Genomic DNA, 230,686 nt, shown 5'->3' on the forward strand with positions numbered 1-230,686 from the left:
GTGCTTTAAATTGGAAATTTCTCTTTGTAATACCTCTGCTCTCTCTTATCACGTTACCCTTTTATAGAAAATATTTGGATGATCAGCCAGTGACAAACGAAAAAATTGATTATATTGGCGGTATTCTGTTGGCAGGAACAGTTTCCACTTTCTTACTGGCACTTTCACAATCCAATATCTGGTTGTTAGTAAGTGGATTAGTCATCTTAGGTTTGTTTATCCTGCGAATTCGCTATGCTTCCGTTCCCTTCGTGAATCCCGTGATCTTTAGAAATAAACAATATTCGATGGGGATGGTTATTGCATTTGTACTCATCGCAGTTGGCTTCGGCATTCCATTCCTGACACCACTCATGTTATCGAATGTGAATGGTCTGTCTCCTGCATTAATTGGATTCATAATGTTGCCTTCAGCCCTTGTTACAGCGTTTCTTGGTCGTAAGGGCGGAAAATTAGCTGATGAGAAAGGGAATCCTTTTCTACTGTATACTGCCTCAACACTGCTTGTTGGTGGTTTCATTATTCTCTCTTCAGTCGTAGGGATGTCACCTACGTATATTCAAATTTTCCTCACACTAGGTGTACTAGGTCAATCTTATATGCAAATTGCTATGTCAAACACCATTTCACGTACCTTGCCTAAGAATGAAATTGGGATCGGTATGGGGTTGTTATCGATGTTTAACTTTATTGCAGCAGCAGGATCTACAGCTGTCATTGGCAAGGTACTTGACGGTGGAACAAGTACTGTTCAATTAAATCCGTTTGTACATGATAATGTTGCTTTTGTGTACAGTAACATTTTGCTGGCTCTAGCCGTGGTAGTTGTTGTAATGACAGTTCTTTATTATTATCAGTTTGGACGTAAATCCAACAATAAATAAAATATCATTATATTTAAAAGGAGGTGAAATCAACGAAAAAATATGACCTGTAATTTTGTCCTTGAACACATTTCCTTATTTAAAGGATTTCTGTTCTTATGTGCTTTCTCGCAACATGCGCGATGACTGTAGGTTTGCCAACGGGCTCATTTCGTTTTCGAAACGCCTGCACCACACCTGTACCTTTAGCGATATCTACGCCAACAACAGGTTTTATGTTCTCAGTCCTTATCTTTCGTTTCGACAGTCCTTTCCACGATGTTTCCAAACCCATAGCTTCGCTTGTTATACGGGGTCAACTGCCTCTACCAGCATAAACATGGTCTTTTGGGAAGTCGTGGGAGAACTGTTTTTGTTACGAGGTCCTAGCCTCTAAAGCCGCCACGTTCTCCCAGCTCCCCCCATCGTAAAACGACCACAAAAAAAGGCCAACCAGCAATTACTGGCTAACCTGATAATACGAAAAACCACAAAAATAGTGACTTCAATGGGACTATGCTCTTGTCCCTCGACATAACGGACAAATTGCAGGATTTCTTTTTGATCTTAATCCAGCCTTTAGCGTTTTAATCGCTCAAAAGAAATCCACAACTTTGACTTAGGTATTCATCTAATCGGTAATGGGAACATGATCTTGTCACACCCCACCAGTTACCTCTGCTTGCCCGGCTGTTATATGCGTTCATTAATTCTGATCAGTAATTTCTTTAAGATTTGCTTCTCCTCGTCATTAAGGGCTTGAACGATTTCATCCTCCACTTTTTGAAATGAGTTATTGAAGTCTTCAATCAAGTCAACCGCTTTTGGTAATACGTAAATATTTTTTTGCCGTTCATTATTGGCCGGGATTTTACGTTCGATGAAACCTTTTTGCTCTAGACCTTGAAGCATGCTTGTAACGCTTGCCCCACGCAGATGAAACCGATCTGCAAGATCCTTTTGAATAATATGATTATCTTGATTCTCATAAATATAATCGATTACTTTTCCTTGTTGAGAACTTAATCCTAGCTCTTTTATACTCTCATCCGCTCTTTTCTTTAACTTAAGACCGATAATTTGAAACAACTCCATATAAGGCGTATCTTCTCGGGAAGGCATGACCGTCCATCGTCCCCTCTGTAATTGTTAGGAATCTAATTGTAAGTAGCTAAAATATACAGTGATCCCAGTAGGCTTGTCAAACAAAAGTTAGACTATTGACTGTTAGATATCTAACAGTTATACTCCGAAGTGTTGAAACACAAACACATTAGGAGGAGTTATGATGGAGAAATTAAATCAGAATGCTGGGTTAGAAGAAATTACGGCGATTACAAATGTACGAATCTTTGATGGATATCAAATTATTGCTCCCAGACATATTGTCATTAAAGGGGTTTCCATTATTTCAGTGGGCGGAGACATCCCAAGCGATGCAACAATTATCGATGGAGAAAATGCGACATTAATACCTGGTCTCATTGATGCACATGTTCATACCTCAATTGGCGGATTACGAGATGCCTTAAAATTCGGTGTTACAACAGAACTCGAAATGAACGGCGATTTTACGAAAAGAGGGCGCGAAATTCAGCTAAAAAATGTGGATGACATCGCAGACGTTCGATCTGCTGGGACAGCGATTACCGCTCCTGGTGGGCACCCAGATGAATTACTGCCTGATGGAGATGAAATACCTGAATTCGTATTAAAGGAACTAGAGAAGTTGTCGGAGGAAGACCGGGAAGCAATGTTGGCCGCCTACGCTCACGATCTCGACGAAATACCTCAAGTGACGACGGTTGATGAAGCGATCAAACATGTGCATACCCAAGTGGAGAATGGATCCGACTATATTAAGATCATGATTGAAGAGGGAACGGTTATGGGTGCACCCGGCCTGCCTGTTCTAAGTGATGAGATTCTAAAAACAGCCGTTACTGAAGCCCACAAGTTCGATAAGTTGGTCATTGCCCACGTTTTGACGGCTCTTTCATCGAAAGCAGCCATCGATTTTGGAGTCGACGGTTTGGGGCACTTGTTTATCGACAGACCCGAGTACACGTCCGAATTGGTCAAATCCATAGCTAAATCTGGAGCTTTTGTTACACCGTGCTTGGTGTTAAATTCATCGATTATAGGTAATCCGGCATCAGAATTGGCTAATGATCCACGAGTTCATTCCAAATTAAGTCCGGATTGGATCGATATCTTGAACTCAAGCTTCAATACATTCCCACAAGGTAACATGGAGAACAGCTTTAAAAATGTGATGGATCTTCACCGTGCCGGAGTTGATATTCTTGTAGGGACGGATGTCGCACCGGTTCCCGTTCCGAACCTTGGTGGCCTTGCTCATGGGGCCAGTGTTCACCACGAAATGCAGCTGCTGGTGAAGGCTGGGTTCACTCCGATCGAAGCTCTTCAGTCGGCTACTTCCAAACCGGCCCGTTGCTTTGGTCTACAAGATCGTGGCCGGATTACCGAAGGTGCACGTGCTGATCTTATTCTCATAAACGGTGATCCGATCACTAATATTTCAGATACTTTGTCAATCAAATCTGTGTGGTTCAATGGTTCGCAAAAACTAGGCTAAAACTAGTAGTTTATATTTCCTAATTGTAAAATCACTAAGAAGAGGGATTGCAAAATGCAGTCCCTCTTCGACTTTAATCTATTTTTCCAAATCTTAATTTTTTGGAACGATGCCCAGATCAATGAGAGGTAATTATGCTTTTGGAATTGCCCCTATTTGTTGAAGCAAGCCAAGCATATCGGGTTGACCATACTCTTCAATAATTTGGCCATTAGAGATCCGATAAAAATTCATTGCATTTACTTCGATTTTTTTGCTCGTTGGTGGAAACCCGAGAAACTCTCCGTCTTGTGTGCCCTTCATGACAAAATGAGCTGCTACTAGATCCTCTTCTGCTACCAGCTCCTTAACAGTCCATTGTATATCGGAAAAACCAGATCTCATCATATGAATTATGGAGAGATAACCACTTGGACCATTCATTGGTTCTTTTTGCATAGGTACATAAAAAACAGCATCTGGAGCAATCAATTCTTCAGCAAGTTCCTTGCTTGCCGTATTAATGAAGTTCGTGAAACGATACATCAATTGTTTGTTTTCTGTAATCGTCATATTTAAACCCCTTTCTATTTTCGTGAGCATATGCCTTCATTAAAATTTTATCTCTACTTTAGATAATTGGTAAGTAGGCACCTTAATGTTGCATAGGAACCTTTTTGTAACTAGTATTTTATCTTTAGGTTGCAGAGCCAATAAACTGATCTCTAAATGCTGTCTCCAAGAATTCAAGAACGTTAACATATGATTCAAAAAATAGTCACTCAGTTGCATAAACTCTCTTGCAAACTCCCTCCTCCTTTCATTTGATTTTTCATCGACAGAATTATAATATAAGCAATGTATTGATTTTGAAAGTAGGCACCTTTTTGTTATATAGGAAACTAATAGTAACTATTGGAGGCGATAATACAGTGATTTCAAAAAAAGAGTTGCCGTTGTGTCCCGTCGCAACGACAGTTGGATTGATAGGTAACAAGTGGAAGTTATTGGTTATGAGGGATCTTTTGAAGGGAACTCATCGATTCGGAGAACTTCGTAAAAGTATCCCGGAGATCAGTCAAAAGGTTCTCACTGAAAATTTACGTTCAATGGAAGAGGATGGAATTGTCATTCGTACTGTTTTTGCAGAAGTCCCTCCGAGAGTCGAATACAGCTTAAGTGATTTAGGAAATTCACTGAAGCCAATTATATTCTCTATGGAAACATGGGGGCTCGGGTACCAGAAACTCAATGATGAACTTCCAAACGATATTCATCAGAGTGAATGATGTCAAATTGTTACTCCACGGTCATTTCAAAATAGAATGAATCCCTCTACATCTTCAAGTTAAATCAATGGAGGACTCATACGTCCTCCATTGACTCGTATGAGAGAGTTGATCTTCGAACACCAGTTTCTGCAATATTTCTATTGCATGAAGAAAAAACGGGCAAGATCCTCATTAAATGAATGGCTATTTAAAATCAAAATGGATATGCACTGTTTTTGGATACATGAATAATTTCAGATGGAAACCTTGCCTTAAAATATTTTTCGACTTTCAGATGAATTCTTTTCTCGTACCATTTCTCCCAGCCGTTCGCCTCAAATAATTGTGGCATCCCTAACCGCTTAGATCTCATCCCCATTTGACCATCACCAATCAATAGCGTATCAATCCAAATTCGATCAGTTATGCCTTGTAACATGTTAGCGAAATTAGGTGAAAAAGGTAGCACAGGGGAAATAGATACTTGTGTATGTATCCCTGCATCATTTATCTTTTTCAAGGCTTTAACTCGTAAATCTATTCCAGGAGCATAGGGCGAAAAAATTCGTTTCACGTCTTCGCGATCTGTCTCGATTGTCATTGAAACCATAATTCTACATTTTTCCTTTAATTTCAGCAGTATATCAAGGTCTCTGGCAACCAGCGGGCTTCTAGTTTGAATTTGAAGTGAATCTGGTGGGTTTTTATCCATTTCTTCCAACAGGCTTCTTGTAATGTTTGCCTTCTGCTCTACAGGTTGATAAGGATCTGTGGCTGATGACATGAATATACTTATGGGTTTATTTTTACGTCTTAGAAGAGAGACTTCCTTTAGATAGTTTTCTGCTGCATTTTTCTTGACATCCACCCACGATCCCCAAGGAATATCCTTAAACTTTTGAATAGGCATTTCTCTGACGTAACAGTATTCGCAAGCAAATGCACAACCCGTATAGGGATTTAGTGAATGAGTAAAACCAATATCTAGATAACCTTTTACTTCACTTAATATTTTCTTAGACACAATGTCTGTGATTTCAATTGGCATGACGCTACCATCCCCTCAATTACTTTTACGCCCACTTCTCCTCTTGAGTTTTATCTTAAAATTTCTCATGCTACTTGAAATGACGACTTGAAAATTACGTCCCGCAAGCGAACCGGGAAATTGGGCATCCTACTGATTTCTCGACTGTCTTAAACCTTCTGCTATTCCTCCTCCTTCGTGGCTTTTCTTTTGAATGTCCTTACTGAATACAGGGGCAGATTTATAATAATGAAGTTTTTTATCTTTGACATCCAAACATAGTTTACTCTGCCTCTTTATTTATCTTTTTTGTGATTCCCGGTTTGCCGAAAGATCTGCTCGTATTTGTTGCCGCACCCATAAGTTAGACTCTTATTTTCTATGTTCATGTGGGCAATTCAGTAATATCAACGTTCATATGTTCAGTAAGCATTAAGGTTACATCTACTTTCACTTTGCTCCATAATAATGTCATTTTATGAATGTAACCTCTCACCGAATAATCTACCGTTAAACTCAGCTCAGATCTTACTTCATCTATGATTTTAATATGATGTTCCTTTAGCCTTTGTTTTGATTTGTACATCTCTAAAGCAATTTTCTTTTGGGTACCGTCCAGGTAGTCAACATACACAGATTTCATTTTGAAATTTGAAGCGTATATTTTATGTTTATCTACCTCCAGAGCACCTAAAAGATAAGGGAGCTCTACCACCCTCTTCACGAGTGAAAGTTCCTCGAAAGTCTGTCGCACTTTACACGCCTCCTTCTTCAAGTTTCACAGCGACCAATTGATCAAAATCGACCCATTCAAATCCATTCTCCATTTCAATTTTGATTTTCTTTCCAAAGGCACTGACTGAAGTGACGATCCCGTGTATATACCGATTGCCTGACTCAGTAAATATTTCAAAGGTGGCTTGCAATGTATAATTGAGCGACATATCTATATTTTGTGTAATAATCTCCCACTCATCTTCATGGATCAGCGGCTTCGCTTGATAATGAATTTGAGTACGATGCTGTATAATTCGTTCTTTATGTTGAGGAAGCATCATGCGGCTCGATTCCCATAATCCATTGGCCTCCAGTTTTTTGCTCATTTATAATGCCCCCCAATTTTAGATGCTCGATCGATCGCTTGACCCGCAGCCGTAATGGAGCTCGCTCGTAGAATGGCAATGTCGCCAAATCGATCCTTGATGTCGTCCATCACCTGATCAATGGCCCGTTTCTGCGCTTGATCATCAAAAAAAGAAAGTTGATATGTATCCGCGTTGGATAATTGAGACAGGGATACGCCTACACGGCGCACAGGTTGCCCATCCCAGTGTTGATGAAATATGCGTTTGGCTATCTTGCATACATCAACGGTTATGTTTGTAGGATCAGACAGTTTAACCTGCCTGTGAAAACCAGTGGGGTGGTCAAAATCCGCTCCAGATACACTTACGGATACGACACTGCTCATCAGTCCCTTTTTGCGGGCTCTTCTGCATACTTCTGTGCAGATATCGAGAATAACCACTTCGATCTCCCAAGCCTCTGTGAAATCTCTAGGTAGGGTCATTCCGTTTCCAATATCTTTTTGTGTACTGTGCGTGTTGACGGTTACCGGCGAATTGTCGAGTCCATTTGCGACTCGCCAAATGACTTCTCCATTAACACCCCACTTACTTCTTAATTTGGAAAGAGGCGTATTCGCCAGGTCTCTAATGGTTCGGATGCCCATCTTCCACAGATGTTTTTCCATTCTTGAGCCGATCCCCCACATATCGCGGATGGGCTTATCTCCAATGTGGAGGTGTAATTCCTCTTTCTTTAAGTGGAAAATACCCCCCTCTGCTTTTTTAGCGATCATATCACAGCACAATTTACTGATGATTTTGTTTTCACCAATGCCAGCTCTTGCGTAAACGCCTGTTTCATTATAGATTTTGTCTTGAATTTGCTTGGCCAAATCGACGGGATCATTACCGAATAGATGCATAGACCCTGTAAAATCAGCGAATAATTCGTCTATACTGTACGGTTCGACCAGATCGGTAAACTCCTCAATAATGGACATGATTTGAGTGGATACTTCGATGTATTCTTGCATGTGTGGTCTCACAATGATCAGTTCAGGGCACTTCTGAAGAGACTGCCAGAGTGGTTCCGCGGTAGACACACCCTTCGCTTTGGCTAGTGGACAAGCGGCAAGGATAATTCCAGAGCGTCTTGCGGGGTCTCCCGCAACAGCTAATGGTCTATTTTTGTATTGAGGCATTTTTGCCTTTTCGACTGAAGCATAAAAGCTCTGCATATCAATGAGCATAATGGTTCGTTGCTTAGTCAACACTGTAATCACTCCTGTACTTTTGAGAACGTATGTTTGTATATATTATAGACCGAACACACGTTCTTTATGCAAGAGGTAAATATTTATATTTAGCTTTTGAAAACCCTTGGAGACCATAATGAACTGTAGACTGGATATTGTCAGCCACTTTAACCATCCAAATAATTAATTTTTAGTTTTATTATTGATGCACAAAAAACCAAGTACTTGTCTCACAAAGTGACAAGTACTTGGTCTATTTGATAGAATTTAAAGATTGAATCATCTTTCGTTCGATTGCAAATTATATTTCCAAATCCAATCTTTCCCCGTTGGATTCAATCACCTTTTTATACCAGTGGAAACTGTCCTTTTTACTTCTTTTCAGGGTACCTCTGCCCTTGTTATCCTTATCTACATAAATGAATCCGTAGCGTTTCTCCATTTCGCCAGTTGAGGCACTAACGATGTCGATGCAACCCCAAGCCGTGTAGCCGATAAGATTAACGCCATCGAGGATAGCTTCTCTCATTTGTTCGATATGATCTCGCAGGAAATTGATCCTGTACGTATCATGGATAGATCCATCCTCTTCGATGACATCAACCGCTCCCAGACCATTTTCAACGATCATTATAGGGATTCCATACCGATCGTAGACATGATTGAGTACGTAACGAAGTCCAACTGGATCGATTTGCCATCCCCAATCATTTGCCTTCAAATAAGGATTTTTGAATCCACCAAAGACATTCCCCTGGGTCTCATCACCTTCTGGGCGGGTACCCACTACATGAGACTTGTAGTAGCTGAAGCTATAGAAATCAACACAGCCTTGTTTTAGCACTTCTACGTCCTCTTCTGCCATCTCAATCTGAATATTGTTCTCATTAAAATATCTCTTGGCAAAGTCAGGGTATTCCCCTCTAACTTGCACGTCGCTGCTCAGCATATTGTTAATCTGATCCATTCTCAGAGCCTTCAACATATCTTCCGGTTTACATGTACTTCCGTAACCATGACTATAATTAATCATACAACCGATTTGGAACGCCGGATTAATCTCATGAGCAAGTTTGACCGCTTTTGCACTTGCTATAAATTGATGATGTAAAGCCTGGAATCTTAATTGCGTACTATCCACAACCGTATTGTTAAATACACCACTATCATCAACTAATAATGCCCCTGCTATATATGCACCTGCTGGAACAATTAAACTATTGATCTCATTAAATGTAATCCAGTACTTCACGACATCCTTGTAACGGGTGAAAATGGTCTCACAATACCGTACGTAGCAGTCGATCATCTCTCTGGAAGCCCAGGCATTGAATTTCTCTGTTAGCGCAAACGGAGCTTCGTAATGTGAGATCGTAACGATAGGTTCAATATTATACTTTTTCAGTTCACTGAACACCTTGTCGTAAAATTGAAGTCCTGCTTCATTTGGCGTTACATCGTCCCCGTTGGGGAATATTCTGGACCAAGCAATGGACATTCTGAAGCATCGAAAGCCCATCTCTGCAAACAGACGGATATCTTCTTTGTAATGATGGTAAAAGTCTACTGCCTCATGGGAAGGATAGTTTACACCCTCCTCAATGTGTTTAGTGATCCGTCTTGGAATAGTATGCGTTCCACCCGTCATCATATCTGCTGTACTTGCTTTTTTACCATCAATGTTCCAGGCACCCTCGTATTGATTCGCCGCTGTTGCGCCGCCCCACATAAAAGAGTCTGGGAATACGGTTGTGTTCTTCATTGGAAATTCCTCCTTATATGATCTTAATTAGTTTTTCCCCGATCGTAATCGATGGTTTATCTATACCAATTACATCTGTAAAGTCATCTGAATTCGTAACAATAATAGGTGTAGTCAGATCATAACCTTTGGCGGCTATTGCATCTGTATCGAATTCGATAAGTAAATCCCCAGCTTTTACTTCATCACCTTCTTGTACATGCACCTTGAAATGTTCACCTTTCAGCTTCACCGTGTTCATGCCGATATGAACGAGGAGTTCAGCGCCATTATTCGAGCTAATACCCATTGCGTGGAAGGTAGGGAATACCGCGGATATGACACCATCGGCTGGTGAAACGAGTTTTCCAATTGTAGGTTCAATGGCGATCCCTTTTCCCATAGCTCCAGTTGCAAAGGCTTCGTCCTTTATTGTTGATAACTCTAGAACTCGACCAGTCATTGGTGCTGTGAGTACATGTTCAGAAACACTAACAACAGGCACACGGTTTGTTGAAGATGAATTGGCTGGTGTTCGTTGATCCTCTCCATCCTCAGGCACATCTTCAAATCCTAAAATAAGCGTCATCAAGAAGGTAACAACAAAGCCAATGACCAGACCAATTGCTGCATGGATTAGGTTCCATGGATTATCAGTGATAAATGCTGGTAACGTAGCCAAGCCGGCAATGCCTAGAGCAGATCGAGCTACACCGAACAAGCCAACGTATATTCCGCCTACAATACCACCAATGACAACAGCGATCAGTGGTTTTTTTAACCGTAGATTTACACCAAACAATGCAGGTTCGCTAATTCCTAACAGCGCAGTTACGCTAGTAGAGTAAGCAACTTGTTTAAATGCTTTATTTTTGGTTCTTAATGCGACCGCGAGCGCAGCTGCACCTTGAGCAATATTGTGTACGAGCATACCTGGGCCAACAATGCCATCGGTTTTTGTCTGTGCATAAGCAGTGAGGACAACGGGTCCCAAACTATAGTGCATCCCCGTCAGAATCAGGAATGGGAATGCCCCGCCGATAATACCAGACACTAACCATCCTGCGTGTGTATTGACATAGGATACAGCAGAAGCAAGGTAGTTACCGGCAATCGCACCCAATGGTCCTAGAATAATTAATGTTAGAGGCGCCATAACAAGGATTACAACTAAAGGTTTCAAAATGGATTTGATCACGGAAGGAGAATACTTTTCAGCAAATCGTTCCACATATGACAGGATCCATACAGCTAGAATAATTGGAATAACGGAAGAAGAATACGTCGCTTGTGTGACAGGCAGACCAAAGAACGTAACAGGCTCACCCGCAGACATCAATGCCGAAAAGCTAGGATGTAACAAGATACCCGCAATGGTTAACGCAAAACCCACATTAGCTTTAAGTTTAACAGCAGCACTCCAAGCGAGCAGCATTGGCAAGAAATAATAAGCCGCATCCCCAACGAAAGTCATAATCGTATTAAATTGACCGTCAAGGTCAACGAGATCAAAGGTTTTCAAAATAAGAAGAACTGCCTTAATCATGGCGCAACCAATCATCGCCGGTAGGATGGGTGTAAAGATTCCGGAAATCGTGTCCAGAACAGTGGAGACTTTTCCTTTTTTCACAGTTGGAGCATCATTCTTGCTTGTAAAGTTCCCTAGTTGCGCAAGGGCTTTATAGACGTTGTTGACCTCATTACCAATAATGACCTGATACTGACCTCCACTACTGGCAACGCCCACAACTCCTTGTACGTTTTTCAGTGCTTCGTTGTTTGCAATCGACTCGTCTTTTAAGTTAAAGCGCAGCCTGGTAGCACAGTGTGTAACACTTTCAATGTTTTTTTCACCACCAACAAGTTTTAGAATGTCGGTAGCCGTTTGTTCATGTTTCATTTTTGTTCCCCCTTCAATGTATTATTCTACAAAAAAAGACCTAGAGTTCTATCGAATATAGATATGCTCTATACACGATGGAACTCTAGGTCTTGCCTGCATCACCAGTAACAATCCTAGTATAGTCATTATGGAGCGATGATGGGTCAATCCCTTTCTTCATCAGTCACCCTTTTGATATGAACAGTTAAATACACCAATTCGTCTTCGGTTAATTCTTTCCCATAGTCTACCCGAATCAACTGCGCAATTCTTAGACTACATTGGTACTCTAGCTTATATTTTTCTTTAATAATATTGAGGAAATCGTTATCATTACTTTTCATCACCGTATTGTTAAACAGACGATAGGCAAAAAACTTTAGATGCGTGACCAGTCTGGAGTAGTGAAGGGAGCTTTCGTTAAAGTGAATTTTGAACTGATAACGAATAATATTTAAGACCTTTTGAATCAATTGTGTCATCTTCATGGTATCTTCCATTTCAGATCCTAGTTCTGCATTGACGATATGAAGCGCAATAAAGCCGGCCTCATCTTCAGGCAACGTAATGTTGAATTCTTGATTAATCATATCCAAAGCCTTCAAAGCCACTCGATACTTATTGGCGTAGAATGCTTTAATTTCAGACAATAACGCATTGTTGAAGTTCATTCCCTGTTTATAGCGTGATACGGCGAAGTTAATATGGTCTGTTAGCGTCAAATATATATTTTCATTCAGCTCTTTATCCAAGGACTGCTTGGCATATTGAATAATACTATCAGACACACGGATGTACTCCATCGGAATCTGCGCGAGCAGGGCATATAATTTTCCAGTTACATTTTTGGACTTCAGGAAAAATTCTTTCTCAATCTTCTCTGTGTCCACATCGTCTCCTTTTTTCTTCTGAAAACCAATGCCACTTCCTAGAAGCATCATCTCCTGGCGTCTTTCATTTACAGCGCAGACGACATTATTATTAATAATTCGCGTGATTTTCATACGAATCTCCTTTTAAAATGAAACGTTAACAGAATTTAGCAAATAAAAAAGACCATTAATAGTGCACACATGGTAATTATACTCTACATGTTTGCATATTAATCGGTCTTGCCTGCTGATCAGTAACAATCCTGATTATATTCATTATTTACTTGTACGATTATCTTAGTGGAAGGCGTTAAATTTGTCAATATGGTCATTTAAGTACTGATGGGGCATTTGCCTGAATACAACAAGAGGATATCTCCCCTATCCTAGCTTACTTAATTAACTTATTTACAGTGATCATCAGTTCATCCAAAACTTTGTGATCGCCTTCTGAAATGCGTTCAATGACACAGCTTTTCATATGATGTTCCAAAAGCTGCTTTCCTACGCCATTCAACGCGGATTGAATGGAGGCAATTTGGTGCAACACGTCATCACAATACGTATCCTTCTCAATCATTCCTTTTACTCCACGCACTTGCCCTTCAATCCGATTCAACCGGCTAATTAATTTTCGCTTCGTACTCTCCGAATGATGGCTTTTCCGCTCGTTTGAAGATGTATGGTCACATGAGGCGTCCTCAAGTATCGTATCATCCATGTAGATCAACTCCTTTATTACACATTACCATCCCCCCCTACCCTATGTAAAGGGAGCAAGAAGTATCATGGTACGTGCTAAGAGAACGGCTTGTCATCAACTAAGATTGAATCGGTTGGGCAACCATCTACTGCATCTTGTAAGCATATTATACCCTCCACTCCTACAACGATATATCAGTCAAAGGTATATTTTTATTAAGAATAACCCCAGTCGGAAGTTGACCGGGGTCCTAACAGTTATTTAACTAACTCGCTGATTTCAGTGAGATTTTCGGCAAAGCCTACAAAGACCTTATCTCCAATGACAATGGTTGGAACAACCTGTTTGCCAGTCAACTTCCAGACTTCCTCAGCGTACTTGGCATCTTCTTCACAATTGTAATCCGTATAGGGAAGCTCATGCTCTTTAAAGTAACGTTTAGCATAATTGCAATCGCTGCAGGTTGGGATTGAATAAATCTGAATGGATTCCGTCATGCCCAATTACTCTCCCTTGTATTTCAATATATATTACGCTCCGACGTTATATCCTTTTTTACGGATCGCTTCTTCAATTTCAGCGATTTGAACTTTAGAATCGTCAAATCGAACTTCTACTGTTCCTTGTTCAAAATTAACGTGGCCTTCAGCGCCAAGAGCGCTAATTGCACCTTCAATTTTAGATACACAAGAACGGCAAGACATACCTTGAATTTTTACAGTTGCTTCTTTCACTGTTTTCACCCCCTTTCAAGCGTCATAGACTTCAAGTTTTCCAGTGTCATTCGATTAACGAATTTGCTGAACTTTTCTTTGCCTTTTGCATGCATCTTATAATAATCAATAATTGCGGTAACGAAAGGAATAAGCTGATCCTCCATTAATCCGGAGTGTAGAAGCTTGGCGAAGGAGGGTTTAAGCCCCTTCGACTCGCCACCAACATAAACATCGAACTTATCGCGCATCTTTACGATCCCAATATCCTTAATCAACGGTTCACTTGTGCCTAAGGCGCATCCAGCATATCCAATCTTGAGTGGTGTAGGCGTATCGATACCGGAAATGGCCTGATTTAAATTTTTGGCTGTTTCCATGCCTGCTTCTTCTGCACCTCTACAAAAGTTGCAAGCGATCAGACTTTTGGTTACAAATCCTGCAGGGTTTATTTCAAGACCGTGATCCTCAAGTTCATTTGTGATCTGATCTCGTTGTTCAATCGATACTTCTGCGTAGAGTTGCTTAAAGGGTGTCATCTCCACTTTTGAATCAGGACCAATAATCTCGCCAATTTTAACTAGTTGCTCCGGAGTGAATAAGCTTCCACCAAGTTGGATTGCTGGACTAATCGCTATTTTAATTTGATCTCCCATGCTCATACCTCTCTACTCACTTTACATCTACTACAAAAGGTACTGTAAAAACTTCCCCATCATGTTGGAATTGGCCCCAGATTTTATAGATTCCCCTATGCGGGAAGGAGGTCATAAACTCCGCTTTTGGACCTGTTGCCTTTTCCTCTGTTGGATGAACATGCAGATATTGCTCTGCATCCTCAGAAAGGATAACAACATGACCTACAGCACCGAGGTATTGTTCAAGATTATTAATCCCTTCGTTCGTTGACGCATCCATGATATTAAAGGTCAGATTTACGTCGTTGTTGGCCTTTTTGGTACTCAATGAAAGTTCGATTTTTTTACCAACCACTTCTTTTATAAGGTCGGAATCCGCTTGAACAGGCTCTTGGGCTTTTTCTGGACCTCCAACGTTCACCCATTCACTGAGTGTAGTACTCGCTCCACCTTTTGGAACAAAGTCGGCAAGGATTTTGTATTCGCCACCGGCTGGAAATGAAGTTTCAATCGCAAACTTTCCATCGCCTTTATAATCAGGATGAATGTGATTAAAGTAAGAAAGATCTTTACTCACCACGATAAGGTGCATTCGTTTTTCGTGGCCCATTTCAAATTCATTAACCGGATTTCCATCGGCGTCCGTGATTTGGATTGTCAGATGCGAATTTTCATTGGCCTTCACATCTGATGCAAAGGAGAACGAGGCTTTAGGGCTACTTGCTGTTGAATCAGCGTGAGGCCCTGCATGATCATGACTCGCACCTTCAGTTTCAGAATTCATCTCAGTATGATTCATACCACCATGTCCATCTGTATGTGCACTTTCTTTAGGGGTTCCGCAAGCAGACAACACACCGAAAGCTAAAACACCGGTTAACATTAGCATGATTTTTTTACTCCTCATCATCATTATGTTCGCTCCTGTTCTAGTACATTGACTAGTGACGTACTTTTACGCGTTGCAATCGCAGGGCGTTTAGAACGACGGATACCGAACTCAAGGCCATCGCTGCGCCTGCAACCCATGGTGCTAACAGACCGATAGCTGCAATAGGGATACCTAAAGTGTTGTAACCAAGTGCCCAGAACAAGTTTTGCTTAATGTTGCGCATGGTCTTACGACTCATGTAGATAGCATCAGGAATACTGGATAGATCGCCGCGCATGAGTGTTACATCAGCTGCTTCCATCGCTACATCTGTCCCCGTACCAATCGCCATACCAATATCTGCAGTTGCCAAAGCCGGTGCATCGTTGATACCATCGCCAACCATGGCCACTTTTTTACCTTGAGATTGCAGTTTTTTCACTTCTTCCGCTTTTCCTTCCGGCAAGACCTCTGCACGAACGTGGTCAATACCTACTTGAGCAGCGATGGCTTTTGCCGTCCGTTCATTGTCACCTGTAATCATAATGACCTGAATGCCCATTTCTTTCAGACGGCTCACTGCAGCTTTCGAAGTTTCTTTAATCGTGTCTGCTACAGCGACCATACCTGCATATTGACCATCAATGGCAACCAGCATCGCAGTTTTCCCCGCTTCTTCCAAACGTGACATCGAATGATAAGCTGCTTTTGCATCGATATTATACTTTTCCATCAGTCGACGTGTACCCACGAGTAGTTGTTTACCTTGAACCATTGCCTGGATTCCGAAACCCGGAAATGCTTCAAAGGATTGTGTTCCTGGTAGTTCGATATTTCGTTCCTGGATGCCTACAACGATGGCTTCTGCAAGTGGATGCTCAGAATTTTTCTCTGCAGCTCCAACAAGTTTCAGGAATTCATTTTCATTGCCAAGAGCGACGACGTCAGTCAATTCAGGTTTACCTTTTGTAACAGTACCGGTTTTATCCAGAAGGATCGCATCAATTTTATGCGTCTGCTCCAGATGCTCTCCGCCTTTGAACAACACCCCTAGTTCAGCCGAACGACCAGACCCCGCCATAATGGATGTTGGGGTTGCAAGTCCAAGTGCACATGGACATGCGATAACAAGAATCGCAATTGCTTTTTCTAACGAACCTGCAAAATCGCCTGGTGTAACCCAGAAGTACCAAACCACGAAAGCAACTATTGCAATTCCTACAACGATCGGGACGAATATGCCCGAGATCACATCGGCTACCCGCTGAATTGGTGCTTTTGATCCCTGAGCTTCTTCAACAACCTTAATAATTTGTGCAAGAGCGGTTTCTTTACCTACTTTGGTTGCTTTGATCCGAAGAATACCGTTTTTATTAATCGTAGCTCCAATCACAGCATCTCCGACTTTTTTCTCTACTGGAAGGCTTTCACCTGTAAGCATGGATTCATCTACAGATGAGATCCCTTCCAGCACCTCTCCATCTACAGGAACTTTATCTCCTGGGCGAATAAGGACAACATCTCCTACAATGACTTCATCCACTGGAATGGTAAGTTCTTTGCCATCCCGAACCACTAATGCCGTCTTCGCCTGCAGACTCATCAGTGATTTAATTGCCTCTGATGTTCGGCCTTTCGCAAGTGATTCAAACAATTTACCCATAAGAACCAATGTAATAAGGACCGCACTCGTTTCATAATACAGGGATGGACCATGATGCATCCCGTCAGCCATACTTGACCATTGAATGGTCAAATATAAACTGTAGAAGTACGCTGCAGAGGTGCCAAGTGATACCAACACATCCATATTCGCACTCCCATTCCGGAGAGCCTTATACGCACCCACATAGAACTGTCTACCAATATAAAATTGTACTGGTGTAGCCAGAATTAGTTGGAACCACGGATTCATAAACAATTCCGGTACATAGATCCATGAAGTGAACGAGAAGTGACCTACCATAGTCCACAACAACGGCAAGGAAAGAATTGCCGAAATCAGTAATTTCCGTTTTTGTTTGCTCAGTTCTTTAGCACGATGCTCACTTGCACCACCACTGGAACCGTCTGCTTTGCTGATCGCTGTATAACCGAGTTTTCTTACCTTGTCTTTCATGTCTTCGATGGAAACTTCACCAGGAGAAAATTCAACTCGAGCCGTTTCCATGGCGAAGTTTACTGAAGCGTTAGTCACGCCGGGCAATTTGTTCAGGCCCTTTTCAATTTTGTTCGCACATGCTGCACAGGTCATGCCTTCAAGATTGAATTGCGCAACCTCTGATACGGAACCATATCCAAGTTTTTTGATTTTTTCCTCAAGTTCTTTCATTTCCACTTTCGTGGGATCATACGTTACACTCGCCTTTTCCAAAGCAAAGTTAACATTTGCTGATGTGACCCCGTCCATCTTACCGAGGCCTTTTTCAATTTTGTTTGCACAAGCTGCACAGGTCATACCTGTAATTTGTATACTCGACTGTTTTGTCTGAGCCGCTGCTGTTGCCACAATAACTCACTCCCCTCATCGTCCATTACTTACGCTACTTCGTAGCCTTGCTCTTCAATAACTTCTTTAATTTGCTCCAAGGAGACTTGATTTTCATCATACGTCGCTTCAACCGAATCATCACTGAGGTTCACCTTGCCACTCACTCCAATTTCTTTCAGAGCACCTTCGATGGAGTTTACACAATGTTGGCAGCTCATACCTTGTACATTCAAAACAATGTTTTTCATCTTATTTCGTCCCTTCTTGTGGGTGATTTTTTGGTTTAGTTTGACCTAAACGATGGGCTAAACTCTCGAGGCCAGTTTTTCAGGTCTCATCAAGCTCTTGTACAATACAATACCCCCCTACCCTATATTAGTCAACATATTTTTATACCCCTATACCCTATATTGACTATCTTTCTCGTTAGATCAATGAATTATGGAGAGAAGAACCGATTATTTATACGCTGATTGGTAATCGGACCATGTTCTTGTCCTTGATTTGGGAATAAAACTTGTACCGATAAAACAAAAAAGCCGCTAAAATAGCGACTTCAATGGGACCATGATCTTGTCCCACGATATAAAATTCCTTTATTTATGGTTGAATGTTACTCCATCCGCTTACATCACATTGTCCATAATCATTATCACCCACAGCAACCATCGTACCATCCGATTTCAGTCCAATCGTATGGGCACACCCCGCCGAAACAGCTCGAATTCCGTGCCAGCCACGTACATCACATTGGTTATGTTTATTCGAACCCACAGCAACCATTGTAGCGTCGGACTTAAGACCAACAGTATGATAACTCCCCGCTGCAACTGCTACAATATCGCGCCATCCGCTTACGTCGCATTCACCTTCATTATTTCTTCCCACAGCCACTACCGTACCATCCGATTTGAGCCCAACCGTATGAAGATACCCCGCCGAAACAGCCAATATGTCGCCCCAGTCGTTTACGTTACATTGGTTATATTTATTGTTACCAACTGCTGTTACCGTTCCGTCTGATTTTAGACCAACTGTATGCCAGTCACCCGTCGTGACCGATACAATATCGCGCCAGCTGCTCACGTTGCATTCCCCTTCATTATTTCGCCCCACCGCAACCACGGTGCCATCTGATTTAACCCCAACCGTACGGCACCAACCTGCCGAAACGGTTACAATATCGCGCCAATCGCTTACATCGCATTGGTCATGCTTATTCCAACCTATAGCAGTTACCGTACCATCAGATTTAAGACCAACGGTATGTGCATTACCGGTGTTCGTAGCCATATGAACATTACCCGCTGCAACTGCGACAATATGGCACCAATCGCTTACCTTACATTGACCATATTTATTATCACCCACAGCTGTTACTGTTCCGTCAGATTTAAGAGCAACGGTATGACGACGACCCGCCGCTATGGCACAGTTACGGAACCGTTTCGTCTCAAAAACCGCTTCATTCCGTGAATTGTAGTCCATATCTTCCTCCTCTCCACCAATTGAAAATCCGCCGTTAGTTCAACTGTTAAGTCATAAAGTTTGTTGTTAAATCGCATGTTACAAAAGAAAGGCTCGCACAGGCAGGGTATTATTACTTCCCTGCCCAATACGAGCGTCTATGTCTTATTATACTAAAACGGTTGATCCGAATGTGTACTTTTAGCAATCGTTTCATTTCATGTAGCGATAGTCTAATAGATCCTTCAAATTTGAGATTTTCTGCAACAGCTGTTCTCCGACATTGGTTTCCCTCACCAGCTTCCGCGCCAGTTCTTTGTCCACCAATCTTTTTAGAGATAACACGTCCGTTCCGTTACATAAGACATCTTCTTTTGAGTTAAATTTCTTATGGGCGACGAGCTGCATGCCAAAGGAATTGTACAACAAGGTATATCCGGCAATGCCCGTTGTGGATTGATAGGCTTTGGAAAAACCGCCGTCAATCACGATCATTTTTCCGTTTGCTTTAACAGGGCTCTCTCCACTAATTTCTTTGACTGGCGTGTGCCCGTTAATGACATGTCCATGATCTGGATTCAAATCAAACTCCTGCAAGATTATTCGACAGATATCTTCATTTTCACGTAAATGGTAGTACGGATTCTTTCTCTCTTTATGTGCTTCTTTATCTTGGATAAAATATCGTTCAAAAGTGGTCATTTCTCTCTTTCCAAAGAGCGAGGAACATTCTCCTGTCCAGATGTACCATACCATATCCGTCGCCAGATCTTCTGTCTCTTCCGGATGCGCATAGGCGTAACGTAAATAATCTTCAAAAACATCAAGCAATTGACGGCCCGCATATGTCTTGTCTTCAATCTGCATTTCTTCCATATTTCCTTCTTCATCCAAAGGAATACAGCCGTGGATTAACAAATTCCCGTTGTATTTTAAATAAAGGCTACCTTTTTTCATGAGAAAATTCATATGTCTGGCCATCTTTTCGGAATGCTGAACGGAGAACAGCAGCTTTTCCATCACCTGGCGTTCTTCCTCCAGCAATTGTTCAGGTTTCTGCGGATTTACGGTTGCAAAACAGGTGTTTTCCAGCAGGTACGTTTTACCGCAGATGTTGATTTCATTGTTGTCGTAATCAATCTGCTCCAGCAAAAGTCTTTCAGACATATTAAAGTATGGGCGTCTCTTGATAATCGGGCTTTCAAGTTTAAACTGAATCATGGCAATGGCTTGGTGAATTTTGGTGATCTGCAGAATTTCCTGCTCCGATACATTATGTCCAGCCTGTAACTTAGGTCTGAAGGACGGATTGTCTTCGTAATATTTCTCCGCCAGGTTTAGCAGTGGGCGGAGATTGATTCCGTATACATCTTCAATGATGTCCAGATTATCGTATCTGGCGCAGATTCGAATAATATTCGCAAGGCAGACCAGAGAACCTGCGTAGGCTCCGATCCAGAGGACATCATGGTTCCCCCACTGTATGTCTACAGAATGGTAGTTGATCAGCGTATCCATAATTTTATCGGGGTACGGCCCCCGGTCATAGATATCTCCAACCACATGCAGATGGTCAACCACCAGGCGCTGTGTCGTATAAGCAAGGCCGATAATGAGATTGTCCGCCTGGCCCAAAGAAATAATTTGCCGATATATTTCCTCGTAATAAGGATCCTTATTGTTGGTCGAATCCGTCTTGTATAGAAGCTCTTCTACAATATATACATATTGCTCCGGCAGAGCTTTACGCAATTTTGAGCGTGTATACTTGGAAGAGGCATAAGAAATAAGCTTAAGCATGTGTTCAATTGTTAGTCTATACCACTGGTTCAAAGCCTGTTTATTGCTCAGTTCCCCTATAACCAGCTGAATTTTTTCTTCCGGGTAATAAACCAACGCCGCAAAATCATTGATTTCTTGATCCGTCCAAACCTCCCGGAATAATTCTTTGATTTTCTCTTTGACGGTACCCGAACCGTTTCGTAGTACATGCTGAAAAGCCTGAAACTCCCCATGCAAATCACTGACAAAATGCTCGGTTCCCTTCGGGAGATTGGAGATCGCTTCAAGGTTGATGATCTCTGTTATGATTTTTTCTTCCGTATCATATTTCTCGGCCAATAAATCTAGAAACTGCTCATCCAAAACAGATGTCCCCCTTCAAGGAAGTATGGTGTTGTATAGCCGGGTCCAAAAGCTTTAGACCGATATCAAATTACACTCTATACTTGGCATTGATTATATGGTAATTATCAGCATCGCCTTCCCCCATCATACTCCAGTTCATCATATATGAACAAATTTCATTGAATGGATTTGAATGAAACAATGTTTGGAGTTATTTAGAAATAAGAAGTGTGTTCGATCTGTTCTGGTCCATCGACATTTTTTTACTAACTGCTATTTTACACAATGAAAAATAAACGATCTATTCTGAGAATTTGCTTGTTTGAATTCCCAATCACCATATGTTTTAATTTTTGAAAAACCGATTTGTTTCAGCGACTCATTGAGTTCTTCTTGATTTCGAAACCTCAGCTGCATTTTTTCATGAACTAACACTTTGTCTGTTTTAGTATTTTTTACAATTTCATAGAAAGTGTAAGTATCTCCCTCAAACCCTTCATATTCTGTATAAATTTCTAAAGGATCTCCGCTTAGTCTATCTTTAGCTAAGTCAGGAGTTTTGTCCTTCTCCCATTCTTCCCATACTTTTACCAAAGGGTTTCTTGTATCAAAAATAAAGTGACCCCCGATTTTTAGGGATCGGAATACGTCTGAGATTACTCGCTTCCAACTGTCATCTGTAAGAAATACCTGTGCAACATTCGCTGTCATAATTACCGCATCATAGGTATTGGTTTGTAAATCCGCACTATCACCTATAATCCAATTCACATTTCCAGAATTATCTTTACTTCGCGCCATTTCAATCGCTTCTTCATTGGGATCTATAGCGGTAATTTTATAACCGCACGGAACAAGATGAGTAGTCCATCTTCCTGTTCCACAGCCCAGGTCAGCTATAGATTCTACTTGTAATCTCTTTAACAATGCAAGGAAAAATTCATCGTCTTTTCCCCAATGGTTAATCTGGTCATATACTACTGGAATCATAAATAATGTCTCCCCACTTTCAACAGCGTTTTACTGTGCTTAACAGTTTGATGTCTCATACATAAGCTATACGGTCTTATTTTCATTCTGTGAACCAAAAACTACCCTAGTTGCTTCTATAAAAGATAACATGATTGGTGAAAGCCACTTGTCTTTATGCCACAACATCTGTGTATATACCTGCAAGTCCGGAATTTGCCAGGGGAGGACAACAAGTTCTCCGCGTTCAACTTCAGATTCCGCGACGATCTCAGGAAGAAAGGCAATACCGATTCCTGAAATTGCACATTGTTTAATGGCTTCAGCACTTTGAAACTCTAAATATGTAATGCTATCAATGCCCTCTTTCTCAAATGACCGATCAAACATCGTCCGATAGGGACAACCCTTCTCATTTGTCAGGAACACTTCATCATGAAAATCTTCCAATTGCAGCACAGTTCGTTTGGCGAGTGGGTGATCTGGAGCAGCTAACAATCGGAAATGTTCTTCCAGCAAAGGTTCCACGGAAAGTCCACTCGAGCGAATAGGTTCATCCAACATATAAACAATATCCGTGGTCCCCTCAAAGAGCGTTTGCTTGAGCTCTTGATTCGGAACTGAGCGGAAAATTAAGCGAACTCCCGGATGCTGCGAACGAAACCGTTGGAAGACAGGTGGAAGCCGATAGGAGCAAATAACCTCATTCGCACTTATCGTTAAGGTTCCACTTAGTTTTTCATTATCATGGACAGCACTACGAGCCTCGTCCATTTTTTCGAGAACGCCTTGGGCGTGTGTTAAAAAGCGTTTACCCGCAGTTGTGAGCGCGAGTTGCTTGCCCAACCGATCAAAGAGGCGAACACCTAGCTCATCTTCCAATGCTTTAATTTGCATCGTGACGTTGGAAGGAACGTAGCTCAGCACTTCTGCTGCCCGCGTGAAATTCAATGTTTTTGCAACCGTACAAAACGTATTCAGTTGACGCAATTCCATCCAATGATCCCTCCTTCATCTTTCAATTTTATTGAATACTATCTTGAATTCTATTCACTTTTATTGAGAGTATCACAGCTCTATACTGAGTACAAGAGATCACAGTGAACCTGTGGTGTTTCATTTTGAAGGGAGCAATTATACGATGGATTATGAAATTTTTAATTTGGGTGATGTACTCTTACAATCAGGAGTGACGTTACCAAATGCTTTTCTTGCTTACAAAACATACGGAAAATTAAATGAACAGAAAGATAATGTTATTGTCTATCCAACGGCTTTTGGAGATCAGCATATTCAGAATGAATGGCTCATTGGCAGCGGGATGGCACTGGATCCAGAGAAATATTTTATTATCGTTCCCAATTTGCTGGGCAATGGGCTCTCTTCCTCTCCCAGTAACACGCCTCCTCCATTCGATCGGGCTAACTTTCCACAGGTAACCATCTATGACAACGTTCGATTCCAGCAACAACTGCTGACCGAAAAATTCGGTATTGAAAAGATTGCTCTCGTCGTCGGGTGGTCGATGGGCGGCATTCAGGCATTTCAATGGGGGGCAAGTTACCCGGAGATGGTTGAACGAATTGCACCTTTCGGAGGCATCGCCAAACCTTGGCCTCACACATTTGTGGTCCTGGAAGGCGTGAAAGCTTCACTGCTATCCGCAGTCGGCTTCGACTCAAGTAAATTAAACCAACTAAGTTCTACAGACATGCGTGCCGTTGGTCGGGTGTATGCGGGATGGGGACTATCACATGCATTTTATAGAGAAGAGCTATACCGTGAGATGGGATTTGACACATTGGAGGATTTTGTAGCTGGTGTTTGGGAAAATAGCTTTATGAACATGGATCCGCATAATGTTCTGGCCATGTTATGGACAGGCCAACATGCAGATATCAGTGAAAACCCCTCCTATAACGGAGACTTTGATAAAGCACTTCAGAGCATAAAAGCTTATGCCTGTATCATGCCGGGAAGCACGGATCTCTTCTGCACAGCGGCCGATAATGAATACGAAGCTAAGCGTATACCTAATGCTGTCTTGAAACCAATCCAATCGATCTGGGGCCATTTTGCCGGTCGTGGAATCAACAGTGCCGATAATCAATTTATTGATGACAATCTAAAACAGTTGTTGTCACTTAGCACTAATGAATAGATCGCCACTTGCATTGGGAACTCAGTGAAGAGAAGTGTTGATCTTTCGGAGGGAGAGCTCCCCCCAAGCAGTGGTGTTGTTGAGTGATGATGTAGAAATTAAGGAACCAGCAATAATGAAGTTGAGGACCTTATTCCGATGTTTCTTTTGCATCCTCTGCCAGTCTCATCTCTATGGCGTTCATCTTTAGTTCCACAGGATAACTCACTCTGGTTGCCATTACAAACACACCTCCAAGATGATCTTGAAGGTGTGTTTGATTAATACATATTCCTAAGGATTATAACTACAATTAAGTAAGTACAGTCATCGCCTCTCTTGTGAATGGAACCAGATCATCAGTACGTCCTTCTTGAATTTTCTTAACCCATTCAGGGTCGACTAGAAGAGCACGGCCTACAGCAACCAGATCAAACTCATTATTCTGAAGTCGTTGTACCAATCCTTCGATACTGGCGTTACTTGCGCCTTTACCTTCTGTGAACAGACTTGTAAAGTCACCATCAAGACCAATCGATCCAACAGTGATTGTCGGTTTACCAGTCAGTTTTTTGGTCCATCCAGCAAAATTCAGATCAGACCCTTCGAATTCCGGTTCCCAGAAACGGCGTGTGGAACAGTGGAAGATATCGACTCCAGCTTGAACTAACGGTGCGAGAAGCTGCTCCAGTAATTCCGGTGTTTCAGCCAATTTAGCCTGATAATCATCTGTCTTCCACTGAGATAAACGCAGTACAATAGGGAATTCCGATCCCACTACTTTACGGCAAGCCTCAATCACTTCAACTGCAAAACGTGTGCGAGCCATCATATCTCCACCGTAACGATCCGTACGAGAGTTGGTTTTCTCATACAGGAATTGGTCGATCAGATAGCCGTGTGCTCCATGGATTTCAACACCATCGAACCCAACGCGTTTCGCTTCTGAGGCTGCTTGTGCGAATTCCTGAACGATTGTAGCGATCTCAGCTTCCGAATAATCATTAACATGACCTTTGGCTCCCATATGCCAGATCTGTGGAATAATTCGACCGCCAGCTTCATGTACTTCAGATACAACATGTGCCCAACCATTCATTGCAGCTTCGCCATAAAAGTGCGGCACATTGGCTTGATTGGATGCATCCGGATGATTAATTATTGTCCCTTCTGTCACAATAAGCCCCACTGCGTTCTCTGCTCTGCGGCGGTAATAGCCCGCAACATTCGAACCCGGGATACCTTCCGGAGAAAATTGACGCGTCATCGGCGCCATCACGATCCGATTGGATAACTTCAAGTTACCTAACTCTATAGGTTGGAACAATGCTTCTACGGATTGAGAATAATTCATAATAACCTCCACATATTTCGTTTTTTTTATATAAATTGACCTAGGAGATGTTAAACAGCAATCAGCCTGGTTAACAGCTAGACGTTATTTCCAAATGAATCAATACACGATTTTTCTCGAAAAGCCCCACCTCCTTCAAGCTTTCGTGGTGTATTGATCCGCCTTCAATTATTTTTGACTCCATAGTCAAGAATTTCACAAAAAAAAGATCAAGACATGATCATGCCAAATGAAGTACGCAGAACCGTCTCGATCTGTTCACGGGATGAACCTGATTTCTCCATAACTCTCACACCAAGAATGGTGTTATTTAGATAAGATGCAAGCTCTATACTCGTATACCGGTTGGAAATTAACTGTTGTTTCTGGCCACTACTTATGATCTTCTCTAATACCAGTTGAATCTCTTCTGCCATGAGCTCAGCTTCGCGTGTGACCTGCTCGTCATCTGTTCCGAATTCGAGTGATGCATTCACAATCAGACACCCTTGGCAGCTAGTTTCATCGTCTAAAAGGGAATATTGTAAGGTATCCAGTTTATCAACGGGAGACGAATCCAGGGCTTCAATCTCTTTCAGTTTCGCTATAACCTGTTCACGGTAAAGTGCCAGCGCCTTCAGGAACAACGATCGCTTGTCTTTAAAAACACAGTACAAACTTTGCTTTTTGACTCCTGTAGTACGCGTAAGGTCCTCATAAGAAGTTGCTTTGAAGCCTTGATTCCAGAACACTTCCATAGACTGGTGTAATACACGATCGACATCAAATTCTCTTGGTCTGCTCATGGGATTAATGTATCAGTTATTGACCATGCAGTCAAGAACTGATCATTTTACATCCTAATCTCTACGGTAATTTCCTGCAGGTCCATTGAATGCGGTCTAACTCTTCCGGTAAGCAACCTTGTGAAAAGCATTGATATAACGAAACAGTGCTTCACCATCATCAGGCACATGCGTACTTGTATCCAGTGGTAGCATCATTGCCTGATACGGCTCTGGCACCATTCTATATTGATGGACATAGGAGGTTAGGATGAACCCGTTGCGTTGCCAGAACTGTATGCGTTCCTGATGAGCCTCTGTTGTCCCGAACTCCGCCTCGATAATCATACCTTTGATCCGGTGCTCTCTTAACGCCCAGGCTCTGAGCTGCTCTAGCATCCAGGCCCCTATGCCCCACCCACGCAACTTCTGTTCAACCGCGAGGTAATCGATGATCAGGATGCGGTCCGCAACCTTCCCCTCCAGTCCAGTAACAGCCATCGCAACCACTTCTCCATGATGCACGCCCGTGTGTAAATAACCAATCTTCCGGTCCAGCATACTGCGCAGAATCGCTTTTGTCTTAGCGCCGCTTTGAAAAGCCTCATGATAGATGCGCTCCATCCGCGCCCACAATGCTTCATCCCACTCCTCTATAGTCGTAAACTCTAATTCCAGCATCTCATTCGCCTCCAGCTTTAATTCAGATTTATCATGATTCAAGACATGTAAGAGATATTCCTTCCGGTTTAATGGATTATGATCGTATCTTGTGCATGAAGGCACTTCACCATCGAAGGGCTGATAGCCATAAAATTCGGACGGGTTCGACCTCTTTATTCTTCGATCGTACTTCCTTTGACGAATTCTGCGAATTCTGAAGACTGTAGCATTACTTTAATCTTAAAAGTTTATGTTTTATAATTTCTACGTTAGCGCAATAAAGCATTAACTTTTAATATCTTCTTTAGCCTTTTGTCTATATCGAATTATGGAAAGAGGTAAATTAACTACTCCAAGAATAAAAGAAGAGCCAATAGATATCCATTGAGATATTGAAGGATAATTCGGTTTTCCGTCTCCTACAGGTCCTATTTTGGGTTGGTGGCTATCCCACAAAACATATAAGAGACCAACAGCAGGTAACAATATGCAAACTACACTTGCAACTATATGTAACACATACTTGTTCAATCCTACCCCTCCATTTATTGTATTCATGTCTTGAACTCTGTTTATATTATAACGTTATCTAAAACGGGAAATTACACTAACCTACTCCTTAGTTTAACAAAAAAATTTCTCCTTTAAGATATTTCCTAAAATAGTTTTGAATAACTGATGGAAAATTTGCCGCTAAGGATTGTTGTTCATTTGGATTTAGAGAATGGAATGCGAAATTCCTAATGATTGACCAAATAAAAAATGCTTCTAATAACTAGACATAATTCTCTTCCAGTTGATTTACTTTGCTATACGATGAAATAAAATAAATAAAAGCCATAGCCACAATTCGAAAAATCTATAGATTGAGGAGTATCGTCATAAAATACATAGTTACTCTCATGAAGGTCAGAATGAATAACTCCCCAGTTACTTGGCAAACGTTTATGATTTTGTATCACATTTGCTATTTTATGTGCTGACTCTTCCACATGAACAAACACTTCACTTGAGATAAGCTCTAAATTTACTAACCGTTTTAATTGATTAAGTGAGCCGCCATTAAGAGAGCTAAATTTTCAGTTTCATTACTTGTTGGCTCTCTTTGAAGTACGCTTCCATGAATCCAATGATGAATAGTCACCATGATTGTATTTTCGCTAAGATCAGTTGAGATTTCTGTTACCAGATCATCTTGAAGATTTCTAACAGGTGCAGGTACGACGAGATTTGTATCTTTAACCAAAGCTTCAAGCCAAATAAGCACTGATGCGATATTCCCTTTTGATTGAATGGAAATCGTTGAGATGTGGATTTTGATAAGAAACTTTTGATGATCATCGTTGGTCTGAACTTGAAATGTAACATTATCACTCTTTCCGAGATACACAAGTTTTTCCCAATAGATTGGGTATTGATGTAAAGCTTCTTTCGCCACCTTCGCATAATCTTCTTCAGAAAGCATAGTATCCACTCCAGTTAATGTGATTTTTACTTCACAATTTTACCAAGTGAACTTTATTTTATGGTGATAAAGTTGATTATAACTAAACTTTACTGCCCTGTACCTACACAGAATTTCAAACAGATGTGCTTACCATAATTTAGTTGTCAGATGAGTATCGCTGCGTAGCAAAAAGGTCTGGACAAATGTTAATTCCACCCATATATCCACTAAAATCGATTATAATTAACTTATATTCAAGTCGATTACCTACCCTAAGTTAAAAGGATATCATACGCAAAAAGACATAGTGATGCATCGCATATGCTCTAAAGGTTATAGAGTTTTCCAATACACACTTATGTATAAGAGGAGGCGAAAGATATGACGATAATGCCTGTTATAGTAATGATCTTTGTATTTGTACCTTCCATTATACTCATGATAAGCATGCCTTATTTAACAAGAGAGACGATTAGTTTTGGGGTCACCGTCAGCGCTGTACAATTTCATAGCGAACCTCTACGCCAGATGCGGAAGTCATATGCTAGGATTAGTGCTACCTTGCATACCATCCTATTCATTGTTTGTATCATCTGCCTAATATACGGTGATGAACATTCCAAGCAACAAAGTTGGATCATTGTCACTTATTCACTCGCCATGGTTGTAATCTCCCTAGTCATAAACATTAGCTATCATTTCAAAATGAAAAGTTTACTACCTATGCTGCCTATTGCTCTGGAACCATCGATCATAGCAGTGGACACTGGTTTTCGGAAAAGAAACATTAGCTTTTCTAGTAATTGGTTCCTCATCCATGTTTTCATTATTGTTGTTGGTATTGTAACTGTGCTACTCAACTACGACCTAATTCCTGATCAGATTCCGATCCATTACAACAGCAGTTGGAACGTAGACGGCTATGCAGCTAAATCTTATAGTTCTGTGTTTGTGCCTACGATAATGCAAGTGTTCTTAATGCTTGTGTTCATATTTGAGAATTGGAGTATTCGCAGAGTGAAGCAGCAGGTTCAACCCACTGATCCGAACCGTTCCATCAGACAAGACGTAATTTTCCGCCGTACTTGGTCAGGTTTTATGATTACAGCAAGCTTCTTAATAGTTATCCTGTTGTCCGTCGTGCAACTAAACATGATATCTCTGCTTAACATCAATTTCGCTATTCCCATTGTCCTAATCATAATAGCCTTTATCATCCTATACGCCTTAGCATTATCGTTTTGGGCTGGTCAGGGTGGAAGCCGCTTGGAGCAATCGGCAGATCGCTCCAATTTCAGACCTGTCCATGATGATGATAAATGGCTATTAGGTATGATTTATTTCAATCGGAAGGATCCAAACCTAATCGTTGAGAAAAGATTCGGAGTCGGCTGGGGATTAAATTTCGGTCACCCAGTATGCTGGCTGATTTTTCTCGGAATTATCGTACTGTTAGTTGTGGTGTAACCAGGCTTGGAGGTTAGTAGTCGCTGGAGCATTCTAGCTAGGGCAGACCTGTGGCGTGATTTGACTTTGATGTCATGCCGGGTGATGGGACTATGTTATTATCCATTCCGTCAATCGGTACAAGTTCTTGTCCCACGACAACTTTTATTCTGGTAAGGACATTTATATTCAATACGTTCTAATGCTCTTTGGAATGTTAAGTCAGCTCCGAGCATAATGTATGCGGAAACCGTCTGTAAGCTTGACGAGATCGTGTCTACGGCTTCATTCGCTGCGAACTTACTCCCATCACATCAAACTTTGGTGCAGTTGGACCTACTTTCATCGGGTCAGGAAGCTTCCTTCCAACGATGATCGGAATAACGAAGGAAAAGGAACATTGAATAGAACAAGAAAGAAAAGTTTAACTGGTATAAAAAAGTAATCGAAACCAATGGGGACGAATTAACCTAAACAAAAATTCATGTGTGATCACTCAACCTCCACTACAGTGGAGGTTTTAGTATAAATAAGGACTAAACTTAATAAAGCTGGTCTTTCGAAATGATAGATACCACAATTTCCCCCGTTTCAACAGCTACAACTGGTCCCATTGCATGCTAAGAAGTACCTTAGTCTCGTACTCGCCATGTTAAAAATATATTGTTCCTATTTCCTCTCACGTTTCATACCCAATACTGCGTGTAAAAAATCCGCTATAATAGCGACTACAATGGGACTATGTTTTTGTCTAACGACACTTTACATATACGGGGATTCTTTTTATATGGATTTCAATGTATACAAACTTCATAAATTCCTTCGTTTTTATACGACTCCTTCTTCATTTGCGTCCTGTAGTATGTCTTACATCGGGATAACGAAGGAGCACAACGAATGAAGAAAATGATGATGTTAACCTTACTCATAGTCATTACGGCAGGAATGATCTGGTGCAACTGGGGGCTTGTTAGGACAGGTCAGAATCAGCCGGACTCTACAGCTGGCACCAGCGGCTGGCAGGAAAATAGGCTTATTGCACATGCATTTGGTGGAGTTAACGGTGCTAGCTACACCAATTCTTATGAGGCATTTATAACCAATTACAATAGAGGGTACCGTTTGTTCGAGGTTGATCTTGTGCAGACGACGGACGGGAAGCTTGTAGCCAGACATGATTGGTCGCAGAGGATACAACCGGATTTGGCCGCTCATCGCGGACGAAACGTAACAACGCTTCAGTTTGAAAACTCGCTTATCATGGGAAGATTCCACCCTCTTACCCTGCCGGACATACTGCAGCTGATGCAGCAATATCCTGATTTTGACTTAATTGTGGATACGAAAGCAGGCAGCAAAGAGCAAATTCAGCAGCAGTTTGCGCATCTAGTCAATGAGGTTCGACGTACGGATCCTGCACTGCTCAACCGGATTATACCTGAAATTTTCAGCCCGGAAATGTATGACACGGTTATGGGAATCCACCCCTTTCCAAACAAAATATATTCACTTTACAAAACTGGCGCCTCCGCCGAAAGTATTGTAGAATTCGTAAGGGACAAACAACTGACAGCGGTTGCCATGCCTGTATACCGTGTGTATCTAAACCCCAATTTAGTTCCAACACTACATAAGTTTGGGGTGAAAAGCTATGTTCACACCGTCAACAGCAGACCGGTTATGCAGATTCTGTCCAGGTTCGGGGTGCATGGATTTTACACGGATCAGGAAGAATCACCAGCGGAGCTGATGCTTGCAGACGCTCCCCCCGGCCATGTTGAATTTTCGGGATACATGAGTTCCGGATTAGTAAATATAAGAAATATCGTGATGAAGGTGAGAATTAATGGCTATAAATAACATTCTTGTTGTAGACGATGAACCGGAAATTCGAGAAGCGCTCGTTATTTATTTGAAAAGCGAAGATGTGGATGTATTAACTGCCTCTAACGGATTGGAGGCGCTGGAAATTCTTGAACAAGAAACCATTCATCTTATTATCATGGACAACATGATGCCACAGCTCGATGGAATTAAAACGACATTTAAAATTCGTGAAAACAAAAATATACCGATCATTATGCTTTCCGCCAAGTCAGAAGATAGCGACAAGATTTTGGGACTCAACGTTGGGGCTGATGACTATATTACGAAGCCGTTCAATCCTCTAGAGCTGATCGCTAGAGTCCGATCTCAGCTGCGCCGGTTTACGAATTTAGGTTCCTTCCAGTCAAACGGGGATGAGCTCATTCAAGTAAGAGGACTCGTGTTGAACAAAAGCTCGAAGACTGTTGAGATAGATGGAGAGGACGTCAGATTGACCCCGAAAGAATACAAAATTTTGGAGCTGCTGATGGAGAACAAGGGCAGAGTTTTCTCAATCGAAGAGATTTATGAGCGCGTGTGGAATGAACTGATCTTCACTTCAGAGAATACGGTTGCCGTACATGTGAGAAACATTCGTGAAAAAATTGAAATCAATCCCAAAGACCCAAAATATTTAAAGGTGGTATGGGGAATTGGATACAAAATCGAGAAAAAATAAAGCCGATCGGAAGGTTCCAATTGACCTTATTGTCATCATTGTCGCCGCGATTTTATGGAGCCTCGTACTCATAAACAGGTATTCATACACGGGGTTGAGTCTGAGCTATTCAACTTCAAGTTACATCCAGGCACTGCTTGCCATTATTATTCTTTGCCTGCTGGCGAGCAGACTGTTTCTTTATTTTAAGGCACCCCATAGTAGTCGTTCCTTCTGGCATGGCAGTCTGCTGATGGATTACTTTCATATTTGGAGAACCGGTCTTAGAGCCAGTTTACAAAACTGGAGACTAACGTTTGGCCTCATCATGATGCTTTTGCTAACCGCGATGGCCGGCATTTGTATTTGGCAGGCAGTCACATATTACGGACAGGGGTGGCTTCTACTTTATTTGTTGCTCTACGTGTTGTTCTTGGTTCCATATATACTTTCCAAGCTTAGAAGATTCATCGCCATTATCAACGGGAGCAAAGAGATTGCCGAAGGGAACATTCAGAACACAATTCAGGATACCGGCAAGGATGATCTATCCAAGCTTGCTGGTTATATTAACAATATGAAAGCCGGGTATCAAAGCGCGCTGGAGAATCAAATGAAGAGCGAACGGTTAAAAACAGAGCTGATTACCAACGTATCGCATGATTTGAAGACCCCACTTACTTCTATTATCAACTATGTTGATTTATTAAAAAAAGAAAATCTGTCTACAGAGACCACCCGAGCCTATATTGAAACCCTGGACCGGAAGGCGCTACGGATGAAGTTGTTGATTGAAGACCTGTTCGAAATCTCAAAGATGGCCAGCGGTACAGTAGAGCTGGATATTGAGTACATCGATGTCGCGACATTGTTGACACAGGCGATTGCCGAGTCCAACACCAGTATAGGACAAGCGTCGCCTGTGATTCGGGAGAGGATTGCGAAATTCCCGATCCATGCACATTTGGACGGCAATAAAATTTGGCGTGTATTCGAAAATTTAATTGGCAACGCGCAGAAATATTCGCTTCCGGGAACCAGAATCTATATTTATTTGGACGAGTCTGATGATCTGGTGCTATTCAAAATTCAAAATACTGCTGCTTATGAGATTGATTTTGCTGCGGAAGAGTTGTTCGAACGTTTCAAAAGAGCAGATGAATCCCGCCAGACAGAAGGCTCCGGCCTAGGGCTGTCCATTGTGAAAAGTATCGTTGAGTTGCACGGCGGGGAGATCAAAATTGAAATTCATGGTGATCAATTCAACGTTATTCTGCATTTGCCCAAGCAGCGCTTAATTTAAAAGTCCTAAAACTAAGTTAACCCTCAATGCTCCTTTTCAGGAGCATTGAGGGTTAACTTTTCATTTTTATCAGGTACTAAAGGTGAATCGTATGAATGGCTTACCAACATCGATTCCTAAATATTAATCCAAAAGGCTGTAGATCTGAATGCTCTCCACCTTGGCATCCTTGATATGGAACGACATCACATCCACATAATTGGATGGCTCGTAACGGAAGTCATCCTCCTCATTAGGGGCTCCATCACCAAGTAGTTTCCCCTCAGGGTAGGCGTTCTTGAGTGTATCCAGGCTATCTCCTGCTTTAATGTTTCGCACTGTCGCGTACTTGGGATCTGTGATTTCGATATGAAAGATGGAGTCTTTTTTCCCCTCCGGTATACTAATTGTTTTAATCTCCAGACCAGGATACGTATAGACCTTTTCTGTAAAACCGATTAACGTATCCATGTTTGTTCCATCGTCGGCACTGTACGTATGAGATTTCAGGTTATCCGGTTTGCCCAGCATCCGTTCCATCTGATCTTCATTCGCTGTATCCGAAATCGCAATGGTGTGCTCATTATAGACAAAAGCAAGCTCCTTCAGCACCACATTGCCTTCCTTCTCCATCGAACCTTCTTTAATAGCTTCAGTACCCTTTTCTTCAGAACTTTCGGAAGCAGGCGCATTAGCATTTGTTGCTCCTTCGCCTTTGCTCTGTTCATTCGCTGTGTTCTGTCCGGTTGCTGGGGGCGTAGCATCATTGGACTGACAGCCCGCTAATGCCACCGTTAGTAGAGCACCTAGTACGATAACACCTGTTGCTTTGTTTATCAATTTCATCATGATCCCTCCATAAATGTGTGATTTGTTCTTATGAAGTGATTATAAATAAAACATTTGTTAGTCTCATAACAGAAATGTACCAATCTTGTAACGTTAATTATTTACGATTGTGTTTCCGCACGGGGCAACACAATCGTAACGGTTGTTCCTTCCCCGATTTGACTTTCCATGTCAATATAACCATTAAACCGCTCGACAATCTCTTTGCAAATAGAAAGTCCAAGACCTGAACCGTTCGCTGTGCTTGCATTTTTCGCCCGGTAAAAACGTTCCTGCACTCTCTCCAGCTCATCGCCCGCGATACCAATACCTTGATCACGTATCCGTATAACTATCTCGCTTGGCGTATGTTCCAACTTCAATTGGATTAGCGATGGACCGCCTGAATATTTGATGGCATTGTCCACAAGGTTCGCAATCGCATGAGACATCAGCATTGGATTTACGTTGGCGTAAACTCTTGTCTTACCCTTATCATCCGGTTCTTCCTCCGCCTGACTAACTCTGATCTCTATCCCTTTATCCTTGGCCTTGGCACCCATATTCGTTGCGACTTGCAGAATCAGTTCGTTCATTTCTGTCTTCTCGACTTCCAAATCGTTAGAACCAGCCTTGTCGAATCGGGATAACAACAACAGTTCATTAATCAAACGTGTCAGCCGATCCGATTCCTGCAGCAGATGAGCATAGATTTTTTGCAACTCCTTGTCCTCGTTCTCCCCTTCAACCAAGTATTGAGAGAAACCACGAATGGCTGCCAAGGGTGTTTTTAACTCGTGAGATACGTTGGAGACGAATTGCCTCTGGTACTGAATGTAATCATGAAGTTGCCGCCCCATAGAATCCAGTCCATCTGCCAGCATGCCCAGTTCATCCTTCCGGTTTAGATGAACTCTCCGAAACTCCTGTCTAGAGAAACTTTGCGTAGCGCTAAGCAACAGTTTAATCGGCTTGGTAGTGTTGCGGGCAATCCACAGACTGGATAACGTAATCAGTACAATAAATCCGCCTGCACCCGCAAACAGGATATAACGGATTTGATCCATAATCGCATAAAAGTAGGAAATGTCCTCCACGAACTCATACACATAAGCGTTCTCGTAGAATTGATCCTGAATGGGAGTCGCAAAATAAAGCAGATGATCTTCCGTTACAGTGTAGGCATAACTGCCGCTCAGGGCTTTCTCAATATTTTTTTCAAAAATAAGAGGTTTGCCATCATTAATGATGATGCCATCCACAGCTAAGCCTATCAACTGCTTGGAGCTGTCATAGATACGTACTTCCTTGCCCGAAGCTTTCAGCTTCTCTAGAGCAAGTCTGACAATTTCCTTGGTCTGGGGCTCTCCTGAAGATGACCTATGCTGTGATAACACCTCACGGAAGGACAACTCGGACAGATCCGCCTTCTCCATCATCTGTTTCTCAATGGTAATGAAGCTGTAGTAATCGATGGCTTTATTTACAGCAAAAATGATGATGCCAAAGGACAGCACGGAGAAAAATAAATAATTCAGCAGTAACCGGGTTGCATACTTCAGGCCTCGCCACCTCCAAGTTGATAGCCAAATCCATAGATCGTTCGGACATACTTCGGTTCGTCCGCGTTATCCTCCAGCTTCTTCCGTAATCGCATGATGGTCATATCCACACTGCGACTGTCTCCCATAAAGTCATATCCCCATCCGATCTGCAGTAGCTCATCCCGAGTAAAGATTTTGTCTGGCCTTTTGAGTAACGTTTCCAGAATTTTAAACTCTTTGGCCGTTAAAGACACGGGTACACCGTTTTTCAGCACCCTGCGGCTTTCCAGATCAAATGTCAGCTCTTCATGAATGATGCGTGTAGATTTCACTTCTGTTCCTTCACTTGATTCCTCCTTGCTCTCGTTTCTTCTCAGAATGACCTTGATCCGAGCGAGCAATTCACGATTGTCAAAGGGTTTGGTCATGTAATCTTCCGCCCCTAGCTCTAGTCCCAACACCTTGTCGATCACCTCATTTTTGGCAGAGAGCATGATCACAGGAATGGCACGCTTTCCGGTAATTTCCTTACACAAGTCATATCCGGAGCAGTCTGGCAGCATCAGATCAAGTACGACTAAATCGGGTTGAAAAGAGTCGAGCAGCTGCAAGCCCTTTCTGCCGTCCTCTGCAGTCTGCACATCGTAGTTCTCTCGCCTTAGCACCAGCTCAATTAAATCTCGAATTGCAATTTCATCATCAATGACTAGGATTTTCTTCAACTGTACACCCCTATCTAGCCTTGTTTTCACCAGCTTTAATCAATTATTAACCCATCTTAGCACAGGCGCTTTAGATTCCTCCACCATCAGGAAGATAAGGTATATTCCAACGAACCCAACATAACTTGTAATAAACCCGAAGAAAGGAGAACAATCCATGGATCTGCTCTGGGTACTCATTGTCGGTGGACTTATTGGCTGGTTAAGCGGCAACTTAATTGGGCGGGACGTACCGGGCGGTGTACTTGGGAACATTATCGCGGGTTTTATCGGTTCCTGGTTAGGAACGGAATTGCTGGGACCAAGGGGGCCGGTGATTGGCGGATTTCATATTATTCCCGCCATTGTTGGCTCGATTATTGCCCTGCTCATCTTTTTCGCTCTGGCACGCGGCGGAGCCTTCCGAAGACGTTAACATAGAGAGGCGAAAACCGATCCCGTCATTCATTAGTGCAGGATAAACATAGAAGGACCGAAAGCATTCATCGATGGAAGATGAACACTTACGGTCCTTTTTTTATTTTTGTACTGATTTCATCCATTGAGCCAAAAGACAGATCCACCATCCTCTTCATTTCTTCTCTAAAGTGCTTTGACGAGTTTGTTTTATCTAACTCAGCCCGCCGTTTATCTTGCTTCTTATGCTTCGTCAAGTTGTTCAGAAGCTACTAAGCGATGCGCCGAGACAAGCTGTCCGGCAGCATCCTTACCCCAAACTGAAATTTGAACTTGTTGCTCTGCTAAACCACTCGTTGTAAAGACAAATTCAAAAGAATTAAAGTCTGCGTAATAATTTTTGGTTAGGACTTGATTAGGATTTATAGAAATTAACTCAAGTACATATAGTGTTCTTGTTCCATTCAAATAATAACCCTGAATCAAGATATTTGAGCCATCGACTAAGTTGCGATTATCTATTTTGATCGTCAACTGTTGTGTCGGCCTTACACTATTAACAGGATTATTTTCTATCGGTCCGGTGGATAAAATCATTCTCTCTTACCCCTTTCCAACATTTAATGTATTTCATTATGACCTGAGGTTTTACCAGCTCTCAGCAACACTAAATACCACATCAACTATATTTGAGCCTGCCCCACCAATATTTGATACAGCTAATGTTACGACCTGATTTTCAGGAAGCGTGAAATCGAATAGTTCTGAAGAAGCTAATATCCTGTTTCCTCCTGTTCCGCCTCCTGTAATTCCTTGAAAAACGACTTCCCCCCCAGTAATCGTCGTAGAAGAGTTGTTTACCAACAGAGCTGTTTCGCTATCGGGAATGATCGTTGTAGCTGTTGGATAATTAATAAATGCTCCGTCGAGAGTTCCACCCACAAGTACTTGATAACTAAGATCTACGGATGAGATAATGTTTATTTCTTCTAGATCCACTTGAACAGAGTTCGTTCTAGCTGATCCCGAAGGGAAGATTGCTTTTCTTGTAAATGATAGGACGGGTGTTAGTGTTGATGTGAGATTGGTAACCCTCCTCCTTTCCGAAGTGACTCTAAAGGTAGGATCATATTTTCCGATAATACTATATTGTCTTCCTCCTACAAAAAGGGTATAAGCTTCTGCAGTTCCGTTATTATCGATTTGTGCTCTTAATGGAAGATTGGGGTCAATAAAACTCGTTTGACCTGTTGGAGAGAATCGATGGACGGTAATTACCTCTTGCGCTAAAGTCGACGGATTAGGGATGACCACTCTAAATTCGATTACTCCATATCCATACCAAGTAAATACGATTTGAAATATATTCCCTTTAGATAAACTAAGCGTCGCTCCACTCGGACCTGTTCCATCTAATCGGTCTACATTCCATAAACTTTGAGGAAATGTTGTATCGGAGCCTCCTCGCCGTATGACCACGAATAAATTTGTGCTATTTACTCCAAAAAAAGCCCCGTTCTGATCGTCAAAGAATCCCCATCTTCCAATCTGATTGCCTATCGGCAGTATAGGTATTCGAACGCCGATTCCGGCCTCTCCTGCGAATCCTGGCTCGTATCTACCTCGTAATACACTTTCTAGAATGGCCGAATCTGTTCCGTTAGTGGTATTGCTTAGATTAAATTCCGTTGCATCATTGGTAACCGTACCATCCCCAGTGGTTGTAACGGAATCTCTTAGAATGGATAGACCATATGCAGATGTTAACTCCACGATTGGGGTTTTTTCCGATACAATCAGCTCATCGAATTGCGAACTTATATTCGGACCAATATTCGAGATAATAATATCTGACAAGATAGTTCCTCCTTCGCAGAAAGGGAAAAGTGAATCCCTCCTTTTCTATTACTTTTTACCATTCTTCAGTAAGACTGAAGGTGGCCGTAACAGGATTAGTACCCCCGCTTAAATTTCCTACGGCTAAAGTCACAATTTCAGAGTCAGGTAATTGGAAATCCAATAATGAAGAAGAAGCTGATATTCTGACACTTCCCGCAACTCCGGCTACTAAGCCTTGTAATAGGACTTGACCATCCGCTATTGTCGTTAGTGTGTTGTTGATTAGAAGAGCTGTTTCCGAAGTTGGAATATTAGTCGTTGCTGTTGGAAAGTTTACGAAGCCTCCATTAATCGTTCCGCCTAATATGATCTGATAGTAAATATCATCTGTAGTTATAAGATCAATACTTTCTAATTTGATACTCACTGAATTTGCCCTACCTGAACCTGGCGGGAAGGATGTCTTTCTCTGGAAAGACAAAATTGGTGTGAGTGACCCTGTTGCAGTTACAGTTCTCCTTTCGGAAGTAACCCTGAAAACGGGATTATATTTACCCAATATACTGTATTGTCTTCCTCCAACGAATAAATTGAGTTCTGATTCTGTGCCATTATTAAAGATCTCCGCACGTAGAGGAAGATTAGGATCGGCCAGACTGGTTTGCCCATTGGGGGAAAAGCGATGAACGATAATTACTTCTTGTGCTAAAGTTGTAGGATCAGGGATGACAACTCTAAATTCGATTACTCCATACCCATACCATGTAAATACGATTTGAAATATATTCCCTTTAGATAAACTAAGCGTCGCGCCACTCGGACCTGTTCCATCTAATTTATCCACATTCCAAGATGTTTGAGGAATAATAGTATCAACACTTGCTCTTCTGATCGCTACAAATATTCCATTCGCTACGCTCTGTCCAAAGAATAAGCCGTTCTGATCGTCAAAAGCGCCCCATCTGACCACTTGGGTCCCTGTCGGTGGAGCTGGTAAACGAGTACCAATTCCTATTTCTCCCGCTAAGCCTGATTCATACCTTCCTCTCTCCGAGCTTTGAAGGATAGCAATGTCAGATCCGGATATAGTTGTAGTTAATTGAAATTCCGTATTATTACTTCCGACTGTAGCATCGCCCAATGTTAAAACAATGTCTCTTAGGTTGGATAAGCCATATACAGAAGTCAACTCAATAATTGGCGTTTTTTCGTTGGTTCTTAATTCGTTAAATTGAGAGCTAACATTGGGTCCTACTCCCACGATGGTCGCATTAGGCTCAATCGTACCTTGGGCTCCTGTTGCTCCTGTAACTCCTGTAGCCCCAGTGGGTCCTATGGCTCCTATGGCTCCTGTAGATCCCGTAGCTCCCGTTGTTCCTGGTGGTCCTGTTACTTCATTTGCACCTAGCAATTCTGAAGATACAATGCGATGGGGAATTACAAGTTGCCCTTCTACATTTTTTCCCCAAACCGAGATTCCCGTCTGATCTTCTGCTAAACCGCTCGTTGTAAAGACAAATTCAAAAGCATTAAAGTTCCCATCATAATTCTTCGTTATTACTTCATTTGGATTCACATTAATGAGTTCGTTTACGTATAAGTTTCGAGCTCCGTCTAGATAGTATCCTTGAATCAAAACATCGGCACTATTGATTAAATCTCGATTATCCATTTTAATTGTCAGTTGCTGCGTTGGCCTTACACCACTGACCGGATTATTCTCAATCGGTCCGGTTGATAAAATAGCCATAAAATTTTATTCTCCTTTTTTCCAAATGATTAGAGGCAGAAATATTCATCCACCTCCACTCCTTTGGTTTTAAACTAACAAAATTTATGCTCTCATTTTCCACCCAGTTACTGAACCTGAATAATTGAAACAGAACCATCTGTAGATGTAGCTGTTGCTGACCCATTATAAAGAAAATCGATTGTAAGCGCAGTTGAAGTAGCATCAGCTAAAAACGTACCCGATACACTTACATTCGCATCTAAAGTTCCTGTAACTGCTCTCCCTGAAAACCGACTTTGAAATACGAGATTAATTCTTGGTGTAACCGTAACGTTCCCAATTACAGAACTCGTTCCTCTAAACGTATACGAAACCAAATAAATGTGCCCTGATGCCAGTACAAAGGTAGTACTTGTTGGGTGTAATATGTTAGTGCCATTAATAAATACAGTCGTATACGAAATAGCTGTCGCATTTGCAACAGAAGGTACGCTAACATTAAATAATCCATTTTGTATTGTGGCATTTGCCCCGGTTGCACCTGTGCTCCCTGTGGCCCCAGTTGAGCCCGTTGCACCTGTTGCCCCACTTGTGCCTGTTTGCCCAGTCGCACCTGAGATCCCCGTGGCCCCAGATACGCCCGTTGCGCCTGAGATGCCTGTGGCTCCGGTTACACCCGTTGCACCTGTCCCTCCGGTTGCGCCTGAGATGCCCGTGGCTCCGGTTACACCCGTTGCACCAGTCTCGCCGGTTACGCCAGTGATGCCCGTGGCTCCGGTTGCACCCGTTGCACCCGTTTCCCCAGTTACGCCAGTTACGCCAGTGATGCCCGTGGTTCCCGTTACGCCCGTTGCACCCGTGATGCCTGTGGCTCCGGTTACGCCCGTTGCACCAGTCTCGCCGGTTACGCCAGTGATGCCCGTGGCTCCGGTTGCACCCGTTACCCCCGTTGCACCAGTCTCGCCGGTTGCACCCGTGATGCCCGTGGCTCCAGTTATACCTGTTGCACCAGTCTCGCCGGTTGCACCCGTGATGCCCGTGGCTCCAGTTATACCTGTTGCACCAGTCTCCCCGGTTGCACCTGTGATGCCCGTGGCTCCGGTTGCACCCGTTGCACCCGTTTCCCCAGTTACGCCAGTGATGCCCGTGGCTCCCGTTACCCCCGTTGTACCAGTCTCGCCGGTTACGCCAGTGATGCCCGTGGCTCCCGTTACACCCGTTGCACCCGTTTCCCCGGTTACGCCAGTGATGCCCGTGGCTCCCGTTACCCCCGTTGCACCAGTCTCGCCGGTTGCACCCGTGATGCCCGTGGCTCCCGTTACCCCCGTTGTACCAGTCTCGCCGGTTACGCCCGTGATGCCCGTGGCTCCCGTTACACCCGTTGCACCAGTTTCCCCGGTTACGCCCGTGATGCCTGTGGCTCCAGTTATACCTGTTGCACCAGTCTCCCCGGTTGTACCCGTGATGCCTGTGGCTCCCGTTACGCCGGTTGTACCAGTCTCGCCGGTTACGCCAGTGATGCCCGTGGCTCCCGTTACGCCGATTGCACCAGTCTCGCCGGTTGCACCCGTGATGCCCGTGGCCCCGGTTGCCCCCGTGGCCCCTGTCTCCCCGGTTGCCCCCGTGATGCCTGTGGCTCCGGTTACACCCGTGGCCCCTGTCTCGCCGGTTTCACCAGTGATGCCCGTAGCTCCGGTTGCCCCCGTGGCCCCTGTCTCGCCGGTTACGCCAGTGATGCCCGTGCCTCCCGTTACGCCGGTAGCCCCTGTTTCACCCGTTGCCCCTCCAGCGGGGCCTGCAATCCCTGTAGCTCCAGTTACCCCGGTTGCACCTGTCGCACCGGCTGCACCTGAGATCCCCGTAGCCCCGCTTACGCCGGTTGCACCTGTCTCCCCGGTTACGCCTGTGGTGCCTGTGGCTCCATTGGCTTCCAACAATTCTGAAGATACGATACGGTGAGGCGTTACGAGCTGTCCCATGGAATTTTTTCCCCAAACTGAAATTTCCACTTGTTGTTCTGCTAAACCGCTCGTTGTAAAGACAAATTCAAATACGTCTAGGTTTGCAAAATAATCTTTTTTGATGGCTTGATTTGGATTTACACTAATTAATTCGAGTATATATTCCGTTCTGGTTCCGTTTAGGTAATAACCCTGAATCAAAACAATTGCATTCGTAACCAAATTTCTATTATCAATATTAATGGTCAGCTGTTGTGTTGGTCTTACACCACTGACCGGATTATTCTCAATCGGTCCAGTTGATAAAATGGCCATTTATTTCACCCCGATTTCTTTACGTTTTAGGAACAGGAGAGAAATTTGCATTCCTTATATCCTAATCCTTTTCTAACTCCTATAGACCGACAATTTCAACGGTTTGGTCATCCGCTTCTCTGTGCCGCATATTTGTATCCATTAATGTTGTGCTTTTATTTTTTCATTAAAGGGAACTAATTGACTCTGGAAAGCACTTGTACCTTTTCTTCACAACAAAAAAAGCCGCTAAAATAGCGACTTTAAAGGGTATTCGTTCTTTTACATCGACCTGAACCGTTCGCTGTGCTTGCATTTTTCGCCCGGTAAAAACGTTCCTGCACTCGCTCCAGCTCATCGCCCGCGATACCGATACCTTGATCACGTATCCGTATAACTATCTCGCTTGTCGTATGTTCCAACTTCAATTCGATTAGCGATGGACTGCCTGAATATTTGATGGCATTGTCCACAAGGTTGGCGATCGCATGGGACATCAGCATTGGATTCACGTTGGCGTTACTTTCGTCAGAAGCTTATCCTCCGTTTTCTCGACTTCCAGTTCGTTAGAACCAGCCTTGTCGAATCGGGATGTTTGAACGGTTCAAGTCTGATCATGACCATCAATGCCCTCCTCAATGGTACTGACCCGTGACATGTTCTTGCGTATCTTGGCAAGCACAACGATCTGTCCTGCGTGATATCCGTAGTGTGCCGATACCTGGATAAGCAGACGACCGATTACTCTTGTATCGTAGGTTTCTTCAGTACACCTATTCGTTCGATGCATTCGGTTCCAATCCTCACGGTCATAGCGAATGATAACCTCTCGGGACAAATCGTCGTTCGATAACGCAGCTACAACATTTTCCGATTCCTTTCTGGTTTCCCGAAGAAGAAGAATCAGCTTTTCTCTCGATATTCCCCCGTCCTTCGTGAATTCACGGGTTCACGTCCGGATGAACGGTCTGTTGCCGATCGCGCTAACGAAATTCTGATATTCGTTACCTGCCAAATGCAAACAAAGATTACCGACGCTATTCATGGAGCCCTTTATTCTTATCCAAATGAGTTCATCATTCAGCAAGTTCAAACTCTTCTCGATACGGTCAAGCTGCTTGTTCATGTCTTCCATAACGTGTCTGATCAGTTCAATCATGAACATCCCCCCAATTCTCGGTCAGGCGCAAATAATCTTCAAGGGTTACATGCGCGAATTCTCCAACTTGAATGGAGAAACCTGTCAGTATAAAATGAACGGCTCGCAAATTTATCATCGTCGTGACCCACCTCCATCTGCTCTATTGATCCATGATAATGAATTGCCCTTCGAGTGTAAAATGAAAAATACCAGCCAATCGGGCGTTAGCCATACGATTGCCTTCGATGATACTACCGGCTGTACCAGCTAATATCATGCTAAAACCGTTAACCCCTTCCATTAACCGTGTCATAGGATTGGCAGTCCCCTCCCTGGGAGCGAGTTCTCCTGCTATCGCCGCTTTTATTAAAGAGACGCAAAGTTTGCTTACATAAATCTCTTAAATCGCAATCGGTACAAGTTCTTGTCCTTGGCTCGGGACACGAACTTGTACTGATAATATAAAAAAGCCGCTAAGATAGCGACTTAATGGGAATATGTTTTTGTCCCTCGACAGTTGCCTATTTTAACGTTTAGCGGTTTTTCCCAGTCTCTTTTTTAAAATGTAATGACAATCTTACCTACAGCGTGGTGAGTTTCACTCAAAGCATGTGCATCATAAATCCCCTGTCTACTAAACGGGAATGTTGCCCCTACAATTGACTTTATCTTGTTCTCTTCCATCAGATCTGCCATTCTCTGCAATTGATCACCATCTGGCTGTAGCCATATCCCCTTTGCTAATACATTGTGAGACTTAGCAGTATCATGATTGGGTTCACCAACAATGGTAATCAGCCTTCCGGTATATGGCTTTAGCACCTTATAGCTATTCTCAGCTACTTCTCCACCCATCGTGTCAAACACTAAATCTATATCTTTTAGAATCTCTTCAAAATTTTCCGTTTTGTAATCAATCACCTGATCAGCACCTAACGAATAAAGAAGTTCATGATTTTTTTCACTTGCTGTTGTAATAACATGAGCGCCGGCATGCTTTGCTAATTGAATGGCATACATACCTACACCACCAGCTCCAGCGTGAATAAGTACAGTTTCACCTTCTTTTAGATCGCCATGAGTAAACAGTACCTGCCATGCTGTTAAACCAGCCAAAGGTACAGCCCCAGCCTCCTCATATGAGATTGAATCAGGTAGTTTTGCCAGAAGGTGCTCATCAACTGCTGTATATTCAGCATACGAACCGAAACGTGTTGTATCAGGACGACTGAATACTCGATCCCCAACTTTCCATTTGGTAACGTTTGAACCAATTTCAGTTATGACCCCAGCTACATCCCAGCCTAAGATAATAGGAAATTCCCAATCATACATTTCTTTTAAGTAACCCTCTCTTAATTTCCAATCGATTGGATTAATGGATGTAGCCTCTAATTTTACAACCACTTGATTGGCTTCTGCCCTCGGTTTATTCACTTCCTGCTCAACTAACTCTTCTTTACTTCCATATTGATTAATCACAACTGCTTTCATTTTTGTATCACTCCTCTAAGCTAATATCCTTTTACATGTTATTCCCGATTATTTATTTGTATCTAGTCACTGGGGTTCATGCATATTACCCTTACTCATTTTTAAACAACCAGGATAAAATTATGCAAAAGTTAAGTTAGAATCGTTGGAAATGTTGCTTTTATTGTTATGATTTTACATAAAAAAAACTATTGAGATGGACTTAGTTTTCGTTTATATTTGACTTATCAACAATTGACTAGTCAAACATTGATAGCTCAACAAAATATAAAGGGAGAGTAACTATTATGAAACCATACCAACAAACAAACGATTTTAACGAAATTATTTATGGACGCCGCTCCATTAAGACATACGATTCATCCGTAAAAATCAGCAGGGAAGAAATGACTCAAATCATCAATGAAGCTAGCACTGCCCCTTCCTCCATCAACATGCAGCCTTGGCGCTTCCTTGTGGTGGATACTCCAGAGGGAAAAGAAAAACTCGTCCCACTGTCCCGCTTTAACAAAGAAAAAGTCGCTCAAGCTTCTGCTGTCATTGCCGTGTTTGCAGACAAAAACAATTTCGATTATGCAGAAAACATCTATGGAAAAGCTGTTGAGCATGGCTTAATGCCACAAGATGTTAAGGACTTTCAGTTGAAGGCATTCAAACCCATCTATAACAACATGTCCGATGCTGAAATGAACGATGTCATTATGCTTGACGCCGGTCTGGTTTCCATGCAATTGATGCTGGTTGCCCGTGCACATGGGTATGACACCAATCCAGTCGGCGGTTATGAAAAAGATCAAATTGCCGAAGTGTTTGGCTTGGATAAAGAACGCTATGTACCAGTCATGCTACTGACAATTGGAAAAGCTGCAAGCGAGGGATACACCTCCTACCGTATGCCAGCCGAAGAGACCACATTTTGGGCATGATTCAAAGCGATAGTGCGAGCAGTCTCCACATTGTGATATAGTTGCCTTTAGTTGCTGAATGTCTTGGAAGGAATCTGCCCTTGTTACATGAAGCTTTTCAAGACATTCTGCACCATTCAAGGAGGGGCAAACATGAATTGTTCGCTGGAACAAGAAACCTTATTAATATTACTTAAAAATATAAGCAATCAGTTGAAACCTAAATTTGAACGTTGTACGGGGATCAGTTCCTCACGATACGTTCTGTTGTATCATCTCTATCTTCATGAAGAAGTTACACAAAGCCATTTGCAGAAGGCCATTCATATTGACAGTGCTGCTGTTACACGCCATTTGAAGCAACTGGAAGCAGACGGTTTGGTGTCACGAAGAAAAAACCCCGACGATCATCGGGAAACCTTCGTCCGGTTAACAGAACAAGGGCTAACGCATATCGCCAATTTCAAGCAGGATCGAAACCAGTTTCTTCATCAGATGATACTGGATTTCAGTGAAGAAGAAGTTGCAATGATGACTGACATGCTTACACGCATGCAATTTAATCTTAAGGATCTGTAAATTTACGATGACAGTCAGCCTTCTTCAGAATTCTTTTCATAAATGAATAAAACCTAGTTAGATGAGATGATACAATATTTCAGATTAACAAGAGATTATAGGCCATATATTATTCAGGCAAGATCAAAACAAACCGCTGAGTGTTTCATTACATGGCGGTTTGTTTTAATTTATCAACAGCTAGCTTTTCGAAATATTACAAGTTGGACTAGCACATACTAAGGAACAGTTGGCTGAAGCTTACATAATGGAGGTCTCATCATGGTATTTACAATCACAATTATCATCGTTGCACTGTTTGCAATATGGGGAGCCGTCGCTCCTGATCAGCTAGCGGATGTGGCTAATGTTGCCTACAACTTCTCTATTCAGAATTTTGGCTGGTTTTATTTGCTAGCGACACTGTTCTTCCTGATCTTTGCTTTTTATCTGGCGTTCAGCCGATTTGGCGGTATTAGGCTTGGGGATGACGATGATGAGCCGGAGTATTCTACGGTTTCCTGGCTGTCCATGCTGTTTAGTGCAGGTATGGGCATTGGGCTGGTTTTCTGGGGAGTTGCTGAACCGCTGTCCCACTATTTATCTGCACCTGAGGGGGCGGTACCCGAAACAACGCAAGCAGCCATACTTTCAATGCGTTATTCCTTTTTCCACTGGGGGCTGCATCCTTGGGCTATCTATACCGTCATCGGTTTAGCGCTTGCTTACTTCCAGTTCCGGAAAGGATACAAAGGGCTGATCAGTTCCACCTTTATTCCTCTGATCGGTGAGCGTCTTGCTGCTGGCTGGCTTGGTAAGGTTATTGATATTCTGGCGGTCATATCCACCATCTTTGGTGTTGCGACCTCGCTTGGATTGGGTGCTCTTCAGATCGGCGGGGGTCTGAATCACTTATTCGGTATTCCTAACTCGACTCTGTCTCAGGTTGTCATTATCATCGTTGTAACCGTACTGTTTTTAATCTCGGCAACCTCCGGTCTGGATAAAGGTATTAAGATTCTGAGCAACGTCAACCTCGTTATAGCTTTGTTATTGATGTTGTTTGTATTGGTGACTGGACCGACTTCTTTTATATTTGACACATTCACAACAACCCTGGGCAGTTACATGCAGAATATTATTAACATGAGTTTGAGACTGACGCCGTTCTCAAGAGAAACCTGGATTGGAGCATGGACGTTATTTTACTGGGCATGGTGGATCTCGTGGGCTCCTTTTGTCGGCACTTTTATCGCAAGGGTATCCAGAGGAAGAACCATAAAGGAATTTGTAATTTACGTCATGGTTATTCCAAGTCTTTTCGGATTTATCTGGTTCTCCGTCTTTGGCGGAACAGGACTTCACATGGAATTGTTCAATGCCGCTCATCTGGCGGAGGCTGTCAAGGAAGATACGACAACCGCTTTATTCCTTATGCTGGAGCAGCTGCCTTTGGGCACGATCGTGGCATTCATCGCCACAATGCTGATCATGATCTTCTTTATTACGTCGGCTGATTCAGCTACCTTTGTACTGGGCATGCTCACTTCAGATGGCAAACTGGACCCAAGTACAAGAGTGAAATTAACCTGGGGAATCATGCAGTCCTCCATCGCGGTAGTACTGCTAATTAGCGGGGGGTTAACTGGCCTCCAGACGGCATCCATTGTAACCGCATTGCCGTTCGCTATTGTCCTTATCGGTATGTGTTTCTCCCTGCTCAAGGCTCTAAAGGCTGAGGACAAAGAGCGCCGTCAGAAGGAAAAACGGCAGCGCCAAAAGCTGAAACGACTGCTGGAGGAACAAGAAATCTCGTTGAATGAAATTTCCGGCAGGTAATGTATACTTGATGTTAAAACTAACAAAAGCCCGCGTCATTGCGGGCTTTTTATTATTTCATGGTATTGATTTTTTGATTACTTGCTGCTCCTATACCAACTACAAAGAGTAACACCGAAGCCCCAAGAAGAATGAAAAGTGGCAGGTTCCAACTATTTGTTGCATCGTGCAGATATCCTATAAGGGCGGGACCAATTGCGGCAAGAAGATATCCGATCGATTGGGCCATGCCAGATAGTTCCGCAGCTTGATGCGCATTTTCAGTGCGCAACCCAAAAAACATCATGGCCAAACTAAAGGCGAAACCTCCACCAATTCCGAGTATGACGATCCACAACAGAATGACATTAGAACTTCCGTAAAGAAGTCCGAGCGTCCCCGTCAAAAGCAAAATGGTTGTGATGACCACTAACAAACGTTGGTTAGACATACGCCCAGCAATAACAGGGACAATAAAGGTAAATGGAAGCATCGCTAACTGCATGATCGAGAGATACCATCCGGATTGGTTGGAGTCAATTCCTTGTTGCTTTAAAATTTCAGGCAACCATGCGATCAATACATAGAAAACCATAGACTGTATACCCATGAACAAGGTTACTTGCCAAGCAAGCGGGGATCGCCAAACATTCACTTCGTTGCTTGCCATTTGTTGACTCGTCGTGGCGGTTTGTTTTGTTTGATTTCTTAATTGGGGTAACCAGCAGAGGATCGATACAAAACTTAGAATCCCCCATATTCCCAATGCTCCCTGCCATTTTAGCGCTGCGTTCATGGCTAGCGGTACACTGATTCCCGATGCGATTGCTCCACATAAATTCATCGAAATGGAGTAAACTCCTGTCATGGAGCCAATTTTATTTGGGAAATCCCTTTTGATTATACTTGGTAATAATACATTACATATGGCAATGGCGAATCCAAGAACTGCTGTTCCAATAAACAGATTAACTGCTCCAGATAAAGATCGTATTACAATACCAACAGTCAGAAAGATGAGGGCAATCAAAATGATACGCTCAACCCCATACCTCCGTCCTAATTTTGGTACAAGAGGCGATAATAAAGCAAAGGCAAGCAAAGGTACCGTTGTGATCAGGCCTGCTAATGTATTTGAAATATGAACGTCATCCCTTATAAAACCCACTAAAGGACCAACTGAGGTTAAGGGAGTACGTAAATTAGCTGCAATAACAATAATGCCGAGAATGAGCAGCGCTACAGAGGATGGCACGAATTTATTATTTTGTTTATTCGGCATTCTTCATTTCTCCTTCCTGAATTCTTACGTATTATATTTGCTTCCTGCTGCTTAAAAACTTTACTATACTATTCGCGCGAACAACAAAAGTATATTATAATATACTTTATTAAACAATAAGTATTTTAAAACATATCAAATTTATCTAAAAACAAAAATACAACTCTAAATTCCCGTCATGGAATTCGGAGTTGCATTTAATAAGTGGATTTTCGAATATTAGAAACCATATTTTAAGGATATATGGAGCACTGTTTCATTATTCGTATGATTGGTATAAGCGTGAGGATAATCTGCACGAAAACTGATCGTATCATATTGATTCAATGTGTAAATTTCTCCATTGACTTGTAACTCAATGGAACCCGTCATTACTGTCGCAATTTCAGTTGTATTCACATGATGACCTTCAGGATAATACGAGCTATTTGGCTGTAAGTATGCTCGACACATTTCAATATCGTTGCTTTTAAAGACGGGTTCAATGATCCAATTTTTCTCATCATTAGAAAACCGCAGTCCCTCCCCTGCTCGATACAAACTAACAGGTTTCTCTGATGTGAACAAAGCCAATAGCGGTAAAGATATTCCTTTTGAAATTTTCCATATGATGGCCAAAGTTGGATTTGTCTCGCCGCGTTCGATATTCCCTAGAGTAAGTTTGCTTACGCCCGTTAATTCTGATAAGTCGTCTAAGGTCATGTTTTTTTCTTTTCTATACTTTTTTAATGCACCGCCGATTTGTAATACAATTTGTTTTGACTCATCAATTTCATCCATTTGATATTCACCTCAATAAAAAACTATATAGCTAGTATATTGTTTATCCAGATTCTTTTCCATTCCCGTTCAATAGAACGTGATGAGATTTTATTGATAAAATTGTATTAAAAGGATAAAATGACGAGCATCAAAGGTTTTATTCGAAGAATGGTATAGCTTATGAAAGGTGGTTTAGCAATGAAGATTCTCATAGTGGGCTATTTTAGCAAGACCTCAAAATCAAATATTGCAAGGAGTTTTCCGCAAGACTGGAACGTTGTAATTGTTCCGCCCGGAAAAGAAATGCTGGATCATATTGAAGATTGCCAGGTACTCATCCCTGAACATATTAAAGTGGATCACAGTCTGCTTTCTAACGCAAAAAAATTAAAATTGGTACAGACAGGTGCAGGATTTGATAATGTGGATGTCCCTGCCTGTACACAGCGCGGCATTTGGGTGGCCAATGCTGGAGGAGTGAATGCACAGGCAGTGGCCGAGCACGTCATGGCACTGATATTGTCTTATTATAAAAACATACCGTTTCTTGATACTTTCATGAAAAACAAGATGGATGAAAATCAATTGGACTATACAGGGAGTGAATTAAAGGGCAAAACGATTGGGATTATCGGTTTGGGTGCTATTGGAAAAAAAGTAGCTGCGTTTTCCAGGGTTTTTGACATGAATGTGCTGGCTTATGCGAGAAATGCCACTGTACAATCTGATGGTTTTGTGAAAATGACGGATTTCGATACTCTTGTAAGTACATCGGACATAGTCAGTGTACATGTACCCTTGAATGAGCAAACCAAACAGCTGATCAACAAAGCGGCATTCAAAAAAATGAAAAATACCACTCTTTTTATCAATACAGCCCGCGGAGGCATTGTCAACGAAAGAGACTTGATTGATGCATTAAAAAACGGGGATATTTCAGGCGCATGCCTGGATGTGTTTGAATCTGAACCGCTTCCTATTGATAGTGAACTCCGGAATCTGGGTAATGTGATACTTACTCCCCATACAGCAGGAATGCCTGATGGTCGGAAATTTCATAAAACAAGATATGATTTCTTTATAAAGAATATAAGACGTGTAGAAAATGGTGAAGAGCCTGAAAGCAAGCTTAATCAGTTATGATGTTTTGGTGCAGGGATACCTTTCCCCTGCCCGTTTTGCACAGCAATTTACCGGAAAATCCAGACTACTGAAAAATTGTTCAACAAAAAAATCACCATATATTTTCTTCATCTGCGCTGTGTTAAATATATATTGTTCCATATGCTCAAGCTTGCGCAGACTGCGTACCAGTACTTTCCGATCATCTTCAGATAGGGTAGGGTCATCGTCTATCTTCGTCAGAGCATTTTTCACACGTGCGGATACCTGTTCAACATACAAATGGTTTTTGGATTTTGGCGGAATACATTGCGTCAGGTCACAGCTTACAAAACGAACACCGTCAAGGATGCAGTTTTCAAAATTGGCGATTAGCTTTTGTTGGCCATTTCCCTCAAACGTAATATCCACTAGCTTCCCAGTAAAGGAACAATTGAGGATATTAGCCGCTCGTAAAATCCGGTCAAGTTGGTATTCAAGTTCATGAAGTATGATCTATTGTTGCCAACGGTTAAATCGGTACCAAGTGTTAATATCTTCTCTATGGATTTCCCGCTCGGGTCAATGACTTCCATAATGAGTTTATGGTCAGTAGAACCTGTCTCATAAACTCCATTCCTTAAGAGATCATAATAAATAACGATATTAAGCATATCTTTCCCTGCGTTAAGCGTTCCCTCACCTCTCGTAATGTTGAGCTGTTAATACTCGTTATCTGGTGTTTTGTAGTAAGCAACTAATTGTGACTGCTTGGATTGCCGTTTTTCCTGGTTGGTCATTTCCAGTTCCGTGTACATTAGATTGGACTTTGCGTCAAGGTAAATGGTGGTCAAGCGTTCACGGACTTAGGTCTGCATTTTTTCAATGCCTAATGATACAGAAAAAAACCTCAGCCGGGTTAACCGAGATGAGGTTCTTTTAACTTTCTAGCAGGTCTCTCACGTATGCTTTATTTAATAACTTCAACCTTTTTATCCCCTGCTGACTTCGCTACTTCTAACGTTGTTGTACCCTGAATAGCGACTATCACGCCAGTAGCCAGCATAGAAACGATTAAAGCTGCACTGAGTGCTGTGGACATTTTCTTCTTGACCATAATCATACCTCCTATATTTATTAAGTAATAAGTGGCTCAAGACGATGACGAGCCGTGGGTGACTAATCAATTACAATATTTCACTTTTTTATTGAGTAATTCACCTAATGATTGTAGTATAACGTACTGACAATGATTGTAAAACAATTTTTTCCATTTGGAGTCTCATCCCATCGTTCCCACCTTACAGCAGTTCAAAATGAAGTTGAGTCTCAGGTAACTTCGTATTTCCTTTCCACTGATTTGCACCGTATCCCAATTCCAGAACCGCAGCAATGCGCTCGTTACTTAGTACACCAAACATTTCAGTACGGCTCGGGTCGTACATCCAGTCATGCAAGGTACAGCGCACACCCAGACTTTGCTCATGAGCCAGCAAGCGGAAATTCTGAATTAGGCAGCAGACAGCTGCAAAGTCCTCTTCCCGCTTATATTGATCCGCCTCTTCCTTCACCAAGACCAGAAGATACGCAGGAGCCTGATTCTGTAATCCCTGCATGATGTCCCCATACGGGTTATCAGCAAAGATGAATCGCCACGGCTCTCGGAGGCCATCATTTGGCGCCCATACGGCATGATTGAGCAACTCAAGGATTAGATCCTGCGATACCGGTTGATCCAAAAACTCACTCGGACCGTCCATGTCTCCTTCCAAATCTGACAATTTCATTTTTACATCCTCCTCTTCTATGTAGACTGTCCTCGCAATACGGTCCACTTCTGCTCGGCTGGTGTTCTTTTCCGACTTCTTGGTGCTTTGTCGTAATATCCTATATGAAGAATACCAACAAATCTTTCATCCTCACATAAGCCAATTCCATTGAAGAACCCTTCATGCTGAATCATGGACTCTGTATCCCACAACATTCCTAACCCTCGTTCCCAGCCCAACAGTTGGAAGCTCTGCATCACCCCGCAGGCAGCCGCATAATTACGGTCATTGGTCAGACGATTCGGTCCTACAGTCGACATAACAATGACGTGCGCAGGAATATCGGTAAATCTCTTTTTAAAAACATCCAGAAGTTTCCCTGGAATCAGCTTGCCGAGCTTGCTTTGTGACATCTGTTCCAGCATGCAGTCCACCAACCGTTTGCGTGCTTCTGGAGTTCCGGCATAAACTACACGCCATGAGACAGACTCAACAAATGGTTGAAGCCTTGTAGCCTTACGCAGTAATTCTACAATTAACTCCTGGTCCACCGGCGTAGAGTTACATTTACGAATACTCCTGCGCTCCCTGATCAATTCCGCCAGACTCATATGCTTCACTCTCCTTTGTTCTATCTGGATTCAATATTTATACTGCTGTCTTGAAGAAATTGATGGATTACTTTTAGCTCCGTTTCCGAATATTTGTCGAGAGTACGATAGAAGCGCTCAGCCTCATGTATATGAAGACGTTCATGCAGTTCAAAGATTTTTTTGCCTTGCGATGATAACCGAAAATAGCTCTCCTTTTTGTTGTCGTTCATTTTCGTACGTTTGACGAATCCTTCCTCTAACAGTTTGTTTCCAATTTTGGTGATACTTGCTTTGGACAAATTCATCGCCTCAGCAATACCCGTGTTGTTAATGGGCTCATTTTTGCCTATGCAATCTATCATATGAACCGCGGTCAAATGCTGAGGGATTTTCTCGATGCTTTCTCGCTGGGCGATACTTAGGAAATGCTCGATTTCTGTATCCTTGTGGTTCTCATACACATGTAAAAAACGGATAAATTGGTCATAAAGCAACTGTTTTGTTCTATCTTTTGAGATCATTCTTTGATCGCTCCTTATTTACTTGTAAACAAAAATATTCTTTAAAAAATAGAGTTATTCTAAATAAATTCTTATATTTAGTTTACTGGTTAACAATATATCATGAATGATAATGCTTATCAACTATATTCTCTGACATTACAACATTACTCTATAATCCAGGACAGAGACCTGCCTTGAACGGATTATCTTTTAATCTGCTCGTTAGTTAAACAAAAGCAGCCGATCACGCTGATCGGCTGCTTTCTTGCTTTCTTAAACTTGGGTTATTGGACTCAGTATCGTTCTCTCTACTTAAATTATATCGTTATTTATTATTTTTTTATAGACTGTTTTTTTTGAAATTCCTACACTATACTGCTAAATACAAAACTAAAAAAAGAGGTGGATCCGTATGGATGACAAAAAAGTGATCATAGACCAAGGTCCTTTTTTTCATGGTACAAAAGCAGGACTGCAAATTGGTGATTTATTAGAACCACAATTTTTATCAAATTACCAAGAAAAAAATTCTAACCATATATACTTTACTGCAACATTAAATGCTGCCAAATGGGGTGCTGAATTGGCACGATCTAATGCAAAAGAAAGAATCTACATTGTAGAACCATTAGGAGATTTTGAAAGTGATCCTAACGTAACTGATAAAAAGTTTCCTGGAAATCCAACACGTTCATATCGATCTAAATCGCCACTTAAAATAATAGCTGAATTAGCTTCATGGGAAAGACACTCTGAAGAAGAGATTAATCACATGATTACATCTTTGAGAAAACTAAGTGAAGAAGGAAAAAATATAATATATGATTGATCCCTCTCGTTTCGTTAAAAAAAAAGCCGCTATAATAGCGACTTGAATTGAACAATGTTCCCGTCCCACGACACTTCTTTATTGGAATATCTATGAGATACGCCATCATGGAATAAACTTTGATTATTTTGCTAATATCCACTTTTGTCGATCAAGTGATGGATTCAGTTCACTTAAGAAGAGTTCGGTCCCATCTTCCGATACCTCTAATGCTTTTTGATGATGAGCTGAAGTAATATAAACGGATCCGTCTTTGTTCTCGTGAAGGACCCAACGCTGGTTGTTGTACCCTAAGTAATGATACAGCTGAAGTTTGTTTTGCCCTATATCCAGATCAAGCGTCTGACCGGCCGTAGTACGAATCGAATACGAACCTGCTTCGTCACCTGTCGGAACAAATACCCACTTCTGGACGGAAGCTACACTTGTATCTTGCAAGGTAACCGGCTCCCCGTTGACAAGGTTCACGGTATAAATGGATTTCTGTGTTGCGGCATTTATAAGACTGGACTTGGTGATGTTTGCAGGTTCACCGTTGCTCACATTGACGTTCTGATAAGATGCGGAGCTGCCAAATACATGGAGTCCGAAGTGGCCTTCTGCAAAAGTACCATCCATGATATCTATCACTTTTTGACTGTCCACGTGAACGACAATATGCGGACCATTCGCTTCTATTTTCACCTTATACGTATGACCTGGCTGAATGAACGTTGGTACTTTTGCAAGAACCTGCCGTTCTTCAAATCCTCCATTGATTTTATAGAACAGACGAATGGCCTTCATGTTAGGGTCTAGATTCAGATAATAACCACTGCGACCATCTTCGCTAGCCCTGAACAAAATAGAACCTGCCCCTCCTGTTTCACCGAGCTTCATGTCTGCTTCATACGTAAAGTTCCCAGCCTTCTCTTTGGCAATATAATTCGCATCGCTAAAATATTTACCACGAATCCCATGTTCACTAACTGACCATGAAGCAGCAGACAGATCTTTAGTCCATCCACTCAGGTTTGTCTGGAACTCGCCACCTGAGACTTTAATGAGCACACTACTGGAAGTTTTACCATTCGGAGTAGATACGGTGACTGTGGACTCCCCTTCTTTTTTCGCCTTAATAACTGCGTGTGAATTGTCTACCAAGTCTATGGCTATTACGTCGTTATTACTGGAATTCCACTTCAGCGGTTGAACGCCTAGACCTGGGCCATACTCGACCATCGCCTGCAGTGTATCCGACTCGCCTACCCCCAGTTCCCGAACCCTCGTATCCATCTTTATTTGAGCTTTTGAAGGAGTGTCCTCATTCCAGACAGATTGAAGTTGATGCACTTTCAATGAAACAACGTTCACATTCCCACCTTTCACGTAAAAACCCATCGCTCTACTAGCAGGGTCCGGAAATATTACATCTGAAAAGACGACTTTGCCGTTGTTACCAAAGGCTTCAAGAGAAGACTCATCCACAAGAATACGCATCTTGATCCGATTATTCTCCATCTGCGTAGGTGCTTCATGTTTCTTACTGAAAAGGTTAGAAAAATCCGTTTCACCGGATGCAGTTCGGTCCACAAACATATGACTATCACTTGCCTTATAACCCACGACCGTCTTCTGATTTGCACCCTCACGAATGTTAAAGCCAAACTCGGTCACTGTGCTGGTTTCAGGGATTTCAATTTCAGCTTCAATTTCGTAAGCACCTGAAATAATACCTTTTAGCAGATTCCCGGAAGAAGGACTCACCGACTTGTTAGAAGCAGAGTACAAAGGTTTACGCAGTGATTCCAATTCTTTGATTGGACTTTGCGTCATCCGAATTCCATCTTTGGTTGTTACCAATGATACTTCTCTCGGAATGGTTAGTTCACCTTTCCAATTGGACGTTGGGAAAGCGAACGGATAGTCCCAATTCGTCATCCACGCCATCATCACTGTGCGATGATCAGGCATGTTAGCGAAAGACATCGAAGCGTAAAACTCTTTACCAAAATCTGTTCTTAGTACCTTACCCGCCGGATTATCGTTCACGAATTTACCATCAGCTGTTAAATGACCGATAAAATACTCGGCATCTGATCCGCCTGTTTTGGGATTCGCTCCTGTACTGATCATCATAACCCACTTCTTCTGTGACGTTCCGTCTACCGGAAGCTGGAACAAATCAGGGCATTCCCATACGCCTCCGCGGACGTAATCCCCATATCCCCAATTATCTGTCAATGTCCAGTCAAGTAAGTTCGTTGACGTGTAGAAACGAATATGATCTCCTCCGGACACAACCATAACCCAGCGGTTATTCTCATCATCACGGATCACTTTCGGATCGCGGAAATCCCAATTCCCAGCTTCATTTCCGCTCTTACCCGGGTTCTCGATCACAATCGGGCGTTCCTTCGAATACTCCCAAGTACGACCTTGGTCTTTACTGTATGCCAGACCTATACGCTGGTTCCCATTCGGGCTATCTGGGTTAAAGGAAGTATAATATGCAATAAGGCCCTTGCCTCCTGAATCTCCGAATAAACCAGATGCATTTGTCATATCCGCAATAGCCGACCCAGACCAGACATGTCCGTGATCATTCCAGGGAAGTGCAATCGGAAGCCGTTTCCAGTTCAGCATATCTTTACTTACCGCATGCGCCCATGTTCCTCCATCCTGATGGAAGAGATGATATTCTCCTTCGAAGTAGACAAGTCCATTCGGATCACTCGCTGAACCACGTATTGGCGTGTAATGATATTGTGGACGATATATCTCATTGTAATATTGGCTCAGTTCCGTTACATAAGTATCCTGAAAGTAAGCCGTCCCCTTTTTTACGACGATTCCGGTACTTCCACTCCTGTAGGTTGAATCTTTCACGTCAATCGCGGCCGTAGTGTATCCGTCCAGGAAGACCTGAATTCGATCTCCCTTTGCCTTGATTTCCACATGATGTTTGGCTCCCATCTGACTCGGATAAGTACGTTGCGAACTGGCAATTACTGTTCCTTTTGTATTCGTCAAACTTACACGGACCTGATCTCCTTCCTTCGTAAGAGTAGCTTCATATCCTTCAGCTCCATCGGTTGAAGATCGAAATGCGAGAGCTGCAATAGAATCAGGACGAAGGGTAATATTCCCTTCATAGACCATATCAGTCGCCTCTTTGTTATAGATTTGCTGTGCTATGCTCCCCTGTTCTACCGTCCCTCTTTTGCCGTTGATATCAGGCTGCCATTTTCCCTTGTTAGAAATCACCGTCCCCAAATTACCTTTCAGATCGCTCACCACGATGTTCGAAAACAAGGCGGATCCATCCCATACATGGAGTCCAAGCTTTCCGCTTTGATACGAAATGTCCTGAACATCAATTAATGGTTTATATTGATTGCCCCAATATACTTTTAGCGAGGAACCCACTGCCTTCACTTTGAGATGATAGATTTGCCCCATTTCAACAGAAACTTTACGCTCCTCCTTTAATTTCCCATCTCCATTTCTTGCATCTCTTAACCGAATCAGACCTGCGTCCGGAACGATTTGCAGCATGTACGAGCTAAAGCCATCCTCATTAGATCGAAACAACAATGTTGCATCCGCCTTCGTATCCCTGATCATGACATCAGCTTCATAGATAAAATCATCGGACACTGTCTCTGAGATGGCCATTACATTTTCTTTAGGCTGTGAAGTTAGCAAGATTCCTTCTGAAGTATCCTCTAATCCTCCTTTTCCTTTCACTTGCCAGCCTATCAGATTGGTATTTGATTTGGATGCGCTTTCAAAAATATCAAGCTCCTCCTTTGCCTGTTTATTTGTTTCCTGATCAGAAAGTACAGCACTAGCCGCAATTGATTTAGATGTAAAAATCCCGTTTGAAGTCAGAGTTAATCCCGTTGCCATCAGAAGACATATTGCGAATTTAGATTTATCTTTCATTCCATACCCTCTTTTCTAATAGGATTGTAAAGTCGGTTCAAATTTAATTGGTTTTGGACACCCAGTTCAGTTCGGTTGATTTTCCCAAATGCTTACGAGATCATTGATTTGAAGCGACACGACCTTTAGTTCTCCGCCAATGGCATAGAGTTCCAGCCCTCTACTTCCCAAGTCGGGGAAAATCGTGTCTGAAATGATAGTTGTCCCATTGTTGCCAAAGATCTCTACACTTGACCAATCAACATAGATGCTCAACTGTAACCGTTTATGCTCTGGCTTCATAGGGGCCTTGTGTTTTGTAGCAAAATCGGGATGGAAATCAACAGCGTTTGACTTCGTTCGATCGACAAACAACTCCTCATTCAAGACATTATATCCGATGACTGTCTCCTGGTTGGAAGAGGAAGACTTTCGCACCTTGAACCCAAATTCTATTGCATTACCGATTTCGAATTCCGCAATAATTTCCATCTTTGTAGCAGAAACATCAGACAAAACGTTCATATCTGGTTTAATCGTAATGTCTTGTAGAGACAGAATTGATCTTCTGAGTTGATTTAATTCAGTTATGGGTGCCTGAATTAAGCGAAGTCCTTCCGAATACGTCCTAAGCTGAATCTCTCGTGGGATTGACATATGGCCACGCCATTCTTTAGAAGGAAGAGTGGAAGCATAACGCCAATTATTCATCCAGCCGACCCAAATCTTTCGCCCATCCTCATTCGGGATACCATCCCAGGTCACGGCCGCGTAAAAGTCAGATCCGTAATCTATCCATTGGATTGTATCGAATGATTCCAATGGTTCATCTAGTGTAAAAACCTTACCATCAAAGTGACCTATAAAATACATCATGCCAGAACCGCCTGCGGGTGGTTCTGAATCGTTTGGATTTACGCCATTTCTATCTCCGACACTTAGTGTCAGAATCCATTTAGTGGTATTAGGGTCCTCATCCACTTGGAGTTTAAAAACATCAGGACATTCAAATATTCCACGATGGATGCCCGGAATATCAGAACCGAAACCGCTTGCAAAAGACCAATCCTTAAGATTCGAAGATGTGTAAAATTCTACACGGTCGCTTACAGCAAGAACCATTACCCAGTTTGAAGATTCTTCATGCCAGAATACCTTTGGGTCTCGAAAGTCTAGCGTCTCCGTGGGGAATAAAACAGGGTTACCTTCATATTTTGTCCAGGTTCTACCTTTGTCCTTACTGTAAGCGATGCTTTGAACCTGCGGTTTACCGGGTTGAGCGCTGTTATCGTTATTAGTATAAATTGCAACCAATCCTGATCCTGCTTCGTTGAAGAATCCGCTTGTATTGTTCTTATCGACTACCGCACTTCCCGAAAAGATCGCTCCATCTTCCCCAGGTGAGATGGCTGGTGGGAGTTCATCCCAATGTACTAAATCATTACTTACTGCATGCCCCCAATGCATTCTGCCGAAGTCAGGCTGCGTATCATGGGGAGTATATTGGTAGAAAAGGTGATATTCTCCTTCGTAATAAACCATTCCGTTAGGATCGTTAATCCAATTTCCCTTAGGGGAATAATGTATTTGCGGTCGGTATTCATTTTTATAAATAAAGTTTTCTGGACCTTTGCTGATACTATTTTCACCTGATAGATGTACTTTTTTAATTTTATTCACGCTCCCTTAAGGCTATTTATAATCTAAAAGAAGTAATATGCATTCCTTATTAACAAAATAAGCCACCTGTTTTCATTTGTCAAAGTATTTTTGTATAAATGAACACTATTTTTTATATATAAATCTTTTTTAGTTTACATTTGCACAATTTATGACTGATTATAGAAAATAACAATTTTTTAGTTAAGTTGATCTAATCATTTCTTTATTATTTCAAACCCATTGGTTTACAAATGTAAAAAAAGGTTGTATCTAAACTTCTCTTTACTTGTTCAGCAAAATATCGTTAGTATTAAACCTAATATTACCGATAAAACAAAAAAAGCCGCTAAAATAGCGACTTCAATAGGAATATGCTCTTGTCTCTTAACATGTTCTAAATAAATTAACGGCTCGCTTATGCTTTAACAACTTCAACCTTTTTATCCCCTGCTGACTTCGCTACCTCTAACGTTGTGTTACCTTGGATAGTGACTATTAGGCCAGTAGCCAGCATAGAAACGATTAAAGCTGCGCTGAGGGCTGTGGAAATTTTCTTCTTGACCATAACCATACCTCCGATATCTATTATGTTGTGTTATGCGGCTCAAAGAACTATGATGAGCCGGGTGTGACTAGATATTACAATATTTCACTTTTTTTGTTGGGTGATTTACCTGGTGATTGTATTATAACGTACTGCCAATCATTGTAAAAGGATTTTTTCCTTGTGTACAATTCCGCGGACTTATTACTACCTGGAACGTAAGGTCAATGATTCATATAATGGGCATATAGTTCCTCGAAGGTTGTAAAACGTTCGACTTTTCTGCCGACCTTATCATACTCTTCTCGATAATCATCCATCACTTCAAGGAGCTTCTCTTTCATAACTGGTAAATTACTGGCATCAAAGTACTGCATAAGATCAAATCTCTTGGTTCCTTTCTCTACAGCCATTTCAACAAGATACCCATGTGCTCCAAAGGCTGAAAGAAAGACGTAGGAAGAATCGTTCGCTGTAACACTGTTCAAAATTTTATTGCGGTAGTTGCACCACAATTCTTCATATGTTCCCCTCAGATTATCAAAGGTTGGAGCCGGTTTAACAATGAAGTTATCACACATCGTGCTATGTAATCTCGTAACGCTATTCAACATATTAAAAGATGTTATTCGAATATCTTCAATGGTATGAGCTTCGATGATTGACATGTATAAGGATTCGAAATCATCTGGAACATAGCGAAATGAGCGTATCTCTTCCAAATATCGCTTGATCCCTCGTTTGATACACGTGTTATTCATACTCACCAACGCATTGACGAGATTGTACAGAACGCCAGCAGATGCATATCGCACTGAACCGATATCTTCACCAAGCATCGTATCGCTGTATGCTTGCTTAGCCAGATCGATCCATTTATTTGCTCGATTAAGACATACTTCTCCTATCGGGTTCGCAAGTGCATCAAGAGCTTTTTGCTGGAAGTCGTTCAATTTCTCCAAATCCTCAGGCTTTGCATAGTAGAGTATTTTCAGGTCGGTTAGGCTCGATACGTTGGGACTCTCCAAGGTGGATTGCTCTTGTATTCTTGAATCCCATGGCGTGCAATAGATGTCATACCCAACGTCGTCCAAGATGAAGCAGTCAGATATTTCCCATCCCTTTTCTGTATTATTAATGATAATTAAATCAAGATCGCTCTTCTCGTGAAAGTCACCGGTGCTAAATGAACCAGTAAGCCCAATAATGGCGATATCGTCTAGAAAATCTCTTTTTACGCGTTCAATCACCATGTTAATGAGCAGTTCATTTTTGTCCAGCAGCTTCTTCTTTATGATTTCGTTCATTCGTTACACCTCTTTGTATGATCCGGCCGTCCTTCATCACAACAACCTTAACTTGAGTCTATCGACTTAGAGGTACGGTTACTATGTATAAGATGACTTAAGTCATCTTTGCACAAAATCCGCTAAACCGTCGATACGACGAGTTAGCGGATTTCATTAGTTCCTTGATTAGTTTTTTGTATAGACTATTTTCTTTATGCTTTCGCAGGACAAGAAATACCGATCCGCCAACTCCTCTATCCTGACTCCATTGCGGAATAAGGATTTAATCTCAGCGTTTCGAGCAGAGACCCTGCTCTTGCTCTCTGTTTTCTCGCCCCATTTCAGGTGCGCCTCTTTGGGTTTTGGGATATAAATCAATTCCCCTTGAACGTATTCCTGAATGATACGTAACAATTCTTCTGGAAAAATAGACTCGGCTTTTGAATATTTCATGGGCCTCACTCCTTATTTAATAGATCAATAAGGTGCAAAGCCAGTTAGTGGAATATTACGATTCGTCGTTGGCAATGTGATTATTCCCGGGCTCTATGCAAAGCATTGCCATATCCTTCACTGGCTTTGCATAGAGCCGTGCATGTAAGAATCCTACCCCGATTGTTTTCAATAGCCTCACCTCCATAGAAAATAGATAGTTTGCTATTCGCTTATTATATCAGGGCTTCTTGTTGAAATGTTTAATTATGTCTTTTGGGGCTGACACGATTGTACGCGTAAAGTGGGATGTATATCAAAAGGTAGGAGCAGGTAATTCATCAATTTTCAAACGTAGTAAAATGTACGGTTTTTGTCGCAGGTCTCTTCCATAATGAAATCTCGCCTGCCTATGTAATTGGTTCACAATCACATATAAGTATTGATCCGGACCAATCGAAAAAGTATCCGGCCATAAAATTCGGGGATCATGGGCGATGGTTTCCATGATTCCATTCGGCAATATCTTTCGAATACTATCGTTTTCGTAATCTCCAGCATAAACGTTTCCTTTAGCGTCTGTGATCATCCCATCAGATGCACCCTTCTCTCCCCAATACTGCACAAGATCACTTAACTTAAAATCCGGTATCGTTCTGTCTCTTAACGATTCTGTTGAGATCGAGTATAGCTGGCGACTGGTTAATGGACAATAGAATAACATTTTTCCATCAGGGGAAATGGCTATACCATCAGAGGCCAATCGAAAGGGAGATGTCGAACCATCCGCGTTTCGATTCATCAAAATTTCACCTTCCACTTTTGGCACAAAATATGGATCGGGTGAGGTCGAGCTTGCTCCATGCAACCGTCTATACGCATTTCCGTTTTCTAAATTTACGACGATAATAGCGCCTGGACCATTGGAAGAAGAATCCGTTATATATGCGAAACCTGCTTTTCCTACACGAAAGTCAAATCGGACATCATTCAGATACGTTGTTGGCAAGACTACATCATCTGCAAATGTATATACTTTTCTTATTGTATTTGTTTCTAAATCTACCGCGACTAATTTTGCCCCTCCTTTAATAGGCTCTGAAAAGTTTGGTGCAGCCGTGTCCAGTACCCACAGGGTTCCCCTTCCATCTGCAACAACACTCTGGACACTAATGAAGGACATAACGATATTCAATGGGTTGATCAAATTCGTTTCTTCATTAGGATAAGGTTGCATCTGACCATCAACAATTTCCGCTACCGTAAATCTAACGTCATCTCCCCATTTTGGAAAGCAAATAAAGGTACGCCCGGTTTCGGATACACTAACGCCTGTAGGCATAGCCCCGTAAAAGGAATGAACGAGTTCTAACTTACCAAAATATTCTTCCATAGGTAACATAGGCTGTATGATGTCCTCCTCAACATAGTTGAATAGATATTACCTATAATTATGTTCAAGACTTTTTCTAATGCCTGGCCCTTAATCATTCTTTTTTAACCTCGATTTTGAAATTGTCCGATACATTTAAAAATACAAAAAAACTTCGGCGTAAGCCGAAGCATGTTGACGTTAACTATATGTGCTCTAGGAAAAATGCTTCTTCCGATCGTCAACGCAAAACTTTGCCAAGCTTATCAGTACCAAAACCGTTTTATTGTTGGTCCGGTAAACCTAATGCATTGGCTGAAGTTATCGCTTGATCTAAAAATTCCTCTGCTCGGGTCAATTGCTGCCTGGCAATCTCCAACGCTTGTGAATTTGTTGCCGCATTAGATTCACTTAACGAGCTTATTGCCTGATTTAAAGCCGTCTGCACCTTAGAAACCGCGTTAGATGCATGCTGCTCCAGCGTATTACTACCACTCGAGTTAAGTGCATCTTCTGCTGGTTTTCTTGCGTTTTCGGTTGCTAGATCAATTTTGTTTTTATTGGGCACCGTGACTCCTCCTTCCATGAGTAAGATCATTCATTTAAACAGAAATAAGTATGGGATTGAGATTTTGTTTATATCCCTGCGACTGTATGGGAATATTCGGATCTTACCTCTCCGGTGATCATATTAGTATAAGATCCGATGCATTGGAAAATCTAATCTTGATGAAAAAGGAGGGGATCATTTCTGAATGGCTAATCCAACGCTAGCGCCGCACGAATCGATGGAACTGCATGAAGCGTTAAACTTCAAAACGCTCTGCATCGCTAAGTCGAAACTTATGCAAGGCCTGGTCTTTGACCAAGAGCTAAAAGCATTAATGCAGAAAGACGTAATTCAATCCATACAACAGATTGCTGAGCTGCAAGCAATCTACGCAAGAGCTCCTTTTCAAGCACCCGTTCCGAATAATCCGACACCTATAACACATTAAGGGGAACTCAGATGAATACCGATTATTTAGATCCGATTAATTCATTGAATATGCCGGAAATGGCAGATATGACTTTTGCCATGGACTTCCTTCTTCGTGCCAAGGAGGGTGTACGTAATTTGTCCATCGCCCTGACGGAAACGGCTTCACCGGATGTAAGAGCCCTGTTGCATACTCATCTGAAGCAGGGAATTGCAATGCACCAAGAAATTTCGGAGCTCATGATTCGCAAAAAATGGTTTCATCCTTATGAGCTGAACGAACAGTACCAACTCGATCAGCTTTCGGCGAAAAATACGGTGATGATCGGGCAGATGAATCTGTTCCCGGGTGATACGTCACGTAAAGGGATGTTTGATCGGACCCCAGATGAACATATTGGAGGACATAAAGCATGAAGGCGGTAACGTATCAAGGGGTTAAAAATGTCGTGGTCAAAGAGGTGCCGGATGCGAAGATTGTGAAACCGGACGATATGATCGTAAAGATCACCAGTACCGCGATTTGCGGTTCTGACCTTCATCTTATTCACGGGATGATCCCTAACCTTCAGGAAAACTATGTCATCGGACATGAGCCGATGGGGATCGTAGAAGAAGTGGGCCCTGGCGTGACCAAGGTAAAAAAAGGCGACCGCGTAATCATCCCGTTTAACATCGCATGCGGAGAATGCTTTTTTTGCAAAAATCAGCTGGAAAGCCAATGTGACAATTCCAACGAGCACGGGGATATGGGCGCATATTTCGGCTACTCTGGAACGACCGGTGGATATCCCGGCGGGCAAGCGGAGTATTTACGGGTCCCATTTGCTAATTTTACCCACTTTAAGATCCCTGAAAACTGCGAACAACCGGACGAAAAGCTAAGCTTGATCGCCGATGCCATGACGACGGCATTCTGGAGCGTAGATAACGCCGGCGTTAAAAATGGAGATACGGTCATTGTGCTCGGCTGCGGCCCGGTCGGACTCCTGGCCCAGAAGTTCTGCTGGCTGAAAGGAGCTAAGCGGGTCATAGCCGTCGACTATGTCGATTACCGCTTAAAGCATGCGAAGCGAACAAACCATGTGGAAATAGTAAACTTCGAACAGGATAAGAATATTGGGAACACTCTCAAGGAAATGACCAAAGGCGGCGCCGATGTTGTCATTGATGCGGTAGGAATGGACGGCAAGATGAGCGATCTTGAATTTCTAGCCAGCGGTATGAAACTGCAAGGCGGCACCATGAGCGCATTTATCATTGCATCTCAGGCTGTTCGCAAAGGTGGCACCATTCAAGTCACTGGGGTATACGGCGGACGTTATAACGGATTCCCGCTCGGTGATATCATGCAGCGAAACGTGAATATCCGTTCCGGACAAGCTCCGGTCATTCACTACATGCCATACATGTACGAGTTGGTTACGTCTGGCAAAGTGGACCCTGGCGACATTGTTACGCACGTCATTCCGCTCAGCGAGGCCAAACGGGGCTATGAAGTGTTCGATACAAAAACGGACGATTGCATTAAAGTCATCTTAAAGCCTTAAATATGAATAGATACATGGGAGGACAATCTGAATGGATTCCACTTACGCTTTGCATGAGATGCTCGAGGTGCATGAAATAGCTGCGTTCAAGACGGTTTGTATGACTAAATCCAAGACCATGCAAGCTCTGGTAACCGACCCGGAGCTCAAGCAAATTTTGCAACAAGATGCGATATTATCACAACAGCAACTTCAGGAGCTCGGTGAAGTGCTGTCTAAAGCGACTGTATAGGAGATAAAAAATGAACCCAATATTAGAACATATGACTGGTCTTAATACGTTGACCGATGACGTAATCGCAATGGATTTTTTGATGAACGCCAAGAGCAGTGTCAGAAACTACGCCATGGCTGTGACCGAATGTGCCACCCCCGAAATCAAACAAATTTTGATGAAACAGCTCGATGAAGCGATAGACTCTCATGAAAAGATATCAAATTACATGGTGCAGCATGGCTTATACCACCCTTACCATATTGCAGAGCAAATTCAGCTCGATCTGAAAAACATTCAGACTGCTATGAACATTCCGTCCTGACACCCTTTTTGATTTTAGCCAGAGACTTCAGAGAACAAAATGTTCCTATGTCAAGAATTTCAACAATAATAAAAGGCGGATACACTCCGCCCTTTTTTCGGTATCATCACGAAACACGCTTATACAAGCGTTCCTTTACTTAATTTCCATCCTGAGACTGTTTTATGGACGCTGCTCTCAACTTTAATTGACTACAGTGAACTTAAGGCTCCAGCCTCCATGACATCTCCCAAAAATCAAGTTCAAAGCGACTGCACATCACGAAAATATCTTCCATCCGTTGGTACGTTCCCTCGCTACAGCCTTCTAATAGCTTATCAGTTAACGTCACTAGGGATTGATTGTTGCTGTTGTATTCAGAGGAAGCATATCCTGTGATCCACTCTCCGTAAAAAGGATGCTCAGCTGCACCTGGCTTTTGGGCAAGGACTTGACCAATCTCTGCATAGCTCCATGAGCAGGCCAGAATGGATACAAGTACTTCTGCTATGCCACCCGCATGGGAAACAGAGAGCATATAGTTAGTATAGGCTGCATTTTTCAGGGCAGGTTTTACCTGGAAAACATGATCCTCTGTAATTCCTAATCGCTCCATATAAGAACGATGAATTTTCATTTCACCATTCAGGATGTTATCTACGTTTTCACTAAAAAACTGCATCAATTTGGGGTCGTGCGACTTGACAATACCTAGTGCAAATACGCGGGCATAATCGAACAGGTACAAGTAGTCTTGTAGCAAATAATAACGAAATTGTTCAACCGGTAAGGTACCATCTCCGATTCCTTTAACAAAGGGATGCTCGAGACATTCCTTCCACACGGGCTGTGCGGCCTGATATAGTCTCTCTGAAATAGTCAACATATGTTCCTCCAATTCATAATGTACGTATTTAAAAACAAAAAAACGAAACATCCATAGGATGTTTCGCAGACAAATACACTAAAACAAGGGGGTTCGCATGAGCTACCCAAGTACAGCGTTTCATCGTTGCATCCCTACGTTGGCATTATCCAAATCAGGTAAGGTCGGTTTAACACCCTCTCAGCCGGTTAAGGCTCCCTCGCAAACGGTTGTATGTAGTTGATTACTTTCTTATCCGCATAAAAGAAAAAATAACATCTATTTAGTATATCAAGGGCTGTTAAATATAGTCAAGGCAGATTGTATCGCCCTCATCAGCTTGAGTGACGTATGTAAACGATGAAAACCATCACAACAATGGTTGAGTTTTAGCCACTGTTATGATGGTTTCTATTCTTGCAACTACTGCCGATGGTTTAATGCCCGAGTTTGTTCTTTCCCACAAAAGTGAGTATTCCGTACTGGGAAGTGTTTCTCCAGCTCTCATTGGTCGTATCATTCCATTTAGCTACGCTCTGCTTACCTCCGCCCTGGTTGTCGTTAATTTGAAGCTCGAAGCCGAGAACATTTCCTGTTTTGGGCGTCAATGATTGTAAATGAATTCTGGCTTCTACGAGGTATCCTTTATTCGTTTTCTTCACAGCACTTACAAGGCGTCCGGGTGAGGCACCGCCTGCAAAGGTTCCTACATTGTCTGCACTGATTCTGAACTGGGCATCATCATATTGAAAATACGGTGTGCGCTGGTGATTCTCGTCCAGGAAAATCTCAACCGAATCCTGATCCCATGGGTTGATGCTATCTGTGATGATGTTTGGATCAGTGACGTCGATCAGCAGGTATAGATATTCACCTGACCACATTGCGCGAGCCACTGCCTCTGCACCTTCGCTTTGGTTCAACCGGTTTACTTCAAACGGTGCAACCTTATTCCATGATGTGTCTTTCTTCCCATCAATCTGAACAATCCCTTGTACAGCTTGTGCAGATTTGGGCATAGGGGCAAGCTGAATCACGCCGTATTTGCTTGTATCCTGTTCCTGAGATTGTGTTCGATCATTCCAGTACAGTGGATTATAAGGTTGTGTCCCACTTATACCGCCATCAGTCACACGGATATCCAATCCGGCTTCATATTCTGATCCGACTTGGATACCACCCCACGGAATGGACAATTCAACCTGATATCCGGTTTTGGTCTCGCGTACACGATATGAACGCTGCTCCACGCCCTCAGCTTTGCCCGACCGCTTAATGATTACATGTCGGTCATCTACTTCATATGAAGTGGTCTTGCCATTATTGAGATCAACAAAGATATCTACTTTGTCATTCACATCTGCCTTCGCATCCTGAACATCCACGAGGATATACAGGTTACTATGATCCCATAAGGTGCGGAAACTGGCTGATCCCGAAGAGTCACCCTTCAGTGGAGTAGACACCGCTTTGTTCCAGAGCGGATCTTGTGACTGTTTTTTGATATCCGGTTTACCCGAAAGTGAGACGGCTCTCTGTGTCAACACAGGCAAGCTGGATTCATCCACAAGTCCCCAGTATGCTTTTTTGGCCTTCAGGGCTGAATCAAACAGCATAGCCTGGTTGTTGTAAGACTTCTCATCTTGGAGTCCCCATAAGGTAACTGAAGAAATGTGGTCTTTGTGTTTTTGGTACAGATCCAACAGTTCCTTATATCGATACGCCTGCTTTACCGCAACTTCATCTGACATCTCTTCACCAAATGGAATTCCGCTATCCACATCCAGTTCCGTGATCTGAATATCCAATCCAAGTTCGGCGAACATGTTGATCGTTTTTTCAATTTCCTTGATGGGCGGGGATTCCAGGTTATAGTGGGATTGCAAACCCACACCATCGATGAGCCCCTTCTCTTTCAGTCGTTTGACCAATCGATACATATGCTCTCTTTTCTCAGGGATTTCCGTGAAGTATTCGTTGTAATATAATTTGGCATCCGGATCGGCTGCACGAGCGAATTCATAGGTTTTCTCAATGTAATCTGGACCGATTATTTCATAAAAGGGACTTTTACGTAAACCGTTGGCATCACCATTGCTATCCGCAATCGCCTCGTTTACCACATCCCAGGCATAGATCTTACCTTTGTATCGGGTCATGACGGTTTCAACATAATCCTGAATCCGGGCAAGCAGTAATTCTCGACTCGCAGGGTTACCCTGAGGATCCTTGAACATCCACTCTGCAGCATCAATATGCCACAACAACGCATGTGCGCGTACGCCCATACCATGCTCCTCAGCGAACTGAACATATTGATCGGCTGCCTCGAACTCATAGACACCTTCGGAAGGAGACATGTACTTCGGTTTCATCTCATAGGTTGCGGTCAAGCTGTTAAAGTGCTTTGTGAGCAGTTGTCCATATGCGCCTTCCAACTGCCAGCGATACACCGCTGCACCAATGGGGAAATCATCTTGATACAGGTCCTCCAGAGACAGAATCCCTTCTTCAATCTCCAGTTGCTCGGCCAGAGTAAATGATACATCATCCACATAGAACGATAACGTATCTACGCTATCTTCAGAGATGTAGGGTGTTTCGATGAACAAATTCAATTCAGTGGGATCATCGCTATACTGAAATTTTCCGGTGATCTTGTGCCATGTATTCCATTCTGCTTTGGCAATTTTCACGCTACCGATCGGGTTCCAGCTTTCGGCAGTTGTTTTTTTATATGTGGTGAGCTGTAGTGTTTGATCCGTGGTGGGCTCCTGGGTAAGTCTTACATATGCCGCAATTTCGTACTCTTGGTTACGCTTAAGCAGATCCTTCATGGATAACATCGGTCCATGATAGGAACGCTCACGGTTGGCGACCAGCATACTGGACTGACCTTCGTGTGCCTCCTGCTGTGTCACTGTCAGCCTTTCGTTACCTATACGTGGAGTCCATCCCTGAAGCGTACCGTCTTCAAAGTTTGTGCTCAAATGACCTCCCTCCACTTCCGTAACTGCCTTGGCAGCATGTGAGACATTCGTAAATGGAAGCATGGCGAGTACCAGCACAAGAACCAAGGCCGTTATATTCCATTGACCTAACCGTTTCATACAATTCCTCCTCTTGATTTGGTCTAAGTATTTCTGAACGGATTAACATCCAGATAAATAGATTATAGCTCTTTAGATAGCGCTTACATATAACAAATTTCCAATAATTATAATAAAATGTTATCGCTTGGTAATCTCATGTGGGTTTAGGAAGCTGGAGTTCGTTCGCGTGGAATATCAAAAAGCCGCTACATATGTGCAAAAATAAAAGACCGTTTCCCGATAAAATACGAGAAAACGGTCATCGTTAGAAAGTATCTTTTTTCCTGTCTGCTAACAGGAATATAAACTTTGTTTTATAATCGTCCCTCGTGACCCTGATCCTCCTGCACAATTCGAGCTATGTGAATCATCAAATATAATAATTCCTCGTTTGATATGGAGATATCCAGCATATTCTGCACGTAGGTTTTAATCATCTCCGCGCATTTGTATTCAAGCGGATGCTCCTTCACCATGTGCTGAAATATAAAATCTTTCGCCGAATTGCCCAGACGCCCTTCTTGTAAACGCTGGATGAAGAATTGCAAATGTGTGACAAGTCTCACATAATGGATGGAATTTTTGTTCAATTGCATATCAAAGGTGTATTGAATCAGGTTAAAAATATCTTTTAACATCTTAACGGATTGCATCGTGCGCTCCATATTCTGCTCATGTGTTTGGGCATTCACGAAATGAAAAGCGATATTCCCTGCTTCTTCTTCCGGCAGTTCAACCTCCAATTCTAGATTCAGCATCTGAACGGCTTCAAGGCCCAGTGCGAATTCGACAGGATGAAACCTCTGGATCTCCCATAACATGCGATTCTGTAATGCTACACCTTTTTTCCATCGTTCAATGGCAAATGACAAGTGATCCATAAGCGTGAAGAAGATTTGATCGTCAAGAGACAGCTTTTCTTTTGCATTGGTAATCAGTTTGTTTATGACATTCACATGTTTTTCTGGCATGTTTTCGATGGTTCGTACGTAAGCCTGGGCAGACGGATTATTTTGCAAAATGAATCGTTTCTGGATGTGTTCTTCATCCAGCCGCTCGCCGACTTTGCCTTTGAATGCCAACCCTTTTCCCATGACAATCATCTCTTGCCCCTGTTCATCTTTGATCAGAAGCAAGCTGTTATTTAATATTTTGATTACTCTCATGCATTCATCACGATCCTTTATTCTTTCGTGACCGCCTGATCCGAATTTCCGATACATCTGCCATTCTGTTTAATGACCTCTTGATACCACGAGAAGCTTTTCTTCTTCAAACGCTTCAAGTCTTTCAGATCCTGTTCACCGCGGTTTACATAGATCATTCCATAACGTTTCCCATACCCCTGATGTGTGCTTACCACGTCAATAACGGACCAAGGGCAATAACCAATCACATCTACTCCATCTGTTAGAGCCAGTCTGATCTGTTCCAGATGTTTCTCGATAAAATCAATCCGGTACGTATCGTTAATGGTGTTATCTGCCTCAAGTACATCCGGGGCTCCAATACCATTTTCCGTAATTAGAATAGGGAGACCATATCGTTCACATACCTTACGCAATGTCAGCCTTAGGCCAACCGGGTCGATGACCCAGCCATATTTTGTTTTTTCGGTATAAGGATTCTCCGTTGCCCGGTAAACTCCCTGCTCACCAAGCATAATTTGCTGATCCCCTGCACGAGCTGTAACATCCGACGCATCGCCCATACTGGCGGCAATGGTTGCCGTCGAGTAGTAGTTGATTGCTACCAGATCGGGGCGGCCAGACCGGATATCTTCCATGTCACCCTGCTCAATAACCGGCTCGATGCCGCGTTCCTGTAAATAACTCCAGAATAATGGATTATACTGTCCCCACACCGATAAGTCGAGAAAACCCCATCCGCGAATCGTCTCCCAGTTATGAGCAGCGATTGCATCGGCTGGTCTGGAGGTTGCCTGGTACATGGAAGTCATGTTTAATGCAGGACCAATCTTGCCTTGCGGGAGCATATCATGAAATAGTCGCATCGTTCTGCCTTGAGCTACAAACATGTGATGATTTTGCTGATACAGTTCCTTACTGGAAGGCAGACGTCCGCCTTTTGGTGTACCAATAGCACCTGGATGGAGAATCATCGTATTTTGCTCATTAATGGTCAACCAATATTTCACTTTATGCCCGTAATGTTCAAACAAGATACGCCCATACTCGACGAAGGCATCGATCGTCCCCCGGTTGTTCCACCCTCCGGTTTTCTCAAGCTCGTAGGGTAAGTCGAAATGGTACATGGTCACAATGGGTTCAATACCATGGAGCAGCAATTCGTCAATTAATTGGTGATAAAAATCGAGTCCCTTCTCATTAACAGCCCCTGTGCCTGAAGGCAAGATTCGAGTCCATGCAATTGAAAAACGATATGCTTTGAGGCCCAGCTCTGCAAAAAGCTTCACGTCTTCTCTGAATCGGTGATAGTGATCGCTCGCAACCGTGAAATCGGCGGTTCCAGCCGGATGATCACACATATCGATGACGGACAGGCCTTTGCCATCTTTGTTCCAGGCTCCCTCCACTTGATAGGCCGAGGTAGACCCTCCCCACAGAAATTCATTGGGGAATGGTTTGATGTGTTGATATAACATCTCAAGCACTCCTTCATTTTAAATATTGATCATGATATATGACGGGACCATATTACGGTTGTTACGAAAGGTGGATAATGGTCGCTCCAACCTCCACAGAACTCTGTTTCTCCAGCTTAATGTCCGGGAAACGATCCGAATTGGCGATAATGATCGGGGTTATGACTTCATACCCTTCTGCCTTGATGGCATCGATATCAAAGCGGATCAACAAGTCCCCCCGTTGTACGCGATCCCCTACTTTAATGGAAGAGTCAAAATGTCTCCCCTTTAGGTTGACGGTATCCACTCCAATATGAATGAGCACCTCTTCTCCATCATAACCGTTTAATTTGACCGCATGTTTGGAGTCCATGAAAGCCGTAACTTCACCTGCGATCGGTGCATACAGTTCTCCTTTGGCAGGAATAATGGCAGCGCCCTTACCCAGTAATCCCAAAGAGAAGACATCGTCTGGTACACGGTCTAGATGGACTAATTCCCCTTGCATCGGGCTGGCGATTGTAAGTGGGCGTAATTCATTTTGGCGTGGTACATTTGCATTTGTTTTTGCAGCATACTTAGTGTCTGGGGTGTTGTCTTGAACAGGCTGCCCAGAAAGCGTCTTGTCATCGTTAACGTTGGAATTGTCTTCTTCTTCATCGTCCACTGGATCTTCAAAACCAATGATCCATGTCAGAGCAAAGGTAACGATAAAAGCGATCAGACAAGTCACAATGGCATGAACGATGTTCATCGGATTGCTTCCAATGAAGGCAGGTAACGCTGCAAGACCAGGAGAAACGAAGGCATAACGTACTAATCCGGTCAGACCAGCATATATCCCTGCTACACCACCACCAATCATTGCGGCAATTAAGGGTTTCTTCAGTTTCAGCGTTACACCATACAAGGATGGTTCCGTGATGCCCAGTACGGCGGTGAAACCGGATGAAGCAGCGAGCTGTTTCAGTTTTTTGTTTTTTGTTTTTAATGCTACAGCAAGGGTGGCCCCACCTTGAGCAATATTGGACGCGAGCATTCCCGGACCGTTGATCATTTCATATCCATTTTTGGTTAGTTGGCTAGTTGCAATCGGTGTCATCGCCCATGCGGTACCTGTTACGATCAGGAATGGTTGCAAAGTTCCCATTAACAACGGAATCAGCCAACTGGTTCTGGCATTGATCGCTTCTGCACCCATCGCAACCAGATCATTCAGGTACGTTCCGAAAGGCCCAATCGCCACCAATGCAAGTGGTGCTGTAATCAATAGTACAATCATTGGTTTCGTGAAAAATTTGATCATTGAGGGCGATACCCGATCCGCGAAACGTTCAATATAGGACATGAGCCAAACGACGATAATAATCGGCAGTACGGAGCCCGCGTAATCGGTTAGTCGAACTGGCACACCGATGAAAAACACGTCTTTTCCTTCCGCCATCAGGGCGCTCCATCCCGGATGTAATAACACGCCGGCAACTGTCATCGCCAGAATGGGGCTAGTTTCAAATTTAATGGAAGCTCCATAAGCCAGCAGAATTGGCATGAAATAAAAAGCCGCGTCCGCAATGGTATTAAGGATATAGTAGTTTTGGCTTTCCGTCGTTACGAGGCCTGTCAGCACAAGTACGGCTAATATCGCTTTGATCATACCCGCGCCAATGATTGCCGGAATTACCGGAGTAAATGTTGTTGAGATCACGCTGATGAATCTGGAGATCCAGCTCTGTTTTTGCTTTGGTCCGTTATTTTTGCCAGAATCCGATTTGGATTCCGCAATTCGGGTAGCCGAACCCATCTGCTGAGTGATAACTCGATAGACCTGCTGCACCTCATTGCCCACAACGACCTGGTATTGTCCACCATTGTTCACAACGGTAATGACACCTGGAAGTGCTTTGAGTTTTTCTGTCTCCGCTTTGGAGATGTCGTGCAGTTCGAACCGAAGTCGGGTTGCGCAGTGCGTAAGCCGAGCGATGTTATCCTTCTTTCCAACCAATTCCGTAATCTCTTGTCCCAACTTGCGATAATCCATACCTTTGCCTCATTTCTGAATTTGGATATAAAAAAGACCAAAACGATATGCCTTCCCCTACTCACATAAGGAAAATGCAAAATCATTTTGGTCATGCCTGCTTTACCAGTAACAGCCAAACACTGCTAATATTCAATTCGTTATCGATGTAAACGTTTACTGGATCATAATATCACACAATAAATTAGTTAGCAATCACTTTATTCGACATTTTTCTGCAACATATTTACACCCATGTTATATCAGCACATATTGAAAAAAATCCTACATTAGCTACTATAAAAAAAGCGAATTGAATTTACACCACATTAAATCTAAATGACAGGATGGTGCTAAAAGGTGTCGGTCGTTATATCAACAGATGATTTAGAACTTTCTTGTCCTCATTGTAATGGCGAAAAGCAAGTTAATGAGGAGGACCAAATGGTGCCTTGTCCAAAATGTGAAGGTAAGGGCGTAATTCTAACTACATTAGGACAAACATTACTTCACTTCATAAAAAAACATACTTAAAATAAGTAGAAAGAGACCGTAACTATTATAGTGCGGTCTCTTTCTGTCTTTATCCAATTTATAAACGGTGAAAATGTATCCAATGTACAATCAGGACGTGGTACGCTTGCTTTTCCTTGTTGGATTTAATAAAACATAATATCTTTTGGGCAAATTCTGTTGTCTTTTTTACTATCTAGCTGACAAGGCTATGACCAAATTAGCGGCCTTCTATAGGCTTCCACCCATTCCCCTTCTCATTTGCCTACATACAATACATTAGACTAATGAACAGGAGTGATGTGATATGACATTTTTACCTCCTTTTGGACCTGGTGGAGGGTTCGGTGGCCCTGGGGGTCCCGGAGGACCAGGGGGTCCCGGAGGACCAGGAGGACCCGGCGGACCAGGCGGATTTCCTGGTCCGCCATCGTTCCCCGGGGGTGGAGGCGGCGGACCACAAGGCGTGCAGGCACCTACAGGGCCGCCACCATCATTCATTCCACAGCAACCCGCTTCGTTATATGCGGTAGATCCAAGAGCCATATCCGGCTGCCTGTTTCGTTACACATATATTTGGCCGGATCGTGGTCCCGGCTTCTGGATGTACCCGGTATTTGTAGGTAGAAATTCGGTGGCTGGCTTCCGTTGGAATGGCTTCTTCTGGCTATACACCGGCATTGATCTGCAGCGAATCAGCTCGTTTAGCTGTTTCTAGAAGTAAATCCCCCTGTATGCGGATTAATCCACATACAGGGGGATTTAGATTTATGGAATATTTACCTTGTCTAAAGCAACTTAATCAGCTTTTCTAGCTCATCAACCAAACTCTTTGCAAGTTCAAAATTAGTATCTTTTAAAGCCAATTCAATTTTCATTTCAACAGACTTTTTCTTTTGTTCATTTTCTAGATAGTTTTCATTAAAATGACTCGCATAAATCATCTGTCTAAATTCTTCTATACTCATTTTACTAATCGTTTTGTCCTCGATAATTAAAACATAATCCATACCATTTACAACCGAATAGAAATCATGAGAAATCATGATAATCGCACCTTTGTAGTCTTCAATGGCTTTCTCCAATGCGATTTGTGTATAGATGTCCAGATGGCTTGTCGGTTCATCCAGGAGCAATACGTTGGCTTGACTGGCAGAAACTTTAGCCAGTTGAAGCATATTTTTTTCTCCACCAGATAAAGATTCAATCTTTTGATCAAGGATTTCTCCTTCAAAGCCATAGTTTGGAAGATATGATCTAATTTCATCATACGTTTGAAAGCCGGAATCAATGAATTCATTTAGGATGGTATTCGAATCTTTTAACATTTCGCCTTGAACCTGAGATAAATAGGCCACCTTAACATCAGCATTGATTTCAATGGAATCCTGATTGTTTTTAAAGATTTCTCGGAGTAAAGTCGTTTTCCCGGTACCGTTAGGACCGATCAGGGCTACTTTATCTGTTGATTTGATCTCAAAGTTCACATTTTCCAAAAGCAACTCGTCAAAGGAAACGTTATAGTTATTGACGTTAACCACAACGGTATCTTCCATTTCCTTATTGATCCCAAAACGGATATTCGGCTGTTTGATATCGACAAATGGCTCTTTTATTCGACGTGCTTCCAATCTCTCTTGAAACTTGACTCTGGCTTTTAACGCTCTTCCTCTGGAGGCTTCCGAATTATACGTGGCGATCTCTCTAAGATTGTCGATGATGTGATCATATCTCTCAATTTCTTCAGCTTCAGCAACTGCGATTTCTTGCAGTTCGATCTTAGACTGAAGCAGTGAGAAGTTATAATCGATATATCGCCCGTCAAACTCTTGGAGCTCTGTGTTTTCTAGGTGTATGATTTTGTTGAAACAATGGTTCAACAGATATCGGTTGTGCGTAACGACCAGCAACATTCCCTTGTGTGTGTTAATCAATTTTTTAAGCGCGTTCAGGTTTTCAAAGTCTAAAAATACATCAGGTTCGTCCATTATCATGAAGTCTGGACGATTCAGCATTTCCTTCATCACTTGAATAAGTTTGAATTCCCCACCGCTTATAGCGGATATACTAAGCTCTTTGAGCTTCATGAGGTTGGCAAGGTTTAACTGTTTATTGATGTTTTTTTCGAAATTGTCTCCATCCATCGCTTCGAAGGCATCCAAAGCCAATTGAAGCTTTTCCATCAGGGAATCCATATCCGATGTGGTGGCCATCTCCGCATAAATGGCTGTAATTTCATCTTGTATCTTGATGAATTCTTCTGCGATATATTCAAAAACGGTCATTTCTTTTGTTCTGTCTACTTGCAAAAACTGACTCACATACCCGATTCTGCAATCGGGGTCTATCTCTAACTTGCCCTCGAACAAATATCGTTCCGGATCCATCAGGATATCGATCAATGTACTTTTTCCACTTCCGCTTGTTCCGATAAAAGCACAATGTTGTGCCTCTTCAAACGTAAATGAAATGTTTTTATATAGTTCCTTTTGTGGAAATGAGAAGGATAGGTTTTCAACTTTTATCATAGTGTTACCTTTCTTTACAACTAAATTGGTGGCTAATATTAAATATATTGTCGAACACAGACTTTTAGAGTAACACTGTTTACCACCAAGTACAATCGATTTTTAGCACTTACCCTCACTTTGAAACTCTAATACGTTCTATAGAATGATGGCTAGTGGACGGTGGTTTCTTCGTAAAACACTACTGACATACTGTTGTCAGTAGTGTATTTGTATAGTTGGAGTAAGCAATTGTAAAGGAGTAAAAGTAAATGCGAAGTGTTTTTGATCCAAAATGTATTACTTATTATAGGAAGGATGATATCTCGTGAATTTTGCTTCTGTGCGTATCATTACTGATGACGTGGATCGTCTTGTCGAGTTCTATGAGAAAATTACGGGTGTTTCGGCGGAACGCCCTGCACCTGTCTTTGCCGAACTCGTTATGCCATCGTGCACTCTAGCGATCGGCCACTCCCAGACGGTGCAACTGTTTGGCGCTGGTTCCGCTGTGGCGGCCAACAATCGTACTGTCATTATTGAGTTCCACGTCCACGATGTCGATGCCGAATACGAGCGCTTGAAGCCGTTTGTCGATGAGTGGGTAAAGGAACCTACCACAATGCCGTGGGGGAATCGTGCTGTGCTGTTTCGCGATCCTGACGGTAATCTGGTTAATCTCTTCACGCCGGTGACCGAGGAAGCAATCCAACGGTTCAGTGGTAGGCGTTAAGGACAGTTGAAATGAGCTACCATAGGGAGGCATGCTTTCTAACGATCTCAATAAATGCTTCTACTTGGGGAGAGATCCACTTGTTTTTGGGATACAGCAACTGTGTAGCTAGATTTTGTTTGTACTGCTGACCTGAAAGTTTTTCCTCCTTCAGCTCCTTCTCTACCGTAATTCGAGGTAACAAGGATATACCCATACCGCTCAATATCGACTGTTTCACAGCTTCAATACTCCAGAATTCAATATTGGAAGTAATCCCAATCTGATACTCTTCAATGCATTGTTCAAATAATGTGCGATAACCGCAACCTCTTTCGGTAAAAAGTAAATTGCTTCGTACGATGTCGCGTTGTAGCTCAAATGAATTGGGGTACAACAGCATCATGGGCTCCTCAGCCAATTTCTCACTGTACAGATTGGGATCATGCACCTCTGTCCCCAACATGAAGGAAATATCACTTTTACCTTGCATCAAATTCTCTTTATAATGTACGGAATCTAATTGGTGCCACTCGATATTGACATGAGGATGCAATTTTTTGAACTCTTCAATAATAGGTGGAAAACGATAGATCAACAACGTTTCCCCAATACTGATCACGATATTACCTGTTAATTCCCCTTGTGCAGCAGTCACTTCCTTAATCATATGATACAGCTCAAGCATTTTCTGTGCATGTGGCAACAATTTTTTTCCGGTCTCCGTTAAAATAACCCGCTTACCAATCCGATCAAATAAAGGGTAGTTAATCTCCTCTTCCAACGCCTTAATATGCAATGTAATTGTAGATTGCGCGTATCCTAGATGCTCAGCAGCTTTGGTAAATCCCTCGTGTTCCACAATTGTAATAAATGTGACCAAATGACGTATTTCCATCATTGGCTCCCTTCTTTTTAACTTCATTAAAACTGATCGTTTACATATAAACTATCAATTTCACTAATGGAAAGCAATCGTTTATATTCAATGTAGCTCATTAAGAGCCCATTTCATTTTTAATCTCAATTGTTTATGGAAGGGAGTAATCACTATGCAAACAGTAGCAACGTCATCCATCTTGATTAATGGATATCGAATTGCTTATGAGCAATACGGAGAAGGCTCTCCTATATGGCTCCTTCATGGAACACCGTCTTATAGCTATGAATGGAGAAAAGTAATACCCTCTCTGGTTCAAAAAGGATATAAAGTCTATGTTCATGACCTTCTGGGATATGGAGCATCCGAAAGACCACTCGAAGCAGATACTTCTGTGGCAGCACAATATACGCTGTTTAGTCAGCTTTTAGACGTACTCGGAATGGATCGGTTACATGTCGCAGCCCACGATCTAGGTGGAATTGTTGGAGTCCAACTAGCCTTGGAACAGCCTGAGCGTGTACAATCGCTTACGTTACTCAACATGCCCAGCTATGATTCGTGGCCCTCACCAACCTGGAAGAAAATTATTGAAGAACAGCTTGAACAGGTTGAACAAATGCCCCGTGCAGATTTTGATATCATGCTAAAGAAACAATTACCCATGGCAGTGTATAATAAAGAGCTTATGACTGGCGATACACTTGATGCGTATCTGGAACCCCATGCAGGTTCATTGGGCAAAGCCTCTTTTTTCTCCCATCAGGTAGCTCACTATAATGCAAAATATACTGAATCCTATGGAACAGATTTACCCAAGCTGAAAGTTCCCGTTCAAATTTTATGGGGGGAAGAAGACGAATGGCAGCCCCTTATGTACGCAAAGAGGCTTGTCCAGGATATTCCCCATGCCTGCCTACATGTCATTCCCAAAGCTGGTCATTTCGTAATGGAAGATGAGCCGGGGCAATGTTCTGATTATATCGACCGTTTCTGCAATAAACATCCGTGAGTAGGTTTGTATATTGAACAGAATCTCTAAGAGAAAAATTAAGCGCTCCACTGGCATAAAGCTGGTGGAGCCTTTTTTTGGTTAATGGCAAGGTGTCCTTGCATACTGTTAGTTTATAATCTACGTATATGTATATACAAATTTAGTGTTAGTCTTCATTTCCCCCTTCAATATTACGATAAATAGTATGGGGTTATACGAATAACCATATTTACTTTATTACATCCAAGGGGGAACCGAACGTGAGACAGACTCGCAAAAAAAAGATGGATTTAAGGTTCAAACTGTATTTGATTATTCTGGTTCCGCTACTGGCCATGGGCGGTCTAATCATATGGGCCACCATCGACTCCAGTGAAAATGCATCATTAATGACCATGCAGCATAACAATCAGCAGCTGGCTGTGAATACCGCCTCTCAACTAGGTCAGGAGTCGGAATTAATTAAGACATTATCTTCTACTGCTTCAGAGGAGAGCAACGAATATAAAAGTCTTAGGGACGAACTCGTTAAAGTTAGGCTTCAATCGGGAGCCTTGTATGTTTATATGTATAACAAAACTTCGGACGGGTGGATCTACACCGTGGATGGAGCGGATTGGAATGATACAGAGTACAGTCCTTACGGCACTGCAATGGAATTCAATCCCCAGATTCAGGAACGCTTGTTACGCGGTGAAGTCGTCACAACAGGCATTGTAGATGATCCAACCTGGGGACAGCTATTGTCCTCCTTTACACCAATCAAGGATTCGCAAGGTACTGTCATTGGATATCTGGGCATTGATATTTCTGCTGAAGCAGTGAGTCAAGTCTCCGCGACATCTGTGAATAATGCTTATCGGACCATAATCCCGATTTTTGTGGTTGTACTGATTCTTTCTTTGGTCATGATGTTATTCGTAGTACGAGGTATTCTTAGACAAGTACGCGATATTAAGTCAAGTCTCGAGCAGGTTGCTGATGGGAATCTTACAGTCGTATCCACACATATGTCCAATGATCAACTCGGTGACATTAGTGATTTGATTAACATCATGGTTGCCCAATTGACGAACATTCTGATGGGAATACAGCAAGGATCAAATACGTTACAGCAGTCATCAAAAGATATTTCGGAAACCGCTCAGACAAACCAACGTCAGAGCGAAGAACTTTCCAGAGCAATTGAGGAGATTGCCATAGGTTCAATGAAACAGGCTGAAGAGACAGAACACTCCGTCCAGCATTCAGATAATCTCGGCAAAATAATGGATGAAGTAGGTTCATATGTGAAACAGTTTACTTATACTTCAGAGCAGCTATCTTCTGTTCAAGTACAAGTTACACGTGAACATGAGGTTCTGCTTGAGAAGGGCCGAGAGAATGCCAAGCGTGTTGAGCATCAACAGGATATTTCCAGGTCTCTGACGACTCAATCCGAACTCGCTTCCTCTATTAGCGGTCAGATTCACAACATTTTAAAACAAACTCAAATACTATCCCTGAATGCTTCAATTGAAGCAGCCCGGGCTGGAGAAGCGGGTAAAGGCTTTGCAGTCGTTGCTGGGGAAATGGGACAGCTCGCTCAACAATCCGAACGTTCGATCCAGGAGATTGATGAGATCCTGGGTTCATTTGTTCAAGAGATACATCGGATGGGCAGTCATTTTGATGCGAATATGGTAGCTGTTAAGGAACAGGAGAAACAAATCGCTGATTGTCTCCAGGCATTTGGACAGGTTAGCCGCTTATCGACCGAAGTGCATGAGTTGGCTCAGAGTTTGGACAGCCGGACGATGGATATGCACTCTATTCGTCAGGAGTTGGAACAGAATCTCAGTTATATTGCTTCCGCAACCGAGGAAACTTCAGCCATGGCCGAAGAAGTCACGGCTAGTGCTGTGGAGCAGCAGCGATCGGCAAGCGAACTGTCGAACATCTCCGGGGAACTCGCTGGTCTTGCAGGCAACCTCAAATCATATTCCGATCAATTTCAGATCGAAGTCACTAAATAATTTCCCAATCTCATTAAGGGTGTTGTTAGATGACAATTTAGAATCGCCGCCGGAAACGTAACTTTCTTGGAGCGTTAATTTTTCGGAGGACTCAGGGTTCTGATCAGCACATAGAATGACCGTGTTCTTGTCCTATGTCACGTTGACTTATTAACGATTCCTCATTTATAATTCGGACATTAAGTAGCCTGACAGACATGGATTACCATGGATGCTTGGGATATCGATCTGTAAACAAACTCAAACTCAACAGTGAAAGATGTGAATGCATTATGGTTAAAGAGAAATTATACTACGGTAAAGATATCGAGGTTATGTTTAATTCGGAAGTCTGCATTCATTCCGGTATTTGCGTAAAGGGCCTCCCTGCTGTTTTTGATTTAAGCAAGCGTCCTTGGGTTGATCCTGATGGTGACACTTCGGAGGCCATTGCCCGGCATATTGACACATGTCCAAGCGGAGCATTGACGTATAAGCTTCTGGACGGTGAATATTCAACAAAGAAAGAGGATGAACATGCATAACGTAGAACATGAACCTGCCAATAAAAGATTCCTTATTCAAGATAACGGTGACATTGCTGCGGTGATGACCTATGTAATCTCGAGTCCAGAGCTATACATCATTGATCACACTTTGGTGGAAAATGCTTACCGAGGACAAGGGCTTGGCGATGAACTTATCAAAGCGATGGTGGAATACGCGCGGGAAAACGGTATTAAGATTTTACCTCTATGTCCGTTTGCCAAGGGACGTTTCGAACGTATTTCCGAATACGCGGATGTTCTCCATCAATAAAACGAATATTCGCAGTTGATTTTCATGGGATTACACAACAATAAAAGGCGCCTATATCATTCAAACCATGATATAGGCGCCTTTTTACGTATCCTACTTAAACTTTAATGCTTAATCCAACAATAGTTTCAAACGGTCGCAACACCAGTGGCAGCAAGCCATTCTCATAGTTGGTAAGCCAGATCTCTGAGAAGTTGAGGCCAAGCTCATCTTCCTCAAGCTCCACCATGTGTTCAGAAAGATTGATTACTACCAGCACCTGTTGATCTGCCAGTGTACGTGTATATGCATATACACTCGGATGATCCGGCATATGAAGCTCATAAATACCATAAGTCAACGTATCGTGCTCTTTTCGCAGCTGAATCATTTGTTTATAAAAGTGAAGGATGGAACCTGGTTCCTGGAGTTGTTTCTCTACATTAATATGGACGTAATTGTCATTCACTTTTAGCCATGGCGTACCGCTGGTAAACCCGGCCTCTTTGGCCGAAGACCATTGCATCGGCGTTCTGGAATTATCGCGACTCGAAGCCCAGATGATGTTCATGATCTCCTCATGCGACATCCCCTCATCGCGTTTGATCTGATATAAATTCCGATCGGCTATGTCGTTATAATCCTCTATCGAAGGGAAAGCCACGTTTGTCATGCCTATCTCTTGCCCCTGATATATGAAAGGGGTTCCTTGCATGAAAAAGTACATGGCTCCAAGTGCTGTGGCACTTTCATACCAATACTCCGTATCATTTCCCCAAGATGAAACTTTGCGAGGCTGATCGTGATTTTCAATAAATAAAGCATTCCAGCCGACGTCTTCCAGTGATTTTTGCCACTTGGTCAAGACGTTTTTCAGTTTGGGAACATCCAGTTGCCTGTCTGTACTGTTTTTCCAAAGGTCCAGGTGTTCGAATTGAAAGACCATATTAAATTTCCCTCTGACTTCACAGATCCAATCCAGCAGATCTTCTTGGTCCTCTACCTTAACTCCATTTGCTTCCCCAACAGTCACGACGTCATATCTGGATAATGTGTTCTCTTTCATTTCTTGCAGATAACTCTGGATTCCCTTCACATTCATATGCTTTTCAAAAGAAGAGATGTATTTGACGCCTTCTCGGATTGGCATATCCAAGAGGCCCTCTTCTTTGTGAATATGGCTGATTGCATCCACACGGAAACCATCAATCCCTTTATCCAGCCACCAATTCATCATTTCATATATGGATTTCCGAACTTCCTGATTTGCCCAATTCAAGTCTGGTTGTTTCTTGGAGAACAGATGGAGATAGTACTGTCCGGAAGCTTCATCATATTCCCATGCAGAAGCGCCAAAGATGCTCTCCCAGTTATTTGGTTCGTCTCCATTCTTCCCATCTCTCCAGATGTACCAATCTCGTTTGGGATTATCCAGCGAAGCTCTGGATTCAATAAACCACGGGTGTTCGTCACTTGTATGATTGATCACCAAGTCCATGATGAGTTTCATGCCGCGGTGATGCACTTCATGCAGTAATTGATCAAAGTCCGCCATCGTGCCGAATTCATCCATAATGGAACAGTAATCACTGATGTCATAACCATTATCGTCGTTAGGTGACTTATACATCGGACAGATCCATATCAGATCAATACCGAGATCTTGAATATAATCCAGTTTAGATATGATCCCCTTGATGTCACCAACCCCATCTCCGTTGGAATCCATAAAACTTCTCGGATAGATTTGATAAGCTACTGCTTCTTTCCACCATACTCTTTTCATTGAATACAATCCTTCTTTCTCGACCACTTTATAAACCGCACGAATCAATCACACAGGCCACTACGAGAACAGTACCATCTTCCGATCGCTGTTATCCCCAGATTTTTTGATTCCCCTTTTTCAAGGGAAAAATCCGGTGATAAAGGCGAGCGCTTCGCTTCTCCAGATTGGTTCTGCCTCTCCGTTAACGTGTGTCTGTTTTTCGCGGATTATATAGACTTTATTTATAGTATTATGTTTCTAAGCCTTGATAAGGTACATTCTTGCTTCATATGGACGTAATTCGCTCTCCGAGAGTTCACCTGTATAGTTAGCTATCAAAAGCTGATAGGACCCTGTTAATTGCTCCTGAAGCGGAAGTTCAGTCGTATATCCTTGGAAATTGCATACCACAAGAATTGTCGTACCATTTAACGTTCGGGTATATGCAAACACGTCTGGGTTCTCTGGAAAGATGAGCTCATAATCACCATATACAATGACTTCATGATCTTTTCTGAGTTGGATTAACTTCCGGTAATAATGGAATATGGATTCAGGGTTATTCAAACTTTCCTCGGCATGGATCTGCTTATAATTTGGATTCACCTTAATCCAAGGTTCCCCTTGTGTAAAACCCGAGTTATCGGAAGTATCCCATTGCATAGGTGTGCGTGCATTATCACGTCCCTTGGCGTAGATCGACTCCATCACACTTTGTTCAGGATAACCTTTCCCCATTCTTTCCTTATAAAAGTTGAGCAATTCAATATCCCGATAATCCTCGATCGCATATTGAACATTCGTCATACCCAATTCTTCACCCTGATATATGTAAGGCGTACCTTGCATGCCATGAAGAAGGGTAGCCAACATTTTAGCCGATTCAACTCTGAATTCTCCATCATTTCCCCAACGAGATACGATACGTGGCAAGTCATGGTTGTTCCAGAATAGACTGTTCCAGGCATCACCCTTGAGCTCCGTCTGCCACTTGGACAGCACTTTTTTTAATGCCATCACATCCAAAGGTTTAAGATCCCACTTTCCTTTGCCTTCTTGTTCATCCAAGCTGATGTGTTCAAATTGGAAGACCATTGAAAACTCACTGCCGTCTGGATTGCTGTACAGTTTGGCGATTTCCGGAGTGGCGCCCCATGTTTCTCCAACGGTTAGCAGGTCTTCCGCTTTTTGAAACGTCTCCTTGCTCAGTTCCCTGATATATTTATGCAAATTAGGTCCGTTTCCCGTAATCTTCAAATCCGGTTCTTTACCGATTAAGTCGATCACGTCAAGGCGAAAACCACCCACACCCTTGTCGATCCACCAATTAATCATGTTATATATCTCCTGCCGGACTTTGGGGTTTTCCCAGTTGAGATCGGGCTGTTTTACGGAAAATAGATGCAAATAATATTGCCCGATCTCAGGCACCCATTCCCAGGCTGAACCACCAAAGGTGGAACCCAAGTCGTTCGGAGGTGTTCCTTCCACGCCATCTCTCCAGACGTAGTAGTCATGGTACGGATTGTCTTTGCCTTTTTTGGCTTCTAGAAACCAGGGGTGTTCATCCGAAGTGTGGTTCAACACCAAATCCATGATGATTCGAATGTCTCGTTTCTTGGCTTCCAGAATTAACTGTTCCATATCTTCCAAAGACCCAAACATCGGATCGATGTCCTGATAATCTGAGATATCATATCCGTAATCATCTTGAGGAGACTTGCAGACAGGTGATAACCAGATCGCACCGATGCCGAGTTGCTGCAAATAATCCAATCGGGATACAATGCCCTCCAAGTCGCCAATTCCATCACCATTACGATCTTGAAAGCTGCGTGGATATATCTGATATACAACGGTTTCTTTCCACCATTTTTTATTTTCCATGTTCCATTCAACCTCTCTAAGGTTATTCTTTGACCGATCCTACGACAATACCAGTCACAAAGTATTTTTGAAGCAAGGGATAAATCAGCAATAGCGGGATAACAGCAACTACGATTTTGGCTGCATTCAGGTTTTTGTTCGATATTTCAGTCAGGTTACTGAGTTCGCTGGAATTGGTGCCAGCTTGAAGCAAATCAGCAATATTCACGTTAAGGGATTGAATATAGGTCATTAGCGGATAATTACTCACTTTGGTCATATAGATCAACCCGCCGAAAAAGTCATTCCACGTACCCACGATACTGAATAAGGCGACTGTCGCCAGTGCAGGAATGGATACGGGAACATACACTTTGAACAAGACCTGGAGCGGATTGGCCCCATCGATGAATGCTGCTTCTTCAAGCGCTTTAGGTACAGCGGAGAAGAAATTCATCACGAGAATGACACTGAATATCGGGACAGCGCCTGGCAAAACAAGTGCCCAGATCGTATTCAGCATATCCAGGTTTTTGATCAGCAGGTAACTGGGAATCATGCCTCCACTGAACAACATGGCAAAAATCATGATATTCATATAAATGTTTCTGCCTTTAAAATCTCTTTTTGATTTGGATAGCGGATAAGCCATTAAAATAATCAGAATCATGTTAAGCACAAGAGCTAGCGCAACACGTAGAACGGATATACCAAAGGAGCGCCAGAACTGTGCATCTTCGATAATTTTGGTATACGCTGCTGTTGTGAAATTAACTGGAACGAGACCTACAGCATTCGCGGATACTGCCTCGCTGCTACTGAATGAAATGGCGACGATATTCCATAACGGAAGAAGGCAGACCAATGCCAGCATGATGACGATGGCATAGATGGCAAACCGGCCAATTCGATCTTTTAAGTTTGCAGAATAGGACACAGGTTTGGCCTCCTTAGAATATTTTTCGGTCCGTATATTTTTTGGCCAACTGGTTGGCAGACATGAGCAAAACAATACCGATGACGGACTTGAACAAACCAACAGCTGTACCGAAGCTATACTGTCGCCCAACGAGACCGATCCGATAGACATAGGTATCCAGAATGTCGCCCGACTCATAGACAACCGGGTTATACAGATTATAGACTTGATCGAAACCGGCGCTCAAAATGTTGGTCAAGCTCATTACGCCCATGAGCAGAATAATAGGCAGCATGCCTGGCAATGTAATATGCCACACTTTTCTCCACCAACTTGCTCCATCCATTCCTGCTGCTTCATACAACCCAGGATCAATCGACGTAATGGCAGCCAGATAGACGATAGAACTGTAACCAAACTCTTTCCATACGTCTGTACCAATAATCAGTGGCTGGAACCATGTGTTGCTGCCAAGGAAATTAATATTTTCGAGGCCAAAGAACGCCATCATTTGATTCACAATGCCATCCAAACTGAACATGTTGACAACGACGGATGCCAGTACAACCCAGGATAGAAAGTGTGGCAGATAAACAATCGTCTGCACGGATTTTTTAACGTATTTGATACGAATTTCATTTAATAAAACAGAAAAAATGATGGCCATCATCGTTCCGAGCAGAATCTTGCCAATCGCAATCACCAACGTATTGCTGACGACCTGCGCGATATCCGGAAGCTTGAACATATACATAAAATGCTTCAGGCCTACAAATTCGGAGCCAAACATGCCCTTGGCCGGTATATAGTCCTGAAACGCCGTAATGATGCCGACCATAGGAACATAGCTGAATACAAGCAAAAACAAAATGCCCGGAAGCATCATCATATGGTACATGGCACCTGGGCCGAGCCGCCCTCGCGCTTTCCAATTCCCCTGTTTCATGGATGAACCCCTTTTCTGAAGAAAGGCTGCGTATCGCAGCCCTGCTACTGTTCATGGATGTTTATTTTTTCGATGCGATCTCGTCTTCAATTTCCTGAATGACTTGATCACCACCTTGTTTCTTCCAATTGCTGACGAATGTATCGAAGTAATCGAGCGGTTCTGAACCCGTTACGATTTTGATAAACGACTCCTGCTCCAACTTTGTCAGATTGGCCCACGTCTGTTTCATGCTTGGTGTAGTGCCAGAGAAAGCAGGTGTCATCCATACAAATTTGTTTTCTTGTGTCAGTTTGTCGATTAGTCCCACTCCGTTGATCCGTGAATGATATTTTGACCAAGCAGTCACATCATCCGTATCCATGTCGCTCAAATAGGTTTTGATGCTTCCGATATTGTTCTTCGATTCGGTTGTGCGAACCTCATCCAGGCTGATCTCTCCTTTAATCCCGCGAACAACGTCAGAGTAATCATCCAGTAGCGATGTAGCCGAATTGACTTCGATATTGAACGGTCTCGTTGAACCGTCTACCCCGGTCTCCTGATACTTGGCAGCTTCCGGCATGGTTGTTGCGGCATTTTTATCATTGGCCAGTTTATCGTAGAACAGGTTTACAATTTTAACGGCCAGTTCAGGGTGCTCATAACCTTTTCTCACCACGATAAACTGATTGGATGGATTGGCATGCGCCACGTTGACCTTGCCGTTTGCATCCTCCAGCGTATAAGCCGAAAATTTCGCATTTTTATCCATCTGTTTTGCACTGATCAGTCCCCAGTCAGGGATATGCCACGGTCCAAAGGCGATACCGCTTTGGCCATTGGCGTAGAGTGCAGTAATATCATCAAACGTGCGGGTTCCAAATTGCGGGTCAATGATGCCATTCTTGAACCAATCCGCCATGGTGCCCAGCATTTTCTTCGTTTCTTCTGTCGTGGAACCATACACGATTTTGCCATCTTCACCATTCATCCAATATTGCGGGAAGGCTCCCTCGGTTGAGGCCACACCCAGCATCGTATAAGCAGAGCCATTATAATCTGTTGTATTCATCGTGTTCACAAATGGAATACCTACCGGGTTCCCGGATTGGCCAGGATCTCTTTTCAGGAATTCCAGCGCTGTTTTCTCCACTTCATCCAGTGAAAGGGCACCGTCTCCGTCTGCATCCAGTTGAATCCCCAGCAGATCCAGCCAATCTTGACGAACCCAAACCATCGTTGGTGCGGAATCCAGGGAAGTCGCCGGAAGTCCCATCAAACGTCCATCAATCGTTGCATTGTCTAATGCTCGGCCGTCGTAGGAATCGTACATTTGCTTGATATTATCCGTGGCATATTGATCATAAATGGCGGTCAGATCCTCAATCAGATCGTTATCCACCAGTTCTTTCAGTTCATCTTTGGAATCAACACGCATCATGTCAGGCAATTCCCCGGATGCGATGGCAAGCGATACTTGACGACTATAATCTTCACCATTGGCTTCAAATTGATCTGTAATCTGAGCGTTAAACGTGTCTTTGACCAGCCGAGTATATGCGTTGTTCTCATAGGTATCACCAGCCGGCAGTTTTGGATTGGCTGTGGTTACCCGTCCCATGGTTACGGTAATTTCGTCTTTATAGGCACTGAACGGATCTCCAGGCGTTACCTCATATTTGCCTGCTTCCTCTGCAGTAGGAGGATTGGAAGTGCCTCCACATGCCGCTAGGGCTGCAACCATCAAGGCGGACATGGACAGCACGGCCAGACGCTTTGTCACCCGTTTGCTTTTCATAGACCATTTTGTTCTCATCTAGTTCGATTCCCCTTTATTCTGATGTTCAACATATTTGTTTACGCTTTCATTATAAATTGAAGTGAAGGCCAATCGAGATAGGGATTACACGTCCGTTTGGATAGAGAAATGGTTACAGTTTTCAGTCCGTATGATGAAGTATGGTTAACTTGTGATCATTTACCCTACCTACTGACTAACATTTGTCTATCTACCCCTCTTCTCGATCAAAAACAAAAGCCGGCAGCTCCTAAAACAGGAGACTGTCGGCTATTTATTTCCTCTACCTAGCTGCCGATATTCGCTTGGCAGAAGACCTGTCAGTTCGCGGAAAATCCGGCTGAAATATTTTTCATCCGTATAACCCACTCGCTCCGCAATCCAGAAAATCGTATTATTCGTATTGAGCAAGTACTCTTTGGATTTCTCCACCCGGATGAAGCGGGAGTACTCATTAAAGGTTTTCCCCATCAGATCTTTGAAACATTGACTGAAATAACTTCGGCTGATATTGAGTTGTTGGGAGAGACCTGAAGCTGTATAGGCCTGTTCCAAATCCTGCTGCACGATCATCACCGCTTTTTTCACGGCATCGATGATTTCCTGTGAGTACGAAGTCTGTTCATCAGCCTTTCGAATGCTTGCAGCAGTCTGTTTGATCCATTCTTCAACCTCGTACCAAGACTCGAAAGAATGGATCATCGAGATTCTTCCAAGCGTAGTTTGGGCAAAAATACGGTTCCACTCCATTAAGATCGAGTACAGCAATCCCATCAACTGACCTTTATGTAATCGTAAGGATATAAACTGGTCAATGAGTTGGTTATAGTAACTGTCGTGGTGGGTCCATGGGGTTTGGAACCAACTTTGTTTAATCCGGTCAAGGTCCTCATCCTGTGGTTCATTTGAACATGTGTCTTTCTCATTCATCGAAACGGCAATGACTTGGTTATTGGGGTTGTATGCATAGAATAAAGACGTCTCTGTATAATTCATAATCCAGTTTTTGATTTGCGACCATGTTCGCTCTTGTACATCAGACAAAACCAACAACGTACACTGGGGAACTTGATGCAGGCATTCCTTCAATTGATGAAACAGTTGATTCTCTTCGGACGGGGGTGTAGCCCACATGTAGCTATGACGCTCAACCTCCCATCTTATCTCATCTTCATGCGCAGTTAGCTCCATTGGCCATGTATGCTCTGATTTCCGATCTTGTGAAATAAGAGCATACACATTTCGATAATGGAAATTGATTTCATTCTGTGCAGGCATCTTTCTTATCGTGCTTGTCAACCCGTTAATTCGGGTATGAATCCGTTGCAGAACATGTTCGAATTGCTCTTTCTCCAGCTGCACTTTGGCTATATAATCGATGGCTCCGAGTCTTAGCGCTTCCTGGATATAATCGAAATCCTGATGCAGTGTTAACACGACGATATGAAGTTCAGGATAGAGCTGCCTTGCAGCTCGCATCAGTTCGATCCCTGACATGACGGGCATCGCAAGATCCGTTAGCATCAGATCGACCGGTTGGGTTTTCAGAAAATCCAGTGCTTTCAACCCGTTGCTTGCTTCTCCTACAACCTCCATGTCGAACTCGTCCCATGGCATCGCAGAGCTAATACCTTTGCGTACCAGCTTATCATCATCTACAATCAATACCTTAATCATGCCGAGATATCTTCTCCTTTAATAGGCAATACGAGCAGTATGCTTGTCCCTGTTCCCAATTCACTCTCGATCACCAGTTGTGCTTGGTCCCCGTACTGTGCTTTCAACATGCGGTGAACGTAATTAAGTCCGATGCCCATCCCTACTTTTTGTTGTTCAGCTTCACGATTGTTCAGCAGATTATGAATGGTTTCCTCAGTCATACCTGCACCATTATCTTGTATCATAATGTTCAACGTTGAAGTGCATGTCACTTCAATCTGAATAAAACCTTCGTCACTTAATCCATGATATAACGAATTTTCAACCAGAGGTTGCAGAATAAAGCGGGGCACAGGAATTTGAAGCACTTGTTCATCTGCAGTAATGCGGACGTCAAATTCAAAGTCATAGCGAATTTGCTGCAAAATTAGATACTGTCTTAGGGCATCGATCTCCTCTTCCATAGTGGATACTTGCCCTAATTTGCCTAGATTGTAATAGAGCAACTTGTTCAATGACTGCACCAGCTTGTCGATCTCCCCTTGTCCGTTCATGACGGCCAGCCAGTGCACCGTATCGAGCGTATTCATCAGAAAGTGCGGGTTGATCTGATAGAGCAGCTTTTCCACTTCCAGGTCTGCACGAATCTTCTCTTTCTGCTGTACTTCCTTGAAGAGGTCACCAATCTGATGCTGCATGTTCGAAAATTCACCCAACAGAAAATCAAATTCGGGAATCTGAGTGCGAGCTCGGCTCCCTTTTGTTTGTGGATTTTTGGACATTCCATTGATCTCCGAATGGAACAGACCGAGTGGTTTGTACACCATCTTCCACAGGAGCCAAGCGAGAAACACGGTAAAGCCGAGGAAAAATAAAGCGACCAGCAAAATTTGAAGCAACCACTGGTTTTTCTCCTGTTGATATTGAGACTGCGAAATGACCGATACGACACTCCATTTCTGTGAGGAATCCTCCTTGAACCAGTGATACCCGCGGGATATTCCGTCCTTGGCAGGATCGACCGTTAAGCTGGTGAAATTCTCCCCTACCTTCATGGCTTCCGGTATTTCGCTGTACACAATGTTGCCTTCACCATCCAGGATGAGATGAGATAATGCGCCGTTGTATTGATTGTAACCCAAGATATCTTGAGTGAGGCGAAAGCCTGATTCTACGTAAATGAACACGTCGTTCCTCTCGGATAATTGCACTTTGCGCATAGCAGACAGAACGAGTTGATCATCAAATCGGTTCATACTCATATGGGGGCCATAGTACTTAATGCCATAGGTTTGGAAGAGCACAGGCAGAGACTCAGGAGAGAAACGATCCTTAATCGGAAAGTTGCCGAACTGAGTAGTACCTTCTTTTTGAAAGTAATATAGGGTCAATCCGATATTAGGATTGGTGAAGGTCACAACACTTAACTCGTTTTTTAATTCGTCCCTGGCCTCAATCAGTTCGAAGATATCGGAGGACGGATTCAAGAATTCATCCATTCTTTTGCCTAAAGTACCCCTGTAAGATAATTGTTGCGTCACATGATTCAGATTGGTGATGGAATTCTCCAATGAGGATGTCACCTGCTGTAAATTGCTACGGATACCATCATCGATCTTATTTGCGAAAATGGAGTCGATCGTATAATAAGAAATTGCAAATATACTGATAAAGGGGATAAACGCACTGAGAAAGAACAGTAAAAATATTCTTTTTTTAAGTGTCATGGGAACCTATTCTCCTTCTGAAAATGAAACAGCAAGCCTCCTGCGTATGGAAGCTTGCTCTGAATATACATTCAAGCGGACAGGCTGTCTGTATCCTGTCCAAGTCCAATTTCCTTTCATCATTATAGATTGATATTCAAATAAGTCAAACGCTTTCATACTGTGCGCATATAAAAAGTGCTACTCCTCAAAATAATGAGGAATAGCACTTTTATATGCGTACCTTACTTCAGTTGTAATCACTTCTTGTTAATGGAATGCTCCAACATTTCAGTCTACTCTCGTACCGTCACATTTAATTTGTGTGATCTGGTTTCCCCTGAAGAATTACGAAGTACAGCTTCATACTCGTAGATTCCAGGTACTCTTCCAGAGATTGAGGTAACCGCAGACTGTGTACCAGGCGAATGAGATTGCAGCGATTGTGTGTCAATCGATACACCATTTTCGTAAAGTTCGTATTCGGTTGCGTTTGTTCCCCACCACAGATTCATGGTGACATTATAGTTGCCGTCACCGTCCCAGTTGTCGTTCGACAGAACGGCTTGCCCCGGGGAAGCATCCGTGACGATGACTGTTAGTGGAACACTCATGGTTGAACCCAGTGCATTGATCAATTCTCCAGTATAGATATAGGTGCCATTTTTCTTTCCAGTAATATCAACTTGAACAGATTGGGCGGACGGGGATTGATCGACCAGAGAAATTTCTTTAATCAATTGACCGTTCTCATACAGTTTGAACTGATTGCCGTTATTACCCCACCATAGATTCATCGTGATTGTGTAGTCGCCGTCTTTGAGCCCCGTGTCGTAACCATTATTATCAGATAACACCGGAGTGCCAGGGGCACCGTTTGCTAGTGGCGTTGTCTGATGGAGCCATTCCTCCCACTTAATCAGCACACTTGCCTGCTCATCCGTAAATACGGTTCCTCTAACTGCTTGAACGTCATTACCGTAGGATGCAAGCAATTGACGCGCTTTTGCTCCTTCACGATCGTTTGCTGCCTGTTTGGCCTGCTGTAACGTGTTTGTAAGCTGATCAGCAAGAACACCAGCATTAGGATCGGTCGATTCATCGGCAAAGGCGTTGGTCAGATTAATCAGGCTGTCGAATGTAGCAATAACGCCAAAACTATATTCTACCGTCTGTTCCCAGCCAGCCAAATCCGAGACCGTTGCCGTAACCTCGTTCAGGCCGGGTTCCAGTGTATACGCAGGAGTGTCGAGAAGCACACCCTCCGGTTCTGCCACACCGGATACCGAATCGGAAGCTGTATAACCAATTTCCACCTGCTGATCAATGGTGTATTCGGTTTGACCATGAATCTCAATGGTTGGAGGTACGAGATCAATGGATATGGACAAAGACTGTTCGCTCTCTTTGTTACCGTCAACATCGACGCTCCAGTAGCTGATGGTATGTGTTCCTTCTTCAGTTAGAGTCAATTGTGTGCCACTCACCGTTTCGCCACCATTAATTTGATAATAGGTCCCTTCAATTTCGGAATCTTCATCGCTTGCTGTGAAGGTTACTTGGACTGGAGAAGTATACCAGCCGTTCTGCAATTCTCCTTCCACAGTTGCCGTAGTATGCGGGGCCTTCTGCTCCGGAGATTCTCCTTCCAACGTAACAAAATCAGATAAAGGTATATTCAATTCCTTCACAAGGCGTGCTACGAGTTCAGACACCTTGATTGCACCGTTCATTTGCAAATGTGTATTGTCTTCCGTTGTGCCTACCCACATAAATATCGATTTGGTTCCTTCTGTGCCAAGCTCCTGGAAATGCTCCCAACTGGCTTGGTTCAGATCGATGATAAGCGTTTCCGTTTCCTGCGCCGTTTCTTTCATCGCCTGTACGTATTCCGGGAAGCTTTTGTTCAGCACCTCTCCGGTAAAATCACGACGGTTCACTGGTGTGACCAGAACCGGAATCGCACCTCTCTGCAGAGCACCGTTAATGTATTCTTTCAGATATACCTTAAATTGCTCTGGTGTAAGATAACGCTCTGGACGTGAAGGTGTGGAATCGTTATGAGACCACTGCATGAATAGATAATCGCCTTCTTGAATGTCGAGTAAAATATCGTTGAGATATCCACCGACCAGGAAGGTCTTACTACTCAAACCTCCAACTGCCCGGTTATCAATACTGACTTCATTTGGATCAAAATATTCACCCAACGTTTCTCCCCAGCCCGCTTGCGGACGATAGTTTTCCGCGTAATTGGCCACCGTGGAATCGCTGGCCAAATAAATAACTGGTTTATCGCTTGCACTGTGATCTGGCAGTCGCTCCAGCTTCAGCGCATTGATCTTCGGTGCATTTCCGGTAAAGTTGAAGTTAAAGACCCCATCAATCAGGGCAACGTCATACGTGATTTCTTTGAATTCGCCCTTGGCAATGCTTGTAAGCGCCAGCTTTGTCATTTGCTCTACAACCACATTTGCGCTGGTTGATTCCTCCGCATCCCCGATGGTCATCGTTACCCGGTAATTCGCCGGCTCCATTTCCGCCAGGAAAGAGGTACCGTTTACTCGTGTGAAATCTTCCTTGAGCAAATCTCCGGTTCCCCGGTTCTCATCTTTGGTCAGCGCAGTATCAGCAAAGCCGTACCCATTGCCTTCAATGTACGCTCTTTTGGCATCTACCTTGATGTATCCGTCGGCTGCGCCGCCAGAACCAAAGTCAAATTTGTATTCACTTATCTCTTCGTTTGGTTCACTTGTCAATGAATCCTTCGCAACAGTTAACATGTTAAACGTATGGTCAACTTTAGCCTGCGTGGCTTCCGTATTGAATATAGCTTCCGCAGCTGCCAAAGCCCGGTTCACCACGGCCTTCGATGCATCTGTATAATCCGACAGATTCAGTGCTTTGATCTCATCGTACAGAGCGATTAAGGCCGTCTGATCGCCACTCTCCGAAGAGAGCTGAGTGCCTTCAATCCGCACGTTGTCGATCTGGGTAGTCCAGTTCAACGTGCCTCCACCGCCTTTTCTCGTTCCCAGGAACCGCATGGATCTGACGTTGTCCGCATATGCGGCGGAACTCAGCGAGATATCTGCAATCGTTTGGGTAACTGTCGGATCGGCTAGGTTCGTTAATGTCAGATCCAATGTTTTTTCGGCAAAATTAACGGTTGCATCCACATTGACCCACTGGTTCTTGGAAATATCTGTAGCCGTTCCCCCTTCGGGTATGGCTGTATCCCCTGTGCCGTAGTCTGGGTTATATGCACCGACAAAATAATGAATTTTGGTGCTTCCGGTTTTGGTATGCAGCGTGAACAGGGCATTTTCGTTTGAATCCTGTATTGTGAGATGACCTTCTGATGGATAGGCACTCACATTACCGGACTGCCAGTCAAAGTTCACGTTCACCTGATCGCCGTTTACGGCATCGAACAGACGGAATACCTTGGCCCGATTGCCCGATCCGGAACCCGCGACGGACAGTACCTTATTTCCGGACTGGTCAACAACGGTTCCCGTCATGGTTCCTGCAATACCCGTGGCATTGACCATCGCATATTGGTAGTTGGCAGCGTCGCCTTCAAAATCCTCCTCATATAGCTGGGCTTCCGGCTCTGGCTCTGGCTCGGAAATATCCGGGTCGATGACCAGTGATGAAATGCTCAGCTCCATGTCTTTGACTGCACCAGCAACGAGTCCGGCAATTTTCTGTGCACCATAGCTGCTGAAATGCGTATTATCGTTGATCCCATTCGGGTATTTTGGATATTCACCCGGATTAGCATATAGGAACACTTTTTCCGTAGCTGTATTACCAATTTTGTCGTAGTAAGCAATACTCAACTTGCTGAGATCAATCAGCGGCACGTCCTGCTCTTCCGCCACTTCTTTGGCAGCTTGAACATATGCCGGGAAGCTGACGTTGAATTCCTGAGTCACTGTATTAAAATCTCTGCGCCCAACCGGAGTGAGCAATACCGGTGTAGCGCCCCGCTGTTTGGCACCGTTTACATAACGAGCCAAGTAAATCTTATAGTCCTCCGGTGATGCGTAACGGTCCGGTATCCCTGCACTGGCGTCGTTATGACCAAAGGAAATGAAGAAGAAGTCCCCCGGCTTAATTCGTTGCAGGATTGTATCCAAACGACCGTCTACCATAAAGGATTTACTGCTTCGGCCACCGATCGCATCGTTCACGACGACAGCCCCATTGGAGAAATAACGTCCGAACTGTTGGCCCCATCCTTCTTGAGGAGCCTGCGCTTCACTGTAAGATTGCATGGTTGAATCACCAGCCATATAGATCGTTGTTGCCGCACCAGCCGCTTTCTCTGGATATTTCTCGATGATGACGTCTTGGATGTCTATGGCTGTACCCGTGAAGAGAAGATCGAGCTGTCCATCCACCACAGCAATATCATAGGAATACTCCAGTGGTGTCCCTGCTGTCACATTGGTTACGGCGAGCTTCTGGACGAATTCGGATTTGACTCCAACGTTCGAGTCATTTGCATCATTGCCCAATCGCAACATCACCTTATAGTTCGCATTGGGCAGATCAACGGCAAATGTCGTGCCCGCCGCGACCGAGACCTGATTTGCCCCTACCGTAACATCACTTGTATCCTTGAAGCCGTATCCCGGATCTTGTGCGTAGAGCGTATCCTGTATGTTCGTACTTCCTGACGCAGTCTCTGTACCGAAATTAAAGCGGTAGACCGGCTCCAGCATTTCAGCTTCGCGGGTCAGAGTCAGATCGGCTTTAGGGAATGCTGTAGCTTCCGCTCCAAGATAAAAGCCGGTATGAGGCGGCTGGTTGTAGGCTACATTTTGCCAGGCTACGCCAAGTCGATACACAGGGTCCTGCATCAGCGTAGGGATGCGATAGTCTGAAGGAATGGTCGTTGTGTAGAGACGATACTCCGAACTATCTTCGCTCCGCAGCAGAAGCTCCTCACGCCAGTCACCCAGAATGTCCGCCTGAAGTGCCGGATTGCCTTTGGTATGGTTGTTCGTTAACGTACCGGTCGCCCGGAAGATTTCATTCAGCTTTTTGTTTTGGTAATCCCACTTATAGATGAGTGGAATACCTTTGGCTGTGCTATTATCCCACTCATGGTCCAACAGCTCCCGCTGAAGATCTCCATCCCACCAGATGGCGAAATTGGCGGTTTTGGGCCCTTCGTCCACAGTGTAGATAGCCTCTCCTGCTGCAGAATAGGTATTGGTTACAGGTACACTTTGCCCGTTGGTAACGGTCGTGGCCCATGATTCGTAACCTGGATAGTTCGGATCAATGTCCGCCGACATCCCGCGACCGGTGTCAAAACCTGTTTTCTCACCCCAGAGGATTTCACCTGTTGCCGCATCGCGCATCTCCAGACCGTATGCCGCATCAGAATGCTCATGCACGCTTACGACCTGATAGCCCTCCCGGTTCGGATCGAGCTGGCCGGCGTGCATGGCGTCACCGTGGCCGAGTCCGGTGCTGTACAGCAAGCTGCCGTCATCATCAATGGCCAAGGCGCCAAACATAATTTCGTCCTTGCCGTCCTTGTCGACATCCAGCACACTTAGATTATGGTTGCCCTGTGATTGATATTGTGATCCTGCTTCGTTTGTGTCGAACGTCCAGCGTTTGACGAGTTCCCCGCCAACATAATCATAAGCAACAAGCACTGTGCGGGTATAATAACCCCGGCTCATCACGACACTTGGCTTCGTACCGTCCAGATAAGCGATGGCGCCAAGGAAACGGTCTACACGGTTGCCATAGCCGTCACCCCAATCACTGACGTTGCCTCTTGGAGGATCATAGTTCACGGTAGATACAGCCGCGCCAGTCTCACCGTTAAACAGCGTGAGATATTCTGGACCTGAGAGTATGTATCCGCCGTCGTTGCGATAATCCTTCGTGCCGTCACCAATGACCGTGCCTTGGCCGTCCTTTGTGCCGTCCGCCGTCTTGACAACAACCTCAGCCTTTCCGTTGCCATCGAGGTCATACACCATTAACTGCGTATAATGCGCTCCGGCGCGGATGTTGACTCCCAGGTCAATCCTCCACAGCTTGGTGCCATCCAGTTTGATGGCATCGATATAGACATTCCCCGTATAACCCGCCTGCGAATTGTCCTTGGAATTGCTTGGACTCCACAGGAAGACAATTTCATACTCGCCATCCCCGTCCAAGTCAGCTACGGAAGCATCTCCAGCATAATAGGAGTACGTTCCGCCATCCTTAGTCCGACCATCGGCCGGTTTATCGAGCGGAATAGGTAGATAATCGTTATGCCAGACCGATACAACTTCCGGTTGCATTTGCTCTTTGCCTGCAATAACGGTGGAGATCTGATATTGCGAACTGTCGAAACCAGTGGTGTCCACATAGTTGGTCACATCGCTTATGGGCGATGCGTTCACTTTGGTTCCGTTTTTATATATATTAAAAGCGATATCATCTGGATCGTTGTTTAAATACCTCCAGCTTAAAAAAACGCCGTTGTCTACAAGAACCGCAACCAATCCCCGGTTAAGATACTCTGCTTGGCGACCCGGCAGGCTGCTTGATGACTCTGCACGTATCGGCGCCGGAGGAACAGCCAGTGAAATAACCATAAGGAGTGCTAAAAAAGATACAAACATCGATTTTTGGATGGAAACAGTTCTTCGGATCATTCGATTAACTCCCCCTTATCTAAAAATTCATTTTTAGAATCATCAGTTCGATCCTGCCCAGCTTGTTGTCATATGAACACAATTTACAGCCACCTCCTCTTTATGTTACCGCTTACATTTATCTTACAGGTCTAAAAAAAGACAGACAATCTAAAAAATGTGACGTATTATATAAGATAATTGACTTTTTTAGGAAGGAGATGAAACGATGGTTCATACGGTTTCTTATGCTTTTCGTAATGACGATACATCAATCATGACACTGGACTCTATTGGATGGCAGATCGTTTCTAGCGAGGAATATCGTTGTCCAAGTGATGATAGACCGGACCCGGGGCATGTCGTTTTTCAATACACACTTAATGGCCAGGGTTATCTGGATATTGACAATCAAACGCTCCCTTTACCGAAGGGACATGCCCTACTTGTCAAAATTGCAGGAGAACATTGCTATTACTATAAACAAGAGAACAACGAACCATGGGAATTTATATGGATCAACATTCGCGGGGATGAAGCTAACCGAATTTGGGATATGATGCATGATAATGAGGGACATGTCATTCGACGAAACGCGGACTCTCCCTTGATTCAAGAGTTATGGCAAATTATCCATTTGATTCATCAAGAGAAGGTTACGGACAAGTATCGCTTGTCCATGCAAATCTATCGGTGGTTGCTTATCCTGGTACAGACGAGTCGGGATGCGGAGAAGGATATCGGTGCCCTATCCATAACAACGATTGAGAAATGTAAAAAGTTCATCCGAGAGAATTATGCATCTCCATTGACGTTGGATCTTCTAGCCAGCCATTGCGATATCAATAAACACTACTTGTGCAGGTTATTTCAGAAATCCGAGAAAACATCACCGCTAGCCTATCTTAAAGACAGACGCATTGAGGTTGCAATCCGACTACTCCGCACAACGGAACTTCCGATTTCTCAGATTGGTCAACAATGCGGGTTTGAGAGTCCCAGCTATTTCGGCAAAGTTTTTCGGCAATATATGTCCATGTCGCCCAAAGAATATCGCTTGAATAAGTTAGAGTTTCCTTATGAGGCCATCTATTATGAATAGCTAAAATCGCTGTTTGCTAGTTGTCCTTGAATTGGGAACTGCTCTTATACCAATACAATATAAAAAAAGCCGCTAGAATAGCGACTTTTAATGGAACTATGTTCTTTGTGTGCTTCGATAATTGCTACACTTATTGAGCGGTGTATCCTCCGTCTATGATCAAGCTATTTCCTGTCATATATGAAGAATCGTCGCTAGCCAGGAACAGAACGGCTTTTGCCATCTCATCTGCTTGACCCAGACGTTTCATTGGTGTTGCCGCTGAAAGTGCTTGTTTGCTCTCTTCCGGGATAATCGGTGTATCGATAAAGCCTGGGCAAAGGGAGTTCACCCGAATATTCTGCTCAGCATACTCCAGCGCGAGCGAACGAGTCAGGTTCACAACGCCGCCTTTAGCTGCATTGTAGGCTGCAGAGCCAGGTGAACCAACCCATCCGTACATGGAAGCCGTGTTGACGATTGTACCTCCACCAATTTTGAGCATTTCGCGAATCGCTTCACGTGCAACCAAGAATACGCCGTCCAGATCAACATTGACTGTATTGCGCCATTCGGCATAATCAAGCTCATGCGTGGGATGAACACGTCCGATTCCCGCATTGTTGAATACGATATCGACTTGACCAAATGCTTCTACGGTTTGTTTGAAAATCTCAGAAACCTCTTCTTCACTTGTTATGTTTGCTTTAATAAAGAGAGCCTCTGCTTTAAGCGCTTTCAGTTCCTGCTCAAACGCCTTACCTTTTTCTTCATTTAGATCCACCAAGACCACTTTAGCTCCTTCGGAAACGAATAAGCGAGCTGTCGCTGCGCCAATCCCGGATGCTCCTCCTGTGATGACTGCAACTTTATCTTGAAGTTTGCCCATGAATAAATCCCCCAGTATAATATTTTGAATAGCGCCTATATAAATAGTGCTATATGATGTTTACAAAACTAATTCTATGCTTAAAATTGTAACAATCCAATCATTAAGATGTGACCAAGTGTCTACCTCGTAGACACTTTATAAAACTATGTCTATATTTATAGGAGTTTTTTTGAATGAATAATGAACTTATTGTGACATCTCAACATCGTAATCGAACCAAGGAGCACCTAAAAACTGCTCTGATTCAGCTCATTAAGAAAAAAGGATTCCATGGTGTTTCTGTCAAAGACATCGTTGATCAGGCGGGTTATAATCGTAGCACGTTTTATTTACACTACCAGGATAAATATATTCTCGCCGAAGAGTTGTTGAGTATGACACTCGAAGGATTGAGGGGCGCAGTAGGCAAACCTTATTGGCACGGTCAAAAGGTTTCAACAAACAAGCTGGATGCCGAATCTTTTCAAATCGTGGATTATATCTACGAGCACCGTGATTTCTTCGAACTGATTCAATACGATGATACGTTACCCGGTCTACATACAGGCTTTCCGCAAACCATACTCAAAATCTATCAGGAGCAATTTGTCTTTGAGACGATCAACAACTCCCCAGTTAATATGGACTATTTCAAGTACTATACCGCCTACGGTTTTTTTGGACTATTAAATAATTGGATATTAAGCGGATATCGTGAATCACGTGAGGCATTTATCAAAAACGTGATTGATCTCACCAAAACGCATATTCACTCTTTTCATTATGTCGGTAACACGTTTGAATCTTGATCTCAAGTAAGTTGATTTGTGAACATCACGATGAACGATATGTCTGCTTTAGATAACAGGCTAGTTGCAGATGGAGCAGATGCTCCTGATTACTCAGGGACATGCCCAGACACCAACAGGACGCAAAATCACAAGGGGATTTAAAGCATAAATAAAAACGGGCATGTCATTTACACGAGAGGAATGAAATCCTCAAGATAAATGCATGCCTAAGTGAAAATTAATTAGATACAAGCCCAAGCGGTAAACGGACTATGTCCTTTTCTCTAGACCATTGAACATAGACTACTCTATATAAATTAAATCATTATAATACGGGTCCCATTCTCCAGTTACAAATCTAGCAATGACTGCTTTTTCTAAACTAACAGGTGACCAAGATTCCAGTTCGGAGGCAACTTCAATCTGTGAAGCACTGGGAGTTTCAGTCACAATATCACCCTTATGATCTACCAATGTATATCCATCTTCAGTTTCCTCTTTGTACATGGGAAATGTCATCCTAGGTATTGGAGCATTACCAATCACTTTCCAGATACCATCTTCAATCCTGGAGTTTACAGTCTGTATTAAGAAAATGATTGGTTTAGTAGTGATCTCACTTACTGTTGGGTGTTCCATTGATATCAAATCAAATACAATCATACAATCTGATATTCTTCCTTCAGAAACAACTTGTCCATAACAATTCCAATCCTGATTTAGTTTTATTGAGAAGACATCTCCTATCTTCACCGAAACTCTTTTTTTCATTATTTTATCCTTTACTATTTCTTTTTTATTCGACCTATTCTTCTAAGTGGAATTTTTAACAGCGTATTAATATTTCAGGGTTGCAGAGTGCCTTTCAGTACCTGTTTTATTAATTAAAGCAACTTCAAAATCAGATACCCATGTAAGTTCACCTAGATGTTCAGCATAGGCAAATTCATCTGGTTGTTCTGATATGACCTTCTCTACAAGTACTTGCGTACCATCACGTTGTAAAATAGATAGGAATATATCCATGCTATCTACATTATGATGACATATGACTCTAGCATTGTACTTCTTATTAGGGCTCTTTACGTCTTTTTTCCAAGTCCATTCATTTACATAATCTAACTGCTCTATTTGCAAAGCTATCTCCCTAAATGGATCAATATCCCAATTATTACGTAGAGCAAGTTTCTCTATGCCTTCCATTAGCAGGCGAAGCGTAGCCTTTTTTTTCTCCAACTCATTTTTTTCACTAAAGTCATTCAAACTAAATTGGATCGGTACCGAACACACACCAGAATCGTTAACAATACGTTCATCCGTAATGTTTTCTACACACTCTATTAGGACTTTCCAACAATCTTTCGTTTTGTATTTCCCCAACAGACGTTCATACATCGCTGTAATACAGCGGGTTTCCAAACTAAAAGAGCGTCTTTTCCATTTCCAATTCAACGCATAATCTAATTTTGTTGCTTCGTTGTACTCACATTTTTGTTTTTTTATTATAGATTCAATATTTTCATCATCTACAATATACGGTAAATCCAAATTGAATCCTTTTAGATACATCTGGTTCTCTCCTTAGATTACTCCCGATGGTTAGTGCATTATTAACTTCTATCCAAACTTGAAGCCCAATTTTTGAAGCAATTAAGCATCTCTTCTAAATTTTTTGCTCCCCCTGCACTGTGAAACACTCCATCTCTCACGATACAGTAGAACCAATCTTCTTCATTTCTCTCTTCTTCAATCGAATCAAATGGCACATCTTCTAAATAGGTATCCGTCAAATCGATTTCGACAGACCAACCAGGATTATCCACCGTATCAATTCGCACACCGTATAAATGCTCCCAATCACCGTCACAGTTTTCATAATACCAGCTTTGAATCCATTTTAGGATATCCATCATCGTGACCTCTTTTTTTGTTTTTTCTACTCTAGGGAATTATTATTTAAAGGAATTCTCATGCCATATTGCATACTTTTTTCGTATGAATTACCTTTTAGTAATAATTTGCTTTTTTTACGTAGGGTATACTTAAAAGCAAGGGGAAAACTTTATTTCAAATCAAGGAGGTCATTATGAAAAAAAAAATATTGTTTATCTTCATTAGTATGATTATACTTTCGGGCTGTTCTAACAAGGATGAGAAAGAGAATTATCCAGTTTTCGAGGGCACTGTAGTATTTAAAACAGATGAAAATGACAAGTACAAATTTCTTGTTCTTCAAAATGTAAGTAAGGAAGACCTGGAGAATGGAAATCTTGAGGATTTTATAGAATTAGCACAAGACCAGGAAGGTTCGTATTATTTGGTCAATAGAGAAACATATGAAACAATTGAGGTAGGGCAAAGAGTAAGAATTACTACTGGCTTTGACCAACTAGAACCCTCGCCACCCATTAGAACCGTTGTGAGTATTGAAAAAATAGGCTGAGAATTCTTCGATTGTTTAAAACGATAAAAAGACCTTAACGTTTCAAAGCAAACGTAAGGTCTTTTATCATTTTGTTTTCAAGAGTTCGGAGTTAAATCTCGTACGGATAAATCCGACCGGCCTCTCCTCTCATTAGCCCTCCCGAAATTCATTCAAATCAATGCTAAGGCTTTTAAGGTTTTTTAATCATCTCTACGCCGTCAAAGGTAAGGCTCTCCATTTCCGTTTCCAATACACCAGCTACATGCTTTGTTTCTTTATATTTAAAGTAATCAAAATCGGCATGTTTTCGGGTTCCACCTAGATCCTGCACACAAAGACCGATATAGGTTCCCGTAAACCGGATATACTCTGGAGATTCATCGGACAGATGTGTGATATCAACCCACTCGCCTGCTGTATTCCAGGATGAATCAGTATTTAACGCATAATAAAAGCTGGCGCGATCTTGATCCACCACAACCTTTAAACGGAGCGTGCTCACCAACTCTAGCGGAATATCCTCCAACAGTTCGTCGTATACCCCGTATTTGGACTGAATGATCCCCAGGCAGAGCCCTTTCTCCTCATGATAAGTTACACGTAAGTAGAGATAGTCCTGGGTATCGTAGTACAAAATCAATCCGGCCATTTGCTGTGGATGGTCCGGCGCAAATTCCAGACACGTCTCGGCTTCACACTTCAAGGCCTGAAGTCTCCGTGCGATCATGCTTTGCCTGTGCGTTGAACTCATCGACTCCATGCCGTGCAATCGTATGTAACCGGGACGTTCCGTCAAGCTGAGCCAAGTCGAATCGGGTGGAATGCGAAGTGTATTCCAATCATGCCGAAGCTCAAAGTGATCAAAGTCATCCATTTCAGCAATCGGCTCAAACGGATGGGACTGGATCATCGGTGCAGGCACCTGAACCTCCGGATATCGGTCACCGCTCGCAAGTCTCAGCCAGCCGTCCTCACTCCACGTACATGGCTGAAGTGCGGTCTCACGTCCAAGAATGCAATATTTGTGCTGAACGGGTCGTCCGACCAGATGAGCCATGTACCATTCGCCGGTATGCGTTTCGACCAGACTACCGTGGCCTGCCTTTTGCAGAGCTAAATCCGGTCTGCCGTATGAAGTGAGGATCGGATTGGCAGGATCGACCTCATAAGGACCTTGTAACGTACGGGAACGTGCTGAGGTAACCGCATGCTCATAACCGGTTCCACCTTCAGCCGTAATGAGATAATAATAGTCCTTGTGTTTATACAGGTGGGGTGCTTCGGTCAGGCCTAATTCTGTTCCCTTAAATATGTTCATGGCCGGTCCGATCAGCTTATGTTCCTGGACGGAATATTCCTGAAGAACGATGCCTGCAAACCGATTTTTGCCCTTACGGTGATCCCATATCATATTGACCAGCCACTTACGCCCGTCTTCATCATGAAACAGGGAAGGATCAAAACCGCTGCTGTTCAGATACACCGGATCGGACCAAGGGCCCTCGATATCCGTTGCTGTCACAAGGTAATTATGGGTATCTTTAAAAGCGCCTACCCGGCTTTTGACATCGGTGTAGATCAGGTAAAACACACCGTTGTTGTAACTAAGACAGGGTGCCCATACTCCTCCTGAATTAATGTTGCCCTCCATGTTCAACTGCGTTACACGAGTCAGCGGAGAAGCGATGGGCCGCCAATGAACCAGATCCCGGGAATGGTGAATTCGTACACCAGGGAACCATTCAAAGGTGGAAGTGGCGATATAATAATCCTCCCCTGCTCGGCAGATGGACGGATCGGGATGGAAACCGGGCAGGATGGGATTGGTGATCATTTTCTTGATCTTATTCATGGAAGAAACCTCCGGTATGAAAGTAATGATCTGTACAACAGCAGATTCACGAAAGGTAGATATCAGTACCAGCCTAGCGCTTTTTTGCCGGCTTCCAGGGCGGTTATGATCCGCTCGACATCATATACATTCCCTCTCCAAGTCCCACCGCTGACCGATTGCAATGCAGCCCAGAGCTTTGTATCATCCGGCAAAGCCTCATCAGGCCTCATATCTGGATGAAAGGGCCTTTGTGCCAGGATGAGAGCACCTTCCTCCGGTGAAAACTCCAATTCGCCTTCTCCGACAAAGTTAATGCTACCCTCCAGCGTGTTACGATCAACCGCGATGTTAATCAGGTCTCCGTTCCGCAACTTGCCAATCGGTCCGCCTGCCAGCGCTTCGGGGCCAACATGACCAATACATGCTCCGGTGGAAACACCGGAGAACCGGGCATCCGTAATCAGTGACACGTATTTGCCAAAAGGCAAATGTTTAAGCGCAGATGTAAGCTGGTACGTCTCCTCCATTCCAGTTCCCGATGGACCTCGCCCGAGAAGCACAACAACGTCGCCAGCCAGAATACCTCCGGTCTTAATCGCATGGATCGCCTCACGTTCAGTGGTAAAAACCTTTGCTCTGCCACGATGACGATATACGCCATGTTCATCCAATACAGCAGGATCAATAGAGGTGGATTTGATGACAGAACCTTCTGGAGCGATATTCCCGGTTGGAAATGTTACAGTCGATGAGATTCCAAGCCGCTGAGCGTGCTCTACACTCATGATGACACTGTCTGGATCGATGCCGTCCTGCTCTTTTAACTGCTTCCGCATGAGATGACGGCGTTCCGACGATTCCCACCAGTCCAGTACCTGACCCAATGAAGTACCTGTAACCGTTGGTACAGACTCATCCAACAGACCAAGCTGTCTGAGGTGTAGCATGACCTCAGGTACACCTCCTGCCTGAAAGACACGTATGGTCGGATAAAAGATCGGTCCATTTGGCAGGGCGCTAACCAGCCTTGGAACATTTTTGTTGACCTGTATCCAGTCCTGTACCGTGGGTACGGTTAAACCGGCGGCATGGGCAATCGCCGGTATGTGAAGAAGCAGATTGGTCGATCCGCCAAACGCGGCATGAACGGTCATCGCATTGCGAATGGATGCATCGGTGACAATGTTTGCCATCCTCATCCCCTGTGACTCCATATGGATGAGTGCACGTGACGATTGGCGCGCCATTTCAAACCAGATGGGCTGCCCGGAAGGTGCAAGCGCGGCATGTGGCACTGTCATACCCAGTGCCTCTGCTACAACCTGGGCCGTAGCCGCGGTACCTAGAAACTGACAGCCTCCTCCCGGTGTAGCACAAGCTCGACATCCTAAATCCGACGCCATTTCCAGAGAAAGTTCCCCGTTGACGTACCGTGCACCAATCGTCTGAATTTTACCGGCATCCTCTCCGTCGGTAGGCGGAAGTGTGACGCCACCGGGAACGATTACACCAGGCAATTGCGGCATGCCGGCAAGTGCGAGCATCATCGCTGGAAGACCTTTGTCACAAGTGGCGACACCAAGCACGCCTTTACGAGTTGGCAGCGAGCGAATCAGTCTGCGAAATACCATAGCGGCATCGTTCCGGTACGGAAGCGAGTCAAACATGCCGGTTGTCCCCTGTGATCTGCCGTCACACGGGTCGCTGACATATCCAGCAAACGGGATTCCTCCCCGGCTTGACAGTTCTTCTGCGGCAGCCTTCATCAGCAGGCCGACCTCCCAGTGGCCGGTATGGTAACCGAGTGCTGCCGGGCTGCCGTCTTCATTGCGTATGCCACCTTGTGTACTCAAGATCAGAAATTGTTTTCCGTTCAATTCCCCGGGCTTCCAGCCCATTCCAACATTCTGGGACATGCCGAACAAGTCGCCGCTTGGAGCATTCCGCAGCAAATCATCCGTTAAAGGCAGACGTCCGGCAGCCCCTGGAGCATGTGCTATGATATCGAAGCAGTTGGACGCGGTCTCTCCCATAATCGACGTAATCTGTTCGTACATGATAGCCTCCCACAGTTTATGACTTCACAAAGACCGTTTTGATTGCCGTGAAAAACTCGATAGCCGCTTGCCCCTGTTCTCTGGAGTGTGAACTTGACATCTTCATTCCGCCGAACGGAGCCTGCAGCTCTACGCCGGCTGTTTCTGCATTAATTCTGACCAGTCCTGCATCCATGTCCCGGATGAAAGACAACATGGCTCCGACGTTCTGTGTATAGATGGAAGCACTCAAGCCATAATCGCTATCATTAGCCGCTTCGATCGCTTCCTCCAGGGAATCTACCGCAATCAAGGCCAGAACCGGGCCAAAAATTTCTTCCCGGGCGATGGACATATGGGATTCGACCCCTTCAAATACGGTCGGCTGCACATAGAATCCCTCTTCCAGTCCCGGACCGTCCCCTCTTTTTCCGCCAGTGAGCAGAACGGCACCTTCATCTTGGCCTTTTTGAATATAACTCAGCACGGTATTGAGCTGTCCTTCGCTTGCACATGGACCCATCCAGCTTCCAGAAGACATGCCGTCACCCAGCCGAATTTCCTGGATTTGCGAGAGCAGCTTTTCTTTGAAGGCATCGTATACTTTTCGTTCAATAATGACCTTGCTGGTGGCCGTACATTTTTGCCCGGTCGATTTCAACCCACCGCTGATCGTGGCTTCCACAGCCAAATCCAGGTCAGCGTCAGCCGCGATAATAATCGGGTTTTTCCCACCCATTTCAAGTTGATACTTGGCCCCACGTGCCAGTGCTGCGCCGCCGACCCGTTTGCCCACTTCATTGGAACCTGTGAACGTTATTCCGCCCACATCCGGATGCTCAGCAAGTGCAGATCCGATCACTGAGCCTCTGCCGCATACCAGATTAAGAACGCCTGCCGGAATGCCCGCCTCTTCAAAACACTCCATTACTTTAGCCGCAGTGACCGCAGTTTCCTGAGCAGGCTTCAACACAACCGTATTGCCGTAAATCAAGGCCGGAGCCGTTTTCCAAATCGGAATGGCTACCGGGAAATTCCAAGGAGCAATAACCCCAACAACGCCAAGGGGTACGCGAGTCGTAAACATCAGTGCTTCGCTGTCCGTTGATGGAATGACATCCCCAGTTTTTCGCATGCCTTCTCCGGCGTAATACCTTAAGATTGCTACACCGCGCAGTGTCTCTCCTTTAGCTTCTGGGAGTGTTTTGCCCATTTCCCTGGTCATCGCCTCTGCAACTTCATCGGCCCGGCGTTCCAGCACATTGGCTGCTTGAAATAGATAGTTTCCGCGTTCCGCGCCCGATAACCTCCGCCAATCTTTTGCTGCTTCCTTCGCGGCTGCAACAGCTCGGTTCAGATCCTCTACGCCTGAGGTGGGTACGTAGCCAACTACCTCCTTCCGATTCGCCGGGTTGATGCTCGGTTCGGTTTCACCGGATGTCGCCTTCACCCATTCTCCGTTAATGTAATTGCTGTATGTCTGCTCTACCTGAAATGTGGTCATTGCATTCATCCTCCTTGTACATTAGTTTGAAATGACTGGATTAATAAGTGTCCCGATATCGCTAATGGATATTTCAATGCGGTCCCCTGGTGCAAGTGTAAAATCATTAGGGGGCACAATGCTTGTGCCTGTTAATAACACCGTACCGTCAAAGAGATCGTTATCTCTGGCCAGAAAAGAGACCAGCTCATCGAGTTTTCGGTTTAACTCACTTGTGCTTGCCTCGCTTTTGACAACTATTTCACCTTCGCGATATATTTCGCAGACGATGCTGAACGCATATGGATTCAACACCGTTTCCGCTAGACGAATGGCTGGCCCTATCGAGCAGGAATTGCGCCACATTTTTGCTTGCGGTAGATACAGCGGATTCTCCCCTTCAATATCGCGGCAACTCATGTCATTGCCAACGATGTATCCCACAATGCTGCCATCCCCGGCAAGCACCAACCCCAGCTCCGGCTCCGGGATCTGCCAATTGGAATCGCTACGAAGTGTGACAGCCTCATTGGGCCCGACGGTGCGGGCTGCTGTAGATTTAAAAAAGATCTCCGGTCTTTCGGCATCGTAAACTTTATCGTAAAAGGTCTTTGCATCTAGCTTGCCTTCCGTTGCTTCATAATTTCGCGCTTCCCGGCTACGCTGATAAGTCACACCCGCCGCCCATACTTCCGGAGCTTCCAATGGAGTGATTAGATGTAAGGAAGTCCAATCGTCAGTTAACTTGTTTAATGGTTTAAAAGCGCTTTCAACAAGTTGAACTGGAGAAATCCCCTGCTTTCTTGCTTGATGGATCAAAGTCATAAAATCTGCTTGTGGCAAACGATACGCTTGTTCATCATCCGTAACGGCTGCCAGCCACTTCTGTTGTCCGTCCAGAAATCGAATAATTCTCATTCAAGCTTGCCTCCATTTTTCCCCATCGGGTTGATAATACTACCATAGCACCCGCTATGGTTCATGACGATGTTCTAATCACTCCGACGATTTACCCTTTTCACGCATTTTTTTCTGTTAAGATGAGGTTAGATCCATTAAACTAAAGATAATTTACGAGGACAATCCGATGACAGGATGTTGGTATATAGAATAGTACAAGGGGGTTGGTTTGCTGTGACCAAGCTTTCGGATGCTGTGTATTTAGGTCGTCTACCCGATGTTCGCATGTCTTTTCAATTATTGGGGCTGCATGCAAGAAAGGTAGATTCCAGCTGGACTTATCCGTCTCATGAACATTCAATGTATGAAGTGCACTGGATGATGGACGGGCAGATGAACATGGTTGTCAACGGGCAGTCTTATCGTCAGTCGGTTGGTGACCTTCTGTTCATCCGGCCTGGTATGACCCACTCTTGCACCGGAGCCGGACCGGAGGGGTTCACTTATTTTTCTGTGCATTTCAGCATACACGATACATCCTTTTGCAGAGAACTTAACCGTTGCAAAGACATCTATTATCCGGCAAATTCAAATTTGGCTCTGGGGCTTTCCCCTTCCCTGTCTACCTTGTATGGTCTGGCCACAGAGCATTTGTCTAGCTCGCTAACTTCCTCCAAACAAATGAAGGTACATGCCGCCGTGTTTGAACTGCTCGGTTCCCTGGTCGGTCAGTTATCTCAGCAAGCCTCCGTTACGTTGTCGAGAAAAGAAACCATTGCCCATCAGATTGCTGAGCACATTGAGGATTCGGTAAGATATATCCATCTTCACGGGGAAATTCAGGAGAGCGATCGAACCTGGATTCAGGACATTGCCAAGTCGCTGAGCATTAGCCCGTCACAGGTTAATCGTATTTTTCGGCAGGTATACGGCATCGCTCCGCGCAAGTTTCTATCCGAAACCCTTCTGAACGAAGCGCAGCGGCTGTTAAAGCAAACCGACCTGAACATAGATCATATTGCGATGATGCTGGGGTATAAGACCAATGCGCATTTTAGCCGCCAATTCAAGCGGTGGACAGGCATCGCGCCAAGCGAATATCGTAGCCATTCGCAGCAGGCAGGAGAAGCCAACGTTGTGGATGACTAAAAGTTTAATCATCCCCCCCAAAATTGTCTGAGCCGCATAGGCTGATCGGTCAACAAAACAGCTACTGGATGACCAGCAGCTGCTTTGTTTTGTCTGGATTGCTCAGATCATGTGTTTGAGGATTACGCTAAAATAAATGATGCAAGGCTTGCACTTCCAGAACCTCTGTACGTAAAATACAAAGCTTGTATACCATCCGGAATGGTCATCTCGACTGAATAGGGTTTCCAATGATTGGTGAAATGTACCGGGATTGTACCCAGGACAGGACCGTCCCATGCGGTTTTGACCTCAAATACCCCGTGACAATATCCCCGTACCTTGATCGAGACCTGGCGAATTCCTCGGCAATCAAAGTATTTAAAACCTGCCGTTGCGGATTCAACCATATTGGCGATATATCCGACTTCTTCATCACCGTCTCTACCATCCTGGGTGATCTTTGGAAAGCGGCTGTCCAGCCAGGCTCCTGCCCCGAAACCTCCAGTGTACTTCTGATCATCTTTGGTCAAAAGAATACATGCAAGATATGCGGGGTACTCGCCTTTTCCTTCAAGCGGTCTCCCACCCGCACCAGAGGAGGTCATTTCCACCTGAGGAATGCTGCCGTCCTCTTCAAAAGATATCTTCTCAATACAGCCCTGTCGGTTGAATGCGTCCCCATTGGTATGACGGTGATAGAAGACATACCAGTCTCCGTTGATCTCCACAATGCTGCCATGGTTATTGCCTCCATAATACATGGGTTTGTCAGCAGGTTTGTAGGAGTCGATATGGAGATCACAGTTGCTTACGATGACGCCCTGATATGTAAATCCTTTATTTGGAAATCGACTGGTGGCATAACATAATTCATGCATAACGATGGAGGAATACACCAGATAGTAGGTATCACCTCTCTTCCGGATGGAAGGCGCCTCAAAAAATTCATGGCCCTCATAACCGCTGCCCTCACTGTAAGGCTCGCTCGGTGCTACGAATATGGGTTCTTCCACAATCGTCAGCATATCCGGACCTAGCATCGTGGCCATCGCGCCATGTCTTGATTGGTCTCCGGCCGCACAGAAGCCGGTATACAGATAAGTGTGCTGTCCTTCAGTCATCACGCCGGGATCGAACTGGGGCTCGTCCCCTTCTCTTTCGCCCAGACGAGTGCCGTCGTCATATTGTACATAACCATAGAATTCATATTTACCGGCAGGTGCATCACATACAGCCACCGAAACAACGGGTACCTTATCCAGCACATAATACAGATAATACCGCCCATCGGGACCCAGCGTAACATCTGGCGCATACAAGCACATATGGCCATTCGGATTCAACGGGTCATCTGTTTTTCGGTAGATCACCCCTTCATTTCTCCAATTCCCAAGGTCATTCACGGGTGCAGACCAGCATACATAATCGTTCAGACAGAAAGCATGTCCGTTAAAACGGTCATGTGAACCATACACATACACTCTTTCATTGAATACATAAGGCTCACTATCAGGTACGTACTCCCAGGATGGAAGATATGGGTTGAACCCCTGCTTGTTCATTCCAGCTACACTCCTCATATAATTGTAATAGTACATTCGTTCTATGAAATAAAGATAACTCTCGTATAATAGAAAATAGCTTAAGTAGAGTATGGGTTATTCTTTTTTACAACCTAAAGATAAAGGGGAAGAATCATGACATCTATTTTTTACGTTGAATGTGACGCGGTACATCAGAATCATTTTGTTTTTGATATCCCTGAAGGACATGATGCCTGGTTATTAGTCATTACACAGACCCCTGCCCAGTTTTGGGTTGATGGACAACTTAAGGAATACCCGGCTCATTGTGCTGTACTTTTCGAACCGTATCAAAAAATATATTATCGGGCTTGTTCAGAGCGCTATATAAATGATTGGATTCGTTTTGAAAGTGATGAACCGTTTGTAACCGATACCTCCCTTCCGCCAGGCACACCTTTCCCGCTGGATGATCCGGAATACTGTCATAAGCTGTTCCAATTGCTTGTTGCAGAGCATTCTTTTCAGAACGATTACCGGGAATCATCCATCAATTGCCTGCTGCGAACCTTGTTCAATAAATTGCTTGAGTCTTGTGTCCAAGAGGATATTAGTCCTCAGCACTATCCTCTGTTGAAGCTTCGAACGGCAATTCATAACGATCCCAGCCATCCTTGGACCATATCGGAAATGGCGAAGATCATAAACGTCAGCCCGGGGTACCTGCAGTTGATGTACAAGAAATCGTTTGGCCTCTCGTGTATGGAGGATGTTATTCATAGCAGAATACGTTTGGCCAAAGAATATCTCAGACATCATTTGTATACGGTTGCAGAGATTGCCGATCGATGCGGTTACCGTAATGTCGAGCATTTTTGCAGGCAGTTCAAACAAATGACCGGTTCCTCGCCCAAACAGTTTCATAAACGACGTGAAGGTGTCCCGGCTGACTTAACAGAGTTGGGATATAAATCTCACTTTTAAGGGGGATGTACTTAGATCAATGGAAAAATTCCCACTCTGTCCAATAGGCGTTTACATACTTTAGCCATTTAATCGGTATAAACGTCATCGAGGTTGTTAGCGTTCTCTGCTGTCATTTTAAGTTAAGGTTTTAGACTGTATGATGCAATGACATATTCTCAAACATGATTGATCAATTATCATATTGTGATACCTTATAATGACATACATTGGAAAGACCAAATCCAAGAGTCTTCCTGATTGGAATCCTGGAGCTTAACCCCATTTCGAACTTTTTGGATTATTTATCTATACTTATATCTCCAAACAAAAGAAGTCACTAATTTAGTGACTTCTTCTGACATAAAGTTTCCTATTATTAATTTTCTTTAACTTAAAAGGTTCTGATTCATCAATCCTTAATTAAGGGTTCTATTGGGATGAAGAGCACGAGCCATTGCATCCATATAACCCTTAACAGTACTTTGACTCACTTCTGTTTCTGGAGCAAGAATTTCGAAAAGGTGGAAGCAACCTGGATAGAGGTGAAATTCTACATCCACACCTGCTTGTGCTAATCGTGCCACATACTCCATCGTCTCGTCTCGGAATAGATCGAGCTGACCTACACAAGTATAGGCTGGTGGCAATCCGGCCAAGCTCTCTGCTCTCGAAGGTATTGCATAAGAAGAACTTCCACTGATATCGTTCTCCTCACCAAGGTACATATTCCAAGCAGCCACGTTGTCCGTTCGGTTCCAGATTGAACCCTCTTCTGTAATCTCATGACTAGATGGCGTGATGTTACGATTATCTAACATCGGATACAATGGCATTTGGAAGATAATAGACGGACCTCCTTTATCACGTGCCATCAGCGCGAGTGCTGCTGTCAGTCCTCCGCCACCGCTAGCACCGGCAATCGCAACCCGATTCACATCAATGCCAAGCATTGCTGCTTCCTCCGTCATCCATACCAATCCAGCATAACAATCTACAATCCCCGCAGGATAAGGGTGCTCAGGAGCGAGCCTATAATCGACTGATACGACAATACATTCTGCTGTCTGAACAAAACGTTCGCACAATTTGTCGTCCATATCTGGATGTCCTAACACGTACCCACCCCCATGAATCCATAACATGGCTGGTAGTAAATCATTCGTTCGTTTGGCTGGCTCATAAATTTTGACCAGCATCTCACCTCCATCCCTCGGAATTTTCCGGCTAGTTGTGTTTACATGCTCTGATTTTTTCACCGATGCAGCCGATACTAAGTTTCTGCTCCACTCTAAATTTTTCTCCAATTCAAACCCTGGAAATTGTGAATATACCTCTCTTAATTCTGGTAATATACGTGTCTCAATACTCATGATAATTCCTCCAAATATAATAATGAATTCGTTCATTTATGTTTTTTAGTTAATCCTTATCTCATTTCAGCTTCCCACTTGGAAATTTCCTCTCGTACTCGCGGTGCAACCTCTTTACCGAGCAGTTCTATAGCCTTCATTACCAACTCATGTGGCATCGTGCTTAAGGGAACATACATCATGAAACGTGTAATTCCTACATGCTTGCGCAGATGAATAATTTTTTGAGCAACTGTTTCCGGATCCCCTACATACAACGCACCATCAGAGCTGCGGGCAGCGTCATAGCTGGAACGATCGTAATATGCCCACCCCCGCTCTTTGCCGAGTTTATTCATGCCGTACTGAGTGGACGGGAAAAAGAGTTCTGCGGCTTTTTCCGTATCTTCTGCAACAAATCCGATAGAATGTGAACCTACCCGAAGCTGTGATACATCATGACCAGCATGAGTTGCCGCCGTTTTATACAGTTCTACAAGTGGCGCAAATTTCGTTGGATTACCACCGATAATTGCCAGAACTAGTGGCAGACCTAGAATTCCAGCACGTATGGCAGACTCCTGAGTACCTCCGCTACCAATCCATACAGGTATAGAATTCTGAACAGGCCGCGGGTATACCCCCAGATTATGTATCGCTGGTCGATGGCCTCCACTCCAAGTTACTTTCTCGGATTCCCGTAATTTAAGAAGCAGTTCAATGTTTTCATTAAATAAATCCTCGTAGTCATGCAGGTTATAACCAAACAGTGGAAAGGACTCAATGAAGGAACCTCGACCCGCTATAATCTCGGCACGTCCATTGGAGAGACCGTCAAGCGTGGCAAAATCCTGAAACACACGGACAGGATCTGCTGAAGATAGGACCGTCACAGCACTTGTCAATCGAATCCGTTTTGTGAGGGGCGCCGCAGCGGACAACACCATTGCTGGTGAAGATGCGGCATAATCATCACGATGATGCTCACCTATGCCAAACACATCAAGTCCTACCTGATCTGCAAGGACGATTTCTTCCACGACTTCTCGCAATCGCTGAGCGTGACTCATCACAACTCCGGTCTTAGTATCAGGCTTTGTTTCTACGAATGAAGTAACACCTATTTCCATAATTAATCTCTCCTTATATTTTCTTTCCTTAAGAGGAATGCTCAAGACAACGGATTAAAGCCGTCCAATCCAACTCACCATAACCATGGGTAATTCCATCAGAGAGGTGTTGATGAATAAGCTGACCTAAAGGTAGTGGAGCTTGAACTGACTTGGCTGCCTCGATAGCTAATGCAACATCCTTTAACCCGAGCTTCATTTTAAAACCGGCTGGTTCAAAGCGCTGTTCAGTCATGATCGAGCCATAGTTCTGATATACCGGAGATTGAAAAAGAGCATTCACAACATCCATATATCGGGACGGCTTAATGCCGTGCTTTTCAACCATGAGCTGCGCTTCCGACAAAGCTTCCAGCATTGAAGCAATTAGAAAGTTAACGCCTATTTTGACAATGTTACCTTCTTCGCTATGATCCCCAATCTCAAATATCTCTTGACTTAGTGCTGTTAACATGGGAAGTACTCGTTGTCTTGCATGTTCCGGACCAGCTAAAATAATGCGCAATGTAGCTGCTTTAGCCGCATCCGGGCGCCCCATTACGGTGGCAGACACAAAGTGCTGGTGTCTCTCTACATGCAAAGCGGATAATTTCCGAGCCAGATCTACGCTGATCGTACTGGCAGATACGTGAATTCCATTTTCAGATAATCCGTTCAGCACGCCATTTGGTCCCTCAACAATCTCTCTCAAAGCAGCATCATCAGATAACATGGTAATTACAAGATTGCTTTCTTTCGCTGCCTCTAGAGGTGTTTGGACATACCGTGCTCCCTGTTTTATTAATGGTTCAGCTTTTTCAGGGGTCCGATTAAAGATGACTAATTCATAACCCGCTTTCAACAGGTTTTGTGCCATTGGAAGCCCCATATTTCCAAGTCCAATAAACGATACCTTCATTGGTTGCATCTCCTTATTGTTGATGGAATGTTTCGATAACGGAATGAATGTTCCAGAATGATTAAAAAAATTATGGTCTTGCAGATACTCTTCAAATGGCACCTTCAAAATATGAGGAATATAATAACGGAACAATCATTCCAATATTGCTAAAAAAAATTATATCCCTGCAATTACAAAGCTAATCATCTCTTTTGCACGTTCTGGATTTTGACCTGTTTTAGCCATAATATTTATGCTTTGATGTAAATTCAGCAATAAATAAGACAATGTTTTGATATCTGTTGTTTTATCTATCTCTCCCGATTGTTGGCCCTTCTCCAAAAGCTCACAAAATGCTTGTTCCAAATCCGAAAAACTAGTCTGTATCAAGACATTTATCTGTTCATCTGGTGACTCTAATGTTGTAGCTGTATTCGTTACAAAACATCCGCCCGGTAGGCTGGTATCGTATGCCGAAGCAATATGATACTCAAAAAATTGAAGAATTCCATCTCTTACGTTTGATGCTTGTTCAAGAATATTCTGCTTATTGGAACTCCCTTTTTTATAATGCTCCAGGGCATCTCTGTACAAGGTTTGCTTGTCGGAAAACGTATCATAAAGGCTGGATCGGCTAATGCCCATCACTTCTAGTAAATCCGGTATGCTAGCAGCCTCGTATCCTTTTTTCCAAAACAACAACATCGCTTGGTGTAACGCTTGATTTCTGTCAAATTCTTTAGTCCTGGCGATAAGTAACACCTCCCGTTTCAGAAATATAACATATCTGAACTGATCAGTCCAGAAAAGAATTTTGCCGGTTGTTAATCGTTATTAAAAATTTATCCATTGAATAATATATGAGCATATTTTACATCTAACTCCAAAAATATTAACTTTGTTATACACCAAAAAGATCTCTTGAGCAGTGAATGCTGAAGAGATCCTCTTTTTATTTTACTCATAAGCAAGAATTTACCCATCACTGAAATTACACTGGATCTGGAGTTCCAGTCCTGCTTCTCGATTTCTTAAATAGCAGTATGGCAAGAAGTAAAGCAATTCCTACAGCTCCAAATCCCAACCAATTTAAATACAGGACAGATGTACGACTGATCACAATCCCACCTAATCCAGATCCTAGTGCAAAACCAAATTGGATAAATGACGTATTTACGCTAAGGGCAATGTCGGGATTACGAGGTGCCAGTGTAACCAGATATAGTTGCTGGGCCGGAGATATGCTCCACGTTGCTAACATAAAAATCATTAAAACCAAGATTAATATCATAAGATTAACTCCAGCTAGAGCAAACAAAAGAAGAGTTATGCCTTGTAACAGAAGGCCTAGACAAATTGTAAACTTTGATCCCTTTGCATCTGCCAATTGTCCGCCCACTTTTGATCCGACAAAGCTGCAAATTCCCGCGAGAAACAGAACACCGCTTATTTCAGTCATAGAAAGAGTGGATGTAGCTTGCAAGAAAGGCGTAATATACGTGAACAGTGTCGAATAGCCGCCGATATACAATAATGTAATAAGCAAGGCAGTCAGAATGAGTGGATTTTTCAAAATGGACAGCTGCATTCTGAGGGTGATCTTTTCTTCCTCTTTGATTGCCGGAACCTGCTTGTAGATAATAAGTAATGGAAGAACACTTAACAATCCAATGAATATAAATAGAACTCTCCACCCAAACATTTCACTAAAAAATGTGCCCAATGGGACACCGAGCACTAGCGAACTGCTTAGCCCCATCAAAATGATGCCGATGGCATTGCCCCTTTTTTCTTTTTCAACCAGTCGTGTCGATACGGCCATTGCTACTACGGTAGCCACTCCTCCGCTAGCCCCTTGAATAATTCGCACCCATAGTAAAGTTTCGTAAGAAAGGTCAACAAGCATAAGTCCGTTGCTGGCAATAAACACACTGAGTGCGGACAACAGTAACTTCTTGCGATCCATATTTATTGTAATTGCAATGAGAATCGGAGCGATAATGGCCGCTGCCAGAGCGAATACAGTCACCAGTAAACCCACTTCGGAAGTAGATACGCTCAAGTCTGAGGCGATCATTTCTATGACTCCTGTAATAATGTATTCAAGGGTTCCGATCAGAAAAACAGCCAATGCCAAGATATATATAATCCATTTATTTTTCACTTTAATCCACTCCGTCTTCTTCAGTTATCTATTCTTCAGTTATCTATTTAATATTGGAATTTGTATTTCTATAAACTGTACATCTTGTTCTTGAGATAAGGGTAAATATAATTCCCTACCAGCTCCGTTCTCCTTGATCTGATAGTTATTCTTCTCAATCCATGTAGCTAGATGAACACAGGCTTTACAGGCAAAGGTGGCATTGGAACGATAAGCTATGGTGGCCATCATGGGCTCGGCAGGAAGAGTCCGCAGTTGAAATGGGTCGGGAGGTGAGCGCAGATCACAGATTAAGAAGTAACCTATTTCAAACTCGAACTCTTCCTCTTGTCCTGCGATTTCTTTCCACAAAACAACCTGAGGTCCGTCGATCAGTTGGCGCATTTCTTTTGTTAATGACTGGTCAAACTGACGAAATAAACTCGGGATATCCTCTTCCCTCCCACAACCTGTCTGAAAAAGAAACTGCCGAGCACCTTCCTCTTTGATTCGGATTTCTTGCCCAGTTTCGACGTGCCCCTCTTCCTCTATAAGCTGCATGCGTTCCTCAATCCGGACAAGTTTGGCTTGTTCCGTATCGATAATCTGCTGAATTTCGCTTCTTTTCAGCTTAAACATGCCTTGAATATTCTCCAACGTAATATGTTCCTGTAACAGCTGTGTGATTTGTGGCAACGTAAACCCCAATTCTTTATAAATGAAGATTCGGTTGAGCTCGAGAAGCTGATCTGCGGAATAGTAACGGTAACCCGTATCGTGATCTACCTTTCTCGGCTTAAGTATGCCAATCTGGTCATAATAACGCAGTGTTTTTAATGAGACCCTACTTAGCTTGGAAAACGCACTGATTTTGAACAACATATCATCTCCAATCTTTTAACATAATGCGAGTATATAGTTTCCCGTACAGGGGAAAGTCAAGGGTATATATTCTTCTCATTTGCCTAGCTAAAATCAACCACCGTCCTTGTCATCACTCTATGTTGCTGTTAAATGTAAGTCAAAGAACCGTTTTTGAATGAAACGTTCATTATTTTTGAACAAAAAAATGCCACTCATCGTGGCATTCTCTCGGTACGCATTCAATTATCCTGCTCAGCATTACTAATTTTTTTAAATAAACAGATTATGATTGGCTTGTGATGCTTGTCCAAGATAGTAACCTACGCCACCAATTTTGACTTGATCTATTAATTCTTCACGCTGAATTCCCATTAAATCCATGGACATTTGGCAGACAACGATCTCTACTCCTTGTGTAATTGCGCTCTCAATCAATTCCTCCAACGACGGCACATGATGTTTTTTCATCAAACCACGGATCATCTTCGGGCCTGCTCCAAGCATATTCATTTTGGACATGCCAAGCTTCTGGCTCCCGCGAGGCAGCATCATATCAAACATACGGCCGATCATAGTTTTGGATAACTTCTGCGGTTGCTGCTTACGAATAATACTCAATCCCCAAAACGTGAAAAATAGGGTTACTTTCCGTCCACTCGCTGCTGCCCCATTAGCAATAATGAGTGAGGCGATCGCTTTATCCAGATCACCACTGAAAACAACCATCGTGCTGGCAGGATCGCTGATGGGGGAATCCGATACGGGTTGTGCTGTATTTTTTACAATGACAGACTCAATCGTACCGCCTTTCAGTCTTTCCAACTGCAAGATTGTGGAACCCGACATTGTCGCCCATGCTTTGACATCTTCATAGAATCCTGGATCGGAAGCTTTCACGCGAAGGGTTTCCCCGTTCGAGAGTTTATCCATTTTCTGCTTAACCTGAATTAGCGGACCAGGACAACTTAATCCACAGACGTTCAACTCATGATCAATACGTTGCGGCTGTGTTAAGGCAGTGGGAATAGACTCCTTTTCCTTAACGTCCACCGCAGAATCATGATGATCTTGTTTTGCAGTAGTAAATGGAGCAGGATTAAACTGGGCTTGACGGTATGTTTTATAACCACCACTCAAGTTTTTTACGCTAAAACCATGCTGACGCAAAATTTGCGAAGCAGTGTAACCACGTAAGCCGACTTGACAGTATAGCCAGATTTCTTTGGATGGGTCTAATTCATCTAAACGTTGACGAAGCTCATCAACTGGAATAGAGAGTGAACCCGGAATATGACCATTTTGATGCTCAATTTCACTGCGTACATCCAGAAGTATCGACTGCCCCGGCTGACGATCAGCCAGTTGATTATAGGTGAACGTTTGAACACGTCCGGTAATCATATTCTCTGCTGCATATCCAGCCATATTCACGGGATCTTTGGCAGACGAATAAGGAGGCGCGTAACTCAGTTCAAGCTCTGTTAAATCCCGGACATGTCCTCCAAAATGAATGGCTACAGCAATATCATCAATTCGTTTATCCACTCCATCATAACCGACTGCTTGTGCGCCTAAAATTTTGCCTTCCGGAGTAAACAGCAGTTTAAGAGTAATTGCACTTGAACCCGGATAATACGATGCATGAGAAGCAGGGTGTACGATAACGGTTTGATAGTCCACGCCGAGACGCTGTAGTGTTTTTTCATTACTGCCTGTCGTAGCTGCGGTCATTCCAAATACTTTGATAATGGACGTACCTTGTGTTCCTTTGTAGGTAGATTGAAGCCCTGCGATACGGTCGGCAACAATACGACCTTGTTTGTTGGCAGGTCCGGCAAGTGGTATCGTTGCCTTCGTACCATGAATGGTTTCCGTTACTTCGATCGCATCCCCAACAGCATAGATATGTGGCACACTACTTTCCAAGGCTTCATTTACGATAATATGTCCACGTGCACCCAGCGAAACGCCGCTATCTTTCAAAAAATAGGTGTCTGGTGTTACGCCTATCGCAAGAATAACCATGTCTGCTGTCAACACATGACCATCGGCAAGTTCAACCCCTATGCCCTGCTCTAGGGAATGAAATCCCTGAACACGTTTGGAAAACAGCAGGTTTACACCATGATTCTCCATTTCCTGTGCTAATGCGGCTGCTAACTCGGTATCATAGGGTGTGAGTACTTGTGCGTTCCCCTCAATCAGCGTTACATCCAGACCAGCTTCCTTTAAATTCTCAGCCATTTCCACGCCTATAAACCCACCGCCTATTACGATCGAAGATTGGTTGTTAGACGAACTAACCTGGTCTTTAATCCGATCAATATCTGGAATACTTCGTACGGTATAAATTAGCGGATTGTCCTTACCCGGCAGATCGGGAATGATCGGTTTTGCACCTGGTGATAATATCAACTCATCATAGCTTTCTTCATATGCACCCCGCTCTTGGGACTGTATCTTAACCACTCGCTTCTGCGAATCGATAGCTACGACCTCACTTCCTGTACGGACATCAATACAAAAGCGATCTGCCATCCCTTTTGGCGTTTGCACCAGCAGACGCTCTCGATCATCGATTGAGCCACCTATATAATAAGGTAAACCACAATTGGCAAATGAGATATAGGGTCCCTTCTCAAAGATAATAATCTCGGCATGTTCATCCAGACGGCGAAGGCGTGCAGCTGCAGATGCACCTCCAGCTACACCGCCAACAATGAGTACTTTTTTGCTCATGATTCACAATCATCCTTTTCAAATAAAGTTTTGATAATCTGTTCAACCCGTTGATCGGCAAGCACATAGTTCACTTCAAGACCATTCCGCTCCGTAGCAACAATACCTGCACTACGAAGTTTCTGGAGGTGTTGTGAGACTGTTGATTGGGGAAGATCCAGACATTCCTGCATATAAGAAACATTACATTTTTTTTTCATCATCAGTCCCCGCACAATGCATAAACGAATGGGGTGAGACAAAGCTTTCAGCAGATTAGCTGGTTCATCGAACTGTTTAATGTTATTGCTGTCAAAAGCGGGAGTGTTCAAAAGTATTCCTCCTAAATCGTTATATCGTAATAATACGATTTATTGATTCTTCTGTCAAATGTATTCTGGAGTTAATGCGTTTAATAAGTTCCATACACGCTCAACCCTACGGTTTTGGCTTGTTCCAGGTGGATGATAAAAATGCCTGCCAAAACCGCTAAAAGCGACATTTGACAGGCAATCATGCTGTATCAGTTCTTCATAAAATAGTGATTTAACTGAACGTTTTATGTTAGAGTATGACCGGCTGAATCAGTCCGTCCTTACCAAAAAGAATCGGGTCCATACATATTTCGCGGTGATACCCCTTTCCAGATGAAAATCTGGATAGTGGCGTTACAAAACGGTGATAGGCAATCCGTAGTTGACCGGTTTCATTTTCATTAAAGATACAGTGATGACCTGTTCCCAGCATGCCCTTCTCCACATTTTTGCTCAGGATTGGGTATCGATAGGTAATTGGACCATATAATTGCTCTGCCGTACCATAATTCACATGATAGTCTTCGCTACCTGTGTCATCACAGGACCATGTAAAGTGGTATAGTCCACCCTGCTTCAACACGGTTACCGCCTCACGAAAATCATGCAAGCCCGCCAGATTGCTCATTGTGTCCTCAACGACATTTATCATGTCTTCACCAAGCTCCACAACGGCACCATGTCCATTGCCAAATAGCAGATACGGTCTTCCATCATCTTCGACATAGATGGAGGGATCAATAGCTTGGCCCATAGCAATGCCCAGACGTTTCAACTGCTCCATTGTGATTAAAGGCTGCGACTCGGCCAGGAATGGACCAATCGGTGTATCTGCTACAGCAACGCCAATGGCACTCTCTCCGTTCCGCATTTTTCCGCAGAAATAAAAATAGAACTTTCCGTTTCGACTGGCAATTGCCGGTGCCCAGGCATTACCGGTTGACCAGGCGACATCCTCTGTTTCCAGATCAAGGATCACGCCTTCGTCTTGCCAATGCTTCAGGTCTGAAGAAGAAAACACTTTGAACTGTGTCCCTGACCACCCCTCGAAGCCATCTGTTGTCGGATACATATAGTAACGATCCCCAAACTGTGCGACATCAGGATCGGCATATTGTCCGGGAAGCACCTGATGACCATCCCCAAAAGCCGCAAGAAGCCGGCTGCACTCCTCAGCTGTGATTGGCAGGACACTTCCATGCCGCTTTTGAGTTGATCCCATATCGAATTCACCATCAGGGACGATTCGGAATTCTCCACTTCCCAGATCCGTAGTCAGCAGAGGAAGATAACCCTTGCCTTCAGCAAATCGATCAACAATCAGACACCATTCCTCCCGGTCATTGAATTTAAAGATTTGAGGTCCCTCCACACCCGCCACAGCCTCCAGTACCGGGGCTTGTAGCGTAACAAACGCCCCTTTGTCCAGAGAGTCTCCTTTTTCTACCCGTATGTTTTTGGTTGTTTCATCCTTGGAGTATCGATAATAAGAGCCATCCGCAGGAAGAATCGTTGTATCAATAATATGATTATCCCGCTCAATGTATTTTTCCGATGCAGAAAACGTACGAAAGTCTTTTGTGCGAGCACTGTATATTTTTTGTTTTCGTTCTTGCTCCTGTGGTTCCTGCGTCGCAGAAGCCCAGAATACAAGAAACTCATCTGCCATTTCATCATACACAGCTTCTGGTGCCCAGACACATCCAGCGCCCTCAACACCTAGTGTAACGTTCCATGGGGATGACCAGTTCACGAGATTGCTGGATTCCCATATAATTACGTCACGGCTCCCGGCATTAACGGCATGAGTCCATCCTTTGCCGCTTGCGATGCGGAGATCCGTAGCAATCAGATAATATTTATTATCCTTGACTGAACGAACCAGAAACGGGTCCCGTACCCCCTTTTCTCCAAGGTCGGAAAACAGCACAGGCGATCCGCCATTAAGGTCCTTCCAGTGAAGACCATCCTCGCTATAGGAGAAATAAACCTGCTCTCCGTCTGGTTGTTCGCCAATAAAATGTACAAAGAGATACCCATCATAATTTGGAGTTGTTTTGGTCAATGGTAAAGAGCCTCCTGAAATGAAATTGACTTTATACTAACAGTAATATAAAAATGAAAGCGTTCTACTTATGTTGTATCATACTTCAAAAACAGCGGAATGAGTATATTTTGTAATCTCGTATGTAGAAGATCATGTGAATCTTTCGCAGGAAATATATTGCCCTGATTGGAATGTTTGACTTGCTCCTCATGCAAAGAAATTAAAGTTATCGCCGTATTTGTTTATTTTACCTCAAGTATACAAAGTTCTTGGTGTTCATTTACATATAAATGCTAATCTTCTTAATGATGAACAAATGAATATAGATTCATGCATTCATTTTTGTTGTTGAGATATTACGAGGAGGAATCATTGTGAAATTATCCAAAAGAGTATTACCAGCGGTAGCGCTGACTCTGGCTGTATCGGCTTCTACTCTCTTGTCTGCAGGACAAGCAAGTGCGGTTCAAGCTGTAAGTGTGGAGAAAAAACAAATCAAGAACATCATCTTCCTCATTGGGGATGGCATGGGGACCTCTTATACTTCAGCCTACCGTTATATGAAAGATGATCCTTCGACGAAGGGCATGGACAAAACCGTATTTGACCCTTATCTGGTTGGAGCACAAATGACCTATCCGGATGATGATAAACAAAATGTAACGGATTCCGCTTCCGCAGCAACGGCCATGTCGGCGGGTGTGAAAACATACAATGCGGCCATTGCGGTTGACCCTGAGCAGAAGGAAGTCAAAACCGTACTTGAGCAGGCCAAAGAAAACGGCAAGTCCACCGGACTCGTGGCTACGTCGGAGATCACTCATGCCACACCAGCTGCATTTGGTGCCTATGATATCAGTCGAAAAAATATGGATGCAATTGCGGACGATTATTATGATGAGTTGATTAATGGCAAGCATAAGGTGGATGTACTTCTGGGTGGAGGGAAATCCAATTTTGTACGCGAGGGTCGTGACCTGACGAAGGAGTTCCAGAAGGCCGGATTCAGCTATGTGACGGATCGTTCCTCTCTCCTCGCTGATAAGAATCAACAAGTTCTTGGACTGTTTGCGGACGGAGGTCTGGACAAGTTGATTGATCGTACTGCTGCAACTCCATCATTGGCTGAGATGACCAATACAGCGATTGATCGCCTCAGTTCTAACGACAAAGGATTCTTTCTAATGGTCGAAGGCAGCCAGATCGACTGGGCAGGACATGATAATGATATCGTTGGTGCGATGAGTGAAATGGATGATTTCGCAGCAGCATTTCAGGCAGCTATTGATTTTGCCAAAAAAGACGGTGAAACACTTGTCGTAGCTACTGCCGACCACTCCACAGGTGGACTTACGCTTGGAAAAGACGGAGAGTACAACTTCTTCGTAGACCCGATCAAAGCTGCACTGCGTACACCTGACTTCATCGCAGCACAAATTGCAAAAGGTGCTTCGGTTGAAGAAACACTGAAAAGTTATCTGAAACTGGAGTTGAAACCTGAAGAGATTCAATCGGTGAAAGAAGCAGCCAAAACTGCGGATGTAACAAAAATTGATAATGCCATTGAAGCGATTATTGATAACCGTTCATTTACGGGCTGGACAACAGGTGGACATACAGGCGAAGATGTTCCGGTCTATGCCTACGGCCCGGCAAGTCATCGCTTCGCTGGTTTGATCGACAACACAGATAATGCCAAGATCATATTCGATATTCTCAGCAAGCACCAATAATTCGACAATAATTCAATAGTTTAGGATCATCCATTCTCTTCTTTCAGCCGAAGAGAAGGGATTTTTTTCATAAAATCCTTATTGATATGCCACTCTACCTTTTTATGAACATCCTCAACCGTAGCCATTCTATACTTTTCTTTTTTCATGACCGAAACTTGTCCATTCACTTCGAGTAAGGCGTACGCCTATTCCGAATTTGCTAATATGCATTATATCCCATGGAGTTGGTTAACTTATACAACACCACTTGTATTGAAGTGAGAGAAATCCGATAAATGCTGATGCGGCTTATAGTGAAACTACAGAAGTAACAAAGCTTTGGAGGAAAATGGCATGTTAGGAAACATTCTGCTGGGTATGGTCATTCCCATTATATTGGGTGTATGGATTCTGCGTCGGAACTTTACAATCCTTATTCTATATTATCCACTCGGTGTGGCTATTTCAGCATCCATCAACAATATCGGGTTTAATTACTTCTGGAATATTCTGCCGAATACTCATAATCAATCCTTGGCTGCTCTTCCAATGGATCTTGGAGTCTATCCGATCGCTGGTTGCCTGATGATGTATATGATTTCAGAAAAAGGCACCAAGCCATGGTTGGCGATTCTTGTTGCATCATTGTCGCTGACATTAATCGAATGGGTTGCCAAAATGATGGGGCATGTCATCTATTTTAATGGATGGAACATAATTTGGACCTTTGTGTCATACCTCCTGCCATTTGTTCTTGCTTATGGTTACAGTAAACTATTGAGGTATACGAAGTGAAGTTTTACTGAAGCTTTCCACTAATAAGGCAGGACAGATGATATGGGTTAACGCTGATGGGCATACGTGCATATCTTAACTCATATTTGTCTTGGAGGGATTCGTAATGTATGTGGCATATCCTTATGGTTACAGGTACACTTTTACTCCGGTATGGGCAACATCATCAGCCGAAGCACTTGAATTAATCAAAACGGCTGTGCAAGGAGAACGAAACGATGAGGTGTTCTATGATTCACTGATTCAGTTGTCACCCGATGCCAATCAGGCTGCCATCATCACGAGCATCCGCAATGATGAACGAGGACATAATCAAATGTTCCGCCAAATGTACAAGGATCTGACAGGTCAAGAGATTTCGGGCGTAAGCAGTGAGCCAGTTGAGACGGTCACCTCTTATCTCGCCGGACTGCAAAAGGCGTTTCAGGGTGAATTGGCCGCCGTGGAAAAGTATAGAAAAATATGGTTTGGTCTCCCTTATGGCATATATAAAGACACGGTTTGGGGAATCATCCTGGACGAACAGAAACATGCGGATAAATATAACAATCTGATTACCTACAATTTGCCGAGATAGTCATGTATGGGATGAAAAACGTGCGTATTCTTTTAAAAATGAACAATTGAAAGCAGTAAAAAACCAGTGAATGAGTAAAGCTCACTGGTTTTTTTGCTTTGCTGAGTCTCACTGATATAAACTTGCTATCAAATGCACTCTTCCAACGTATCAGGTTCCACATGAACGTGAACGGTGTATACGTCATGTTCCTCCATTAACTCGTTCTCCACGTCTGTACAGATATCGTGTGCTTGTTGAAGATCCAGCTCAGCATGGACTGTTATGACAACGTCTACTACAACGTTATTGCCATAATTCCGCGCTCTCACGTCTTTAACTGTCTCTACGCTGTCAATTCCGGCAATCGTTTTTTTGTACTCCTGAATCAGTTCAACATCAAAACCATCCGTCAGATGATGTGTGGCTTCCTTGAAAATGTCCCAAGCGGTCTTGCAGATCAGGAAACCTACAATGACAGCCGTTACAGGGTCCAGCCATGGGAGGCCGAACTGGGAACCCACGATCCCAATGACCGTACCGGTGCTCACCCAGGCATCGGAGATATTATCTCGAGCTGCAGCCATGACTGCCTGACTTTTAATACGAGTAGCAAGTCTCTTGTTATAGCGATAGACCAGATACATGATAACTGCGCAGAAAATGCCTGTGTACCCAGCGATGATATCCGGAGATTCATGTTTACCCTGAAACACAGAACCAATGGCTTGAAACAGTACTTGTAAACCTACTGCCATCATAATGAAAGAAGCAACAAGTGACGCAACGGTCTCTGCTCTCCAGTGACCATATGTATGATCTGTGTCGGCTGGGCGTTGGGCAAGCTTCAAACCGATCAGTACAGCTATTGAGGCCACAATATCGGTGGCATTGTTTAATCCATCCGCCTTGAGCGCTTCTGATCCGGCCATATTGCCAACGATCAGTTTTAATACGGTCAAACATATGTAGGCGATAATGCTGATGATAGCTCCGCGCTCCCCCAGCTTTAGATTATCGTATTTAAGTTGATCCACATGATATCCTCCTGCAATCTTCAATTCAAGCACGTGTATGATGGTACCATTGAAGATTTGTGTGGGTCTAGAGAAACGTTTTGAGTGTGACGAAACATAATCTGAACGCGGCAATTTTTTTACAAGAATCCAAAAAAGTTGGATTTGGCAAACTTAAGTGATTAATGGGTGGTAAGAGGAAGGTGGCCGACTGCCTTCCCTTGTAACCACACTTTCGTGCACTTAGACAAAAAGAGCCAAATGGATCGTTTTGATCCACTCGGCTCTTAGCGTTATTTTACAATAATTTGTATAACATCACTTACCGTTGTTCCACTTCCATTCATAATTCACTGCTCTGATTCAGAAAGTGTCGGTTCAACTGGCGCTTCATTGGCAAGCTGCTCCGAATCATCGGAATGCCGTTCGAACATAACTGCGTCAACCCTCGTATAGATCATATCCGCAGGAAGCGTTGGCGGGTCTACCGTTGTAGGCGTAACCCTGGTTAATCGAACATACTCGCTACCGTCGCCCGTAAAGTCGAACGTCCCCAGATTAACCCAACCCGATGAGCCGACCGTTGCATCGATATAGGTGACCTCGGTACCCGCTTTATGTTTCACTTCCACTTTGACATTGTTATCGTTTGCTGTCGTATGGACGAGTTTATAGATCGAGACCGTATATTTACCTTCTGGAAACTCGCCTTTCCACGTTGCTGATGAGCCTTGAACTGTTGAATAGCGGGATTTAACCCCAATTTTGTATCCGGCTAAATTGCTTTGGCTCCACGACCCTTCTGTCGTGTATAACCCTGTTGTATTTGTACTGTCCACGATAACCGTTAGGTCCCTAATCGTAATGTTCAAAGGCGGTGTGGTTAAGGTCACTCCGTCAATCGTAACAGTAGCCCATACCTCAATGTGATCCGTGTCTCCATCAAGATTAAGAAGGGTCAACACCCCACTGCTATTCACTTCGGCCAGATCCGTACGATCAACGAAATACTGCACATCGGCTTGTGTAATATCACCGACCAAACCGTTATCCAAATAACCGGTTACATTCAGTTGTGCGGTTTGAGTCATCTGCAGTTCGTTCCGATCGGACAGGATCACAGCAGACTCCAATTGCGGTACCCTGTTTGGGTCCACCCACATGATTGCATCGGCAACGACTCTGGACTTATTGGCCTTATTGGTTAGTTCCACGTACCCGCTATCGCCTGCAGCAAAAGGATAATCCCCCAGGTGCACCCAAGTACCATTCGCTGTTGTCTCATCAACTGTCACCGTCTCGGAACCTCCGCTATGATAAACGGTAAATGAGACATTTGTTGCCCAATTTTCACTCGCAGCCGTGATTTGCGGAATCTTGTAATACACACTGTAAGTGACACTTTCCGGCAGCTCAGGCCGCCATCTCATTTTGCTTGTCGCTGTGCCGGTCGTAGATTTGGCATACACATAGTTATCATAATAATAATCGTTAGCCGTCGTATCCCTTATCCAGACGCCTTCTGTCTCCGCCTCCGTATTATCCACGATGATGGATGAACTATCCTGCCCATCGGGTTGGACTGGAGTTTCCGTTACCTGATCAGGCAGATAAAGTGTACGCTTGTTGGTCTGTTTCCCGTCCGATTCCACGTAATACGTAAAGGTTTGGGATAAATCATCCACTCGTATAGACCATTCCATCGGGTATATCGTATCGGGTATAGTCGTATACGTAGCTCCGCCATCCAATGAATAATGGATTGTCGCTGGTTTTGTCGTTTTGGCCTGCACATAAGCATCATAGACCGTTTCGTCGGGCTTAACGATCAGCATGCCTTTAACCGCATCAATTGGACTGTGGGTATCAAAGAAATAACTTGCATCCGATGTATCTGCCGTTCTGACCTGATGTAGCGGCACATTAATGTTAAGTCCTTCTACAATGATCGCGGTGATGCCCTTGCCTGAAACCGTGGCTTGAATGATTCCACCACTCATAACTGCTTGCTCTGGTGTACCATTGTCGCGGATGATCGTTACGGTATAATCCTGTGCCGGGTTGAATCCAATGATCTGTTCATTCAATTCAATCGGAGTCTGAACTTCTTCAGACGATGCATTGCTTAATCCGATGTAGAATTTATCCCCGCTCTCACCCGTTATCCAATTCAATTGAGGATGGTTGGTCTTAATAATCCCCTTAGGCATCCAGAGCCAAACGTCCGAATTACCATAAAATTGACCTGGTTTATTCCCATAGAGGTGATATTTGAACCATAAAAAATTCGTTTCAAATACGGAAGGAAACGTAATGCTCCCGTTTGATTTCAATGATTGTTCGCTGATCAAATAATCCATCGTTTGCCCGAGTTGCCCAGGGATATGGTGATAATAGATGGATGTAGCCCCGCTGGGGCCTTCCAGAGGAAAGTCCGGTTCAAGTTGGCTAACGGCGAACCCTTTATAATAATAACCTGGATAACTGGAATATCGTCCAATAACCGCATTATGAGCAATATCCTGCAACAGTTCATCCCCTGTATAGAGCGACAATCTCAGCATGAACGGAGCTTCCTGAGCATTCATCCGATAATAGCCGGTTGTACTTCCTGCTTCAAACGTCAATCCGCTCGGTGAAATAAGCCAACGCTCCGCTTGAACACCTCCGGCAATATCTTCGGGAAGCTTGAGCCTAGGATATTGAAATTTACCACTTTCCGGCCAATGGAACGACTCGGCGTAATTATATGTCTCCGGCTGAGGAATTGTAACGTTACCTTCAGGAACTGGACGAGCAACAAACATGGTCGCATAGCGTTTGGCTTCTTTATAGGCGGCATCCAAGTATTTGGGATCCTGCGTTTCCTCATATAGCTCCAAGATCTCCATCCACAGCTTGCTGTAATAATAAATGAACTCATTTTTACTCACATCGACGGATGCAGGCGTATCGATATGTTGCGTGATATAACTGTCGGCTGCATCCTTCGCAGCTTGCAAATACTGTGCATCTCCCGTCATCCGATACATCATCAGGGGCTGAATGACAGGCCCGCGGTCTTTCTGATCCGGGTCACGTACGAGGTATTCTTCCTGTGCCAGCGCCCCAATACCAGCTGTAGTGCCCATCATCTGGTGAACAGCGGTGACACTTGAAACATCAAACGGCAGAGTAGCCATTTTCCATAACGAAGGCACACCGTATACTTTTTTCTGCGTTGGCGACCAACCGATACCATTTCGCGATACGCCATACTGGACGGACGGCAGTGCTCTCGTATCGTATAGCTGGTCATCTCCAGTCAAATAGTAAGCCCCCAAAAGAACCGCATTTGAGCTTGTTCGGACGCTATCCTCGTTTTCGATATCAATAAAACCCTTGGCACGGCTCCACCACCCGCTGGGTGATGGGACATAATTCACAGAGTCGTCCCCTTGCGGCTCAATTTTAAGGAGATCAATCATATTAAACATCGCGTCAGTAAGCGACTGATCTGACACATTTTCCCGGTATGCCGAATAATCGTACTCATTGCGAAGAATATCCACGTAGGACTCATATAGATTGCTTTTTTGAGCGATTAGCCCCATATGAAATTGATACGTGCTTTCTGCGGTCATTTGTGAATAAGTCCCTAATTGAGGGGCATACAGGATGGGTTGCACACTGCCTTCGTTGTTGACCAGGCTCATGCCAAGCCGTTGTTTCGTCACACCTCCCGTCGGTTCAAATTCAACCGGAAGCTCTGTCGTAGGTACAAATACGCCATACGTTAATGGATTTCCCGAACCATCTTTTTTCTCAACTAGGCTCATCGGAGCGCTCAGCTCTCTTAAACTTGTTGATTCCACCGTACCTACCATTTTGGCATGTGACCTGAATCCATTTAACACTTCATTGATGCCCGAGACTGCCTCTGTTGTGAAGGACTGATATCCAATCACATAATTGCCGTCGCGGCGAGGTGTAAAGGCAAAAGAAACATCTGGTTTATCCCCTGCCATGGACCAGTTCACTTCAAAATAGTAATCACTGCCATGCCTAGAATCGGTTAATACCGCCGTCTGGCTGTCTGGAAAATGGACCCCGTCGAATGTAATCCAGCGTTTGTTCATCGTATCGTAGTAATTGGTTCGGCTGCCCGCGTTCCCGTCCAATAGAACCCATTGTTCCTCAAGTCTTTCCGATTCATTATTGATTGGAACCCAGTTCCCTGTCTCCGTGTTTTTGTAGAACATGTCACGAACGATGGATTTACCTTCATCCCATGCTGCCTCATAGAAGGTTGCCTTATAGTTCGCATTTTCGATGCTGCCTTTCTCTGTGTAACTGAGATTCGCTAAGGTACGGCTTCTTAGCGGGGGGAGCGGTGGTGCTTGTTGACGGATATTCCCCTCGAACTTGACTGCATCAGCCCGCGTAATAATTGTACCCGTAGAAGGCTGCGTTCGAGTCAGCCTGACAAATTCGCTATCATCACCACTAAACTCATACTCCCCCAGATCCACCCATCCAACCGATGGACCTGACGAAGGTCTTAGATCCATAAACTTAACATCCGTAATCCCGTTATGAACAATCTCAATTTTCACATTACTGTCTGCTTTATCCGCCCAATCCAGCTTATAGAACGATATCCTCGCCGTCCCTGCTTCCAAGCGTGGATTCCAGGTGATGCTTCTACCTACAGCGTCTGTAAATTTGGAACTGGAATTATTGTATCCCTTCACTCCCGCGCTTGTGCTCCAATATGGAGCGGAGAATCCGTTATTAGCGTTGCCGGAATCAACCGTAACGACATGATCAATTGTGAGGCTCCCATCATCAATGATGATTGTCTTATGTGGCTCTTTCTGCGTTATATTCCCTTCGAACTTGACCGCATCCGCGCGTGTAAGGATCGTGTTTGTGGTGCCGGTAGAACGGGTCAATTGAACGAATTCTTCACCAACTCCAGAAAAATAGTACTCTCCCAAATCAACCCACCCTGCTGGAGCGCCAGATGAGGGTCTTAGATCCATAAAGACTACATCCGTTGTTCCATTATGAACAATTTCGATTTTTACATTGCTATCAGCCTTATCCGCCCAATCCAGCTTATAGAACGATATTTTCGCCGTTCCTTCTTCTAAGCGTGGATTCCATGTTATCGTTCTGCCTGCTGTACTCGTATATTTGGTGCTGGAAAGATCATACCCCTTCACCCCTGTGCTTGTAGTCCAATTTGGAGCCGCATATCCATTGTTCTTGTTACCCGCATCAGGTGTCACAACATCATTGATCTTGATACTCCCGTCATCGATGATAATCGTCTGATAAGGTAAGGTCTCCGCATAAGCGGTCCTTATTCCGATCAGGCTGGAAGGAACTACGACCGTCAACATGAAAACGATGAAGAAAAACAGCTTCCTTTTGACCATACAATTCACAGCCTCTCCTCATAATGATAACGCTTCCAAAAATGAGTTACCTTTTGCTCTAATGATCGTAAAAAAGCACTTAACCTTCCCTTCTGCCTAATCCCGCTCTGTCGTTTTTATCTTAGCATGTTAGATTACGGTGATATTTCTTTCATTTTAAGAATTTCTTATACGATTTTAAGTAAAAAAAGAAACCTACATCCTAATTGATTGCTCAGTAGCAGTCAGATAGAATATAGGTCTTCCAAGTGTTGCAAGAGGACTTATCAATTATAAAGGCGGCTGCACCAATAACAACTTTCCAAGCTGAATGACGGTTTGATCATACCAAGCTGGATGTTGCCGAACATGTTCCATACCTCGTTCATTGCCACTTGCCTCAAACACGGCCGCTTTGTCAGTTTTCTCGTGATCGATCTCGAAGAGAACTGTATGTTTCCCATTTGGTAGCTCCGGCAAGAAAATATATTGATTTCTATTATGATCGTTGTAGAGCGTGAATCGATCAATAAGGAAGGGTTCTCCTCCATCCACCGACACCTTCAATCGGCCAGAATCCGGCCCCCCGATATCAAATAAGCCGATGTGGGTTCCCTCAAACTCCACTGTGATCGCCTCTCCGGCATCAACTGCTCGCCATAATCCGGGGAACAACCATTCATACTCACGCACTAAAGGAAAATCATCAGAGGTCATGTAAGACCACCCTGCGGAAAAATGAGTAAGACGATCCAGTGGCAACATGGTTGCATACTCCCAAGGATTGGCCGGGACCAAGGGGTCCTGCGGCAAGTGATGTTCGACTTTTCCCACGTGATCTCGAAGTTCTCTGATTTTCTCAAACGACCGGGTGATTGTATCGGTGTAAATCTGATGTCCTTTGGGGATCGTTGGATGGATCGAATCATGCGTGAAAATAACTGCTCCGGGGATGGATACGTCTGCCCTTGAAGTAAAAATAAGCTTTCCATCCGAAACCAATTGACTGACCGCTACGCCCAGATGAATCGAAGGAATGCCGTAATAGTCGGCGACTTCCTCTTGCATAAGAGCGCCCTTCTGGTATTCGCCGGATTGAAATGAGGTCAAATCCCGCTCCTTGATCGTATATACAAACAGGATATCGATAAACCGGCTGCGCTTGCGAATCTGTCGGACAATGCCTTCGATCCGCGCCTTGGATTCGGGCACTCCGCCATCGTTGCCAACGAATTCAACAAATACGAGATCAGGCTGATGACGAAGCACATCTGTCTCTAAACGGGCGCAGCCGAGGTCCGATCCTGTCCCATCAATGCCTGCGTTCACAGCGTGGATATCGGCATGGGGATATTGCCCTCGCAGCCAATCCGCCGTCATGACCCTATATCCTTTCGAACGTGTATTACTACCGCCGAAATAAACGATGGTCACGGTTTCACCATTTTCCAACTTCTGAATGACATTAGGTAGCCCTCTTCGTGGGAAAAATTCCTTCATCACGACTTCACCCGCCCTCACTTAGCGTTATTAGGAGCATAAAGTTTTACAGCAAACACTTCATAATAAGGCGAACCATACGTTGCACAGAAATCAAACCGGATGTGGGTTACACCTTGTGCAAACACCTGATGTTTGTTCAACGAAAGATAATTCCCACGGACTTTAATTTCACTCTCGCTTCCATCTTCCAAAGTTAAAGTCACATCATAATCTTGAATCAACGACTCGATTGGATCATCGAAATGCTCCAAATTCAGCTGCGAATTGAAAACAAGATGGATTTCATCCAGATTCTTGGGGCTTGCAAAACCAAATTCCAACCATTCCTGTCCTTCCGTACGTTCCGAAATCCAGCTGTTCGGCAGACCATAAGGTCTGGAGAAGCCGTTGACGACATTCGCGGGATTATACATATCCTGGAATGGTAGCAGATCCTTGAAGCAAATGCTCTTATTAAGTTTCTTCAGCCTGGATGGCTCTTCCGGTCTATAAAGGAAGCTCACCGCTCCAGTCATTTTCCCTTCATTGCCATACACGGCAAGGCTCGCCGCACCTTCCAATACGATGTAGATTTTGTCGTCCTCTGGCTTCTTGCAGTTGAGGTCCAGTGTAATCCAGTCATCGTGACCCGCTGAAATCACCAAGTTGTAGCCCTTCAGCTCGCTGGTGGGAATATAGTTTTCCTTTCGATCCCCACCAAACAGCTTCACTTGCAACGTTTCCGAATGCTCGGATCTATTTTTGATTTTGATCTGCACGCTTTCAACCACGGGTGTCTGAATCGGCAAGACCAAACATAACGCTTTCTCCAAGGAGATCTCTTCGGTTGTATGAAGTTGTTCATAGCTTCGCTGAGACGAGGCACGAATCGTTAATCCGTCTGCGAAATAAGGATCTAACGGCTCTTGAAGCCCTACAATCGTTTGCCCGTCTCGAAGCAACTGCGCCTGAAGCTCACCCATATGCGCTTTGACGATGGCCGCAGGGTCTGTATCATATTTTACGCATAACGCAGCAGCCGTTCCTACCGCCTGCCCCATACAACCACAAGTTGCCATCACCCTTGTAGACCCAAAAGCCACATGAGTAGCGCTTATATTACGGCCAGCGAACATGAGATTAGGAATATTGCGTGAAAATAAGCTGCGAAAAGGGATATTATACAATCCCGGCACAAAGTTCCACGCGGTAGCCGGCCCTTCATCGTAGATGCCTTTATTTGCATGCAGATCCATATACCAACCTCCGACGGATACCGCATCTTCGAAATGAGTCTTTTCTGTAAGATCGTTCTGAGACAGCATGTGTTCCCCTATAAAACGTCTCGACTCCCGCTTTCCCGGAATCGGGCATACATAATCCAGGATAAGATTGTCTACATCATCAAACTCACCGCTATTTTTGATATAATCCCATATCCCGTATACCAATTTCCGCAGTTCCAATGCGATGTCTTCATTATTCTTGATAATATCCATATGTCCGCCGTATTCCAGCCACCACAATCCGCCAAGCCCGTTGATTTTCCTTGGAAAAGATCGATGATTTAATCCTTTTCTGATACTATCAAAAAACTCCAGCTTCGTAATATCATACGCAAAGCCTGGCCTTTTGTAAGGAACGGAATAGTTTACGTCACGGGCTTGAAACAGAATCGTATCACCCATCGTGTAATGATCTGCCACTTCTGGAGCGAGCTCCTCCTGGTATTCATGCTTCGCCTCTCTTCCCCATCGGAAGTGAGCACCTGCTTGGTATCCAACAATTCCATCACCGGAGCAATCGATATAGGTTGGGCTTTCAAAACGAAATTTTCTTTCGGAAGCCAATTGAAGGCCCTCCACCCATTGAATTCTGCCGTTCTCCATGCCCGTTTCATGCACACATGTATTCAGAAATAGAGAAATGTTGGGTTCATCATAAACCATGTCAAGCAAGACCGTATCCGAAAGTGAAAGCATAAGCTTTTTGTTGTATAACGGATTATAATGAAAGATCTTCAGTTTGAGTTCTTCCACCAACCCGCCTTCGCGAGCATAATAGGATGGACTGTTTCCGAGATATGCCGACCCGTTAATGTGAACTCTGACCTCGCTGCTCGCATTTCCACCCAGAACTGGCCGATCATTGATAAGTGAAACCAGCAACCCTTGGCGTGCGGCAGCAATGGCAGCGCATATCCCGGCAATTCCTCCACCTATGACGGTTACATCTGATTTCATAAGCTCCATTTTGATAACCTCCATGATTAGATGCTCCTATCATGGTAATGGTTTTGACCCCTTTTTTTTTACAGGATTTCGCGAAAAAATCATACATTTTTTTGTATCCTTATTTGAATTCCTACCGTGTCATTTTTATCCGATATTGCTTAGGTGTATCCCCCGTATATTCTTTAAAAAGTTTGCAAAAGTACCCTTCATTGACGATGCCTACTTCCTCGCACAATTCCAATAATGAATAATCTCGAACGTTTAACAACTCGAGGGCGAGATGGATTTTTTTACGGTTAATGTAGCTGATCACGCCTTCGTTCATTGTTTTTTTGAATAAGCTACTAAAATACGATGGTGCTAAATTCACTTCCTCGGCAATTGCCTCCAACGTTAAACGTTGTTTCAGGTTTGTCTCTATATAATGCATTGCACTCATAATTTCTGCACGATGTAATAGTTGGCCCGCATGCACGTATTCGAATGTGAAGTCGCCAATATAGGCGAGTTGCTCCTGAAAAGCCATAAATTCCATGGGGAAGTCTGGAACTTCCGTGGCCATCTTATTCCCCGATTTAAATTTCACGGTAATGTCTCTGTACAAATCTCTAATCATTGGCGCCATGATAGACTTGTGAATTTTATGGTCCGTAACAAATTGCGACAGATCGGCAAGTGTATTTTCCAGCTCTTCCTTGGAAATCTTCCTCTTCAGGCGTATAAGAAAATCAGCCAGCTTCTGTTGAAAATCTGCTTTTTTGTCATTATGGTATTGGAACCGATGCATCGGTGTTTTTACGACTTTTTCGGTATGATAATAGAAATCCTCACTCACATTTTTAGCTTCCGTGTACGCCTGTTTGATCGATTCCCAGCCTCGATGCGGACTTCCAAAAGCGACAGATACCCTTTTATTCAAATATTGATGCAAATGAGAGATGATCTGCCCTCCCAAAGATAGGCAAGCATATTCCGTTTCCATATCACTGCGGTTATTTTCCCAAGATAAAAAGCCAATAAAACGATTATCGGACAGATCCGCAGCTACGCCACTGCTACCATTCATCACCGTTTCTTCGATGATATTTGTTATCGCATACTTCAAGATGTTTTGATCTGCGGCCGCGTATTCGTTTCGGAAACTTTCATATGTATTCATTTCAACGATGAAACAGCAATAGTTGGCTTGAAAGAAATGAAACTGCATGCGATTGGCAAAATCCGATGCCCGATGAGAAGGAATTTCACCTCGGATCAATTCGTTAAAAAATTGCTTGCGGACTCTGTATTTATTTTCAAGCACGGATACGTTTAATGAGTGAAACTCCGCCTCTTTTTTCTCAAACTCATTTAAAATTCCGGCTGCCTTATCCAACGCTCGATTCAAATCGGCTTCCCGCAGCGGAACCTTTACAATGTACTCCAATACGTTGGCTTGAATCGCCCGCTGAGCGTATTCGAAGGATGAATAGGCGGTCAGAAGTATGTATTGGGTATGGGGGAGCTCTGCCCTGAGCTCCTCAATCATGGAGATGCCATCCATACGCGGCATTACAATATCGGATATGACGATATCCGGTTTAAGTTTTATGATCTCCTCGATCCCATTCAGCCCATTATTCGCTTTGCCCACCAGAACAAATCGTCGATCCCTATGAGAGAGTTCATTAAAAAACAATTCCAATCGCTGAATGATCAGGTCTTCATCGTCAACAATGAAGCAGGTATAGTCTCTCCCCATTATGCATCTCCTTTTGGCAATTCTGCCGGGAATACAGCGCGTATACGGGTTATTTCCTTAGGTATGCTAATGATATCCAGCCCGAATTGATCTCCGTAGTGGAGTCTTATTCGCCCATGAATATTATTCAGTCCGATTCTTTTCCTTTTTACTTCCTCTTCACTCGGTTCTGAGATTAAAATATGTTTTATTTTATCAGCTGGAATTCCCTCTCCTTGATCAATAACTTCGATGATGACGATGCTGTCCTCCCTGTACGCATGAATCGTAATTGGCCCCTCAATTCCCCCTCCGTTATAACCATGGAAGATACTATTCTCCACAAGGGGCTGTAGTAGCATTCGGAAAACTGGGAAATCCATCAGTCCTGCTTCGATATTTTCAATCAAGTGGAAGTTTCGGTTATACCGAATGTTCTGGATCTCAATATAGTCTGCTACATTGCGTAATTCCTGGCGTAGGGAAACCTTCTCTGAAGCGTCGTCTATCCCGTACTCCAATAATGAAATGAGCGACCCGATCACCACATCTACTTTCTCTATTTGTCCGAGACGTATCACATTGCTGATTGAACCAAGTGTGTTATACAGAAAATGTGGGTTTATTTGAGACTGTAACACCTGGATTTCCAGCTTCCGCTCAAGTTCATTATGAAGCTCGGCCCGGCGAATCAGTTCCACAATTTGCTGTAACATACGATCGAATGCTCGTGAAAGATCTCCAAACTCATCGTTTCGATTAATGGTTATTGTTGTTGTGAGGATGCCTTGCTCTACCTGCTTCATTTTTGTTTTGAGCGTATAAAGTGGTTTTCTTATATATTTGGCAACCAAAAAAGAAATGAACAAACTTAAAAGAAGACCTGCAGCGAGCAACTCGAGGTAATAGGTTTCCAATCTGGACAACGCTGCTTTTAAGCGTGATTCATCGTTGATCGAGATGATGGTCCAGTTGAATTTCTCCGTTGGTTTTTTCAAAAGGGAGACCGGAATACCATCGTTGGTAAACAGTTGAAGGTTTGTTTCTGTCGTATCCAGAATTTCTTCCGCTGACGTCTCTCCGATCGAAAAAGAATGATCTTGAATATTCAGAGGTCCTTTATTTTCAGAAAATCCGGCAATGATCTTACCTGACGCAGTGATCAGAGCCAGATTCATTTGTTCCTGTTTATTAATCTTGAACAAGGTTTCTTCAATGGCATTTAGATCCAAATCAACCGCAATGGCCATAGGAAACGGAGCACCGTTCAGATATCGAACCATCGTAACGGTCCAGCCAGAATACTTCGATTTGTAAGGTTCACTAACAAAGGTAGTCCTTCTATTTTTGTCAGCCGCATCAAATAAAGGTGCTCTTTCAGATAAAGGTTCATCGAATATTCGAGTAGGTGTACTTCCACCCAGAATGGATAAATCACTTTTGATCAAATAAATATTACTGACATAAATACTGTTGAGTTCATACAGCTCTCTTAATTGCTTTTTAATCACTTCGGTATTGTTAATGTTGGCTTTCACTGATGTTTCAACTGAGAAGAGAATCGTCTGGAAGGAGGAAAAATTAACGGTAAAATACTGGTCAACCTTGTCTAATATTTGATTGGTGTAAAAAATGTCATTGGTTCTTATTTCCTTTTGGACATAGCGATAAGACAATTGGCTTATCAAGATGATGCAGCCTAATACAAAGGCAAACACGATAAAAAATAATTTTAAAGGCAAGCTGATTCTTCTTCGCATCCATCATCTTCCTTTTAGTCCCGTTTTAAACTAAGAATAGCATATGCTAATAAAGAGAGGGGCTACGAATAGCCACTCTCTCTTCGTTTATTTTTACTTGATAAGGCCGGCTTCTTTAAATTGCTGGATTGCTGTTTCCTTATATTTCTGCATGTCAAACTTGGTATCCAGCGTCTGGAGGAAATTGTCCCAGTTGGAAAGAGGCTCTTTGCCCGTCATAAATTTAACCAAGCTTTCATTAATGAAACGTGTGCGGTCAGCATCCAAGGTATCGCTAGGGTCAGGGGTCAATAAATTTCCGGGCAGCGTTGGCCCCACATATTGCTGATTGTCCTTGAAAGCTTCCGCTGTCTTCGGATTCTGGAAGCTGAAGTACTCCGCATCATCACCACGGCGCGGCATTCTATAATGATCAACCCACAGGTACTTTTCTTTCATTTCCTTTGATAACTCGGAGGTTTTATTTTTGATCTTGCCGTCTACGACATCCCAATGGATGCCTTTGATTCCGTATGCAAAGTTTGGATAAGCTTCTTCATCCGTAAAGAGATAATTCAGCATGGACAAGATCCGAATGATTTTATCCTCGTCCGCTTTTGCGGATATGGCCCATGAATTGCCTTGGAATGATTTTCTCTCTACAATTTGATCACCGTAAGGACCTTTCATCGGAGGAATAACGATCCATTCCGGCACCTCGCCACTAATTTCTTTCATTTTCTGCTGATAATCCGGCTCCAGTCTGCGAGCATCTCTGATCATGAAGCCAACTCTACCCTTAAACATCTTTTGGTCCAACAGATCAGGCGAATTCATCGTCACCCAGTCCGGGTCAACCACCTTGGCTGCCATCATTTTATTAATGTAAGCAAGCGCCTCTTTCATTTTGGGATCGATAAACAGAAATACCGGTTCATTATCTTTTATCTCAACGGCTGAAGGAGGATTGACGCCAAACATCCACATCAAGCTATCAAAGCCATAGGTTTGCAGATTACCTTCTTTATTCATACCGCCGATGAATCCGTACGTATCGTTTTTGCCATTCCCGTCCGGGTCTTTCTCTGTAAAGGCTTTCATAACTTCGAACAACTCATCAGGTGTCGTTGGTACCTCCATATTCAGCTTTTTCAGCCAATCGTTACGGATAAAGAAGCTTCGACTGATACCGTTTACATTATCGTAGCCTGGAACTCCAATGGTTTTTCCTTGATAGGACATTGCCTCCCATGAGTCGGTGCCAAACCGTTTCTGTAGTTCAGGGAATTGGTCCATATACGGTGTTAAATCCGCAAGAACTCCTTGGTCGTAATATTGCGCAAGATCAGCACGACTTTTCAAGAAGATCAAGTCTGGAATATCCCCGCCTGCAATGAGTGTATTCAGTTTGGTTGTTGCTTGCCCAGCCTGAGGAATCATCATCTCCAAGTCGATGTTCATCTCTTTTTCCAACATTTGGCGTTGAATATCTTCATCACGTGGAGGTACCGGAGCAGCAGCATTAAAAGTGCCTTGGTTAAACATTGAGATTTTCATTTTGGTTGCAAACTGGCCAGACTGGCCTTGCGAATTACTCGAAGTTGTCGATGTAACTTCTTCATTCCCCCCACATCCTGATAAAAGCGTTCCAAGTCCTAAGATTGCCGATAGAATAGCAAATGAAATCTTTTTACGCTGCATATTGACCTCTCCTTTGCTTGTATATTATCACGGTTTCCCCGTAATAAGTTAGGTTGGAACACCTTTTATCCTTTAACGGATCCCAGGAGTACACCTTTGGTAAAATGCTTTTGCAAAAATGGATAAACGATCAATATCGGGACTGTAGTTACAACAACTGTAGCCATCTGCACAGCGAACGTACTGACAGCCCCGGAATTGGCGAGCGAATCAGCGCTTTGAGTTGCAACGTTAAGCAGAATGTTGCGCAAAATCACTTGAAGTGGCATGTAGTTGGAATCATTGATATATACAATAGCATCAAAATAACTGTTCCAATGCCCGACTGCGTAAAATAAGGAAATGGTGGACAGGACGGGTAAGGACAGGGGTAAAATGATCCGCCATAACGTCTGAAGTTCACTGGCACCGTCTACCCTCGCTGATTCCTCAATTTCACCAGGTAATTGTTCAAAAAAACCTTTGATGATCACCAGATTAAATGCACTAATGAGATTTGGAATGATCAATACCCAAGGACTGTTTAACAATCCCAAAGAGCGGATTAGTAAATAAGTCGGAATTAATCCCCCACTGAACATCATGGTAAACACAATGAAGAGTAAAAATGGACTTCTTCCGGGCAAATATTTTTTGGATAACGGGTAGGCCGCGATTACCGTAAAAAACACGTTTAACGCAGTCCCTACAATCGTTCGGAACAACGTAATTTTATACGCCTGCCAGATCCCATGAGAAATGAATACTTCTTTATAGGCCAGAAAGGTAAAGGATTCTGGTATAATCACAATCCCTCTTCTTAATACTTCCGATTCTGGTGTTACGGAGACAGCAACCACATATAGAAAGGGCAGCACGCACAGTAGGGATAATATAATAAGAACTACATAAACGACGGTTTGCCAGACTTTTTCCCCGATTGTCATATGGATCATTCTAAAGACCACCTCACCAGATTTGCCCATCGAATTTTTTGGCGAGCTTATTCGCTGCCAACACTAAAGCAAATCCGATGACAGCTTTAAACAATCCTACAGCAGTAGCCAAGCCAATCTTAAGACGCTCCAACCCTTCCCGGTATACCCATGTGTCGATAATATCGATCTTCTCCTGGTTAAAGGTGTTGGCAAACATGAATATTTGGTCAAAACCCGCATCCAGAATATGGCTTAATTTAAGAATCAGCATCAGAATAATGACTCCTCGAATACCGGGTAACGTGATATGCCAGAGCTGTCTCCATTTGGATGCGCCATCCATTCGAGCCGCTTCATATAAGCTTGGATCGATTCCTGCCAAGGCGGCAAGGTACAAAATCGCCCCCCATCCAATATCCTTCCATACTTCAGATAAGATGATCAGCATTCTGCCCCAGGCAGGTTCCGTTAGAAACGAGATGGGTTCAACACCAAAATCTTTCAAAATCATGTTAAAGAGACCGTCGCCTGGGGCTAGTAAGGCTACCATAATTCCATACACAATGACCCATGATAGAAAATGAGGCAAATAAGTGATCGTCTGTACGATTTTCTTAAACCATTGGCTGTACACTTCATTGAGGAGTAAAGCAAGTACAATGGGCGCGGAGAAACCGAACAATAGCTTATACAGAGATATAACAATCGTATTTTTCATGATGTCCCAGAAATAAACGCCGTTCATAAAATCGGTAAAATTTTTGAATCCCACCCATGGGCTGTCCCATAGTCCCAAAGCCAGGTTGTAGTTTTTAAAAGCAATTATAATTCCCGCCATAGGAATGTATTTGAATACCGCAAAGTAAATTAAGGCTGGTAATAAGAGAGCATACATCACTTTGTGCTTTTGTATCGTCCTTATCCATGTCTTTCGCTTTTTGGAGATGGGAATGGCGTCCGCTGCCAACTTTGCTTGCATTTCATCACCTCGTCTTTGTTTGTATTTGTATAATAGCACCCACCTATCGGATAAATTTCTGAAATATCAAGAATTTCTTATAAGATTTTAAGGAAGTGTGCCTGGCTCGTTCCAACAGCTAATCCCGGCAGGTGAGACAAGAACTTGTTCTACTAAAATAAAAAAAAGCCGCTATAATAGCGACTTTCAAATGGCGTATTTATACTTCTCCCCAAAAAATCTCAGTTTCATAATCGAATTCAACAATACCCTCTTGATTATTTTTATCAAATAAATTCCGTAGTTCTGTCATCATTGGATCGTAATTTGCATGCCCGGGTACAGGGCTGTAAGAAGATGATAACAACCGGCCTTTCAATCCCTCGAAATCGAACTCCTGACTCATTTTGAATCGCATTTCATTCATTGAACCTTCCTTGAAAAAAGAGAGCAATATCGCCTGAGAAATATTTTTATGATTAACTTTTCCGTAGTCGGTTCCATATGTATGGAGCAGTTGATTGTACTCTTCACGAAATGGAGTACCGTTAGTAAGACGTGAATTCCAGATGAGTATTACTTTCCCACCCGGCTGTAGAATTCTGCGAAACTCGATTTGGGCTGCGGAGCGATCAAACCAGTGAAATGCCTGAGCGCAGACAATAAAATCAACCGACTGATCAGGTAATCCTGTAGATTCTGCAGAACCTGATGTACTCTGAAATTTCGGATTACTTTCTAACATTTGCTCGGCGGCTTCCCGCATTGCCTGATTTGGCTCCACCGCGATTACATAGCTTCCGCGTTCCAGAAGTAGTTTTGAGATGATGCCAGTACCTGAACCGATGTCTGCTATATTACTGTTCACATGTAAACCAACGACGTCGTACAAATAGTCAATAGCCTCTTTTGGATAACTCGGGCGGTATTTCAAATACGAATCGACCCGGCTCGAAAACCGTTCTCTATTGTTCATCGATCGTCACGCTCCCATCACTATTTTGACATCCTATATACTGGCTTCAGTAATAGCTTCAAAATCTTACTGCCCCAAAAAGCAAATACCGTCGTTCCGGTCCATGAGCTGCGCTTATCTTGGCTGTATTGATCGTTGATCATATAGGTTCGAGTCGAAATAGGACTCTTCAGACCGAACTGTTCCCATTTCTCGGGATCATTCGAACTTCCAAGTTTTCTAAGCATATTTGCCGACTCATGATCTATTTTAGCCGGAATTTGCTCGAATGCTTGGGTGATTTGCGTATGAAACTCGTCGATTGGGTTACGACTGGTAATGCTCTCGAGATGAATGCTTTCACGAATGTAAGAAACGTATGCCAGATGGTCAGCCCAGAACTCGTCGATATAAAAAAGCCGTACACGCCGCTCCGATGGACTCATCAGTCTCTCAGCTTTCAAAATTCCGAACCGTTCTTCATATAGAATTCGCCTCTGATCCTCCACCATATCCGAATAACAGTTCAATTCCCGCTGAATATCGAAGTTTTGACCTATAATAACGCGCTGAATATGCTCGATTTTGCTACGGAGCGCCGGATCATCAAGAACCTCGTCCTGATTTGGGGCGCGAAACAGTCTATGAATGCCAAAGCGAAGCATCAACTCGTCCTCCAGGCTAATATAAAATACGGAAGACCCAGGGTCACCTTGGCGGCCGCAACGTCCGCGCAACTGGTCGTCAATCCGCATGCTTTCGTTCACATATGTACCTATCACGTATAATCCGCCCAGTTTGGCAACCACTTCTGCTTGTGCGGGATTACCGCCACCGAGACGAATGTCGACGCCGCGCCCTGCCATATTCGTAGATACCGTTACCGCGCCTATTTCTCCCGCTTTAGCGATGATTTCGGCTTCTTTTGCATCGTTTTTGGCATTCAGAACCTGACAAGGTACGCTAGCAGCGGCGAGCGCCTCCGCCAGCATATCAGATTCCTCGACGCTTGACGTACCAATAAGAATGGGGCGTCCTACCCTATGGACGGAAGAGATTTCTTGTACAAGCGCCTTATATTTGGCTTCTTTATGGGTGTAAATTCGGTGCTTGTGGTCGATCCGTATGTTTGGCTGGTTTGGCGGTATTTGCACGACTTGCAGCGCATAGATATCCTCAAATTCCATTGCTGAAGCATGCGCCGTAGCCGTCATTCCGCAAATTCCCGAATACAGGCTAATAAAATGTTGAATAGTGATCATGCCGAGAATTCTCCCACCTGCCTTCCACTGCAACCCTTCTTTTGCCACCAGCGCAGCTTGCAGCCCGTCCGGCAAATACCTGTCCTCGGCCACACGTCCGGTGTGTTCTTCGATTAGCTCGATTACACCGTCCCTGACGATGTAATCAACGTCTTTTTTTAATATCGATTCCACATGCAGCGCACAATTCAATGACGTTAACCAATGACTGTTATGGCTATCGTACAAATTGCCACATCCCAGCAGCAACTCTGCTTTTGCAGCACCCGCTTCATTCAAGTAAACGTTCCGCTGGAACTCGTCAAAATCGTAATGCTCTCCTGGCTGCAGCTGCCGGGCCACTTCTGCGAAAAGAACGCCATCACTTTTGGAAGCACTCGAATCGCCACTAATGACTAGTGGCACCCGCGCTTCATCAAGAAGCAGCGAATCTGCTTCGTCAACGATGACGTAATGGAAAGGACGATGCACGGTATCAGCTTCATTGAATGCTATTGTGTCGCGCAAATAATCGAACCCTGCTTCTTTAGCTGTAACATAGGTTATGTCCTTGGCGTAAGCTTCCCGTTTATCGAATAGGCTCATGCCCGATTGAACCGAGCTTACCGTTAACCCGAGGAAGCGATAGATCGGGCCCATCCACGCCGCATCTCGATTTGCCAAGTAGTCGTTAAAAGTAAGCACATGAACGCCTTTGCCTGTCAAAGCGTTGAGATAAACAGGCATAACGGCAGAGAGTGTTTTTCCTTCACCGGTATGCTGCTCGATCAAAAATCTCTCGTGCAAAGCGATAGCAGCCATAATCTGGACATCATAAGGCTGTAATCCGAGTGTTCTCTTCGCAACCTCGCAGACTAGAGCATAAGCATCAACAAGCAGATCATCCAAAGGCTTGCCTGATCTTGCTTCTTCTTGTAGCCGAAGAGATTCCGCTTGCAGGTGCTGATCATCCCAAACTTCCAAGTTCCGTTTCCTGATAAGCTCCACTTTGTCTCGATAATCCTTCAACAAACGCCGGTTATCTCGCTCTTTGAATTCACGTATCAACTTGACGACTACATTCATCGGAATTTGATTCCTCCTTAGTAGAAATAAGTTGTGAAAAGAAAAGACTCCATATGGAGTCTTTTTTGTCGATGATTAAAGTGCCACCAAACCATTCGTTATAAGAGAAACCTACATTACTTCTCCGATGGGAGTGGTGTAAAGAGCAGATTGACCGGCAGGTTGCTTCCTGGTGCGGCAGAGAATAGAATGGTCACGCTCTCTCCAGTTGAACCGGTGCGGTAAAGCACGCTTTGTTCACTTGAATTGGCAACCGCAACGTTACCTTCGGCAATCGATACCAACTGATTGTTCACTAGAGCTACTCCGGAGTACTTCCCTCCACGAGGGTTAAAGGAGATAAGCGTACGCGGTGCAACATTGGTCAGCGTGATTTTGTACAATACGCCAAAATTACCCGCATTGGATGCGTCTGTGTATGCCATCGGATCTGTTCCTACCAGATTGGGATCGCTTGAATTGTCACCAAGTGGCAGACGGGCAGGTTTGATTCCCACGTGCTCATCGTACTTTATAACGCGAGTCGCATTCGGGTACGTACCCCGGTTGTGCACTCCGTCACGATCAAGCACAGGTAGCAATGGCAGAGCCTCGAACGGATCTTTATTTTCTTCCACCAGGATAACGTTATAGTCTAAGGAATAATCGCTATAAGCGTCCGAATAGAGAGAGATGACTTGTCCTTCTTTCATCGGCGTTTTATTAAGTTCTGTCAAAATGAGTTTGCTTTCTCCAGGTTGAAGGTACTCTTTCTTTTGATCCGCTCCAGTCTGAATCGACTTGAACCATTTATCAATAGACAATTTCCCAGCTACGGTAGCATACGGAGTAGGTCCGGCAAAGCCCATATTCTGTTGTTCAAATACTGCCGGATTTGGGTTGTTATTGGTTGCAATCACATACATTTTTACTCTTTTGCCTGTATTGTTCACGTGGTGAATCATGAAACGGGTCTGCCCCAAAGATGATTCTTTATATACAATGCCTTCCGTATTCACAGTTTCCGGACTGTTACTGCGGATCAGCAAACTTGGCTCATCCATGTACGTATAAGGCACTTTCTCCATCGTAGTCACTTCGCCGCCATTAAAGGTGAATTTCTGTCCTACCGGCGTGAAGAGTAAATTAAAATCGGTAAATGAATATAAGGTCTCATTGGTTATGGTGATGACTTTGGAGTACGTGTTCGTAGCACCGTGATTGTCAGTTACCGTAAGAGTCACCGTTTTTGGACCCGGTTCAAAGAACGCAAGTGAATTGTTCTCCCACGCCGCTTTAACAATATTATTTTCATCATCTGTACTTTGGTCTGTGTATGTTATTTTTTCGCCCATTTTATACTCTTCTTTATCCGTGGCGAACATGGCTACAGGAGGAAGATTAGGAGCCAAAACTTCAATCGTAGTTGAATAGGGATCGCTCCATTGACCATTGGAATCCTGTACTTGATATGAAATCGTATATGTACCTGCTTGATCAAATGAATCCTGGCGACCAGTCCAGCGTTCGTCAACGATATCCATTCCATTAGGTGAACTGGAAGAAGTCACGTAGTCTACTTGATCACCCGCAAAAATTTCCTTTTGGGAAATGGTAAAGCTTGCAACAGGTTTTGTATTAAGATTCAACACAACCGTTTTAGCCGACTGATTCACTTTATAGGTGATGTTCAGAGCTTGAGTAATGGAAGTTAACGGCACCATGAATGTACTTTTTTGCTGATAAGCAGGGCCTTTCATCGTTCTGGTCTCTCCATTTACCGTATAGTCCTTGCTGTTAGTTTTGAAGCGGAGTTCATCTTCACCACTAATAATGATGGTTTCCTTGGTTTTGTTATCATATTTGACGCCATATCCCACTCGGTCAACCAGCGCACGGATTGCAACATAGGATACACCGTTTTTTACAGCCATTGGCTGTCCAGCAAGATACGTTTTTCCATCCTGCTCCATTTTGTTGCTATTCATGTACAACGTCAGATTTCCACCTGCTACTGCAGGAGACGTCCCATCAACGGATGGTTGCTCTATCTGAGCAGGCGTAGCTGGCGTTTCAACCATCTCAGGGGTTTCCTCTTGAACTACAGGTTTTGTACCCGTTTCGTTTGCAGGGGTCTCTCCCCCATCCAATGCAGGCTTCTCGCTATCTGTTTTGGGTGTTGCCTCAGTGCCGGTTGAGGTTTGAGTGTCCTTGGCTTCAGTGGGCGGAGTATTGATAGATTTGTTATTGCTCTCCGTCTTCACTTCACGCTCTGCAATCGGCTGCTCTTGCTGTAACACCTCAACTGATTCTACATTGGCTGTGTTTACTGACGCGGTGTCACCTTGCGGTGCTGATTGCGCACTCACAGAACCGACTGCAAATGCTTGAAAAACGGCTAAAGCGGTAAAAATGGATAATTTCTTCTTCATATTCATGTGTTGTCTTTGGCTCCTTCTACTCTCTAGTAATGTATAACCCCTCAAAAAGTCATAGTATTAGACGCTAGATTTAGGAAAAAGTTTCTAATTGAATTGTAAATTATGGATTTATGTGCAACTATTTTTTCAATGTTTGGTTATAAGTTCTTTGAATAAGAAGCGCCTGTTGCATAATAGTCTTGATTTTGCACAAGATAATTCATGTCGCATTTTATAAAGAGGTGGATCAATGACCCCAACCAATCAGGCTTTCTCTGTATTAAAAATGAATATTTCTTATGTGGAACAGTCCCTCTACTGTACTGACGATTTGAAACAACAACAGCTTCTACTTAATGGTGTACAGAGTGTGCTTCTCTATATCGATTCACTTGTAGATCAGGAGATCATTCAAACACATGTCTTAACAGCACTGAATGGCCAAGCTCATTCGGAAATCTACCCATCGTTCACCACTTTAGAAAGTCGAAAAGATACGGATCTGCAACGTGGAATAGATTCACTTATTCAAGGGAAATGTCTTTACATAATCGATGGGTACCCGGAGTTTTACATTCTTTCTACCGAGAAAATGTATGTCCGAAGCACAACCGAACCGGAGAATGAAGGCGTTATTCGAGGGCCGCACAATGGATTCGTAGAGCAGCTTTCGGTTAATTTGAATCTGATCCGTAGACAAATTATTAGTCCATCCTTAATCGTTCGATATTTTAACGTCGGCGAGAAGACACATACCAAAATTGCAGTTGTATATCTCCAGGACTTGGCCAATCCGGAGTTAGTGAACGAAGTAAAAGAGCGAATCACGTCCATATCTTCAGATATGGTGCTCGCTCCAGGTTTTATTGAAGAGTTTATGGAGGATAACCCCTTCTCTCTGTTTCCCCAGCAGCTCAATACAGAAAGACCTGACCGGGTTATTGCCAACTTGATGGAAGGACGTGTCGCCATACTTGCGGAAGGAAGTCCTTCAGTTCTTATCGCTCCAGTTACGTTTTTTGCTTTTTATCAAAGTCCGGATGATTATCATGGTCGCTGGATTGTCAGTTCCTTTTTACGTTTAATTCGCATGATGAGTTTTGTCATTGCTTTTACATTACCTGCTGTTTATATTGCAACCATCTCTTTTCACTCCGCTATTTTACCGATCGAACTGGCACACACAATCAAGAAATCATTGCAGAACATCCCCTTTCCTGCACTTGTAGAGGCAATGTTGCTTGAACTGATCTTTGAAGTATTAAGAGAAGCCGGGGTCCGACTTCCCAGCCGAGTGGGCCAGACCATCGGCATCGTTGGCGGTTTGGTTATCGGAGATGCTATCGTTCGTGCGGGGCTTGTATCCTATACAATGATTATTGTGGTTTCACTAACCGCTATCTCGTCGTTTTTGGTGCCTTCGCATGAGATGAGTTCGGCAGTCCGTATTCTCCGCTTTCCAATGATGATTGGAGCGGCGCTTTTTGGATATATCGGCATCGCATTTGGTCTGGTGATTCTAACCATTCACCTCTGTAAGATGGAAAACTTCGGATCGCCTTATTTTGCTCCAGTGGCCCCTTTCCGATTAGCCGACATGAAGGATGTATGGATTCGATTTCCCATCTGGGCGCTTCGCGGGCGTCCTCATGATGCCCGCCCGCAGCGGCTGAATCAGCAGAAGTTCTCTAGGAGTTGGAAAAAACGTGAATAAGGAAACAACAATTACTCGGGGACAATTATTCTTGCTCATTTTGAAATTTGAAATTGGTGTAGATATCTTGTCCCTCCCTTACCGTATACACCTTCTCTCTAAAGGCGGTGGGTGGATCTCTGTATTCCTTGGAGGGTTCCTGATCCAACTTGTCATATTGTTGTGCTGGCTTTTGATGCGAAGATTCCCGAGTTCATCCATTTATGACATTGTAACGCTGATTACGGGGAAATGGATTGGCAAGTTGCTGATCATTGCCTACGTTGGATATTTCCTGTTAATGGGTACTTCTGTTCTGGTGAACGCCTACAGTGTGATTAACCGCTGGATGCTGCAGGATACGCCTCGGTGGGCTATATTAGCCCTCTTCTTGTTCAGCAGTATCTATTTGGTTCGGCAAAAATTACGAATCATTGCCCGAGTACTGGTACTCATCTCCTTTTTGGTCTTGCCCATGATGGTATTGATCAGTTATGGACTCAAGGAAGTTAATCTGTTATATCTTTTGCCTTTAACCGAAGCAGGATGGCCCAATATCATTAGTGGATCAACCGAAACATTAATGGCTATGTTTGGATTCGAGTTTTTTCTCGTTGTGTTTCCTATGGTTGAAGGTAGCAGCGGTGGCAAACTCAAGTCTGTTGCTTTAGCAAGTGCTGTAGTTGTGGTGTTGTATGCATTCACCGTGTTCATTTGTTCAACGGCGTTCAGCACCCAGCAACTTGACTTAATGCCTGAACCGGTCATATATCTGCTCCGCTCTATCCCACTCGGAACAATGGATCGGGCCGATTTCCTGTTCCTCCCTATCTGGTTAATTTCAATTTTCGGGGCCATATGTGGCTATTACTATACGGCATCCTATGGTATAAGTTATCTCTTCAAACAAAAACACCATAAAAAAGCGGTGCCTTATGTCGTTCTTGCTTCTTGCATAATTGCCTATCTGCCACAACAGAAGGAAAAACTTGAGTTAATTAGTACGATAGCCAACAGATCGGCATACTTTTTTCTCATGATCCTGCCTCTGCTCCTGTTGGTTCTATCTTATATAATGAAACGAAAAGAGAAGATGATATGAGTAAACGGGGGAAAATCCTCATCCTGCTGACCCTGCTCATGGTGATGACGGGATGTTGGGATCAGGATAGTTTAAAAGATGCAAGACTGGCTAATGCTTCGGCGTTTGACATCACCTCAGAGGGTGAAATTAAACAGACGCTTGAAATTGTCGATGATTCTGAGAGTCAACAAGGGAGCAGCGGTAATGAAGTCCACTCAGGCACCGGGAGATCCGTCCGTCAAAGTACAGATAGAATTCGTGCTAAAGTGACTGGTGATATCCGGTTTTTCAAATATGGGATGATCTTATACGGCAACAAACTCGCACAAAATGATATCTATCCCTACCTGGACGTCTTATATCGGGAACCCGATTACCCAACCTCACATGTGAAAATTGCGATTGTGGATGGCGATGCCGGAGATCTGTTACACCAAAAAAAAGTTGGCAGCATATTAATTGGTGATTTTATTACCAAAAAAATTAAGAGTCTGGAGGAATTATGTATTTTTCCGGAAATGACGTTAGAGACCCTTCTCCCTCCCATGCTGGATCCGGGACAGGATTTTACACTACCTTATCTATATAAGGATGGAGAGGAGATTGATGCTCGGGGAATCGCCCTGTTTCATGGGCAAAGGTTCAGTGGCAGTCTCAATACCGAACAGGCTCCCCTATACATTATTATGAGTGGTAAATGGAATAAAGCGGCGCGCTTTGTCAAAAAAGTTCACCCAGGGCCTTCCAACAACCCACGGAACTATGTCACATATGAAGCAAATATCGCACAAATTAAGCGCAAACTTGCGGTAAAGGTGGCAAGTGATAGCCAAATTGATGTGAACCTCCGTATCGAACTTCCAGTAACGATCGTTGAGTATGCAATGAATCATCTTCAGGAAAAAGACACAATTGAACGTCTGAACAGCCAGTTATCCGATGACATGACTCAGGACGCAGAACAAATTATCAAGACACTTCAGCAAAGTGGTTGTGATTCCTTCGGTATTGGCAGACATTTAATTGCCCATTACCCGGACTTATGGAAAAGCCTAAACTGGAATAAAGAATATGCCCAAGTTCGTTTTCACCCGGAAGTAAAGGTTACAATAGTCGGCAGTGGCGTTTTAAATTAATAACATGCTGTCGTGCAATTGGGAAAGCTCTCTTCCATTTGGGAGAGAGCTTTTGACTGTTGACTTAAAAAGAAGGATTTGCTAATACCTCTAGTCGTTAAGAAGCACTTCAGTGAAAAGTTTTATCATGCCTGGTTGAGTATAACATCGGCAGTGAAGCTGAGCTATAAAATAGGTGAAAGAAGACGTGATATTCCTTCTTTAAATTTTATAATAAGGGACCTGTTTCTATAACGATCAGAAGTAAGTTCTGTACTTAACTGGCTATCTTGATGAAACAATTCTTGAAGTTGTTTCGCAACTCGCTCGTCATATACAATTGCATTCACCTCAAAATTCAACCTAAAGCTCCGGGAATCAATATTCATCGTCCCTACTGAAGCGACTTCTTCGTCTACTACAATGGTCTTTGCGTGTAAGAATCCATTATCATATAACAGAATCTTGGCTCCATAGTCCAATAATTCACCAGCATACGCCCAAGTCGCCCAATATACAAACGGGTGATCGGGCTTATTGGGAATCATAATGCGCAGATCCACCCCGGATAACAGTGCGATTTTACATGCATCCATAAAAGTGCTGTCAGGAATAAAGTAAGGCGTTTGAATATACACACTCTTTTTGGCATTTACTATAAGCTTGATGTACATATTCTTCAGGTGTTCCACCTGTGAGTTAGGACCACTAGACACAATCTGAACTGGACTTGAACCATCAAGCCTTGCTGTGTTGAAGGAGAATTGTTCGTAACTTACTTGATGGGATTTGCTGGCGTGTTTCCAATCCAAAATAAACCTGCCTTGAATATGATTAACGGCATCTCCGTGCATTTTAAAATGTGTATCACGCCAGTATCCAAACTTTTTATCCATGCCTAGATACTCATTCCCCAGATTAAATCCGCCAATATAAGCAATCTCCCCATCAATAATACAAAGTTTTCGATGATTTCGATTATTCATACGGAAATTTAATGGCCTAATCAGTGACGGGAAAAAGACCTCTACTTCTCCACCGGCAGAGATCAGTTCTCTGAAAAACTTCAATGAAAGTTTCTTTGAACCAATTTCGTCATAGAGAACTCGCACTTTTACGCCTTCTTTAGCTTTTATGGTTAATTCATCTCGTAATTTCTTCCCTAAGGAATCCGGTTGAATAATGTAATATTGGATGTTAATCTCTTTCTTGGCTTCCTTGATATCAGTAAATAAAGAATCAAATTTCTCTTGTCCATCATCGAAGATGAATATCTCATTGTCATTGGTTAGGATTGCATTGGATGATGTGAGATTCAATTGAATCAGGTCAGCATATTTCATGAGCAGGGGATTGTTTTCCTTACGTTGCTCCTTCAATGTCACTAACTGGTTCTCGACAATTAACTTTAGGGAGTTTCTCTCTTCAGCTGAAAGTCCGTAGAAATTTTTCTTTTTGAGGTTACGTCCCAAAAAGAGATAAACGATAAAACCTAAAATAGGAATGAAGTAAAATATCATGAGCCAGGCCCAAGTATAACCAATGTCTCTCCTTTCAAAAAACAAAAATACCGCTGAGAGTAATATGTTTATAATCATAACGAGCGAAAGTATCAGCGTGACCATACTGCTATATCTCCTGCCTTCCATTGACTTTATGTAAATAATAAAAAATGCTTATTACTTAGCTGTTCTCGAATGAAGCCGTCATCACAAAGAATATGATAACATACTTGAGGAATACTAAATCTATTAAATGATAATCACTAGACATTGAACTAAAAAAGAATCCACTTCCTATAAAAGAAGGGATTCTTTTGCATTGAATATTTATGCTTTAGTTAATTCCTTACAACAGGAATCCACATTTCACCATATACCAAACCGTTTTTCTCTCCCATTTCAACTGTTGTATTTGGACCGCCAACATAGGCATAATCTTTTTCTACGGGGAGGGCTTGACCAAAGGCAATGCCAGTAAGCATATTATTGAGCGCATCAGCCGTTTCAGCTTCGCCCTTCACAACCAGGTATTCTCCCTTAGGAAATTGGATTACTCTCGTTGCTTCTGGCAAAGTTTCTGCTGTCATGACACCAGCATAATGCATCATCTGGTTATTTACTGCTTCGTTTACTGCAAAAATGTAGTCGTTTGTTGCCAGAGACTTTAGTTTGTCCAGGCTTCCATCCTCTTTCACCGTGGACCAAAAATCCGCCTTCTCCTTGCTGATGCCAACATAGTCTGTATAGTCGCTCTTAAGATCCGTTCCAATACCTAACACGATAAAGCTCTCTTTTTCTTCGAAATGATAATTACTCATGGTTTACACCGTCCTCTTTTAAATTTTCAATTGATTTGTGTTTTCACTTGATAGGTTTATAATAACCTTAAATCATGTCAGAATATGATACTGTTTAGGGGGCCCAATGAAAAAAGTTGAACGCATTAATACCATCACGCGGTATACCAATAACCGTGCACACTTTACCATCTCTGAAATCATGCGAGAATTTAATATTTCTCGTTCGACAGCCATTCGAGATATCAGAGAAATTGAAGCCATGGGAATGCCACTTGTCGCTGAAGTTGGGCGGGACGGGGGTTATTTTGTCATGAACAACTCCCTCCTGCCCACGGTACGGTTTACCGATAATGAAATCAAAGCGTTATTCATTGCTTTTATGGCGACAAGAAATCAACAGCTTCCTTATCTGAAGAGTCGTCAATCTTTGGCTGAAAAATTATTGGGCCTTATCTCAGAAAATCAGCAAGATGACCTTGTACATTTGAATCAAATATTGCTTTTTGAAGGAACCAATCCCCATAATCCAGACTTGCTTGATCTATCAGACCTGCCTCACCCTACTTTGGAGAAACTCATCCAAATTCTTCTTATAGAACGTTATTTGTTAGTTACTGTGCAAGAAGAGAAGAAAACAAAGTCCTATCCCATCGTTCTCTTGCACCTTCATCATCAAAAAGGCCATTGGATCATTGAAGGTTTTGACTTGGAGGAAGAAAAAAGACGAATCGTATCCGTTGACAACCTCATCCATGTCGAAGCATACCCGGCGAAAAAAAGACTGAGTACAAAAAAGATTGTAGAACAACTCAAACGAAATACGCAGGAAGAAGTTATCAACCTTGTCCTGGAACTTGGTCCAAAGGCGATTGCGCAATTCAAAAAATACCATCCTTTAAAGTTTTCCATTGCCTATACAAATCCATACCAGACTACGGCTCTCCTAAAGGCATTTATGAATGTTCATAACTCAGAAGAGTTAACCGAAATCACCAATTGGTTGCTTTTTCTAGGAGAAGATATCAAGGTGAAGGAGATTCCGGAAGAAGTCCTGAATGCTGTACAAGATAGATTAAGCTTATATCAAATGAAGCAGTGAGCAGCCCCCTCCTACCTAGTCTCTCCATTATCTAACAATGCCTTACCTGAATTCAGGCTGAGGATTCAGTACGGAAAACCAAAAAAAAGCCGCTGTGTTAGCGACTTGTAATGGAATCATATTCATTCATGTCTCACGCCAATGCTTGGCGAGCTGTTCCTTCTATACTAGAAGTCAGCATTAGACTGGGCATGATTAGGTGTATGCTGCGGGACGTTTTTAACGAGTAGGAAATAAGTAACAATCGCAATGATACTGGTCATTAATAACGTGAGTCCTAACGGGACGGCAGTGTCCTCACCCGCGATGCCGACCAGAGGAGCAACCAGTGCACCCAGAAGAAAAGGAACAACGCCGAGCAGTGCTGCTGCACTTCCGGCCATCTTAGCTTGACTCTCCATGGCAAGTGGGAATGCCGCTGTAGACGTAATGCCGATCGAGCATACAAAGAAGAACAATGGAATCACCAATGCGAAAAGTGGACCATGAGCCAGGGTTACGACCAAAGCAGCCACACTTGCTATTATAGCAAGCCATAGTCCCGATAATAGCAGCGTCTGCTCAGGGATACGTTTAGCTAGTCGACCCACGATTTGAGATCCGATGATCAAGCTGATGCCGTTCGAAGCAAATAATATAGCAAATACAGTGGGTGTGACGCCATATATATTTTGGTAAATAAATGGTGTTCCCGCCACATAAGCAAAGACCCCTGCTGTCATAATTCCCTGTGCCAGCATGTAGCCTACAAACTTACGGTCACGCAGAAGCATTCTGTAATTACCCAATTGCTGTTTGAAGTCAGGAACTATACGTCTTTCGATAGGGTGTGTTTCTTTTAAGCTCCACTTTGTCATGATTAATAAGAAAATTCCCAAGAATGAAAGGCAGATAAACACGCCAATCCAGGTTGTGAATGAAAGAACCCCACTTCCCGCGATGGGTGCTGCCAGAGGCCCCAAATTCCCTACAAGCAACAGCAAAGAGAAAAATTTAGTGAGTTCATGTCCACTGTATAGATCTCTGGCTATCGCACGGGAAATGACAATTCCAGCTGAAGCTGCAAATCCTTGCGTGAAACGAAACAAAATTAATAGTCCGATATTCGGAGCAAAAGCACATGCCAAGGAACAAATAATATAGGCTGCCATACAGATCAACAATGGTCTACGTCTACCGTACGCGTCACTCAAAGGACCCATAACAAGTTGTCCTACACCGAGTCCTAATAAACAAGCAGTAAGGCTAAATTGTACAAGTGATGCCGTTGTATTCATATTTTGTGCAATCTCCGGAAAAGCCGGTAAATACATATCAATCGTAAATGGACCTAATGTAGAAAATAAACCTAGTAGTATTGCCAGTCCAAAAACATTCCAATTCGTGCTCTTCGCCATAATAAATAAAATCTCCAATTCCTTATATAATTTGCAAGCCTAATCGAGTATAAGACATAGAGTTAACTGTAGGTCAAGTCTTAAGACTATTAAAACCAAAAAAAGCCGCTTATTAAGCGACTTTGAATGGAAAACTATTTAAATTGTGTAACTCCCCCGGCCTGAACCCATATGACTCATGATCATTTCGGCAGCTCGCTTGTAACCGCCAGCCTGCCTTAGAGATTCACCAATGAGGTAAGCCTGCCGTCTATAAAGTGAATTGTGTAGCACTTCTGTTAATGCCTCTCTCAAATTAGTTGCACTGAGGTTATGTTTATTTAAAGTAATACCCGCGCCGAGCTCCTGTACCCGATTGGCGACAAGAGGCTGATCCGATGTTAATGGAATCATCACCATTGGAACGTTATAATATAACGCCTCACTTGTGCTGTTCATTCCAGCGTGTGTAATAAAAACATCGGTATGCTGCAGCATGTCCAACTGGGCAATGTATGGCTTGACGATAAAATTAGGTGGTATTTGATCAGCCAGCGGCTCCATATCCGTGTATTTTCCTGAAGATAAAACAACATTCACGGGTAGATCCCCTAATGCTTCAAAACAAAGCTGATAGAAATCCAAATTTTTATTTAAAATCGTACCCATAGCAATGTACACGGTTTGCGGGTACCGTTCACGAAGCAACTCAAACGAGAAGGTCGGAGCATCTTGGCGTGTTATGATCGAAGGACCCGTGAAAATAAAACGATCATCCAGCTTTTCTGCCTGCGGCTGAAAATAACGGCTGGTGTACACGAGCTTTAACTGACCTGTATGTGCCGGAATCTCTTCCATAGCTGGAATACTCACTTGAAGCTCTTCAGCTAACTCCGTTGTGATCTTCATCGTAGCCTCATAAAGCTCCTTCGTCTCCGTCTCATTCAGAACTGAGCTAGATCCCAGAGGCTCCACAAAAGCAAAGGACGCAATCGAGCACACCGCAGGAATTCCCAGTTTTTCTGCAAGAATAGTCCCTCCCCATCCCATCAGGGAATCAAAGATCATATAATCGAACTTTTGATCCTCGATCACCTGTAGCACATTGGGGATGATCCTCCGGATAATACCGCTTACCATCATATAAATGAACTGATAAGAATGCTTGTATTCCTGGGGTTTCAACACCGGATCATGAGAGAAGGCATCTTGTGGAAACGGATAGGTAATGATCTGGGCACCGGTTTGTTCAATTCGGGAACGGTACTCCTCCGTGCACACATAGATGACTTCCTCACCATTGTCTATCAACTGAGTAACTAACCCTAACGATGGATTCACATGTCCTTCAGCTGGAGTAATGACTACTAATACACGTGCCATCTTACCCACCTCCCAATGCAATTAGTCCCCCCGTTCTTCGTGATGTATTTAACGACCCGGTCGTCATCCGTTACATGGTGATGTTGTCCTTCACTTGGTTGATTGGATGATGTTCTTGATGAACGAGTTTGGTAATTCGTAGTGATGCCAAGAAACTTAACAAGACCCATAATAATTGCAGTGTTAACACGATCAAAACACCTGTCGATATGCCCCACTGTAACGTTTCGGACAAGGCAATCAGAGCGCCACCAACGCCAATGCTTACACCCATATAGAAGGAATCCACAAATTGTAGATTCGCGGACATTTCGCCCTCTTTCCTGGGCAAGGCATGTTGTAAAGCAATGGCTGCCGTTGTAGGGTTGGCCAATCCAACACCGAACCCTGTAATCATTTGTGAGAGAAGGATGAGTATAATCCCGCCGTCCGTCAAAATAAGTGCCATGATCACAAGTACAGTTCCAACGATCATAATCCCAATGCCCGTCATAACCCTACCCTTTCGGGCACGACCTTGATCTCGTGCATCAAGCTTGGCTTGTAACCACGCTGCGGCGGACCAGCTCAGAGAACCTGCTGCTACGATGAGACCAGCAAGGTCAGCTGATAACCCCTTCACCTCGGTTAGTGCCAAGATCACAAAACTTTCCGTTGTAAAATAACAAGCAACATATAGACCCCTCGATACCAAAGTAGCAGGCAATCCTTTTTTTACCGAAAAAGTGCCCACAGGCAGCAATTTACGCATTGGTTGGATCATGACGACTAATCCACCCAAAGTGAGTACTATGCCTTTCCAATCGGTTATCATACCAAGTCCTGTGAGTAACAGCCCCGTTCCAACCGCAAGCAGAATCGCATACATAATCTTTGAGTCAGTTGCTCGCGCTGGACCTGACAGATCTTGCTGAAGCTGCAAATTACGGAAAGAATGGAATGTGAGACTCAACGCTATTCCAATCAAGGGTAAAACGATCCAGAAAACATATCGCCACGAGATGTAGGAAGCAATAAGGCCTGCTGCATAAGGTCCGATTAAGGTTGGTAGGACAAATGCCATAGAGAATGCGGCCAGGATTTGAGTACGAAGTGTATCTGGATAATGTAACGTCACACAGGTATAAACACATGTGATCAGGGCCCCCGCTCCAAAACCTTGAAGGCCTCTTCCGGCAATAAGCATGTGCATATCGAAAGAAATAGCGGAGACCACAGTTCCTAACACAAAAACACTAAAAGATATCAGCATGGATGTAAAAACGCCGCGCTTGTCAATCTGCTGACCCATAACCAAAGTTCCAATAAGCTGAGATAACAAAAATGCGCTAAAAATCCAACCGTATAAATGAATACCCTCTAAACTTTGTGCCATTTTCGCGGCAATCGTTGTGATAGCCAGTCCTTCAAAAGCTACGGTTGCCAAAACCAGCATAATCCCAATTGTAGGCGCCCTGTACTGAGCATCAAAAATCCCAATCTGATTGTTGTTTGTCTTCCACACCTCCATAATTTGATGGGTATTATGGTAAAATAAACCTTTTCACTCCCTGAATATACATGAAGTGTTATACTTTGTAAAGTTAAATGTTTAGAAAGTAAGATCATGATTTAGAATAGGGTTCCCATGTTCAATAGGAGATTTTGCTTGAAAATATGCCATGTTCATTACAGTCAATTTGGAGAAGTTCATCCTGCAGGATCCAGGCATCTGTTTTTTCAACAAAGAAATGAAATCCTCCAATGGATTGAACCAATGCGGGATCGACCGGTGTAGCACTCGCATTGATGCCAATTGTAAAAGCATCGGAGCCTCCTCCGACATATTTTGCGTAAATCCTTACATATTGGTCCTCTTCCAATTCCCATTCATTCTTAAATGAATCAATTGCTTGTTCAGATACTACAAATGAAATCATTGCTCTGCACCCCTTCCTACATTAATCACATTTTTTCACTTCGCCACGATAATTGGCCATTCTGAAACTGGCTCCGCATCCACACGAAACTTTGGCATTTGGATTATTCATGGTGAATCCACCTAACATTCCGCTCTCTTCATAGTCAATCTCAAGACCATCAATATATGGAATACTGTTTGCGTGAACCAATATTTTAAATTGCTTTTTATTTAACACAATGTCTTCTTCTGCCTGCTGTTCATCCACGATAAGGGTATAAGATAAACCACTGCATCCCCCTTCATCAACGCCTACTCTAAGAAAGGCATTTTGGATATCCGCACTTGATAAGATCTCAACGATTTTGTCCGATGCTGTATCACTGACCTCAATGATCATCTTTATTCCTCCCGGTGGTATCATTTTGAAATTCGGTATCCCAGTCCATTAGACAGGGTATGAATGCTGCAAGAGCAGCTCCTTTTGGCGTAAGTTCATAAATAATTTGTGTAGGGCGTGTCCGTATTGTTCTTTTGACCAAATGATCATCTTGAAGACCCTTTAAACGTCTGGAGAGGATCATTTCGGAAATGGAAGGAATGTTATCGAATATTTCACCGAATCTCTTCGGGCCTTGAGACAGAGCACATAAAATATGGATCGTCCATTTCGTTCCGATGATGCGATAAGCTGTAAATAGTTTATTCGGATCCTCAGTGAGCAATGGTCTGTACACCCACTTCCTTATTCATCTTCGTGGTGAGATCCGAGTGCTGGCAATGATACTCGTGACGATCAACAAGAGATGGAAACCCATGGCTACAATTAAGCCGGATTGAAGTGACATACCGCCAGCCTGACACACGACAAGAATGGAACCACCAATGCCGATCACTACACCAGGTGTAAAAGAATCTGCAAATTGCAGATTTGCCGAGGTTTGACCCACGCCTTCTTCCCCCGTTTGGGAAAATGCGACAACACCACTAATTGGATGCGCCAATCCAATACCAACTCCTGCAATGATCTGACCAATAACTGCAATGGTAACGGTCACAACAGGTACCCAAAATACGATGGCAATCCCTATGGCAAGTAACAATACGCCAAGAATAATTCTCATATGACGTCCACTGCCCTGATCTGCCGCATCCCACCGTCCTTGCAGATACGCAATGATACACCAACTTAATGCAGCACTCGCCACAATTAATCCGGCCTGAGAAGGTGTAATTCCTTTCACATCGATTAGAGCCAATACCAGGAAATTCTGTGTACTAGTATAGGCAGCGAAGAACAATCCACGTGTTGCCAAAATAGCTGGCATTCCTCTGCGCAACGTAAGTGTTCCCTTCGGTAGCAATTTACGGAGAGGAAATATCATCAATACGAAGCCAATTATGACTAAAACAAATCCCATAATGCTCGGAAGCCTACTTAGACCAACCAGGAAAATCCCTGTACCCAACGTTAAGAGTAACGCCATCCAAGTGGATGAAGATCCGCTATCCCCTCCCGTCTTCTGCACTTTCAATTTCCTAAAGGCAGGTAAACTAAGCAATGCTGAAACCACCAGCACAGGTAAGATCCCCCAGAAAACAAAGCGCCAGGACCACTGATCTGCGATAACTCCTGCTACATATGGACCGAGCATGGACGGAAGAACATAGGCAGTACCAAATGCTCCAAGAATTTTGGCACGTAACTCATCCGGGTAACTTAACGATATAGCTGTATACACACAAGTCATCATAGCTCCGGCACCCAAACCCTGTAGAGCCCGTGATCCTATCATGGTATACATGTCGCCTGCGGTTGCGGCAGCGATCAGCCCTACGATAAACAACAGAAGTGCAAAAGTGAACGGTGCTGCAGGTCCTCTTTTATCAATGATTCGACCGACGACCAGCGTTCCGATAATCTGCGCAAGCAGATAGGTACTGAATATCCATCCGAACAGGCTAAGGCCGTTCAAGTCTCCAGCAATTGAAGGAGCAATGGTGGTGACGGATAAACCTTCGAATCCAACGGCCATCACTGACAAAATAATCCCTATGGTTAGTGCAAAATAACGCGGGCTGAAAATACTTTGATGATTAGACGACATGAAATGTGACCTCCAAGAAAATTGGTATGTATACATCGTATCCGGATACTTAGTAAACATTTTTGTTTATAATGTCTAAGCTACAGTTCGGCTTTGACTTTGTCAACATTTTTGTTTAAAATGTAGTTAGTCATGTAGATTCAGTTCGTCACAAGGAGGTGCACCATGAGCGGAAATCAAACCAAAAAAGATGTCTCGACCAGTACCCGAAGAGCAATTATTAATCTGTTAAAAGAGCGCGGGGGAATGGATGTTGTCACTCTCTCCTCTCAGTTTTCGTTATCCGGAATGGCTATTCGTCAACATCTGAATGCGCTAAAAGGAGAAGGGTTGGTTACCACTATGGAAGAGGCCCGTCCCATGGGTCGCCCCACCAAGTTATGGATATTAACTCCCGCGGCTAATCGTTTTTTCCCAAGTGGATATTCCGATTTATCCGTCAGCCTCATCAATTCGATGAAAGAGGCTTTTGGTACTGAAGGGCTGGACAAGCTGCTGGATGTTCGAAATAAAAATATGCAAGAACAATATCTTCAGCATCTTGGTGATTCATCAGGAGTTAAAGAAAGATTGGAGAAATTGGCCGAAATTCGTACCAATGAAGGTTATATGGCCGAGGTTAAGGAGCAGGATGATGGTAGTCTCCTACTCATTGAGAAACATTGTCCGATCTGTGAAGCGGCCGCGGTATGTACCGGGTTATGCAAGAATGAGCTACATTTATTCAAAACAGTTCTAGGTGATAATGTTCATATTGAACGGGGAGAATACATTCTAGCCGGAGGAAGAAACTGCGTATACACCGTTAGGCAAAATAAGCCATGACCAAAAGAGCAACCTCATTGGAGATTGCTCTCTTGGTTTGGATTTTGAACTGATTAGAACGATTCGGATTTCTCTAAATCATCCTTCATTATACCGGTTATTTCTAACGCTTTCATAATCGTATGTACCCGATTATGTAATTTTGAATTGAGGTAGAGTATAGTAAGAGTGTCGAAAATATACTCTAGGAGGCTACTGCCATGTCACAAAAAATCTGGATGAACCTGCCGGTGAAAGATGTTGTGCAATCCACTACCTTTTTCAATGAGATTGGATTCCATGGGGAGAATGTTGGCAACGAGAGAGCCCAGCTTGTCATAGGCTCAACAACTATTCTACTGTTTCCAGATGCAACGTTTGAGAAATTTACGGGTGCCAAAACTGCAGATACTTCCCATAGCGCAGAAGTGATATTTTCCATTGGTGCTGACAGCAGAGAAGAAGTTGATGCTTTTATTAAAAAAGTCGAGTTAGCTGGAGGAACCATCTTTGGCAAGCCGGGTGAAACAGACGGCTGGATGTACGGCGCAGGATTTGCCGACCTGGACGGTCACCGCTGGAACCTGTTGTATATGGATGAGAGCAAAATGCCGAAACGGTAATGTATAACGCCTATCACTACGTCCGCCTCTTATCCTCCAATTTTGGAACCCTCGAATCGGCTAGTCATGGAGATTCTGAAGTAATTCGTTACGATACTAAAGATAAGGAACACGATTCCTCCAACTACAATATATTGTGTACTTATTCCAGTTACGATTAGTCCACATACACTAGCACCAAGTGTTGTTCCCAGGTTGGAAGAGGTTAGAAAGATCCCATTCGACAGTTCGGGTGCCTCTGGTGCTGCCGATACCACCCAATATTGAGTGATATTGCCCCCTATGCCTCCTATGATCCCCCAAATGAAAATAAGGAAGGCTGTTGGCACACTGAATTGTCCGAAGGTGAACAACAAGATGTATACCGTTATTAATGCAATGGGATACATCTTGATCGTTCTTAAAGGGAAATTAGCGAGCAGTTTCCCTGCTATCATGTTCCCAACCATATTGGCCAAGCCATATAGAAATAACAACACACTGACGGTGTTCCAGTCATATCTTGTCACGGTTTTCAGAAACTCGGCAAGGTAACTATAGACCCCAAATACAGCTCCGTTCATGAAAATCACACCAGCAATGGATAGCCACATCACGGATCTTCTCAATACATACAGATGAGTACCCATAGAGATTCTTTTAGTAACTGGCATTGAGGGCACAAAAAGAAGTGTTGCTACAAATGCGACGATTGTTACGGCGGCAAAGAACAACATCGCATAGAACAACGATGTGCTGGTGGCAATCAAGCTCGAAAGGGGTACTCCAAGTACCATGCCTGCCGACACGCCTACAAATACTTTAGCCACTGCCTTCGGCGCTTCTTCCTTGGGGACTGACGCCGCTGCGACCGTAAATGCCAATGAGCAATAGACAGGATGGAAAAAAGCCGGAACGACACGTGCAATGACCAATACCGTAAAGTTTGATGTGATGGCGGAGACCAGGCTGCCCACAATAAAAATGCCAAGTACAAACAACATGACATGCTTGCGGTTCATGCCCGAAAATAATAAGGGCAAAATGGGGCCAGATATAGCAACCGCAAGCGCAAAAAGACTCACGATCAAACCAGCGGTTGAGATACTGACCTCGTAATTTTCTGCAATCAAAGGCAAGATTCCGATTACGCCCATCTCCGTATTTAAAATACTGAATACACCAAAGGTCAGAATGAATACAAGCAGGTGATTGCGTTTAGTTGTCATATGCCATGGATTTAGAGAGATGCCGGTAAGCATTGATCTCTGTCTGAAGGTTGGCAATTTTCTGCTCTGCAATGTCTATCGCGTCGGCTCCTGCAATAAAGCGTTGCGGCGGTTGGGCCTCGTCAATTGCCGCCTTTACTGCGGCATGTGCATCAGCATTCTCGCAAACATCTAATGGGACAACCATTACATTCTCGGAATCACCAATCGCGCGAACCACTGCATCGGGATTCCGGCCGGTAGCAACAACCTTGTGTCCAGCAGTTAAAGCAGCCTTCGCAATAGTTGTGCCCATACCTCGACCAGCGCCAGTGATAAACCATACTTTTGTCTTATCCATATCATTCATTCCTTTCAATTTCTTCTCCAGTTGCCTTGCTTTTTAGTTTAGCGTTTATACACCACATAGCAAATACTCATATCTTATAACAAGTTATGCTTGAAAGGCATTTCTGTAAGGTTTATTGTAGAATATAAGGGATAAAGGAGGAGTTACGATGGAGATTAGAGTATTGCGTTATTTTCTTACGGTCGCCAGAGAAGGAAGCATTACACGCGCTGCTGATTTCTTGCATGTTACGCAGCCCACCTTGTCCAGACAATTGAAAGACCTTGAACAAGAGTTGGGAAAGAAATTATTTATTCGCAGTAGTTACAGTATTATTCTCACAGATGAAGGTATGCTTTTAAGAAATAGAGCTGAAGAAATTGTAGGTATGGTTGATAAATTAGAGGCAGAATTTGAATCCATGGAAGAAACCATAAGTGGAGATATTTATATAGGCGGTGGAGAAACGGAAGCCATGAAACAGATTGCAAGAGTGGCAAAAGAAGTTCAGAATAAATATCCCAATATACGCTATCACCTATACAGCGGCAACGAAGATGATGTAACTGAGCGGCTCGACAAGGGGCTCCTTGACTTCGGTATTCTAATCCAGCCAGCGGATGTCTCCAAATATAACTATATCAATTTCTCCGACAAGGATGTTTGGGGAGTGGTCATGAGAAAAGAAAGTCCACTCGCCTCCAAAGATACGATTCGATCTACAGATTTATTACATGTTCCACTGATCTGTTCACGACAGTCAATGAAGCAGACATTTTCAAAAAATGAGTTTGCGGATTGGTTTGGCGAAGATTTTGACAAATTAAACGTCGTTACTACATACAATCTTGCATATAATGCTGCCATTATGGTTGAAGAAGGCATTGGTTATGCATTAACACTTGATAAAATAGTGAATACGTCCAGTGAAAGCGATCTTTGTTTCAGACCTCTAGAGCCAAGACTTGAATCTGGGTTAAATATCGTTTGGAAAAAACATCAGGTCTTTTCGACTGCTGCGGATTTGTTTTTAAAAGAAATTCAGGCTAAATTTTAGACTGATAAAGGGATTAACGTTAGTATAAGAAGAAACCCACCGGAGTTTAATTCTCGGTGGGTTTCTTTATGACTTGTTCAATCCCGAGCAAAATAAGCTTCAAGCCGAACTCGAAAGCTCCGTCGGTTCCCATCACCTCAAACAGACCGTTCTTATACATCCTGCTAAAGAGTCCAGCTTCCTTCTCACTCATAGAATCCAGAAGATGTATCATCTCTTCACCCTGAAGTGCTTCCTGGTCCTTAATAACAGCAGAGATATTGCGCTGATGCTGATAATCGTCGAGTACGAAATAGAATACATAGTTGACCAGTGTAAGAACGGCCTGTAATTTCTGCTCTTGCTCTAGCGGTGTTGATTCCATGCAGAGCAACATGCGGTTGGTGAAGCGGATCATGTCCGGTTCATGGGGCAACGTCATCATCATGAGCTGTGTGGAGCACGGGTATCTGCTGAGCACACTCCGTACCGTCACCGCAAGCCCCTCCATCTGCTCCTTCCAGTTCCCTTCAGTATGGAACTCGTCCAGAATAATTTTCGATATCTGGTTGGCCAGACGCTGGTAGAGCGTCTGCTTGCTCTTGAAGTACCAGTATAGAGATGGAGCCTGAATCCCCAGCTTGTCTGCCAAGCGTCTCATGCTGAATTTCTCGATGCCCTCTTCCCCGAGAAGCTCCCACGAAATTTCCAAAATCTTATCTTCCGAAATCTGAGGCTGTTGTTTTTTCATCGATATCCGCCCTTTTATCTAACAGTGTAAGTTTATGCTTTACAGGTTCATAAGTTCATGATAACATCTAACACTGTAAGGTTCAATCTAACGGTGTTAGATTAGATCAATATTAACGAAGAAAGTAGTGACCCACATGGATGCAGAAAACCTCCATTACTTTGAAAAAGCACCAATCGCCAAAGCCGTAGCTCATTTTGCTGTCCCAATGATGCTAGGCACGTCAATGAGTGTTATTTACTCCATCTTGAATGCCTATTTCCTTGGCACACTGGGTAATACGGCAATGTTAACCGCACTCGCATTAACTTTACCTTTATTCGCGGTTATCATGGCCCTTGGTAATTTAATTGGTATAGGCAGCGGCACATTCATCTCCCGTTTGCTGGGAGAGAAAAAAGTAGATGATCTGAAGCATGTATCTTCATTTGCCTTTTACAGCAGTTTAGTTCTCGGAATTATTGTGATGGCCGTTGGGCTCCCGCTGATTGAACCAATCGTTCATGGGCTGGGGGCAACGCCAGAGTCCTTCGGATTTACGAAAGAGTATGTCACGATTATGCTTATGGGTTCACCCTTCGTCATCTTATTCTTCACCCTGGAGAATATCGTGCGCTCAGAAGGTTCAGCAATGACTTCTATGACCGGTATGATTCTCAGTGTTGTTATAAATATTATCCTTGATGCATTATTCATTTTTGTCTTCCATTGGGGTGTGATTGGCGTTGCATCTGCTACCGTCATCTCCAACTTGGTTGCGAGTGCATTTTACGCTTACCATATGAGTTATAAGAGCCAATTCTTAACCGTCTCCCTGAAATGGTTCAAGGTGACCAAGGACATCCTGAGCAATGTGTTCAAAATCGGTGTTCCCGTCTTTGTTATGAGTGTCTTCTTGGGTGCAATGTCGCTTATTCTTAACCTTTTTCTTGTCGAATATGGGGATCAGGCCGTTGCGGGGTATGGAATATCATCACGTTTACTGCAATTTCCTGAATTTATTCTGATGGGCTTGTGCGAGGGAGTTGTGCCGTTGATTGCCTTCTCATTCACAGCGAACAAATTACGTATGAAACAAACGATTGGATTCACGATCAAAGCTATTTTGGGCTTAGCCGTCCTGTTTGGTGTTATCGTTTATCTAATCTCTGACCACTTGATTGGTTTATTTACGACTGACCCGCAATTAATTGAAATGGGTAGCTACATTCTGCATGTAACCTTCTTATCCTTGTTTATTACAGGAATGACTTCTTTGTTTATGGGGATCTTCCAAGCAACAGCCCAAGGAACCGCCGCGTTTGTTATGTCCATAATTCAAGGGATTACACTAATTCCTATATTGTATATCGCTAATCAAATGAATGGCTTTCATGGAGTGATCTGGTCGCTCGTTATTGCGGATGCCGTGGCTTTCCTAGTTGGGGCCATTATGTTATATGTTTTGCGGACCAAATTGCAGCCGGATCTGGAACATTTGGCACAGTAGTTAACGTATAACACGCAAAAAGGCAGGATAAGGGCGCTCCCTGACCCTGCTCTTTCATTTCGAAATGACAATTATCTATCTGGTGATACGAAGAGATCGTAAACCCTCTGTTATAAGGAAAAAGCGGTCAACATATGTTCTATTTCATCCATATACCCATCCACTGTAATGCTTCTCGGAGCAAACAGAAATCGTAGTAATTGTTTCCATTCCGAGCCTGCAATAGAGGTTGGTAACATCGAATGTTCTGTATTAGAGAAGATTTTCACATGAAGCAAGGAAGATGGCTGAATTCCTTTACGGTATGCTTGCTCTGTATCAACAATGTCCACATTCACATCATCTTCTCCAAGCAGAAGGAGTACAGGGGTTTTGAAATGATGCAAATCCGCCGTGGCATCTGAAGCAAAATTTTTCTTTATGAAGTTCCAGCGTTCTTTGGAAATCAGATCATGCTCTCGAGCAATCTTGGTGTACTCTTCATATGTGCCATGTTTCTTTAAAATCTCTTTAATCTGGTTTTCATAATCGACCTGATTTTGAATCTCCTCCGTGGAATGACCGTCTTTCGCCATTTGGCTACGTGTGTTGTATTCTCCCTGTTCCAACCAGTTTATCGCTGGTGATACCAAGATACTGAAGGCGAGATGTTCTTTCCCAGCAAGCTTAGGAATCACCCAGCCTGCTTGGCTGGCACCCCATACGCCTATTTTGGAATCATCAATGATGGATTGTTCTTTCGCCCATGCAATTGCGTGTTGTGCCTCCACAACACGATCATCCATGCTTTGATCTAGCCAGTTTCCCTCTGAACCCCCAATTCCTCGTTTATCTAGCGACAAGGATGCATACCCAATCGATGCCAGTCGCTCCCATAACGGTTTGTATCCCTCACCATGAGTAGAGTCTATCGGACCGTCACCATGAATAAACAGTACTAGACCTAACTTGCCTGAATGGTTTCTGGGTAACGTGAGGGTACCTGTTAACTTACCCTGTGGAGATTGAATTTCAATGGTTTGTTCCTCCATGTCAAAATCACTTTGATCGACTATGTACAGTCCTGCACCAACCATCAGTAAGATTGCCACAATAACTGAGATGTATCGTTTTTTCCAATTAAACATAACTATCTCCTTTGTAAATCATGTAATGCCATTGGTTTTCGCCTAAGAGCAGGCCGGTCAGAAAGCTGTTTGTGCTATACTGCTTGCGAAATTGATAGCGTTCATATAACTGTATCGCTTGATGATTCTGACTTGCCACATGCAAGCTAAGAGATGACATTGATTTGGATTGCAACATATATTTCTGTGCCCATTGAAGCAACTGCGTACCAATTCCCTTGCCTTGGTGCTGTGGATGTACAACCAGATCTTCCACATAACATTCGCCTAATGTAGGAGTATGCTTCAGCAGATGTAAACCAGTTATTAACTGAAGCAGTTTCCACATGCCAACTCTATTGCAGTGGCTCCACCAATGAGGATTGGCACGAACGCTTGTTATTGCTGCTCTGTTATCTGCTTCCTTCCATTTCAAGCACATGGTGCCAACAATCTCCTCATTTTCACGAGCAATGATACGAAGAGTACTTTGTTCCATGGGCGGATGATTGAGCAACTGTTCAAATACGTAAGCCAGATCAGTTATGGACAATGAAGTTATCTTTTGAAATTTGTGTCCAAAACCATAAGCCATGAGTTCAGCAACAGCTTGATGAAACTGGGGACAAACGGGTTCTATCTGAATGGAAGTTGTCACTGTGTGTCTCCCCTAATCGATCATTTGTAACAACAGCTCATAATGAAGCTTTTCTGGTGTGAATAAAGATAAATAAGATTTTTCTACCATAATAAGTGGACCGTGATAGGGATAGCCCTGATCTTCTGCGTAAGCATAAAATTCGTTGATATGTTCTTTGAGTTCAGCTTCAATTTGTACATATACATGACGAGAAAGGTATTTTCCTCTAGGCAAAACTAAATCGTTCGCTCCCTCCTTTTGTGTATAAATTCCTACGGTGTCCGTCTCATCGTACGCATAATGGATGTCGGCTTCAAATAAATTGGGAATGTTTTCTTTAAGTTGGATCAGTTGTCTTGCTTGCAAGTACTCTTGCGCTTCCATATGGAACCACAGGGATAAGTGAATCTCCTCACGAGTATCAATATAATAAGTCACTTGATCCTCAAGCGGAATATGCTCTTGCTCATGCAACAACTTGCTGATAAGGTGCTTTGTTTGCTGAAGCTGAGTGATGGCTGCTTCCGTGTCTGCCAACGCTTGGCGAAATAATGATGTGATTTGAACGGTTGTCAGATTACTCAAACATTCCTTGATCATTTGAACAGACAGTCCCATTTTGCGAAGCAACAAAATATGAGATAGACGGTAAATTTCATCTACCCCATACATCCTGTATTGGTTTTCTGCAATATAAGCAGGGGCCAACACCTCTTTTTCTTCGAAGTATCGAATTTGATGTACAGAGACTTTCATCAGCTTTGCCAGCTCACTAATCGTAATTTCATCACTCAACCAATTCACCACCTTTGCTGTTTTTCATATTACAAGCATAAACCTTAGGTCTGACCTAAGGTCAAGTTTTTATTTTAGCCTCTCCTGATAACAAAAAAACCACGGCACCAGATTCGGTACCGCAGTTTATTAATCAATCATCCTATTGGATTTGTTTCATGTAAGATTTGAATTCCTCGGCAATTTCTTTATATTTCGTATGATGCAGGTAATGTGAACCTTCCATTGGGATCATTTTGCCCTGCGCGGATTGTTTGGCTTGTGCTTCATGTAGCGGAATCCACTGCGGGTTTTTCTCGTTATTGGAAAGAACAAAGAGAAGCACTGGCAGATCACTAGGATACGTGAGTTTTTCTCCATTTTTGAAATTGGAACCCAGATGTTTAAGCTCATTTACTAATGTCGGATTTGTCGAGACTTGATTCGAAATCAACTTCATCTGTTCTTTGGTATGTTCATCATAGTCAAGTGATGCATATGAATCACCACTCACTTTATTGAGTACTCTCATTAAGCCTGATTTTTGAAGGAATTTCATTAAGTTTAAAGGTAATTTAACATCCATGCCAGGTTGATTCGGAACACTGCTATCGATCCCGACAAAAGCAGAGACTTCATCCGGATACGTGTTCACATAAGTCGCCGCGTACAGTCCCGTGATGGAATGCCCCATCAGAATATAACGATCTATACCGAGCTGCTGTACAGCTTCATGAATTTCACTAACAATATTCTCGGTGGTTCTCTCCTTTTCGGTTTGGTCGCTTAACCCATAACCGAAAGGCTCAATCGCCACAACTTTGTAATCAGAAGTTAATTCATCGATTAACAATTTGAAATCAAGTACTGGTGACGGTGTTCCTTGTCCGGGAAGTAGCACGATGGTTTGTTCGCCGCTACCTTGAATGGATACATTCATATTCTTCCCATCAACATTGACATATTGGCCGTACGATTCGATTTTCTTTTTCTCTGCCCCATTACTTATCGTATGAACGACAAACGTGATGCCCATGAACAGCACCAGCGCGCCGACAATACCACCTATTATTTTCAACCATAAGTTCCGTTTTTTACGGCCCTTAGTCCCCGTTGTTGTTACATCCACTGCTTCTGCCATTTCCATCTTCTCCTGTCGTTTATATCTGTAGAGCCGCTCTTGCGACATAGGTATAGTGTAACCATGGAAGATGTCCCCTTCGTGACGGGAATATGAACGGAGTATGAACTACATAAAAAAAGAGAGCTGCTTGTTGAGAGCAGTTCTCCATAGGATAAGACAGTTTTAGTGGTCCAGGAACACAAGTTGAATGAAGAACAATACCGCAAAAATGTAGAAGATGGGATGAACATCTTTACCTTTTCCACGAAGCAGCTTGAGTACCGGATAAAAGATGAAACCTACGCCGATGCCTGTTGCAATACTGTGCGTCAATGGAGTAAGGATGATAATCAGGAAGGCAGGAAATGCTTCTTCGAGATCATCCCATTTGATTTTGCTGATAACGTTAATCATAAAGTATCCAACAATAATCAGTGCCGGAGAAGTGATCGCCGGGATGCTTGATATTACACTTACGATCGGTGTGAAGAACAAGGTCAGCGCAAGCAGCACACTTACCGTTACCGCTGTCAGTCCCGTTCTTCCTCCTGCAGCTACCCCTGTGCTGGATTCGATGTAAGCCGATGTTGGACTTGTTCCGAGCAAAGCACCTGAGGTTGTTCCTACGGCATCTGCCAATAATGCGCCACGCGAGCGTGGAAATTTACCATCCTTAAGCAATCCTGCTTGTTCAGCAACGCCGAGCATCGTGCCTGTCGTATCAAACAGCGTGATCAACAAGAAGGTAAATATGATTGTATATAAGCCATTCGAGAATACCCCTGCCAGATCCAGTTGCAAAGCCGTTGACGCGAGGCCTTGCGGCATGGATACAATCGATTCCGGCATTTGGAATAGTCCCATGATCCAGGCAAGTATCGCTGTTACCACCATTCCGATGAACAGGTAACCTTTCACATTATAAGCCATCAGCACAACGGTAATAATCAATCCGATAATGGTCAGATAAGCCATTGGCTCAGCCAAGTTTCCGATCGTAATCAAATTCGATTCTGAATCGGCAATAATCCCGGCATTTTGCAAACCTACCGTTGTAATAAACAATCCGATCCCTGCGGTTATGGCATGTTTTAAGCTAGCAGGAATTGCATCTAGCAACATGTAACGGAATGAAGTCAGTGATAAAATAATAAACAAAATCCCTGCTATAAATACTGCTCCCAGTGCAACCTGCCAAGATACGCCATATCCGGCAACTACGCTATAGGCAAAGAATGCATTCAGGCCCATACCCGGCGCGATGACGATTGGATAATTGGACCATATTCCCATAATCAGAGTTCCCACAATACTTGCCAGTACCGTTGCTATGAATACTCCGTTAAAGTCCATGCCTGTGCTGCTGAGTATTCCTGGGTTTACGATAACTATGTATACCATTGTGAAAAATGTTGTAACCCCTGCGATAATTTCTGTGGGGATAGTCGTGCCTCGTTCTTTAAGTTTGAACCATTTGTCCATGGTAAAGCCAGCCTCCAACTTTCAAATTATACTCCAAAGCTAAAAACAAAAAATCCTAATCTTCATATAGGATTGTAATATTGTCGCTCCTATATTCGTTGTTAGGATTTAAAGATTCAACAGCTAAGCTCTAAACTAAACATAAAGATACTCATATCTGTTTTCAACCTGAAGTCCATTTCGTATTCTAATTAAAATTACATGCAATGTCAATGAATTAACGATTTGTTCACAGTTATTTACGAACTATCCAGGCATTATATCTTGCATTCATTCGTTTTTAGAATAGAGTAAGTACGTATCGCTCAATGTCTGCGATATATGAAGAAAAGACTGCCAGCAATGTTCACTGACAGTCTTTTGCTTAATTCGTAGTAGGTTTCTCTTCATATTCGCTGGATAATTCTTTTAGCGATTTGATTTTGCCAGGGGGATGCTGTTCTTGCTTTCGTGACTTCCAGGCAGCTTCTTTTCTTTTCTTCTGGTCAGCCATACAAGATATCCTCCTCTGGAAACTGAGATGTTTACTACTTCTTTATGATGTCATTCCTGGACAACTTTATTCTGCATGCATAGGTAATTAGAGAATTAGGCAAGCATATAAGACAAATTATAGAGAATTCAGAAGCTAATTGGCAGGACCCAGATTAATCAAGCTGACCTCGGATAATGAGACGGTTGTGTTGCCATCTTGCTCACCATCAATGTTACCCAGATCAAATGAAATTCGAGTATTCGCATAGCTGTCTTCTGTTGCATCAAATGTAAACGTGAACTCCTGTTCTTCTGGAGTCAAATCAACTCGTGCCCCAAAGAACCCATGCCATTCATAGTTGGCAGCGGCATCGACCCATCCAACTCCCAAACCCAATTTTCTGGACTTCTCCGCTTTGGCTTTAAACGTTAATTTATATTTAAAACCTTGCTGTATGCCAAATCCTTCATTGATGACTTGACGATCCCATGGATGCTGTCCTGCATGACCAATCTTGGCTTGAAGCTGTTGATTGCTAACTTGCATCTCAAGGTCCGCTGCATTACCATCCGCATGGGTAAACCAACCTTCCTTACCTTTGGAGAAGTCTCCATTAGGAATAAGATTAACATGAGCAGGCTGCCCTCCTTGATCTGCATTCGGATTCACTTCATATAATTGGACGTTATTGATGTGAATCGAGTGTTCACCTGTAGAGAGCGGATATCCTAATCCAAATGCAAGCATAGCTGCCGAATCGGAGCTATCCCCCATAGTGAAGGTGTAAGTATATGACTTTTGATCTGCGGTTAATTCCACTTCTTCTTCAAAATACTTCACAAAATCGCCTGCATTCTGAGAAAGAACCGCTTGCATGGATTTAGGACTTGAAGCAGATGCCTCGAAGGTAAGTCGGTACGTTTTGTTTGCATCCAGTTTGATCTGACCTTGTTGCAACAAAGTGTCCCACCAATGTTCACTTGTACCAGGCAATTTAATCGTTAATCCTGCGCCCTCGTCATGTGAGGTTGTCAGATCATTAGGAATTAGCTCCCAATGATTCAGATCAGCTGTTAGCTCACTGTTCTGAATTTTGTTTTGTGAAATATCCACCCAACGTGTATTATAATCTGCTCCTTCAAAATTCACATAATAGGGTTTGCCTGCTGTCAAGTTGACCCCTGGAAAATACACCGTTTGATATGCTTGCCATCCACCCGTGTCTCCGAGACTCAGGTCTGATTGTGCAACGGTTGTACCTTGTTCATCCTGAATGCTGAACTGAACCTTGGAATCACTTTTTCCACTGGCCATTCGGGCAGACAGAACATATACTCCGTCGTGAGCTACATCGATTTTATATTGCAGCAGATCTCCCTGATCCATGTAACTGACATGTTTTCCTCCTTCTACGGAGTCCTCCAGTTGTAAGCCCTGCATCATCCAGGCTTCGGTTGCAGGAACATGTGCGTAGCCATTCACTGACAGAGGTTTGCCGCGTTTCGTCAGACGAACATTGTCCACATATACCTTACCTTTAGAACTGCCGAATAACAGTTTTAGCTCGGATTGTGCGATTGATGCTCCATCTCCAATGATGATTTCTCCGGTGAATGTTTTCATTTCTTGGTTCAAGGAGAGGTTTTGTCCTTGATGAACCTGTACCGTATGCCCATTACTGCTGACAACATCAATGTCGATACTTCGCGGTGTGTCTGCCTTGGCATCTAAGGAGAAACCATACGTTGTATTCGCTTCCAGTTTCAAATCCGGTTGGTTCACCGAAACTTGTTGTGGGTCATTATTCGTTTGAGTAACATCAACAACCAGCTGACGCTCCATAATTGGGAATTTCGAAAAGTTATTTACACTTATATTGGCTGCCGAACTGTCCTTAATGCTGCTTGACCAGAATCCCAGACGCTCCTTGCCCTGATCGAATGTGCCATTGTAAATAAAGTTTCCATCAGGTAGCGCGTTTCGTTCGACAGTTAACGGATCAGCTTCACCCACCTCGATCAGTCTGACATTGGCAAACCAAACGGTTGTATCATCCAACCCCAGATTAAATTCGAATCTGGCATTGTTATCCGTGCCATCCCGCATATTGAAGGTATAGTCATAGGATTGCCAATCTGTAGTGAGTTCAAAGGTGTTATCACCCGAATAATTGGTCCAGCTTTTTTCAAATTGGTTCAGTTTGGACATGATTGTACGGTTAGCAGATGCTTTCGCATCAAATTGTATCTTGTACTTTTTGTTTTTCTTGATGTACATCGGCATCTGAGTGAGTTGAACCGAGTAGTTCTCAGTACCCGATGCATCAATGGTAACTTCTGCTGCTTTCCCTTTCTGCTCATCCGTTACAACTTTGACACTGCCAGCTCCATCAGCATTTGTGATGAACTTCCACTGGAGAGGAACTCCATTGTCTGCAGACCCTTCCGAAAAACGATCATTGTAGATTTGATTGCCATCGGTTTGTGGGTCACGTTGTTGTGCAGGCTCGATGGGATTTGTTGTTACATCAGGCCACGTGTCTAGATTTTTGTAAGAATATACTCGCACAAAGTCAACATTCATCTTTTCGGAAGTGAAGTTGCTTTCAGGTGCCCCCGGCCAGTCTCCTCCAACTGCCAGATTCAGAATCAGATAGAATGGACGATCAAATGGTGCAGGAAATGTATAATACTCGGGTTGGCCGGCGGCCTTCGTTTGCCAGTTGGTCACTTCATGATGCAGCTTTCCATCCACATAGAAACGAATCATACCCGGCAACCATTCCACCTGGAAATCGTGATAATCGTCAGCGAAAGTTTCTCCCTTCGGAAGAGTAAGACTTCCCTGATCATGTCCATGGGAGCCGTCAGGCTTCACACTGTCATAATGCAATGTGCTATATACCTTGTTATTACTCTCTTTGCCACCAATTAGCTCCATAATATCGATTTCTCCAGAGGCAGGCCATCCACCATAATGTGCTTCATCTGTTGGCATCATCCATATGGCAGGCCACATGCCTTTATCAATAGGAAGCTTCGCACGTACAACTACTTTACCGTAGGTCCAGTCGCCTTTTCCCATGGAGATCAGTTTGCCAGAGCTGTAATCTTTACCGTTTTTCGGACCCTTTTTTGCTTCAATCTGCAACACGCTTCGATTCTGATCTTTTGTAATGCGAGTGTTATCGGGGCTATAATATTGCATTTCATTGTTATAAACGAGTCCTGTATCCTGCACGGTCCATTTGGAAGCATCAATCGAAGGCCCGTTAAACTCATCATTCCAGACCAGCTCCCATTGATCATGCGGAATCGTTGTTGCTGGAACCGGTTTTTCGCCCGCAGGATTGCTTGGTGTTGATGGTGTTGATGGTGTAGACGGTGATTGCCCGTCTGGAGAAGATGGTGTGGGTGTACTTGTCACATTTGTTGAACCACCAGGCTGCGATGAAGCAGGTTGTTGGGCTTCATCCACCATGGATGTGCGCAATCCTTGTTTTACTTTCTCTCCGTTGATCACAACATCATCGGCATCTACACTCAATTTTTGGATCGTACCTTTGGTATCCATTCGAGTCTGACTCGCTTCTGCATGAATATTCATGGAATCAATCAGGCTGTTTGAAGAGATCTCCAGAATGGATTTCTGCTTTACATGCATCTCCTGAATGTTGCTTTCTTCCGTAATGGCAATTCTGACGGGTTCCCCACGTTTGTCAACGACTACTCGCTTCAGCTTGGAGTTGTTAATGTTGATGGAATGACTGCCTCCGCCTTTAATGTTGACACTTCCTGTAACAGTTACGCCCTGAAGAACAACAGATCCCTCGCCTATGCCTTCTGCCAGCAGCAGATTTCCATTAACAATCATATTTTTCAACGTGACATCCGTCGATTTAATAATCAAGTTGCCATCTACCCGGGACTCATATGTTCCAGGAGTGCTTTTTACATCTGCAATCATCGCTGACAGTAACTCTGCCGTCTCCGCTCGTGTAATCGGGGCTTTGGGATTTAATTTGCCTTGGAAACCTTTAAGAATATTTTCGTTCACCAGATAGGTAAGCGCTTTCTTTGCATAACCGGAAATATCATCTGCATCCTGAAATTTCAATTGTTCACTATCTTCATTTGTAGCCGCTGAAAGTTGAAAAGCTCGATCTACCATAACCGCTGCATCTTGGCGTGTAATCGGTTGTTGTGGTGACAGATGTTCACGGTCTGTCCCTTCGATGATGCCAGAACCATTCGCTCGTACCATCACGTCATAGTACCAATCGTCTGAAGTCATATCCGCATATGAACCAGTCGCCGCATTACCGGTGAAACCAAAGGCCCGATCCAGAATCATGACGAATTCAGCTCGGCTAATGACCTGACTGGGCTTGAACGTACCGTCCGTATAACCTTTCAATAAATTCAAGTCTTGCAAACGTGTAACTGCAGATTGTGACCAATGCCCCGTCAGGTCTGTATAGGGAACAGAGAAGTGCAGGCTTTTCGCCTGCACATTTCCCACCTCCGCTTGACCCTGTACACTTTCTGCTCCAGCAGTTGCTGGATAAACGAGAGAAGCCATTAAACTCCATGCCACCATACATGCCAGTCCTTTTCTCATCCTTCTTCCTCCCTCAGCTCAGTTATCCTTGCATTTGCATAGCCTATTCCTTAACTGCTCCAATAACGATCCCCTTAACGAAGAAACGTTGTAAAAACGGGTACACCATCAGGATCGGAAGCGCGCCGATAAAGATCTGTGCTGCGCGTACGGTTCGCTGCGAGATATTCTCCAACATGGAAGGATCGACGTTGATTTTGCTGAGATCTTGCTGAACAATAATGGTCTGTAATAGAGAAGCAAGTGGATAATTTTTAATATCAGACATATAGATCATGCCGTCGAACCAGGAGTTCCACTGATACACCATCGTAAATAAGGACAAGGTTGCGATAGCTGGAAGTGAAAGCGGTACGTAGACCAGAATCAACGTTTTGATATGACCTGCTCCATCCAAATAAGCTGCTTCCTCAAGTTCTTTGGGCAGACCGCGGAAGAAGTTCATCATGAGAATAACGTTCCACACGGACAGTGCGCCAGGCAGAATAAGCGCCCAGATTGTATTCATCAAGCCAAGCTTCTGGATCAGAATGTAACTTGGAATCAAACCACCGCTAAACAAAATGGTAAATACGAAAAACCACGTATATAAGGAGCGACCTTTAAAACTGATGTCTTCCTTCGACAACGGAAATGCGGTTAAGAGCATGATGACAATACCAATGATCGTTGCAATTACAGTCCGTTTAAGTGATACGATCAAGGAGTTGATGAAGTTTGAATTCCCGAATGTTTTTACATATGCGTCGGTTGTGAACCCGATGGGCCAGAAGGTAACCAGGTTTGATGATGCTGGCGCCATACTGCTGAATGAAACAGCCAATATATGAATAATTGGTAAAATGCAGAGTATCGATAATATCCCAAGAAAAGTATAGTTAGCGATGCTGAATATGCGGTATCCTTTTGTTTTATAATACAAGCCCTTTTCTCCTCTCTAGAAAACTCGATAATTAGCTAGTTTGTAAGCCATTCTGTAAGATATAACAATCAAAATGGTAGCAACCACAGATTTGAACAACCCTACTGCTGTGGCAAAACTCATCTTCCCGTTCAGAATCCCGAGTCGATATACAAAGGTGTCAATGATGTCGCCTTTGTCATACACAAGCGGATTGTACAAGTTGAACACCTGATCAAAACCGGCGTTCAGGATATTGCCGATAGAGAGTGTCATCAGTACGATTGTAATCGGCATTAATGCCGGAATCGTAATGTGCAGCGTCTGTTTAAATCGGTTGGCCCCATCCACCTCTGCAGCCTCGTAGAGCGCAGGATTAATTCCTGAGAGAGAAGCCAGAAATACGATCGTACCAAAACCAAATTCTTTCCACACATCACTGAGGATCAGCGTTATCCGGAACCATGTACCGTCTCCCAGGAAGAAGATCGGTTCTCCTCCAAAGGCTACGACAAGCTGGTTGACCATGCCGCCCTGAGGAGACAGGATATCGAGCAGAATACCACCGAGAATAACCCATGATAGGAAATGCGGTAGATACACAAGCGTTTGACTTACTCTCTTGAATGCCGTCAAGCGTACTTCATTGAGCAAAATGGCAAACAGGAATGGAGCGAACAGTCCTGCGATGATTTTGAAAAATGCAATGACCAGCGTATTCCAGATCACCTGGCCTACGTCCGGATATAAGAATAAATATCGGAAATTGTCCCAACCCACCCATTTGGATTCAGAAAATCCCAAGTATGGTTTGAAATCCTGAAAAGCAATTACAATGCCACCCATCGGTATGTACTGAAACACCAGTGCCAGCAATACAGCTGGAATGAGCATCATATGCAAGGTCCAGTTCCGTTGCATATTCCAGCGCTGTTTAACCCTGGTGGAGCGCCGTTTATGCGGCGTTTCTAACGTATGTTCCTTCACTCCTGCATCCCCCATGTTCTAAATTTTGTATTTTACAAGTCATCGTGAACTTGTATATTAAAATTATAGCAATGGAAATTTGTGATCTATATCCTAATATTGCAACAACGATATCAATATTTTAATAAGATTAAGGAGGTTGGACTTTGTTCACACGCTTGAATGTCTTTACCAAAATTACACTGTTGTTTGTGATGCTGCTTATTCTGGTGCTGTTTCTCTATACATACTCGAACCGGGAAAGCGTGCGTGTTATCGAACACGAGATTCAAAACAATACGATGAATCATCTCTCAACATTTGCTGATTCAGTAGAATCTAATATTTACCAATTGTCATTGTATGGGATGTCTATTGGGCAAGATTCGAGTATTCAGGAATATCAACGTCCCGACTACAAGGACATTCCCTATGAACGTGTGAAAGTTGGAAGTGCCATTCTGGAGAAAATGAATCTGTACAACGCAGCAAGCAAATGGCATTCGACCATCACACTATACTTCCCAAGGATGCAAAAAGTGATATCAACGGATTATTATGCTTACATTCCGTACAGGGATGATGAATTTAAGGAGCCTCTCTCGCAATCCTGGACCTATGCTGACAATCAGTTTATCTGGTACACTACCGATCCAACGACAGCGATGGCGAGACCTGGCAAAGCCAGATTGATTACCAAAATCAGTTTTCCAGTTCATCACTTAACTGCACTTCTTAATCAAAACAAGTTAAATAATAAAGGTGACCCGTTCATGTTCCATCCCGATTATGGATTAATTAGCAATAGTTCTGGAAAGGAAACCTTGAACGCAATCCTGCCTTCCCTGAAAGAAGCAAAACTGCAGGCCAGCGGTGGATTCAGTACAACGTTGAACAAAACGGAATATTACGTCTCTTATATTCAATCCAAGAGCCTCGGCTGGTATTATGTTGACTATGTGCCTATGCAGCAAATTTTGAAACCGATTACGAGCAGCCGGAATCTCTTTTACGCTTCAATTGCCGTTCTGATCGTGATGAGCGTTGTTGTATTATATACACTCTACCGAAGTGTGCAGCTTCCACTTTTACAGTTGGTTAAGGGGACAAATCGCTTGTCCACCGGAGACTTTTCCGTTCGGCTTCATCATTCTGCACGCAATGAGTTCAGCCTGTTATTTGCACGTTTCAACATCATGGCTCAACGAATTCAAGAGTTAATCGAGAATGTATATGAGGAGAAATTACGAAGTCGGGAAGCCACGCTCAAACAGTTGCAATCGCAGATTAATCCGCATTTTTTATATAACTGCCTGTTCTATATCAAGAACATGGCCCGAATGAAAAATGAAAAGGCCGTGGTAGCCATGGCACTGAATCTGGGGGAGTATTACCGATACATAACCAGGTCCGAAAAGGATCAAGCCACGCTTCGTGAAGAGCTGACAATGGTCAAAAATTATTTGGAAATCCAGTCACTTCGTCTGGAACGAATGCATTTTACAATCGACGTGCCCCATGATATTTTAGATAAAACAGTTCCCAGACTAACCCTCCAGCCTATTATTGAGAACGCTATTATTCATGGTCTGGAGCCCAAATCGGTAGATGGTGAGATTAAAATCTATGCGGACTGCGAGGATGATGTGTACACAATTATCGTGGAGGACAGCGGGCTTGGCATGTCTGAGAAACAACTTGATCATCTGAGAGATAATCTTCTTAAACCGCTGGATGAGAATATGGGATGTGGTACATGGAATGTCCATCAGCGTTTATCTTTTCTGTACGGTGAAGGATCTGGACTATCTTATGATCATTCTTCAATGGGTGGGATTAAAGTTAACATCACGTGGCACGACAATACAGACAAGTAGGTGAACAACCCATGCTGCAAATATTATTAGTTGACGATGAACGTTCCGTCGTGGAAACGCTGGCAGAGACCATTCCGTGGGAAAGCTGCGGGATCGGTACAGTTCATGAAGCATTATCCGGTGCAGTAGCGCTGGAAATTATGGACAACCACGACATTGACATTGTAATTACGGATATACGTATGCCCGAAATGTCAGGCATTGCACTGATTACAGCGATTCATGAAAAGTGGCCTCATGTGCAGACGATTCTGTTATCAGGTCACGCCGACTTTGAATATGCGAAACAGGCCATTGCGCAGGAAAGCTTTGATTACTTACTGAAACCCGTTAGTGATGAAGATCTGATCGAATCCGTGCAACGTCTTGTTCATCGAATTAAAGAAAAGTGGGAAACCGCAGCATCTCATCAAAGAGCCTTACACGCCTTTCAGGATCATCTGCCATTGCTTCAATCCACGATGCTGCATGAGTTGCTGACTGGAAAAGTCTATGATCAGAAGACGCTGGCAGACAAGCTTGATCTGCTGGAGCTTCCCTACTCCGTAGGAGAAGATCTCGGCATGTTGATTATCCGTATGGAGAAACATCTATCCGATATGGCACACGGCGACCTAGCCCTAATGGAATATGCGATATGTAATATTATAAGTGAAGTGATGCATAATCATTTTCATATCTGGCATACACGTGACGTGCACGATTACATTGTTGTTCTGGTAAGCATGAAACATTCCACAACGATGAGTTATAGCAGGAGCGAGACGCCTCAGACATTGCTTGAGCAGTATGCTGCCCAGATTCAAACCAATGTTCAGTTATACTTGAAAGGTGCTATCTCCATTTCTGTCTCCAGTTGGGGCAAGTTTCCCCACGAAATTGGAGAACTCTATGAGCGAACGGTTATGTCCATGCGTAAACGGATGGGTCAGGTGCAAGGTTTGTTTGTCACCGCTTCCGATGAAACGGATGCCAACCCTCTACATACGATCAGGTCGCTGTATCAGCCACCAACGTTGATTAGCCTGCTCGAAGCTGGTCGCTTTGAGGATGTGGAACAGAAAATCGAACACATTTTTGCGGAACTGCTGCATTCCAATGAACATCATGATATTGCCGAGTCAACCTTTGAGGTGTATTTTGCTATAGCGGGCGCGTTTGCGTACATCATTCATAAAAATGGCAAACAAATCTCTTCTTTGATTCCAGCAGAGTCCTATCGTTACTTTCAAGCTCCCAGCTATTCCACTGCACAGCAGCTACAGGACTGGTCCGTGCGTACACTTCATTACATACGAGATGATGCTGAACAAGAGCTTAGAGACAATCACAGCACCATTGTGCGCAGCGTCAAAAGTTTTGTCGACCTTCATCTGGCTGGTGATGTATCACTGCCTGCAATTGCTGACCATGTGCATCTGCATCCAGTGTACTTGTCCAAGGTATACAAGGCGGAGACAGGTGAAGCACTTACTGCCTATGTGTACCGGTTAAGAATGGAGAAAGCAGCCTATCATTTGCGAACATCAACTGCCAAAGTGTTTGAGATTGCAGAACTTGTCGGTTACAACAATACCGCATATTTCATTCGAGTTTTCAAGAAATTTTATGATCTTACACCGCAAGAATATCGGGAAAATCTGCCGGTTTAAGATACTCAGGCCAGACTTGACGTTCTAGTAATCTCTCCGGTTTCCCCTTCTCCATATCAAATACAAAAAGGCATTGCCGGAGATCTTCTCCTGCAATGCCTTTTTGGTGCTTATGTGGCCGGGATGAATCATTTCAGCCAGCCCTTTGTCATCCTATTTTCCGCTTTTCACGGAATCATACCACTCGTTAACTTCTTTCGTAATCTGATCTCCACCTGAAGACTTCCACTTCTCAACAAATGAGTCGAACGCGTCCACAGAGGTTTTGCCATACACAATTTGAGAGAAGGTGTCTTTCTCCATCTTTGTCAAAATGTCATTGTTCATCTGCATCGTCATTGAAGGTGCACCGGTAAACATTTGATTGAACACGATATCCTTTTGATCCAAAACAATCTTGGCTGCATCAAGCATAGGTACTGGTACACCTGATTTGATTTTTTTCTCAAACGGTGTAGTTGCTTCTTCACCACTTGCCAGCTTGGCAAGTGTTGTCATACTTAGATTGGGAATACGCGCTCCATCAAAAGTCAACGTGTACTTCTCGGGAGCATAACCACCCGTAAGACTTGCATCAGTTGATGGTTTCCCATCTACCATAACCCAATCGTATCCTTCCGCAAATCCATGCTCAAACTCATCGCCCTCTTTAGGATTCGCATAGTGATCAAAGAGATAGTTCTGATAGGTGAAAAAGGCTTCCGGATTTTTCATGTCTTTGTTAATTAGAACTACGCCATTTCCGTTTGACGTACCATGTCTTCCTGCTTGACCATTTGGACCAGAAGGAATTGGATACGCCTTGTATTCAGCCTCAGGATTGTTTTTCTTCACATCCTCCAGCGGCCAGGATGGCATCCAGTGAGGACCAACCACAATACCTGCTTTTCCGGCAGTAAATTCTTCAGCTGCTTTTGTCTCATCATACACGCCGGCTTCTTCCGGGATATACCCTTTGCTCATCCAGCTCTGTAATTTGGCCAAAGCCTGCTTTGCACCAGGTGTAACGGAACCGTATTCAAGTTTTCCGTCTGCCGTCAGATTCCATTGGTTTGGCATTGTACCATAAGCGCCAAATACCCACCCAGCTTCAGACATCCATGTGTTCAGCCAGTTCTTGAAGCCAATGGTGAGTCCGTAAGTGTCCTGCTTCCCATTGCCATCCGGATCTTGATTCGTAAACGTTTCCATAATGACTTCAAGATCATCTATAGTTTTAGGTGCTTCCAGATTGAATTTCTTCATCCAGTCTTCACGGATCCACATGACAGGATCACCATTATAGGAATAGTCCAGAATCGGAATACCGATCTTTTTGCCATCTTGCATGTATGGATACCATACGGAAGGATCTTCGTTTACGGCTGCTTTCCATGTGTCGCTGGCATATTTGTCAAACAACTCGCCCGCATCGACAAATTTTCCGGACTCAATCAATTCTCGCACCAGATTGAATTCGCCGCGATACGAAATAATGTCCGGCATGTCCGCATTGGAAGCAAGCGATAGACGCAGTTTTGTCTCAAATGCATTATTGGTGGATGGAGATATCCACTGGTTTTTCAACTCAATTCCGAGTTTCTCCTTGGCCCATTTTGTATGGACGTTGTTATCCTGATCCTCGCCTGACTTAAACTTCACGTCTGGACCCCATGGTCTTAAATACGTAATGGATACTGGTGGATCATACTTCCCATTTTTGAGCTCCAACGTTGTCGCTGGTGTACTCGATTCTGTTTTCTTATCGCTCCCGTTACTACACCCACTCAAGGCTGCAGATAGGGCCAATACACCGATCATGACCAAACTGCCTACTCGTCTCTTTTTACTTGTGTCCAACTTCGTTCCCCCAGTCTATGTAATGTTGCTTACAAGTTAATCATAATGAATTTTTGTTATTTATGCCCATACTAATATTGCAACATTTATTGCATTAATTTAGGATATTGGATATTGAATACATATATTGAATAAATACAATGCCAGAATATAGAAAAAAGCAGCCGCTAACGGCTGCTTCAGTCTGCTTAATTACTCGTATATTTGACCCAATCGTACTCTGCATAGAGCGGATTGGCCCCGTTGTAAGGACCGAGCCAGCTATCTACTCCTGTTCCATTCCACAGGTTCATCATGATTTTTCCGGGTGTTTTAGGAATATTGCTGGTTGCCGTATGTTTCAATACACCATCAACATACCACTTGATATGTCCCGGCTGCCAGTCAAATGCGTACGTATGGAAGCCCTGGGATGCATCAAACCCTAGATTGATAATCTTCTCATGATTACCAACCCCATTGGTGTAATAATTAAACTGCACTTTGGTTGTGTCTTTTCCTAAAAATTCGATATCAATCTCATCCCATTGGGTGCCATGTGCAGGGCCTGTGTATGTGAAAAATGAGGAAACTACACCTGTGTTCTTGGCAGGTTTCATACTGACTTCATACAAGCCGTACCCATACGTATTCGTGGTACGATACTCTCCGCAATCAAACTTGTTCTGTGCAGAGCTGGTCAAACCAAGCTTAAGCTTGCCGTCACTTGTAAAATTAACATTGTTAGCCCTCCACGTACAGTTAAACATGTTCCCATTGGAATACCCATCCGCTTTTTGCCACGTACTTGCGTTAAAATAGGTTAGAGGTTCCCAGAACACATAACCCGCGAAAGCGCTTACCGAAAAAAACAAAGAGATGACACCAGTTACCGCCAAAGTATACCAAGACTTCCTCTTCATCATACACCTCCATGAATGATTCCAACATGTATAAGCAGCGTAATAATAGATAACGCTTACATGGTTGGTATTTCCATTTTATCTGGAAGTATAGTGGTACACTATAGCAAACTTCAAAGCAGAGATATTCAATTTTTAAGATCCTCGTTCTCGTATCTAATCATGTCATGTTAAGACTATGCCAGTTTCATACACGTAAGATGGATTGAATGAAGCGCCTGCCCTTCGGCATAGAAGGAATCAGGCGCTCCATGAAAACCATTTTTACATATATCTCAACATGTTTGTTTCTTTATTCACCCTAAAAGGGTTCTATTTCGCACCAGCTCGTACCAAAATGTCTTCAATTTCTTTGAAGCCATTATTCTTCGCATGACTGAGTGGTGACACCCCATCACGGTCCGATATGTTTACGTCTGCTCCGTGGTCAATGAGTAATTGTATCGTCTCCTGCTGCAGAGAATTGCCATCGTTAAGAATGATCGCTTCGAGTAGTGCTGTCCATCCCAATTCATTCACATGGTCCACATCCACCGAAGTTTGAGTCAGGAGTTCTTGCACTACATCCACATATCCATGCTCCGAAGCTGGAATAAGTGCTGTCCCTCCATATCGATTCGTTATCGCTGGGTCCGCTCCCGCCTCGATTGTCAGCTTCAAAATATCCAAGTATCCTTCAGCGCCAGCATACAGAAACGGAGTATTTTTCATATCGTCCTGAATATTCACATCTGCCCCCGCTTTAATTAACACTTTAGCCGATGTTAGATCATTATTGTAGGTTGCAATCATTGTAGCGGTTCGTCCACTCTGATCTTGAGCATTGATATTGGCGCCTGCTTGAATCATTTGTTCGATGCGTTCAGTATCGCTGTCCTCTACTGCCTTAAACAGCTGTTCATCTACTGAAGTCATGGCCTTTTCCCCCACGTTGGAGTCGTTTCTCATTTCAGGCACGCAGCCTTGAACGATCAACATACTGCTTATCAGGACAACGATGATCAGCGTTTTACTCATACTGCCTCCTTTACTCCAGTGTCAAGGTGACCGAAGAAGCGATACTCCAATCTCCAACTGGGTTTATTGTATACGTAGTACCCGGAGTCAACTTCCCATCATTTGTTAGGTCGAATACACCCGTCGCACCTTTTCGACTTGAATATTTATAAGTGGCCGTCAGAACATCCCCGCTAGGTGAAGTTAACGTTACACTTCGACCAGAGAACAGTTCATCCCCAGGGTCCTGGTCAAGTGTAACTTCAATGGAGGTTTCACTCACTGCTTGAGCACTTGCAACCACTAGTGCATCAAACGATTTCGCCGTAAATGAAGCATTTTCGATGTTGGCCCAATCCGAAGAAACCGTATATGTGACACCTGATTTCAGCGTTTGTCCCTCAGGCAAACGGAACTTCGGTTCTTGTTTACCGTCTGTGGATTGCGTGAACGGGACATATCTGGCAACGATAGGCTCGCCACCTTCTGGCGTAATTACAACTTGTCTTGCCTGCATGGAAGAGATGATTTGATACGTTTTGCCTCCTGCTTGCTCTTGATCATTCAGCACAAATGCATTAGCTCCTCGACCACCGCTGTAAGCCGAAATGATGTAACCATAATCCACGACACTGTTGACTTGCAATGCTTCAATCTCGAATGTATTATTCGTTACTTGACTAACCGTTGTCATGTTTATTTTCGTACCACTGCCTTCAAAGGAACCAGCGTCTTGGCCTTTGTAAGTCAGGTTGTACACTTCACCAGCATCTTGTACGGACGTTGGAACGATGTAAGTCGCAATTGAACCTGTTTTCAAACGGGGCATATTAGTTAACGTCAGCTCACCACTAAACGCAAAGTCCGTTTGTGCTTTGGCAAAAGCCTCATCCGCCGCTGTCAGCGGTTTGTCAAAAGTTACAATTAACGTAATGGCATTCAGTGATCTAACGCTCTTGATTTGAGCTTGCTCCGAAGGAATAGCTTGGTGTGCAGTTTGCAACAGCACTGCTGTTTCGCCGCGCGTTGCTGTACCATTCTCGGAGTAGAACTCGCTCATCCAATGGTGAACGGACTTTACATCACGTTGCATCGCTTTGGATACGACCTGTTCGAGTTCAGCATCCGACACTTGAGTTTGCGGATTGAATTGTCCATCGTTAGCCTGCATGATGCCAAGTTCAACAAGCTTTGACGCATATGGCGCATACCATGCATTCGGATTCACATCCGTCAATTCTACGGTTTCTCCCGTCTTGCTCTCCAAATTAAACGTTTTGAAAACCAATGAAGCTAACTCCGCACGGGTAATTGCTCGATGTTCACCCATAGATTGATCTGCATACCCGTTCATGATCCCCAAGCTATTGAGATCCTTGATAGCAGCTTCAATCTGTTGTTGATTAAGCTGTGTGGTTGTTGCCGCAATGTTAGTAACGTATGTAGCTGCATGTACTTGATTCGCAGTTAACGGGAACACTGCTGTACCTAATGCAGTTATGGTTAGAAATGTAGCGATTTTGCGGGTTGTAGAATTCATGGTTGAATTCCTCCTCTATAGGTTGTAGTTGCCTGTATCTATAGAATAGAGGACAAAAAGAAACTCCCAAGGATAAAGTTATTAACAAAATATAAACTGGCTCTAAATTTTCACGAAACTTATGCAGTAAACCGGTAGCCTGCACCCCAGACGGTTTCAATATACTCCGGATTTTTGGGGTCTGTCTCCAGCTTCCCCCGCAGTTTGCGAATATGGACAGTAACCGTTGCAATGTCTCCGGTGGAATCCATGCCCCAGATCCGCTCGAACAGATCTGATTTGCTGAATACACGGTTGGGATGACTCGCAAGAAATACAAGTAACTCGAATTCCTTCGTTGTAATGGCCACCTCTTCTCCATTAACAAAAACGCGGCGTGATCCTTTGTCAATGTGAAGCCCGCGAATGTGGATTTCATCCTGCTCAGCTGGTTTGTTTTTGCCAAGTAGTCTCTCGTATCGGGTCAAATGAGCCTTTGCTCGTGCAACCAATTCACTCGGGCTGAACGGTTTTGTAATAAAGTCATCCACTCCTAGATTAAATGTCCTGATCTTATCGATTTCTTCCTTTTTCGCGGAAACAACAAGGATGGGCACCTCTTTTACCTCGCGAATACGCCTGCAACATTCGAAGCCGTCTAGTCCCGGAAGCATCAGATCAACAATGATCAGATTATAGTCCCCCTCCAGTGCCTGCTTCAGACCTTCATCTCCAGTATGGCAGAGATCCACGGAAAATCCGTTGAGCTCAAAATAATCCCGTTCCAGTTCTGCAATCGTTGTTTCATCTTCAATGATCAAAATGTTTGCCATTACTTATTAATCCCTCTCTTCATTCAGCCGTTTCAGTTTGATATATATACTCGTGCCATCATTGAGCTGGCTTTCAGCCCAGATGAAGCCCCCATGTCCATCAATAATTTGGCGGGCAATTGCTAACCCGAGCCCACTTCCGCCCGTTGAGGAATTGCGGGATTGTTCTGCACGATAGAAGCGTTCAAATATATAAGGCAGTGCCTCTTCAGGTATTCCCCTGCCATTATCTTTAAACGCCATCGTAATCCATTTCTCATCAGCTTGAAGTGTAATCTCGAATCGTTTGTGTTCATTCTCCATGTATTTGAGTGCATTATCCACCACATTAACAACGGTACGTTTTAGCTTCTCCGGATCCACAGCAGCCATAGCGGGACCAGACACCTGGTTATTCCAATCCAGGGCAACACCTTTATCCTCCAGATCATATCTCAGCTCTTCAATGCTATCTTCAAGGAAATCAGCGAGATCAACTGTTTTAAACAGGAACGGCTCTTGGTTCAAGTCGAGCTTGGAATACAAAAACAGTTCATCCACCAACTTATCCATGCTAACTGCTTTGGAGTGAATGATATTAACATAACTCTCCATTTTCTCCGGAGTATTAGCCACTCCGTCACGAATACCCTCAATGTACCCTTTGATATTGGTAATCGGCGTACGGAGATCATGCGAAATGTTGGAGATAAGCTCTTTGCGGTTCACTTCGTCCTGCTGACGTAACGCATAGGAGAGCTGTAATTGATTCCGCATGCTCTCAAACGCTTCGCTAAGTTGACCAACCTCGTCATTGGAGTTTAGCTGAAGTTTAAAGGATAGATTGCCATCTTTAATATGTTCGGCTGAACTTCGTAGTTGATTCAATGGTTTAATGAAGCTGCGCGTGATCCAGCGGAACAAGAGCAGATTTGCAATGATGAGAACGCCAATAAGCAGAAATGACATCACAGGCAGCAACTTGCGAGTAAGCTCCGCAAAGGGGCTTCTCTCACGAATGACAAAGATACTCCCCCGTTCCCCATCTGAATATTGAAAATCAAATTTTGCATACGCGTAAAATCGCTCACCAATATTGAAGGTGCTCCGAATCTGATAATTGTTAAGATCATAGGCAGGCAGTGCTTGCTTCAGTTCTGGCTGGTTGAAGGTCAGTGATTCGAAGATCTGACTATTCTCTCGTCTGATGTAGAGCCCTGACTTCTCAGCTCGAAGCTTCATATCATATTCACGCAGCAAAACCTTGTTCTGCAGGTCGTCCGGGTCATTTTTGGCCAGAAACTTCATCTCTTGAAAGATCGATTCTCCCTGTTCAGTCAGGGGGTTGATCTGATAATGTACCTTGTATATATCACGGAAACTCTGTAGATCCCCTGTGGCCGCAATCGTATACAGACTTGCCGTAAGCAGGATGAACAGTAGACTTATAACAAGCATGCCCGTAAAGGACAGCAGCATTTTTATTCGAATTGACATGGGTTCCCCTTCTCAAGCAAACAATTGGATTAGTTAGTGCACATGTTAACACAAGATGGATTCTATTGCCCATATGTAAAAAAGAGCTTTCTTTTTCATTATATATGTTGACAGTGATAATCGTTATCAATAATGTTGGAGTAAGGTGCACAACGATTTATCTTAGAATGACTGGCAAACACTTTTGAAATGAGGTACGTAATGTGAAAGTAGACGTTAATCAGTTAGCAGCCCATTTTGCACACATTCCTTTTCAAGTTGAAGGAGTATATCGATATGCTAGAAATCCAGGGGTTCCCCAGGCTGACTATACCGATTCTTTTCCTGGATTTGTATTTCCTCTTACAGGAAAAATACAATTTCAATTTGATGGTACACCCTATATTTTTTCACCAGGAAAAGTTGTACATGGGGGCGCGAAAATGAAACTGGATCAAACCGTGTTTCATAGAACGGACTGGGAATATATCCTCGTTTTATACCGAATATGTAGTTCGGACCTCGAAGAGACAAGCTTTTCCCATCAGCATTTTGAATTATCAACGGGTCAGTCTCCACGTCTGATCGAATTAATCATGCGTCTTTGGCATGTGCATAACCAGCGTGGAGGTATTTCAAAGTTTCAGACCGAAATGCTGTTTCGCGATGTACTGAATGAGACCTTAATATGTGTTGATCATAGGCAAAACAGTTGTGAAACAGATGTTTTATTCGAACGGATCTCTACCTATATCCAAGAATACTATGATCAAAATCTGACTGTCGGATCGCTTGCAGAACAAAATAATATTAATCGAAATCGACTTTCCTACGTGTTTAGAAGACATGCAGGTATGGGTCCAGCAGAATATGTATTGAAATATCGTATAAACATGGCACAACAAATGTTATTGGCAAGTGATGCGTCTGTACAACAGATTGCCGAGACCGTTGGCATTGCTGACCCCTTTTATTTTAGCAGAGTGTTCAAGAAACAATATGGTATTTCTCCTACGGAGTATCGTCTGAAGTTCATCAATAATCCATCCTGATTTCAATAGGCATCCATGTTATACCAAAGCTTAGATTAGTATACTGAACATATAGGATTAATACACAGGAGGAATGACGATGCACAATCAAGCAATTAAATTAAATGAGGAATTTTCGAAATTAAACGATCTTTGGTCTCCGAAACTCATTGGTGAAATGAATGACTATCAATTTAAGATCGTTAAGATTGCTGGAGATTTTGAGTGGCATGTTCATGAGGAGACTGACAAGTTATTTTTTGTGCTCGAAGGGGAAATGATAATTGATTTTCGTGATGGGCAAGTGAAGATTTCCAAGGGCGAGATGTATATTGTCCCTAAGGGAGTCGAGATCAAACCTTCCGCCGAAAAGGAATGTCATATCATGTTGATGGAGCCTGGAAGCGAAGTAAACACTGGCGGGACTAAGGCCGAATAAGCGTCAGTTATTGGAACCAGGAAGTTAATTTGCAATATCAGAGAGCCGATAACCCCGTAATGGGGTTATCGGCTCTGCGTCTGTAAGGCTAGCTCTTCGACATACATTAATCAGCAAACTCTCGGTTATGTCACTTGTTGCTGGTCTTCCTGATCAATTCCACACCATCGTATGCCAGAATTTCCACACTTGCTGCCTTCTGCAGTATGTAATGATCAAAAAAGTTCTTCGCATAGTCTGTAACAATATTTCGCATCTCCATAGCATCCCGTTCACCTCTGAGTTCCTCATTAACACTGGTAAACACGATGTCACAGTAATCCAAATGTGCAACACGATCAACTGAGAAATAATAGGTTTCCATGCTATTGTTAGCGCCAATAATCGCATTCATATTATAGTTAGGTTCACAAAACAGGAACAAGAAAGGTTTCTTAAGATCGCTGTCAAGAAGTCCAAACGCACCGCTATCCAAACCAATCCCGCAGGTGAACCGGTCATCATCACGGCAAACCATCGCCGTCGTAGGCCCTCCATAGGAATGTCCGACTATACCCATGCCGATGTCAAGCAACAATCTGCCCTTAAAGATGGAATTCAGCTCTCCAGAGTCCAGTTTGTAAAGATAATCGGCTACATACCTTACATCTTCTGCCTGTGATTCACTATACTCTGTTATCTTGGAAAGTATCGGCAGTGCAAGCACGTTACGGCACATCTCAATGGCAGTTTCATCGTCAGGCCGCATCTCCATCTTACCAGCTAACGCCAGCATCTCCGGATCTTCACCAAAGGCTGTAATGACATCCGAAAAGTCCTTTGATACATTAAACAGGCGCCCATCTTTACGTTTATACATCGTGCTATTCTGATGGCCGATGCTTACCACAACATACCCCATGCTTGCCAAGTCTGTACAGAGCACTGTCCCCCATTCTGGAGATCCGCCCCCGCCGCAAACATAGAATAACACTGGATAGCGCTTTTCCTTCCCGGAAAGAGCAAGGTCGTCGTAACACTGGGTCTTGATATCTATAGAGAAAACATCCTTCAACGCGGTGACAAGTGGCTGCTCATTAAACATCTCGTAGACTTCAGGAAACATGTACGTTGATGTAGTCTTACCTTCGCTACTGTCAGACGGATAGTATACAAAAGCGGTCAGTTCTCTTTTGGAGTAATCTGATGCCGTGTAATCAAAATCCATCTGGGTTCGACCGACAGTATAGCCGCCAATTGGTTCTGGAAATGCATTATAGGTTTTCATTTTCTTTCCCCCTTGAGATCGCTAACCATTTCAGAATATTTATGATCTTCAAGCAGCCCATGGCCCATAAATTCAGCAAAGTACTTGCTGATCTTATGTTGCAGCTTAGAGTCCTTAATATCGAATTCCCTAAAAAACAAGATTAAATTAAGCTGCATTGACTCAAACATAAAAGAAATCAGGTCGTCGTCAACATCCGGTCGGAGATATCCATCAACCCTCATTCGGCGTAAGATGTCCTTGATCATGGGGAATGACTCGCCCTTTAAGACATTCACATATACTTTCAGCAAAATGTCCTCAGGAATATATGAAAATGTTTTAGTCAGTTTGATTTCCAACTCATTCAGTGGCTCGGTCACCATGCCATTAACGTTACCAAATAAGCCAGTAAGGAAATAGCTGTAAAGGGAATCTTCATTACTGTTACTGAAGTATGTAGCTCTTTTCTGGGTCACAATACGTATTAAGTGACAATAAAGGTCATCTTTGTCTTCAAAATACCGATAAAATGTTCCGGGGTGCATGGACAAACTATCCAAAACCATCTTCATAGTTATATCCTCGTAAAGATTATCAACAAAAAGATGCATAGCGCTATTCGATATTTCCTCGCGCCTTGCTTCGTCTAAACGAAAGAAAGTATTTTTTGGCATAGACTGCTCCTTAATGTATAGTGTGAACTGATTCACACTATACTGATAATTCATTCACAAGTCAACTGGTTTGTGAAAAGATTCGGGAAGAAATATGCAAGAGCCGCTGATCACTCTGATCAGCGGCTCTTTGAGATGTTTGTATTAAAATCAGTTGGTGAGGGATGAAATTCATGAATATCGGATCAGATATCTATTCAACGAGAAAGGACTTCAAGTACTTTACCACTTCCATCTTCAATAATACGTATACTGTTGTCATCGATGAGTTGAATGGTACTATCTGAATTCAAAATTTCCTGCTGGTCCGTTACCCCGTGAGCAATGGATTTGCGAATCAGACCTTTATTTTTGAATACCAAGGTGTACAGATCGTAGTCTTCCGTTTTACGATTAGTGTGTTCAATGATGACAATAAGTAGATTTTGGGGGCTCCTCTTGAAATTTATCTTAAGATCATGAGTATTCACATTCATGTCCTTGATCCCTAAGGGTATCAAACTCTTTTGTCCAGTAGAAGCATTCGTAATCTCAAGGTCTCCTTTTGCAGTGCGAATGACATAGGTGTAACCCATGTCGCTACCATAAAAAGTATCGGTATAATTGCTCAGCCCAGTCACGGTTATCTTATTCGTCTTCGTATCTCGATGAGTCACTTCCCCGTCCAAAGCAGATGCAAGAAATCTAATGGGCACATAAAGGTGACTAATATACGACACAGGTTCTGTGCCCATATCTACTTTTTGACCATCTACCTCGGCAATGCTGCTTCCCAAGTGCACAACAATATGCTTCTGACTGTTCTTCAGTACGGCCGTATTATCATCTTCCATCCCCCACACTAGGCCTGCCTTAATACCGAGTGAGAAAAAACTTCCGTAAGTGACTCCATCCTTGATTAACGTCTGAACATGGTTAATACGACCGTCTGCCCACTGAATTTCCAAATCAACATATTTGGATGCTGCTTCAGATTTTTGCGCCCCCAATGGTAATAACACCGACATCACTAATGCAACGACAACTACTTTTTTCAAATGCTTCATTCTCACAGCGATTCACCCACTTCATGTAATTTTTAATCTTACAATAGTAACGTTATGTTCCAATAAAAGTTTGATCAGCTTTAGACAGGAATTTGGTTCTTTTATAACAAAAAAAAGCCGCTAAAATAGCGACTTTCATTGGTACTATGCTCTTGGCCCATGAAACGATCTTGAGGCACGAATGGTCACTAAGCCGAAATTTCCATTACAACCCGAGATCATCAGCGAGTCCTTCAACACCTGTGAAGATGGAATCCCCGTAACCCCAGAAGTTGTTGAAATCAATAATGTAGATTTTTTTGTTTTTAACTGCGTTAATGTTTTGTACCTGTTTGTTGGCAAGCAGCTTTTCAATCGTCTGCTCAGGATCAATGCCACCAGCATACCTCGAAATAATCATTGCATCCGGATTAATCTCGATTAACTTCTCCAGGCTGAGTGTGCCAGTTTCATTAATCAGCATATTATGCATATTGATTAATGACATTGCACTTTCAATAAACGTATCACCATTTCCGTTGTAAATTCCAATGGTTCCATCACCATTATCCGAAAATGATGCATAATTGATCGTCTCAGCGCTAGCTCGGGCCGACAAGGCATTCTCGCGTGCTTTAAGCGTCTCAATATATGCCGCTGCATTGGCTTGTACGTTGAATATCTCACCTAATTCAGTAATATCCTGATACAGACTATCTAACGATGCATCAGGAACACTGGTGCTTTGTACATATGTTTTGATCCCCATATCATTCAAGCTGCTTACTGTACCAACACCCCAGTCCGCATCCTCAAACAATCCACCACGACCAACAACCAGGTCAGGCGTAGCCCCTATTGTCACTTCCTTGCCTACATAGCCTTCAGCTAGCACAGGAATTTGTTTAAACTCGTCCGCAATATCTTCAGGTACACTACCAAACAACGCAGCTACACCTACAAGTTTGTCTGTCAAACCAAGGCGAATCATCAGCTCGGCTGCACCTTGGGTATTGGCAACCACTCGTTCAGGTGCCTTGTCAAACGTTTGATCCTTCTTCACCCATGTGCCGTTCTCTGTTGTATAGTTTGAAACGGTTACCGGGTAAGTTGTTTCGGCAGGTGCTGAAGCGTCAGCGTCGGTTTGTTCCCCATTTGTTGTTGCATTCGTGGTGCTGCTCTCCGCAGCTTGCTGTGAACTGCCATTTGCATCTTCGCTGCCACCATTGCTGCTTGAACACGCTGCGAGCACCAGGATCATTGCAGTAATCAAACAAAGAAAAATCCCTTTTTTAACGGATACCAACATGTAAATAATCTCTCCCTTTTCAATTCTCTCTTGTCTTTTATGCCAATATGTAAAATAACTATTGTCAGTATACAGTAATTGTCGAAGCGTGTAAATGAGAACAATAATCAATATCATTAGTCTGATGAATAAAAGGAGACCCTCATATGGTGCCTCAATTCATCGGATTATCGTAAAATTCATCTGTGACAGGTTCAAAGGCCATTCAGGTGTACCTGCCGTGATCAAGATGTCTTCAAACCAACTGTCTTTTGCGGTATCTTGGTTCGAAGGTTACGTTTCCTAACGATATATCCCGAAACGTTAGAAAAACCAAGTTCATGTCCTTTGTTTAGGATTGAACTTGGTTCCTCTTTTACTTAACTATTCATTACGTGCCTGGTTAACCTTGGCGATAAGTTCATTAATAATTTCATCAGGTGACCGCTCATTCATCCATTGTTGACCGAACATTTGGAATACTTTGATCATTGGGAAATCTGCCCAGAATCCCACAAACTCCTCGTTAAGATATACCTTGTCCGTAACGTGCTCGTTCATTTCATTCAGGCAATGCTCCAATTCCTTTTTCGCTACAGGATCACTCATCCACTCACTGAGCAGACTGAATTTGTGGAACGTGATTTCTTCCTTACCAAAGTTACAATGCAGACGTTCCGTAATTCGGATATCTTTGGACGAGCTGCCAAGTGAAATTTGGAAAAACCCGGTCTCAGCCACCCAACGGTTATACTTGGTGTTGTAGTATGAAAAATCTCTCTCTTCCAGTTCAAAAGTAATCTTGCGTTTTTCACCCGGCTCTAGTTCAACTTTAGCAAAAGCTTTCAATTCTTTCTCTGGACGGGTCCATGTACACTCTTCATCGTGAACATACAATTGAACAACTTCTTTCCCCGTGCGCTTTCCGGTATTTTTCAATTGGAAGGACACCGTAACACCGGTGTGTGTCTGAGACACTTCCAGATCCGTATAGGAGAACGATGTGTAAGACAATCCGTGTCCAAACGGGAATTGAGGTGCCAGTTCTTTTCGGTCATAATATCGATAACCCACGAATAGGCCTTCGCGATAATACAGCTTGCCGTTCTCTCCGCGAATTCGCATATGTGAAGGGTTGTCCGACAGTTTGACAGGGAATGTCTCAGACAGTTTGCCCGAAGGATTCGTCTGTCCGAATAATACATCTGCAATCACTTTACCCATGCCTTGACCCGACAACCAAGAATGAATCACACCAGGTACATGCTGTACCCATGGGCGCATCGCCAGTGCGGAGCCGCTGCTCGTCACGACAATACACTTGGGCTGAACCGCGGCTACCGCGAGAATCAATTTCACTTGATGCTCGGGAAGATCAATGCCTTGCAAATCATGCATCTCCGATTCCGCATATTCCGGTTGGCCAACAAACAATACAGCAACATCGGAATTCATGGCTAATGACACGCTTTCCTTGATTAGCTCATCATTGATGGAGTCATCCTCCGGGTACCCTTCTGCATAATTCATGGTCATGGCATCGCCAGCCAGTTTTTTTATCTCATCCCATGGAATATCGACTCTTGTAGGCGTTACCTTCGCACTGCCCGCTCCCTGAATTCTCGGTTTTTTGGCAAACCGTCCGATCACGGCAATCGACGAAATGGACTCCTGCCGTAGCGGGAGAATCGCGTTCTCATTTTTCAGAAGCACAATACTCTCGGCCGCCGCTTTACGTGCAAGTGCATGATAGTCCGAATCTGGAGAAGAATCCATGTCTTTCTTGCCCGTTACCCGCTCAACCAGCTTCAAAATACGACCCACGCTGCGATCCAACTGCTCTTCGGAAAGGCTTCCGTTCTGAACCGCTTCAATGATTGCTTTGGCATTGTAATTCGCAGGACCCGGCATCTCCAGATCAAGCCCAGCCTTCAGACCGCGTATGCGATCATTAACAGCTGTCCAGTCGGATAGAACAACACCTTCATAACCCCACTCTTCTCTCAAAATGTCATGCAGTAAATGTTCGTTCTCACTTGTATACGTTCCATTCAATAAATTATAAGAACACATAACCGTCCAAGGGTCGGATTTCTTAATAATTCGTTCAAAGGCGCTCAGGTAAATCTCGCGAAGCGTTCGCTCGTCGATTTCCGAACTGGTTACCATCTTTTCAAACTCCTGGTTATTTCCTGCAAAGTGTTTGACAGAAGCGCCCACGCCTTCGCTTTGGATCCCGTTTATAAACGCCGCCCCAAGTTCCCCTGTCAAGTATGGGTCTTCCGAGTAGTATTCGAAGTTTCTTCCGCCAAGCGGTGTTCTTTTCATATTGACACCCGGTCCAAGCAGCAGCTCAACGTCCATGGTTTTTGATTCACGTCCCAGTGCCACACCAACTTCATATAACAATTCCGTATTCCACGAAGAACCGATGGCTGAACCCGTAGGGTAACAGGTTGCGGGTACATTTTCCGTTGTAATCCCCATTTCTTCATCGCTGTTTGTTTTACGAATGCCGTTTGTCCCATCATACATATGAACTGGCGGAATGTTTAACCGCTCGATTCCTTTTGTCATCCACATATTCAATCCTGCGCAGAGTGAAGCTTTCTCGGCCAGCGTCAATGCCGACAACAATTCATTGATTGATTTATCCATAGTACTCACCCTTCTGATATCAATTTTGTTCTTGTTCTTTCTTCAGTTCCTGTGCATCGTACAGTTTGAAAAACGGGAACCAGACAATAAATACAATCACCAGGACGACTGCCAGCAAGATAAGCCCATTGAATCCGGACATAATGTAGGTGGACAGGCCGATCGGCGTGTACCATAGCTGGAAGATCTGGCTCGGAATCCGCACCCAACCCCAGTCGAGAGCCAAGTACACAATCACCGGCGTGATAAGTGAGTTAATCCACATCGGTACCATGAGTAATGGATTAAAGGCAATCGGTGCTCCGTACACGACGGGTTCATTGATGTTAAACAAGGATGGAATAATAGTTGCCTTGCCGACTGATTTCAGTTTTTTCGAACGTGCCATCAGGAACCAAACAACTAACGGCAAGGTCGCTCCCATTCCTCCAATACCCAGCCATCCGGAGAAAAAGGTTTCAAACGTGTTGATATTGACGGGATCTTGTCCCGCTGCCACAAGAGCTGCATTTTCTTCGATTGCAGGTATCCAGATCGCGTACCAGATCGGTGTCATAACCCACGGGCTTACGCCGAAAGAATACAGTACAACACCAATGAAATTGAACAATAAAAATCCGGTTAAACTTTGCCCTACGGCATTGATCGGCTCAAATACGTTTACGATTAGTCCAAAAATATCAAAATGAAGCTGATATACAAGTAACCATCCTGTTGTTAATACCAGGGCGATCGGGACGAGAAAATCGAACCAGTCCATAATGAATTCGGGAAGTGAAGACCCCTTTTTGAAGAACGAAAATTTGTTGCACATGATCATTACAAGAGCGACAAATACACCTACCAGGAGTGCTGTAATCATCCCCGAGGGTCCAAATCGTTCAAGGATAAACTGAATGGTACCGTCTTCGTTTACCGTCGGGTTAAGCAGCATGACGAACAGAGATATCCCCGTCATTCCCGCCAGCAACTTGATTTTGTGTCGTTCTCTTTTTTCCATCACGACATAAGGCGTCAGAAAAGCAATAAACAACCCCAGCAAACCGAAACTGAATGTCGTGATAGGTGTCAGGTCCGGCATTCCCGGAATGAAATCCTGCAAAATCGAAATCAATGTAATAATCGAACCGATGAAAATCATCGGAATGGCGACCATGATGGCTTCTTGAATCGAAGAAACCCAAATATTGTTCGTAAACGCCTCCAATCTTGGCGCAAACGAATCTGTCATCCATTTCATGAAACGCTTCATCCAAAACTCCCCCTGTCTTCCTCTAAGCTGCCACAACCATAGTATATCGATTTGTGTTAACGCTTTCTTGTTGGAACTTGCCGCATCATGGTTCGTTTTTTGCCCAATCCATCGCTATAGTTCTAGCTTGCCAGCCTGAACAAGAAATAAACAACAAAAAACATCCCTTCAAACTGAAAGGATGTCTTAAAAGCAATTTTTTTAATATTGTCTATCCAAAATGAGCAGCATTACCCCATGCGGTGGAAGCAAAATCTCTCTGCGCCAACTTTCATCTCTTACCATCTCTGTCCCCATCACAGGTCCACTCCTACCGTTTAAATAGGTGATTTCTTCTTCCGTCAAGGAATCGGGCGATCCCATGCGGGTCCATTCATCAAATACCGATCCATGCTCCCGATCCAGTTGATAACTGGTGCATTTATAAGGTCCCTCGAGATTGCTCAGGGTAAGTTCATAAGCTTTGCTACCTTTTTCCTCAAATACGTCATAGCGGGTTGAGCTGGATAATTCCGACCAATCTCCACTTGCAAACAGCTGATCTACATGAACATAGTGATAGAACAAAAATTGCATGCTTCCATCCCTTTTTCGGGTTCCAACATAACCGTCTCCCTTGACCATCAGCTCATCACCAAGCTTTTGCATAAGCTCAAATGCATAATAACTGGGTTTCTTCAGCCCATCCCGGTTAATCAGGCCAAAACCTCCGTAGAAAGGAGAAGCGGGAACGATACTTTCTTCGAATACATCGGTAAAAGACCAGAAAGCCATCGCTTTCACGTCACCGAGTGTGTTCATGGTGTGGTAAATGACAAACGGAGCCATGAACATGGTATCGTGCAGCAAGTTCCGGTCATACAGCGAAAAGTTCCACTCAGTGACATGAAGTTCAACATGACCGTACGAAGACGCATTCATTTTTTGCCGCATAAGTTCAATACTTTCTTTATAAAAAGCTGGCGGCATGATCCGGGTTAAACGATCGTCTTCAACTTTTAGCTTGGGATACTCCGAATAGATGTGAAACGAATAAAAGTCGAGAGCCACTTCACGCTTGCGGCAATAGGACAAAAATTCCTCAGCCCAGGTATCGTTCCAGAGAGAACCGTAACCCATAGCTGGCCCTCCCACCTTCAGTTCCGGCAAAATCGATTTGATGGCATGAACGGTCGATTCGTAAAACGCAAAGTATTCTTCCTTGCTTCCTGCCCAACAAACACCCGCCAGGTCAGGCTCGTTCCATACTTCGAAATACCACTGCCTCACTTCTTCCGCTCCATAGCGATTCAAACAATGGCGAACAAATTCGCCAACAAGCGCCTGCCACTTGGCAGGGTCGGATGGCGGGCTAATATTCCCCCTCCACCAAAAAAGCGTTTCTTTGGATCTCGTCAACTGGCTCGGCATAAAACTTAATTCCACAAATGGCCGAACGCCCTGATCCAGCAGGAAATCATACAACTTGTCCACATAAGACCAATTATAGAGGGGAGTACCCTGCTCGTTCTCGCTATACACCATCATCTCGTCATTAAAGATGCCGTGAAATCGAATATATTGAAAAGGCACTTTTCCTTTCAGCGCGGAGAGCTGCTTCCGCCAATCTTCACGCAAACCTTCAATGGCTCTCCCTGCCGTCATGGTCATATTCCAGTGTTTTTCGTAGACAGACGACGTCTGATCCGCACGAATTTCAATATAAGTTTGGTCTGACAGATGTACAGACGGTACAGGAAGCGTGTCCTGATCGGCGTCAACCTTAACATCCAGATATCGATACAGTAAACCAATCGCATTCAACGTTTCCATCTCGTAATAATCTCCGCTTGAAGATTCCTCATATGTTTTGGGTTTGCGGTTTACATTCAACTGATGCAATTCCGGTGTACGAGAAGCTTCCCGATAGGAACCGGGCGTACAGCCGTACTTTTCCTTAAAGTATTTGTTAAACAGTTTCACATTGGCAAATCCGCAATCCAGCGCAATCTCCGAAATATTTTTATCGTTGGCTGCCAGCTGAGCCTGAGCCTTCTCCAAACGAATGAGCGTCAAATACTTTTGGAAAGGTATCCCGATTTTGTCGGTGAAGAAGTGAGAAAAATAATGCAAACTTAAATGTTCGGAATGCGCCATATCCTGCAGTGTAATCTTTTCATTGTAGTGTAAATCAATATATGTGAGGACCCTGTTCAGTCTTTTATAGTCATAATCCCTGCTACCGTCTTCCAATGCGGAATTCGTTCCACTGGAAAAATACCTCTGCAGGCATCCGCATAACATCTGTAATCTGCCCATTGTGAAATTTTGATAACCCGGCGTTTTTTTGTTGATCTCCCATACCATCTGCGCAAGATATTGTTTAATACTTTGCAAGCGAGGAGCGTTTTGTTCCACGTTCATAGCAGGGTTACAGGAGATAAACGCATTATTGTTCATTAACTCGGGACCGAACTGCAATGTTAATAACACATTGTCCTGATTGGTTCGTTCGATCTTGTGGACGGACATACTGTTAACCACGATCACATCATCTTCATGCAGTGTATATTGCTGCTGGTCCAGATACATGATGATTGAACCGTGGAGAACATATACAACTTCCACTTCCTTGTGCCAATGAAAATCAATATGTTTTACCGAGTTCACGAAGAGTTTCATAGGCAGATCGTCCTGATGTTGAATAAACTCATATAGATAGCGAATTGTCTGCACCTTCCTTCATACCGATTATTATAGCCACAGCATTTTGAAGATATCAACAAGCTAAACAGTAAGAACAAAAAAGCCGATCAATTAAGGTTCAATTGATCGGCTCTTCTATATAAATGTTCAAACTACCTATTCAACTAAATGCACTGCTATCTTACCAACCGCGGTTGGACATGCGCTCTTCTGGAGCCAATTTAGAAATTTCGATCCCTTTCATCGGGGCGCCCAAGTTTTTGGATACTTCAGCAATCAGTTTGTAATCGGTGTAATGTGTTGTAGCTTCAACGATTGCACGAGCGAATTTCTCAGGGCTATCGGATTTGAAAATACCTGATCCTACAAACACACCGTCTGCTCCCAGGTGCATCATTAATGCTGCGTCCGCCGGAGTAGCTACACCGCCTGCTGCAAAGTTAACGACAGGAAGTTTTCCATTTTCATGAACTTCGCGCAGCAACTCATAAGCTACACCTAGATTTTTGGCTTCAGCGTACAGCTCGTCTTTGGACATGTTTTGCACTTTACGGAGCTGGCTGTTAATCAGGCGCATATGACGAACTGCCTCAACAATGTTGCCCGTTCCAGGCTCACCTTTTGTACGAATCATCGATGCACCCTCACCAATACGGCGAAGAGCTTCTCCCAAATCTTTGGCTCCGCATACAAATGGTACAGTAAACTCATGTTTATCGATATGGAACACTTCGTCTGCAGGCGTAAGAACTTCACTTTCATCGAGATAGTCCACACCTAGGGATTCAAGCACTTTGGCTTCTATGTAATGACCGATACGTGCTTTAGCCATAACCGGGATAGATACAACCTTCATAACCTCTTCAACGATGGTTGGATCTGCCATACGAGCTACACCGCCAGCTGCGCGAATATCGGAAGGTACCCGTTCAAGAGCCATAACAGCTGTTGCCCCTGCCGCCTCAGCGATTTTAGCTTGCTCTGCATTCATAACGTCCATGATGACGCCACCTTTTTGCATTTCAGCCATTCCTCTTTTTACACGATCTGTACCTGTTTGCATGATTGTAGTCCTCCTAAGTAACTTTTGGGTGATTTTCAATAAAGGCATCGCTCTAATCTATGATTTAGTATAGAATGAGAATGGTCATATAAAAAGATCCAATAATTTTGATTTTTATTGTACCACTTTAATTATAACTCTGGAGGTCCTATGCAATTTCATGTAGCTTACAGTTCATATTTGAACCGAAAATATACGAAGATGAAGGCTCTCTATCATGCCATTCGTGATGCAATTCATGAAGGTATTCTTATACATGGCGAGAAGTTACCCTCTACTCGAGAGTTAGCTGCAACGCATCACATTTCCAGAGGAACCGTGAATCAGGTCTATGATACGTTGACTGCACAAGGTTACATTCATTCAGAGCATGGAAGAGGAACCTTTGTTGCATATCAGTTGGACTTAAGCAATGATGCTTCCACCGAGAAAGCTTGTACGCATCACTTATCTGCCTGGGGGAACCGTATTCAGCAGTTTGAACAGCAGTCGATTCAAAGAAATACACCAGCCAATGCTCATACACATGATTCCAGAATGAATAGCGACGAAGTGATCGACTTTAGCAAATATCAACCTGACTTCTCCAAGTTTCCTTACGATGAATGGAATAATCGATTGTATGCAGAGATAAGGCAGCGTGAGCTTCACCTGAAAACAACCTCTGCTATGGTTAGTTCAACCGGGGATCCAAAATTGAGAGAAGCCATTGCTGCCTATCTGCGGAGGATGCGGGGCATTCAAGTTGATCCGGATCATATTGCAGTAACTGCAGGCTCCATGCAAGCTATAGCTCTACTCACTCAATTACTTGCAGATCCTGGGGATTATGTCGTGACAGAGAGTCCTTGTTATGTCGGGATTTCTAAAGCCATATTGGCTGCGGGTGCAAAGTTGATTGAAGCCAATCTCGATGGTCAGGGCGTTGTGCCCCAAGACTGGGAAGCACGTATGTTATTTGTCACGCCGTCACGACAGTTTCCTACTGGTGAAATGCTCAGTCTGGAACGCAGACAAACCTTGCTGGACTGGGCACAGCGAAATGATGCCATGATTGTTGAAGATGATTATGATAGTGAATTCCGATATCGCGGAATGCATGTTGAACCACTGAAAACACTCGATAAAGTAGGACGCGTAATCTACCTGGGTAGCTTTACCAAAACCTTGCCTTTAGAAGTACGACTTGGTTATGTGGTTCTTCCCCCTACCTTGGCAGATACCTTTAGAAAGGCACAGGCATTATACGAGCCAAGACCCGTCAACCTGATCGAACAACGGGCATTAGCTGCATTCATGACAAGTGGTCAATATGAACGTCATCTGCGCAGAATGAATCGATTATACAGTCGGAAATTCCATCTGTTACTCAAACTTTTGAACAAGCAGCTCTCTACATGGTTTGATTGGGTGGAGAATGAAGCGGGTCTACACGTGTTTGGTTGGTGGCGAGGTAATGTGACCACTTATGAGGCCTTTAGGGAATCAGCTCGGTCACAAGGTGTGGTATACTCAGAAGTCAGCAGTTCAATTGCTGTTGGTATGAAGTATGGTATCTATTTGTCTTTTGCACATTTGTCAGATGAACAATTACAGGAAGGCGTATCCAGATTGAAAAATGCCGTTACAACTGCATTGTGAGGTAAATCGTCTCCAAAGTGAGTACAAGAAGATCATCATTCGGAAGAGGGGCGATCGTTATGAATTGGTTAAATGAACTTTATAAAATGAATAAGCAGGAACCGGACAAGGAAATCGAACGTTCTTTGGTTAACGCCATCTTCCGAATATATGACCGGTTCCACCGAATTGGCCTTAGAGAGCGGATCGGACAGCAAGAAATGTCTCTCGATATCGCAGATGCTTATATCCATGGGCATAACGCCATGATTGAAGCTGGTGTCGGAATCGGTAAGTCTTTTGCGTACCTGATCCCAAGTCTGCTCACGAATCAAATGTCTCAGAAACCAGTCATTATAGCGACATCCTCCATTCAGCTCTCGGAACAGATACATAAAGATTTAAGGATTATTGGTAGCCGGTTGGGATTCTCAACGGTTCGCTCCGTGGTGGGAAAAGGCATGGGGCAGTATGCCTGTGGATCAGTCTTGATGATGCTAACTCCTCCGTGTCTACCCTTGCGCAGCGCATATTAGATTATGAAATTGATGAAAGAGCCGATATTAAAGCTGGGGTTAGTGATGCCGAATGGTCCCACGTTTCCGTGAATGATTGCAAATTTGAACGTTGTCATCATAAAACTGCATGTTTGTTTTACGATATGAGAGCGAAATTAAATGCAAAAGCTCACGAGATTGATTTTATTATCGTAAACCAGGACTTGCTCATACGAGATTTGATGAAGAAAAAAGAAGGAACCAAGAGCATCATCTCAGAACAGCCTGCTCTGATCGTCATTGATGAAGCGCATAATCTGGAAGCAAAAGTTCGGGATGCCAGAACACTCGAGTTCACTTATCGGGGAATCTGCCGCATTCTAGATAATACGGTGCAGCTTCTAACGAAGCAGTCCGGGGATAAAAGTCTCTTCTCACAATCCAAGTTCATCAAAAACTGCGCTGAGCGCATCTTCAAACAGGTAAACGCGGATCTGCTCCACCATGCCAAGCAGGATAACGACCGAATCAAAGTGTCGGAAATCAAAGGAATACCGTTAAACCAAGTCTTAAACGATTTAAAAGATCTCAGTCTGCGCCTTTCCATTTTGACCTCCCGTCACGAGCGGGAGATCGATGACGCTTTTGAAGCCATCAACGGGCTTATAACCCTCATTCGTGTCTTATCTGAAATGGAGGACAACTATCTTTTATGGGCAAGCAGCCCCCTTAGAGTAACCACAATCAGCATCTGTCCCAAAGATATAAGCCAATTTCTGAAATACGCTTTATTTAATGGTAAGGTACCTGTAATCCTAACATCAGCAACACTGTGCCAAGGCGGGGATACGCTGGAGGAACAATATTCTTATATGACGCACTCCCTTGGTTATAAGGGAGATTTCTTAGAGCGCCAACCCTCCCCTTTTGACTACACCAACCATGCCACGATGTACATTTCGAACAAAATTCCATATTACCAACATGACCAGCGCGAAATCTATCTTGAAACAGCTTATAAGGAATTGGTTCAACTCTGTAATCTAACTCAAGGAAGAACAATCGTCCTTTTTTCAGCAAAAGAGGACATGAAGTACATTCACAAAAAGTTGATCTCAAGGGCTAATGAATATACGTGGGCACTCCATGTTCAAAAAGAGGGATCATCACAGGACAGTGTCATCGCCGATTTCAGGAAAAGCAAAGGTGTCCTCCTGGGTACTGGTGTATTCTGGGAAGGCGTGAATATCGAGGGGTCTGACCTGTCACAGGTCATTATTTTCCGGTTGCCCTTCCCTGTTCCATCGGATCCTGTTTATGAATATAAGTCATCTGTAACGGAGAATCCGTTCATGGAGGTGTTTGTACCGGACATGCTTCTTCGGTTGCGGCAAGGAACGGGACGCTTGATTCGTAGTGAAACCGACCTTGGCATACTCAGCATACTTGACTCCCGTCTCAGCGAAGCGGCTAAAAAGAGTTACCGGGAACAGGTGCTGGACACGTTGCCGTTCAAAAAAGTGACGGAGGATTTTGCGGTTTTGGAGAAGTTTGTCCAAAATAAAAGGATACGACGTACGGATTAGAAGTGGTACACCCAAACGCTATAAATTGTTCAAATTACATGAAACGGCCCTTCCACCTATCAAGCGGAAGGGCCAATTTTAATGCTGGAAGTAAGATTTATGCTACAATATATTCCAGATCTACGAATCCCAAAGGAGGCATTACCATGGTTGAAAGACCAACTACAGATGAATATGCAGCTTATTATGAAGGGTACATCCAGCTTGTTCCTGAAGGGAACATCATCGAACGCATAGAGCTGCAAGCCAACATCATACCAACTTTGCTCTCTTCATTGACAGAGGAGCAAGCAAATTATCGGTACGCCGAAGGCAAATGGAGCGTGAAAGAGGTCATCGGTCACCTTTTGGATAACGAACGCATCATGAGCAGCCGATTGCTTCGCATAGCCAGAGGTGAGCAAGCGAATCATCCCGGCTACGATCAGGACGTGCTTATGCAGACCCACCCTTTCAATGCGTATACCCTGGCCGATTTGAGCGAAGAATATGCCGTCATACGCCGCTCAACCATTCTTATGCTTCGTCGCCTCACCCCGGAAGCATGGCTCTGTAGAGGGATTGTCAGTGATAATCCTGCTTCAGCTCGATCGATTGCATTTGTTATGGCTGGACATGAGCTCCACCATTTATCAGTACTTCGCGATCGTTATTCGTTGGATTTGAAATTATAAAATTCATTCAAAAAGACTTTGAACCTACATTCGCTGTAGGAACAAAGTCTTTTCTCATCAGTCGTTTTATCATTCAAATTATCGTTCAAAATGAATCAGATGTGCGTCTTCTCGCAAAGATAACGTGGAATAATGATTCAGAATAGGAATGTCCCCATTGAATTCAATGGGCAGTACCACATAGCTAGATTGAAAATAATCCGATCCGTTCCAGCGATCCGAAAAGTACAGGTACTCCTCTTCTGATCGCTTCAGTACAAATGCTGGTTGCGTTTGGTACGTCGTTTCATCGCCAAAATCGCTTAGCATCCCCCAAGGTCCATCCATCGTATTAGCCATCGCGTATTTCCCTTGATTGGGAGCCCAACCCGTGCAAAATGAGGTCACCATATAATACTTCCCTTTCCGTTTGAAGACGGCTGGCGCCTCCCGATATTCCCCCTGCCACAGCTTTCCGACAAGACTTTCGACATTAAGGTAATCTTCCTGCAGACGATAGATGTGCAGGTCTGCATTGTCTCTGGCAGCTGAAATAAAATACGCTGCCCCGTCTTCGTCCTGAAAGAGCGTGCAGTCACGCGACATATACCCGTACGGATTAAAGCTGCCATGATACACGAAATGACTATCCGGAGAATCCGATGTGGCAATGGCGCATGCGGCATCGTTGTAATTGTTACCATTCTCATAGTGAGCCCAGAGTACAAACTTTTTGGTCACCGCGTTGAAAAGCACTTTAGGCCGTTCGAGATTTACTTTTCCACCTTTATCGTTCACTAATGCCAGATTTGTCCGAACTCGAATGGGTGCAGCTGGTATAGAGGTGGTCAAGATATGGTTTCGAAACTCCCAGTTGAATAGATCTTTGGAACGATAACAACTAACATATATATCGTCCCTCCGATCTTCGCCATACCAGTAATAATAATCGTCATGGAATAACATATGTCCACCATGGGCATGGATCGGCTGACCGCTTGAATCATTCCAGATGCCACCATTGGTTAATTGATTATTCACACCGTTACCTCTCTTCTTTTAAGAACAACATTAATTGGTGTCCGATCCAAATACCTTCACTTCCCATAGTCTTGGCGTGTACCAATTGTTGGGATTGTTATGAAGTGCCGCATTTTGCATATTAATTCGTACATACCTGGCAGCAGTGCTCGATAGCGTATCTGATGTGAAACCGTAAGATGTATTATTGGTTCGATCTAATGCCACGGTCCAGTTTACATTATCCGTACTGGTCTCGATTTTGTATTTGTAAAAACCTTCGGAGCCTTTTTGCATCCACCAGGAGATTTGCACATTATTCAATTGCTGAACAGAGCCGAGGTCGACCTTCCACCAATGTGGCCAGGAACTGCCTGTGCCTACCCATTCGGTTTGATAGTTTCCATCATTAGCATAACTTGCCGGATTTGTTCCATTAACCGTTTGGGCTGTTGCCGGTTTACCTTGTGACAGCAGTTTTCCATTCTGAACGGGAACGACAACATCATCGCTTGTGTTATAAAGGACTTGATCAAAATAATCATAAAATGCGTAACCATCAGAGAACCAAACGGGAAGCAGTCGTTCCTCTGTTGTTCCATTTTGCGTACCTGCCCAGCCGAACATCCAGCGATACGCAACCATAACCACGTTGTTGCCCGTATCTGGCTTCACCCGCATGACGGAACCCGACTGCGCCGAGAAGGTTGACGTGTTGCCAATCGTCCGCAATTCAGACCAATCTCCGTCTATGCTTGTTGCTGATGAATACAAGGGTATACTCGGATACCAACCTGCCGCTTGGGAAGAGAACAAATAATAAATGCCATCTTTTTTGATCATCTTGGGTAGTTCCCTGTGTTGATTTTGATAAATAACAGAAACTTGATGATCTACATCCAACCAATCGGGGGTTAACTTATATAAGATGGTGTCCGAATTATTATTGGCCGTAGAGATCAGATACGCCGAATCATCATCATCTTTGAAAATGGAGATATCCCGGGATTGGTTCCCTTCCGGTCGAAAGCTTTTGTGAAAGGTAAAGTCTTCTCCAGGCGTGGCCGAAGCCACCGATACTCTGGCAAGTGTGTAGTCTGTACTGTTCTCATAGTGAGCCCAAAAAACAAATTTGTTCGTGGGCGCGTGATATAGGATATTGATCCCTTCAAATTTAGAGTTGGCCAGATCGGGATGATCCGTGTAAGACAGGACCACTTTGTCGTTACCGTAGGAGATGTCATCCGTTGACGTCTGTTGAATCATTTCGCCAAAACCGCCTGATGACTTTTGCACAAAGTTAAATCTGTAGTAAATGTCTCCAACTTTGAGTTCATTCGGGAGCATGAGAGTAGATTGTGTTGTGTTATCAAAAGTTGTGAGGTTCTCTGGAAGGCTGTAAGGGGTATATTCTGGCGAGACAGCGGAGGTTAACAAGGAAGTTCCGCCATATGCCTTCACTTGATATTTGTACGAACTACCTATGTTGAGGTCATAATCATCCGTCGTTGTACCGGTTAAGGTCTGTAATAACTGATAGGGTTCATCGTTCTCGGATCTATACAACTCGTATGCAGTCGCTCCCTGGACAGGAGCCCAATGAATTTTGGCATTGGATACTTCGGATTCGTTCTTCAATACAAACAGTGTTGCAGCGATCTTGGTCTCTTCACCAGCAGCAGCGTGAATGGTTTGAGCTGAGGACGTTAAATGAACTGTTAACAACATCAATGCAATGACGATAGCCATCCACGATTTACCTTTGATCATGTCTCATCATCTCCTTTTTTTAGAAGACCAACCTTCCTGTTGCCGGAAGGCTGGTTCAGGTGAAACTAGACTTTATTTCAAATTCATCAGTGTCATTACATCCGTCTCGCTGGCTTGGTTGTACCATTCGTTAACTTCTTCGATCACGGTGTCTCCGCCTTTTTCATGCCACTGTTTCACAAAGGTATCAAATGCTTCAACTGGCTCATTGCCATATATGATTTTGGTGAACGTCTCTTGTTCCATAGTGGTCAACTGTTCCCACACATTTTGCATCGTTGGCGTTGGTGGACCGTTAAACTCATTTGGTAATAAAACATCTCTGTTTTCATACGAAATACGATATCCGTCCTGCGTCGTTTGATCTTTTGAAGCACTCTGAATGAGGACGCCCGTGTCGGCTTTAACTCCATTCGCCAGATCGTAGTAGGATTGGCCGGGACCATCAACACTCGGTGTATTTTTGGTAAATGCCATTTTCCCAACGCCCTGCACAGCCTCTAATGGCGTATTAAATTTCGTTGGATCAAAAGTGACTTCATCGTTAACGATATCGTAATCGTATCCTTGAGCGTAGCCGTATTTGAACTCTCCCGTGCTGAACGCTGCGTCGTACATTTTATCGTAGTACAGGAAGAAGGCTTCCATGTTCTGAAAATCCTTGTTAAACATGAACACACCATCGTTCAATTGGGCGGATTGGTAGGTCTTATCACCGTTCACACCTTGAATGGTCGGATAAGCACTAATTTTTGCACCATCCACATTTTTCTCTACGTCCTTCACACTGTCGTACAGCCAAGGACGACCAATGATGATACCAGCTTTTCCCTCCGTAAAATCGGACAGAGCATCCCAGGCCCCTTGGGTGGCCAATTCTTTGTTCAAGTACCCTTCTGCATACCAATCGCGTAACTTGGCAAGTGCCTCTTTGTTGCCAGAAGCCACAGATCCATAGGTGAGTTTGCCGTTGTCGTTATGCCATTGCCTTGGAAGATGTTTGCCCGTGAATGCGCTGAATATCATGACTGGATCGCTGACCCAGCCTGTATTGTAGGAATCTTTACCTGAAAAAGTAAAGCCGTATGTGTCTTTCTTGCCGTTCCCATCCGGGTCCTCATTAGTGAACGCCGCGATGACTTGTTCAAACTCTTCAATCGTTGTTGGCGCTTTCAAATCCAATCTGTCCAACCAATCCTGGCGGATCAGCATGACTTCGCCTTCCGTCAGATTCGGCGCAATCGCCATCCCGTAGACCTTACCCTCTCTAACCACTGGATTGAAGGTGGTCGGGTATTGTTTGTATATTTCTTTTATCCGGTCAGGCATGTAGGCTGAGATGTCTTCCGTTATCTCTTTGACTTGCCCCGAATCGATCAGATCATTGACCAGCATGGTGTCATAGACGGGCAGAACGTCGGGCAACTTCTCGGAACCTGTCAACGCCAACCGTAGCTTGGTATTATATTGTGAAGCATCACCTCCCAGCAGGGTGGTTTGGATTTTGATACCCAGGTTTTGTTCGCCCCAGCGGGTCAATACATTGTCATTCAACGTCTCACCGTTGATGTACTTTCCAGCATTTTCATCCTGTTGTTTGGCGATGGTGATCGTAAACGGTGGATCATATTTACCGTCCTTCAGCACCGATGCTGGTGCGGTCTCGGAAGCACTCTCCCCTTTGCTACAGCCAGCCACAAGAATAGCCGACAGCATAACCATACTTGCCATTTTCAATAAATCAGTTCTTTTCTTCATGGAAACATGCCCCCTTCACTCATACTCAATTTGTTTTCTATATAAGTTCATATTTACACTGGCACTCCGATGACAGAACAACCTTCCGATCGCTGTTATTCCCAGAATTTTTGATTCACTTTTACAAAGGTGAAATTCTGGTAATAAAGGCGAACGCTCCGCTTCTTCAGGTCTCTTCTGTCCTCTCCGTTATCGTGTAAATTTTAGTTGAACATATATAGCGATCCAATTTTTCGTCATCCTAATTATTCTTTGACGGCTCCTAGTACAATTCCCTTTACAAAATAACGTTGCAAAAATGGATAGACTAAAATGATCGGTAGCGTGCTGACGAAAATTTGCGCTGCCTTGATGCTCTGTTCAGACATGGCTGCCACCTCAGACTGGCTCATCGCCATATTTTGCATATTGCTCTGTACAACAACGGTCTGTAAGAACGAAGCCAGCGGATACTTACTTGCATCCGACATGTACAATATCCCGTCAAACCAGGAGTTCCAGTGCCCCACCATAATGAACAAGGATACGGTCGCGATGCCAGGCAGAGATAATGGTAAATATATTTTGCTGAGAATTACGAAGAAGGACGCTCCGTCAATGAAAGCTGCTTCTTCCAGGGCTTTGGGAATCGTTTTGAAAAAATTGACGAGAAGAATCAAATTATAAGCACCAAAAGCGCCCGGTAACACAAGAGCCCAGATGGTGTCCTTTAATCCAAGGGCTGTGATCAATATGTAAGAAGGTATCAATCCCCCCGAGAAGAGCATGGTAAAGATAAAAAACCACATGAGCACGTTACGTCCCCGGAATTCCTTGGACAGGGCATATCCTGCACAGGTAAGAATAAACATGCTGATGGTTGTACCCAATACGGTTCGAGTGATGGATGTTAGCATGGCACCGTTGAAATTAGAATTGTTGAACGTTTTTACATAGGCATCCACGTTGAACCCCACCGGCCAAAATGAAACCATATTACCGCTAATGGCCGCTTTGCTGCTGAGCGATTGCGCCAATAGATGAAGCAGTGGTAGGAAACACGCCAGCCCCGCCAGTATCATAAACGCGTAATTAAAATAGGAGAATACTCTATAACCTGTCGTCTTATGGTACATGATCCCTCTCCCTCCTTGTTAGAATATTTTGTAATTGGCATACTTATAGGCCAGCCTGTAAGAGACAACGATCAAGATCAAGCTAATCCCCGATTTGAACAATCCTACTGCTGTCCCGAATCCATATTGCCCGTTTAACAAGGATGAACGGTAGACATAGGTGTCAATGATATCTCCCGTACTGTAGACAAGCGGATTGTACAGATTGAAGACCTGATCAAAACCCGCGTCCAGAATATTTCCCAGACTCAATGTAGAAATGACGATGATCATGGGCAACATGCTAGGCAAAGTGACGTATCGAATTTGCTGCCGGCGTGTGGCACCATCGATCTCGGCCGCTTCGTAATAGGAAGGATTAATTCCCGCAATGGTCGCCAGATAAACAATCATGCCGAAGCCAAAGCTCTTCCACACATCGCTGACCACAACCGTGAATCGAAACAGATCAGGATCACCCAAGAAGTAAATGGGATCGTTGCCGAAAACCTTTGTTAAGATGTGGTTGATTCCCCCGTCTAATCCGAGAATGTCAATCATCAACCCTGCCACAGTAACCCAGGACAAGAAATGCGGCAGATACACCAGTGTCTGTACACTTTTCTTAATGCCCATATTTCGGATCTCACTCAGCAGGATAGCCATAACGATCGGAACGATAATACCAACGATAATTTTAGAAACGGCAATAATTAACGTATTAACGATCGCTTGTGTGGCTTCTTTGTACTGGAAAATTCGTTCGAAATTATCTAACCCGATCCACCGTGAACCTGTGATGCCCAGCCATGGTTTGTAGTCCTGAAATGCCATGAGTAAACCTACCATCGGGCCATAAGAAAAGATGCAGACAAACACAAATGCGGGAATACACAGTACGTACAAAGGCCAGCTTTTCTTAATTTCCTTTTTGAATGAAGTCCGCTGGGAAAGCTTTGTTTTTTTAGCGGATCTGACGGGCACAATCTCGTTAATGTTGCATACCTCCTCTATGATGGCTTTCGAAAGCGATCCTTGAAGATAAGCTTAACAAAAGCGCTTTCACTCCAAAATGCCAAAATTTCAAGATCATCACCCCGCCCTGAAGCAGTTTAAAACCGCTTTCATTTCTCGCTGTTGCTGCCCTTCCGCTTTTCGAAGGTTTGGCTTATATTAAAGTTAATCCGATCTGGATTTTAAACTTCTGCGTTTGACGATATGAAAGGAAACACATATGATCAGAAAAATGTATATGAAGCGATTCATCTATTTCTTTGTTTTTTTTCTGCTGCTGACGTTAAGTTTGTTTTTCGTGATGAATCGATTGAGCTCCAAGACACTTGAAGAAAATCTGATTGGCGCTTCCAAAAACCAGCTTGATTATGTGAAAGGCATATTAGACGGGATTATATACGAAGCTAACATGTACGGGGTTCAATATGCTGCAGACAGTGATGTCCGATTTTATCAGAGGCATGTTATCGAACTGAGCAATTACGATTCTCAAATGAAGAAAAACGATATTGTTGATCGCTTGCGGCAAACGCTCCTCTCCAGTCGATCGATTGAATCGATCGGCATTTACTGGAAGTCTGAAGAAACGTTTCTGTCCACCAACAGTACGCCGGAGGCGAGACTTCCGTTCAAGGATGTTCATCAACGGGGATGGCAAATCGTCGGCAATGGCTTGTATTACTTTGCCCTCTACCCTTACATCCAAAAACCCGGACAAAATGAACCGACTCAGTACGTCGTTGGTGTAAAGCTGAATACTGATTATTTGAAAAATCTGCTGAAAAAGGCTGTGAACAACGACAGCTCAAACGCTTTTTTTTGGTTTAATTCCCATCAGTTATGGAGTGAGAAAGAAGTCGACAACGATCTATTGAAAGCGGTTACTGAAATGATTTCTCCACAGCCGGAGATCACTTTGAAATATGATTATCACACCAAGTCGGACGACTATTATGTTCTTTCCCGATATATTGAATCAATCGACGCCTACCTGATTACATATACACAGACGAATGATTTTCTGCAACCGATTGACCGCAACCGTAAAGTTTTTTTTGCCAGTATTTTAGCCGTTTTCACGCTTGGTCTGGTTGTGATCTTTACGTTTTATCGGAACTACTACCGTAATATTCGTTTGTTGGAGCGGAAGTTTTCACAGGTCGAACAAGGCAATCATAATACTCGTATTACCGAAAATACGGATAGAGAGTTTTACAGCCTTTTCAGAAGTTTTAATCATATGGTTACCGAGATCCAGGATCTGTTCGTATCCTTGAAGACTGAAACGGAACTAAGACGAAGTGCGGAACTTCAACAACTCCAGGCTCAGATCAATCCTCATTTTTTGTACAACAGTTTGTTTTTCATCATGTCGGTGGCTCAATTCTCACCTGATTCTGTCATGCGCATGAGCAAACATCTAGCTGAATATTATCGTTATTTAACGAAGTTGGACCGGCATGAAGTCACGCTGGAAAGCGAGCTTCAGTTTGCGGAACACTTCTTGATCATTATGGCTCTTAGCAAAAAAATGGAGTACAGCATTGATCTGCCGCCAGAACTGTCCTCCCTGCCCCTCATGCCGCTGATCATCCAGCCAGTGGTTGAAAATGCGATTCAACATGGCATTGAAGGACAACAAGGTGCCCATCGGGTGACGATTGAAGTAAAACAGACGGAGACTGCGATAACGATCAAGGTCTCCGATGACGGTAAAGGTCTTTCGCTGGATGATATCCGTAGTCTGGAGGCTCGGCTTGAGAGTGATACCCCGCCTGAAGGAATTAAAGGCGTAGGACTCTGGAATGTAAATCAACGTCTGAAAAATACGTACGGCGAACGTAGCGGGTTACATTTTACTACTAATAATTGGGGCGGCTTGTCCGTCCTGCTGCTCATCAGCATTCCCGTGGTGAAAGGAGATAACTAATGCGATTATTAATTGTGGATGATGGGCATTATGTCGTTGAATATATGAAGCACTTGCTCGATTGGAACACCTTTGGCATTGATCAGATCGAGACGATGACCAATTCGATTGAAGCCCGAGATATGTTGACTCAAAACCACATCGATATTCTGATCACTGACATACGAATGCCTGAGGTGTCTGGTATTGATCTGCTTCAACATATCCACCAACATAACTTGCCAACCAAAGTGATCATCCTTTCCGGCTACTCTGAGTTCGAATACGCGCAACAAGGAATTCGTTTAGGTGCGCTCGACTACTTGCTCAAACCTGTCGACAAAGATGATGTGGAGAAAGCCATGTCCAAAGCCATCAACAATATTACAAAGACTCGGCCCGCTCAATCTGTTGCATGGGAGAACTTCGATGGATTGGAGTATCTGCTTTCCCTGCTTGGTCACAATGAGACATTAAGGAAGGAATATGATGCGTATACTGAATTTTTAGGGCATCGTCGTATGTGTTGCTTCAAGCTGGAGGGTTTCACACAGGAACATGAGGATGCTATAAAACATGCTGTCGGAGACAAATTGGATCGTCTCGTGTGGGCTGCGGGAACGCGACTGTTCGGTCTGGTTCCGGAAGAAGTTGCTGCAGAACTGACCATCCAACTGGAGCAATCGTTCGCGTCTCCTCCCTTTTCATTGACTGATCGAAACGTGACCCGGCAGATGTTCTACAGGTTCTTTCTTAATGAGGACGTATACTCAGAAGACTTCAATGGCATATTCAACCATTCTCCGTCATGCGGTGATTGGGAGTCGGCGGGAAATATCATTAAAAAATATGATCAAATCCATCTCCATAAGCAAAAAACAATGTTTCTCATGGAGACCATTCTATATGTATATCTGACGGATAAGGATCGCGATCCCTCTGAAACCGTAGAGTGGATATTTAACCAGTTACGGTATCCTGATGAACTATCCTCAACTCTCATGGATCGGGTCAGTCGGATCAGAAACAACAAACAGATGTCCATTCAAACCATCGTTGACAAAGTACAAACGTATATCGAAGACCATCTGTCACATGGCCTTAGCCTGGATGAACTAGGGAAAGTTGCACATCTTCATCCCGTTTACTTTTCCAAACTGTTTAAACAGGAAACGGGCGAAAATGTGTCAAACTACATTTCCAGGAAGAGGTTGGAGAAGGCTTCTCAATTGCTTCAAGATTCGGAACTCCGTGTAGCCGATATAGCCCAGATGGTCGGTTACCGAAAAAATCAATATTTTATCCAGTTGTTCAAAGTCGAATACGGAGTTACGCCCTACCAGTACCGGAGAAATATGATCCATCAATGACTTCGGTTGAATATGTTACATAAATGATATATCCAATGCAGTACCGAAAAAGCCCAACTTCCACTCTTCAGTTTAAAGTGTGAGTTGGGTCTTTTTGGTGCAATTAATGGGTTAGGTCGATCATCTTATCAAAACAATATGAATCTCTGTCATAGCCGTTATGTTCATAGAAAGCATGAGCGTTGGTTCGCTTCATTCCGCTACATAAAATAATACTTGATATTCCCAGTTCTTTAGCATAATTTTCAGTCTGTCTTAGTAGTTTTGTACCTAATCCTCTATGTTGCAGATCCCTTTTAACAGCAAGAGCTTGAATATGTAGATAACCAATTGGAACTCCTACGGATAATGCCTGTACAATAGTTACAAAACCGACCACATTATTTTCTATCAATGCGACAAATGTTTTGTAATTCCCGGCCTTATTCATCTCTTCCATAGTCACTCGGAAGTTTGCATCATTAACATTACGAATTTCAAGTACATCATTCCATAAAAGAACAACTTCAGCATAATCATCTGATATAATTTCTCGAATTTTAATCTCCATACTAACTCCCTCAAGATAAAAAATGTAGGCGTGCCCGTGAACTTGAATCCTAAATTGAACTGAATGCAAACATGATTTCAGATTCACAAACCAGTTCATTGTTTACTGTGGCGAAACCTTTCCCTTTGACGATCTGTCCCTTGATGCGAGTTACCTCGAATGTAAGTAGAAGTTGGTCTCCAGGTTTTACTTGCCGTTTGAATCGACAATTATCAATACCAGTCAATAAACCTATTTCATGATTATTACTCCCTCTTTTAGACATAACGATACCACCGACCTGTGCCAGCGCTTCAACAATCGCGACTCCAGGCATTACCGGATGGACGGGAAAATGACCAATGAAATGAGGCTCATTGATTGTCACATTTTTAATTCCGACAGCTTTCTTACCCTCATCAATTTCCAAGATTTTATCAACCAAAAGAAATGGATATCTATGAGGAATTACCTCTTTTAATCTTTCAATATCAAACATGGATTGCCTCCTCCTTAGCTCAAAGTGTCTCAAGCAAATTTTGGGTCATATTTAATATTCGTGACCTAGTAACTAGATCCCTTTCCCAGAGGTCCCTACATCTAGGTAAAGGCTCCCCACTATAGAGGCTATGTTAATTCTTTAAATCACACACTCACCGGCACTCTCCCACTTTACCAACAACGATTTTTTCGCCATCATTTGTGATACGGTTCACCGCGCTGTCTGTAATGGCAAGTTAAAGGACCATCCTTTGTCGGGATGACCCTTTATTAATCTAAATTTGTTCAGTTTTCATCTTCGTTAACGCCTGCAATTCGCTCGCATAAGAGGGTTATTTTTTCTTCACCGGTATCCAGATTTCTCCTGAACCATTCCCATGCCGTGCCATTCCATAATACATTTCGAAAGTAGGGCCCTCAACCTGTTCGTATTCAGATGTCGGAAACCACTCAGAATAGATTCGTTCCCATAGTTTTTGCATATCACACTGCGGCTCCGGGAAGACCGCCCACGTTAATGTTGGGATAGCAAGTTTTGTGAATCTCTCCGGAATCTCAAGCCCCTTAGGTACATGATAACAGATCATGTATTTGAAAGATTCTTTAGTGTGATCATAAAGGGCGGCGTGTAACATGGTGTCACCAAAACGTCCCAGTAAGTCGTTCATCATATCAACGCTGCCATCATCATCACATTTTATACGGAATAGAGGAACTTCAGAGAACGCTGTTTTCTGGTCTGCATTTATAATTCCATATACTCCAAACATCTCAAAAGAATCTCTTTGCTCAATACGGTAATTCATTTCGACATCCCCTTTTATTGAAATATGAAAGGACATTCGAGGATAGGCTTTTAGAGAAACACCTGTATCACGCGCGGATATAGGCATAATACCATGAAGATTCTTAAAGGCGCGTGCAAACGCCTCCGGGGAATCATATCCATATTTCATAGCTACATCAATAACCTTTGAGCCTGTTGTCTGCAGTTCGAATGCCGCCAATGTCAACCGTCGACGTCGAATGTATTCCGATAACGTTACGCCAGTAATAAATGGAAACATTCTTTGAAAATGATAGGTAGAGCAACAGGCTCTATGTGCAATTTCATCATATGAAATAGTGTCCGCTAAATTTGTTTCGATATATTCCATGGCACTATTCATCCTGACCAACCAATCCATCGTACTCCCTCCCTTCAAGGTAATTTTATGGGAAATAAATAATGAATACCTTGCAATTTCTGCACGAAAAAGTCAGTAAAAAACTTGCCGTTATTTATGATACGGTTCACCGGGTCATCACTGGAGTAATCAAAAACAGAGTAGACATGAGCGAATCATCTGGAAGTACGACGATGGGACTTGTTTTCCCGGCGTATCTTAATAGGACGCTAGCGCAATCCATATTGCGAAGTATATCGATAAAAAACTTTCCATTTAGTGATACCACAAATTCTTCCCCACACATCTCTAATAGTGGAATTTCATTCTGAATATCTCCAACATCGGCTGTTTTGGACATTAGTTTTAATGTGTCTGTATTAGCTAATAATCTAATCACTTGTTCACTAGCCATCACAGTTACACATTCAACTGCTTTCAACAAACATGCTGTATCAACTGCGATTTCACACAAATAAGATTGAGGGAGTACATTCTTTATGGATGGGAACGTTCCTTCAATAAGAGCAGACTCCACTTTCAGTCCAGTTGTCACGAATTTAACTCGATTATTACTCACTTCAATTTCAGTTGTGTCATCTGTTTTGTTTAATATTTTCGATAATTCATAGAGATTTTTTGCTGGAATAACAGCGTTCAAACTGTTGTGGGTAGCATCTTCTAAATGCAAAGCGCGGTATGCAAGCCGCACTCCATCTGTAGCAATTAGGTTTAGACGATCATTACTGCATTCCAAAGAAACTCCTGTTAATATGGGGCTCGTCTCGGACGTTGATGCTACGATTGCTAGCTGTTTAATAGTCAAACGAAGTAAGGTAGTATTAATGCGTAGTTTAGTAGAAGGGAACGCCTCTCCATCATCGATGGAAGGGAATTCTGTAGGGTCCATTCCGCATAAACGTAATTGAGAATGACCGGATACAATCGAAAGAATCATTGGCTCTTTAATTTCAAGTATAACTTTGTCATGATTAAATTTACGAATAATATCGTGAAAATAACGCGATGGTATAACAATAGCCCCTGTTCTTTTTACAGTCAGAGAAACACCATCTTGAGCAATCATAGACTGTATCGTCATACTTGTATTACTTGCCGTAAAAGTAACGCCATCTGCACCTGCTTGAATATGTATTCCTTGAAGAATAGGTATTGAACTATTTGCTGCTACTGCCTTTATCACATATTGTATGGCATTCATAAGAGAATTTTTTGTTATCTCTACCAGCAAAGACCTCACCTACCTCGAATAAAAAAATTATTTTGTATAGAAGGACTCAATGATGTTACGTATAGCCTCCGAACGAGAAAGTTTATGCTCTGTGCAATGGTTTTCGATTTCCCCCCACATGTCCTCTGTTAGAGTTAAAGATATTTTTTTAGTCACACCTATACTCTTTCTCCCGGAACCTTCTCGCAGACCACCTCTCGAAAAGACAAAACCTAACTGCCCTTCTTTATTAGCGACACCAACTTTAACCTTATTATTGTTCAATATAATGACGCTCCTTCATTTTGATTTAGGTAACCTCATTCAAATGGATCTCTTCTCATATTATCATGTCTCTACATGGATTTACAATATTTCAAAAGCGATTGCTGAAGAACAACTCATCGAATGTAAAGCTGGGACTATCTCAAAAGGAATTCCCTTCGCTTCAAGCGCTAACGAACCTCATTAACTTAATTCCATCGTAAACCGCCTAAACATCAAATAAATGGACCAACTCGATTAAATAACGTCTCTATGATTCGTTAGAATTCAAACCTATGCAAATGAGAGCAAATAGCGTGTGCTAGGTCCGTTAGAACTGTATAATCCTGACAAAGGGCTGTACCCGGTCATGCTCATGACTCACAGGACAGCCCCAAGAAAATAATTACGTATAGACACCTTTTTATATACTCAACTGGACTTCGGGAATCGAAGTGTCGCTTCATGTTCGGGAAGAAAGAAGCTTTTGGGGAATGAACACCAGATTTGAGTATCCGGTTGTTGTTCAAAATCGAATTATGATCCATCAATGAGAACGAATAAATAATTTCATCAAATTGATATAAAACGGGTTGACCATGTAGCCATTCGGACTTACGGAATATCTCTTACCCGTGTCCAACCGTCGTATTTGTTCCATTTCCTTCTCATTCAACTCAAAGTCGAATGTTTCTTTGTTCTCTTTTATCCGTTGAG

General features: G+C 43.4%; 198 protein-coding genes and 1 riboswitch (2 of these 199 running past the window's edge). Of the genes, 52 read left to right on the plus strand and 146 right to left on the minus strand.

Annotation, left to right across the window (positions count from 1 at the left end):
- Nucleotides 1–884, plus strand: the 3' portion of a protein-coding gene (locus tag MHI01_RS02215; RefSeq protein ID WP_340982420.1) for an MFS transporter. It extends 487 nt beyond the left edge of the window; only the last 884 of its 1,371 coding nucleotides appear in the window; the start codon falls outside the window, past its left edge; it ends in the stop codon at nt 882–884.
- Nucleotides 885–1,556: 672 nt separating this feature from the next.
- Here the strand turns inward: MHI01_RS02215 and MHI01_RS02220 are convergent.
- Nucleotides 1,557–1,985, minus strand: a complete 429-nt coding sequence (locus MHI01_RS02220; protein ID WP_036613915.1) for a MarR family winged helix-turn-helix transcriptional regulator — start codon at nt 1,983–1,985, stop codon at nt 1,557–1,559.
- A gap of 166 nt (nt 1,986–2,151) precedes the next feature.
- Between MHI01_RS02220 and MHI01_RS02225 the strand changes: the two genes are divergently transcribed.
- The gene (locus tag MHI01_RS02225) at nt 2,152–3,462 is read left to right on the plus strand and encodes an amidohydrolase family protein (protein WP_340982421.1); all 1,311 of its coding nucleotides are present in this window, start codon (nt 2,152–2,154) and stop codon (nt 3,460–3,462) included.
- A 132-nt stretch (nt 3,463–3,594) separates the two neighbouring features.
- Here the strand turns inward: MHI01_RS02225 and MHI01_RS02230 are convergent, their stop codons facing one another.
- A complete protein-coding gene (locus MHI01_RS02230) occupies nt 3,595–4,014 on the minus strand; it encodes an ester cyclase (protein ID WP_076317746.1) in 420 nt (139 codons plus the stop codon).
- A 359-nt stretch (nt 4,015–4,373) separates the two neighbouring features.
- Here MHI01_RS02230 and MHI01_RS02235 point away from each other — a divergent pair, with 359 nt between their 5' ends.
- Nucleotides 4,374–4,730: a winged helix-turn-helix transcriptional regulator gene (locus MHI01_RS02235; protein WP_036613919.1), complete on the plus strand. Its 357-nt coding sequence runs from the start codon at nt 4,374–4,376 to the stop codon at nt 4,728–4,730.
- A 196-nt stretch (nt 4,731–4,926) separates the two neighbouring features.
- On the opposite strand, the gene MHI01_RS02240 is transcribed toward MHI01_RS02235, so the two are convergent.
- The 18 genes from MHI01_RS02240 to MHI01_RS02325 all read right to left on the minus strand — a co-directional run bounded on the left by MHI01_RS02240 (nt 4,927) and on the right by MHI01_RS02325 (nt 23,532).
- Entirely contained in the window at nt 4,927–5,760 is an 834-nt protein-coding gene (locus tag MHI01_RS02240; protein ID WP_127549272.1) for an SPL family radical SAM protein, read from the minus strand.
- Nucleotides 5,761–6,124: 364 nt separating this feature from the next.
- A complete protein-coding gene (locus MHI01_RS02245; RefSeq protein WP_036613922.1) occupies nt 6,125–6,493 on the minus strand; it encodes a hypothetical protein in 369 nt (122 codons plus the stop codon).
- A 1-nt stretch (nt 6,494) separates the two neighbouring features.
- Nucleotides 6,495–6,842, minus strand: a complete 348-nt coding sequence (locus MHI01_RS02250) for a YolD-like family protein (protein ID WP_127549274.1) — start codon at nt 6,840–6,842, stop codon at nt 6,495–6,497.
- A complete protein-coding gene (locus tag MHI01_RS02255; protein WP_164783318.1) occupies nt 6,839–8,056 on the minus strand; it encodes a DNA polymerase IV in 1,218 nt (405 codons plus the stop codon). The genes MHI01_RS02250 and MHI01_RS02255 overlap by 4 nt, the downstream gene beginning before the upstream one ends.
- 307 nt (nt 8,057–8,363) lie before the next feature.
- Entirely contained in the window at nt 8,364–9,824 is a 1,461-nt protein-coding gene (locus tag MHI01_RS02260) for a glycoside hydrolase family 1 protein (RefSeq protein ID WP_127549278.1), read from the minus strand.
- 13 nt (nt 9,825–9,837) lie between these two features.
- The gene (locus MHI01_RS02265; protein WP_127549280.1) at nt 9,838–11,703 is read right to left on the minus strand and encodes a beta-glucoside-specific PTS transporter subunit IIABC; all 1,866 of its coding nucleotides are present in this window, start codon (nt 11,701–11,703) and stop codon (nt 9,838–9,840) included.
- A gap of 146 nt (nt 11,704–11,849) precedes the next feature.
- Nucleotides 11,850–12,689 carry a BglG family transcription antiterminator LicT gene (gene licT / locus MHI01_RS02270; protein ID WP_340982423.1) on the minus strand — a complete coding sequence of 280 codons (840 nt, stop codon included), beginning with the start codon at nt 12,687–12,689 and terminating at the stop codon, nt 11,850–11,852.
- Nucleotides 12,690–12,948: 259 nt separating this feature from the next.
- Nucleotides 12,949–13,278 (minus strand): metal-sensitive transcriptional regulator, encoded by a 330-nt coding sequence (locus tag MHI01_RS02275; protein ID WP_127549284.1) that lies wholly within the window; start codon nt 13,276–13,278, stop codon nt 12,949–12,951.
- Nucleotides 13,279–13,517: 239 nt separating this feature from the next.
- A complete protein-coding gene (locus MHI01_RS02280) occupies nt 13,518–13,757 on the minus strand; it encodes a glutaredoxin family protein (RefSeq protein WP_074095290.1) in 240 nt (79 codons plus the stop codon).
- Between the two features lie 33 nt (nt 13,758–13,790).
- Nucleotides 13,791–13,994 carry a heavy-metal-associated domain-containing protein gene (locus MHI01_RS02285; protein ID WP_076210398.1) on the minus strand — a complete coding sequence of 68 codons (204 nt, stop codon included), beginning with the start codon at nt 13,992–13,994 and terminating at the stop codon, nt 13,791–13,793.
- 5 nt (nt 13,995–13,999) lie between these two features.
- Nucleotides 14,000–14,629, minus strand: coding sequence for a nitrite reductase (locus MHI01_RS02290; protein WP_127549286.1), 630 nt, complete (start codon nt 14,627–14,629; stop codon nt 14,000–14,002).
- A 16-nt stretch (nt 14,630–14,645) separates the two neighbouring features.
- Nucleotides 14,646–15,524, minus strand: coding sequence for a hypothetical protein (locus MHI01_RS02295; RefSeq protein WP_288991575.1), 879 nt, complete (start codon nt 15,522–15,524; stop codon nt 14,646–14,648).
- Between the two features lie 28 nt (nt 15,525–15,552).
- Nucleotides 15,553–17,991: a heavy metal translocating P-type ATPase gene (locus tag MHI01_RS02300; RefSeq protein ID WP_315372202.1), complete on the minus strand. Its 2,439-nt coding sequence runs from the start codon at nt 17,989–17,991 to the stop codon at nt 15,553–15,555.
- A gap of 29 nt (nt 17,992–18,020) precedes the next feature.
- Nucleotides 18,021–18,221, minus strand: coding sequence for a cation transporter (locus tag MHI01_RS02305; protein ID WP_047843207.1), 201 nt, complete (start codon nt 18,219–18,221; stop codon nt 18,021–18,023).
- A gap of 352 nt (nt 18,222–18,573) precedes the next feature.
- Nucleotides 18,574–19,461, minus strand: coding sequence for an RCC1 domain-containing protein (locus MHI01_RS02310; RefSeq protein WP_127549290.1), 888 nt, complete (start codon nt 19,459–19,461; stop codon nt 18,574–18,576).
- Nucleotides 19,462–19,653: 192 nt separating this feature from the next.
- On the minus strand, nt 19,654–21,585 hold the full coding sequence (locus MHI01_RS02315) for a fructose-1,6-bisphosphatase (RefSeq protein WP_340982424.1): 1,932 nt from the start codon (nt 21,583–21,585) through the stop codon (nt 19,654–19,656).
- A 255-nt stretch (nt 21,586–21,840) separates the two neighbouring features.
- On the minus strand, nt 21,841–22,557 hold the full coding sequence (locus MHI01_RS02320) for a class I SAM-dependent methyltransferase (RefSeq protein ID WP_127549294.1): 717 nt from the start codon (nt 22,555–22,557) through the stop codon (nt 21,841–21,843).
- Between the two features lie 66 nt (nt 22,558–22,623).
- Entirely contained in the window at nt 22,624–23,532 is a 909-nt protein-coding gene (locus tag MHI01_RS02325; RefSeq protein ID WP_315372851.1) for a LysR family transcriptional regulator, read from the minus strand.
- A 145-nt stretch (nt 23,533–23,677) separates the two neighbouring features.
- Between MHI01_RS02325 and MHI01_RS02330 the strand changes: the two genes are divergently transcribed.
- Entirely contained in the window at nt 23,678–24,697 is a 1,020-nt protein-coding gene (locus tag MHI01_RS02330) for an alpha/beta fold hydrolase (RefSeq protein ID WP_340982425.1), read from the plus strand.
- Nucleotides 24,698–24,989: 292 nt separating this feature from the next.
- Here the strand turns inward: MHI01_RS02330 and MHI01_RS02335 are convergent, their stop codons facing one another.
- The 6 genes from MHI01_RS02335 to MHI01_RS02355 form a co-directional block, all read right to left on the minus strand.
- Nucleotides 24,990–26,030 (minus strand): NADH:flavin oxidoreductase, encoded by a 1,041-nt coding sequence (locus MHI01_RS02335; RefSeq protein WP_340982426.1) that lies wholly within the window; start codon nt 26,028–26,030, stop codon nt 24,990–24,992.
- Nucleotides 26,031–26,239: 209 nt separating this feature from the next.
- Nucleotides 26,240–26,815 carry a TetR/AcrR family transcriptional regulator gene (locus tag MHI01_RS02340; protein WP_340982427.1) on the minus strand — a complete coding sequence of 192 codons (576 nt, stop codon included), beginning with the start codon at nt 26,813–26,815 and terminating at the stop codon, nt 26,240–26,242.
- Between the two features lie 96 nt (nt 26,816–26,911).
- The gene (locus MHI01_RS02345; RefSeq protein ID WP_340982428.1) at nt 26,912–27,475 is read right to left on the minus strand and encodes a GNAT family N-acetyltransferase; all 564 of its coding nucleotides are present in this window, start codon (nt 27,473–27,475) and stop codon (nt 26,912–26,914) included.
- A 267-nt stretch (nt 27,476–27,742) separates the two neighbouring features.
- A complete protein-coding gene (locus tag MHI01_RS02350) occupies nt 27,743–27,988 on the minus strand; it encodes a hypothetical protein (protein WP_340982429.1) in 246 nt (81 codons plus the stop codon).
- Nucleotides 27,989–28,266: 278 nt separating this feature from the next.
- Complete coding sequence (locus MHI01_RS30965) at nt 28,267–28,461, minus strand: hypothetical protein (RefSeq protein WP_445744889.1); 195 nt, start codon at nt 28,459–28,461, stop codon at nt 28,267–28,269.
- Nucleotides 28,462–28,496: 35 nt separating this feature from the next.
- Nucleotides 28,497–28,922, minus strand: a complete 426-nt coding sequence (locus MHI01_RS02355; protein ID WP_340982430.1) for a hypothetical protein — start codon at nt 28,920–28,922, stop codon at nt 28,497–28,499.
- Between the two features lie 363 nt (nt 28,923–29,285).
- On the opposite strand from MHI01_RS02355, the gene MHI01_RS02360 reads away from it, so the two are divergent.
- The 4 genes from MHI01_RS02360 (at nt 29,286) to MHI01_RS02375 (ending at nt 34,177) form a co-directional block, all read left to right on the plus strand.
- Nucleotides 29,286–30,371: a DUF1648 domain-containing protein gene (locus MHI01_RS02360; RefSeq protein ID WP_340982431.1), complete on the plus strand. Its 1,086-nt coding sequence runs from the start codon at nt 29,286–29,288 to the stop codon at nt 30,369–30,371.
- An 876-nt stretch (nt 30,372–31,247) separates the two neighbouring features.
- Nucleotides 31,248–32,210 carry a phosphatidylinositol-specific phospholipase C/glycerophosphodiester phosphodiesterase family protein gene (locus MHI01_RS02365; RefSeq protein ID WP_340982432.1) on the plus strand — a complete coding sequence of 321 codons (963 nt, stop codon included), beginning with the start codon at nt 31,248–31,250 and terminating at the stop codon, nt 32,208–32,210.
- Nucleotides 32,197–32,895: a response regulator transcription factor gene (locus tag MHI01_RS02370; RefSeq protein ID WP_036613934.1), complete on the plus strand. Its 699-nt coding sequence runs from the start codon at nt 32,197–32,199 to the stop codon at nt 32,893–32,895. Before MHI01_RS02365 ends, MHI01_RS02370 begins: the two co-directional genes overlap by 14 nt.
- Nucleotides 32,870–34,177 carry a sensor histidine kinase gene (locus MHI01_RS02375; RefSeq protein ID WP_340982433.1) on the plus strand — a complete coding sequence of 436 codons (1,308 nt, stop codon included), beginning with the start codon at nt 32,870–32,872 and terminating at the stop codon, nt 34,175–34,177. The genes MHI01_RS02370 and MHI01_RS02375 overlap by 26 nt, the downstream gene beginning before the upstream one ends.
- 123 nt (nt 34,178–34,300) lie before the next feature.
- On the opposite strand, the gene MHI01_RS02380 is transcribed toward MHI01_RS02375, so the two are convergent.
- The 3 genes from MHI01_RS02380 to MHI01_RS02390 all read right to left on the minus strand — a co-directional run bounded on the left by MHI01_RS02380 (nt 34,301) and on the right by MHI01_RS02390 (nt 37,250).
- A complete protein-coding gene (locus MHI01_RS02380) occupies nt 34,301–35,002 on the minus strand; it encodes a hypothetical protein (protein ID WP_340982434.1) in 702 nt (233 codons plus the stop codon).
- A 104-nt stretch (nt 35,003–35,106) separates the two neighbouring features.
- Complete coding sequence (locus tag MHI01_RS02385; protein WP_047843196.1) at nt 35,107–36,501, minus strand: sensor histidine kinase; 1,395 nt, start codon at nt 36,499–36,501, stop codon at nt 35,107–35,109.
- Nucleotides 36,502–36,542: 41 nt separating this feature from the next.
- On the minus strand, nt 36,543–37,250 hold the full coding sequence (locus MHI01_RS02390) for a response regulator transcription factor (RefSeq protein ID WP_047843195.1): 708 nt from the start codon (nt 37,248–37,250) through the stop codon (nt 36,543–36,545).
- Between the two features lie 157 nt (nt 37,251–37,407).
- Here MHI01_RS02390 and MHI01_RS02395 point away from each other — a divergent pair, with 157 nt between their 5' ends.
- Nucleotides 37,408–37,665, plus strand: coding sequence for a GlsB/YeaQ/YmgE family stress response membrane protein (locus MHI01_RS02395; protein ID WP_024630063.1), 258 nt, complete (start codon nt 37,408–37,410; stop codon nt 37,663–37,665).
- Nucleotides 37,666–37,889: 224 nt separating this feature from the next.
- On the opposite strand, the gene MHI01_RS02400 is transcribed toward MHI01_RS02395, so the two are convergent.
- The 10 genes from MHI01_RS02400 to MHI01_RS02445 form a co-directional block, all read right to left on the minus strand.
- Nucleotides 37,890–38,243, minus strand: coding sequence for a hypothetical protein (locus MHI01_RS02400; RefSeq protein ID WP_036671514.1), 354 nt, complete (start codon nt 38,241–38,243; stop codon nt 37,890–37,892).
- Nucleotides 38,244–38,294: 51 nt separating this feature from the next.
- Nucleotides 38,295–39,503, minus strand: coding sequence for a hypothetical protein (locus tag MHI01_RS02405; protein WP_253508796.1), 1,209 nt, complete (start codon nt 39,501–39,503; stop codon nt 38,295–38,297).
- 55 nt (nt 39,504–39,558) lie between these two features.
- The gene (locus MHI01_RS02410; RefSeq protein WP_301291392.1) at nt 39,559–41,235 is read right to left on the minus strand and encodes a hypothetical protein; all 1,677 of its coding nucleotides are present in this window, start codon (nt 41,233–41,235) and stop codon (nt 39,559–39,561) included.
- Between the two features lie 107 nt (nt 41,236–41,342).
- The gene (locus tag MHI01_RS02415; protein WP_340982435.1) at nt 41,343–43,493 is read right to left on the minus strand and encodes a beta strand repeat-containing protein; all 2,151 of its coding nucleotides are present in this window, start codon (nt 43,491–43,493) and stop codon (nt 41,343–41,345) included.
- Nucleotides 43,494–43,735: 242 nt separating this feature from the next.
- Nucleotides 43,736–43,975, minus strand: coding sequence for a sensor histidine kinase (locus MHI01_RS02420; RefSeq protein ID WP_253509513.1), 240 nt, complete (start codon nt 43,973–43,975; stop codon nt 43,736–43,738).
- 101 nt (nt 43,976–44,076) lie between these two features.
- Complete coding sequence (locus MHI01_RS02425) at nt 44,077–44,310, minus strand: hypothetical protein (RefSeq protein WP_253508793.1); 234 nt, start codon at nt 44,308–44,310, stop codon at nt 44,077–44,079.
- Nucleotides 44,311–44,421: 111 nt separating this feature from the next.
- Entirely contained in the window at nt 44,422–44,631 is a 210-nt protein-coding gene (locus tag MHI01_RS02430) for a hypothetical protein (protein ID WP_253508791.1), read from the minus strand.
- A complete protein-coding gene (locus MHI01_RS02435; protein WP_301291391.1) occupies nt 44,624–44,749 on the minus strand; it encodes a hypothetical protein in 126 nt (41 codons plus the stop codon). The genes MHI01_RS02430 and MHI01_RS02435 overlap by 8 nt, the downstream gene beginning before the upstream one ends.
- Before the next feature lie 24 nt (nt 44,750–44,773).
- Complete coding sequence (locus MHI01_RS02440; protein WP_253508789.1) at nt 44,774–44,926, minus strand: hypothetical protein; 153 nt, start codon at nt 44,924–44,926, stop codon at nt 44,774–44,776.
- A gap of 245 nt (nt 44,927–45,171) precedes the next feature.
- The gene (locus MHI01_RS02445; protein WP_253508787.1) at nt 45,172–46,107 is read right to left on the minus strand and encodes an NADP-dependent oxidoreductase; all 936 of its coding nucleotides are present in this window, start codon (nt 46,105–46,107) and stop codon (nt 45,172–45,174) included.
- Between the two features lie 287 nt (nt 46,108–46,394).
- Here MHI01_RS02445 and MHI01_RS02450 point away from each other — a divergent pair, with 287 nt between their 5' ends.
- The 3 genes from MHI01_RS02450 (at nt 46,395) to MHI01_RS02460 (ending at nt 49,409) form a co-directional block, all read left to right on the plus strand.
- A complete protein-coding gene (locus MHI01_RS02450; RefSeq protein ID WP_036615355.1) occupies nt 46,395–47,033 on the plus strand; it encodes a nitroreductase family protein in 639 nt (212 codons plus the stop codon).
- Between the two features lie 132 nt (nt 47,034–47,165).
- Entirely contained in the window at nt 47,166–47,591 is a 426-nt protein-coding gene (locus MHI01_RS02455) for a MarR family winged helix-turn-helix transcriptional regulator (RefSeq protein ID WP_340982437.1), read from the plus strand.
- Nucleotides 47,592–47,852: 261 nt separating this feature from the next.
- Nucleotides 47,853–49,409, plus strand: a complete 1,557-nt coding sequence (locus MHI01_RS02460; RefSeq protein ID WP_036671491.1) for a glycine betaine uptake BCCT transporter — start codon at nt 47,853–47,855, stop codon at nt 49,407–49,409.
- Between the two features lie 52 nt (nt 49,410–49,461).
- Here MHI01_RS02460 and MHI01_RS02465 read toward each other — a convergent pair whose 3' ends face one another.
- Both MHI01_RS02465 and MHI01_RS02470 read right to left on the minus strand, forming a co-directional pair.
- On the minus strand, nt 49,462–50,670 hold the full coding sequence (locus MHI01_RS02465; protein WP_340982438.1) for a CynX/NimT family MFS transporter: 1,209 nt from the start codon (nt 50,668–50,670) through the stop codon (nt 49,462–49,464).
- Between the two features lie 219 nt (nt 50,671–50,889).
- Complete coding sequence (locus MHI01_RS02470; protein ID WP_091021004.1) at nt 50,890–51,450, minus strand: helix-turn-helix domain-containing protein; 561 nt, start codon at nt 51,448–51,450, stop codon at nt 50,890–50,892.
- Nucleotides 51,451–51,630: 180 nt separating this feature from the next.
- Here MHI01_RS02470 and MHI01_RS02475 point away from each other — a divergent pair, with 180 nt between their 5' ends.
- Nucleotides 51,631–52,575, plus strand: a complete 945-nt coding sequence (locus tag MHI01_RS02475) for an NAD(P)-dependent oxidoreductase (RefSeq protein ID WP_340982439.1) — start codon at nt 51,631–51,633, stop codon at nt 52,573–52,575.
- Here MHI01_RS02475 and MHI01_RS02480 read toward each other — a convergent pair.
- The 6 genes from MHI01_RS02480 to MHI01_RS02505 form a co-directional block, all read right to left on the minus strand.
- The gene (locus tag MHI01_RS02480) at nt 52,570–52,965 is read right to left on the minus strand and encodes a hypothetical protein (protein WP_340982440.1); all 396 of its coding nucleotides are present in this window, start codon (nt 52,963–52,965) and stop codon (nt 52,570–52,572) included. The genes MHI01_RS02475 and MHI01_RS02480 overlap by 6 nt on opposite strands.
- 290 nt (nt 52,966–53,255) lie before the next feature.
- Nucleotides 53,256–53,387 (minus strand): hypothetical protein, encoded by a 132-nt coding sequence (locus MHI01_RS02485; protein WP_339193479.1) that lies wholly within the window; start codon nt 53,385–53,387, stop codon nt 53,256–53,258.
- 116 nt (nt 53,388–53,503) lie between these two features.
- The gene (locus MHI01_RS02490; RefSeq protein WP_179087923.1) at nt 53,504–53,650 is read right to left on the minus strand and encodes a hypothetical protein; all 147 of its coding nucleotides are present in this window, start codon (nt 53,648–53,650) and stop codon (nt 53,504–53,506) included.
- Nucleotides 53,651–53,834: 184 nt separating this feature from the next.
- On the minus strand, nt 53,835–54,320 hold the full coding sequence (locus tag MHI01_RS02495) for a nitroreductase family protein (RefSeq protein WP_253508780.1): 486 nt from the start codon (nt 54,318–54,320) through the stop codon (nt 53,835–53,837).
- 17 nt (nt 54,321–54,337) lie between these two features.
- Entirely contained in the window at nt 54,338–54,913 is a 576-nt protein-coding gene (locus MHI01_RS02500) for a nitroreductase family protein (RefSeq protein WP_340982441.1), read from the minus strand.
- A 20-nt stretch (nt 54,914–54,933) separates the two neighbouring features.
- Nucleotides 54,934–55,416: a MarR family transcriptional regulator gene (locus MHI01_RS02505; protein WP_253508776.1), complete on the minus strand. Its 483-nt coding sequence runs from the start codon at nt 55,414–55,416 to the stop codon at nt 54,934–54,936.
- Between the two features lie 394 nt (nt 55,417–55,810).
- Between MHI01_RS02505 and arr the strand changes: the two genes are divergently transcribed.
- Nucleotides 55,811–56,227: an NAD(+)--rifampin ADP-ribosyltransferase gene (gene arr / locus MHI01_RS02510; RefSeq protein ID WP_253508774.1), complete on the plus strand. Its 417-nt coding sequence runs from the start codon at nt 55,811–55,813 to the stop codon at nt 56,225–56,227.
- A gap of 123 nt (nt 56,228–56,350) precedes the next feature.
- On the opposite strand, the gene MHI01_RS02515 is transcribed toward arr, so the two are convergent.
- From MHI01_RS02515 to MHI01_RS02545, 7 genes are all read right to left on the minus strand, one after another.
- Nucleotides 56,351–60,154, minus strand: a complete 3,804-nt coding sequence (locus tag MHI01_RS02515; protein WP_340982442.1) for a GH32 C-terminal domain-containing protein — start codon at nt 60,152–60,154, stop codon at nt 56,351–56,353.
- Between the two features lie 66 nt (nt 60,155–60,220).
- On the minus strand, nt 60,221–61,813 hold the full coding sequence (locus tag MHI01_RS02520) for a glycoside hydrolase family 32 protein (protein ID WP_339187044.1): 1,593 nt from the start codon (nt 61,811–61,813) through the stop codon (nt 60,221–60,223).
- Nucleotides 61,814–62,210: 397 nt separating this feature from the next.
- Nucleotides 62,211–62,360: a hypothetical protein gene (locus tag MHI01_RS02525; RefSeq protein ID WP_164783315.1), complete on the minus strand. Its 150-nt coding sequence runs from the start codon at nt 62,358–62,360 to the stop codon at nt 62,211–62,213.
- A gap of 203 nt (nt 62,361–62,563) precedes the next feature.
- Entirely contained in the window at nt 62,564–63,646 is a 1,083-nt protein-coding gene (locus MHI01_RS02530; protein ID WP_340982443.1) for a nucleotidyltransferase domain-containing protein, read from the minus strand.
- 168 nt (nt 63,647–63,814) lie between these two features.
- A complete protein-coding gene (locus MHI01_RS02535) occupies nt 63,815–64,081 on the minus strand; it encodes a CD3324 family protein (protein WP_340982444.1) in 267 nt (88 codons plus the stop codon).
- Between the two features lie 295 nt (nt 64,082–64,376).
- Nucleotides 64,377–65,462: an L-dopachrome tautomerase-related protein gene (locus MHI01_RS02540; protein WP_340982445.1), complete on the minus strand. Its 1,086-nt coding sequence runs from the start codon at nt 65,460–65,462 to the stop codon at nt 64,377–64,379.
- A gap of 253 nt (nt 65,463–65,715) precedes the next feature.
- Nucleotides 65,716–66,000: a hypothetical protein gene (locus MHI01_RS02545; RefSeq protein WP_036615403.1), complete on the minus strand. Its 285-nt coding sequence runs from the start codon at nt 65,998–66,000 to the stop codon at nt 65,716–65,718.
- Nucleotides 66,001–66,187: 187 nt separating this feature from the next.
- Between MHI01_RS02545 and MHI01_RS02550 the strand changes: the two genes are divergently transcribed.
- The 5 genes from MHI01_RS02550 to MHI01_RS02570 are packed head-to-tail and all read left to right on the plus strand — an operon-like array spanning nt 66,188 to nt 68,500.
- Nucleotides 66,188–66,430, plus strand: a complete 243-nt coding sequence (locus MHI01_RS02550) for a hypothetical protein (protein ID WP_036615405.1) — start codon at nt 66,188–66,190, stop codon at nt 66,428–66,430.
- Nucleotides 66,431–66,441: 11 nt separating this feature from the next.
- Nucleotides 66,442–66,828 (plus strand): spore coat protein, encoded by a 387-nt coding sequence (locus tag MHI01_RS02555; RefSeq protein WP_047843178.1) that lies wholly within the window; start codon nt 66,442–66,444, stop codon nt 66,826–66,828.
- On the plus strand, nt 66,825–67,961 hold the full coding sequence (locus MHI01_RS02560; RefSeq protein ID WP_047843177.1) for a zinc-dependent alcohol dehydrogenase: 1,137 nt from the start codon (nt 66,825–66,827) through the stop codon (nt 67,959–67,961). Before MHI01_RS02555 ends, MHI01_RS02560 begins: the two co-directional genes overlap by 4 nt.
- Nucleotides 67,962–67,992: 31 nt before the next feature.
- Entirely contained in the window at nt 67,993–68,193 is a 201-nt protein-coding gene (locus MHI01_RS02565) for a hypothetical protein (RefSeq protein ID WP_047843176.1), read from the plus strand.
- Nucleotides 68,194–68,203: 10 nt separating this feature from the next.
- The gene (locus tag MHI01_RS02570; RefSeq protein WP_047843175.1) at nt 68,204–68,500 is read left to right on the plus strand and encodes a spore coat protein; all 297 of its coding nucleotides are present in this window, start codon (nt 68,204–68,206) and stop codon (nt 68,498–68,500) included.
- 202 nt (nt 68,501–68,702) lie between these two features.
- Here the strand turns inward: MHI01_RS02570 and tenA are convergent, their stop codons facing one another.
- The 5 genes from tenA to MHI01_RS02595 all read right to left on the minus strand — a co-directional run bounded on the left by tenA (nt 68,703) and on the right by MHI01_RS02595 (nt 77,082).
- The gene (tenA, locus tag MHI01_RS02575) at nt 68,703–69,365 is read right to left on the minus strand and encodes a thiaminase II (RefSeq protein ID WP_445744890.1); all 663 of its coding nucleotides are present in this window, start codon (nt 69,363–69,365) and stop codon (nt 68,703–68,705) included.
- A gap of 113 nt (nt 69,366–69,478) precedes the next feature.
- A riboswitch (TPP riboswitch) is annotated at nt 69,479–69,576 on the minus strand.
- Between the two features lie 205 nt (nt 69,577–69,781).
- Nucleotides 69,782–72,454, minus strand: a complete 2,673-nt coding sequence (locus MHI01_RS02580; RefSeq protein WP_340982447.1) for an endo-1,4-beta-xylanase — start codon at nt 72,452–72,454, stop codon at nt 69,782–69,784.
- A 296-nt stretch (nt 72,455–72,750) separates the two neighbouring features.
- Nucleotides 72,751–73,602 (minus strand): PRD domain-containing protein, encoded by an 852-nt coding sequence (locus MHI01_RS02585; protein ID WP_340982448.1) that lies wholly within the window; start codon nt 73,600–73,602, stop codon nt 72,751–72,753.
- 17 nt (nt 73,603–73,619) lie between these two features.
- On the minus strand, nt 73,620–75,062 hold the full coding sequence (locus MHI01_RS02590; RefSeq protein WP_340982449.1) for a glycoside hydrolase family 1 protein: 1,443 nt from the start codon (nt 75,060–75,062) through the stop codon (nt 73,620–73,622).
- 61 nt (nt 75,063–75,123) lie between these two features.
- Entirely contained in the window at nt 75,124–77,082 is a 1,959-nt protein-coding gene (locus MHI01_RS02595) for a beta-glucoside-specific PTS transporter subunit IIABC (protein ID WP_340982450.1), read from the minus strand.
- 339 nt (nt 77,083–77,421) lie between these two features.
- Between MHI01_RS02595 and MHI01_RS02600 the strand changes: the two genes are divergently transcribed.
- Nucleotides 77,422–77,595, plus strand: coding sequence for a tryptophan RNA-binding attenuation protein (locus MHI01_RS02600; protein WP_076253183.1), 174 nt, complete (start codon nt 77,422–77,424; stop codon nt 77,593–77,595).
- A gap of 286 nt (nt 77,596–77,881) precedes the next feature.
- Complete coding sequence (locus MHI01_RS02605) at nt 77,882–78,292, plus strand: collagen-like protein (RefSeq protein ID WP_165980178.1); 411 nt, start codon at nt 77,882–77,884, stop codon at nt 78,290–78,292.
- 70 nt (nt 78,293–78,362) lie between these two features.
- Here MHI01_RS02605 and MHI01_RS02610 read toward each other — a convergent pair whose 3' ends face one another.
- Complete coding sequence (locus tag MHI01_RS02610; RefSeq protein ID WP_340982451.1) at nt 78,363–80,102, minus strand: ABC-F family ATP-binding cassette domain-containing protein; 1,740 nt, start codon at nt 80,100–80,102, stop codon at nt 78,363–78,365.
- A gap of 307 nt (nt 80,103–80,409) precedes the next feature.
- On the opposite strand from MHI01_RS02610, the gene MHI01_RS02615 reads away from it, so the two are divergent.
- On the plus strand, nt 80,410–80,814 hold the full coding sequence (locus MHI01_RS02615; RefSeq protein WP_339193453.1) for a VOC family protein: 405 nt from the start codon (nt 80,410–80,412) through the stop codon (nt 80,812–80,814).
- A 16-nt stretch (nt 80,815–80,830) separates the two neighbouring features.
- Here MHI01_RS02615 and MHI01_RS02620 read toward each other — a convergent pair whose 3' ends face one another.
- Nucleotides 80,831–81,691 carry a LysR family transcriptional regulator gene (locus MHI01_RS02620; RefSeq protein ID WP_076210882.1) on the minus strand — a complete coding sequence of 287 codons (861 nt, stop codon included), beginning with the start codon at nt 81,689–81,691 and terminating at the stop codon, nt 80,831–80,833.
- 181 nt (nt 81,692–81,872) lie between these two features.
- On the opposite strand from MHI01_RS02620, the gene MHI01_RS02625 reads away from it, so the two are divergent.
- The 4 genes from MHI01_RS02625 (at nt 81,873) to MHI01_RS02640 (ending at nt 85,480) form a co-directional block, all read left to right on the plus strand.
- The gene (locus tag MHI01_RS02625; protein ID WP_340982452.1) at nt 81,873–82,685 is read left to right on the plus strand and encodes an alpha/beta fold hydrolase; all 813 of its coding nucleotides are present in this window, start codon (nt 81,873–81,875) and stop codon (nt 82,683–82,685) included.
- Between the two features lie 242 nt (nt 82,686–82,927).
- Nucleotides 82,928–84,682, plus strand: coding sequence for a methyl-accepting chemotaxis protein (locus MHI01_RS02630; RefSeq protein WP_340982453.1), 1,755 nt, complete (start codon nt 82,928–82,930; stop codon nt 84,680–84,682).
- 272 nt (nt 84,683–84,954) lie between these two features.
- Nucleotides 84,955–85,206, plus strand: coding sequence for a (4Fe-4S)-binding protein (locus MHI01_RS02635; RefSeq protein ID WP_340982454.1), 252 nt, complete (start codon nt 84,955–84,957; stop codon nt 85,204–85,206).
- A complete protein-coding gene (locus MHI01_RS02640; RefSeq protein WP_036615433.1) occupies nt 85,199–85,480 on the plus strand; it encodes a GNAT family N-acetyltransferase in 282 nt (93 codons plus the stop codon). The genes MHI01_RS02635 and MHI01_RS02640 overlap by 8 nt, the downstream gene beginning before the upstream one ends.
- 97 nt (nt 85,481–85,577) lie before the next feature.
- Here MHI01_RS02640 and MHI01_RS02645 read toward each other — a convergent pair whose 3' ends face one another.
- The 8 genes from MHI01_RS02645 to MHI01_RS02680 all read right to left on the minus strand — a co-directional run bounded on the left by MHI01_RS02645 (nt 85,578) and on the right by MHI01_RS02680 (nt 102,783).
- On the minus strand, nt 85,578–87,245 hold the full coding sequence (locus tag MHI01_RS02645) for a glycoside hydrolase family 13 protein (protein WP_340982455.1): 1,668 nt from the start codon (nt 87,243–87,245) through the stop codon (nt 85,578–85,580).
- A 240-nt stretch (nt 87,246–87,485) separates the two neighbouring features.
- Complete coding sequence (locus MHI01_RS02650; RefSeq protein ID WP_340982456.1) at nt 87,486–89,114, minus strand: glycoside hydrolase family 13 protein; 1,629 nt, start codon at nt 89,112–89,114, stop codon at nt 87,486–87,488.
- Nucleotides 89,115–89,136: 22 nt separating this feature from the next.
- On the minus strand, nt 89,137–90,030 hold the full coding sequence (locus tag MHI01_RS02655; RefSeq protein ID WP_100527586.1) for a carbohydrate ABC transporter permease: 894 nt from the start codon (nt 90,028–90,030) through the stop codon (nt 89,137–89,139).
- A gap of 13 nt (nt 90,031–90,043) precedes the next feature.
- Complete coding sequence (locus MHI01_RS02660) at nt 90,044–90,958, minus strand: ABC transporter permease (protein WP_253508706.1); 915 nt, start codon at nt 90,956–90,958, stop codon at nt 90,044–90,046.
- 61 nt (nt 90,959–91,019) lie between these two features.
- Nucleotides 91,020–92,756 carry a sugar ABC transporter substrate-binding protein gene (locus MHI01_RS02665; protein WP_339282607.1) on the minus strand — a complete coding sequence of 579 codons (1,737 nt, stop codon included), beginning with the start codon at nt 92,754–92,756 and terminating at the stop codon, nt 91,020–91,022.
- Nucleotides 92,757–93,008: 252 nt separating this feature from the next.
- Nucleotides 93,009–94,415, minus strand: a complete 1,407-nt coding sequence (locus tag MHI01_RS02670; RefSeq protein WP_340982457.1) for a response regulator transcription factor — start codon at nt 94,413–94,415, stop codon at nt 93,009–93,011.
- Complete coding sequence (locus MHI01_RS02675) at nt 94,412–96,124, minus strand: sensor histidine kinase (RefSeq protein WP_127549416.1); 1,713 nt, start codon at nt 96,122–96,124, stop codon at nt 94,412–94,414. The genes MHI01_RS02670 and MHI01_RS02675 overlap by 4 nt, the downstream gene beginning before the upstream one ends.
- Nucleotides 96,125–96,399: 275 nt before the next feature.
- Complete coding sequence (locus MHI01_RS02680; protein WP_340982458.1) at nt 96,400–102,783, minus strand: rhamnogalacturonan lyase family protein; 6,384 nt, start codon at nt 102,781–102,783, stop codon at nt 96,400–96,402.
- 208 nt (nt 102,784–102,991) lie between these two features.
- Between MHI01_RS02680 and MHI01_RS02685 the strand changes: the two genes are divergently transcribed.
- On the plus strand, nt 102,992–103,864 hold the full coding sequence (locus tag MHI01_RS02685; RefSeq protein ID WP_036671442.1) for a helix-turn-helix transcriptional regulator: 873 nt from the start codon (nt 102,992–102,994) through the stop codon (nt 103,862–103,864).
- 130 nt (nt 103,865–103,994) lie between these two features.
- Here MHI01_RS02685 and MHI01_RS02690 read toward each other — a convergent pair whose 3' ends face one another.
- The gene (locus MHI01_RS02690; protein WP_047843148.1) at nt 103,995–104,732 is read right to left on the minus strand and encodes an SDR family NAD(P)-dependent oxidoreductase; all 738 of its coding nucleotides are present in this window, start codon (nt 104,730–104,732) and stop codon (nt 103,995–103,997) included.
- A gap of 176 nt (nt 104,733–104,908) precedes the next feature.
- Between MHI01_RS02690 and MHI01_RS02695 the strand changes: the two genes are divergently transcribed.
- Complete coding sequence (locus MHI01_RS02695; RefSeq protein ID WP_047843147.1) at nt 104,909–105,523, plus strand: TetR/AcrR family transcriptional regulator; 615 nt, start codon at nt 104,909–104,911, stop codon at nt 105,521–105,523.
- A gap of 285 nt (nt 105,524–105,808) precedes the next feature.
- On the opposite strand, the gene MHI01_RS02700 is transcribed toward MHI01_RS02695, so the two are convergent.
- The 3 genes from MHI01_RS02700 to MHI01_RS02710 all read right to left on the minus strand — a co-directional run bounded on the left by MHI01_RS02700 (nt 105,809) and on the right by MHI01_RS02710 (nt 107,415).
- Nucleotides 105,809–106,276 carry an Imm26 family immunity protein gene (locus MHI01_RS02700; RefSeq protein WP_047843146.1) on the minus strand — a complete coding sequence of 156 codons (468 nt, stop codon included), beginning with the start codon at nt 106,274–106,276 and terminating at the stop codon, nt 105,809–105,811.
- A gap of 66 nt (nt 106,277–106,342) precedes the next feature.
- A complete protein-coding gene (locus tag MHI01_RS02705) occupies nt 106,343–107,074 on the minus strand; it encodes a hypothetical protein (protein WP_047843145.1) in 732 nt (243 codons plus the stop codon).
- A 41-nt stretch (nt 107,075–107,115) separates the two neighbouring features.
- Nucleotides 107,116–107,415: an immunity 53 family protein gene (locus tag MHI01_RS02710; protein ID WP_047843144.1), complete on the minus strand. Its 300-nt coding sequence runs from the start codon at nt 107,413–107,415 to the stop codon at nt 107,116–107,118.
- A gap of 176 nt (nt 107,416–107,591) precedes the next feature.
- Here MHI01_RS02710 and MHI01_RS02715 point away from each other — a divergent pair, with 176 nt between their 5' ends.
- Nucleotides 107,592–107,948, plus strand: coding sequence for a DUF3221 domain-containing protein (locus MHI01_RS02715; RefSeq protein ID WP_340982460.1), 357 nt, complete (start codon nt 107,592–107,594; stop codon nt 107,946–107,948).
- Between the two features lie 172 nt (nt 107,949–108,120).
- On the opposite strand, the gene MHI01_RS02720 is transcribed toward MHI01_RS02715, so the two are convergent.
- The 4 genes from MHI01_RS02720 to MHI01_RS02735 form a co-directional block, all read right to left on the minus strand.
- On the minus strand, nt 108,121–109,782 hold the full coding sequence (locus tag MHI01_RS02720; protein ID WP_340982461.1) for a glycoside hydrolase family 43 protein: 1,662 nt from the start codon (nt 109,780–109,782) through the stop codon (nt 108,121–108,123).
- Nucleotides 109,783–109,844: 62 nt separating this feature from the next.
- Nucleotides 109,845–111,821, minus strand: a complete 1,977-nt coding sequence (locus MHI01_RS02725; RefSeq protein ID WP_340982462.1) for a YjhG/YagF family D-xylonate dehydratase — start codon at nt 111,819–111,821, stop codon at nt 109,845–109,847.
- A 16-nt stretch (nt 111,822–111,837) separates the two neighbouring features.
- Nucleotides 111,838–113,304, minus strand: a complete 1,467-nt coding sequence (gene gucD, locus MHI01_RS02730; RefSeq protein ID WP_036671416.1) for an alpha-ketoglutaric semialdehyde dehydrogenase GucD — start codon at nt 113,302–113,304, stop codon at nt 111,838–111,840.
- 21 nt (nt 113,305–113,325) lie between these two features.
- Nucleotides 113,326–114,201 carry a fumarylacetoacetate hydrolase family protein gene (locus MHI01_RS02735; RefSeq protein ID WP_339187130.1) on the minus strand — a complete coding sequence of 292 codons (876 nt, stop codon included), beginning with the start codon at nt 114,199–114,201 and terminating at the stop codon, nt 113,326–113,328.
- Nucleotides 114,202–114,417: 216 nt separating this feature from the next.
- On the opposite strand from MHI01_RS02735, the gene MHI01_RS02740 reads away from it, so the two are divergent.
- Nucleotides 114,418–115,332 carry an AraC family transcriptional regulator gene (locus tag MHI01_RS02740; protein WP_315373075.1) on the plus strand — a complete coding sequence of 305 codons (915 nt, stop codon included), beginning with the start codon at nt 114,418–114,420 and terminating at the stop codon, nt 115,330–115,332.
- Nucleotides 115,333–115,454: 122 nt separating this feature from the next.
- On the opposite strand, the gene MHI01_RS02745 is transcribed toward MHI01_RS02740, so the two are convergent.
- A complete protein-coding gene (locus tag MHI01_RS02745) occupies nt 115,455–116,876 on the minus strand; it encodes a family 43 glycosylhydrolase (protein WP_340982463.1) in 1,422 nt (473 codons plus the stop codon).
- Between the two features lie 135 nt (nt 116,877–117,011).
- On the opposite strand from MHI01_RS02745, the gene MHI01_RS02750 reads away from it, so the two are divergent.
- Complete coding sequence (locus tag MHI01_RS02750) at nt 117,012–117,821, plus strand: helix-turn-helix transcriptional regulator (RefSeq protein WP_340982464.1); 810 nt, start codon at nt 117,012–117,014, stop codon at nt 117,819–117,821.
- 398 nt (nt 117,822–118,219) lie between these two features.
- On the opposite strand, the gene MHI01_RS02755 is transcribed toward MHI01_RS02750, so the two are convergent.
- The 9 genes from MHI01_RS02755 to MHI01_RS02795 all read right to left on the minus strand — a co-directional run bounded on the left by MHI01_RS02755 (nt 118,220) and on the right by MHI01_RS02795 (nt 129,266).
- Nucleotides 118,220–119,173 carry an alpha/beta hydrolase gene (locus MHI01_RS02755; protein ID WP_340982465.1) on the minus strand — a complete coding sequence of 318 codons (954 nt, stop codon included), beginning with the start codon at nt 119,171–119,173 and terminating at the stop codon, nt 118,220–118,222.
- A 56-nt stretch (nt 119,174–119,229) separates the two neighbouring features.
- Nucleotides 119,230–120,282 (minus strand): LLM class flavin-dependent oxidoreductase, encoded by a 1,053-nt coding sequence (locus MHI01_RS02760; RefSeq protein WP_253508677.1) that lies wholly within the window; start codon nt 120,280–120,282, stop codon nt 119,230–119,232.
- Between the two features lie 28 nt (nt 120,283–120,310).
- Nucleotides 120,311–121,180 (minus strand): NAD(P)-dependent oxidoreductase, encoded by an 870-nt coding sequence (locus MHI01_RS02765; protein WP_340984820.1) that lies wholly within the window; start codon nt 121,178–121,180, stop codon nt 120,311–120,313.
- A gap of 159 nt (nt 121,181–121,339) precedes the next feature.
- Nucleotides 121,340–121,867, minus strand: coding sequence for a TetR/AcrR family transcriptional regulator (locus tag MHI01_RS02770; protein WP_340982467.1), 528 nt, complete (start codon nt 121,865–121,867; stop codon nt 121,340–121,342).
- Nucleotides 121,868–122,153: 286 nt separating this feature from the next.
- Nucleotides 122,154–123,326, minus strand: a complete 1,173-nt coding sequence (locus MHI01_RS02775; protein ID WP_340982468.1) for an MFS transporter — start codon at nt 123,324–123,326, stop codon at nt 122,154–122,156.
- Nucleotides 123,327–123,365: 39 nt separating this feature from the next.
- Nucleotides 123,366–124,184 carry a MerR family transcriptional regulator gene (locus MHI01_RS02780; protein WP_340982469.1) on the minus strand — a complete coding sequence of 273 codons (819 nt, stop codon included), beginning with the start codon at nt 124,182–124,184 and terminating at the stop codon, nt 123,366–123,368.
- 255 nt (nt 124,185–124,439) lie between these two features.
- Complete coding sequence (locus tag MHI01_RS02785) at nt 124,440–126,908, minus strand: FAD-dependent oxidoreductase (RefSeq protein WP_340982470.1); 2,469 nt, start codon at nt 126,906–126,908, stop codon at nt 124,440–124,442.
- Nucleotides 126,905–127,219 (minus strand): ArsR/SmtB family transcription factor, encoded by a 315-nt coding sequence (locus MHI01_RS02790; RefSeq protein ID WP_036615511.1) that lies wholly within the window; start codon nt 127,217–127,219, stop codon nt 126,905–126,907. Before MHI01_RS02790 ends, MHI01_RS02785 begins: the two co-directional genes overlap by 4 nt.
- Nucleotides 127,220–127,451: 232 nt before the next feature.
- The gene (locus tag MHI01_RS02795) at nt 127,452–129,266 is read right to left on the minus strand and encodes a family 43 glycosylhydrolase (protein WP_340982471.1); all 1,815 of its coding nucleotides are present in this window, start codon (nt 129,264–129,266) and stop codon (nt 127,452–127,454) included.
- A gap of 356 nt (nt 129,267–129,622) precedes the next feature.
- On the opposite strand from MHI01_RS02795, the gene MHI01_RS02800 reads away from it, so the two are divergent.
- Entirely contained in the window at nt 129,623–130,981 is a 1,359-nt protein-coding gene (locus MHI01_RS02800; RefSeq protein WP_340982472.1) for an alkaline phosphatase, read from the plus strand.
- Between the two features lie 26 nt (nt 130,982–131,007).
- On the opposite strand, the gene MHI01_RS02805 is transcribed toward MHI01_RS02800, so the two are convergent.
- Nucleotides 131,008–131,130 (minus strand): hypothetical protein, encoded by a 123-nt coding sequence (locus MHI01_RS02805; protein ID WP_445744891.1) that lies wholly within the window; start codon nt 131,128–131,130, stop codon nt 131,008–131,010.
- A 187-nt stretch (nt 131,131–131,317) separates the two neighbouring features.
- Here MHI01_RS02805 and MHI01_RS02810 point away from each other — a divergent pair, with 187 nt between their 5' ends.
- Both MHI01_RS02810 and MHI01_RS02815 read left to right on the plus strand, forming a co-directional pair.
- Nucleotides 131,318–131,758: a CBO0543 family protein gene (locus MHI01_RS02810; protein ID WP_289389201.1), complete on the plus strand. Its 441-nt coding sequence runs from the start codon at nt 131,318–131,320 to the stop codon at nt 131,756–131,758.
- Between the two features lie 106 nt (nt 131,759–131,864).
- Nucleotides 131,865–132,335 (plus strand): ferritin family protein, encoded by a 471-nt coding sequence (locus MHI01_RS02815; RefSeq protein WP_127548746.1) that lies wholly within the window; start codon nt 131,865–131,867, stop codon nt 132,333–132,335.
- 128 nt (nt 132,336–132,463) lie between these two features.
- On the opposite strand, the gene MHI01_RS02820 is transcribed toward MHI01_RS02815, so the two are convergent.
- The 12 genes from MHI01_RS02820 to MHI01_RS02875 form a co-directional block, all read right to left on the minus strand.
- On the minus strand, nt 132,464–133,351 hold the full coding sequence (locus MHI01_RS02820; protein ID WP_340982473.1) for a cation diffusion facilitator family transporter: 888 nt from the start codon (nt 133,349–133,351) through the stop codon (nt 132,464–132,466).
- 329 nt (nt 133,352–133,680) lie between these two features.
- Nucleotides 133,681–138,717: a golvesin C-terminal-like domain-containing protein gene (locus MHI01_RS02825; RefSeq protein ID WP_340982474.1), complete on the minus strand. Its 5,037-nt coding sequence runs from the start codon at nt 138,715–138,717 to the stop codon at nt 133,681–133,683.
- A 306-nt stretch (nt 138,718–139,023) separates the two neighbouring features.
- Nucleotides 139,024–140,232 (minus strand): GDSL-type esterase/lipase family protein, encoded by a 1,209-nt coding sequence (locus MHI01_RS02830; RefSeq protein WP_340982475.1) that lies wholly within the window; start codon nt 140,230–140,232, stop codon nt 139,024–139,026.
- A gap of 17 nt (nt 140,233–140,249) precedes the next feature.
- Nucleotides 140,250–142,481 carry an FAD-dependent oxidoreductase gene (locus tag MHI01_RS02835; RefSeq protein WP_076317811.1) on the minus strand — a complete coding sequence of 744 codons (2,232 nt, stop codon included), beginning with the start codon at nt 142,479–142,481 and terminating at the stop codon, nt 140,250–140,252.
- A 97-nt stretch (nt 142,482–142,578) separates the two neighbouring features.
- Nucleotides 142,579–144,189 (minus strand): response regulator, encoded by a 1,611-nt coding sequence (locus MHI01_RS02840; RefSeq protein ID WP_340982476.1) that lies wholly within the window; start codon nt 144,187–144,189, stop codon nt 142,579–142,581.
- Entirely contained in the window at nt 144,189–145,928 is a 1,740-nt protein-coding gene (locus MHI01_RS02845; protein ID WP_036671354.1) for a sensor histidine kinase, read from the minus strand. The genes MHI01_RS02840 and MHI01_RS02845 overlap by 1 nt, the downstream gene beginning before the upstream one ends.
- A 93-nt stretch (nt 145,929–146,021) precedes the next feature.
- Nucleotides 146,022–147,608: an extracellular solute-binding protein gene (locus MHI01_RS02850; RefSeq protein WP_340982477.1), complete on the minus strand. Its 1,587-nt coding sequence runs from the start codon at nt 147,606–147,608 to the stop codon at nt 146,022–146,024.
- Between the two features lie 65 nt (nt 147,609–147,673).
- Nucleotides 147,674–148,543 carry a carbohydrate ABC transporter permease gene (locus MHI01_RS02855; RefSeq protein ID WP_036615551.1) on the minus strand — a complete coding sequence of 290 codons (870 nt, stop codon included), beginning with the start codon at nt 148,541–148,543 and terminating at the stop codon, nt 147,674–147,676.
- A gap of 13 nt (nt 148,544–148,556) precedes the next feature.
- Nucleotides 148,557–149,504: an ABC transporter permease gene (locus MHI01_RS02860; RefSeq protein ID WP_340904723.1), complete on the minus strand. Its 948-nt coding sequence runs from the start codon at nt 149,502–149,504 to the stop codon at nt 148,557–148,559.
- A 199-nt stretch (nt 149,505–149,703) separates the two neighbouring features.
- The gene (locus tag MHI01_RS02865) at nt 149,704–150,459 is read right to left on the minus strand and encodes a class I SAM-dependent methyltransferase (protein ID WP_340904722.1); all 756 of its coding nucleotides are present in this window, start codon (nt 150,457–150,459) and stop codon (nt 149,704–149,706) included.
- A gap of 20 nt (nt 150,460–150,479) precedes the next feature.
- The gene (locus tag MHI01_RS02870) at nt 150,480–152,765 is read right to left on the minus strand and encodes a preprotein translocase subunit SecA (RefSeq protein WP_340904721.1); all 2,286 of its coding nucleotides are present in this window, start codon (nt 152,763–152,765) and stop codon (nt 150,480–150,482) included.
- Nucleotides 152,766–152,881: 116 nt separating this feature from the next.
- Nucleotides 152,882–155,182: a copper amine oxidase N-terminal domain-containing protein gene (locus MHI01_RS02875; RefSeq protein ID WP_340982478.1), complete on the minus strand. Its 2,301-nt coding sequence runs from the start codon at nt 155,180–155,182 to the stop codon at nt 152,882–152,884.
- 232 nt (nt 155,183–155,414) lie between these two features.
- Between MHI01_RS02875 and MHI01_RS02880 the strand changes: the two genes are divergently transcribed.
- Genes MHI01_RS02880 through MHI01_RS02890 form a run of 3 tightly spaced genes read left to right on the plus strand, consistent with a single transcriptional unit; the run spans nt 155,415 to nt 159,077 of the window.
- Nucleotides 155,415–156,878 (plus strand): spore germination protein, encoded by a 1,464-nt coding sequence (locus tag MHI01_RS02880; protein ID WP_340982479.1) that lies wholly within the window; start codon nt 155,415–155,417, stop codon nt 156,876–156,878.
- Nucleotides 156,871–157,959, plus strand: coding sequence for a GerAB/ArcD/ProY family transporter (locus tag MHI01_RS02885; RefSeq protein WP_340982480.1), 1,089 nt, complete (start codon nt 156,871–156,873; stop codon nt 157,957–157,959). Before MHI01_RS02880 ends, MHI01_RS02885 begins: the two co-directional genes overlap by 8 nt.
- Nucleotides 157,956–159,077: a Ger(x)C family spore germination protein gene (locus tag MHI01_RS02890; protein ID WP_036671338.1), complete on the plus strand. Its 1,122-nt coding sequence runs from the start codon at nt 157,956–157,958 to the stop codon at nt 159,075–159,077. Before MHI01_RS02885 ends, MHI01_RS02890 begins: the two co-directional genes overlap by 4 nt.
- Nucleotides 159,078–159,241: 164 nt before the next feature.
- Here the strand turns inward: MHI01_RS02890 and cls are convergent, their stop codons facing one another.
- Both cls and MHI01_RS02900 read right to left on the minus strand, forming a co-directional pair.
- Nucleotides 159,242–160,681, minus strand: coding sequence for a cardiolipin synthase (cls, locus tag MHI01_RS02895; RefSeq protein ID WP_340904717.1), 1,440 nt, complete (start codon nt 160,679–160,681; stop codon nt 159,242–159,244).
- A 215-nt stretch (nt 160,682–160,896) separates the two neighbouring features.
- Complete coding sequence (locus MHI01_RS02900) at nt 160,897–161,376, minus strand: GyrI-like domain-containing protein (RefSeq protein ID WP_127548714.1); 480 nt, start codon at nt 161,374–161,376, stop codon at nt 160,897–160,899.
- Between the two features lie 106 nt (nt 161,377–161,482).
- Between MHI01_RS02900 and MHI01_RS02905 the strand changes: the two genes are divergently transcribed.
- Nucleotides 161,483–162,457, plus strand: a complete 975-nt coding sequence (locus MHI01_RS02905) for a helix-turn-helix transcriptional regulator (protein WP_340904714.1) — start codon at nt 161,483–161,485, stop codon at nt 162,455–162,457.
- Between the two features lie 167 nt (nt 162,458–162,624).
- Here the strand turns inward: MHI01_RS02905 and MHI01_RS02910 are convergent, their stop codons facing one another.
- From MHI01_RS02910 to MHI01_RS02935, 7 genes are all read right to left on the minus strand, one after another.
- Nucleotides 162,625–163,854, minus strand: coding sequence for a multidrug effflux MFS transporter (locus MHI01_RS02910; protein WP_076253136.1), 1,230 nt, complete (start codon nt 163,852–163,854; stop codon nt 162,625–162,627).
- 138 nt (nt 163,855–163,992) lie between these two features.
- Nucleotides 163,993–165,216: a macrolide family glycosyltransferase gene (locus MHI01_RS02915; RefSeq protein WP_036671332.1), complete on the minus strand. Its 1,224-nt coding sequence runs from the start codon at nt 165,214–165,216 to the stop codon at nt 163,993–163,995.
- A 70-nt stretch (nt 165,217–165,286) separates the two neighbouring features.
- On the minus strand, nt 165,287–166,726 hold the full coding sequence (locus tag MHI01_RS02920; protein WP_340982481.1) for an MFS transporter: 1,440 nt from the start codon (nt 166,724–166,726) through the stop codon (nt 165,287–165,289).
- 121 nt (nt 166,727–166,847) lie between these two features.
- The gene (locus MHI01_RS02925; protein WP_340982482.1) at nt 166,848–167,135 is read right to left on the minus strand and encodes a HesB/YadR/YfhF family protein; all 288 of its coding nucleotides are present in this window, start codon (nt 167,133–167,135) and stop codon (nt 166,848–166,850) included.
- Nucleotides 167,136–167,156: 21 nt separating this feature from the next.
- A complete protein-coding gene (locus tag MHI01_RS02930; protein WP_017688344.1) occupies nt 167,157–167,516 on the minus strand; it encodes a HesB/IscA family protein in 360 nt (119 codons plus the stop codon).
- The gene (locus MHI01_RS30970; RefSeq protein WP_445744892.1) at nt 167,506–167,853 is read right to left on the minus strand and encodes a winged helix-turn-helix transcriptional regulator; all 348 of its coding nucleotides are present in this window, start codon (nt 167,851–167,853) and stop codon (nt 167,506–167,508) included. The genes MHI01_RS02930 and MHI01_RS30970 overlap by 11 nt, the downstream gene beginning before the upstream one ends.
- 12 nt (nt 167,854–167,865) lie before the next feature.
- The gene (locus tag MHI01_RS02935; protein WP_076317829.1) at nt 167,866–169,224 is read right to left on the minus strand and encodes an MFS transporter; all 1,359 of its coding nucleotides are present in this window, start codon (nt 169,222–169,224) and stop codon (nt 167,866–167,868) included.
- A 165-nt stretch (nt 169,225–169,389) separates the two neighbouring features.
- Between MHI01_RS02935 and MHI01_RS02940 the strand changes: the two genes are divergently transcribed.
- Together MHI01_RS02940 and MHI01_RS02945 are read left to right on the plus strand one after the other, a co-directional pair.
- A complete protein-coding gene (locus MHI01_RS02940; protein ID WP_076317830.1) occupies nt 169,390–170,049 on the plus strand; it encodes a helix-turn-helix transcriptional regulator in 660 nt (219 codons plus the stop codon).
- A 200-nt stretch (nt 170,050–170,249) separates the two neighbouring features.
- Nucleotides 170,250–170,651, plus strand: a complete 402-nt coding sequence (locus MHI01_RS02945) for a VOC family protein (protein WP_340904707.1) — start codon at nt 170,250–170,252, stop codon at nt 170,649–170,651.
- A 29-nt stretch (nt 170,652–170,680) separates the two neighbouring features.
- Here MHI01_RS02945 and MHI01_RS02950 read toward each other — a convergent pair whose 3' ends face one another.
- Together MHI01_RS02950 and MHI01_RS02955 are read right to left on the minus strand one after the other, a co-directional pair.
- Nucleotides 170,681–171,859, minus strand: coding sequence for an MFS transporter (locus MHI01_RS02950; protein WP_340904704.1), 1,179 nt, complete (start codon nt 171,857–171,859; stop codon nt 170,681–170,683).
- Nucleotides 171,849–172,208, minus strand: a complete 360-nt coding sequence (locus MHI01_RS02955) for an SDR family NAD(P)-dependent oxidoreductase (protein WP_340982484.1) — start codon at nt 172,206–172,208, stop codon at nt 171,849–171,851. The genes MHI01_RS02950 and MHI01_RS02955 overlap by 11 nt, the downstream gene beginning before the upstream one ends.
- 148 nt (nt 172,209–172,356) lie before the next feature.
- On the opposite strand from MHI01_RS02955, the gene MHI01_RS02960 reads away from it, so the two are divergent.
- Entirely contained in the window at nt 172,357–173,244 is an 888-nt protein-coding gene (locus MHI01_RS02960; RefSeq protein WP_036615607.1) for a LysR family transcriptional regulator, read from the plus strand.
- 46 nt (nt 173,245–173,290) lie between these two features.
- Here the strand turns inward: MHI01_RS02960 and MHI01_RS02965 are convergent, their stop codons facing one another.
- On the minus strand, nt 173,291–173,974 hold the full coding sequence (locus MHI01_RS02965; protein ID WP_340904700.1) for a TetR/AcrR family transcriptional regulator C-terminal domain-containing protein: 684 nt from the start codon (nt 173,972–173,974) through the stop codon (nt 173,291–173,293).
- A gap of 136 nt (nt 173,975–174,110) precedes the next feature.
- Here MHI01_RS02965 and MHI01_RS02970 point away from each other — a divergent pair, with 136 nt between their 5' ends.
- Nucleotides 174,111–175,463 (plus strand): MATE family efflux transporter, encoded by a 1,353-nt coding sequence (locus MHI01_RS02970; protein ID WP_036615611.1) that lies wholly within the window; start codon nt 174,111–174,113, stop codon nt 175,461–175,463.
- Nucleotides 175,464–175,573: 110 nt separating this feature from the next.
- Here MHI01_RS02970 and MHI01_RS02975 read toward each other — a convergent pair whose 3' ends face one another.
- The 9 genes from MHI01_RS02975 to MHI01_RS03015 all read right to left on the minus strand — a co-directional run bounded on the left by MHI01_RS02975 (nt 175,574) and on the right by MHI01_RS03015 (nt 187,571).
- Nucleotides 175,574–176,590 carry an alpha/beta hydrolase family protein gene (locus MHI01_RS02975; RefSeq protein WP_339187190.1) on the minus strand — a complete coding sequence of 339 codons (1,017 nt, stop codon included), beginning with the start codon at nt 176,588–176,590 and terminating at the stop codon, nt 175,574–175,576.
- Nucleotides 176,583–177,227 (minus strand): GNAT family N-acetyltransferase, encoded by a 645-nt coding sequence (locus MHI01_RS02980; protein WP_338706052.1) that lies wholly within the window; start codon nt 177,225–177,227, stop codon nt 176,583–176,585. The genes MHI01_RS02975 and MHI01_RS02980 overlap by 8 nt, the downstream gene beginning before the upstream one ends.
- A gap of 12 nt (nt 177,228–177,239) precedes the next feature.
- Complete coding sequence (locus tag MHI01_RS02985) at nt 177,240–178,004, minus strand: MerR family transcriptional regulator (protein ID WP_340904697.1); 765 nt, start codon at nt 178,002–178,004, stop codon at nt 177,240–177,242.
- A gap of 142 nt (nt 178,005–178,146) precedes the next feature.
- Entirely contained in the window at nt 178,147–179,124 is a 978-nt protein-coding gene (locus tag MHI01_RS02990; protein ID WP_339187193.1) for an alpha/beta hydrolase, read from the minus strand.
- A 165-nt stretch (nt 179,125–179,289) separates the two neighbouring features.
- Complete coding sequence (locus tag MHI01_RS02995) at nt 179,290–180,588, minus strand: NCS2 family permease (protein WP_017688352.1); 1,299 nt, start codon at nt 180,586–180,588, stop codon at nt 179,290–179,292.
- A 364-nt stretch (nt 180,589–180,952) separates the two neighbouring features.
- Nucleotides 180,953–181,081 (minus strand): DUF6254 family protein, encoded by a 129-nt coding sequence (locus tag MHI01_RS03000; protein WP_340982485.1) that lies wholly within the window; start codon nt 181,079–181,081, stop codon nt 180,953–180,955.
- 135 nt (nt 181,082–181,216) lie between these two features.
- Nucleotides 181,217–185,683: a carbohydrate binding domain-containing protein gene (locus tag MHI01_RS03005; protein ID WP_340982486.1), complete on the minus strand. Its 4,467-nt coding sequence runs from the start codon at nt 185,681–185,683 to the stop codon at nt 181,217–181,219.
- 43 nt (nt 185,684–185,726) lie between these two features.
- Nucleotides 185,727–186,605: a carbohydrate ABC transporter permease gene (locus MHI01_RS03010; RefSeq protein WP_221821204.1), complete on the minus strand. Its 879-nt coding sequence runs from the start codon at nt 186,603–186,605 to the stop codon at nt 185,727–185,729.
- A gap of 15 nt (nt 186,606–186,620) precedes the next feature.
- Nucleotides 186,621–187,571 (minus strand): ABC transporter permease, encoded by a 951-nt coding sequence (locus tag MHI01_RS03015; protein ID WP_017688355.1) that lies wholly within the window; start codon nt 187,569–187,571, stop codon nt 186,621–186,623.
- A 146-nt stretch (nt 187,572–187,717) separates the two neighbouring features.
- On the opposite strand from MHI01_RS03015, the gene MHI01_RS03020 reads away from it, so the two are divergent.
- Entirely contained in the window at nt 187,718–189,427 is a 1,710-nt protein-coding gene (locus MHI01_RS03020) for a sensor histidine kinase (protein ID WP_083669649.1), read from the plus strand.
- 11 nt (nt 189,428–189,438) lie between these two features.
- Nucleotides 189,439–191,079: a response regulator gene (locus tag MHI01_RS03025; protein WP_036615627.1), complete on the plus strand. Its 1,641-nt coding sequence runs from the start codon at nt 189,439–189,441 to the stop codon at nt 191,077–191,079.
- A gap of 153 nt (nt 191,080–191,232) precedes the next feature.
- Here the strand turns inward: MHI01_RS03025 and MHI01_RS03030 are convergent, their stop codons facing one another.
- The 6 genes from MHI01_RS03030 to MHI01_RS03055 all read right to left on the minus strand — a co-directional run bounded on the left by MHI01_RS03030 (nt 191,233) and on the right by MHI01_RS03055 (nt 198,644).
- The gene (locus MHI01_RS03030; RefSeq protein WP_051447411.1) at nt 191,233–192,879 is read right to left on the minus strand and encodes an extracellular solute-binding protein; all 1,647 of its coding nucleotides are present in this window, start codon (nt 192,877–192,879) and stop codon (nt 191,233–191,235) included.
- 227 nt (nt 192,880–193,106) lie between these two features.
- A complete protein-coding gene (gene bglS / locus MHI01_RS03035; RefSeq protein WP_036615630.1) occupies nt 193,107–193,820 on the minus strand; it encodes a beta-glucanase in 714 nt (237 codons plus the stop codon).
- 312 nt (nt 193,821–194,132) lie between these two features.
- Nucleotides 194,133–194,837: an ankyrin repeat domain-containing protein gene (locus tag MHI01_RS03040; RefSeq protein ID WP_127548678.1), complete on the minus strand. Its 705-nt coding sequence runs from the start codon at nt 194,835–194,837 to the stop codon at nt 194,133–194,135.
- 10 nt (nt 194,838–194,847) lie between these two features.
- Nucleotides 194,848–196,356 carry an S-layer homology domain-containing protein gene (locus MHI01_RS03045; RefSeq protein ID WP_127548676.1) on the minus strand — a complete coding sequence of 503 codons (1,509 nt, stop codon included), beginning with the start codon at nt 196,354–196,356 and terminating at the stop codon, nt 194,848–194,850.
- A 119-nt stretch (nt 196,357–196,475) separates the two neighbouring features.
- Complete coding sequence (locus MHI01_RS03050; RefSeq protein WP_047843050.1) at nt 196,476–197,168, minus strand: response regulator transcription factor; 693 nt, start codon at nt 197,166–197,168, stop codon at nt 196,476–196,478.
- 6 nt (nt 197,169–197,174) lie between these two features.
- Nucleotides 197,175–198,644 carry a sensor histidine kinase gene (locus MHI01_RS03055; protein ID WP_127548674.1) on the minus strand — a complete coding sequence of 490 codons (1,470 nt, stop codon included), beginning with the start codon at nt 198,642–198,644 and terminating at the stop codon, nt 197,175–197,177.
- Nucleotides 198,645–198,847: 203 nt separating this feature from the next.
- Here MHI01_RS03055 and MHI01_RS03060 point away from each other — a divergent pair, with 203 nt between their 5' ends.
- Together MHI01_RS03060 and MHI01_RS03065 are read left to right on the plus strand one after the other, a co-directional pair.
- Complete coding sequence (locus tag MHI01_RS03060; RefSeq protein ID WP_340982487.1) at nt 198,848–199,675, plus strand: helix-turn-helix transcriptional regulator; 828 nt, start codon at nt 198,848–198,850, stop codon at nt 199,673–199,675.
- Between the two features lie 79 nt (nt 199,676–199,754).
- A complete protein-coding gene (locus tag MHI01_RS03065) occupies nt 199,755–200,093 on the plus strand; it encodes a cupin domain-containing protein (protein WP_340982488.1) in 339 nt (112 codons plus the stop codon).
- A 130-nt stretch (nt 200,094–200,223) separates the two neighbouring features.
- On the opposite strand, the gene MHI01_RS03070 is transcribed toward MHI01_RS03065, so the two are convergent.
- The 8 genes from MHI01_RS03070 to pdxS all read right to left on the minus strand — a co-directional run bounded on the left by MHI01_RS03070 (nt 200,224) and on the right by pdxS (nt 211,990).
- Nucleotides 200,224–201,360, minus strand: coding sequence for an alpha/beta hydrolase (locus MHI01_RS03070; RefSeq protein ID WP_340982489.1), 1,137 nt, complete (start codon nt 201,358–201,360; stop codon nt 200,224–200,226).
- Nucleotides 201,357–202,016, minus strand: coding sequence for a TetR/AcrR family transcriptional regulator (locus MHI01_RS03075; RefSeq protein ID WP_340982490.1), 660 nt, complete (start codon nt 202,014–202,016; stop codon nt 201,357–201,359). The genes MHI01_RS03070 and MHI01_RS03075 overlap by 4 nt, the downstream gene beginning before the upstream one ends.
- Nucleotides 202,017–202,213: 197 nt before the next feature.
- Nucleotides 202,214–203,062 (minus strand): copper amine oxidase N-terminal domain-containing protein, encoded by an 849-nt coding sequence (locus MHI01_RS03080; RefSeq protein ID WP_253508591.1) that lies wholly within the window; start codon nt 203,060–203,062, stop codon nt 202,214–202,216.
- Nucleotides 203,063–203,267: 205 nt separating this feature from the next.
- Nucleotides 203,268–204,350 carry an ABC transporter substrate-binding protein gene (locus tag MHI01_RS03085; RefSeq protein WP_340982491.1) on the minus strand — a complete coding sequence of 361 codons (1,083 nt, stop codon included), beginning with the start codon at nt 204,348–204,350 and terminating at the stop codon, nt 203,268–203,270.
- Between the two features lie 363 nt (nt 204,351–204,713).
- On the minus strand, nt 204,714–206,987 hold the full coding sequence (locus MHI01_RS03090; protein WP_340982492.1) for a beta-glucosidase: 2,274 nt from the start codon (nt 206,985–206,987) through the stop codon (nt 204,714–204,716).
- 19 nt (nt 206,988–207,006) lie between these two features.
- Nucleotides 207,007–208,239 (minus strand): PTS sugar transporter subunit IIC, encoded by a 1,233-nt coding sequence (locus tag MHI01_RS03095; protein ID WP_036671279.1) that lies wholly within the window; start codon nt 208,237–208,239, stop codon nt 207,007–207,009.
- A gap of 201 nt (nt 208,240–208,440) precedes the next feature.
- Nucleotides 208,441–210,900, minus strand: a complete 2,460-nt coding sequence (locus MHI01_RS03100; RefSeq protein ID WP_340982493.1) for a GH39 family glycosyl hydrolase — start codon at nt 210,898–210,900, stop codon at nt 208,441–208,443.
- Nucleotides 210,901–211,105: 205 nt separating this feature from the next.
- Nucleotides 211,106–211,990: a pyridoxal 5'-phosphate synthase lyase subunit PdxS gene (gene pdxS, locus MHI01_RS03105; protein ID WP_200869424.1), complete on the minus strand. Its 885-nt coding sequence runs from the start codon at nt 211,988–211,990 to the stop codon at nt 211,106–211,108.
- A gap of 147 nt (nt 211,991–212,137) precedes the next feature.
- Here pdxS and pdxR point away from each other — a divergent pair, with 147 nt between their 5' ends.
- The 4 genes from pdxR to MHI01_RS03125 all read left to right on the plus strand — a co-directional run bounded on the left by pdxR (nt 212,138) and on the right by MHI01_RS03125 (nt 216,364).
- Nucleotides 212,138–213,628 (plus strand): MocR-like pyridoxine biosynthesis transcription factor PdxR, encoded by a 1,491-nt coding sequence (gene pdxR / locus MHI01_RS03110; RefSeq protein WP_340982494.1) that lies wholly within the window; start codon nt 212,138–212,140, stop codon nt 213,626–213,628.
- 59 nt (nt 213,629–213,687) lie between these two features.
- Entirely contained in the window at nt 213,688–214,143 is a 456-nt protein-coding gene (locus MHI01_RS03115) for a DEAD/DEAH box helicase (protein WP_340982495.1), read from the plus strand.
- 125 nt (nt 214,144–214,268) lie between these two features.
- On the plus strand, nt 214,269–215,690 hold the full coding sequence (locus MHI01_RS03120; RefSeq protein ID WP_340982496.1) for an ATP-dependent DNA helicase: 1,422 nt from the start codon (nt 214,269–214,271) through the stop codon (nt 215,688–215,690).
- A gap of 146 nt (nt 215,691–215,836) precedes the next feature.
- Nucleotides 215,837–216,364, plus strand: coding sequence for a DinB family protein (locus MHI01_RS03125; RefSeq protein ID WP_340982497.1), 528 nt, complete (start codon nt 215,837–215,839; stop codon nt 216,362–216,364).
- Nucleotides 216,365–216,442: 78 nt separating this feature from the next.
- Here MHI01_RS03125 and MHI01_RS03130 read toward each other — a convergent pair whose 3' ends face one another.
- From MHI01_RS03130 to MHI01_RS03150, 5 genes are all read right to left on the minus strand, one after another.
- Nucleotides 216,443–217,384, minus strand: coding sequence for a family 43 glycosylhydrolase (locus tag MHI01_RS03130; RefSeq protein ID WP_340982498.1), 942 nt, complete (start codon nt 217,382–217,384; stop codon nt 216,443–216,445).
- 30 nt (nt 217,385–217,414) lie between these two features.
- Complete coding sequence (locus MHI01_RS03135; RefSeq protein ID WP_340982499.1) at nt 217,415–219,133, minus strand: discoidin domain-containing protein; 1,719 nt, start codon at nt 219,131–219,133, stop codon at nt 217,415–217,417.
- Nucleotides 219,134–219,205: 72 nt separating this feature from the next.
- Nucleotides 219,206–220,891: a hypothetical protein gene (locus tag MHI01_RS03140; protein ID WP_340982500.1), complete on the minus strand. Its 1,686-nt coding sequence runs from the start codon at nt 220,889–220,891 to the stop codon at nt 219,206–219,208.
- 245 nt (nt 220,892–221,136) lie between these two features.
- Entirely contained in the window at nt 221,137–222,006 is an 870-nt protein-coding gene (locus tag MHI01_RS03145; protein WP_017688372.1) for a carbohydrate ABC transporter permease, read from the minus strand.
- A gap of 18 nt (nt 222,007–222,024) precedes the next feature.
- Nucleotides 222,025–222,909, minus strand: a complete 885-nt coding sequence (locus MHI01_RS03150) for an ABC transporter permease (protein WP_338708955.1) — start codon at nt 222,907–222,909, stop codon at nt 222,025–222,027.
- Nucleotides 222,910–223,219: 310 nt separating this feature from the next.
- Between MHI01_RS03150 and MHI01_RS03155 the strand changes: the two genes are divergently transcribed.
- A complete protein-coding gene (locus MHI01_RS03155; RefSeq protein WP_340982501.1) occupies nt 223,220–224,929 on the plus strand; it encodes a sensor histidine kinase in 1,710 nt (569 codons plus the stop codon).
- A complete protein-coding gene (locus MHI01_RS03160) occupies nt 224,929–226,278 on the plus strand; it encodes a response regulator transcription factor (RefSeq protein ID WP_340982502.1) in 1,350 nt (449 codons plus the stop codon). Before MHI01_RS03155 ends, MHI01_RS03160 begins: the two co-directional genes overlap by 1 nt.
- A 103-nt stretch (nt 226,279–226,381) precedes the next feature.
- On the opposite strand, the gene MHI01_RS03165 is transcribed toward MHI01_RS03160, so the two are convergent.
- The 6 genes from MHI01_RS03165 to MHI01_RS03190 form a co-directional block, all read right to left on the minus strand.
- Entirely contained in the window at nt 226,382–226,828 is a 447-nt protein-coding gene (locus MHI01_RS03165; protein ID WP_036671265.1) for a GNAT family N-acetyltransferase, read from the minus strand.
- 49 nt (nt 226,829–226,877) lie between these two features.
- Nucleotides 226,878–227,306: a 3-hydroxyacyl-ACP dehydratase FabZ gene (gene fabZ / locus MHI01_RS03170; protein ID WP_340982503.1), complete on the minus strand. Its 429-nt coding sequence runs from the start codon at nt 227,304–227,306 to the stop codon at nt 226,878–226,880.
- 334 nt (nt 227,307–227,640) lie between these two features.
- On the minus strand, nt 227,641–228,495 hold the full coding sequence (locus MHI01_RS03175; RefSeq protein ID WP_036671261.1) for an AraC family transcriptional regulator: 855 nt from the start codon (nt 228,493–228,495) through the stop codon (nt 227,641–227,643).
- A 106-nt stretch (nt 228,496–228,601) separates the two neighbouring features.
- Nucleotides 228,602–229,735 (minus strand): DNA polymerase III subunit beta, encoded by a 1,134-nt coding sequence (gene dnaN / locus MHI01_RS03180; RefSeq protein WP_340982504.1) that lies wholly within the window; start codon nt 229,733–229,735, stop codon nt 228,602–228,604.
- 18 nt (nt 229,736–229,753) lie between these two features.
- Complete coding sequence (locus MHI01_RS03185) at nt 229,754–229,990, minus strand: ribbon-helix-helix protein, CopG family (protein WP_076317852.1); 237 nt, start codon at nt 229,988–229,990, stop codon at nt 229,754–229,756.
- 526 nt (nt 229,991–230,516) lie between these two features.
- Nucleotides 230,517–230,686 carry the final stretch of an aldo/keto reductase gene (locus tag MHI01_RS03190; protein ID WP_076317853.1) on the minus strand. It continues 697 nt past the right edge of the window, so only the last 170 of its 867 coding nucleotides appear in the window; the start codon falls outside the window, past its right edge; its stop codon occupies nt 230,517–230,519.

It is taken from the genome of Paenibacillus sp. FSL M7-0656 (assembly GCF_038003225.1).
GTDB lineage: Bacteria > Bacillota > Bacilli > Paenibacillales > Paenibacillaceae > Paenibacillus > Paenibacillus amylolyticus.

What these genes read in the sequence shown, in the direction of transcription:
- MHI01_RS02220 (WP_036613915.1), bottom strand. Translation starts at nt 1,985, where the DNA reads ATGCCTTCCCGAGAAGATACGCCTTATATGGAGTTGTTTCAAATTATC.
- MHI01_RS02225 (WP_340982421.1), top strand. Translation starts at nt 2,152, where the DNA reads ATGGAGAAATTAAATCAGAATGCTGGGTTAGAAGAAATTACGGCGATT.
- MHI01_RS02230 (WP_076317746.1), bottom strand. Translation starts at nt 4,014, where the DNA reads ATGACGATTACAGAAAACAAACAATTGATGTATCGTTTCACGAACTTC.
- MHI01_RS02240 (WP_127549272.1), bottom strand. Translation starts at nt 5,760, where the DNA reads ATGCCAATTGAAATCACAGACATTGTGTCTAAGAAAATATTAAGTGAA.
- MHI01_RS02250 (WP_127549274.1), bottom strand. Translation starts at nt 6,842, where the DNA reads ATGAGCAAAAAACTGGAGGCCAATGGATTATGGGAATCGAGCCGCATG.
- MHI01_RS02255 (WP_164783318.1), bottom strand. Translation starts at nt 8,056, where the DNA reads ATGCTCATTGATATGCAGAGCTTTTATGCTTCAGTCGAAAAGGCAAAA.
- MHI01_RS02260 (WP_127549278.1), bottom strand. Translation starts at nt 9,824, where the DNA reads ATGAAGAACACAACCGTATTCCCAGACTCTTTTATGTGGGGCGGCGCA.
- MHI01_RS02265 (WP_127549280.1), bottom strand. Translation starts at nt 11,703, where the DNA reads ATGAAACATGAACAAACGGCTACCGACATTCTAAAACTTGTTGGTGGT.
- licT (WP_340982423.1), bottom strand. Translation starts at nt 12,689, where the DNA reads ATGAAAATCACGCGAATTATTAATAATAATGTCGTCTGCGCTGTAAAT.
- MHI01_RS02275 (WP_127549284.1), bottom strand. Translation starts at nt 13,278, where the DNA reads ATGGATGATACGATACTTGAGGACGCCTCATGTGACCATACATCTTCA.
- MHI01_RS02280 (WP_074095290.1), bottom strand. Translation starts at nt 13,757, where the DNA reads ATGACGGAATCCATTCAGATTTATTCAATCCCAACCTGCAGCGATTGC.
- MHI01_RS02290 (WP_127549286.1), bottom strand. Translation starts at nt 14,629, where the DNA reads ATGGGAGATCAAATTAAAATAGCGATTAGTCCAGCAATCCAACTTGGT.
- MHI01_RS02295 (WP_288991575.1), bottom strand. Translation starts at nt 15,524, where the DNA reads ATGATGATGAGGAGTAAAAAAATCATGCTAATGTTAACCGGTGTTTTA.
- MHI01_RS02305 (WP_047843207.1), bottom strand. Translation starts at nt 18,221, where the DNA reads ATGAAAAACATTGTTTTGAATGTACAAGGTATGAGCTGCCAACATTGT.
- MHI01_RS02310 (WP_127549290.1), bottom strand. Translation starts at nt 19,461, where the DNA reads ATGGACTACAATTCACGGAATGAAGCGGTTTTTGAGACGAAACGGTTC.
- MHI01_RS02320 (WP_127549294.1), bottom strand. Translation starts at nt 22,557, where the DNA reads ATGATTCCAGTAGTATATGACCAGATTAACCATTGGGGAAAAGACGAT.
- MHI01_RS02325 (WP_315372851.1), bottom strand. Translation starts at nt 23,532, where the DNA reads ATGGAATTGCGTCAACTGAATACGTTTTGTACGGTTGCAAAAACATTG.
- MHI01_RS02330 (WP_340982425.1), top strand. Translation starts at nt 23,678, where the DNA reads ATGGATTATGAAATTTTTAATTTGGGTGATGTACTCTTACAATCAGGA.
- MHI01_RS02335 (WP_340982426.1), bottom strand. Translation starts at nt 26,030, where the DNA reads ATGAATTATTCTCAATCCGTAGAAGCATTGTTCCAACCTATAGAGTTA.
- MHI01_RS02340 (WP_340982427.1), bottom strand. Translation starts at nt 26,815, where the DNA reads ATGAGCAGACCAAGAGAATTTGATGTCGATCGTGTATTACACCAGTCT.
- MHI01_RS02345 (WP_340982428.1), bottom strand. Translation starts at nt 27,475, where the DNA reads ATGCTGGAATTAGAGTTTACGACTATAGAGGAGTGGGATGAAGCATTG.
- MHI01_RS02355 (WP_340982430.1), bottom strand. Translation starts at nt 28,922, where the DNA reads ATGCTTTCTGAAGAAGATTATGCGAAGGTGGCGAAAGAAGCTTTACAT.
- MHI01_RS02360 (WP_340982431.1), top strand. Translation starts at nt 29,286, where the DNA reads ATGACGATAATGCCTGTTATAGTAATGATCTTTGTATTTGTACCTTCC.
- MHI01_RS02365 (WP_340982432.1), top strand. Translation starts at nt 31,248, where the DNA reads ATGAAGAAAATGATGATGTTAACCTTACTCATAGTCATTACGGCAGGA.
- MHI01_RS02370 (WP_036613934.1), top strand. Translation starts at nt 32,197, where the DNA reads ATGGCTATAAATAACATTCTTGTTGTAGACGATGAACCGGAAATTCGA.
- MHI01_RS02380 (WP_340982434.1), bottom strand. Translation starts at nt 35,002, where the DNA reads ATGAAATTGATAAACAAAGCAACAGGTGTTATCGTACTAGGTGCTCTA.
- MHI01_RS02395 (WP_024630063.1), top strand. Translation starts at nt 37,408, where the DNA reads ATGGATCTGCTCTGGGTACTCATTGTCGGTGGACTTATTGGCTGGTTA.
- MHI01_RS02400 (WP_036671514.1), bottom strand. Translation starts at nt 38,243, where the DNA reads ATGATTTTATCCACCGGACCGATAGAAAATAATCCTGTTAATAGTGTA.
- MHI01_RS02410 (WP_301291392.1), bottom strand. Translation starts at nt 41,235, where the DNA reads ATGGCTATTTTATCAACCGGACCGATTGAGAATAATCCGGTCAGTGGT.
- MHI01_RS02415 (WP_340982435.1), bottom strand. Translation starts at nt 43,493, where the DNA reads ATGGCCATTTTATCAACTGGACCGATTGAGAATAATCCGGTCAGTGGT.
- MHI01_RS02420 (WP_253509513.1), bottom strand. Translation starts at nt 43,975, where the DNA reads ATGCTGATGTCCCATGCGATCGCCAACCTTGTGGACAATGCCATCAAA.
- MHI01_RS02430 (WP_253508791.1), bottom strand. Translation starts at nt 44,631, where the DNA reads ATGATTGAACTGATCAGACACGTTATGGAAGACATGAACAAGCAGCTT.
- MHI01_RS02435 (WP_301291391.1), bottom strand. Translation starts at nt 44,749, where the DNA reads ATGATAAATTTGCGAGCCGTTCATTTTATACTGACAGGTTTCTCCATT.
- MHI01_RS02440 (WP_253508789.1), bottom strand. Translation starts at nt 44,926, where the DNA reads ATGACACGGTTAATGGAAGGGGTTAACGGTTTTAGCATGATATTAGCT.
- MHI01_RS02445 (WP_253508787.1), bottom strand. Translation starts at nt 46,107, where the DNA reads ATGAAAGCAGTTGTGATTAATCAATATGGAAGTAAAGAAGAGTTAGTT.
- MHI01_RS02450 (WP_036615355.1), top strand. Translation starts at nt 46,395, where the DNA reads ATGAAACCATACCAACAAACAAACGATTTTAACGAAATTATTTATGGA.
- MHI01_RS02455 (WP_340982437.1), top strand. Translation starts at nt 47,166, where the DNA reads ATGAATTGTTCGCTGGAACAAGAAACCTTATTAATATTACTTAAAAAT.
- MHI01_RS02460 (WP_036671491.1), top strand. Translation starts at nt 47,853, where the DNA reads ATGGTATTTACAATCACAATTATCATCGTTGCACTGTTTGCAATATGG.
- MHI01_RS02465 (WP_340982438.1), bottom strand. Translation starts at nt 50,670, where the DNA reads ATGCCGAATAAACAAAATAATAAATTCGTGCCATCCTCTGTAGCGCTG.
- MHI01_RS02470 (WP_091021004.1), bottom strand. Translation starts at nt 51,450, where the DNA reads ATGGATGAAATTGATGAGTCAAAACAAATTGTATTACAAATCGGCGGT.
- MHI01_RS02475 (WP_340982439.1), top strand. Translation starts at nt 51,631, where the DNA reads ATGAAGATTCTCATAGTGGGCTATTTTAGCAAGACCTCAAAATCAAAT.
- MHI01_RS02490 (WP_179087923.1), bottom strand. Translation starts at nt 53,650, where the DNA reads ATGGTCAAGAAGAAAATGTCCACAGCACTCAGTGCAGCTTTAATCGTT.
- MHI01_RS02495 (WP_253508780.1), bottom strand. Translation starts at nt 54,320, where the DNA reads ATGAAATTGTCAGATTTGGAAGGAGACATGGACGGTCCGAGTGAGTTT.
- MHI01_RS02500 (WP_340982441.1), bottom strand. Translation starts at nt 54,913, where the DNA reads ATGAGTCTGGCGGAATTGATCAGGGAGCGCAGGAGTATTCGTAAATGT.
- MHI01_RS02505 (WP_253508776.1), bottom strand. Translation starts at nt 55,416, where the DNA reads ATGATCTCAAAAGATAGAACAAAACAGTTGCTTTATGACCAATTTATC.
- arr (WP_253508774.1), top strand. Translation starts at nt 55,811, where the DNA reads ATGGATGACAAAAAAGTGATCATAGACCAAGGTCCTTTTTTTCATGGT.
- MHI01_RS02515 (WP_340982442.1), bottom strand. Translation starts at nt 60,154, where the DNA reads ATGAAAGATAAATCTAAATTCGCAATATGTCTTCTGATGGCAACGGGA.
- MHI01_RS02525 (WP_164783315.1), bottom strand. Translation starts at nt 62,360, where the DNA reads ATGGTCAAGAAGAAAATTTCCACAGCCCTCAGCGCAGCTTTAATCGTT.
- MHI01_RS02530 (WP_340982443.1), bottom strand. Translation starts at nt 63,646, where the DNA reads ATGAACGAAATCATAAAGAAGAAGCTGCTGGACAAAAATGAACTGCTC.
- MHI01_RS02535 (WP_340982444.1), bottom strand. Translation starts at nt 64,081, where the DNA reads ATGAAATATTCAAAAGCCGAGTCTATTTTTCCAGAAGAATTGTTACGT.
- MHI01_RS02540 (WP_340982445.1), bottom strand. Translation starts at nt 65,462, where the DNA reads ATGTTACCTATGGAAGAATATTTTGGTAAGTTAGAACTCGTTCATTCC.
- MHI01_RS02550 (WP_036615405.1), top strand. Translation starts at nt 66,188, where the DNA reads ATGGCTAATCCAACGCTAGCGCCGCACGAATCGATGGAACTGCATGAA.
- MHI01_RS02555 (WP_047843178.1), top strand. Translation starts at nt 66,442, where the DNA reads ATGAATACCGATTATTTAGATCCGATTAATTCATTGAATATGCCGGAA.
- MHI01_RS02560 (WP_047843177.1), top strand. Translation starts at nt 66,825, where the DNA reads ATGAAGGCGGTAACGTATCAAGGGGTTAAAAATGTCGTGGTCAAAGAG.
- MHI01_RS02565 (WP_047843176.1), top strand. Translation starts at nt 67,993, where the DNA reads ATGGATTCCACTTACGCTTTGCATGAGATGCTCGAGGTGCATGAAATA.
- MHI01_RS02570 (WP_047843175.1), top strand. Translation starts at nt 68,204, where the DNA reads ATGAACCCAATATTAGAACATATGACTGGTCTTAATACGTTGACCGAT.
- tenA (WP_445744890.1), bottom strand. Translation starts at nt 69,365, where the DNA reads ATGTTGACTATTTCAGAGAGACTATATCAGGCCGCACAGCCCGTGTGG.
- MHI01_RS02580 (WP_340982447.1), bottom strand. Translation starts at nt 72,454, where the DNA reads ATGAAACGGTTAGGTCAATGGAATATAACGGCCTTGGTTCTTGTGCTG.
- MHI01_RS02585 (WP_340982448.1), bottom strand. Translation starts at nt 73,602, where the DNA reads ATGAGAGTAATCAAAATATTAAATAACAGCTTGCTTCTGATCAAAGAT.
- MHI01_RS02590 (WP_340982449.1), bottom strand. Translation starts at nt 75,062, where the DNA reads ATGTTATATCAACACATCAAACCATTCCCCAATGAATTTCTGTGGGGA.
- MHI01_RS02595 (WP_340982450.1), bottom strand. Translation starts at nt 77,082, where the DNA reads ATGGATTATCGCAAGTTGGGACAAGAGATTACGGAATTGGTTGGAAAG.
- MHI01_RS02605 (WP_165980178.1), top strand. Translation starts at nt 77,882, where the DNA reads ATGACATTTTTACCTCCTTTTGGACCTGGTGGAGGGTTCGGTGGCCCT.
- MHI01_RS02610 (WP_340982451.1), bottom strand. Translation starts at nt 80,102, where the DNA reads ATGATAAAAGTTGAAAACCTATCCTTCTCATTTCCACAAAAGGAACTA.
- MHI01_RS02620 (WP_076210882.1), bottom strand. Translation starts at nt 81,691, where the DNA reads ATGGAAATACGTCATTTGGTCACATTTATTACAATTGTGGAACACGAG.
- MHI01_RS02635 (WP_340982454.1), top strand. Translation starts at nt 84,955, where the DNA reads ATGGTTAAAGAGAAATTATACTACGGTAAAGATATCGAGGTTATGTTT.
- MHI01_RS02640 (WP_036615433.1), top strand. Translation starts at nt 85,199, where the DNA reads ATGCATAACGTAGAACATGAACCTGCCAATAAAAGATTCCTTATTCAA.
- MHI01_RS02645 (WP_340982455.1), bottom strand. Translation starts at nt 87,245, where the DNA reads ATGAAAAGAGTATGGTGGAAAGAAGCAGTAGCTTATCAAATCTATCCG.
- MHI01_RS02650 (WP_340982456.1), bottom strand. Translation starts at nt 89,114, where the DNA reads ATGGAAAATAAAAAATGGTGGAAAGAAACCGTTGTATATCAGATATAT.
- MHI01_RS02660 (WP_253508706.1), bottom strand. Translation starts at nt 90,958, where the DNA reads ATGAAACAGGGGAATTGGAAAGCGCGAGGGCGGCTCGGCCCAGGTGCC.
- MHI01_RS02665 (WP_339282607.1), bottom strand. Translation starts at nt 92,756, where the DNA reads ATGAGAACAAAATGGTCTATGAAAAGCAAACGGGTGACAAAGCGTCTG.
- MHI01_RS02670 (WP_340982457.1), bottom strand. Translation starts at nt 94,415, where the DNA reads ATGATTAAGGTATTGATTGTAGATGATGATAAGCTGGTACGCAAAGGT.
- MHI01_RS02675 (WP_127549416.1), bottom strand. Translation starts at nt 96,124, where the DNA reads ATGACACTTAAAAAAAGAATATTTTTACTGTTCTTTCTCAGTGCGTTT.
- MHI01_RS02680 (WP_340982458.1), bottom strand. Translation starts at nt 102,783, where the DNA reads ATGATCCGAAGAACTGTTTCCATCCAAAAATCGATGTTTGTATCTTTT.
- MHI01_RS02685 (WP_036671442.1), top strand. Translation starts at nt 102,992, where the DNA reads ATGGTTCATACGGTTTCTTATGCTTTTCGTAATGACGATACATCAATC.
- MHI01_RS02690 (WP_047843148.1), bottom strand. Translation starts at nt 104,732, where the DNA reads ATGGGCAAACTTCAAGATAAAGTTGCAGTCATCACAGGAGGAGCATCC.
- MHI01_RS02695 (WP_047843147.1), top strand. Translation starts at nt 104,909, where the DNA reads ATGAATAATGAACTTATTGTGACATCTCAACATCGTAATCGAACCAAG.
- MHI01_RS02700 (WP_047843146.1), bottom strand. Translation starts at nt 106,276, where the DNA reads ATGAAAAAAAGAGTTTCGGTGAAGATAGGAGATGTCTTCTCAATAAAA.
- MHI01_RS02705 (WP_047843145.1), bottom strand. Translation starts at nt 107,074, where the DNA reads ATGTATCTAAAAGGATTCAATTTGGATTTACCGTATATTGTAGATGAT.
- MHI01_RS02710 (WP_047843144.1), bottom strand. Translation starts at nt 107,415, where the DNA reads ATGGATATCCTAAAATGGATTCAAAGCTGGTATTATGAAAACTGTGAC.
- MHI01_RS02715 (WP_340982460.1), top strand. Translation starts at nt 107,592, where the DNA reads ATGAAAAAAAAAATATTGTTTATCTTCATTAGTATGATTATACTTTCG.
- MHI01_RS02720 (WP_340982461.1), bottom strand. Translation starts at nt 109,782, where the DNA reads ATGAATAAGATCAAGAAAATGATCACCAATCCCATCCTGCCCGGTTTC.
- MHI01_RS02725 (WP_340982462.1), bottom strand. Translation starts at nt 111,821, where the DNA reads ATGTACGAACAGATTACGTCGATTATGGGAGAGACCGCGTCCAACTGC.
- gucD (WP_036671416.1), bottom strand. Translation starts at nt 113,304, where the DNA reads ATGACCACATTTCAGGTAGAGCAGACATACAGCAATTACATTAACGGA.
- MHI01_RS02735 (WP_339187130.1), bottom strand. Translation starts at nt 114,201, where the DNA reads ATGAGAATTATTCGATTTCTGGACGGACAACAGAAGTGGCTGGCAGCC.
- MHI01_RS02745 (WP_340982463.1), bottom strand. Translation starts at nt 116,876, where the DNA reads ATGAACAAGCAGGGGTTCAACCCATATCTTCCATCCTGGGAGTACGTA.
- MHI01_RS02750 (WP_340982464.1), top strand. Translation starts at nt 117,012, where the DNA reads ATGACATCTATTTTTTACGTTGAATGTGACGCGGTACATCAGAATCAT.
- MHI01_RS02755 (WP_340982465.1), bottom strand. Translation starts at nt 119,173, where the DNA reads ATGAGTATTGAGACACGTATATTACCAGAATTAAGAGAGGTATATTCA.
- MHI01_RS02760 (WP_253508677.1), bottom strand. Translation starts at nt 120,282, where the DNA reads ATGGAAATAGGTGTTACTTCATTCGTAGAAACAAAGCCTGATACTAAG.
- MHI01_RS02765 (WP_340984820.1), bottom strand. Translation starts at nt 121,180, where the DNA reads ATGAAGGTATCGTTTATTGGACTTGGAAATATGGGGCTTCCAATGGCA.
- MHI01_RS02770 (WP_340982467.1), bottom strand. Translation starts at nt 121,867, where the DNA reads ATGTTGTTGTTTTGGAAAAAAGGATACGAGGCTGCTAGCATACCGGAT.
- MHI01_RS02785 (WP_340982470.1), bottom strand. Translation starts at nt 126,908, where the DNA reads ATGAGCAAAAAAGTACTCATTGTTGGCGGTGTAGCTGGAGGTGCATCT.
- MHI01_RS02805 (WP_445744891.1), bottom strand. Translation starts at nt 131,130, where the DNA reads ATGAAAAAAGAAAAGTATAGAATGGCTACGGTTGAGGATGTTCATAAA.
- MHI01_RS02810 (WP_289389201.1), top strand. Translation starts at nt 131,318, where the DNA reads ATGTTAGGAAACATTCTGCTGGGTATGGTCATTCCCATTATATTGGGT.
- MHI01_RS02815 (WP_127548746.1), top strand. Translation starts at nt 131,865, where the DNA reads ATGTATGTGGCATATCCTTATGGTTACAGGTACACTTTTACTCCGGTA.
- MHI01_RS02825 (WP_340982474.1), bottom strand. Translation starts at nt 138,717, where the DNA reads ATGTTGACGGTCGTAGTTCCTTCCAGCCTGATCGGAATAAGGACCGCT.
- MHI01_RS02830 (WP_340982475.1), bottom strand. Translation starts at nt 140,232, where the DNA reads ATGAAGGAATTTTTCCCACGAAGAGGGCTACCTAATGTCATTCAGAAG.
- MHI01_RS02835 (WP_076317811.1), bottom strand. Translation starts at nt 142,481, where the DNA reads ATGGAGGTTATCAAAATGGAGCTTATGAAATCAGATGTAACCGTCATA.
- MHI01_RS02840 (WP_340982476.1), bottom strand. Translation starts at nt 144,189, where the DNA reads ATGGGGAGAGACTATACCTGCTTCATTGTTGACGATGAAGACCTGATC.
- MHI01_RS02845 (WP_036671354.1), bottom strand. Translation starts at nt 145,928, where the DNA reads ATGCGAAGAAGAATCAGCTTGCCTTTAAAATTATTTTTTATCGTGTTT.
- MHI01_RS02850 (WP_340982477.1), bottom strand. Translation starts at nt 147,608, where the DNA reads ATGCAGCGTAAAAAGATTTCATTTGCTATTCTATCGGCAATCTTAGGA.
- MHI01_RS02855 (WP_036615551.1), bottom strand. Translation starts at nt 148,543, where the DNA reads ATGATCCATATGACAATCGGGGAAAAAGTCTGGCAAACCGTCGTTTAT.
- MHI01_RS02860 (WP_340904723.1), bottom strand. Translation starts at nt 149,504, where the DNA reads ATGCAAGCAAAGTTGGCAGCGGACGCCATTCCCATCTCCAAAAAGCGA.
- MHI01_RS02865 (WP_340904722.1), bottom strand. Translation starts at nt 150,459, where the DNA reads ATGAACAATAGAGAACGGTTTTCGAGCCGGGTCGATTCGTATTTGAAA.
- MHI01_RS02870 (WP_340904721.1), bottom strand. Translation starts at nt 152,765, where the DNA reads ATGAATGTAGTCGTCAAGTTGATACGTGAATTCAAAGAGCGAGATAAC.
- MHI01_RS02875 (WP_340982478.1), bottom strand. Translation starts at nt 155,182, where the DNA reads ATGAATATGAAGAAGAAATTATCCATTTTTACCGCTTTAGCCGTTTTT.
- MHI01_RS02880 (WP_340982479.1), top strand. Translation starts at nt 155,415, where the DNA reads ATGACCCCAACCAATCAGGCTTTCTCTGTATTAAAAATGAATATTTCT.
- MHI01_RS02890 (WP_036671338.1), top strand. Translation starts at nt 157,956, where the DNA reads ATGAGTAAACGGGGGAAAATCCTCATCCTGCTGACCCTGCTCATGGTG.
- cls (WP_340904717.1), bottom strand. Translation starts at nt 160,681, where the DNA reads ATGGTCACGCTGATACTTTCGCTCGTTATGATTATAAACATATTACTC.
- MHI01_RS02900 (WP_127548714.1), bottom strand. Translation starts at nt 161,376, where the DNA reads ATGAGTAATTATCATTTCGAAGAAAAAGAGAGCTTTATCGTGTTAGGT.
- MHI01_RS02905 (WP_340904714.1), top strand. Translation starts at nt 161,483, where the DNA reads ATGAAAAAAGTTGAACGCATTAATACCATCACGCGGTATACCAATAAC.
- MHI01_RS02910 (WP_076253136.1), bottom strand. Translation starts at nt 163,854, where the DNA reads ATGGCGAAGAGCACGAATTGGAATGTTTTTGGACTGGCAATACTACTA.
- MHI01_RS02915 (WP_036671332.1), bottom strand. Translation starts at nt 165,216, where the DNA reads ATGGCACGTGTATTAGTAGTCATTACTCCAGCTGAAGGACATGTGAAT.
- MHI01_RS02920 (WP_340982481.1), bottom strand. Translation starts at nt 166,726, where the DNA reads ATGGAGGTGTGGAAGACAAACAACAATCAGATTGGGATTTTTGATGCT.
- MHI01_RS02925 (WP_340982482.1), bottom strand. Translation starts at nt 167,135, where the DNA reads ATGATTTCATTTGTAGTATCTGAACAAGCAATTGATTCATTTAAGAAT.
- MHI01_RS02930 (WP_017688344.1), bottom strand. Translation starts at nt 167,516, where the DNA reads ATGATCATTGAGGTCAGTGATACAGCATCGGACAAAATCGTTGAGATC.
- MHI01_RS02935 (WP_076317829.1), bottom strand. Translation starts at nt 169,224, where the DNA reads ATGTCGTCTAATCATCAAAGTATTTTCAGCCCGCGTTATTTTGCACTA.
- MHI01_RS02940 (WP_076317830.1), top strand. Translation starts at nt 169,390, where the DNA reads ATGAGCGGAAATCAAACCAAAAAAGATGTCTCGACCAGTACCCGAAGA.
- MHI01_RS02945 (WP_340904707.1), top strand. Translation starts at nt 170,250, where the DNA reads ATGTCACAAAAAATCTGGATGAACCTGCCGGTGAAAGATGTTGTGCAA.
- MHI01_RS02950 (WP_340904704.1), bottom strand. Translation starts at nt 171,859, where the DNA reads ATGACAACTAAACGCAATCACCTGCTTGTATTCATTCTGACCTTTGGT.
- MHI01_RS02955 (WP_340982484.1), bottom strand. Translation starts at nt 172,208, where the DNA reads ATGAATGATATGGATAAGACAAAAGTATGGTTTATCACTGGCGCTGGT.
- MHI01_RS02960 (WP_036615607.1), top strand. Translation starts at nt 172,357, where the DNA reads ATGGAGATTAGAGTATTGCGTTATTTTCTTACGGTCGCCAGAGAAGGA.
- MHI01_RS02965 (WP_340904700.1), bottom strand. Translation starts at nt 173,974, where the DNA reads ATGAAAAAACAACAGCCTCAGATTTCGGAAGATAAGATTTTGGAAATT.
- MHI01_RS02970 (WP_036615611.1), top strand. Translation starts at nt 174,111, where the DNA reads ATGGATGCAGAAAACCTCCATTACTTTGAAAAAGCACCAATCGCCAAA.
- MHI01_RS02975 (WP_339187190.1), bottom strand. Translation starts at nt 176,590, where the DNA reads ATGTTTAATTGGAAAAAACGATACATCTCAGTTATTGTGGCAATCTTA.
- MHI01_RS02990 (WP_339187193.1), bottom strand. Translation starts at nt 179,124, where the DNA reads ATGGCAGAAGCAGTGGATGTAACAACAACGGGGACTAAGGGCCGTAAA.
- MHI01_RS02995 (WP_017688352.1), bottom strand. Translation starts at nt 180,588, where the DNA reads ATGGACAAATGGTTCAAACTTAAAGAACGAGGCACGACTATCCCCACA.
- MHI01_RS03000 (WP_340982485.1), bottom strand. Translation starts at nt 181,081, where the DNA reads ATGGCTGACCAGAAGAAAAGAAAAGAAGCTGCCTGGAAGTCACGAAAG.
- MHI01_RS03005 (WP_340982486.1), bottom strand. Translation starts at nt 185,683, where the DNA reads ATGAGAAAAGGACTGGCATGTATGGTGGCATGGAGTTTAATGGCTTCT.
- MHI01_RS03025 (WP_036615627.1), top strand. Translation starts at nt 189,439, where the DNA reads ATGCTGCAAATATTATTAGTTGACGATGAACGTTCCGTCGTGGAAACG.
- MHI01_RS03030 (WP_051447411.1), bottom strand. Translation starts at nt 192,879, where the DNA reads ATGATCGGTGTATTGGCCCTATCTGCAGCCTTGAGTGGGTGTAGTAAC.
- bglS (WP_036615630.1), bottom strand. Translation starts at nt 193,820, where the DNA reads ATGAAGAGGAAGTCTTGGTATACTTTGGCGGTAACTGGTGTCATCTCT.
- MHI01_RS03040 (WP_127548678.1), bottom strand. Translation starts at nt 194,837, where the DNA reads ATGAGTAAAACGCTGATCATCGTTGTCCTGATAAGCAGTATGTTGATC.
- MHI01_RS03045 (WP_127548676.1), bottom strand. Translation starts at nt 196,356, where the DNA reads ATGAATTCTACAACCCGCAAAATCGCTACATTTCTAACCATAACTGCA.
- MHI01_RS03050 (WP_047843050.1), bottom strand. Translation starts at nt 197,168, where the DNA reads ATGGCAAACATTTTGATCATTGAAGATGAAACAACGATTGCAGAACTG.
- MHI01_RS03055 (WP_127548674.1), bottom strand. Translation starts at nt 198,644, where the DNA reads ATGTCAATTCGAATAAAAATGCTGCTGTCCTTTACGGGCATGCTTGTT.
- MHI01_RS03065 (WP_340982488.1), top strand. Translation starts at nt 199,755, where the DNA reads ATGCACAATCAAGCAATTAAATTAAATGAGGAATTTTCGAAATTAAAC.
- MHI01_RS03070 (WP_340982489.1), bottom strand. Translation starts at nt 201,360, where the DNA reads ATGAAAACCTATAATGCATTTCCAGAACCAATTGGCGGCTATACTGTC.
- MHI01_RS03075 (WP_340982490.1), bottom strand. Translation starts at nt 202,016, where the DNA reads ATGCCAAAAAATACTTTCTTTCGTTTAGACGAAGCAAGGCGCGAGGAA.
- MHI01_RS03080 (WP_253508591.1), bottom strand. Translation starts at nt 203,062, where the DNA reads ATGAAGCATTTGAAAAAAGTAGTTGTCGTTGCATTAGTGATGTCGGTG.
- MHI01_RS03085 (WP_340982491.1), bottom strand. Translation starts at nt 204,350, where the DNA reads ATGTTGGTATCCGTTAAAAAAGGGATTTTTCTTTGTTTGATTACTGCA.
- MHI01_RS03090 (WP_340982492.1), bottom strand. Translation starts at nt 206,987, where the DNA reads ATGGATAAATCAATCAATGAATTGTTGTCGGCATTGACGCTGGCCGAG.
- MHI01_RS03095 (WP_036671279.1), bottom strand. Translation starts at nt 208,239, where the DNA reads ATGAAGCGTTTCATGAAATGGATGACAGATTCGTTTGCGCCAAGATTG.
- MHI01_RS03100 (WP_340982493.1), bottom strand. Translation starts at nt 210,900, where the DNA reads ATGAAACTCTTCGTGAACTCGGTAAAACATATTGATTTTCATTGGCAC.
- pdxR (WP_340982494.1), top strand. Translation starts at nt 212,138, where the DNA reads ATGCAATTTCATGTAGCTTACAGTTCATATTTGAACCGAAAATATACG.
- MHI01_RS03115 (WP_340982495.1), top strand. Translation starts at nt 213,688, where the DNA reads ATGAATTGGTTAAATGAACTTTATAAAATGAATAAGCAGGAACCGGAC.
- MHI01_RS03120 (WP_340982496.1), top strand. Translation starts at nt 214,269, where the DNA reads ATGAGAGCGAAATTAAATGCAAAAGCTCACGAGATTGATTTTATTATC.
- MHI01_RS03125 (WP_340982497.1), top strand. Translation starts at nt 215,837, where the DNA reads ATGGTTGAAAGACCAACTACAGATGAATATGCAGCTTATTATGAAGGG.
- MHI01_RS03135 (WP_340982499.1), bottom strand. Translation starts at nt 219,133, where the DNA reads ATGATCAAAGGTAAATCGTGGATGGCTATCGTCATTGCATTGATGTTG.
- MHI01_RS03140 (WP_340982500.1), bottom strand. Translation starts at nt 220,891, where the DNA reads ATGAAGAAAAGAACTGATTTATTGAAAATGGCAAGTATGGTTATGCTG.
- MHI01_RS03145 (WP_017688372.1), bottom strand. Translation starts at nt 222,006, where the DNA reads ATGTACCATAAGACGACAGGTTATAGAGTATTCTCCTATTTTAATTAC.
- MHI01_RS03155 (WP_340982501.1), top strand. Translation starts at nt 223,220, where the DNA reads ATGATCAGAAAAATGTATATGAAGCGATTCATCTATTTCTTTGTTTTT.
- MHI01_RS03160 (WP_340982502.1), top strand. Translation starts at nt 224,929, where the DNA reads ATGCGATTATTAATTGTGGATGATGGGCATTATGTCGTTGAATATATG.
- MHI01_RS03165 (WP_036671265.1), bottom strand. Translation starts at nt 226,828, where the DNA reads ATGGAGATTAAAATTCGAGAAATTATATCAGATGATTATGCTGAAGTT.
- fabZ (WP_340982503.1), bottom strand. Translation starts at nt 227,306, where the DNA reads ATGTTTGATATTGAAAGATTAAAAGAGGTAATTCCTCATAGATATCCA.
- MHI01_RS03175 (WP_036671261.1), bottom strand. Translation starts at nt 228,495, where the DNA reads ATGGATTGGTTGGTCAGGATGAATAGTGCCATGGAATATATCGAAACA.